Origin of the sequence: Nocardia yamanashiensis (assembly GCF_021183565.1) — a bacterium.
Classification (GTDB): Bacteria; Actinomycetota; Actinomycetes; order Mycobacteriales; family Mycobacteriaceae; genus Nocardia; species Nocardia yamanashiensis.
Map to the genome: position 1 here is coordinate 2,160,531 of NZ_CP089226.1, position 224,625 is coordinate 2,385,155.

A 224,625-nucleotide genomic window follows, 5' to 3' on the forward strand; every position below is an offset into this window, starting at 1 on the left:
GAAAAGCACCTTGCAGCACTGTATTTCGAACACGGCATGCTGTTCAGCGCCGCGCTCGGCACCGGCAACAAGATCGACCACGTGATCCTGCACGAACCCCCGCCGGCGGCCAAGCGATCACTGTTCGGCGCTCGCGCCGGCAGCACCTTCACCGCGTTCGAGAACTTCGAATTCCATGACGGCGATCCCCTGAAGATCGTCACCGCCCCCGCCCTCGCCATCGTCAAAGCGGTGGTCGGCCGGGTCGCCGAGAACGTACAGGGCTTCTTTCACCGGCTCCGCACCGAATTGGCCTTCTATCTGGGTTGCGTGAACCTGCGCGACCGGCTGACCCGCACCGGCGTCCCGACCTGCTTCCCGACCCCCGCACCCCTCGGCCACCCGAGCCTGTCGGCCACCGACCTGCGCGATCCGATTCTGACGCTTGGCGGCACCGACGTCATCGGCACCGATATCGACGCCGCCGCAATCACTTTCACGGTGGTGACCGGAGCCAACAGCGGCGGCAAATCCACTTTCCTGCGCGCCGTCGGCTGCGCCCGCCTGATGTTGCAGGCCGGCATGTTCGTCACCGCCCGCACCTGCACCGCCGATCTCCGCGACGGCCTGTTCACCCACTTCGTGCGCGCCGAGGACCCGGCCATGCGCCACGGCCGCCTCGACGAGGAGCTGGCCCGCCTGCGCGCACTCACCGACCAGCTCCGCCCGCACGGCATCCTGCTCTGCAACGAGCCGTTCGCCTCCACCAACGACCGCGATGCCGCCGCCATCGCCGACCCGATCCTGTCAGCGCTGCTCGATGCCGGAGTGCAGATCGTGCTGGTCACCCACCTGCACGAGTTCGCCCGGCAGCGCTACGCCGCCGGACACCCGACGGACCTGTTCCTGCGTGCCGGACGCGATCCCGGCGGACGGCGCACCTACCGGCTGACGCCCGGCGCTCCCGAGGCGACCAGTCACGGGGCGGACATCTTCGCCCAGGTCTTCGGGTACGCGCCGGGCGCGAATCCACCACGCGGACAGGATCAATAGCCACACGCTCCACAGGACGTACCCGGCGAAATTGACCTGCTGCGTGCCGGGTACACCCCACGGCGCGGCCACGCCGACCGCGATCGCCGCCGCGGAGAGCACTCCGAGGGCCGCGAACCAGCGCGGAAAGCCACTGCGCGACAACCGGATCGCGACGATTGCGGTCCAGGTGGCGGTCAGCAGGTAGCCCAGCGTCTCGCCGACGAACGAGCCGAGCACGACGTTCACGGTTTCGAAGGCCCGTGCGGCGGTGGATCCGTCACCGTCGGCCAGTGCGGTCTCGGCGATGAACGGGACGAACAACGGCCAGCGCAGCAACCCGACCACCTGAACGGCGGCAGCGGCGACACCGGCCCGGACGCCCCAGCGCATGAGCGGCGAGTCATCGGTCCGGCCGATGGCGATCGCGATGGGGGCCAACAAAAACGCCCCGATCGCCAGGACCCCGAACCAGGCCGTGACCGCGGTCTGGTTCGCCCGGAACAGCGTGAGCACCTCCGCCGTCGGCCGACCGAGGACGTGCGGGTAATCGAATGCCGCCGACAGTCCGGTGAACGCTGCATTGGCGCAGACGACGGCGGCGATGAGCAGGAGCGCGGTGGATATGCGAGAGCTTGCCTTCATATCCACGACGGTAAAACGGATCATGGGTTCCAATCAAGAGCAGTGCTCACATTTTATTGCATCGTTCTCCAGCTGGTAATCTCCCGGGGATGATGAGGACTTCATGGCGAGGGGCAGTGAGTCTGACGGTCGCGGCGGCCTGCGTGACGCTGACGGCATGTGGCGGAAGCGGTTCCGGACCCGGTACATCCACCACCCAGCGAGCGACGACATCGGTTTCAGTACAAGCTGATTCGTCCACGACCAGCCCTGCCGCCACCGCGAGCCCGGCGGTGACGGTCGGCGAGGTGCCCGGCGATCCCAAGGCCGCCGCGGCGCTCAGCCCGTGGGTTCGCGACCTGGTCTCCGGTGATCTCGATCAGCTCGTGCGCAAATGCTGGACCATCGAACCGGGCAACGCGCGCGCCATGTACGCCGACACGCCGGGCATTCTCGATGCGGTCGCCCAGCCCGGCCTCGACGGCCAGTTCGCGGTGATCTGGAAGGGCTCGACCCGGTCGGTCAGCGTCAAACGCAGCGAAATCGCCTCCGGCTACGCCTGTCCGCGCGTCACCCCGATCGGCACCCCGGCGAGTTTCAACGCCGCCGACGCCCGGTACGCCGTCTACCGCTACCTGTCCCGCTGGGTCGGCAAGCCGGTCGACGCCGACGATGTCGAAGGCAAGTATCCGCTGGTGTGCGCCGGTTCGACGCTGTCGAACAATCCCGGAAAGCTCACCGGCACCGTCGGATTCGGTGACATCACCGTCCCGTTCACGAATCCGGACAAGGTCGAGGCGTCGGTCCCGGTCACCAATTCCTCCGGCGTCACGACAACGACCACCTTCACCCTCGATATCGGCTCGGAAGGCTACTGCATCAGCGACATTCGTCCCTGAGCCGCCGCACCGTCAGCGCCCGGCCGACCGTTCACCCCGCAGGGTGGTCACGATGCTCGTCACCGTGGCCACCGTCTTGCCGTCGCCACGGGTGATATCGCACTGGTAATGGGTGATGGTGCGCCCGGAATGCGTCGGATACGCGCTCGCCCGCAAGGTATCCCGCCAGACCGGCCGCACGAACACGGTGCGCAGATCGATGCTGGTGAACGATTCACCGGCCGCGACCACCGTGGAATGCGCCGTGCCGATCGCCGCATCGGCCAATTCGGTGAGCAGCCCGCCGTGCACCGTGCCCTGCTGATTCCCGTGCAGTGCCGGGTCGGTGTCCAGCTCCACCACCGCGCGCCCCGCGTCGATCTCGGTCAATCGGATGCCGAGCAGCCGGGAAATGGCGGTGGGATACCGGAATTGGCAGGTCTGCCCCTCGCTCAGCGTGCCCGCGAGCTGTGCGCGCAGATAGTCGAGGACCGGCAGTTCGGTGGTGGAGAGGGTCATGACCCGGGACGCTAGAGCCGCCGAGGCAGGACGATCAAGAAATTGTCCTAGGTACAGTGCGATCATGCGCACCTACCGGGAGGTCGCCGCGGAACTCGCGGCGCAGATCGCCGACGGCCGATGGGCGCCCGGCCACCGTCTGCCCACGCACCGGCGGCTCGCGGCCGAGTACGGCATCGCGGTCGCGACCGCCACCCGGGTGTACGCGGAGCTCGAGCGCGGCGGGCTGGTCGTGGGCGAGACTGGACGCGGCACGTTCGTCCGCGATCGCTCCTTGCGTTTGAGCTCGGCATCCGAATCGGGCGGGACCGATGGCCGGGAAGGGACCGCGGTCCGCGCCGATCTGGCCTTCACCCAGCCCCTGTCGCCGAGCCGAGCCGATCTGCTGCGCACTGCTTTACGCGAACTCGCCGGCGCCGGGGACCTCGATGCGGTGCTGCGCCAGCAGCCACCGGGCGGACGACCACACGATCGCGAGGTCGTCGCCGACTTCCTCCGTAGCCGCGACATCCCGGCACATGCGACGGAAGTGGTGCTCACCAATGGCGCCCAGCACGCCTTGGATCTCGTTGTGCGCGCGATGTTCTCGCCCGGCGACGTGATCGCGGTGGACGACCTGACCTACCCCGGGTTCAAGTCCCTCGCTCGAGCGCACGGCCTGGAACTCGCCCCGATCCCCACCACGGCGACCGGCCCGGACCTGGCGGCCCTGACCCGACTGTGCGCCCACCGCCCCGTCCGCGCCATCTACACCATGCCGACCCTGCACAACCCGCTCGGCTGGGTGCTGGACGCGAGTCAACGCCGCGAGCTCGTTTCGATTGCCCGCCAACACGATCTGCTCCTCATCGAGGACGCGGCCTATGCCTTCCTCGCCGACCCCGCACCCCGCCCACTCGCCTCCGCCGCACCGGAACGAACCTTCTGGCTCTCCAGCCTCTCCAAGAGCGTCGCGGCGGGCCTGCGCTTCGGCATGCTGGTGATCCCACCCGCGGCGGCCCCCGCCATCGGCCGCACCCTCCGCACCACCATGGCGAGCCCATCCGGCCTGATCTCGGCTGTGGCCGTCCGCTGGCTCGCCGACGGCACCGTCGACTCCCTCGAACACGCCGGATGCCTTGCCGCCGGACACCATCAACGCATCCTGCACCGCGAACTCGGCCACCTGCACCCGATAGCGCACCCGCGCTCCTACTTCGCCTGGCTCCCGATCGACCCGGATCAGCGCATGGACCGCATCGCCGCCGAGCTTTCCCGCCGCGGCATCCGAGTCTGCACCGCCGACCTCTTCGCGACCACACCGCACGTCCCGCACGGGCTCCGCCTCGCCCTGGGTTCGCCCGCCACCGAGGAACTCCCATCGGTGCTCGCCGAAGTCCGCGCGGTCTTCGACACGGTGGAGCCGCGTTGAAACCCGCAGTGAGCAAAGCGCTTTCGGTAGTGTGAACCGGTGAGCGTCGAAGCAACGGCTGCTGCCCCAGCGGAGAACGTCAGATGGCGCACGGCGATCCCGATCGCACTGTACGCGCTGCTGGCTCTCACCTTCAGCGGCCTGCTGGTCGCGGTGCAACCCCATACGGGAATCGACGCCGCGACACTGTCATTGGTCCAGTTCGGCCCCGCACTGGCCGTACCGACCACACTCCTGATCATCGGAACCAGGCGGCGACAAGCACTCCGCGCCTCGCTCCCCGCACCGGTCGCCGGCCGATGGGTGCTCGCGGGCCTGCTGTGCACCCTCGTCGCAGCAGCGATAATCGGAGCAACAGTGGCGATCGCTCTCCTCCTGGACGACCAGCCCCTGTTCGGCCCGCACCCCCTCGGCGGCGCACCCTTCGTGGTCTTCGCCCTGCTACAAGTCCTCGGCGCGCTCGGCGAGGAAACCGGCTGGCGCGGCTTCATGCAACCGATACTGGAATCCCGCTTCAAGCGTCTCGTCGCCGTACTGATCACCGGAACAACCTGGGCCCTCTGGCACGTACAGGCCTACACCCAGGGCCCGGTGGTCGCCCTGTCCTTCTTCACCGCCGCCGTCCTGTTCGCCGCCCTACTCGGCTACCTCGCCAACGGCACAGTGCGCCAGCGCATCCTGATCGCAACCACAGGCCACTGGGCAATCAATGTCGCCCTCGCACTGGCCGTAGGCGACGACACCGCCACCCGCCCACAGGTCACCTACATCACGATCGGCGCGGCAGCCGCCATCCTGCTCGTGCTCATTCCGTGGACCGCCACCGCGAGGCCCGTGCCGCCGACGCCGACCGGCGTTGTTCCCCCACTTCGCGATACCGCGAGGGACTGAAAGTCCCGAAGTACTCCTCCCATACGCTCCCGGTCCGCCTGGCCGGCACACCCATGTCGGTAAGAAGCTCGTCGATGTAATGAATTACGTGCATTCCGAGGTAGTAACCGTCCGATCGTGCCGGATAGGTCGCGGCGAGCCAGGTGTGAACCCGATCGATCTCGGTTCGCATCTCCGGCACGGCCGGCACCGCCAGCTCGCCGCGGAAGTGCTGGGCGAGCCAGTGCGCGGCGATTTCCGAGGTCAGCTGACATGCGGTGGAGGACGAGTAGCCGATGAAGCCGAGGCGCTGTTCGGCCGGCGGCAGGATATGCCGGTACAGGTGAAATCTGCTGTCCGGCAGGATCTCCGAGCGCAGCTCCTGGTCCAGGAAGGGGAATTCCTGACGCCACCCGGTCGCGAAGATCACCACGTCTGCGGGTAGTTCCTCACCATCGGCGAGAATCAGGTGATCCTCGCCGAATGCCGTTTTCGCGCTGCGGCGCAGACCGATTCGGCCACCGCGCGCCAGTTCGTAGAACTCGGGCGCCAAACCCGCGTTCTCCAGGCCGTGCGGCAGCCGTTCGTCGGGGATCATGGGCGCGGGCATGCGCAGGAGCCTGCGGATCAGCAGGCCCATCACCGGCCACAGCACCCAGGCGAGCCATCGCCCCTGAAGGAACCGTTCGAGCCGAGTGCGGCGGTGATAGGGCAGGAACAGTTCGGTGACCCGCCCCAGGAAAGCTTGGTCGGCGGGAGTGCCGTCGGGGAGGTACCGGGGCGCCATCCAATGCGGGGTACGGAACACCAGGGTGCATTGCGCGGCGGTGCGGGCGGCCCAGACCGCACAATCCAGCGCGGATTTGCCCGCGCCGACCACCGCTACCCGCTTACCCGTGATCAGTGCGGGATCGAGGGCCTGACTCGAATGCACCACGACCCCAACGAAGTTCGATGCGCCGGGAAAGTCCGGAACATTGGGCTTGCTGTAGGTCCCGGTAGCTATCACCACGAAATCGCAGCGCAGCTGCTCCCGGCCCACTGTGCCCTGGACCTCGATCTCGAATCCGTCGTCGCGGCGAACGATCCGGGACACCGTGGTGGACAACCGGAGCAGTGGTGCGAGCTCGAACCGGTCCACATACGAATCCAGATACTGCCGGACCTGTTCGGCGGTCGGGAACACCTCCCCGGAATCGCCGTAGGGATGGTCGGAGAAGGCGTAGGTCTCGCGCGAATTATTCGTCCGCAGACCGGGATAGGTCCGCGAAGGAGCCCACACGCCGCCGACCGTCGGCTCCTGCTCCAGGACCGTCACATCGAACCCGTCGTCGCGCATGACTTTCGCGGTCACCAGCCCCGCGATGCCCGCTCCGATGACGACGACCTGCCCACCAGCCATTGCGGAGCCCCCTCCCGACGAATCCCGCCGTCAGCCTAGTTGGGTGCGGGCGCGCCTGTCGGTGCCTTCGAGTTCGAAAGCGTTCTCGCCCACTTCGGCCGGGTTCACGATGTGGGTGAGGAACAGGCGGGCGGCGGGGGTGGGGGTGCGGGTGGTGACGGCGTGCCAGGGGCGGGTGAGGGGGGTGCCTTCGAGGGTGATGACTTCGAGGCGGCCGCTTGCGAGGTCGGTTTCGATGGCGTCGGAGTGGATGAGGGTGATGCCGAGGCCCTCGCGGGCGGCGGCCAGGGCGGCGCCGTGGGTGCCGAGAGTCAGTGTGGGCGGGCGGATTTGGAGACGGTCGAAGAGGGCGAGGGTGGTGTCGCGGGTGCCGGAGCCGGTGCCGCGCAGGAGCCAGGTGGCTTCGAAGGGGTCGGGCCAGCGGTCGGGTGCGCCGACGACGACGAGTTGGCTGGGGCGGCGGGCGCGGGTGACCAGGCCGGTGTCGCGGGGTGGGCGGCCCGCGACGACGAGATCCGTTTCGTGGTGGGTCAATTCGAGGAACAGGACGTCGCGGGGCTGGATGGACAGGCCCAGTTCGATGTCCGGGTAGCGGGTGCGGAAGGACGCCAGCAGGCGCAGCAGGACGTACTCGCCGGCGGTGGCCACCACGCCGATGCGGAGGCGGCCGGTCTCGGCTTCCCGGACCGCGGCGTGCGCCTCCTTCATGAGGCCGAGGATGCTGCGGCAGTAGTCGGCGTACACGCGCCCGGCCTCGGTCAATGCGATGCCGCGACCGGATTTCGCGATCAGTTTGGCGCCCAGCTGTTTTTCGATGTGCGCGACCGCCGCCGATGCCGCGGCTTCGGTGATGTGCAGCTGTGCGGCGGCGCGGCGAATGCTGGAGTGGCGGGCTACGGCGAGGAAAGTTTCCATGCGGACCGCGCTCACCGTACCCATCTTCAGACGGTAGCAAACTCGACTAAAAGGTTGAGGAAGACCAGGAATTATCCAATTGTTTGTGGTTAACGCCGCCGTCATCCTTGGAATCACAAGTGGCCCAACCCGCTTCGCAGGAGGAATGATGGCCGGAGCTGTCGATGACCAGAACGGGCGCGGCCGGTGGGATCCGGGCGTGCAGACGTATGCCTCGATGGGATACTACGCGCCGGACTATCAACCCAAGGACACCGATGTGCTCGCCGTGTTCCGGGTGACGCCGCAGAAGGGCGTGGATCCGGTGGAGGCGTCCGCGGCGGTGGCGGGCGAATCCTCCACGGCCACTTGGACGGTGGTGTGGACCGATCGGCTCACCGCGCACAACCGCTACCAGGGCAAGTGCTACCGGGTGGACGAGGTGCCGGGCCGGCCGGGGGAGTACTTCGCCTATGTGGCATACGATCTCGATCTCTTCGAGGAGGGGTCGATCACCAATCTCACGTCCTCGGTCATCGGCAATGTATTCGGATTCAAACCGTTACAGGCATTGCGGCTGGAGGATATGCGTATTCCCGTGGCATACGTCAAGACCTTTCAGGGTCCGGCGCACGGAATCGTTATGGAACGGGAATATCTCAACAAATACGGCCGCCCGTTCCTGGGCGCCACGGTGAAACCCAAACTGGGTTTGTCTGCGCGTAACTACGGCCGGGTCGTCTACGAAGCCTGCAAGGGCGGACTGGATTTCACCAAGGACGACGAGAACATCAACTCGCAGCCGTTCATGCGCTGGCGGGATCGCTACCTGTTCGCCATGGAGGGCGTGAACCGCGCCATCGCCGAAACCGGTGAGCTGAAGGGGCATTACCTCAATGTCACCGCCGCGGACATGGAGGACATGTACGAGCGCGCCGAGTTCGCCAAGTCCCTGGGCAGCGTCATCATCATGATGGACCTGACGGTCGGCTACACCGCCATGCAGTCCATGGCCAAGTGGGCTCGCCGCAACGGCATGCTGCTGCACCTGCACCGGGCCGGGCATTCCACCTACACCAGGCAGAAGACGCACGGGGTGAGCTTCCGGGTGCTGGCCAAGTGGTGCCGGCTGATCGGCGTGGACCACGTGCACGCGGGCACGGTGGTCGGCAAGCTCGAAGGCGATCCGCACACGGTCAAGGGCTTCTACGACACCCTGCGCGACGGCTACGTTCCGGCCAATCCGCAGAACGGCATCTTCTTCGACCAGGACTGGGCGAGCCTGCCGGGCGTGATGCCGGTGGCCTCGGGCGGTATCCACGCGGGGCAGATGCATCAGCTGCTGGACCTGTTCGGCGACGACGTCATTCTCCAGTTCGGCGGCGGCACCATCGGCCATCCGATGGGGATCGCGGCGGGCGCGGAAGCCAACCGGGTAGCCGCGGAAGCAGTCGTCAAGGGCCGCAACGAAGGTCGCGATCTGCTCAAGGAAGGTCCGGACATGCTGCGGCGCGCCGCCGAGACCTGCCGGCCGCTCCAGGTCGCCCTCGATGTCTGGGGTGACGTCACCTTCGACTACACCTCCACCGACGCCCCCGACGCCGTGCCCACGGCCACCCGCTGACCGCCGCGTCCAGTCAAAGTCAGGAAATCGCCATGCATTTGCGTCAGGGCACCTTCTCGCACCTGCCCGATCTCGACGACACCGAGATCGCCGCCCAGGTCCGCTACGCGCTGCTCAACAACTGGCCGGTGAGCATCGAATACACCGATGATCCGCACCCTCGCAATGTGTACTGGGAGATGTGGGGCCTGCCGCTGTTCGATCTCGACGAACCCGACGGCGTGCTCGCCGAGATCAACGCCTGCCGGGCCACGTTCCCGCACCACTACATTCGCGTGAACGCCTACGACGCCTCCTACGGCCGCCAGACCACGGCGTTGAGCTTCATCGTGCAGCGCCCGGCGAACGAGCCCGGCTTCCGGCTGAATCGATTCGACACCGACGACCGCCGCCAGCATTACGGGTTCCACTCCTATGCCCAGGACGCGCGTCCGGGTGAAAGGTACGGCGGCTGAATGCTTCTCGGAGGCGGAGGTTTATCGTGAGCGCGGAACACCCCGCGGCAACGGACGGCCGCGGACCTGCACCGGGCCGTCCGGCGAGTGGGTTCCAGATGCATCGGCCCGGGGCCACGAGCCTCGCGCCGTTGCGCGGTACGGCCGCCGCGGGTCCCCGATCGGAGGATCCCGAGGCGGCCGGCCACCTGACTCCGCTGCCCGACGACGCGCTGCTCGACCTGTCCACGGATGTGGCGGGCAAGGACGTCGAGGACACCCTGGCCCGGCTCGACGCCGAACTGGTCGGCCTGGCCAATGTGAAGCGCCGGGTGCGGGAGATCGCGGCGCTGCTGCTCATCGACCGCGCCCGCCAGCGTTTCGGGCTGCAGGCCACCCGGCCCACCATGCACATGAGCTTCACCGGCGGTCCCGGCACCGGCAAGACCACGGTGGCGCTGCGCATGGCCGAGATGCTGCACGCCCTGGGCTACATCCGCAAACCCAAGGTGCACACCGTCACTCGTGACGATCTGGTCGGCCAGTTCATCGGCCACACCGCGCCCAAGACCAAGGAAGCCCTCGCCAGAGCCGCCGGGGGCGTCCTGTTCATCGACGAGGCGTACTACCTGTTCCGGCCGGAGAACGAACGTGATTACGGGCAGGAGGTCATCGAGATCCTGTTGCAGGAGATGGAGAACGAGCGCACCAGCCTGGTGGTCATCTTCGCCGGTTATCCGGACCGGATGGAGACGTTCTTCTCCGCCAATCCGGGCCTGTCGTCGCGGGTCGCGCACCATATCGAGTTCCCCGACTACACCCACGGCGAGCTACTGGCGATCGCCGAGCTCATGGTGCGGCAGGAGAACTTCCACTTCGATCCGGCGGCGGCGCAGGCGTTCTCGCAGTACCTGGAATTGCGCATGACCAGGCCGCGTTTCGCCAATGCCCGCAGCGTCCGCAACGCACTGGACCGCTGCCGCCTGCGCCAGGCCAAGCGCCTGGTCGAACTCCATCGGCCGGTGAGCCGAACCGATCTGATCACCCTGACGGACAGCGACGTCTACGGCAGCAGTGTGTTCGCCGATGCCCCCGCGGACGAGGGGGCTTCCGGATGAGGAAATGAGCAGGGTATGCCCGAAGGATTGAAGACCCTCACCCGCTACACCATCGAGCAGGAGCATCGGCATCCCGGATCCTCCGGAGAGTTCTCCGCGCTGCTGAACGTGCTCGCCACCGCGACCAAGATCATCGCCAATCAGGTGACCAGGGGCGCGATCGTGGGGTCGCTCGGCGCCTCGGAAGCGGGGAATCTGCCGATCACGGTGCACCGCAAGATGGATGCCATCGCGCACGACATCATGGTGGCCGAATCGCAGTGGACGGGGTTGCTGTGCGCGCTGGTCTCCGAGCAGCTCGCCGGCTTTCACGCGGTGCCGGGCGAGTACCGGCGCGGTAAATACCTGCTCACCTTCGATCCGCTGGACGGTTCCAGCAATATCGACGTGAATCTGCCCGTCGGAACGATTTTCAGTGTGCTGCGCGCGCCCGAGGACAATGGCGAACCGAGCGCGGTGGACTTCCTGCAGCCGGGCGTGCGGCAGGTGTGCGCGGGCTTCACCCTGTACGGGCCCGCGACCATGCTGGTGCTCACCACCGGTAATGGCGTGGACGGGTTCACCCTGGACCGGGAGGTGGGCGCGTTCGTGCTCACCCATCCGCGCATGCGAATCCCGGAGGACACTTCGGGATTCGCCATCAATGCCGCCAACGAACGCTTCTGGGAGCGCCCGGTGCGGCGCTATGTGCACGAATGCCTGGAGGGCGTGGACGGTCCGCGCGGGCGGGATTTCAATATGCGCTGGGTGGCCTCGCTGGTCGCCGATACCTTCCACATCCTCACCCGCGGCGGGCTGTACATGTACCCGCGCGATACCCGGCATCCGGCGCGTCCGGGCCGGGTCTCGCTGCTGTACGGTGCCAATCCGATCGCCTTCGTGGTGGAACAGGCCGGGGGAGCGGCCATTACCGGGCACGAGCGGGTGCTGGACGTGCAGCCCGAGGAACTGCATCAGCGGATCCCGTTCATCTTCGGCTCCCGCAACGAGGTCGAGCGCATCGAGCGCTATCACCGCCAGCCGGACGAGGGCCCGAGTTTCGACGCCTCGCTGTTCGGTTCGCGATCGCTGTTCCGTTCGGCGGGGCACTGAAGTTCGGGGACACAGAGTTCGCGGTTCGCCAGAACCGTTGTCCGGCAATCGAGGAGGTGCCATGTCGGTCAAACATCCCGTGGTCGCGATCACCGGGTCGTCCGGTGCGGGGACGACCAGCGTCACGCGGACCTTCCAGGAGATATTCCGCCGCGAGGGAATCAATGCGGCCATCGTGGAAGGGGATTCGTTCCATCGCTACGACCGCAACGAGATGAAATTGGCCATGGCCGAGGCCGAACAGCAACGCAACCTGACCTTCTCGCATTTCGGGCCGGAGGCGAATCTGCTGGGCGAACTCGAAACCTTGTTCCGCGATTACGGGGAGACCGGGGTGGGGGCGGTACGCAAATACCTGCACGATGACGATGAAGCCAAACCGTACGGGCAGCCGGCGGGCACGTTCACCCCGTGGGAGGAATTGTCGCCCGGTTCGGATCTGCTCTTCTACGAGGGCCTGCACGGGGCGGCGACCAGCGGCGATATCGATGTGGCGCGGCATGCCGATCTACTGGTGGGGGTGGTGCCGATCGTGAATCTGGAATGGATTCAGAAGGTGCACCGCGACCGCAACGAACGCGGGTACGACGACGAGGCCATCATCGACACCATCCTGCGGCGCATGCCCGACTACGTGAAGCATATCTGTCCGCAGTTCTCGCGGACCTACGTGAACTTCCAGCGGGTGCCGACCGTGGACACCTCCAATCCCTTTACCGCGCGCACCATTCCGACCGCCGATGAGAGTTTCGTGGTGATCCGCTTCGCCGATCCGAAGGTGATCGACTTCCCGTATCTGCTGTCGATGCTGCACGATTCGTTCATGTCGCGGCCCAATTCCATCGTGGTGCCGGGCGGGAAAATGGACCTGGCCATGCAGCTGATCTTCACGCCGCTGATCCTGCGGCTGATGGACAAGCGACCGAAGCGCTTGCGCTGAAACGTGAAACCGGCGGCCGTCCCGTAGTGGGTCGACCGCCGGTGGCTGGATCGGGAAACGCTCAGAGCGCCTTCGGGACATTCTTGGTGTTGCTCTTGACCTGGAACGCGCTGACGATCTCCATGATGCCCAGGAAGATCAGCCACCAGCCCGCCACCAGGGTCAGGGTCAGGATCGAGGTGAACGGCACCGCGATCAGCCAGCCGCCACCGATGATCAGCACGATGCCGAAGAAGATGGCCCAGCCGCGCCCCGGCATGCCGTCCGCCGACAGGCCGACGATCAGCGAGGACACGCCGCGGAAGATCCAGCTGATGCCGATCCAGATGGCAAGCAGCAGAACGGCGGTCGCCTCGCCCTGATCCCGCCAGTCGTGGAAGCACAGGAAACCCAGGATCAGCGACAGGATCGCGCTGACGAACGCCAGAATCCGCATGCCGGCGCTGATGTGCGTGCCGAACGCGGCGATGAGCCCGAAAACACCGGACACGATCAGGTAGATGCCGAAGAGGATGCCCGCGACGAGCAGGGTCTTGCCCGGCCACGCGAGAATCAGGATGCCCAGCACCACCGAGAGGATGCCGGTGACCAATATCGACTGCCAGGCGCTGCGGGCCAGGGCATGCACCGGCCCTTCCGTAACTTCCTCTTTGCTGGTTGTCATGTTCGTCAGACTAAGCCGACGTCAGACTGTATTGCGGTTTATTTGCCAGGTGTTGCGCGCCTGTGATCACCGACGCAATTCACCCTCATTCGACCTCCACCGCCTCGCGCTTGATCTGCCGCTTCACCCAGCGGATATCCGCACGCCAGGTATAGGCCGCGACCAGGGCCGATCCCAATGCCGCCGCGCCGAGCATGTCGTCACCGGCGACCACCAGACTGACCAGGCCGCCGAAAAGCGCGCCGAGTGCGAACGAGAAATATTGCAGGGCGTATCCCGCCCAATCGCGGGCCGTGCCGCCGCCGACCAGATGGCGTTCCACGCCCTGCGCCAGCTTCACCAGCGTGCCCGTCACGTAACTCACCGGAATGGAAACCTCGCCGTTCTTCACGAACGAGGTGTTCAGGGCGCCCATTCCGAAGGCCACCAGCAGGATCGGCGCGAGACCGATGCTCTTCTCGCCCAGGGTGATATCCACGATCGACGCCGCGATCAATGCCGTGGTGGTCAGCACGGTCGCGCCGTGCGGGTGGTTGGTCCACCAGTACCGGCGGCACAGCGACGCCACGAAAACGCCCATCAGGAAGCACAGGATGATGGTGGCCGCGCCGAGGGCCAGGGTGTGGTCGCCGGTGAAATTGCCGATGATGGCGCGTTCGGTATTGCCGGTCATGAAGGTGACGAAATAGCCGATCGAATGCACATACGCGGCGGCGCCGATATAGCCCGCGAGCACCGACAACACCGCGGACAGCCGCATTTCCAGGTCCCAGAAGGGAGTGCTCGAATCATCCTTGGCCGGATTCATGGCAACAGGCTAGCAACCTCGACATGAGCGGAAGCTGAGCGCTGACGTGCGGTACAGTGCTGATGTTAACCGGAATTCTCATCCGGTCGCAGGGAACGAACAAGGAGTTGCCATGACCTCCGCCGTCATCGTCGACGTCGTACGCACCCCGTCGGGTAAAGGGAAATCCGGTGGTGGACTGTCGGAAGTGCACCCCGCGACGCTGCTCTCCGGCGTGCTGTCGGCGCTGGTCGAGCGCACCGGGATCGATCCGGCCATGGTCGATGATGTGATCGGCGGTTGTGTCACGCAGAGCGGTGAGCAAGCGTTCAACATCTCACGAACCGCGGTGCTGGCCGCCGGTTTCCCGGAGGCCGTGCCCGCCACCACCGTCGACCGGCAGTGCGGATCCTCGCAGCAGGCGGCGCATTTCGCGGCGCAGGGCGTGATCGCGGGCGCCTACGACGTGGCCATCGCGTGCGGCGTGGAGTCCATGTCGCGGGTGCCGATGTTCTCCAACGCGCAGGGCAAGGACGCCAATCGCGGGCCGATCGCGCACCGCTACCCGAACGGGCTTGTGCAGCAGGGCATCTCGGCGGAGGTGATCGCGGCGCGCTGGAAGTTCGACCGGGCCGCGCTGGACGAGTTCGCGGCGCGCTCGCATCGGCTGGCGGCCGAGACCGCGGCGGCCGGCGGTTTCGACAACGAGCTGGTGGCCGCGGGCACGCTGACCGCGGACGAGACCATTCGGCCGACGACCACCGTGGAGGGGCTGGCCGGACTGCGACCGGCGTTCGAGGACGCCGAGTTCAAGGCCCGGTTCCCGGAGATCGAATGGTCCATCACGCCGGGCAATTCGTCGCCGCTCACCGACGGCGCGTCGGCGGCGCTGATCATGAGCGAGGAGAAGGCGGCGGCGCTGGGGTTGAAGCCCCGGGCGCGCTTCCACTCCTTCGCGGTGACCGGTGACGATCCGCTGCTCATGCTGACCGCGGTGATCCCGGCGACCCGCAAGGTGCTGGCGCGGGCCGGGCTGAGCATCGACGAGATCGACGCCTACGAAGTGAACGAGGCGTTCGCGCCGGTGCCACTGGTGTGGGCGCGCGAGGTTGGCGCCGATCCGGCGAAGCTGAATCCGCGCGGCGGGGGGATCGCGCTCGGGCATCCGCTGGGAGCTTCGGGGACGCGCATTCTGGCGACCATGGTCAATCACCTGGAGCAGACCGGCGGGCGGTACGGGCTGATGACCATGTGCGAGGCGGGCGGGCTGGCCAACGCCACCGTCATCGAACGCCTCTGAGATATTCGCGCCGATTCCCGGGGCTGTCGGTGTCCGGTCGTAAGGTGGGCACCGACGGAACGGCGTGGGTATCGGAGGCGTGGTGCGGGTTTCGTGGGATCAGGTGTTCGCCTGGCGGATGCGGCGGCAGTTCGTCGATCCGCGCGACGGCGATGATGCCGTGACGATCGCGCGCCGGTTGTGCGGGGTGCAGGCGCAGGTCACCTCCGCTGCGGAAACCGCTGTGGCGCTGCGCCGTTCGAGCGGTGAACCGGGTGCGGTAGTCGCGGCATTGAACGAAGGCCGCCTGATCAAGACTTGGGCCATGCGCGGCACATTGCACGCGCTCACCCCGGATCTCGCGCCGAGCGTGCTCTCGGTGATGGCCTCGGCGCGCACCTGGGAGAAGCCCGCCTGGACCAAGGTTTCGGGGGCGACGCCGGAGGATGTGGCGGCGCTGGTCGCGGCGGTGCGGGAGATTCTGGACGGCGCGGTGCTCACCCGCGACGAGCTGGTGTCCGCCATCCTGACCGAGCCCCGGTTCCATCCGATGGAGGAGCATCTGCGGTCCGGCTGGGGTTCGATGCTCAAGCCGCTGGCCTGGCAGGGGGCGTTGTGCCACGGTCCGGCCCAGGGCACCTCGGTCACCTTCGCCAGTCCGGCGCAGCTGATACCCGGCTGGTCCGGGATTCCGGATCCCGACGCCGCCGCGCCCGCGGTCATCGCCGCCTATCTCGGCGCGTACGGGCCGTCCACTCCGGAGACCTTCAACGCCTGGATGTTCCGGGGATTCCTGTCGAAGAAGACTGTGCGCCGGTGGTTCTCGGATCTCGGGGACCGGCTGACCGAGGTGGACGTGGAAGGCCGGTCGGGGTTCGTGCTCACCGAGCACGCCGCGGAATTGGCCGCGACGAAACCCGCGCACTCGGTGCGATTGCTCGGCCCGTTCGATCAGTACGTGCTGGGCCCGGGAACCAATGACACGGTGCTGCTACCGGGTGACCATCGAGCCAAGGTCAGTCGGGCGGCGGGCTGGATCTCGCCGCTGGTGCTGGTCGACGGCCGGATCACCGGCACCTGGGACAGCGATGGCGACGACATCGTGGTGTCCATGTTCGACGGGCTGCCGATCCCGGATCTCGACGGGGAAGCCGAGCACGTGGCCCGGGCGCTCGGGCGGGCGAAACTAGCCATCCGGAACGATTGACCGGCCGCCGATCTCAGGGCCGGATTCAGGGGATGTCCGGATGTCTCGGGGTGGGCTGATCCCTAGCGTCGAGACATGCGATTCCTGCCGATCTTGGGCATCCTCGTCATTCTGACCGTGACAGGTTGCGCCACCGTGCACGACAGCGGTACACCTACCAGTGTGACGCCCCCGGCGGCGGTGTCCGCCAAGCGAATTCAGGACGTCCAGCGCGATATCGACGCTCTGGTGAAGTCCGGCGTCACCGGTGCGATCGCGACCGTAACCGAGAACGGGCAGACGGTGACGCTCACCGCCGGCGTCGCCGATCGCGGTACCGGCGCACCCATTCCGGCCACCCCCGACCAGCAGGTGCGGGTGGGCAGCATCTCCAAATCCTTTGTCGGAGCGATCATGCTCCAGCTGGTCGACGAGGGCCGGGTGCGCTTGGACGAACCTGTCGACACCTATCTGCCCGGCCTGCTCCGAGGCCAGGGCGTGGACGGTCGCACTATCACCGTCCGGCAGATCCTTCAGCATCGCAGCGGCCTGCCCGAATTCAGTGACGCACCCGAGATCGACGAGTACCGCGCCGCGCTCGAATCGCGTACGCAGACGCCCGCCGCGGAAGTCGCGCTGGCCCTGCGCAATCCGGCCCAGTTCGCGCCCGGCGCGACCTACAAGTACACGAACACCAACTACATCGTGGCCGCCATGATCATCGAAAAGGTCTCCGGGCGCGCCTATTCCGAGGAGCTCGCGGGTCGTATCCTGACACCGGTCCAGCTGACGAACACGTATCTGCCTCCCACCGGGGAGCACGACATTCGCGGGCCGCACCCGCACGGCTACGCCACCATCGACGGGGTGCGCACCGATGTCACGCTGTCCGAACCGTCGATCCCGTGGGCGGCCGGGGCGCTCGTCTCCACCGGGGCCGATCTCAACCGCTTCTACCTCGCACTGCTGGCCGGGCAGATCGTGGCGCAGGCGCAGCTCGCCGATATGCTGACCACCGAATCGCCCATTCCGGACACCGATTTCAGCTACGGCATCGGGATCGGCACCGCCCAGCTCTCCTGCGGTACCCGCTTCTACGGCCACACCGGCGGCATCACCGGCTTCCTCACCAACGCGTACGCCACCAAGGAGGGCCGCGCGGTGACCCTCGCGCTCACCGAGGCGCCCGAGGAGCAGCCGGACATGATGAGCCTGCTCGGTCATGCCCTGTGCCCGTAGTCATCGCCCCGCGTGCAGTTCCGCGGCGAGCGTGAGCAGTTCGGGCATGTGCGGGCCATCGGTGGCGGCGCGGACGATGGCCTCCGCGAGCGGGAAAGTGCCGACTTCCAGCACGTGCTCGGCGTCATCGGGATTGGTCGGCGCGGAAGTGAGCGCCACCTCGGCCGTGCACCACAGCCACGCCTTGTGCGGATGGGGCTGCCACGGCTGATACGGCTCGGCATGGTCACTGGTCCCGTAATGCGCCCCGAACCAGTGCAGGGGACCGGTCAGTTCGGCGCCGGCCTCCTCGCGAAGTTCCCGAATCACGCAGTCCAGCACCGATTCCGATGCCTCGCGGGTGCCGCCGGGAATGAACCAGACATCGCGGTCGTCACGGCAGAGCACGATGCGATCGCCCACGAAGCTCACCACATGGATATTGGTGACCAGGTCGTCGTGCGGCAGCTCGGTCGAGAACTGGACATCTAGGCCACCCCATTCCCAGCGAGTGGGCGTGTGCAGCAGCGGAAAACGCTCGGCGAAGGTCACGAATCGACAGTAGTCGGCGTTCGGCGGAACTGCCTCGGACCGTAGGTCGCCGCCCGCAGCACCCATTCGACGGGACCGTACCGGTGCCGGCGCACGTAGAGCCGGGCCAGATAAAGCTGGGTGGCGTAGATGCCGAGCGCGACGGCCACCACCGCCCAGTCGTCCAGGCGTCCGGCGAGGGCGAATCCGTAGCCGGTGAAGATGATCGAGGTGATGACCGACTGGCTGATGTAGGTGGTGGCCGCGATCTTCCCGGCGGGGGCGAAAACCTCGGCCACCCGGGGCCACGCGTGCACGGCGCGAAGCAAGGTCGCGGCGTACGCGGCGGACAGCAGCGGCGCGGTGATCACCCCGACCCCGGCGAGCACGGGCCAATGGAACACCGCGTTCAGCACCGATACCGGACCGCCCACCCCGAACCCGATCCATTGCACCCGCGGCAGCCACGGCAGATACCGCGCCGGATCCTCCAGCAGGCGTGCCTTTCCGGCGGCCAGGCCGAACAGGAACAGCGGCAGCACCGCCACTATCGCGAACAGCATGTGCAGCGGCAGACTGTCGCTGAACAACTCCCATCGCCACGCCGCCGCCTCACCCCAGCCCGCGCGCATGATCTCCAGTTCGCGCGTGTGCTCACCGGAATCGCCCGCGCCGCCATCGGTGTCGGCCAGCAGCACGAACACGGTCATCGCAATGGCGGCGCACCCGAGCAATCCGGTGGCCGTCCACGCTGCCGCCCGCGGCCGTAACCGGCTCAGCAGCAACAGAACCAGCCCGATCACCCCGTAGCTGAACAGCACGTCACCGATGAAGAAGAACACCGCGTGCACCGCCCCGAGCGCCATCAACGCCAGGCACCGGCGCACGGTCCGCGCCCGCCCGCTCACCCCGGCCCGCTGTGCGGCCCGGAACTGCAACGTCAGCGAGTACCCGAACAGGAACGAGAACAGCACATAGAACTTGTTGTGGAACAACGCGTCCAGCACGGTCAGCACCGCGCCGTCCGGGAAGTCGGGCCCCGACATGACGCTGATGTTCACCAGCAGGATCCCGCCGAGCGCGAAGCCGCGCAGTACATCCAATTCGACCAGCCGCGGCACCGATTCGACCGCCTTGCCCTCCGTCATGGATCGACCGTACGAGCCGGACCGGCGGGCCGGATCGCCCGCGAGAGCTACGCGGCCTCCGTGCATACCCTGAGTCGGCCGCCCGGATGCGGGGTTGGAACGGGTGTCAGTATTGTGCCCTCATGACCTTTGTCATCGACTACAGCGTGGAGATCGACGCGCCCAGCGATCTGGTGTGGCAGGTGCTCACCGACGTGGACAGCTACGGCGAGTGGAACCCCTTCGTGCCCGCCTGCTCGACCACCTTGGAACCGGGTACGCCGATCGACATGCAGGTGCGGCTGGTGGGGCCGAACCCGAAGGCGCAGCGGGAGTACATCCGCAGCCACACCCCGGGCAAAGAGTTCAGCTATGCCATGAAGCCGGCGCCGCTGGGGGTGTTGCGCAGCGAGCGGTCGCATACGGTGACCGCGCTGGCCGACGGTAAGACGCGGTACGACTCGCACTTCCAGCTCGAGGGGCCGTTGAGCCCGGTGGTCGGCGGACTGCTGGGCGGGGCGCTGCGCAAGGGGTTCGGGAGCATGACCGAAGGCGTGCGACTGCGCGCGGAGTCGTTGCGCGCGGCCGAGAAGTAACCGAAACGGGAAAAATCCCTGCCGCGATCGCGTGGCAGGGATTTTCGTATCGGGTCTCAGGCCTCGAAGACCACCACATTGCCGAAGCTGTCGCGGGCGCCGCTGTCCTTCTCGATGGCGGCCGCCAGGTCCTCGACGGCTTCCCAGGTGCGGGGTTCCTCGTCGTCCAGATTGCCGATGGTGTACCAGGTCGCGGTGCCGCGGTAGCGGACCAGGCCGTGGCCGGTCGGGTCCAGCTTCACGTCGAGAGCTCCGGAAACCGTGCCCTCCTCCTGGGTCATCACGGCTGCCGCGCTGTGGATCTCGACGATGGCGTCTACTTGAACCCTCCTCTATCGACGCAGTCCTGCACGGCTGTCTTCAGTGCGGTCTGCTCTTTGGAATCGACGTTCAGGCCGTACTTTACTTTCACCTGGAGGTAGTGCGCGATATAACCACACCGGAAATTGCCCGGCGGAAGGTAAGTGGACGGGTCCTGGTCGCCCTTGGAGCGATTGGCGGTCGGGTCGGACGCGGCCAGGTTGATGGCGTCGTTGGCGATATTGCGGCGGGTGTCCTCGTCCATCTTGGCCGCGCCGGAACGCCACGCTTCGGCCAGCGCCACAATGTGATCGACGTCCACGCCGGCGGAGTCGGTGATGAACTTGTACGGCTTGAGGCCGTTGGTCTTCTTGTCCGGCACGCCGTACTGGTCCTGCCAGCCGCCGTCCTTGCCCATGGTGAACTTGCAGGTGGCGGCATCGAGCTTGACCGAGCCGGAGGCATCGCGCAGCAGCATGACCTCGCGCGTGGTGCATTTGCTGTATTGGGCGTACTGGTCGCCGAATCCGTGCTCGGGCTTGTTGGTGTCCCAGTGCGGGAACTGCTCGCGGCTGTAGCCGGTCATCGGCAATTCGTCGGCGACCTTGAGTTTGCCGAGCAGCGCCTTGACCTCGGTGGCCGAGCCCGCCACGGTCGGATTGGTCTGGCCCGGGACCGTTTTCGACGAATCGCCCGATTTGTTCAGCAGCGCGGCGACGACTATCAGCACGATGACGAAGAGGCCCGAGCCGATGGCTCCGAGCATCTTGGTGAGGCTTGACGGCTTCTTCTGCAACATATCCCGACCACCGTCGCAATCCACTACCCGAAACAGCAAGTTACGCCGCGGGTTCGGAGACGGGTCTCACACCACTCGGTCCACGGCGAACACAGCGTTACTTACATAGTGAGCTTCGTCAAGATCGAGAACAACGGAGTCACAGCGGATTTCGGCGTGGCGCGGCGAACCGCCCGGCGAGTCGTCAGATCTGATGCAGCCAGGCTATGAAGAACGCGATTGCGCCGAGGAAAGCCAGCGCCGCGACGGGCACCGGCCACCACGGTCCGGTGCGGGTGAGCAACCGCCGTGCGAGTTGCCTTTGCAGTATGCCGATTCCGGCCAGCAGCAGGAACCAGAGCGGGAGCATGCCGACGCCGAGCAGGGCGTGCACCGCCCAGGCGCCCGCCAAAGTGGGGCCGCCCCAGGAATGTTCGTAATCGCCCGCCGCGACGAGCGGGTAGGCGATGCCGCGCACCGCCGCCACCAGGGCCAGGAAGACCGCGAACCAGGCGACCAGTCCGATCGCCGCGGCGAGCGCCGTGTGCGCGGCGGCGCGGAACCAGCCGGGGGAGTTCGACGCGAAGGGAATGCGCAGGGTCCGGCGCGTCACGCGGGCGCGAACCCCGGTGGGCGCGAAAGCAACCGGCAGTGCGAGCACCGCGTAATACGCGGACCGCACTGCCGGTTGTAGGTTCGCCATCATCCCACCGTAGCGCGCCCGTACGACGCGCCCGAGGATCCGAGGGCTACGCGTTGTTGAGCTTGTTGAGGCGCTCGCACGCCTCCAGGTATTCGGTGATCAGGCGCTGCACCACATCGGCGGAACGCTCGACCTTGTTCATCAGGCCGACCACCTGGCCGACCGGATTGAAGTTCACGTCCTTGGCCTGCTCCGGGTAGCGGTGGCCGCGCTTCACGCCGTCCAGGGCCACCATCATCTGCAGCGGCATGGGCAGCGGGTTCGGGGTGTCGTCGCGCTCCCACGCCTCGGTCCAGTCGTTCTTGAGCATGCGGCAGGGCTTGCCGGTCCAGGACCGCGAGCGCACGGTGTCGTGGCTGGTGGCATCGAGGTAGGTCTGCATCTGCGCGGGCGGCACATTGGCCTCCTCGACGGTCAGCCACAGCGAACCGGTCCACGCGCCCGCCGCGCCCATCGCCATGGCGGCGGCGACCTGACGGCCGTTGCCGATACCGCCGGCGGCCAGGGCGGGCATATCGCCGATCGCGTCGATGACCTGCGGCCACAGCACCACCGAGGAGACCTCGCCGCAGTGGCCGCCGCCCTCGGTGCCCTGCATGACGACGAAGTCCAGGCCGGCGTTCTTGTGGTTGAGGGCGTGCTTGACCGAACCACACAGCGCGCCGATCAGGCGGCCGGAGTCCTGGATTTGCTTGATCACGTCATCGGGCGGGGTGCCCAGGGCGTTGGCGACCAGCTTGGCCTTGGGGTGCTTGAGGATGACCTCGATCTGCGGGGCGACCGTGGTGGCGGTCCAGCCCAGCAGCTGGTTGTGGTGCTCCTCCGGCGGCAGGTGCGGGACATTGTGGTCGTTGAGCAGCTTCTCGGCGAAGTCGCGGTGGCCCTGCGGAACCAGCTCGCCCAGCTTGGATTCCAGCTCCTCGGGGGACAGGCCGTCCACGCCCTTGCCCTCGTACTTGGAGGGGATGACCAGGTCGACGCCGTACACGCCGGTGACGTGCTCGTCGAGCCACTGGAGCTCCACTTCGAGCTGTTCCGCGGTGAAGCCGACAGCGCCGAGCACGCCCAGGCCGCCCGCATTGCTCACCGCGGCCGCGACGTCGCGGCAGTGGGTGAAGGCGAAGATCGGTACGTCGATGCCGAGGCGATCACAAATCTCGGTACGCATGGTGCAGTGGGCTCCTCTGAACTTTCCGGCACTGGAATGTTGTGCCCACCACACTAGAACATGTTCTACATTCAGGCCAGAGTCTCGACGCCTAACCCTCGGTAGGGGTCAACAACTTGTTTCAGTTAGCGGGGACAGGAGGCCGGCGGCGGCAAGATCGTCGAACAGGAGTTGGTCCACCGGCGGGACCTCGTCGCGGTCGGCGTAGGTGAACCAGGCGACCTCTTCGATCTCACTGCTGGCGGCCAGGGTGCCGAGGTAATCGGCGGTGTAGCAAGCCATTCGGACGACCGCGTCCGGGATCGGGGCCTCGTAGGTGCCGACGTGTGCGACCGACGCCGGGGTCAGCTCGACGGTCAGTTCCTCGCGGATCTCGCGGACCAGGGTCTCCAGATCCGATTCCGCGCCTTCCCTTTTGCCGCCCGGGATATAGAAGACGTCCTTGCCGCGCGGGCGGGCGCACAGGATCTTGCCGTGTTCTATCCGCACCCACGCCACCGTGTCGATCAGCCGCTGCTCGGTCTGCATTCCAGCAGCGTAGTCAGTGGCTAGCGGATGGCCTGGGCGACCAGCAGGTCGACGGCGCGGGTGACGCGATCGGTGTCGCCGGTGATCCACCAGTCCTGAATGAGGCCGCGCACGCCGGAGACCAGCAGGGTGGCGGCGGCCTGCGGATCGGCGATATCGGGGTCGATGCGGCGCAGGGCCTCGGTGAGGGCGTCCACCACGACGTGAATGGCCGATTCGGCGTACGACTGGAACGGGCTGCCGGGGACGACGGCCGCGCCGAGCACCTGGAGCAGGACTCGGAGGCTGGTTGCGCCCGTGCCCGCGGTATTGACCTCGAACGATCCGGCGAGGCGGGCGCGCAGCATGTGCGCGGAATCGACGTCGCCGAAGAGTGCGGCGATATCGGGGCGCTGGGTTTCCAAGGCGGACACCAGCATCTGCTCCTTGGTGCCGAAGTAGTGGATGAGCATGCGGGAGCTGGTGCCGAGGTAGTCGGCCAGCGGGCGCAGGGACAGTTCGGCCAGGCCGTATTCGGCGATATAGGCGATGACGCCGGCGAGCAGGTCGGCGCGGCGGGCGTGGTCGAGGGGTCTGGGCACAGGTTGACTGTAGCGGTTGGTACAGGTATCCATGTCGGCATGGGTGTAACAAGTGGTACAGAAACGGGTGTGGTGGTGACCGCGATGTCCGCGACCACCTGTCTGGGCGCGGACCTGGACACGACCTGGGCGCGATTGCTGGCCGGGGACAGCGGGATTCGCGCGCTCACCGATTCGTTCGTCACCGAGCACGACCTGCCGGTGCGGATCGGCGGGAAGCTGGTCGCGCCGCCGGGGGAGCAGCTGACGCGGATCGAGCAGCGGCGGATGTCGTTCGTGCAGCAGCTGGCGTTGGTGCTGGCGCGGCGGGTGTGGGCGGAGGCCGGGCAGCCGTCGGTCGATCCGGAACGGCTGGCGGTGGCGGTGGGGACCGGGCTCGGGGGCGGGGAATCGCTGGTACACGCGGTGGATTCGATGCGGGCCGGGGGTTATCGGAAGGTGCCGCCGATGACGGTGCCGATGGTCATGCCGAACGGGTCGGCGGCCACCATCGGGTTGGAGATCGGTGCGAAAGGCGGGGTGTATGCGCCTGTTTCGGCGTGCGCGTCCGGGTCGGAGGCGATCGCGCACGGGTGGCGGTTGATCCGTACCGGGGAGGCCGATGTGGTGGTGGCGGGCGGGGTGGAAGGGCATATCGACGCGGTGCCGATCGCGAGTTTCGCGATGATGCGGGCGATGAGCACGCGTAATGACGAACCCGAGCGGGCCTCACGGCCTTTCGACCGGGATCGGGACGGGTTCGTGTTCGGGGAGGCGGGGGCGCTGCTGGTGCTGGAGTCCGAGGCTCATGCGCGGGGGCGTGGTGCGGAGATTTTGGGGCGGGTTCTCGGGGCCGGGATCACTTCGGACGGTTATCACATCACCGGTACCGCGCCCGATGGTGATGGTGCGGCGCGGGCCATGCGCAAGGCCATTGCGACGGCGGGGCTTTCGGCGGCCGATATCGACCATGTGAACGCGCACGCCACCGGCACTCCCATCGGCGATATCTCCGAGGCCAAGGCGATCACCGCTGTCACGCCCGGGGCGTCGGTGTACGCGCCGAAATCCGCGCTGGGTCATTCCATCGGTGCGGTCGGTGCGCTGGAAGCCATCCTCACCCTGCGGGCACTGCGGCAGCAGATCGTCCCGCCCACGCTGAACTTCGAACACCACGACGACGGCATCGAATTGGATGTGGTCGCGAAATCTCCACGCCTGCAACAGCTCCGGTACGCTCTGACCAATTCCTTCGGCTTCGGCGGGCACAACGTGACCCTTGCTCTGGGCGTTTGATCGACCCGCCGTGATGCACCGCTATCGGGTGTGTGGTTTGATCCTGGCGTGATGTTCATGTCGCAGTCGTGGTGGTGGCCGGAGTTCCGGCAGCCCTGACTCGCGCACGCGTATCGGCTGCCTGGTAGCAGCAGCCGTACGCCACATCCGCCGGCTGATGCGCGCCGGGCAGCCTCGAATCGAAAGGTATCGAGGCTCATGTCTCTCGAAGAAGTCCGCACCCAGATCGACGCCATCGATGCCCGGATCGTCGAATTGCTCGGCGCCCGGCAGCAATTGGTCTTCCGCGCCGCCACCTTCAAACGCAATCCCGACGAGGTCCGCGCACCCGACCGCCGCGCCCGCATGATGGTCCGCCTGCGCGAGCTCGCCGAGGAGCACGGTGTGGCGCCCGACCTGGTCGAGCAGGTCTACACCACCATGATCGACGGATTCATCGAGCTGGAACAACGCCGCCACCGAGCGCTCGTCGCCGACGGAACCGCCGCTCGATAGTTCCCGGCCGCGAAGTCGGTTGTCACACCCGCGAAGTCCGCGGTGTCTTCATGAGGTACCGATGCCGCGCCCCACGCGGCACCCGACCGAAGGACACCCCATGGAACCCCGCATGAACCTGATGACAACCGACATCGGCGGCAAGCTCTACAAACGAATCGTCGGCGCGGCCCAATTGCTCCACCAATCCAACGTCCCCGAAAACCTCCTGCAACTGGTCGAACTCCGAGCCAGCCAAATCAACGGCTGCGGCTTCTGCGTGGACATGCACGCCAAGGACGCCGCGGCCGGCGGCGAAACCCCCACCCGCCTCAACCTGGTAGCCGCCTGGCGCGAAGCCACCGTCTTCACCGACCCCGAACGCGCCGCCCTCGCCCTCACCGAAGAAGGCACCCGCCTCGCCGACACCCACCAGGGCGTCTCCGACGAAACCTGGTCCGCCATCCGCAAACACTTCGACGAAGAACAATCCGCGACCCTCATAGCCGCCATCGCCCTCATCAACACCTTCAACCGCCTGAACGTAATAGCCCGAGTCCCCGCCGGCACCTACGAACCCGGCATGTTCAACTGAGCCCCTCAGTACGCGCTTTCGCCGATGAGCTGGTGGCGGTGGCGGCGGTGTAGTTCGAAGATTTCGGCGTCGGAGTAGCGGGTCCAGTCGCGTTTGGCACTGAATTTGGGGCGCATGGCGCGGATTCGGTCTGCGCACCAGAGGATTTCGGCTTCGATGGCGTTGGGGTAGGCGCAGCCGTGCCAGAGCGGGGAGACCGTGATCGAATGGATCGACTCGCGGTTCCCCGCGACGGCGACGACGGCTTTGGAGTATTGGGTGGCGGCTCCGCGAACGAGATAGTCGCCGTCGGAGAGCAATTCGTCCTGGACTCGGCAGTATTTGTGCCAGGTGGAGCTTTCCAGCAGCATGATGGCTTGCTCGCGTGGGGTCAGGGACCAGCCGCGGGAGGAGACGTACGCCTCCGAGTGGCGGCCGCCGAGTTCCGACAGGGCCTGCGAGTAAGCGTCGTACAGTTCGCGGCCGACCTCTTTCGCCGGGACCCGGCTGCTCCAGTCGTTGGCGAACTCCAGCCGGGACGGGAGGTTGCCGCCGTCCAAGGTCATGACCACGTTCGGGCTGGAAGACACCGGCTGGGAGGTGACCAGCGCGAGCGGCGGGTACTCCTCCTGCGGCGGTGACGCCGAGACCGTGTAACTCGATTCCTGGTGCAGCGGTTGCGAACTCACATTCACCGTCACCGAAACCGCGACGGAAACATTCGGCTGCCGGTCGTCGTCATAGTTCCCGCGGTCGATAACGCTGATCCCCATGACGAAATCCAATCCCTGCCCAGCACACCTCTCGGCGCACCGTATCAAAACCGACCGCCCCACGCAGGCAGTCTCTTCCGATAACTCATGCTTAGCGTATGAATGACCAGGGAGCGCCGGTCCTGTACGCGATCGTCACCGGCTCATCGAGAGCACCGGAGATCGAGGCGCTAGTGGAAATGGCGCAGGCCGCCGGCTGGGACGTCTGCGTCGTCGCCTCCCCATCAGGCCGCCGTTTCATCGATACCGACCACTTATCAGCGAAGACCGGCTGGGCGGTTCGAAGCGAATACAAGCAACCCGGCACACCGGACCTACTCCCACCCGCCGACGCGATGATCGTCGCCCCACTCACCTGCAACTCGGCCGCGAAGTGGGCCGCGGGCATCTCAGACACACTTCCCCTCGGCCTGCTCGTCGAGGCAGTCGGCCTACGAAAACCGATTGTCGCAGTTCCCTATTCGAGCGACGCCCAGATGAGCTTCCCACCGATCCAGGCGGCACTGGCCAACCTCAGCCGATACGGGGTGACGATCGTGCCGAGCGAGCAGGGAAAGTCGCTCCCACTGACGGAGGCTTGGCAGATATTGCAAAGCCGTCTCTGACCGGATCTCCCACACGCCCGTCAGACCAAACCGGTGCCCACTGCCCGTCGTGGTACTGCAACCAGTGCGCAGGTTGCCCTTCGGCTTCGGCGATCGACAGAAACTCCCGATAGACCGGATCCTTCGCCACCAGCCGCCCCCGCACAGTGACCCTCCAATTGGCAGGACTGTGCGGCGAACTCAGCACGAGGCCGGAACCAGCAAGCCTGCACAACGCGCGGCGAACCGTCCCTGCCGTCAGCTCGAGCTTTGCCGCAAGCTCCCGGACGGTCATAGCCGAGTCGGGTCGGACCGCAATTAGAACACCCAGCACCCGCGCCTGGATTTCGGTCAAAGCCATCTCCCGATCCTTCCGTCGTCCGTGATCGCCACCGGTGTCCTGTCGTTGTCCAGCCCGCAACTGCCACTACCAGCGTCGATCAAGCGAAGGGGCGTTCCTACCTCGTTTCCAGGACGTTTGGGACGTCCGAGTTCTAAGGTCTGATACGTCCCCCGGCTGAGGAGGAAGATGAATCAGGGCCTGCGACAAGCGATGACAAAGGCGAAGGTCACCGAGCAGCAACTGGCCGAGAAGTGTGGCGTCGACGTCAAAACGGTTACTCGGTGGGTGACCAATGAATCGCGTGTCCCGCACGCCCGTCACCGCTGGGCGGTCTGCGAACACCTACAAGCGGAGGAAGCAGACTTGTGGCCTGCAGCTGTCCAACGAACCCTCAAGGTCGGCCCGGATCGAGAAGTGGTTCAGGTCTTCCCATATCGATCCGCCGCCCCGGCTTCCCTGTGGCGGTCGTTGATCACGAATGCCAGGCAGGATCTCACCTTCGCTGGATACACCAACTACTTCCTCTGGCTGGAGCAGGCGAACCTGGCTGCTCTGCTCAGGCGAAAAGCACTGGCAGGCTGTCGAATTCGGATTCTCGTCGGTGATCCGGCCAGTGCGGCGACCTTGGCGCGTGAGCGTGAAGAGAACGTCCCGCTCACGCTCTCCACTCGTATCGCGGTGACACTCGCCGAGCTGCGAAAGCTGCAGGATGTCGACAGTGTCGAAGCGCGATTCTCGGATGGTCATGTCAACCTGTCGGTGTTTCGATTCGACAGCGACATGATCATGACGCCGATCCTTGCGCGGCGCGTTGGTCACGACTCGCCCATGTTCCATTTGCGGCGCGAACATCCGGATGGCATGTTCGATCGGTTCTCCGAGCATGTCGACGAACTCTGGTCCCGAGGCCGGAACGTTTGGGAGGTCGGATCGCATGACAAGGCGTGACTACGAGAACGATCCGGACGCGCCGCCCCCGAACAGCCTGGTGCCGGCCGCATCCGTGGTCGTTGTGGACGAGTCCGGCCGGGTGCTGTTGCAGCGGCGGGTGGACAACGGGATGTGGGCGTTGCCGGGAGGGAAGATGGAGTTGGGGGAATCGCTGGCGGGGTGTGGGGTTCGGGAGACCAAGGAAGAGACCGGGATCGATATCGAGATCGTCGGGATTGTGGGGACGTATACCGATCCGGGGCATGTGTTCGCGTATGACGATGGTGAGGTGCGGCAGGAGTTCTCGATTTGCCTGTTGGGCAGGCCGGTTGGGGGGTCGATTGCGGTGTCCGACGAGTCGACCGAGGTGGCTTGGTTCGCGCCGGAGGAGATCGATGGGCTTCCGATGGTCGGGAATATTCGGCGGCGGGTGGATGACTGGAGGTCGGGGGCGGCGCCGGTCGTTCGATAAGGCTGCGCAAGTCGGTGTGGCACAAGATGATCGATAGGTGAGATCGAATCGCACTCGGCGGCGGCCGCCGTTGGCTGGACGGGGGCGTGCGATGCGCCTGCAGCGGCCGTCTGGGGGACGCCCGTGGCGTACGCGGGTGGTGGGAGCGGTGCGGGGGTGGGCTTCGCCGGGGTGGGTCGGGCGGGTGTTGCCGTTCGTTGCCGTGATGGCAGCGATTGCTGCGGTTTTGTATGGCGCGCAGAGTTTACGGCTCGCCGAGGAGTCCAGTCGGCAGCAGTATCAGCTGGTGCGGCGAGAGCAGGCTGTGGAGCGGTTTGCGCGGGCTGCGGAGGTGCTTGGGGGTGCGGATTCCACGGCTCAGGGGCGGTTGGGAGCGATTTATTCGCTGGATCAGATTGCTGGGGAGTTTCCGGGGGATCGGTTCAAGGTGGTTTCTGTGGTGGCGGCGTTTTTGCGGGAGCAGGATCATAGTGGGGTTCCGGGGGTGGTGATTACGGCGCGGAATTGTGCTGGGAGGGGGAGTGATTCGTTGAATCCGCCGCGGTTGGGGGAGGAGTTCAAGGCTGCGGTGGCGTTGGTTGTTCGGTATAACCATTTGGGGGAGTTTGCTGATGAGGCGGTGGATTTGAGTTATACCTGTTTGGAGGGGGTGCGGTTGCAGCGTCGGGGGGTGGGGTATATCGATTTCAGTGGGGCTTCGTTGGCGTTTGCGGAGTTGGGTGGGAATGATTTGACTACCGTGAAGTTCTCGAATACCGATCTGGGGGATGCTCAGTTGGGTGGGTCGAGTTTGCGGGGGAGTGTGCTGTCGGGGTTGCGGTTGACTCGGGCGAGTTTCTTGCATTCGAATCTCGAGGGGGCGCGGATCGGTAATTGTGCCGCCGATGGGTCTGGGTGGGAGGGGGCGGTTTTGCGGCAGGCCGAGTTTCATAATGTGGATTTGAGTGGGGCGCATTTGAGTGAGGCCGATCTGACCGGGGCCACGTTGCGGCAGGTGACGCTGAATGGTGCGGATCTCACCGGGGCGACGCTGACGGGGGTGCAGTTCGACGGGGTGCGGTACGACGCGAAAACCAAGTGGCCGGTGGGGTTTTCGCCGCCGCCCAGTAGTTAGGCGGGGTTGGCCCGGAGGGCGTTGGTCATGGTGCGCAGGATTCGCAGGGCGTCGGCCTGTTCGGCGCCGGTGAGGTCGGCGACCATTCTGAGCTCGACGGATCGGACCGCGGCGGTGGCTTTTTCGAGGTGGCGGCGACCTTTGGAGGTCAAGCGGGTGGGGAGGACTTTGCCGACGGGGGCGGCGGCGGGCCTGGTGACGTGACCTTCGCGTTCGAGGGTTTGCAGCAGGACGTTCATGGTTTGGCGCGTCACGAAGGCCCCGCGGGCCAGTTCGGAGTTCGACAGGCCCGGGCGTTGGGCGAGCAGTTCGAGGCAGGCGTAGTGGGTGACGTTCATGCCGAGCGGGCGCAGCACTTCCTCCATGGCTGCGCGGAGGGCGCTGGACGCCTCTTTCAGCAGGTAGCCGAGGGATGTGTCCAGGTCTACGCCGACGCCTTCTTGACTCATGTCAGTATTCTGACATAGCCTTGGGCATGTCAGAAAACTGACACACACGTTGAAGGAGCAGGACAATGCCCGCAATCGGTCCCGATTTCATTTCGCTGCAGGTGCGCGATCTCGATGCCTCGCAGGCGTTCTACGAGCAGTACCTGGGCCTGGTTCGCTCACCCGCCGGACCGCCGCATGCCGTGGTGTTCGAGACGAAGCCGATCGCGTTCGCGCTGCGCGACATCGTCCCCGGCACCGACCTCGCATCGGCGGCATATCCGGGTATCGGCGCGGCGATCTGGCTGCACGCCACGGACGTTCAGGCCATCCACGATGCCTTGGCGGCAGATGGGCACACCATCGTCGCCGAACCGATCGACGGCCCGTTCGGCCGCACATTCACCTTCGCCGACCCCGACGGCTACCGCATCACCCTGCACGACCGCGCGTGACCGACGAGCCGGGCCGAATCCCTAAGGGAGAATGTCGGTTTGAACCCGCGGGTCCAGTTTGCGGAGGGTATCGGGACGGTCGGTGAGACAGGGCCAGTCCCGACTGACCGCTTCGATGGTGGCGTGACCGGCGGGGATGAGCGCGTCGGCATCGGGCCGATCGGCCAACGCGGCCCCGAGATGATCGGAGGCCGGGCGATCCAACGGCTGAATGACCGTATTGGGCAGATCGAGCAGCACCGCGAGAATGTCGAGACGCCCGGAGGGGATGAGCGCCCGGGCGGCGGCGAGGGCGGTCGCGGGGACGATGATGGTGTGGCCGGCATCGGCGGTAGCCCAGACCACGGATTGCACGTAGGCGACTCGGTGCGCCCAGGCGGTGAGGGCGGCGGTGTCGAAGACGACGCCTCCCAGCGTGGAGCCGGCGGTGGTCATGCCGCGCCGGCGTGGTCGCCGGGATCCTCCTTATCGGGTAAGGGGGGTAGCCCCTGCACGGCGCGGGCGCGGTTGATCAGGTCGAGGGGCGGGCGGCCGCCGAGCGCGTTCTCGAGTCTGGCGAGGGATTCGGTGCGATTGACCCGGGCTCGGACGGATTCGGCCACGAAGGAGGAGATGGATTCGATGCGGCCGGTGGCGCGCCAATCGTCGAGGGTGGCGGCTATCTCCTCGGGCATCGACACTGTGATCTTGCGGGTGCGACGCGCTCTAGCCATACCGGAATGGTACTTCGGTATGGACAGGGCGACGAGATGACAGACCGTTCGCCTCGGGATTCGGATTCCGGTGATCCGAAACCTGCCGGTCACGCGGCGATCCGGGTTCGATACGGTGGGCGTGTGCCCGCATCCGGCGGGCGGCCTCCCCATTACCTGCGTCAAGAGGACACAACCTAGATGGATCAGAGTTCGATCGTGTGGGACGACGGTGCGTTGGTCACCATCGACCAGCGGGCATTGCCGCAGGAATTGCGGGAGTTGCGGATCACCACGGTCGATCAGGTCATCGATGCGATCAAGACGCTCGCCATTCGCGGCGCGCCGGCGATCGGGGTGTCGGGGGCGTTCGGTGTGGTCATCGCCGCGCTCGCCAACAGCGCCGACGGAGTCGTGGATACGGCGGCCGTGACTGCCGAGGCGACGCGGATCGCCGATGCCCGGCCCACCGCGGTCAACCTCGCCTGGGGTGTGCAGCGCGCATTGAGCAAGCTGCCCGAGGGCGTGCAGGCAGTGCTGGACGAAGCGCTGGAAATGCAGGCCGAGGACGGGCGCACCAATCTCGCGGCGGCTACACACGCGGCGGATCTGCTCGAGCAGCTGTGCGCGGATCGGCCTCTGCGCCTGCTCACGCACTGCAATACCGGCCGCCTCGCGACCACCGCTTGGGGCACCGCGATCGGTGCGCTGCGGGTACTGCACCAGCGCGGCAAGCTCGCCGAGGTGATCGTGGACGAGACCCGCCCGCTGTTGCAGGGCGCGCGACTCACCGCGTGGGAGATGGCCGAAGCCGGTATCCCGCACCGACTCACCATCGATTCCGCCGCTGCCTGGGCGATGGCCACCGAGAACCTGGACGCGGTCATCGTCGGCGCGGACCGCATCACCGCGGATGGCGCGGTAGCCAACAAGATCGGCACCTACATGCTGGCGCTGGCCGCCAAGCATCACGGAATCCCGTTCATCGTGGTCGCCCCCGAATCGACACGTGACATCTCGACGGCGCGCGGCAGCGACATCGTGGTGGAGCAGCGCGCGGCCGCCGAGGTGACCGGATTCGGCGGCGTCACAACGGCTCCCGCGGGCACACAGACCTTCAACCCGGCCTTCGATGTCACGCCGGGCGAGCTGGTGACGGCGGTCGTCACCGAGAACGGCGTGCTCGTCGATGCCGCCGCCGCGGACGGCGCGGTACCGCCCGCCGAACTGGCCGGACATGCACACGGTGCAACATTGCGGGCCGGGCGGGAGATCGCCGCCATCGCGCGGAATCTGTACGCGAACGGCTGGATGCCCGGCACCGCGGGCAATATCTCGGTGCGCCAGGGCGATACGGCCGTCATCACCGCGAGCGGACTGTCCAAGGGCGAGCTGACCGAGACCGATACGGTCACCGTCGCCGTCTCGGACTCGCGGCCGGTGCGCTCCGGCGGCCGCCGCCCGTCGGCCGAAACCACCATCCACACCGCCGTTTACCGCACGCGCGGCAGCGAGGCCGTGGTGCACGTGCACCCGCCACACGCCACCGCGCTGTCCATCGGTGCAGCGAGTGCCGACGTGCAGACCGTGCGGTTCTCCGGATATGAGCTGATCAAGGGCCTGGGCGGAATTCGCCCGGACGCCATCGACATTCCGGTGTTCCCGAATCACGCGGACGTGCCGCGCATCGGCGAGGACATCGAGAAGTACCTGACCGAGCATCCCGATGCCCCGCCCGTGCTGTTCATCGCCGGGCACGGCATCACCGCGTGGGGCGAGAGCCTCGCGCAGGCGCGCGACCGTGCGGAATGCCTCGAAGGCATCTGCGAACTGACCACATTGACCGGGCACCGTGAGATTCCGGTGGGCGACAATTAGTTCCGAGAAAGGAACCACGATGACTCTGCTGCAGATCATGAACGATCAGGACGCCGCCGACGTCAAGCTGCGCACCAGCGACGACGCCGAGATCGCCGCCGAGCTCGGCAAGCGCGGCATCACCTTCGAACGCTGGCCGCTGCTCGAGGGGCTGTCCGGCGACACTTCGACCGAGGACCTGCTGGCCGAATACCGGTCGCGCATCGATGCATTGAATGCCGACGGACGCTACAAGTTCATCGACGTCGCCCGCATCCACCCGGACGAGTCCGATCCGGAATGGCCCGCCAAGGCCGCCGGGGCGCGCACCAAGTTCCTCGACGAGCACCGGCACGCCGAGGACGAGGTGCGGTTCTTCGCCGCCGGTCAGGGCTGCTTCTACCTGCACCTGGGTGACGAGGTGCTGGCGACCGTGTGCACCGCGGGCGACCTGGTGTCGGTGCCGGCGGGCACCCTGCACTGGTTCGACATGGGCACCACGCCGGAGTTCGTGGCCGTGCGGTTCTTCGAGGAGGAGGACGGCTGGATCGGCGACTTCACCGGTGACAAGATCTCGAGCGGTTTCCCGACCCTCGACGAGTTGACCGCGGCATGATCAAGGCGATCGTTCTCGACATCGAAGGCACCACCAGCCCGACCAGTTCGGTGCGGGAGGAGCTGTACGGGTACACGCGGGATCGATTGCCGCAGTGGCTGGCCGAGCATCAGGGCGATGCGGGGGCGCCGATCATCGAGGCGACTCGGGTCCAGGCCGGGCGGCCGGACGCCGATGCGGCCGAGGTCGCCGCGATCCTCATCGACTGGCTGAACACCGATGTGAAGTCCGAACCACTCAAGGCGGCGCAGGGCATCATCTGCGCCGAGGGGTTCCGCAACGGGTCGCTGTTCGGTGAGTTCTTCCCGGATGTCCCGCCGGTGCTGCGGGCGTGGCGGGCGGCCGGGCTGGAGCTGTACATCTACTCGTCGGGTTCGGTTCGCAATCAGAAGGATTGGTTCGCGTTCGCGCGCGGCGGGGATCTGTCGCCGTTGATCAGCGGCCATTTCGATCTGTCGACCGCCGGGCCGAAGCGGGAAGCCTCGTCGTACGAGAAGATCGCGAGCGCGATCGGGGTGCCGGCCGAGAGCATCCTGTTCCTGTCGGATCATCCGGACGAGGTGGATGCCGCGGCGGCGGCCGGTTGGTCCGCCATCGGGGTGACGCGGCCGGGTGAGCCCAATGCGCCGCGTCCGCCGCATCGCTGGATCAGCGACTTCGGCGACGTCGAGTTGGACTGAGCACGGATCGAAAGCGTCGGGCGGTTCCGGTTTCCGGAGCCGCCCGTTCCCGTTTCCGGACTCAGACCTGATGGATTTCGGCGACGGCGATACCGGTGTACGGGTCACTCGCGGCAGTTGCGACGTCGAGTGCCACTTCGAACTGGGCGTCGGCGCCCCGGATTCCGGATATCGTCAGCGCTCCGCCGGCCGCCGCGTCCCGGGCGGCGTGCAGCGCCCCGATCGATCGCAGTTCGAGCCCGCCCGCGCGCACCAGCACATCTCCGGTCCGGATCCCCGCCCGATCCGCGCGGCCGTCGCGATCCACGGCCTTGACCAGCAGCCCCGTGACCTCGGGCAGGCCGACCGCCCGGCGCGCGTCCATGGCTCGATGCGCCGACGCCAATGTCATTCCCAGCCGGGGTGATTCGGGACCGCTCACCGAACCCTCGTAGGACACGAGCAACTGCCGGAGCAGACCGGCGAGCATCTCGCGCTGACGCGGATCCAAGGCGGCCAGCATGCGGTCCTCACCGCGTACGTGGGCCGGGGTGACGCGATCCATGAGCGCACGGCCGGCCGGGGTGAGCGCGACCAGGGTATTGCGGCGGTCTCGCGGATCGGAAGTGCAGGTCACCAGGTCTTGTGCAGCAAGGCGATCCACGCGGGTGCTCATGGTGCCCGAGGTGAGGCCGAGTTCGCGCATGAGCCGGCGCTGCGGGACGCCGTTCGGATCGTCGAGTTGCCGCAGGGTCGCCAGCGCCACGTAGTCGGGACCGTTGAGGCCGAATTCGGCGAAGGTGGCTTCGATTTCGGCTTCGAGGGCGCGGCGGACCCGGCCCAGGCGTTGCACCACCGACAGCGGCGAAAGATCGAGCTCCGGATCGATCCGGCTCCAGGCGTCTACGAAGCGGTCGACCGAATCCTGCGGGCTCGGTGGCGGTTCCGGTGGAGCGGAGCTGGAACGGTCATCTCTGGACACGAGCATGGTTCGAGCGTACCTTCTGGGCAATGGCTTTGGCCAAAGCTATTTCTGAAAGCGATCTCTCACAAAGGACTTCGGCAATCATGGATATGCAATTGCGGGGCAAGCGTGCCCTGGTCACGGGTAGTACGAGCGGTATCGGGCAGGCCATTGCCCACGGACTGGCGCGGGAGGGGGTCGCGGTCGTGGTGCACGGCCGCGACCCCGAACGTGCCGAGGCGACGGTGGAAAGCATTGTCGCCGAGGGTGGTAGCGCGGCCGTCGCGCTCGGTGACCTCTCCGACGACGAGGCCGCGAGCTCGGTCGCCCACCAGGCTGCGGCTGCATTCGGGGGGATCGAGATCCTGGTCAACAATGCCGGCGGGCTGGGCACGGACGGTTGGGAATCCGCTGCGGCGGAGGATTGGCTCGCGCTCTACGACATGAATGTGGGATCGGCGGTGCGCATGATCCGCGCCCTGTCCCCGGAAATGCGCGCGCAGGGCTACGGCCGGATCATTCAGATCGGCAGTGCCGCCAACCCGAATCCGCTGCCCGATCGGGCCGCCTACAGCGCCGCCAAGGCCGCGCTGGCGAACCTCAGCGTCAGCCTGGCCAAGGAGCTGGCGGCGACCGGCGTCACCGCGAACACCATCAGTCCCGGGCCCACTCACACCGCTGGATTCCGGGAATTGACAGCGCGATTCGCCGCCGGGCACGGGCTGCCGGACGTCGAGTCCGCGACTCGTATGCTGCTGGACGGGCCGCTGGCCGCGCCTTCGGACCGGTTGGCCGAGCCCGCCGAGATCGCGGCGCTGGTCGCGTTCGTGGCCAGTCCCTACGGGGCGTCGATCAACGGCGCGAACCTGCGCATCGACGGCGGACTGACGCCGACCGTCAACTAGGTGTCACCGGTCAGGGCACAACGACGAGTTTGCCGGTGGCTCGGTTCTCCTCCATATATCGATGGGCAGCGGCGATATCGGCGAGGGCGAAGGCGCGATCCAGGTTCGGCTGATACGCCCCGGCTTCGACCTGGTCGATGACGCGCTGCAAGATCGGCGCACCCGCGCTGCCCTTGTAGTCGTCGCTGTGGAAGGCGGTGAGTCTGGTGCCGGACGGGATCATGGCGATCGGCTCGAAGCCGGGGATCAGCCAGCCGCTGAGCGAGCCTGCCATGCATACGGTTCCGCCACGCCGGACCAGGCGGAGCGATTCCGGCAGCGAGTCGGTGCCGACCAGGTCGAGTACGTAGTCCGGGCCGTCGGGCCAGATCTCGTGCAGGTCCGGCGCCGGTGAGCCGGGGAGGACGTGGGTGACTCCGGCGGCGGTCAGCGTGCTCGATTTGGCGGGCTGGCGGGTGGTGGCCGCGACCTCGAGGCCGGCGGCGGCGGCGATCGTCGCGGCAGCCAAGCCGACCGATGCGGTGCCGCCCCGGATCAGCAACCGGCCCTTGGAATCCGGTTCGATACCCAAGGCGTCCAGGGCGCCCTGGGCGGTCAGGTAGGTCTCGGGCAGGGCGGCAAGGGTTTCCCACGGCAGGGTGGTGGTGATCGGCATGAGCAGAGTGGTGGGCAACAGGGCGTATTCGGCGTAGCCGCCGTCGAACGCGCGACCCATCTCACCCATCACCGCCGCGACCGTCGTGCCTTCGGGGAGCGCCGGATCGGTCGATACCGCCACGGTGCCCACGCATTCGATGCCGAGCACGCGGGGAAAGACCACGCTCGGCGAATGCCCTTGGCGGGTCCGCAGTTCCGATCGATTCAGCCCGGTCGCGCGCACCCGCACCAATGTCCAGCCCGCCCGCACCGCCGGGATCGGGACCTCGTGAATCTCGAGCACCTCGGGGTCGCCCGCCCGGGTGCAGACCGCCGCTCGCATCGTCGTATTCAGGTTCTCGCGCATGACATCTACTCTTGTCGGGCAGCACCGTGGCCGAACACCGATAGAAAGCCAAGTTATGCCCGATGCCCGCCAACCTGTCCCGGCGGCAACCACTTCCCGGCTGTGGCCCTCCGGCGGGATGCATCTGTGGCCGTCCGGCGGCACCAGTTCGGCACATGCCCACGACCGCGGGCACCTAGTGTACGCGGCCCGTGGCGTCCTGTCGGTACACACCGAGCACGGGACCTCGATCGTGCCTGCCAACCGAATCGCCTGGACACCGGCCGGTTTCACGCACTATCACCGAGCGCACGGTCACACCGATATGCGAATCGAATTCCTCCCACCGGCGCTGGCCCGCCTGATACCGGACCATCCGGCGGTGTTCCTGGCCTCCGCTTTGGTCCGCGAACTCCTGCTCACCCTCACGGGCCCACGCAATCTCGAACGCGAAGCCGACCCCGCCGCCCGGGCGCGATTGCGCCGCGTGCTCGTCGACGAACTCCGTGAAGCCCCCGAACAGCCGCTACAACTCCCCGAACCCCGAGACGACCGCCTCCGCGCCATCGCCCGCCTGCTGTACGAACACCCCGGCGACAACACACCTTTGGCCGACCTCGGGCAGCAGGTCGGCGCCAGCCCCCGCACCCTCAGCCGCCTGTTCCACACCGAACTCGGCATGACCTTCTACGAGTGGCGCACCCAGCTCCGCATCCACCACGCCCTCGTCCTCCTCGCGGCCGGCCACGACACCACCCGCGTCGCCCACGCCTGCGGCTGGTCGAACCCCAGCGGCTTCATCGCCGCCTTCACCGCCGTCATGGGCACCACCCCCGGTTGCTATCGCGGCGCGTCTCGCTCGGGCCAGCCGCAATAAACTCGGTGCGTGCTCAGGTCGAGCGGAGGCCGGCGGTGATCATGGCGACGGCGGAGTGGATGTAGGCGTCGGGGTTCGGGGAGCCGGTGCCGCGGGCGGCGTCGAGGATGCCCATGAGGATGATGCCGACGATGGCGCGAGCGGTGTGCTCGAGCTCGAAGTCGCGGCGCAGCAGGCCCTGATCGGCGGCACGGGTGAGATAGCCGGCGACCAGGGAGGTGGCGTAGTCGACGAGGCCGAACCAGCGGGTGGTGAGTTCGTCGTCGATGGTGGTGGCTTCCAGGGCAAGGAATTTCGCGAGGCGCGGATGCTCGGCGAACACGGTGTTGATGCGGGAGCCGACGGTGCGGAACTGGTCTTCGAATTCGGTGACGGTGGTGGCGTCGGTGACCAGGCCGGGGGTGAGGATTTCGGCGAGCAGCTGGTCGACGCCGTAATCGATGACGGCGTCGAGGATCTGGCGTTTGCTGTCGAAGGCCTTGTAGAAGGTGCCGAAGCCCAGGCCGGCGTGCGCGGAGATGTCGGCGATGACGGTGGCGTGATAGCCCTTGTCGAGGAACACCTCGTAGGCGGCTACCACCAGTTTCCGGCGGCGCGCTTCGATCTCCTCGGCGGTGGCGCGGGGACGGCCGCGTTTGCGGAGAGGCTCGGCGTCGGCGGTCATCCGGTGAGGATATCCGACCGCCCGCGCCGAGCCCGGCCACCGCGAGGCGGGCGTCAGGCCAGGGTGGCGGCCTGGTCGTGGACGAACGGCGAATGCTCCAGATCGGAGAACTTCGATCCGGCCCCGGCCTGCCGCACCCGCAGGTGCAGGTCGGCGCGAATGGCCGGATCCGCCAGCGGCAGTGCGGGATCGGCGTCCCAGGCATTGAGCATCATGCCGTAACCCTCGGGGCTGACCAGCATGGCGGCCCCGCTGCGGCCGGGAAAGGCGAGCAACCGGGTGGCCGCGCGCACGGCGGCCTCGGCCAGCCGGATGCTCAGTTCGGACGGGTGGAAGCCGGCGATGTCCCGCAGTTCCGGGGCGAGATTGCGGGCGAAGGCGACGGCCACCACGCGCAGCGCGGGACTGGCCACCAGCATCGGCCAGGCCGGGGTGACGGGGGAGCGGAGCAGGAAGTCCACATTGGCGCGGCCCTCGAGTCCCAAGGCCATTCGCGGATACCAGCTCTCGGCAATGGCCCGGCATTCGGCGAGCGTCCGGGGCGCATTCTCCGGTGCAACGCCCACCAGCTGCGCGAAAGGCACGTTCTCCCGGACGAATTCGTCCTGTTCGGCCGGGGTCAGACCGGAGCCGAACTGCGCGTAGCACTCGACGATGCTGACCAGCCCGAGTGCGTGCGTCCACAGCGCCATGTCCAGGTCGGTGCCGTGATACTCCTGTCCGCTGATCGGATCGACCCCATTGATGTGCGAATGCACCCGGTACAGCGTGCGCCCGGCCCGGATCGCCGATTCGCTGTCGCCGAAGGCCGCCATCTGGAAGAAGGTGATCGAGCGCCGCGCCCGGGTCAGCGGACGGGTGCGCATCACGCTGTGCGTCGACACCGATTCCGCCACGGCCGGATCGAACAGCACTTCGACGGCCCCGCGCAGAATGGCGAGCACCAGGCTCAGCGGATGGTCCATCATCCGCCAGGTCACCGAGTCCGGCCCGTAGAAGCCGTTGTCGGGCCGGGGCGCGGACCGCACCGCCGCGACCCGCTTCGGGTCCTTCACCAGGTGCTGATTCGCGATGCCGAGTGCGCGTTCGATGCTGGCCGCCATGACAGAACTCCCTTGTCCGAGAGGCGAATCCCGCCTCTCGAATATCGTGACAGGAGTATCATGATAATTCAATCACGAAAATATTGGAGTCCCGGCGGAGCATTGCGGAGTGCCCTGAAACGCGAAAACGAGCGTGCCCGCACCGAAGAGTCGGTGCGGGCACGCTCGCGCTGCGGAAAGGCCCGGCTATACCCGAGCGCCGCCCGCGGCTCGCTCGATGAGGTACTCGACCAGGGTCATGAGTACGTTCTTGGCCGAGCCGCGGTCGCGGGCGTCGCAGAGCAGGACCGGGATGTGCTCGTCCAGGTCGAGGGCGTCGCGTACTTCGACCGGGGTGTAGAGCGGGGCCCCTTCGAAGCAGTTGACCGCCACGGTGAAGGCCACGCCGCGGCGTTCGAAGAAGTCGATCGCGGCGAAGGAGCCTTCGAGGCGGCGGGTGTCGGCGAGGACCACCGCGCCGAGGGCGCCGCGGGCCAATTCGTCCCAGAGGAACCAGAATCGGTCCTGGCCGGGCGTACCGAACAGGTACAGGACCAGGTTCTGGTCGATGGTGATACGACCGAAATCCAGGGCGACGGTGGTGGTGGTCTTACCCTCCACGCCGCGCAGATCGTCCACGCCGGTGGACATTTCGGTGATGAGTTCTTCGGTGCGCAGCGGAGTGATCTCACTGATCGCCGACACCATGGTCGTCTTGCCCACGCCGAAACCGCCCGCGATGAGGATCTTCACCGAGGCGGCCAGCGGGCGCGCATTGTCAAAGTTTTCGGATGCCATCGAGTACAGCTCGCAGAATGTTGAGGTCACCGGGCGCCGCCTCCGGGGAGACGGGCGCGCGGAAGTTGAGGATATTGTCCGAGATGAGGTCCCCGACAAGGATTTTCGTCACCGCCAGCGGAAGCCGGATGGCGGCCGAAACCTCGGCCACCGACAACGGCAGGCGGCACAGCCGCACGATATCCGCGTATTCGGGTTCGACACGCCGCAGCGGCGGGGCGGCGTTGGGCACCACCACCACCGTCAGCATGTCCAGATCGTGTCCCGCGCCCATGGTCCTGCCACCGGTCCGTGCATAGGGGCGCACGAGCGGACCGGCCGCGTCATCGAACCATTGGTGTTCCCCCGGCCGCGGCATCATGACAATCGAGGATTCCCTTGTCCGGCCAGGTTCTGGCGCGGTGTGGTGGACAGATAGTTACCGACCCGCTGCACGGTCAGGTTCATTTCATAGGCGACCATGCCCAGATTGGCCGAGTCGCTGGCCTGCAGGGCGAGGCAGGCGTGGCTGCCGGCGGCCGTCACGAACAGCACCGCCCGGTCCAGTTCGATGACCGCCTGGCGCACGCCGCCGCCGTCGAACCGGGTGCCGGCGCTGCGCGCCAGACCGTAGAGCGTGGAGGACATGGCGCCGAAATGCTCGGCGTCCTCCCGGCTCATGGCCGTGGAGCGGCCCAGCAGCAATCCGTCGGTGGAATGCACCACGGCGTGCCGGACACCCGCGAGCCGATCCACCAGATCGTCGAGTAGCCAGTTGAGATCACCAGCGTTGGAGGTGGTCACCGTCGCCTTCCTGTCGGTCTGAGTAAGAACCTGACTCAGGCCCGAAAGCACCGGGATCGGCCCGGCGGCCCTGCCTGGTTCCGTTTTCGATGGCGGACATGAGGTCTCGGGCCTGCTCGGCCGTCCGGGAGGATTGGGCAGGCGCCTCGGGCGCCGTCTTCTCCTGCGCCAATTCCGGTGCGAGACTTGCCTGCCGGCGCCTACGCGGAAGCGCGGGCCGGACGTCGGAGCCAGTGTACTGGGAGCGATCGCGTTCGCGCGGGCGGAACTCGATTTCCGGTTGCTGGGCCGAAACTTGTTGCGCGCGGGCGGCCCTCGGATCGACCGGCGGCTCGTAGCGCTCGGGCTCGGCGGGCTCGAAACTGCGCGGGGCCTCGAACGATTTGAACGGCTCGAACGGCCGTGGCGTCTCGAAGGACATCTGGCGCTCCGGGAATTCGGGGGCGGCCGGAACCGGCGGCAGGGCCTCGATGACCTGGCGCGCGGATTCCAATTGCCGGGGCTCGGGAGCGACCGGTTCGGGTCGCCGCGGCACCACCGGGATCTCACCGGTGCGCCCGGCGGCCACGGTGAGCGTGTTCGGCACCAGCACGATGGCCCGCACGCCGCCGTAGTCGGATTCGGTGAGCCGCACCGAGATACCGTTGCGCTGCGCCAGCCGGGCGACCACGAACATGCCGAGGCGGGAATCCTCGGACAGCGTGTTGACGCCGAAATCCGGTGGGTTGCGCAGCATGTCGTTGATTCGCGCCATATCCGGCTCGGGAATGCCCATGCCCTGGTCCACGATCTCGATGGCCACGCCCTTGCCGACCACATTCCCGCGCACCTCGACCTGCGACTGCGGCGGCGAGAAGTGGGCGGCATTGTCGACCAGCTCGGCCACCAGGTGCACGAGGTCGGCGACCGCGGTGCCGGCGACGGCGATCTCGGGCAGGCGGGCGATCTTGACGCGCGTGTAGTCCAGCGCCTCACCGACACCCGAGCGCACCACCTCGACCAGCGCCACCGGATTGCGCCACTGCCGGCCCGGCTGCCCGCCGGCCAGAATGATCAGGTTCTCGGCATTGCGGCGTTCGCGGGTGGCGAGGTGATCGAGCCGGAAGAAGATCTCCAGCAACGCCGGATCCTCCTGCTTGGACTCGGCCTCGTCGAGCACCTCGAGCTGGCGGTGCACCACCACCTGGCTGCGGTGGGCGATATTGAGGAACACCGCCTTCACGCCCTCGCGGGTGCGGGCTTCGGTGATGGCGGCCTCGACCGCGGCGGCGTGCGCGTGGGTGAACGCCTTGGCCACCTGGCCGATCTCGTCCGCGCCGAAGTCCAGCACGGGGGTCTCGGCGGCGGCGTCGACGGTCTGGCCTTCGCTCAGCTTGGCCATCATCTGCGGGAGGTTCTCGTCCGCGAGCTGCATGGTCTGGTCGCGAAGCCGCTTGAGCCGCCGGATGATCCGGTTGGCCAGCAGCAGCGCGACCAGGAACGCGGACACCGAGACCGCGAGCATGCCCGCACCGGCCAGCGCCGAATCGGTGGCATTGCGGTCGGCGGCGTCGGCGGCCAGGCCCTGCGCGTACTTGCTCTGCCCGTCCCAGAATTCCAGCAGCGACTTGTTGACCTGCGCGACCGTTTCCTGCCACTCCTGGTCGGTGAACGTCAAAGGCGCGGGCTCACGGGTGGTTCCGGCCTTGACCGGCGCGGCGGTGATGGGATCCATCGCGCGGGCCAGCAGCGAGTTCTCCATCATGACCAGCTTGGTCCAGTTGGGGCTGCCGGTCACCGCCTTGGCGTAGTCGGAGTTCTTGTTGTCCTCGTCGGCGACCAGGGCTTCGACGTTCACCCGGTAGGCACCGACCAGGCGGGCGAATTCGATGGCCAGCTCCGGCGGCAGCACGCCGTTGTTGATCAGCACCTCGGCCAGCGCCGCGGCGCGGGAGAGCATTTCGGAGGCGGAGACGATCTCGAGGGTCTCACCGATCTCGACCGCGGTCTCCGGGTTCGGGGCCGCGCCCGTGACGGCCTTGGTGCCGACCGACACCAGGTCGAGCAGATGGCCGTAGAAGCTGTACGCCTCGGCCATCTGCAAAGCGTTGCCGTCGATCTGGGTGCGCACACCCGCCAGCGCCTTGGTCAGGGTCTGGAAGCCGCCGACATCGCCCTTGACGCCGTCGGGGCCGAGCTCCTCCATGTCCGGAGTGGTCTTGGCGATGCCGCGCAGCGCGTTGTCCAGCCGCAATCGCGCCTGCGCCAAGCCTTTCGGATTGGCGTCGCCGCCGGCCAGCTGCGACAACGTGATCTGGCGCTCCTGCTGCACCGCGCCCACCAATTCCTTGGTGAGCGGGGTGGCGTCATTGAGCGCGTCCGCGAAATCGCGCGCGTTTCTGCCCTCGACCACGAGGTATCCCGCGCCACCCACACCGATCACGAGCAGCGCGAGGCTCGGGACGAGTGCGATGGCGAGAACACGGGTCCGGACACCGAGCCTCGCTCTGAACATCGCCAAAACGTAACGGTGCGTATGTAACACTCGTGCGCGAGATCCCGTTGAGCGGGAACATGATTGACAAGTCGATTCATGCATGTTCCGGAATGACGATCAGTTCTTCGCGATAGCTCGGAAGTCGCTGGAGCTCAGCCGAATTCGCCGCGCCGGGCGCCGGTGGACAGAAACGTGCCGACGCGCTGCACCGTCATGTTCATCTCGTAGGCGACCATGCCCAGGTTCGCGTCGGCCGTGGTTTGCAGTGCCAGGCAGGCGTTGTCGCCCGCCGCGGTCACGAACAGCACGGCGTGATCCAGCTCGATCACCGCCTGCCGCACCCGGCCGCCGTCGAACCGCTGCCCGGCGCTGCGGGACAGGCCGTAGAGCGTGCAGGACATGGCCGAGAAATGCTCGGCGTCCTCCCGGCTCATCCGCGACGAATTGGCCAGCAGCAGCCCGTCGGTGGAATGCACGACGGCGTGCCGCACCCCCGCCAGCTTCTCCACCAGATCGTTCAGCAGCCAGTCCAGATCACCGGCATGGTGGGTGTTCACCGCGTTCTCCTGTCCATCCGCCGGACGCGCCAGCCGCGCCCGGATCGCTCTCCCGCGCGCGCCTGGTGCCGTTCTCGATGGCGGAGAACAGATCCCGCGCCTGATCGGCACCGCGCTCGGGTACTTCGCCGCGTGCGGGCGGCATGCTCGCGCCCGAGTCGTGCGCCAACTCCGGCGCGAGAGCGGCCTGCCGCTGCCGCTTGGGCAGCGACGGCTTGAACCTGTCGTGATCGGCCGGCGTCAGGTCGGTGCGCTGCAAGGCGGGCAGCAGGTCGCGCGGGCTCGACGCCACCTCGACCAGGAGCTGGGCCGGGATCAGGATGATCGCGCGGATGCCGCCGTAGTCGGATTCGGCGAGCCGGACCGAGATGCGGTGGCGGGCGGCCAATTGCGAGACCACGAAGACTCCGAGGCGGGAATCGTGGGACAGGGTGGTGATGCCGAAGTCGGCGGGGTCGTTGAGCTGGGCATTGATTCGCTCGAGTGCGGCGTCGGGAATGCCCATGCCCTGATCGGTGATCTCGATCGCGACACCGCGGCCCACCGTATTGCCGGTGATCTCCACCCGCGACTGCGGCGGGGAGAACGACGCGGCGTTGTCGATCAGTTCGGCGAGCAGGTGAATGAGGTCGCCGACGGCCGGGCCGGCCACGAAAGCCGTTGGCACCCGCCCGGTTCGCACCCGCGTGTACTCGATGGTCTCCCCGACGGCGCTGCGGATCAGATCCAGCAGGGGCACCGGATTGCGCCACTGGCGGCCGGGCCGGCCACCGGCGAGGATCACCAGGTTCTCGGCATTGCGCCGCTCCCGGGTGGCGAGATGGTCCAGCCGGAAGAAGGTCTCCAACAGCGCCGGATCCTCTTGACTGGATTCGGCTTCGTCGAGCAGCTCGAGCTGCCGGTGCACCACCACCTGGCTGCGATGGGCGATGTTCAGGAACACCGCGCGCACGCCTTCGCGCGTGCGGGCCTCGGTGACCGCCGCCGTCACCGCCGCCGCGTGCGCGTGCCCGAAAGCCGAGGCCACCTGGCCGATTTCGTCGCGGCCGAAATCCATGCGAGGCGCCTGCAGCTCGTCGTCGACGGATTCGCCCGCCGCCAGCCGCCGCATGGTCTCGGGCAATTGCTCGTCGGCCAGCGCCAGGGTGCGGTCGCGCAAACGCTTCAGCCGCCGGATGATCCGGTTGGCCAGCACCAGCGCCACCGCGATCGCGCCCAGCGCCACGATCAGCATGCCCGCCGCCGCCAGCAGCGATCGGCGAGTGGTGTCGGCGGCGGCGTCCCCGGCCAGGCGCTGGGCCTCGGTGTTCTGGGCCTGCCACAGATCTGCCAGCTCCCGGTCGACCGTCGCCGCGGCGGCCGTCCATTCCGCCACCGTCAACGGCAGCGTGGCGGCCCGGGCGCCGGGGGAGCGGGGCAGGGTGCGTTGCGTGAGTACGGCTTCCATCGCGCCCAGCTGCTGCCACGCGGACCCGCTGACCAGTTTCTCGGCCGACGCGGCCTGGTCGGAATCGCTGTCGCCGACGGACTGTTCGATGCGCAACCGGTAGTACCCGGCCAAGCGCACGTACTCCGCGGCCAGCGCGGCGGGCAATTCCTCGTCGGCGACCAGCGTCGCCCCCAGCGCGGTCACCCGGCTCATCGCCTCCAGGCTGCGCAACACCTGTTCGGCCTCGGTGAGCTCACTGGCGGTGGCGGCGTCGGGCGCGGTCTGTTCGGCGATCCGCACGCCCGCGAGCACGAGTTCGGGCATGCCGCTGTAGAACTGGTACGCGTCCTCGACGGGCAGCGTGCCCGCGTCGATCCCCGCGCGAATGGTGGCCAGCTGCCGCCCCAGCCCGCCCATCGCCTCGGTGCTGTCCTTCATCGACTGCGGCCCCAGATCCGACAGCCGCGACTGCGCCGGGGCGAGGCCCCGCAGCGCCTCGTCCAGCCGCGCCCGCGCTGCCGTCAGCTCCCGCACGTCGGTGGCCATTCCGGCAGTGCGCCACAACGTGATCCGCCGTTCCAGCTGCACCGCGGCGATCATCTCGCGGGTCGGCCCGATCCCGTCGCGCAATTCGTCGGCCCAGGTCCGGGCATTGTTGGAGTGGTCGATGAGGACACCGGTCGCGCTGATCCCGATGACGACCAGGGCCAGGCTCGGCACGAGCGCGATGGCCAGAATCCGGGTCCGCACACCGAGCCGCGGTTTGAGCATTGCCCGAACGTAGCCATCGCGCGTGCGGGCGCGCCCGGCGAGTCCTTTTGAGCAGGACGTCGTTTGACTACCGGAACGCCCGTTCGGTAAGCCGTCGGATCCCGAAAGGCAACGTGCCACACGACTTTCCGGAAAGCCCACCCGCGACCCCTCAGGCGCGGGTGGGCTTTCCGGGTTTCAGCTGGCCGACATGGCCGAACCGTACCGGGCGAAGGTGTGTCCCTTGCTGGTGCAGGAGAAACTGCCGTGGAATCCCACGGCGCACTTCGCGCCGGCATGCTCCACCCACGGTCCCCACGTATCACTGCCCGTCGCCACCTGATCGATGCTCGGGTTGCCGCCGGCCATGGTGTAGGCGCCGGGGGCGAAACCCGGGTGTCCCGGGGCCCAGGGGACGTCGATGACGATCTGGGTGACCTGGAACGGGAGCGGGATATCGACCTGGCCGACCCTCATCGTCAGCCAAGCCGAAGCGGCGAGATCGCAGCCGACGGTGCCGTCGGATGCGATGGAGCAGCTGAAGGTGCCGGCCCGGAAATACAGTGGCGCCGGATCTTCGGCCTGGGCCGTGCCCGCGAACGGGACGGTGACCAGAGCTGCGGTCGCGAGAAGAGCCGCGACCCGATACGTGAAGCTGCGCATGAAGAACAATCCCTTCCGAACGGTGAACTCGATGGTTGCTATTCGGTGGTACTGCTGCGGGATTCTTCGTCACCGACGCGCGGGGAGTTACAGATCAATTTTTGAAACGGGCAAACCGGTCGGATGCTGGGCCGTTAGTCGTTCATTGGTGGATGCAGAGTCGGTCCGCCGAACCTGGGTGCAGCAGAGAGCAAGGGTGATCGGAACCGCACACAGCGCGGGGGCGATCAACCGACCAGGAAGGTGAAAGACAATGACCAGTGCCCCCAAGCCCGCGCTGAAACGGGCCGTGATGGTCGCCTCGACGTTCGCGCTCGCGGCCGCCGGGCTCCAGTTCGGGACCGCTCCGGCCTACGCCGTGGCGACCCCCACCACCAAATACGAGTGCAAGGACGTGCAGACGCCCGGCAGCCTGTTCCCCGGCGACGAGGTCGCCTGCACGCTGACCGTCAGCACCACCGGCAACGACTCGTTCACCAATGTGATTGCGGAGCTGACGGTTCCGCAGAGCACCACCTACCAGTCCGGCGGCAACCTGCAGGGCAAGAAGGTGCAGTTCACCCTCGGTGAGGTGACCAAGACCAAGAGCGCCTCGGCCACCATGACCGTCATGGTCGACAGCAAGACCGCCGCCAACACCGCCATCTCCAGCGAGGCGGAGGTCAAGGGCTTCGCCCCGAACGGCGCGTTCCAGTCGAACGCCTCGTCCAACACCCTGACCACCACCCTGCCGGTCGGCGGCGCCACCGGGCAGCTGGTCGCCAAGCAGGACACCGCGTCGGTGAACACCAACGGCCAGGCCGAGACCCCGATCGCCGATCTGGTCGACGCCCCCGCCGGCGTGACGCCGAAGATCGAACTGGTCACCAGCGCCGAGCCCAAGAAGGACTACGTCGCCTTCTCGATCGCCGCCGACGGCAAGTCGATCTCCTGGAGCGCGAAGTGCATCGCGGCCACCACCGAGACCCAGGCCTTCACCGTCAAGATCTCGGCCAACGGCCTGACCCCGGTCGAGTCGAAGGTGACGGTCCAGATCGGCAACAACGTGGTCAACCGGGGCCTGCTGCCCACCGACCCGTGCGTGCTGAAGCCCTGATATCCAACTCGAACAGCGCATTCGACGCGGCTCCCCACGGAGCCGCGCCGAATCGACATTTCCGGCCCGAAACCCGACCCGACCGGCCCGAGTTCGGTAGTCGGCATCCGGGGCCCGCCCGCCGGGGTAGATTGTGTGTACCGGCAAGTTACTTGTAAGTAGGAGGCGACGATGCCCGTCCCGGCACCCGCGGTGTTCGAACGTCTGCGGACCTTCGCGGCGGTGGATACCACCGAGGACCGCGAGAATCGAGCGATCACCGAGGTTTTCACCGGACAGACCCTGGGCACCGTGCCGGTCGGCACCGCCGCGGATGTCGCCGAGGCCATGGCCAAAGCCCGTGCGGCGCAGGTGGAATGGGCGGCGCGCACGCCGAAGGCGCGGGCCGAGGTGTTCGAGCGGTATCGCGAACTGGTGGTCGAGAACCGCGAATACCTGATGGACATCGTGCAGGCCGAAACCGGCAAGGCGCGCTGGGCGGCTCAGGAAGAGATCATGGGGCTGATGTTCGCGGCCCGCTATTTCGCCCGCGTCGCACCGCAATTGCTGACCTCGCACAGTGTGCCCGGCGCGTTCCCGGTGCTCAATCGCGCGGCCGTGCGGCATGTGCCCAAGGGTGTGGTCGGGGTGATCGCGCCCTGGAACTACCCGATGCTGCTCTCGATCGGCGATTCCATCCCGGCGCTGCTCGCCGGTAACGGCGTGGTCGTGAAACCGGACAGCCAGACGCCGTATTCGTCGCTGGCCAATGCCGAACTGCTCGCCCGCGCCGGGCTGCCGCGCGATCTGTTCGCGGTGGTGACCGGACCCGGCACCGTGGTCGGCACCGCCATCGTGGACTCCTGCGACTACCTGATGTTCACCGGTTCCTCCGAGACCGGCCGCACCCTGGCCGAACAGTGCGGGCGGCGGCTGATCGGCTTCTCCGCGGAACTCGGCGGCAAGAATCCGATGATCGTCACCAAGGGCGCGAAGCTCGACAAGGCCGCCAAAGCGGCGGTGCGGGCCTGCTTCTCCAACGCCGGGCAGCTGTGCATCTCCATCGAGCGGCTCTACGTGGAGCAGTCGGTGGCCGCCGAATTCACCGACCTGTTCGTGGCCGCGGTCAAGGAAGCGAAACTCGGTGTCGCCTACGACTTCTCGGCCGATATGGGCTCGCTGATCTCCAATGCCCAGCTGGAGACGGTCACCAAGCATGTCGCCGACGCGGTCTCCAAGGGCGCGAAGGTGCTGACCGGCGGCAATGCCCGCCCGGATCTGGGTCCGCTGTTCTACGAGCCCACCGTGCTCGCCGACGTCACCGACGAGATGGAGTGCGGCCGCAACGAGACCTTCGGCCCGCTGGTCTCCATCTACCCGGTGGCCGATGTGGAAGAGGCCATCGCCCGCGCCAACGACACCGCCTACGGCCTGAACGCCAGCGTCTGGGCGGAGAGCAAGTCCGCGGGCGAGCGCATCGCCGAACGCCTGCACGCCGGAACCGTGTGCGTCGACGAGGGTTACGCGCCCGCCTGGGGCACCACCGGCGCGCCGATGGGCGGGATGGGCATCTCCGGCGTGGGCCGGCGGCACGGTCCCGACGGGCTGCTCAAGTTCACCGAACCGCAGACCGTCGTGGTCACCCGATTCCTGAATCTCGATCCGCCGCCGCTGCTTTCGCAGGAGAAGTGGCAGCCGCTGCTCATGACGCTGGCGCGCGGCATCCGCTTCCTGCCGGGTCGCTAGGGCACTCTGCCGGCCGCCCCGGCCCTGCGTAGGCTGGGGCCGGTCGAAAGGAATGCCGATGCCGGACAACCCGCTGGCCGCGCCCACACCCTGGGACGATATCGCCGACGGCTACGACGATGTGATGACCGACCTGATGCGGCCGTTCGCGGTCGAGGCGCTGCGGCTGGCCGCGCCGGCGCGCAATACCACGATCATCGACGTCGCCACCGGCCCGGGCACCCTGGCCCTGCTCGCCGCGCCGCTGGTGCGCGAGGTCGTCGCGGTCGATTTCTCCGAGGCAATGATCCGGCGGCTGCGGCATGCCATCATGCGGGCGGGGACGACCAATCTGCTGACCGGGGTCGGCGACGGACAGGAATTGCGTTACGCCTCTGGACGTTTCGACGTCGCGTTCTCCATCTTCGGTCTCATGTTCTTCCCCGATCGCGCCCGCGGTTTCGCCGAACTGCGCCGGGTGCTGCGGCCCGGCGGGCTGGCGGTGGTGTCGAGCTGGGCGCCGGTCGCCGATTCGCCGTTGATGACGCTGCTGTACGAGGCGGTGCACGCGGGGAATCCGGAATTCGCGGTGCCGCAACCGAATCCGCTCACCCTGGAGAATCCGGAGGTGTTCGAGCGGGAGCTGCGGGCAGCCGGTTTCACGGACGTGAGCGTGCGCCCGCACACCGAATCCTTCGCCTATGTGTCGGCCCGGCAGTTGTGGGACAAGCTCACGAGGGGGAGCGCGCCCATGCACATGGCTCGCAGCACCACCGATCCGGCGGTCTGGAAAGCCCAGGAGCAGGCCATGATCGACCACCTTGAGGCGCATTACACCCCGGGCGAGGCGCTGTCCACGACGGCGTGGCTGGGCACGGGCGTCGCCCCGAAAGCGGAGTAGGGGCGCGGTGGCGCGGCCGGCCCGGAGAAACCGGCCGCGCCACCGCTTCTCATCCGGTCAAGTCGATGCCTCTGGGCGGAGCGGGAGCCGCTTCCAACACCGCCGTCTCGGTATCGGTGAATAGTCTCGACCGGATGATGAATCGGACGCCTTCCGGCGCTTCGAGGGAGAATCCGCCGCCTCTGCCGGGAACGACATCGACGGTGAGGTGAGTGTGCCGCCAGTATTCGTATTGGTCGGCGCTCATCCAGAACGCGGTGTCCGGGAAGACGCGGCCCAGCATTACATCGGCCGCGCCCACCCGGAACTCGCCCAGCGGGTAGCACATCGGGGAGCTGCCGTCGCAGCAGCCGCCGGATTGGTGGAACATCACCGGGCCGTGATGGGAGATGAGCCCTTGCAACACGTCGGCGGCCGCCTCGGTGATGCTCACCCTGGACACGGAACCCGTCTTCATTTGACGTCCTCCCCATGGCCTGAGCCAGGGGGATTCCAACCCCACCAAGCGGAGATTGGGCAGGTTGTCCCTCGCGGTTTCCCTGCTGGTTCCTGCTTCACAGACCCGGTGACCCCGAGGTCTCCACAGGCTGTCACCGCAAGCCCTGCGGCGAGAACACCCATCGAATACCGTTTGGTTATCACGGCATCCCGCTGCACTGTAGCATCGGGTAACTCCGATCACGGTCTAAATACACCAGCCCCGCAGATGAATTCGGGGGTATGTGTGCTACGCCTTCAAGATCAGAGGCCCCGCTCCTTCGGTGAACGTGGGACCAAGGGTTCTCTGCTGATAGCGGTCCGGCCTGCGCGCCGATCATGGTCGAATCGTCGAGCGGGTTACCGCCCTTGATGGCCTTGGTGCGTTCGATACAGCGCGCCATGAACTCGTCGTAGATGGACGAATGGATCAGCGCCCGTGACGGGCACGTGCACACCTCACCCTGGTTGAGCGCGAACATGACGAACCCTTCGACCGCCTTGTCCAGGAAGTCGTCGTCGGCCGCGGCCACATCGGGGAAGAAGATATTGGGCGATTTGCCGCCCAGCTCCAGGGTGACCGGGATGATGTTCTCGCTCGCGTACTGCATGATGAGCCGCCCGGTGGTGGTCTCACCGGTGAAGGCGATCTTGGCCACCCGCGGGCTGGACGCCAGCGGCTTGCCCGCTTCCACGCCGAATCCGTTGACCACGTTGAGAACTCCGGGCGGCAGCAGATCGGCGATGAGCTCGACGACCAGCAGCAGCGAGGCCGGGGTCTGTTCAGCGGGCTTGATGACGACGCAGTTGCCGGCGGCCAGCGCGGGCGCCAGTTTCCAGGCCGCCATCAGGATCGGGAAGTTCCACGGAATGATCTGCCCGACCACGCCGAGCGGTTCGTGGAAGTGGTAGGCGATGGTGTCCGCGTCGATCTCCGAGAGCGAACCCTCTTGTGCGCGAACGGCTCCCGCGTAGTAGCGGAAATGGTCGACCGCCAGCGGCAGATCCGCGGCGAGGGTCTCGCGGACGGGTTTGCCGTTCTCCCAGGTCTCGGCGACCGCCAACCGCTCCAGGTTCTCCTCGATCCGGTCGGCGATCTTGTTCAGGATATTGGCACGGTCGGTCACCGACGTGGCACCCCAGGTCGCCGTGGCCCGGTGCGCGGCTTCGAGCGCCATATCGATATCGGCCGCCCCGGAACGCGCCACCTCGCAGAAGGTTTCACCGTCGATCGGCGAGGGATTCTCGAAGTAACGGCCTTCTATCGGGGCTTTCCAGTCGCCGCCGATGAAGTTGTCATAGCGGCGGCTATAGGCGACGATGCTGCCATCGGCGCCCGGTTCGGCATAGATCATGGCGCGGCTCCTGATCGCAATGCTGCGGTGACGGGGGTCACTATGAACCGGTGTGGTTGGCGGCAGGTTGCCGCTGGGTTGGTGAAAAGTAGGCAGGTCACTGCAACCCGGTTGGCGCCGCGCCGGCGTCCGGAAAGCGTTGCGGCTCAGCCTCTCGTGGCGGTGTGCAGGCGCGCGGCGGCCAGGGCGCGGCGGCTGTCGCCGGGCGGCAGCAGGAACATGGCGTGCTCGTGGATCTCGATATCGTCGGGGCAGCGCTGGCCGAAGCGCAGGGCGTGCTCGGGATTGCGGTCGGCCAGCACGGCGGTGCGCAGGCAGACGTCGAGATGCTCGCGCCATTGCACGATGCCCGGGATATCGGAATCCGGTAGCAGCGGACCGCGATACAGGCGCACCGCGGTGGTGAGATCACCGGCTTCCAGCGCGGCCAGCAGTTCCAGCGCATCGCAGCCGATGGGTTCGGTGAGCATGTAGCGGCGGTCGGCGATCTGGCCGTCGGTGGCCTGGCGCAGGCGCGAGACGTCGGCCTTCAGGGTGCTCGCCGCGACGGACCGGTCGCCGTAGACGGCCTCGCGCAGGCGTTCCGCGGTGAAGCCCTCGGGTTCGAGCGCCAGCAGGGTGAGGATCTCCAGCTGGCGCGGGCGCATGGCGACCGGTTTCCCCGCCTTGTACAGGTGCGGGCGGCCCAGGCATTCCAGGCGGGTGCGGGGCGCGGGGCGCGACTGTTCCACGTGCACACGGGATTCGATGGCGGTGACCAGCGCGCGCACGGTGGTGAGGATCAGCGGATGCGAGCGGTCCCAATAGGTCGACAGATCCAGCACGCCCAGTTGCCGGCCGTCGGCGGCGCGGATCGGCGCGCAGTAGCAGACCCAGCCGTGCAGGGCCTCCACCAGATGCTCTGCGGCCCAGACGGATCCGGGGCGGCCGGTGTGCAGGGACATGGAGACGCCGGTGGTGCCCATGTACGGTTCGTCCCAGCAGCCGCCGGGGGCGAGGTTGACGGTTTCGGCGCGGCGGCGCACGGACCGGTCGCCGCAGCTGAAGAGCACGGTGCCGACCTCGTCGGTGACCACCGCGATCATGCCCGCGTCCTCGGTGATGGCGCGCAGCTCGCCCGCCAGTTCGGTGACCGGCGTGCGCAGCGGCGATTCGGCCCAGCGCGAACCCAATTCGTCGCGGTCGGTGGCCGGGGCGACGGCGCGGGAGGGATCGACCGTGCGTAGCGAACGTTCCCAGGACTCCACCACTTCGTGGCGCAGCGTGGGCACGGCGTCGAGCTGGCGGGGGCGACCGGTCGCCTTGCCCATCCCGGTGGCCCAGCGCGCCCACGCCTTCTCCAGCTCGGCACGATGCTCCGAGCGAGCGGGCACCTGCGTCATCGCACAATCTCCTCGCGGGCAGCCGGACTTGCGATACCCCATGATGGCGCGTGCCCCCATCGCGTGCAGCCCAATTCCGGGCACAGCGCGCGTTAATTCCGCCGAGTTCGCTTCGCAGTGTTCGCCGAGTCGGCGTTCGCGCAGCCCGCGGGCGGCGAATCAGGCTGGTAGACAGGAATCCATGGTGCTTCCCTTCCGCTTCGGCGTGAACCTCACCGTCCCCGGCTCGCGGGCCGCCTGGATCGAGAAATGCCGCCGCGCCGAGGAACTCGGCTACGACGTGATCGGCGTGCCGGACCATCTCAACCTGCCGGCGCCGTTTCCCGCGCTCATGCTGGCGGCGTCGGTGACCGAGCGGCCACGCTTGAACACGTTCGTGCTCAATACTCCTTTCTATAATCCGGTGCTGCTGGCGCGGGACGTGGCGGGTCTGGATCAGCTCACCGACGGCCGGGTGGAGCTCGGGCTGGGTGCGGGCTACGTGCAGGCCGAATTCGATGCCGCGGGAATACCGTTCCCCTCTGCGGGGGAGCGGGTCCGGCATCTGGAACACACCATCGGCACCCTCCGCGAGCTGTTCACGAACCCCGAATACCAGCCGGCCCCCGCGCAACCGGGCGGTCCGCCCCTGCTCATCGCGGGCTGGGGTGAACGGGTGCTGCGCCTGGCCGCCGAGCGCGCCGACATCATCGCCTTCACCGGCGGGCACGCCGCCGACAGCGGGCACATCAGCCTCGCCGATTCCGCGACCACCGCCAAGAAGACCGACTACGTGCGCGAACTGCTCGGCCCGCGCGGCGACCGGGTCGAATTGAACCTGCTGATCCAGGCCGTGGTGGAACCGGAGGAACGCGACGCGGCGCTGGAACGCCTCACCACCCACCTGCCCTTCGGCCTCGCCGACGATCCCGCCGATATTCCGACCCTGCTCATCGGCCGCCTCGACGAAATGGCCGCCGCGCTGCATCAGCGCCGAGACCGCTTCGGCTTCAACTACTTCAGCGTCCTCGAGCACAATATGGAACGCTTCGCGCCGCTCATTCCGCTGCTGCGCGGCGAATAGCGGGCGCTCCCGGCACGTTTGACGATCTTCCAGCGAGGCATTGCGTCGGCAGAACGACGAACTCGGCTAGGAGGAACGGATGTCGGGCGCTTTGTGGACGGTGATCGTCATTGTGGTGATCATCGCGATTCTGGCGGTGGTCGCGCTGGCGCTGCTGCCGCGCATGCGGAGCCGCAGGTTGCGGGACCGGTTCGGGCCGGAATACGACCGGACCGTGGCGGAGGCACAGAACCGGAAGGTCGCGGAACGCGAGCTGACCGAGCGGGAGAAGCGGCACGAGCAGCTGGAGCTGCGCGAGCTCAGCGAGGACGAGAAGCGGCGCTACGGACTGCAATTCGCGCAGGTGCAGGAGCAGTTCATCGATGATCCGGTCGGCGCGCTCGGTGCGGCGGATCAGCTGCTGACCCGGGTGATGGGCGAGCGCGGGTATCCGACCGGCAGCTACGACCAGCAGGTGGCGGATCTGTCGGTGACGCACGCGCGGCCGCTCGAGGAGTACCGGACCGCGCACGAGATCGCGAGCCGGGCCGGGCGCGGTGAGGTGTCGACCGAGGATATGCGCTCGGCGATCGTCTCCTATCGCGCGCTGTTCGTGGATCTGCTGGACGGCCGCGACGCCGGGCAGCCCGCACATCGGAAGTAGAGGACGGAATCATGAAGATCAGCAGGGACCGCCGCAATCAGCCCGAACCCGATGCGGGACAGACGCAACCGGAAGTGGACGCGCGGCTGCGCGCGGACGACGCTCCCGACCGGCAGGTGATGCGGCCCGGGCAGGAGATGCCGGCGGGCGAGCCGGATCAGACGCGGGCACGACGTGACGCGGAGACCGGTGAGCTGCGGCCGACGCCGGGCGATCCGCAGGCGGGACAGCATGGATTCACCGAACCGCAGCGGCACGGCGGGACCCCGCCGCAGCACGCGGGGGCGCCGGGCGAGCCGGGCGGTGGGTCGCCCGGCGGCGCTCAGGTCGCACCCGGACTCGGCGGCGAGCGAGCGGATAATACGGTCGCGCAATCGAATCCGCACTCCGGCACGGGACATCCCGGCGGGAACGGCGGCGAGCGGGTGCTCGCGGAAGCCGATCTGGGCCGCCTGCGCGACGAATGGCGCGAGGTGCAGACCATGTTCGTCGACGATCCGCGCGATGCGGTGACCCGGGCGAACGGTCTGGTCGAAGGCACTATCCAGCAGCTGACCGAGTCCTACGCGCAGCGCCGGCAGGCGCTCGAGAACCGGTGGGCGCGTGCGGAACACGACGACACCGAGGAGCTGCGCCAGGCGCTGCGCGGGTACCGGCAGCTGTTCGATCAGTTGCTCGACACCGCGGGCGCGGCGACGAACATGTAGCTCTTCTCCTCGACCCGCTGTTTGATCCGCCACCGTCCGTCCAGCCGCACGAAGGTGTCGTGGTACCACAGGCCGCACAGCATGAGCTGGGTGTGCCCGTCGGAACCGGCCACGAGCATCGGGTTGTGGCACATGGTGCGGGCGGTGGCGTGGTCGCCGTCCACCCGGACCGAGGAATTGGCCAGCAGATGCTGGAACGCCGAGAAGTGCGGCATCACCCCCGCCAGGAACTTCTTGGTCGATTCCAGATCCCCGGCGGGCCCGCCCATCGCGGTGTAGTCGATATGCGCGTCGGGGGTGAAGATCTCGTCCAGCAGGTCCCACTGGTGGGTGTCCACCGCGTGCGAGTACCGGACCATGAGGTCCTCGATTTCGAAACGGTCCGAGATCTCCTGCAGGGACAGCATGATGCCTCCGTGGTGCGAAAACGTGTGCTGGGTCGGAGCGCCAGCGTACGGAAGTCCTGCGGCTGATCTTGTGTTTTCCCAAAGATCCCGGGATGCAATGCATCTCGTCCAGACCGGTCGTCAGTGTTCGTGCGGTTCCGGTTGCAGGGCAAGGCGATTGCGGGTGGGGTTCGCCGGGTCGTACAGGACGCGGACCGGGTGTCCGGCGGCGAGCAAGGGGGTGGGGTCGGTGTCGAGGGGGTCGCTGTCGGCGGTGTAGGTGCGGCCGGTGGGTTTGTCGACCCAGTACACGTTCACGCTGAAGCGGGTCGGTCGGCCGGTGCTGGAGTCGCGGGCGGTGATCTGAACGCGGGCGTGCCGGGCCGGAATCCAGATCTCGCGGCCGTTGCCGTCGAGCCACGCGCCCAGGTGCCGGCGGGCGCGGGCGCTGCGATAACCCCAGCCGGCGGCGGCCGCGAAGAGCGATCCGAAACCGCCGATGAACACCGAAGGTGAATAGACCGTGGTGAAGTCGGCCAGGCGGGCGTGCGCGGGGTCGGCGGGATCGTAGGCCACGGGGACGCGATCACCGGTGCGGTAGTGGTGCAGCACGGTGCTCACTGTGGTGCGGGTGGTGTACTGCTTGCCGTCGGCCGCGGTGTATTCGACGATGCGCGCGCTGCCCTGGGAGTCCGCGGTGACGATGCCGTCCACCCGTTCGGCGCCGGCCAGCCCGCGCACATTCACCGCGGCCCACACCAATGCCGCTGCGACGAGCGCGATTCCGAGCGCCACACCGAACAGTGCGCCCCGCGTTCCCGACATCACCTGTCCGGACATACCTCCAGGATCGCGCATAGCGGTAGAACATGCTGATAGATCTGCCAAACGTCCGGATCGTCGCTATTGCCCGGTTCACCGTCCTGAGACCCGTTCGCACCGGCCGTTGCCGAACCGAGATCCGTGCTCCGGCCCGGGAACTCCGCCCCAGGTGGGAGGATGGGCTTCCACGCATGGCCGCCCACGTTTCCCCGACGGGTGGCAGCGGCGGCCGTGTCCGAGCGAGCGGGGCCGAACATGCGATTGCCGAAATCAGCCGAAACCATTGCGGGACAGCATCCCGACGGCAAACGGCGATGGGGACGATCCCGTCCGGTCGTGGCCGCCCGCACCGAAACCTGCCAGCGCACAGGCGAACCCGGAAAACCCTCGCCCGACACCCGGGACCACGGTCTCGGCGATCGGGCCGCGCGCCGCCAATTGGCCCGCGCGCGCACCGCGATCGATCCGGTGCTGCGCGCGGCGGTGAACTCCCTGGCCGAACCCCTGGACCTGATGGCGGCCTACCACTTCGGCTGGTGCGACGAACACGGCGCGGAAACCACCGGCACGCAGGGCAAAGCACTGCGGCCGGCGCTGACTTTCGCCGCGGCGGCGGCCTGCGGCGGGACGGTCGAATCGGCCCGGCACGCCGCGGCCGCCGTCGAACTGCTGCACAACTTCTCGCTCGTCCACGACGACGTCATGGACACCGATCCGATGCGCCACGGCCGTCCGACCGTCTGGCGGATCTGGGGCGAGACCAATGCCACCCTGCTCGGCGACGCGCTGCAGGCGCTCGCGCTGGGCGTCCTGTCCGACGGCGTACCCGACGAAGTGTGCGGCGAGGCCGTGATCCGGCTGGCGCGCGCCACCCTCACCCTGTGCCGGGGCCAGTACGAGGACTGCGCGTTCGAAACCCGTGCCACCGTGACCCAGGACGAATACCTGACCATGGCGGCCGGGAAAACCGGTGCGCTGCTGGGCTGCGCCTGTGCGCTCGGCGCGCTGTGCGTGGGCGCCGACCACGCCGTGGTTTCCGCCATGCACACCTTCGGCTGCCAGCTCGGCCTGGTGTTCCAGCTCGTCGACGACGCCATCGACATCTGGGGCGATCCGGCGGTGACCGGAAAACCCGCCCACAGCGACCTGATTCATCGCAAGCAGTCCTTCCCGGTGGTGTGCGCGCTGGCCTCCGGCACCGGGGCGGGACGTGAGCTGGCACGCATGTACCAGTCACGCCAGCCGATGACCCCGGCCCGGGCGGCCCGCGCGGCGGATCTGGTCGAGGCGGCCGGTGGGCGGCAACGCACGCTGGTCCGCGCCGCCGCCGCGCTCGAGACCGCGCTGGCCGCCTTACCGCCCGAACCGCAGGCCGGGGATCTGGTCGCGCTGGCGCACCTGGTGGCCTATCGCGATCGCTGAATCACCGATCGCGCCGCGGGACTCCCCGGTTTGTGGCCGCCGCGACCGGCTACTGCCTGAGCAGGCACAACGACGCGGCTCCGAGGGCTGCCCCGGCGACGCGCTGCGAGCACGACCGGCTCCGTGCCCGAGCCGGCACGGAGAGGATCGACGGTGAACGCGACGGGTGAGGAGCACGCGGGCGCCCAGGGGCATCGGGACGTCATCGCGCAACCGCATACCCGCGCCGAGGGCGAGCCCATTCTGGAGGCGGAAGCCGAAGCGGCGCAGGCGCGTTCGGCCCGGCATCCGCTGGGCCGGCCGGGGCGCAAGTTCGATCGGCGGTCCCCGTTCATGATCGGCGTGATGGGCGCGGCGGGGGTGGCCACCACCTATGCGCTGATCCAGGCGGTGCTGGCGGCCGGGCAGGTGCTGACGCTGATCGGAATCGCGCTGTTCCTGGCGATCGGGCTGGAACCGGCGGTGTCCTGGCTGGTGCGGCCGTGGTTTCCGCGCTGGGCGGCGGTCACCACGGTGTTCCTGGTCATGGTGGGACTGTTCGCGGGCTTCCTGGCGGCCGCGATCACGCCGCTGGTCACCCAGGGGCGCGGCCTGCTGCACCACGCGCCCGACACGGTGGCGCACCTGGGCGAGCGGTATCCGCTGGTGGCGGAACTGAATACCCGGTTCCAGCTGCAGGATCGGGTGCAGCGCACGCTGACCCAGAATTCGAGCGATGTGGCCGGCGGGGTGCTGAACGCGGGCCGCACGGTGTTCAGCCTGCTCACCTCGACGGTGATCGTGCTGGTGCTCACCGTCTATTTCATGGCGAACTTCCCCCGCATCCGGGCCTCGGTCTATCGCCTGTTCCCGCGCGAGCGGCGACCGCGCGCGATTCTGCTCGGTGACGCCATCTTCGCGAAGGTGGGCGGTTACATCCTCGGCAATGTGCTCATCTCGCTGATCACCGCCGTGCTGACGTTCTGCTGGCTGTACTCGTTCCACGTGCCGTATCCGCTCATCCTGGCGGTGCTGGTGGCGGTGCTGGATCTGATTCCCGCCGTCGGGTCGACGCTGGCCGGGATCATCGTCGCCCTTGTCGCACTGACGGTTTCGCTGCCGGTGGCCATCGCGACGGTGGTGTTCTTCATCGTGCTGCGCATGGTCGAGGACTATCTGCTGGTACCGCGCATCATCGGGCGCACGGTGCAGGTGCCCGCGGTGGTCACGGTGGTGGCGGTATTGATCGGCGGGGCGCTGCTCGGCATCACGGGCGCGCTGCTGGCGATTCCGGTGGCGGCGGCGCTGCTGGTGCTGCTGCGCGAGACGGTCTTCCCGTCGCTGGACGAGGAACGGCAGGAATGAGCCGGATTGCGAGCGTTCCGAGGGTTTCGCGGAGGAGGAGATTTTAGTGTAACCGCCGGTTACAGATAACTCGAACTCCCCGCAGTGAAGATTTCTTCACGCAGCATAGCAGGCCGGCGGCATCGGCTCACCCGGGCGGGCGATATTCGAGAGAGACCGGTCGGAAACGCTGACAATGTGTGCCATGGCCAAGCGCTGTCTACTGCTGCAGTTACGCCCGGAACAAGCGGCCTCCGATCAGGAATACGAGGCGATCCTCGAGGCCGGTGGGTTGCGGGCCGCACAGGTGACGCGGATCGAGATGAATCATGAACTGCCCGATCTCGACCTGGACGAGTTCTGGGGCGTGATCGTCGGCGGCGGGCCGAGCAATGTCAGCAATCCCGAGGACAAGAAGTATCCGTATCAGCTGCTGTTCGAGCCCAAACTGAAGAAGGTGCTGGTCGAGGTGGTGCGGCGGGATCTGCCGTATCTGGGGGCGTGCTACGGGCTGAGCATTCTGGCCGAGGTGCTCGGCGGGCGGGTCAGCGAGGAGCGGTTCGCGGAGTCGGCGGGGCCGCTGACCATCGAGCTCACGCCGCAGGCGCGGGAAGATCCGCTCACGCGCGACCTGCCGCCTTCGTTCCGGGCGTTCGCCGGACACAAGGAGGCCTGTCAGGAGGTGCCGCCGGGAGCCGTGCTGCTGGCCAGTTCGCGCGAGTGCCCCGTGCAGATGATCCGGGTCGGCGAGAACGTCTACGCGACCCAGTTCCATCCCGAGCTGGACGGTCACGGCCTGGCCCTGCGCATCGAAATCTACCGGGACCAAGGATATTTCGATCCGAGCGAGGCCGAGCAGCTGACCGCGATCGGCCATCGGGAGGTCATCGTCGCACCGCAGCGCATCCTGCGCGGGTTCGTGCAGCGCTACCGCGCCGATTAGGCCCGAAAACGAGTACGCGACTACTCGTGTGCGCGGCGAACGATCGCAGCAGGCTGGGAATCCGGAATACCCGCAGGAATTCCACGGACCTAGGAACGCAGCATGAGCACCATCGATGCAGGCGTATCGCACCGCTTCCCCGAACCCGGCGTCTACCGGGTCATCGTCCGGCGCGGCGATTTCGCGACGCGGATCGAATACCTCACCGTGGACGCCGAATCGGACGTCCTCCGCTACGACTTCGACCTGGCCGGCGCATCCGGCCGCACCCTGATCGCGGATTGCTCCCTCGGGACGCCGGCGGCGGTGATCGCACCGGAGGGCTACGTGAACTTCCACGCCTCCTCCAACAGCGGCTACGGCGTGACGGTCACCGACACCGAGAACCGAGTCGTCTTCGACAGCGCCTACCTCACCACCGGCGAGTGCGCCTGACGCCCGAACCGATGTCGATCCACCGGGGCCGGCGACCCTTCGGCTACTGTCGCGGAGCATGACCGAAATTCGCGAGCTACCCGAAGGACGGACCGATCTGGCGGCTGCCGCCCTGCTGGAATTACGGCCCCGCTGGAGTACCGACACATTGGTCGAGTTGATCGATGAGCGGTTGCGGCCGGCCGGGTACCGGCTGGTGGGCGGGTTCGACGGGGCGCACGAGTTCGCGGTCGCGGCGCTCGGATTCCGGGAAGCGTTCAATACCGCCTGGGGGCATCACGTTTACGTCGATGATGTCTCGACGCTGCCCGAGGCGCGTGGTCACGGGCATGCCGAGGCCTTGCTGACGTGGGTGATCGCGGAGGCGCGGCGGCTGGGATGTGAAGCGGTGCATCTGGATTCAGGGGTCGGAGCGCAGCGGGCCGCCGCGCACCGGCTGTACATGCGGAATCATTTCGCGATCACCTCCCATCACTTCACACTGGAACTGTAGGGGTCAGCAGAGCGGGTCGGGCTCGTCCCAGGCGAAGAGGCGCCAGGTGGGCAGGCCGGGTGGCAAGTTTTCGGCATCCGGGTCGATCGGTTCGATCTCGACGCGGTAGTCGGGATTCCATTGACGCAGGGCGGGGGCGAAGCGGGCGATGATGTCGGCGGGGGCCGTGTAGCTGGCGGTGAGATGCTTTGGGCCCGAACCGAAATCGATGTGAACCACGAAACGTCTGGGCAGCTTTGCGGGATTCATGCCAGCTCCCGGCGGCAAGGAACCATTCGATACACCCTTCGGGTCGGTCGCTAGTCCATTGCGGCACGAGGCTACCCGCGATCTTGTCAGCAAACAACCGGTGAACCGGTGCGTCCCGCTGCCACTTGCGCTGGGCTGCATCGATAATGAATGTCGGTGCTGGCTCGTGCGGCCGATTCCTGCTTACACACCGATGAATTCCGGTGGCGCGCGGAGTCTGTATCCGCAGGAGGTAGTGGCATGTCCGAAATATTGGATGCGGCCGAGTTACGGCAGATCTGTCTGGAGGCGGGGGCCGAGGACGTCGGGTTCGTGGCGCTCGAGACCCCGGGCCTCGAGGGCGAGGTCGAGTATGTGCGCGAAGCGCTTCCGAGTACCCGTTCGCTGATCGCGGTGTGCGTGCGGGTGACGCGGGAGAATTTCCGGAGCCGGGCGGCGAGCAGCGTGAACACCGAAATCGATACGGCCATACCGGTGCTGGATCGGATCGGGCACCGGATCAGCCTGGCATTGCAGGATCGGGGCTATCGCGCGCTGTATCCGTCGGTGACGTTCCCGGTGGAGGTGCAGCGGCTGCCCAGCCGGGGCTGGACGGTCTCGCACAAGCCGGTCGCGGTGGCGGCGGGGTTGGGGCATATGGGGATTCACCGCTGCGTGATCCATCCGCGGTTCGGCAGCTTCATCGGGCTGGGCACGGTGCTCACCGATGCGGTGATCGCGCCGTACAACCGGCCCATCGAATGGAATCCGTGCCTGGGCTGCTATTTGTGCGTGGCGGCCTGCCCGGTGGGGGCTATTCACAATGACGGCAGTTTCGACTTCAACAGTTGCTACACGCACACCTACAACCAGTTCGTGAACAATTTCGCCGACTGGGCCGAAACCATGGCCGACAGCGCCGATGCCGGCGACTACGCCGAGCGTATGAGCCCGCGCGAGACGACCATGCAGTCGCGGCGGCAGTATCGATCGGGGTATTGCGTGGCGGTGTGCCCGGCCGGATCGGAGGTGATCGGGCCGTATCTGGCCGATCGCAAGGGGCATCTGCAGCAGGTGCTGCGGCCGTTGCAGAGTAAACCGGAGAACATCTACGTGAGCGCCGGCTCCAATGCGGAAACCCATGTGCGCAAACGGTTCAAGGCCAAGATCGTACGGCAGGTGGACAGCGGGATCATGCCGCCCGACGATGTCGACCCGGCCCCGGAGGCGTCGTGAGCGACGAACAGCGGCGCTGGAATCGGCTGCATGTGCCGGTGGTGCGGGGGACGAAGGAGCAGCCGCATCCGACCGTGGCGGCGGCGCTCGCACAGCAGGCGGAGCAACCCACCGGCGAACCCGGGCCGCTCGAGGCCGGGTGGCTGCGGGAGCTGTGCCTGTCCGCCGGGCTCGACGATGTCGGATTCGCGGACTTGGCGACGCCGGGCCTGGAAGGTGAAAGGGATTACGTCCTGGAAGCTTTGCCGGGCACTCGCACGTTGATCGGGTTCTGCCTGCGCACCAGTCGCGACAATCTGCAGAGCCGGTCGATCAGCGCGAGCAATCGGGACGTGGCGACCACGCAGGAGCTGGCGCACGAGGCGGCCCGGCACATCTGCCTGGAATTGCAGCGGCACGGCGTGCGGGCCATGTATCCGGCCGCGGGGTTCCCGGCCGAGATCCACCGGTTCCCCGATCGCAGCTGGGTGGTGTCGCACAAGCTGGTGGCGGTCGCGGCCGGACTGGGGCAGATGGGCTTGCACCGCAATGTGATTCACCCGCGGTTCGGCACCTTCATCGTGCTCGGCACCATCCTGATCGATCATGCGGTGACCGAGTACTCGACGCCGGTCGCCTCGAATCCGTGCATCGATTGCGGGCTGTGCGTGACCACCTGCCCGGTCGGGGCCATCCATGCTGACGGCGGCTTCGACTTCGACGCCTGCTACACCCACAACAATCATCACGAGCTGTCGAACTTCGCGGGCTGGGTCGAAGACGTGGTGGACAGCGCGGACGCCGCCGACTACCGGCGGCGGGTGACGCCGAGCGAAACCCTCGCGGTGTGGCAGAGCCTGTCGTTCTCACCGCAGTACCGCGCCGGGTATTGCGTGGCGGTGTGCCCGGCCGGCACCGATGTGCTGGGCCGCTACCTCGACGATCCCGAGACCCATGCCCGCGAGATCGTGGCGCCGCTGATGCGCAAACCGGAGTACGTGTACGTCGACGCGGGCTCCGATGCCGAGAAGCACGTGGTGAATCGGTTCCCGCACAAGACGATCCGGCACGCGCGCCGGGTGGAGGTGCCGGAACCGGAGATCGATCCCAGACCGGAGCGTCATGCCGACCCGCGCTGAACTCCGGCGGGATCTGCCGATCTTCGAGATCTACGCCGGGGCGAACGGCGCGCGAGTGGAACTGCATCCGTGGTTCTTCGTCGAAGGCAGGCAGTACCTGGGATTGACGCGGGTGCTGCCGCCCGGAACCGGGAAGGGACCGGCGCATATTCACCGCGGAACGACACAGCATTCGTTCCTGCTGGACGGGGACAGCGCTCGCTATCGGTGCGGGCGCAGGGGCGGCCGGCTGGTGAAAGACGAGGTGCTGACCGTCGAGCCCGGTGCGCCGCATGTCGATCCGTACAACGACACCGACCGGCCCATCGTCGTGCGGACGCTGTACACGCCGGGACCGGTCTGGCTGATGTCGTTCGGCAAGACGCTGGGCCAGTCCATCCGAGACGGAAAGGTCAACGCACAACAGGAACTGCGACTACTACATCTGCTGATGATGCTGGGCACGACCGGCTCGGTGACCTACGCCGCGACGATCCCGATCACCGTGCAACAGCGAGTACTGCTGCCCTTGGCGGGCCGCCTCGCCCGCCGGCGGGGCTACGCGCCCGCCGCCGGGTTACGCGCCCACATCTTCCGATGAGGTCGTTCGGGAGTTCGGGTCACAGGTCCGCTGGGGCCAGGGACAGATTCCAGAACTCGGCGTAGCGGCCGTCCTTGTGCAGCAGTTGCTCGTGCGTGCCCGATTCCACCAGGTGGCCGCGGTCGAGGAAGAGGACCTGGTCGGCATTGCGGACGGTGCGCAGGCGATGGGCGATCATCACGACGGTCCGGCCGGTCAGCAGGCGTTCGATGCCCGCATCGGCCGCGGCCTCGTTGATCGGGTCCAGGGCCGAGGTGACCTCGTCGAGCAGCACGATCGGGGCGTCCTTCAGCAGCGCGCGGGCGATCGAAACACGTTGGCGTTCACCGCCGGAGAGCCGGGCGCCGGCTTCGCCGACCTTGGTGGACCAGCCGTCGGGGAGCCGGTCGACGACCTCGTCCAGGCGGGCGGCGGCCGCGGCGGCCCGCACCTGGGCCGCGGTGGCGCCGGGATTGCCCAGGCGGACATTGTCTTCGATGGTGCCGTCGAAGAGGTATACGTCCTGGAAGACGACGGCGATTCTGGAGATCAGGTCCTCGGTGCTCATGGCGCGGACGTCCACGCCGCCGATGCGCACCGTCCCCCGCGTGCACGTCGTGGAATCGCGCGAGCAGTTGCAGCACCGTGGTTTTACCCGCGCCCGAGGGGCCGACGATGGCGAGCCGCCGGCCTGGCGGCACCGAGAGCGACAGGTCGTCGATGACCGTGCGCTCGCCGTGGCGGAAGGTGACGGCGTCGAATTCCAGGTCGTGGCGTTGCGGCCGTACCGGTTCCGCAGGCTCCGGGAGCGGCTCGGTGTGCAGCAGCGTTTCGAGTCGGGTCAGTACGGCGCGGGCGGCACGCAGCTGCCCGCCCATTCCGGCCAGTGACAGCAGCGGGTCGGCGCAGCGGGCGGCCAGCACCAGGATCGCCAGAACCGCTGCCGCACCGATGCTTCCGTCCAGAACCAGGTAGGCGGCCAGGACCAGGAGAGCGGTGAACGCGGCTTGCACGGTCAGGGTCAGCCCGAGGATGCCGGGCAGCGCCGAGAGCGCGGAGCGGCGCGAGGCGCGTTCCAGGTCGCTCAGTGCGTCATCGAGCAGGCCGAAGCGTTCGGTGGTGCGCCCACCTGCCCGCAGCACCGGTTGGGCCTGCAGGTATTCGATGACCCGGCCGGTGGCTTCGTGGGTGCGTTCGGCACCGGCGGCATCGGCGGCCGCGGTCGAGCGCCCGGTGTAGATCTGCACGATGACCACGAGCGGTACTGCCAGCAGGGCGGCCAGACCCAGCCTCCAATCGACGGCCAGCATGACGGCCACGATGGTCAGCGGTGTCACCGTGGCCGCGATGAACGGGGCCAGCAGGTGGGCGATGACGCTCATCGCCTCCAGCACACCGCGACTGGCGAGCACGGCCACCTCACCGGTCCGGCCGGTGCGGTACCAGCCCAGCGGGAGGCGGGAAAGGTGGTCGCCGAGGCGGTGATACATGCCGCGCAGCAGCGTGGTGCCGACCCGGAAGCCGGACAGATCGCTGCGGTAGCGCAGCACGGCGAACCCCGCGACGGCCAGTCCGAACGCGATCAGCCAGGGCCGTGCGTCGGCGGGGCGGTTGCCGAACAGGGCGCGCAGCAGGGGAATCAGCAGGGCGTAGGACAGGCCCTCCGCGACGGCGGTCACCGTCATCAGGGCCACGGTGCGGCGGACCGGGGGCGCGTATTCCGGGCCCAGTACGCGAAGCAGTGTGCGGATCATCGGAGTTCTCCTTGCAGTGCGCCGGAACGGATTTCGTCGCCGCCGGTTCGATGCGAGTGCCAGAATTCGGCGAACCTGCCGCCGCGGGCCAACAGTTCGGCCGGGACGCCCTGTTCGGCGATGACGCCGTCGTCCAGGACCGCCACCGTGTCGGCGTCGGCGATGGTTTCCAGACGATGAGCGATGACGAGGATGGTGCGGCTGCCCGCGAGCGTCGACAGGGTGCGGCGCACGGCCTGTTCGGTGTGCGGGTCGGCGAAGGCGGTCGCCTCGTCGAGCACCAGCACCGGCGTGTCGGCGAGCAGGGCTCGGGCCAGCGAAAGGCGTTGCGCCTCACCGCCGGACAGTCCGGCGTCCACCCCGATCACCGAGTCGTAGCCGCGGGGCAGTTCGAGGATGCGCTCGTGGATACCGGCCAGGCGGGCGGCGCGGACCACCGCCTCGGGATCGGCGTGCGGGACGGCGAGGGCGATATTATCCGCGATGGATGTACGGAGCAGGCGGACGTCCTGGAAGACGAAGGAGACCGTGCGGTAGAGCTCGCGGCTGTCGAGTTCGCGCAGATCGACGCCGCCCAGCCGGATCGAGCCGTGGGTGGGGTCGAAGAAGCGCGGAAGCAATTGGACGAGGGTGGATTTGCCGCCGCCGGACGGGCCCACCAGGGCGGTGAGCGTGCCGGGTTCGAGTACCAGATCGACGCCGCGCAGGACCTCGTGTTCGGTGTCGTAGCCGAAGCGCACGCCACGGAATTCGATCCGATACCCTTGTGGCGCAAGGGGTTGCGCGGGTTCGGGCAGAGACGGTTCGCCCAGGACGTCCCGGATACGACCTACCGCCCGATTCGCGGCCTGTATGCCGTCGAACCCGTGGCCCAGGGCGGCCACCGGAGCGGTCAGGCCCAGCCCCAGCAGCAGGAACGGCAGCAGATCGGCCGGGGACAGCGATCCGTTGACGATCAGCACCGACCCGCCGGTGAGCACCACCAGCAGCACGAACGGCGGCGACAACACCAGTTGCATACCCGCCGCGATCGGCGCCAGCCCGCGCACCCAGCGGTAGAAAGTGGCCACGAAATCGTCCACCGCCGTGCGGAACGCGTGATGGGCGCGCCCGGCGCCGCCGAAGACCTTGACCACCGCGATACCCTGCACGAACTCCACGACCGCACCGGCGACCCGGTCCATACCGGCGTCGAAGCCTTCCTGTTCGCGCAGGCGGGGCGGGGTCATCATGAGCGGGACCAGGGCCACGGCCAGCACCACCGGGATCAAGGTGATCAGGGTGAGCCGCCAGTCGATGCCGAACAGGTAGATCAGCGACAGCAGCGGCACCACGAACGCGGAGATCAGCTCGCCGGGCGTGTGCGCGATGAACGGGTGCACGGCGCTCACGTCGTCACCGACCAATCGGATCAGCTCACCGGTCCGGCGACGCGCGAACCAGCCCAGCGGAACGCGGCCCAGCCGTGCGGCCAGCTGGCGGCGCAACGACAATTGCACCCGGCCGTCGAGCAGGTGACCGATGCCCGAGGACGCGGCCGTGAACAGCAGGCGCACCAGCAATCCGGCCGCACCCGCCAGCACCACCAGCCAGACATGATCGCTCTCGATCGGGCCTGGCGACAGGAGCACCCGCCCCAGTTCGGCCACTGCCAGCAGCGGAGCCAAACCCGCTACCGCGCCGATCAGTTGGAACAACACCACCGCGGCGAACCCGCCCGTATAGGGGCGCACCACCTCGGAAACACCTCGCATGACATCCTCCGGACTTCGCGGCGACCGCCGTGGTCCGGCCGCGTACCGATACCCTGGCAAGCGTGGGCACCGACGCGCTTTCGGAAATCTGCGGTCCGGCACGGACACCGGTGGCGTGGGTACGGCCCGGCCATATCGGATATATCGGCCCGGATCTGGGCGTCGACCCGCACGCGCCCTCGGTCGGCATGCTCAGCGTCGGCTTGGCGGCGCCCCTGATCGTGCACACCGCACACGGGCCGATCCGCACCGGGAGTTCGTTCGCGCCCGCCCGGACGACCCAGCGCGCCGTGGCCACCAGCGGGTGGATTCTGACGCTGTTCATCGATCCCTCGGGTGCGCCCGGCGCCGCCATCGGGGATGAGATGACCGCTGCCGCCGGACGTTTCGGTCTCGGCCATCGGCGGGAGCGGGAACTGATCGAACTGTGCCAGGCGCCGGTGGTGGATCCGGATCTGATCTACGCGCGAGCGGTCGCGGGTGCGGGTGTCGTCGCCGATCCGCGCATCGAACGTATCGCGGCCGGGATTCGCGACGATCCGGCGCGCACCTTCCGCGCCGAGCAGGTGGCCGCCAATCTGGGGTTGTCGACCACGCATTTCCTGCGGTTGTTCACCCAGCAGTGCGGCACCACGTTTCGCGGCTATCAGCGCTGGAATCGGATGGTGCACACGGTGCGCGGGGCGGTGGCAGGGCACGATCTGACGCGCTCGGCCATGGACGCGGGGTTCGCCACGCCATCGCATTTCAGTGAGACGTTTCGGGGCATGATCGGATTGCCCGCGACGCGGATCCTGCGCGCGGGCATCCGATTCGACCTCGGGGCGCCCGCCTAGCCCTTGTCGATCGCCAATTCTGTTGCACACCAACCGGTTTCGCTTGTTTGCCAACTTCGAATGCGTGTCCGGTTCGGGACCAAAGACCCTTTTCGGGTGGGAGCGGGTGCGTTGCACTGGACGTATCCCACCGGCATGGACGAAATCACTACCAGCGCAGAGGAATCCGAGCCGGGTAAAGGGATAAGCCGGACGGAAGAAGGCGCATCATGCCATTGTCAGCAGCCGACCTCGCCAGCCTGGGGGAGACGCCGATCACCATACGGTCGACGGCCTTCTCGAATGTGTTCATCCGGATGGATGGATCGGGGGTGACCAGCGCGACCGATGCCGGGGGCGGGCGCGTCAATTGCCAGTACACGGCCGGGGCGTACGAGAAGTTCCGGGTCCGGGCGCAGAGCGACGGGTCGCATGCGTTCGAGTCCGTGGCGTTTCCGAAGGTGTTTCTCCGGCTGGACGGCAGCGGGGTGACCTCACAGACCGAGGCGGGAGGTGGAAACGTCAACTGCCAGTACGGGTCCGGGGGAGTCGGGCCGTACGAGAAGTTCCATCTCAGTCCGCAGTCGGACGGGTCGTTCTCGTTCGAATCCATCGGGTTCCCGAAGGTGTATCTGCGGTTGAACGGCAGCGGGGTGACCGCGTACAGCGCCAGCGGCGGCGGGATCGTCAACGCGCAGTTCGCGGCCGAGGGCGGGATCCACGAGAAGTTCGTGCTCGCCCTCGCCGATCAGCGCCTCGACTTCCAGATGCAGCATCAGCAGCAGACGCAATGGTGCTGGGCCGCGACCTCGACCAGCGTGGCGGCCTACTTCAACGCGGCGACGCCGTGGACGCAGTGCACCGTCGTCAATGCCGAAGTGGGGCGCAACGACTGCTGCGGCGGGGCGGCCTCGACGGCGCCGTGCAATCAGCCGTGGTGGCTGGATCGAGCGCTTACCCGGGTCGGGCACTACAACCAGATCACGACGCCGTTGACCACTGCGCAACTGGCCGCCGAGCTGAATCAGTCCTTGCCGGTCGGGGCGCGGGTCGGCTGGTCCGGCGGCGGCGGGCACTTCATGGTGTTGCGGGGCCGATTCACCTCCGGCGCAACCGAATACGTCAGCGTCGCCGACCCCTGGTACGGGGACTCGGACGTCACCGACGACACCTTCCGCAATCGCTACCAGGGCACCGGGACCTGGACCCATTCCTACAAGACCAAGCGCTGAGGAGCACGCCATGCCATTGCAACTGCCCGAACCGCCCGCCGAGGTACCCGAGAAGGTCAAGGGGCGACTGCACGCCTTCGCCGACGGGGGCAAGTTCTCCACCAAAGCGTTGAAGAGCGCACGCAAGGAGCAGCTCGCGCTGACCACGCCGCACGAGGTCTTCACGATGGGGCTCGATGATCTCGCCGCCGGGGCGGGGCTCGATCGCGCCGAGTCGGTGGGCTGGCGGTATCTCGTTAGCGATGGGAACCAGGTCATCGCCAGTGCCGAGACGGCGCCCGCGGCCGATGGATCGCAGGAGGTTTCACAGTTCACCGAGGGGCCGTTCGTGCTCGGCACCGACAAGGCCGTCAAGGTCGTCCGCAAGCTGCCGCAATTGGAGAAGAAGGGTTACGAGCTGCGGCTGCTGCGCATCCCCGCGCTCTATGTGATGGCGCTGTGGCTGCACTCGCCGAGCGACGATCTGCTGGTGCCGCTTGAGCCGTCGCCCATCGGCAAGGAAGGCAAGCCCGTTCCCACGGGGGACTTCCTCGCCGAATTGGGTGAGCTGGCGCGGAATACGGTGACGCCGCCGGCGTGAGTGGTCAGGCCGCGACCGGCGTCGGCCGTCGGTCGCGGTCCGTGGGGGCCGGGTCCGGCGGCACGCTTTCCGGATGCACCGGCAGCAGGGGGTGCAGTGCTTCGCGCCAGTCGGCGCGGGTGCGGAGTTCACGCAATCGCACACCCGCGATGCGCGTGAGAATCAGGCCGATGGCGATGGCCGCGAGCGCCGAGATCGCGCCGCCCGCCGCGAAACCGATACGGGCGCCGTAGGTGTCGGTGATCCAGCCGACCAGGGGCGCGCCGATCGGGGTGCCGCCGGTGAAGACCATCATGAACAGAGCCATCACGCGGCCGCGCATGGCCGGGTCGGTGGCCATCTGGATCGAGGAGTTCGCCGTCACGTTCACGGTCAGGCCGAACATGCCGATCGGGATCAGCAGTAGCGCGAACAGCCAGAAGGACGGGGTCATGGCGGCCACGATCTCCAGCAGTCCGAACACGATCGCCGCCCCGACCAGCATCCGCAATCGCGAGGTCGCCCGCCGGGCCGCCAGCAGCGCACCGGCCAGCGAACCGGCCGCCATCAGCGAATTGAGCAGGCCGTAAGTTTGGGCGCCGGAATGGAACACGGTGTCGGTGAACGCCGTCAGCCAGATCGCGAAATTGAATCCGAAGGTGCCGATGAAGCCGACCAGCACGATCGGCCACAGCAGTTCGGGCCGGCCCGCGACATACCGGAGTCCTTCCCGCAGCTGACCTTTCCCGCGCGGAGTACGTTCGACCTGCCGCAGCTCGGCGGTCCGCATCAACAGCAGGGCCGCGATCGGGGCCACGAACGACAAGCCGTTGAAGACGAACGCGTATCCGCTGCCGACCGCACCGATCAGCACGCCCGCGACCGCCGGGCCGACCAGGCGGGCCGATTGAAAGTTGGCGGAATTCAAACTCACCGCATTGGCCAGCTGATCCGGTCCCACCATCTCCGAGACGAACGTCTGCCGCGCCGGATTGTCCACCACGGTGACCAGGCCGAGCGCGAAAGCCGTTGCGTAGACGTGCCATACCTGCACCTGACCGGTCAGCGTCAGCACACCCAGCACCAGGCCGGTCACGCCCATCGCCGACTGCGTGAACAGCAGCAGCGGCCGCTTGGGCAGCCGATCGACCAGCACACCGCCGTAGAGCCCGAACAACAGCATCGGCAGGAATTGCAGCGCCGTCGTGATCCCGACCGCGGCGGCCGATCCGGTGAGGGTCAGCACCAGCCAGTCCTGCGCGATCCGCTGCATCCAGGTCCCGATATTCGAAACGACCTGACCGGTGAAGAACAAGCGGTAGTTGCGATTTCGCAGGGACGCGAAGGTGGTGCGCGGGGGAGACGTGTCGCCGGGTGCGTATCGAGCATCGGTCTGGGGCGGCACAACTCCCGGCCTCACAGATTTACCTCCTGGGGGTGCGACTTGCTTCAGGTACGCGGGGTTCCGCTCCCTGAACCGCTATCGCCCGGAGGGGTGATGATGACCGCCGGCGCCTGGCAGGCGCGCGGACTCGGATATCGCCAGCGGGCTCGGGACAGGCGCTACGACATCGTCGTCGTGGCCGAGGGAGCCCATTTACTTTCCTTAGGCTAATCAATTTGCTACGCAGATGCCACTGATTTTGGCGAGGCTCACAGCATTGACAAGTCGACTAGAACCGGTTGCAGTTAAGCGCTCGGCACGACGCCGGGAGCAGTCGATCGGGGGAATTCGATGACAACGATGGTGCGCGCGGCGCTGGCGCTGGCGATCGCGGCGGCGGGAATGACGATGGCGCCGGCGCGCGGCCTCGCGGAAGCCGACACCGTCTGCCGCGAGGTGAACCTTCCGGTGCAGCTGTCCGGGCGGACCGAACGGATGTGGGGCGAGGTCTGCGATCCGGCGGGCGGTCCGTCGACGGTCCTTCAGGTGCTGATTCCCGGCATCACCTACGACCATCACTACTGGGATATGCCGGGATTCGACGGCAAATACTCCTACGCCCGGTATGCCGCGGCGGCAGGTTATTCCACGCTGGCGATCGACCGGCTCGGGACCGGCAACAGTTCACGTCCGGCCGCCCTCGAAGTCACGACCGTGACACACGCCGACTCCGTGCACCAGCTGGTGCAGGCGGTGCGCAATGGCGAACTGGGCGCGCGCTGGGACAAGGTCGTCACGGTCGGCCATTCGCTCGGCACCTTGATCGCCGAACAGGAAGTCGCGGTCTACCGGGACGTGGACGGGGTGATCGCGACCGGCTGGCTCATTCCGCCCGGCACGGTCGCGAGCATCGGAATGCTCGCCAGGCACGGGGTGGCCGCGCCCGAAAACGGTGTCTCGCAGGAGGATTCGCTGCCGTTGTATCTCACCATGACACCGGGCAGCCGTTCGTTCTTCTATACGGAGGGCAACTACGACCCCGAACTGCTCGCGGCGGACGACCGCTACAAGCAGACCGACACCATCGGCGAGATGATGACCATTCCCGTTCCTTGGATCTCGGCGGGCCTGGCACCCATCTCGGCCCCGGCCCTACTGGTCGTCGGCGAATCCGACGCGTTCTTCTGTACTCCGCCGGAGCACACCGCCTGCACACCGGAACAGGCCGTGGAATCGCAGCGACCGTTCTACGGCCCGCGGTCGAACCTGCAAGCCCACGTCCAGCCGGGGTCCGGGCACAACGTCGCCCTCTCGCTCAACAATCACGACGGCTACGACGCGATGCTCGCCTGGATTCGAGCGAACTTCCAGGACTGAGTACTCCTGATTCTCACAAGCCCGCCAAGCCCTTGCCGGCCAGGCCGGCGCCCAGGAGCAGCAGGACGGCGGCCATCACCTGGGCGTTGTAGGTTTGCAACCAGCTCTTCAGACTGCCCAGCGGGCCGCGCATTCGGTCGCCCGCGACGGCGTAGGTGAGCACTGGGCCGAGCACCGTGGACGCGGCGATCAGGGTGAAGACCGCCACGGCGACGATTTCTGTGCCGGAGGCCTGTCCGCTACCGCCGATGGTCGCGCCCGCGGCCAGTCCCAGTACGAGATTCTTCGGATTCGCCGCCGCGAGTGCCGCGCCCAGCCCCGCGGCCTTCAGGGTGCCGAGCTGGTCGACGGCTTTCATCCAGCCCGGCTCTTCGCCGTCGCCACGGCCGCGCCACTGGCGAATCGCCAGGAGCACCAGCACGATTCCGAGAGCGATCTTGACCCAGGCGATGACCGGCGAGGTGGATCCGCCGCCGCGTTGGCCATCGCCCGCTTGCGCCACCGTCACGGCTATCGCCGTCACCACGACTATGCCCGCCACCCAGCCACCGGCGAAGCCCAGACTCGCGCGACCGGCATTGGCGGACAACAACATCAGAATGGCCGCGATGATCGGGATCGGCGAAATCGCCACACCCACCGCCAGCGGCAACAGTTCACCCAGTAGCGCACCCACGGCATCAGGTTGCCAGAAGATTGCCTTGGATTGGCTCATTGCAAGGGCTCGCGGCGCGCGTTTCGCTACCGCCACGGGCGGACGGGTCCACCTGGAAGACTTCGAGCGGGCAGCCGATACGACCGGAGAAACACCGAATCCCTCTGCGATGCAGAGGGATTCGGGATGCGTGGTGTCCGGAGGGGGACTTGAACCCCCACGCCCTAATACGGGCACTAGCACCTCAAGCTAGCGCGTCTGCCATTCCGCCACCCGGACCGGTGATGTGACACAAAGATTAGCCGAGGCTTGCCGCAGAACGGAAATCGATGGTCTGACCTGCGGCGTAGCCTGGGTGCCGGGGTTATTTCTTGACGAAAATGCCTGCGATGTCAGCGTTCTTGATCTGGGTGTCGCCGTTGGCTTGGACCTTGCAGAGGGCTTGCACGGAGGCCATGGTGAAATCGACTGTCACGCCTGCGGGTTCGGATTCGTCACCGGACTGCTGCTTGATGAACTTGGTGACGGTGACGCGCTGGGTGTCGGCGCTCTGGGTCAGATACTCGCTGCATTTGGTGTCGCCGCCCTTGTTGAGGGCCTTCTCGACGTCGGAGCAGCCGGACAGCAGGGTCACGGCGAAGGTGGCGGCGGCCGCGGCGGTGGCCCAGCGCAGGGTGGTCATGGTCAGTCCTTCGGATCGTGGCGCGCCGGAGGGGGTCGGCGCGATCGCCCGTCAGCGTAGAGCGCCGCGACCCGGCGACAATCCTGGCTGGACCCTGATATTCGCCGGATATGTGTGAGTTGCGTCACTGTTCGGCGGCACCGGCGGCTCGCCAGACGCGGGCTTCGCTGATATTGCCGCGGCGTTCCAGCACGGCGGCCAGGCCGGCCATGGCGCGGACGTCACCGTCGTGGGCGGCGCTGCGCCAATAGCGTTCGGCTTCGGCGAATTCACCCTGCCGGAAACGAACCACACCGAGATCGTAGGCGGCGCCGGTGTGGCCGAAACTTGCTGCCTGACGCCATAATTCGCATGCCTGCTGGACTTCGCCGCGACCGTGCATGGCCACGCCGAGGTCGTAGAGCGCGCCCTGGTAGCGGCCGAGTTCGGCGGGCGGTTCGGGCGGCGGCGGGGTGGTCGCGGTGGTCAGTTCGACGACCAGTTCACCGAAATCCGGGGGACCGACGCCGGTGCTGCAGTGCAGGACCGTGCAGGCGGATTCGCGGGTGACGAGCATGCCGTAATTGCCCGACCACGACAGCACCGCGCCGGTGTCGTCCACCCAGACCGGGGTCAGGGTGATGACGGCGTCGGCGGTCGGGCACACCTGCAGGTCGATGCCGCCGGTCATGGCATCACTCCAGACGTCAACCCCCATCAACTGGCGACCGCTCAGCAGCACATGACCGGCGTCCACCGCTAGCCCGATGCCCAGACTCCGCACCCCGCGACGCGGCGCGACGGCCCGCAGATTCAGGCTCACGGTGGTGGGGGAGAGCCCGATCGGTGCGCTGTGCAGCGGATAGACCTTGGCTCCGTTCCAGGTCAGCGGCTCGCCACCGCTGTAGCAGTCGGCCAGGGGCGGCGCGGTCGATACCGGTTCGGCGTACGAGTACGACCCCTTCATTGCCCCGCCTTCCACCGGTGCGCACGTGCTGTCGCGGCCCACCGTAGCCCCTGCGACGCAGGTTGAACCCGGTATTTGCCAGGTGTCCATGCCAGCTAACTTCTGGTCGGACGACCTGCGTTTTCGGAGGCTCTAAGCGGGATCGCTGGAGTAGTTCCCCTGGTCCGCGCGGTGTGTCGTAACCGCGTGGCGGCCGGTGTCCTGTTTACTCGTCGGCGACGTACCAGCGAACGAGTGAAAGGTAAGGACATATGGCTCTGCCCACCATGACCCCCGAACAACGCTCCGAGGCGCTGGCCAAGGCCGCCGCGGTGCGCAAGGCGCGCTCCGAGTTGATCGCGCAGGTCAAGAAGGGGTCGGTCAGCCTGGCCGAGGTCCTCAAGCGTGCCGACAAGGAGGACCTGGTCAAGAAGACGAAGGTGGCCGCGGTCATCAAGGCCCTGCCGGGCATCGGCCCGGTCAAGGCCGCCAAGCTGATGGACGAGGCGGAGATCCCCGCCGATCGTCGCATCGGCGGACTCGGCTCGCGCCAGCGCGCCGCACTGCTGGAGGCGTTGAACGCCTGATGCCAGGAGGTCGCCGCCGGCCGGAATCCGGCCCGGCGGCAACCACTCCCGGCCTCGCACAGGTTCGACAAACCCGCAGGAAACAGGCCGATTTGGTCCACACGGTCTGATCCGATAACCTTGCTGAGCACCACCGGTCCGGGTGGCGGAATGGCAGACGCGCTAGCTTGAGGTGCTAGTGCCCGTATTAGGGCGTGGGGGTTCAAGTCCCCCTCCGGACACCACAGAGCGAGGGTTCCTTTCAACGAAAGGAACCCTCGCTTTCGTTTCAACCCCTCTCGCCGCGATCTTCGCGCTGGCTCTGGTGGGTCGGTGCGCCGAGGCGGAATCGTGGGCGGGTGGGTGCCAGGGGTGCACTCGGGCCGGTTCGATGGGTGCGGAGTGCGGCGCCGAGTGCACGGGCTGTCGTCTCGGAATCGTGCTGTGGAGTCCAGCCCAGTTCCGTTCGGGCTTTGGCGGTGTCGAGCAATGCCACTCGGTCGGCCAGGGTCAGCCAGCCGGGGTGCAGCGGTTGGGCGCCGATTCGCCAGCTTGCCAGCGCCGCAGCCGTCAGCACACGGCGTGGCATCGGGAGCCGGAAGCCGCCGAAGAGGTGTGCGAGCTGATCGGCGGTGAGCACCGGGTCGGCGGCGAGGTTGAAGGCGCCGGCGGCTCGCTGTGTGAGGGCCGCTCGCACTGCCGCGGCGACGTCGTCCGCGTGCACGACCTGTAAGCGCAGGCCCTTCCAGGCTGGAATCGGCAGGATCGCGCGGCCGATGAGGGAGCGCGGGAACCACGGCGGCAGTGCCCAATTCGCAAGTTCCGCTGCCGCATCCGGCTGGAGCACGCCGCCGGGGCGCAAACGGACGATCCTCGTCGATGGATGTACTTGCTGAAATCGATCGAGCTGGGATTCCAGCACTGCCTTGTCGCGGCTGTAAGCGCTGGCCGGCACGCCGTGCAGGGGCCACGTCTCGGAGACGGTGTCCCAGCGGGCGGCCGGTGTGTAGGCGGCTGCGGACGAGACGCAGATCAGTTGCGGGACTGCGGTATCGGCTGCCGCGGCCAGGACATTGGCGCTGCCGGTCCGGTTGGTCCGCTGTCGGGGCGGGTCCGTCGATCGCGGATGGATGGCCCAGGCCAGGTGCACCACGGTGGTGGCGCCGGCGAATTCCGTGCGCAGGGTGCGGAGGGCATCGGGCGAGCCGATATCGCAACGGATCCAGCGCACACGGTCATAGGGGTGCACGGGTGGCGGTTCGCGCCGGGCGATACCGATCAGATCCATGTCGTCGGTGCTCAGCGCCCGCAGGAGCGCGGTGCCTATGTTGCCGGTAGCGCCGGTGATGACAACCTTCATTTCTCCCTGTCCCGCTTCATCGGGTGTTGACCGGTGTCCAGCCGCGGGTTCCGCCGACGTGTTCGAGCAGACCGAGGCGGGTGAACTCGTCGAGCCAGCCGCGCATCGGCCAGCGGCCCCAGCGGCTGAAGAAGATGCGGGCGTTGGTCAGGATGTCGGAGAGGTGTTCTGTGGGTGGGTTCGAGACGGGATGGTGCTGATGATAGGAATGCGCACCGCCGATCCACCGGATGTCGATGCCGGCTTGCGCTGCGCGGTAGGCGAAGTCGGTGTCCTCCGCGCCGTAGCCGCGGTATCGGGTGTCGAATCCGCCTGTCCTGCACCAGGTTCGGGCGGTCACGGCGAAGGATAGGGACCAGAACAGGTTGGGGTCGGCCCCGGTCAGTACCTGGTCGTCAGCGGGTGCGGGGCGAGCCGGGTGCGGGTCGCGGAGCCGGGGCAGCGCGCGGAGGTCGTATCCGGGATCCGGGGGTGGCGGCAGGTAGGTGACCGGCCCGCACAGCAGCGTGTCGGCGTCGGGGTCGCCGGCGCATACCTCGTGGTATCGGGCGATGGTCCGGTGGTCCGGCATGCAGTCCACGTCCAGGAAGATCAGCAGCTCGGCATGGTGCCGCAGGGCGGTGCGGGCGCCGAGATTGCGGGCGGCGGCCAGGGGGAGCGGTGCGCGGGCCGGCATCGATATGCCGCGGGCGGGCCCATCGCGGACGGTGTCGAGCACGTCGGGGTCGTTCATGGCTACGACGATGTAGTCGTCGGGGCTGCGATCGCTCAGTGTCACGGCCTCGATCTGGTTGCGCAGGTGGCTGATTCGCTGCGCCGCGATGGTGATGAGTGCGGTTCTCATGACGCGAGGGCGGTGCGGCGGACGGCGTCGATGATGGCGGCGGACCGTTCGGCCGCGCCCTCCGTCTCCCACGCTCGCCAGCGCCGGGCGTCGAGCATCGCCGTGCGCGCGAGCAGGCCGGGCCATTCGGCCGGGGTGGGCCAGGTGCGGGAAACCGTTGCCAGACCGGCGGTTTCGAGGGTGTGCGCGGTGGCGTGTTGTTCGCCGAACGGGCGCGGTGCCGGGATGACCAGCGCCGGGCGCGCGGCGGCCGCGATATCCGCGATGGTGCCCTGTCCGGCGCGGGCGACGACGAGGTCGGCCGCGCACAGCTGGGGCCACAGATCGTCTACCCAGTGGGCCGAATCGGCTGTGCGCCAGCGATAGTGCGGATGATCGCGCGCGGCCGCCTCGACGGCGGAGGTGTCGAAGGCGTCACCGCCCGAGCCGGAGATGATCATGACGGTGGGCCGGTGCGCGCGGGGACGGGCCACGGGCGAGAACGCGGGAGCGGCGAAACGCGTGATCCCGCCGACGTAATGGGTCTTGTGCTCGTGCCGCCGCAGCCATGCGGGCCGGTAGAGCTCGCGCGGCCAGGCCGCGATCAGCGCGTCGGACAGCTCGTGCACCAGGTGATGGGGCGGGTCGGTGCGGGTGCCGGGCAGGACCATCGTGATCACGGGAACGCCGTGCAACCGGGCCAGCAGAGCGACTTCGACGGATACATCGGTGACCAGGGCCTCGGGTCGCACGGCGGCGATCCACCCGGCGATGGCGGCCATGCGAGCCCGGAGTCCCGGATCGTGCCGCGGCACCCAGTGCAAGGTGCCCGAGGCGGTGACATCCCGCGGATCCGAAGCACCGTCGTCGGACGGCAGCCGCAGCACGCGGTGGAACGGTCCCGTCGCATCCGGCAGAGAGGTCAACGCCGTGACCGGTGCGTCGAGCTGTTCGCACACCGCGCGCGCCCGCATCAGATGTCCGTGGCCTTGGTGGTGGATGTAGTAGCCGATCATGCCAGCGCCACCCCGCCCGCAGCCGCCGCCGATCCCGCGAGGGCGAGGTAGCGGCGCACATAGGCGTCGGTCGTGCGGCGGTGACCGCAGGCGTGCACGGCCCGCCGGCGTACCTGCGGTCGGGGCAGGCGAACGGTTTCCGCGACCGCCGCGGCCATCGCGGCCGTATCGCCGGGTGCGACGAGCCGCCCGCAACTGGCGTCGATGAGCTCCGGAATGCCGCCGCGCGCGAAGGCGAGCACCGGGGTGCCGCAGGCCAGCGCCTCGGCCACCACCAGCCCGTACGGTTCGTCCCATACCGGCGTGACCAGGGCGGCGGCGCACGAACCGAGCAGTGCCGCAAGCGGTCCGGACTCCAGGTGACCGTGATAGAGCGCTCGTGCACCTAGTCTCGGTGCGATCTGCTCACGGAAATAGCGGACGTCCCCGATCGGCCCGGCCAGGTGCAGGCGCCGCCCGGCCAGCCGCGCGGCCTCGATCGCCAGATGCGTGCCCTTCTCCGGGACGATGCGACCCGACCAGATCAGATCGGTCCCGCCGGATCCCGGCGGCCAAGCGTTCAGGTCGATGCCGTTGCTGATGATGTCCACGTCCGGCAGCACATGCCGCCACGAATCCGCGGTGTGCCGGCTGACGGCGACGAATCGCGAACCGGCGCCGCCGGTTACGGTGACCGCCGATTCGAGCCACGGCGTCGGCGGCGTATGCAGTGTGGTCAGCATCGGCACCGTCAGCGAGGGAGCCATGGCGACGGGCAGATAGTGCAGGCTGTGATTGTGGATCACGTCGAACCGGCGGCCGTCGTCGGCGGCGAGTTCCATCATCAGGTCGAGGTAGGCGTGGTGATCGGCCAGGAAGGGCTCCGGCGGCATGGAGACGTCACCGGCGGCGGCCGCGCTGACCCGGATCGTCTGCACCGGAAGCGATTCCGCGCCCAGACCCGGATCGCTCCCCGGGGCCGCGAACAGCGTGACCCGGTGCCCGTCGTGGTGCAGGGCGCGGGTCAGATGCCAGAGGTGCGATTCGAGACCGCCCGCGAACGGCTGCACGATCGGATACCGGTTCGAGGCCACCACCGCGATGCGCAAACCGGGACGCGCTCGCGCGCTCACCGCAGCAGGCTTTCGTACAGGCGCCGGTGCGCGACCGCGATCGACTCGCGTTCGGCCCGGCGCTCCGGCCAGTTCGCGCGCGGCGCGGGCGCACGATAGGTCTCGATGATCGCCCGCCGCAGCGAGCCGGGATCGAACCGCCGCTCGTCGAATCCGTAGACGGCGCAGCGCCGTTGCTGATGGTAGAAGCCGCAATCGGGCGCGACGACAGCGGTGCCCAGGTCGTGGCACGCCTCGAGCCAGCCGGAATGGGTGCCGAACCGGTACGGCAGCACCGAGACGGTCAGTGACGAAAGGTATTGCCACAGTTCCGCGTCGGTGAAGTACGGGTGCACGCTGACCCGCACGCCGGGCCGTTCGCCCAGCGCCCGCAGGGCGTCGCCGGTCTCCGGGTCGTACCAGTGGTTACCCGGTTCGAACAGTTCGTCGTGGACGTCGATGCGCAATTCACCGCCGGGCAGGGCCGGAACCGTTTCGCACAGGGTCTCGAGCACCGGCAGCGGATCCATGTTCGCGCGCAAGCTCTTCACGTGCACGCCCACCACGAACCGGCGCTCGCGCGGGCGGGCCGCGCGCATCAGTTCCGGTGTGACCACGTGCGGGTGCGCCAGGACCTGGGCGGCGCGTTCCCATCGTCGCGCGATGGTTGCGGCGGCGCCCGGGGTGAGGGTGATCAAAGCGTCGGCCGCGGGAATCAGCGTGTCGAGCAGGCGATCGTGGGACGCCGGATCGGGTTGATGCGGATTGCGCAGGTCGTGGACGGTGTACACCAGCGGCTTCCGGTAGGCGCGCAGCAGCTCGATGATCTCGCCGAGCGTGCGGGGCGGTACGGCGTCGAACCCGAAATGGATGTGGAAGAGGTCGAATTCAGCATGGTGCTCGCGAATCCAGCCGGGTTCGAGCATGACCGGCGGCCACCAGCCGCCGGGTACCTTACGGCCGTCGGCGGGCGCCGGATCGGCCAGGCGGATCACCGTGTCGCGGCCGTGCACCGGTGACAGATGGCGCACGTACACATGGGACGCCGGTACCGATGCCACGCGGATCAGGCCCGGTGATGCGAGCAGCGCCATCTCGTTCCCTCCGTTCGCGCAAGACCACCGAACCCGATCTCGATCTTGCTTGGAGCTACCCGAGCGGACGCGCAGCAAACTGCGGGAGCTCGCAGTGATGTGGAGGATCTCTCGTAATGGCGAGGAAGGTCCTACGCGTTGCCGCGCAGGCCCCGGATCGCTGCCTCGACCCGGCGCAGGTCCCGGACGAAATCCGCGTAGGCCGCGGTGCGGTCGGGGGCGCGCAGGACCGCGGACGGGTGCACCGTGGCGATCACCGAAAACCGTTCGGCCGTATGGGTTTCGCCGCGTTCGGCGGTGATCTTGAAGGTGGGGCCGAGCACGGCGTGTGCGGCGACCGCGCCCAGGCAGACCACCAATTGTGGCCGGACGGCGTCGATTTCGGCGTCGAACCAGGGTGAGCAGGCCACGATCTCGGTGCGGCCGGGCTGTTTGTGGATTCGCCGTTTGCCGCGTTCTTCGAATTTGAAGTGTTTGACCACGTTGGTCAAGTACAGGCGGTCGCGATCGATACCGGCCTCGGCCAGGGCGCGGTCGAGTAGCCGGCCGGCGGGGCCGACGAAGGGGTGGCCGTCGATATCCTCGTGGTCACCGGGCTGTTCACCGACCATGACCACGTCGGCGGAGGCGGGGCCTTCGCCGAAGACGGTTTGGGTCGCGTGGCGGTAGAGGTCGCAGCCGTGGCAGGCGCGGGCGGCCGCGCGCAGGTCGGCGATATCCGCGCCGGTTGGGACGTACTCCGCCGCGCCGGGTGCCCGCACAGGCGTCTCCTTCGCCGCTCGACGTTGGTGGTCACCGGCGATCTACCCGCTATGCGCGGCGGTATTCGATGATTCCGGACTCCGGCGTGCCATCGAATGCGACGGCACGCGGGCCTTCCGCTACCACCAGTAGGTCACGACCTCCCAGCTTTGCAGCGTGCCGGGGGTGTCGCAGTGCGCCCACGACTGCTGCGGGCCCCACACGACCGGGCCGCGCCGTTCGTACGTGGCCCAGCTGCTGCCGAACCAGCCCCACCAGTAGCGGCATTGGATCTTGACCTGGTGCTGCCGGCCGAACCAGTTGCACGTCGAATACGCCGAGGTGTTGTTCACGGGGTAGGCATTGCATTCCGTTTGCCATGGGTCCTGCCACGGGTCCGCTGCCGCGGGCGCGGCGCCCATCAGTGCCGCCGAGCCGAGCAGCGTGGCTGCCGACAGGCTGATCAGCGTCTTCTTGCCGAGCGATCTCATCACGACCTCCATCAGCGTGGGGTTCGATACCCCGACCCTGATAGGCCCACGCGAAATTCGAGCTTCGGCGGACCGTCGCACGTGCCACGGACCGCCCTTACGTGACTTACGTCACAAACCGGCCGTTGTGCGTTACAGGGGCGCGGCGGGTTGTCCGGGGTGGCCTCACGCCACAGGGGGATGCCGTGCCGTACCGCGGTACTACAACGGACGAGAATCCGGTCGATAGCTTCGAATCGTCAATCCCCGCAGCGGATTACGAGTGGCGGGGAGTATCGCTGATTCAGCTCTCAGGAAAGATCCCATGACGACATCTGCCTTGGTTCCCGAGCCGTCTCCGACGTCCTCTCGACGCGGCGCCGACGGCGATTACGCTCGACTGCTGCGCCGGGTCTCCGCAGCGGGGCTGATGGAGCGGCGGCCACGCTATTACGCGATTCGGCTGAGCCTGGTCGGGTTCGCCTTCATCGGCGGGTGGGCGGCATTCGTGCTGGTCGGCGACTCGTGGTGGACGCTCGCGGTGGCCGCGTTCCTGGCGGTGGCATTCGCTCAGGTCGCGCTCGTCATGCACGACGTGGCGCATCGGCAGGTGTTTCGGACGCGGCGGCCCACGGAGATCGCGGGGCGGGTGGTCGGGAACGCGGGGATCGGGTTGGGGTACGGCTGGTGGCAGGACAAGCACACGCGGCATCACGCCAATCCCAATCACGAGGAACTCGATCCGGATGTGGCGCCGGACATTCTGGTCTGGTCGCAACGCCAGGCCCGGGGTAGCCGGGGGTTGGCTCGAATCATCGGGCGGGCGCAGGCTTTTCTGTTCTTTCCGTTGCTGTTGCTGGAGGGGCTCAATCTGCATGTCGCCGGTGTCCGGGCGCTGCGGCGGCGGTCGCTGAAGCATCGCGGGCTGGAGGGCGGGTTGCTGCTGGTTCATGCGATCGCGTATCTGGCGGCGCTCGCGGTGGTGCTGCCGGCGGACAAAGCGGTCGCGTTCTTCGTGGTGCATCAGGCACTGTTCGGGCTGTACATGGGCTGCATCTTCGCCCCGAACCACAAAGGCATGCCGACACTGACCGGGAACGAGCGCCCCGACTATCTGCGCCGGCAGGTCCTGACCTCGCGCAATGTGCGCGGCGGGACGTTCACCGATATCGCTCTCGGTGGGCTCAACTATCAGATCGAGCATCACCTGTTCCCGAGCATGCCCACCCCGAACCTGCGCCGGGCCCAGCCGATCGTCCGCGCCTATTGCGCCGAGATCGGCGTCGCCTACCACGAGACCGGGCTGATCTCCTCCTACCGCGAGGCGCTGAAACACCTGCACGAAGTGGGTGCACCGCTCCGCGCCGCCGACCGCTGACCACCGGCGCCGCGCGGCGATCACCACTTATTTGCTGGCGATACGCTGTGGTCATGGAACCGCCCGAGGTCAGCCTCGAAAACACCGACGCCGTGTACGACTATTACCGCGATCATCGACAGAATCTGGTGAAAGCGAAAGCCGCGTACTGGTTGCTCGGGCGTCGATTCCAGCCGCGCGTGCACTACGCGGACGGTGCCCGGAAAGCCTTGCGGGACTTCATCTCCGCAGGCCGACCATTGATCATCTCGATCAACCACCTGTCGGAGAAGGACCCCTACACGGTGAGCGCGGCGGCCTGGCGCAGCCCATTGCGCCCCGTGATCGGGCACACCCGGGTGCTGGCCAAGCACGAAGTGTTCGCCGACCGGAAAATGCGGGGCACCCTGGACATGATGGGCGGCCTGCCGGTCTTCCGCAGCAAGGACCACGAAAGCGCCTCGGTCAACGCCGCGTCGGAACGCTTGATCGACACCTGCGCGGTTGTCTTGGCGCGCGGCGACAGCATCGCCCTGTTCCCCGAGGGCACCTGCAACTACCTCTACCACACCCGGGTGCTCGAACTGGGCGGCGGCATCGGCCACATCGTCTGTCGCGCACGCACACTCGGCGCGGATCCGGTGCTGGTCAGCCTCGGACTCAGCTACGGCCCCCGCCCGGATCCCGCCGCCGAACTGAGCAAAGCGGACGTCCGGTCGGCGAGCTTCTTCTTCGAGATGCCGATCGGCGAACTGCCGTCCCAGCCCGCCGACATCACGCGCCTGGCCCACACGCAACTGCAAGCCGCGCTCGACGGAGCGGTCGCCGCCTACTGAGCCCCTGGTAGCGGGGGTATCGCGAACCGATCACATATCTGCCATTGACTAATGGCACATTGGTCGGTGATGCTGTGGCGTATGACGAGAAGCGGGTCAATGGCGACCTCCTTACCCCGGGTCGCCACGGAAGTGCCGGACCGGGCATCGATGCGCACGCGGGTCGCCGCAACGGCATCGGTGCTGGGGTTGCGGCAGGTCAATGCGTTATTGCCGGATAATCGGCTGGGGATCGCGGCCGGGCGGGGCTTGATCGCCGGGATCATGGGGGCATTCGGGCCCACCCTGCCGGGGACGCGGGTAACCCAGGTCCGGGCCGGGGACGTGCGCGGGGAGTGGGTGCGCGCGGCCGGGGTCGAGCACAGCGAGCGCGCCATCTACTACATCCACGGCAGCGGGTACGTGGTGTGTTCGGCACGAACGCATCGCGGTCTGGCCTCGCGGCTGTCGAAGGCCACCGGCCTCGCGGTGTTCGTGGTCGACTACCGGCTCGCGCCCGAGCATCCCTTTCCGGCCGCGGCCGAGGACGCGGCGGCGGGATTCCAGTGGCTGCTCGCGCAGGGGTACCGCGCGGAAAACCTTGTCATCGGCGGGGATTCGGCAGGATGCCATCTCACGCTGGATCTGCTGTTGCAGCGCCACGCGGCGGGAGCGGCGCAACCCGCCGGGGCTTTCATGTTCTCACCGCTGCTGGATCCGACGCTGACGCTGGCCGAGAAGCGGGATCGGGTACTGCCCGATCCGATGGCGCCGGCGTGGGTGGGGCGCAGGCTCATCGCCAAATACACCGGCGAGGTTCCGGCCGATTCGCCGCGCTTGCGCCTGACCGTTCCGGCCGGCGCGCTGCTGCCGCCATTGTTCGTGCAGGCCAGCGCGGGGGAGATGCTGGCCGACGACGCCCGGCAGATCGATGCGATGGCCGCGGCCGCCGGAACGCCCTGCGAACTCGAACTGTGGCCGGGCCGGATCCACGTTTTCCAGGCACTGCCGCTGCTGGCGCCCGAGGCATCCGATGCGGTGCGGCGTGCCGCGAAGTTCGTGACTACCGCACTGACACAACAGGTTTCACTCACTACAGAAACGGCGGTCTGATCATGTGGCCGATCGGCGAAATCGCCCTGGCGCTGGGCGGACCGCGGCGCTCCCACCATGCGAAGGCGGTGGTCACCGGAGCCGGCAGCGGTATCGGCCGGGCGTTCGCGCTCGAGCTGGCCGCGCGGGGCGGGGAGGTGCTGTGTGCGGATATCGACAAGGAACGCGCCGATGAGACGGTGCGGCTGATCGAACGCGAGCACGGCCGTACCGCGCATTCCCTGTTCTGTGACGTGTCACGTCGTGAGGACGTGGAGAGCTTGGCCTTGCACGCGGAACTGGTGTTCGGCGGGCCGCCCACGTTGGTGATCAACAATGCCGGGGTCGGCATCGGCGGAAAACCGGTGGGCGACATCGGGTTGGACGATTGGCGGTGGGCGCTGGGCATCAATCTGTGGGGTGTGGTGCACGGGTGCGAGATCTTCGCGCCGCAGCTGCGGGCGGCCGGACGGGGCGGGATCATCAATGTCGCCTCGGCGGCCGGGTTCGCGGCCGCGCCGGGGATGGCCGCGTACAACGTATCCAAGGCGGGCGTGGTGTCGCTGTCGGAGACCATGGCCGCCGAATTGTCCGGCACCGGGGTCACGGTCACCGCACTGTGCCCGACCTTCGTCAAGACGAATGTGGTCGCCGACGGCCGCATCACCTCCGGATCCTCGCGCCTGGCGGGCGAACTCATGCGCCGGACCGGTTTCTCACCCGAGCGCGTCGCCGCCACCACGCTCGACGCCCACGACCGGGGTGCGCTGTATGTGCTGCCGCAGCTGGACGCCCAGCTCGTCTGGCAGCTGAAACGGCATTTCCCCGCCCTCTACACCCGCGCGCTCGGCGTGCTGAATCGTGTCCTGCCGCAGGACGATCCGGCCGGCGCGACCATCGAGAAGACAGGAGTCCGCTGATGTCGTTCGATTTCGACGCCATGCTGGCCAAGATCAAGTCCAAGCAGTGGGCGCTGGCCGATATCGACTGGGACGCACCGGGAGCCGAGCTCATCGAGCCGGAACTGCACGCCAAGCTCAAACCGTTCCTGGCCGATCTCATGTGGATCGAGAATGTGGGGGCGCGCGGGTTCGCGGCCATGGCCAAGAAGGCGCCGACCCCGGTCCTGGCCGAGATCTACCGGTACTTCCACGCCGAGGAACAGCGGCACGCCAATGCCGAACTGGCGCTCATGCGGCGCTGGGGGATGCTCGACGGCGATGAGATCCCGGCCCCGAACATCAATGTGAAGCTGGTCATCGACTTCCTGGACAAGCACGCCGACGGTATGTCGCTGTCGTTCCTGGGCACCGTCATTCCCATGCTCGAGGTGGCGCTGGACGGTGCGTTGATCAAGTTCATCACCGACGAGATCGAGGATCCGGTCGCGCAGGAGGTGTTCAAGCGGATCAACAATGACGAATCGCGGCATCTGGCCACCGATTACGCGGTCATGGAACTGCTCGGGCACGCCGGCGCCCGCAAACTCGCCATCGATCTGGTGGGCGGGTGGATCAAACCGTCGCTGCTGATCGGCGTGCTCAGCTATGTGCCGCTGCTGAACAAGATGCGCGACAATATCGTCGAGATGGGCGTGAACGAGGAGAAGCTGTACGCGGCGATGCTCCGGTTCAAGCAGGTGGGGGAGCGCACCCCGCTCGCCAATCGGGTGCCCATGTACCGGATCGTCAAGATGCACAGCAATTGGGTGATCAACCGGGACCATCCCTATCACCTGTTCGCCGATGCCATGGTGAAGCTGACCGCCCGCATTCCCGAGCGGCTGCTGCCCGCCGAACCGACCTGGTCGCAGGAACTCACCTACGAGCCGGTCGCATGAGCGCGGCGGTCAAGCCACTGGACGTGGCGATCATCGGGGCCGGGTTCGCGGGGATCGGGGCCGCTATTCGATTGCGGCAGAAGGGCGTCAGCGACTTCCTGATCTTCGAGCGCGGTGATCGGGTCGGCGGGACCTGGCGGGACAATACCTATCCCGGCGCGGCCTGCGATATTCCGTCGCGGCTCTACTCCTATAGTTTCGCGCCGAATCCGAACTGGTCGCACACCTACTCCGGCAGTGCGGAAATCCTCGGATATATCGATTCCATGGTCGAGGAGTTCGGTATCGGACCCTCGATCCGGTTCGGGCACACCGTCACCGGAGTGGAATTCGACGAGACCTCGGGATTGTGGAGCATCGGTTTCGCGGCCGGTCGGCGGAAGGTGAAGGCGCGCAGTATCGTGCTCGCCTCGGGGCCGCTGTCCAATGCCGGATTCCCGGATCTGCCCGGAATCGACAGCTACCAGGGGCACAAGATTCACAGTGCCCGCTGGGATCACGACTACGACTTCGCGGGTAAGAAGGTCGCCGTGGTCGGCACCGGAGCCAGTGCGGTGCAGATCATTCCGGAGCTGGTGGAGCGGGCCGCATCGGTGAAGGTGTTCCAGCGCACGCCCGGCTGGGTGCTGCCGCGACTGAACCGGCGCACCAATCCGGTCACCAAGCAGCTCTACCGGCAGGTGCCCGCCGCGCAGTCGCTGGCGCGCGAGGCCTGGTTCTGGGGGCACGAATCGGTGGCGCTCGGGGTGGTGTGGAATACGCCATTGACCCGGGTGGTGGAGCGGATATCACTGCTGCACTTGCGGAGTCAGGTGCGTGATCCGTGGCTGCGCCGTCAGCTCACCCCGGATTTCCGGGCCGGCTGCAAGCGGCTGCTGATGAGCAGCGACTACTACCCGGCGTTGCAGCGCGAGAACTGCAAACTCATCACCTGGCCCATCGCGGAATTGTCGCCGCACGGGATTCGCACCGCCGAGGGGATCGAGCACCGCTTCGACTGCATCGTGTTCGCGACCGGGTTCGAGGTGTCCAAACAGGGCACGCCGATTCCGGTGACGGGGCGCGGCGGCCGGGTGCTGGCTGATGAATGGCGGGGCGGCGCATACGCTTTCAAGAGCGTCACGGTGGCGGGCTATCCGAATCTGTTCCTGACCTTCGGGCCGAATTCCGGGCCGGGGCACAATTCGGCGCTGGTGTACATGGAGGCGCAGATCGACTATCTGACCGATGCGATCCGGCTCATTCTCGACCGGGATCTGCGCATGCTGGAACCGCGCCGCGATCGGCAGGACCGCTACAACGCCGGAATTCAGCGGCGGTTGTCGGCGACCACCTGGAATTCGGGTTGCCGCAGCTGGTATCTCACCGAGGACGGTTTCAATGCCACCATGTACCCGGGGTTCGGCACCCAGTACGCCCGGCAGCTCGCCGGGGTCGACCTGGCTGATTTCGAGCTGACTCCCCGGGATACTGTCGACACCAGGTAATCGGCGCAGCGGAAAGGGCGGGTGCGACACAGGTGGCGGACTACCGCATCGACGATCTCGCCCGTGCCGCCGGCACCACCGCCCGCAATGTGCGGGCCTATCAGGAACGCGGCCTGCTGCCCACGCCCGAGCGGCGCAGCGGCCGCGCCCTGATCTACGACGACACGCATCTGGCGCGGCTGCGCATCATCGACGCGTTGCTGCAGCGCGGGTTCACCATCGCGCACATCGGCGATTTCATCACCAGCTGGGAGACCGGCAAGGATCTGTCGGAAGTGCTGGGGCTGCAGCAGGCGGTCACCACCACCTGGGGCAAACCCGATGCGCCCATGGCGATTCCGCGGGAGCTGGTGAACACCTTCTTCGGCGACACCGACGAGCATCAGGTCGAGGCCGATCAGCTGAGCCGCCTGGAAAAGCTCGGGCTGATCCGCCTGGACGCCGAGACCGCCGAACTGACCCGGCCCGATCTGGTCGAGACGTTCGCCGCGCTCAGCGCCTACGGCATCACCCTGCCCGGCCTGATCGACCTCTACGAATCGGTCGCCGGACGGCTCGAGGACATCGCACGCCTGATGGTGACCGCCGCCAAGGATCACATAGTCGCCGAGCACGGCCCCGGCTGGCTCCCGGAAACCGATACCGAGATCGCCGAAACCACCAAGATGCTCAACCAGTTCCGCGATCTGGGCACCCGCGCCGTCCGCGACGGTCTCGACCAGGCCCTGGATCGGGTCCTGGAAGCCGAACTCGGCGCCTATCTCGAAACCGCCGCGCGCCGGCGCGCCCAGCCCGACTGATCAGCCCAGCGTGAACGTCGCCGCGCCGCTGACCTGTTCCAGCTCACGCTGGGACCCGTCGTCGTACAGCGTGACGATCTTCGCCTCCACCCGCCCGGCCCCCGGCCCCATCCCGAACCCGGTGATCACCCCATCGGGCGCCTGCTGCACCACGCCGCGCTCGTTCACCTGATTCGACTGCCCGCTGGCGAGCCCGGAATCGAGGTTCTTCCAGCGCACCGCGATCCGGTACGTACTGCAGAACTCCCCGTCCTGCACGATCCGCACCTTGACCCCGAACACCCCGGACTGCTGCTGCGGCACCACCGTGGCATTGATGATCGCGGCACAGCTGGGACCCGGGATACGGGTGACGGTGGTGGAGAAGATGGTGGCCTGATCACTCGGCACAGCGGTGGCGGGACCGGCGAAACCGGTCAGGATCGCCGCGGCCGAGGTGGCAACCACGCCGGCGCGAACGAGCATCGACTTGCGAACGTGACTCTGCGTTGCACTCATGCCCGATCTGTCGGCCCCACCCCCGCAGTCATTAGCAGACGCAAGCACCCCAGCTTTTGGGGGCACTCCCGCCGTTAACACCGGAAACACCCAGTGCGACAGTCGATCCCAGCATCCGGTCGCGGCGCGTCGAGTCAGCCGAGGACTGCGGTGAGGTCCAGGTGGGAGAGGCGGGACTGGTCGGAGAAGATGTCGATGGCGGTGATGCGGTCGGCGGCGACGGTGAAGCTCATGATGGAGAAGGGGTGGCCGTCGAGGGTGTTGACCAGGCCTGCGGTGCCGTTGACCAGGGCGGGGTGGGGGTGGGCGCGGGTGGCCATGCGCTGGAAGGTTTCGGCCAGGTTCGCGACGGCGAAGGCGCCGTGGACCAGTCGGAGGGTGCCGGAGTCGGCGCGCAGGACCACGTCGGGGTCGAGGAGGGTGAGGAGGGCTTCGAAGTCGCCTTCGCGGGCGGCGGCCAGGAAGGCGTCGACGATGCGGCGCTGGGCGTGGCGGTCGGGGGTGGGGGTAGGCAGGTCGCCGCGGATGCGGCGGCGGGCTCGGCTGGCGAGCTTCTTCGCGGTATGAGGGGTGCGGTCCATGATGGGGGCGATCTGGTCGTAGGGCATGGCGAACATGTCGTGCAGGACGAAGGCCAGGCGTTCGGCGGGGGTCAGCGATTCCAGGACGATCAGCAGGCCCAGGCCCATCGAATCGGCCAGCAGCGCTTCGTGTTCGGGGTCGGGGGTGGAGTCGCTGGTGATGATCGGGTCGGGGAGGTGAGCGGCTTCCAGGGGTTCCTCGTGGCGGGTCTTGCGTGAGCGCAGCATGTCCAGGCAGACGCGGCCGACGACGGTGGTGAGCCAGCCGCCCAGATTGTCGATCTCGGCGGAACCGGTGCGGGCCAGCCGGAGCCAGGCTTCCTGGACGGCGTCGTCGGCGTCGGTGAGCGAGCCGAGCATGCGGTGGGCGACCGCGCGCAGGTGTGGGCGGTGCTGTTCGAAACTGTCGGCCAGGGCGTCGGGCACGGTTCCTCCTCGAGAGATACGTCCGTATCGATGACGGATCGCGCCGGGGGAATGTGACAGCGGCGGTTGGATATCGGCCGGTACCTGGGCTTTCTCGGCAATCGGTCACCTTTTCGCGCCGCCGCCCGTCAGTGCGGCAGACGGATCGAGCGAAAGGAGTACCGACGGTGAACGCGATCGAGATACACGGCACCGTGGCCGACGGATTCGAGGATGTGCGAACCGAATTCGCCGCCGTGGTGGCCGCGGAGGACGGGGAATCGGGGGCGCAGCTGGCGGCGTATGTGCGTGGGCGGCCGGTGGTGGATCTGTGGGCGGGTGCGCACGTCACCGGGACGACGCTGACCGGATTGCATTCCTCGACCAAGGGTGCGGCGGGACTGGTGGTGGCGTTGCTGATTCAGGACGGCGTGCTCGAGGTCGATCGCCCGGTGGCGGAGTACTGGCCGCGGTTCGGTGCGGCGGGCAAGGGTCGCATCACCGTCCGCGAGGTGCTGACCCATCGCTGCGGTGTCATCAACGCCGATGGCGGGTTCACGGTGGCCGAGCTGGCTTCCGATCGCGTCATCGCCGAGCGGCTGGCGGATCAGCGGCCGTTTTTCGCACCGGGTACGTCGCAGGGGTACGGCGGGTTCGTGACCTACGCGATCGTGGGCGAGGTGGTGCGGGCCGTCACGGGCAGCAGCATTCAGGAGCTCTTCGAGCAGCGGATTCGCGCACCCTACGAATTGGACGTGTTTCTGGGGCTGCCGGAGGAACTGGACGACCGCTACCTGCCGATTCTGCCCTGGCGCGCCACCCCGGAAATGGAATCGGCATTCGAGGCGAATTCGCCCAACCCGTACGGCATTCCAGGAATCGCCTACAACCTCAATGCCCGCGGATTCACGCCCGCCGATGTCATGACCCTGCCCAACGACGCCCGATTGCGACGGCTCGGCCAGGCCTCGGCGGGCGGGGTCGGCAGTGCGCGCGGCCTGGCCGCCATGTACGCCGCCGCGATCTCCGGCCTCGGCGACCTGCCGCCCCTGCTGTCCCTGGACACCATCGCGCGGATCACCGAAATCCATTCCAGTGGAACAGATCTCGTACGCGGTGATAACGCCCCCTACGCCCTGGGCTTCGAAGCCAAGACCCTCATCCACCGATTCCTCGGCGCGCACGCCTTCGGCCACACCGGCTCCGCCGGATCGGACGGCTTCGGCGACCCGCACACCGGCCTCACCTACGGTTACACCCGCCGCCGTGCCGCCTTCGCCTTCACCGCCCCCGAAAACGCCCGGCTGGCAGCCGTTCTGCACAGGAGCCATCGCTGATGACCACGAATTCGCTACTCCGTTCCCGCATCCTGCGTTCGGCGCGCTGGCTGCCCGCGACCGCGGTGCTGGCCGAGACCGCCGTCGGTTCCTACTGGGACCTGGCCCGCATCACCTATGTCCGTGATGTTTTCGGCAAACTCGGCTATCCCATGTATTTCGCGACCATTCTCGGCGCGGCGAAAGTCGCGGCACTGGCCGCCATTCTGACCCCGGGCCATCCCCGCACCAAGGAGTGGGCCTACGCCGGACTGGTTTTCGTCTACGGCGGGGCGGCGGCCTCCCATATCGCCGTCGGCGACGGACCGGACAAATGGGGCGGCCCACTGGTTTTCGCGGCCTCCACCTTCGCCGCCCGCGCCGCCCTCCCCTGATTCCCGGTCCGGCCGGACGGCAGTAGGATCCGCGACTGCGTGAAACCGCCCTCCCCGAACCCGGGGAGGGCTCCGCGCTTTTGCCCTGCCGCGCCCGGGCGACGAACTAGTCTGTTGCGGACAAGCTGTTATCGGTCAAGGGCTCGAAGCGGTGATTGGATGGACGGAGATGTCCCACTGGATCAACCACATACGTCCCGGATCTACGATTACTTCCTCGGCGGCAAGGACAACTACGAGGCCGACCGGATCGCCGCGGAAGAGATCCTGAAGGCCTGGCCGGATATCCGGGTGGCCGCGCGGGTGAATCGCCAGTTCATGCATCGCAGCACCCGGTTTCTGGCCGAGGCCGGCATCCGGCAGTTCCTCGATATCGGGACCGGGATCCCGACCGAGCCGAACCTGCACCAGATCGCGCAGCAGAGCGCGCCGGACGCCCGGGTTGTCTATGTCGACAACGATCCGCTGGTGCTGGCGCATGCCCGCGCGCTGATGGCGGCCACTGCGCCGGAGACGGTGACCTATATCCAGGGCGATGTCACCGATCCGAATTCGATTCTGCGCGCACCGGAACTCGGTCGGCTACTGGATTTGAACCAACCGGTCGGCTTGAGCATGATCGCCCTACTGCATTTCGTCGAGGCCGATGTAAACAAGATCATTTCGACCTTCCTCGATACTCTCGCGCCGGGCTCGTATCTCGCGATCTGCATCATCACCGGCGATTTCGCACCCGAGCAGCTCGCCGCCGCGCAGGACGTCTACCGGGTGCGCCGGATGCCCGCGCAGATCCGCAAGCGCGACGAGGTGCTCAGCTGGTTCGAAGGGCTCGAACTGGTGGAACCGGGCGTGGTGCCGCCGCACCGGTGGCGGGTCGAACAGGCCGACGAGATTCCGGCGTCCTTCGACGCGAAGATCAATTGCTATTGCGGGGTCGGCCGTAAACCGTAATGCCGGGCGAGTCGGCGCAATACAATGCGATTGTCTTTCATCGCGTTTGTGCAGTAGTCGTATTTCGACTCCTCTCGAGAGGGGTGCCGGTCGAATGATCACCGCCAGAATCGCCGCCGTTTGCGCCGCCGCCGTCATCACCGCCGCGGCCGGGCTCGTCGCGGGCTCGGGCGCCGCCGAGGCCTACGGGCCGTGGTCGTGCGCGGCGGACAATTGGATGCAGCCCACCGCCGAACTGTTCGGCACCTGGAACACCGCCACCATCACCGATCCCGCCGATGCCCGGCTCAACGATCCGCTCACCCAGTTCGAGCTGGAGGTGAACCTGACCGCGGCCATGGAGCTGGGGCTCACGGTGGCTTCCGAAGCCATCGACGGCGTGTACTGGTCACAGGACTCACAGCAGATCACCTACGAGCCCGCGCGCCGCTTCGAGCTGGCCTGCACCGGGCGCGACAACCTCTGCTGGATCGCCGACGACCTGCGGGTGCGCTACAACCAGGAAGCGGTGCTGGGCATCGAGTTCCTGGCCGCCGACAACGAACGCGCCGACGGATTCCTGGTGCGGGTGCCCGGCGTCGACAAGACCCGCCTGCACGACGCGCTCCTGGCCGATCCGGCCGCGCGGGATCGACTAGGCGGCGGTTCGGTCACCGAGGACGGCGCCCTCATCCTGGTCGCCGATCGCGGCGATCTCGACACGGTGCGCGGGTTCGTCGAAGGGCTGGGCGCGCAATGGGATCCGGGGTCGGTTCGCTACGGCGACCGGCAAATGGTCACCGGCTACTGTGAGCCCGGAGTCTATTTCTGATCGCTACCGCCGGGATGCACGGAATCGGTACGGCTCGCCCGAATTGAGAAAGTTTCCGGGTTGCCGAATCGTTGGACGGAGAAGCACCGATACTGGTGAGTTCCTCTGCCGCGGAGTGCATCTCGACCGGTAGCGTTGACAGGGTGCTGGTCGAGGATGTCCAGCCATACGGGATGTGGTGCGCAGTGTGGGATTTCGAGGTGTCATCGGAATTGTCGATCGGCGAGTCGGTCTTGACCGAGTTGCAGGCGCGGGCCGTCGCGGACGGGGTGGCCTTGCGGGTGGGGCTGGTACTGGAGCAGAACGGGGCGATCCTGCTACTACAGCGGGACGAGTACCCGTCCACGCGCAGCCCGTTGAATCTGCCGGGAACCATCGTGCGCCCGGGCGAGCGGCTCTCCACCGCAGTCGCGCGGGCGCTGTATGAGGAGACCGCCCTGACCGTGGTCGATATCCAGCGGCATCTGGGCAGCTTCGACTACCTCGACAATGCCGGTAAACCGGTGCGACGCGAGCATTTCGCGGTCGGGGTGGCAGCGACCGGGCCGATCCGGCTGTCGAATTACTTCAGCTACCGATGGGTTCCGCTCGACGGCGAACTGCCGGTGACGCCGTCGATCCGGGCGATCCTGTCCGGCTATCGGAGCTGAGGGCGCGGCTCCGGGCCCGGAACCACCGGTTCGCGGGCCCGCGCGCCTATGCGCGGCTGTCGCGGCGCACCGCCGAGACCGCCTTGCGGGCGGCCACCAGCACCGGATCCCAGACCGGTGAGAACGGCGGGGCGTAGCCGAGGTCGAGAGCGACCATCTGTTCCACGGTCATGCGCACGGTCAGGGCGACGGCGGCGATGTCGATGCGCTTGCCGGCGCCTTCGCGCCCGGCAATCTGGACACCGAGCAGGCGACCGGTACGGCGTTCGGCGAGCAGTTTGACAGTCATCGGCGCGGTGCCGGGGTAGTAGCCCGAACGGCTGGTGGATTCGATCATCACCGTGACGTATTGCAGGCCGACGGCGCGAGCGTCCTTCTCGCGCAGCCCGGTTCGCGCCACCTCGAGATCGCAGACCTTGCTGACGGCGGTGCCGACCACGCCGGGGAAGGTGGCGTAGTCGCCGCCGACGCCGGAACCGATGATCTGGCCGTGCTTGTTGGCGTGGGTGCCGAGCGGGATATGGCGCAGGGTGCCGGACACCAGGTCCAGGACCTCGACGCAATCGCCGCCGGCCCAGATGTTCTCGTGGCCGCGCACCCGCATGGCCAGGTCGGTGACCAGGCCGCCCGCCGGGCCCAGGGGCAGTTCGGCGGCGCGGGCCAGATCGGTGTTGGGTCGCACTCCCAGCCCGAGCACCACCACGTCGGCGGGGTATTCGGCGTCGGTGGTGGTGACCGCTTCGACGCGGCCGTCGGCGGCGGTGCGGATGCCGGTCACCTCGGCATCGCCGATGACCTTGATTCCCATGCCCTCCATGGCTTTTCGCACCACCACGCCCATATCGGGGTCGAGGGTGGACATGGGTTCGGGACCGCGATTGACCATGGTGACCTGGTAGCCGCGATGGATGAGCGCCTCGGCCATCTCCACGCCGATATAGCCCGCGCCGACCACAACCGCGCGCCGGCCCGGATTCGATTCCAGGGTGTCGATGAGGGCCTGACCGTCGTCGAGGGTCTGCACGCCGTGCACGCCCGGGGCGTCGATGCCCGGCAGCGGCGGGCGGATGGGGGTCGCCCCGGTGGCGAGTACCAGTTTGTCGTAGGACAGCCAGGATTCGGCGCCGGATTCCAGGTCACGCCAGCGCACCCGCTGTCCGGGCACGTCGAGTTCGAGGACCTCGGTGCGCAGGCGCAGGTCGATATCGCGGGCCCGGTGCTCGGCGGGCGTGCGGGCGATGAGATCGTCACGAGCGCCGACCTCGCCGCCCACCCAATACGGAATCCCACAGGCCGAATACGAGGTGTAGTGCCCGCGCTCGAAGACCACGATCTCAAGCTCACCCGCGTTCTTCAGCCTGCGCGCCTGCGATGCCGCCGACATTCCGGTCGCATCCCCGCCGATCACCACCACGCGTTCGCTCATGCGGTTCACGTTACGAGACGACGGGGCGACAGCGTCACGCCGACCGGCCGGTCCGGGCGGTTAGTTCTCGTCCGCGCGGGCCATACCGGTTCTCGCACTCAAAGGTCGCGCCAGGTCCTCGAGCGAATGTCCTTCCGCGCGAACGCCGAAAATCAGTTCGACCAGTCCGGCCAGCAGCATGGCGAGTGCCCCGATGGCGAAGGCCACGGCGATGCGGCCGGGGTCGCCGTCGGCGCACAGCTTGGCGAAAACCAGGGGACCGGTCACTCCGCCCGCGATGGTGCCGAGGGCGTAGAAGAAGGCGATGGCCATGGCGCGGATCTCCATCGGGAAGATCTCGCTCACCGTCAGATAGGCGGCACTCGCGCCGCAGGAGGCGATGAACAGCACCGCGCACCAGCAGGCGGTCAGCGTGAGCGCTGACAGGTGGCCGCCACGGAAAAGCCATGCGGTGCCCAGCAACAGCAGTGCCGAGCCGATATAGGTGCCCGCGATCATCGGCACCCGGCCGACCGTGTCGAACAGTCTGCCCAGCAGTAGCGGACCGAAGAAATTGCCCAGGCACAGCAGCGCGAAATAGTAGCCGACGTGGTCGTCCGGAATTCCGAACGATTTCGACAGGATGAGCGCGTAATTGAAGGTGATCGCGTTGTACAGGAACGCCTGCCCGATGAAGAGCGAGAATCCGAGCACCGCGCGAGTGGGGTAGTCGCGGAACACCACCCGGGCGATTTCCCCGAATCCGGTCCGGCGGCGCTGCTCGATCTCGATGCGCTGGTCCGAGACGTCCTCGAGGGTGGCGCCGGTTTGCGCGCGCACCTGGTCCTCGATATCGGCGACGGTGGCTTCGGCTTGTTCGTCGCGGCCGTGAATGAACGCCCAGCGCGGGCTCTCCGGCACGTGCCGGCGCACCACCAGAATGATCAGGCCGAAGATCGCGCCGAGCCCGAAGGTCAAGCGCCAGCCCACATTCGGGGGAAACAGATCGGTGTTCAAGGCGACGATGGACAGGAGTGAACCGCCCAGCGCGCCCAGCCAGAACGTGCCGTTGATGACGATGTCGATGCGCCCGCGCAAACGGCGTGGAATGAGTTCGTCGATGGCGGAATTGATGGCCGCGTATTCGCCGCCGATACCGAATCCGGTCAGGAAGCGGAACAGCACGAACCACCACACCGAGAACGACAGGGCGGTCAGCGCGGTCGCGGTCAGATACAGCGCCAGCGTGATCAGGAACAGTTTCTTGCGGCCGAAGCGGTCGGTCAGCCAGCCGAAGAACAACGCTCCCGTGCCCGCACCCGCCACATACATGGCCGCCGCCAGCCCGGAAACCTGTGCGGCGCTGATATTCAGCCCGCTCCCCGGTTCCGACAGCCGGCTCGCCACACTGCCCACCACGGTGACTTCGAGCCCGTCGAGCATCCACACCGATCCGAGCCCGATCACGACCATCCAATGCCAGCGCGACCAGGGCAACCGGTCGAGCCGAGCCGGAATATCGGTGGAAATGGTTCGCACCCCGCACCGCCTTTCGCTCGTCGCCCCGACCGCAATACCCGGTGCGCCGCCGCCCAATCAGCGACCGCCCTCGTCACTTTCAGCCGGAATCCGCACACCCCGGGGCGAGACGTGTATCCCGGCTGCGGGCACGTCGGGGTGCCGGGGCGGGTGCGGGTCGAGTCAGCCCGTGCGGCGGTGGCGGGCGAGCTGGATTTCCAGCAGCAGGCGGTCGGCGGGGTCGTCGAGATCGATGCCGGTGAGGTCGGCGGCGCGGCGCAGCCGGTAGCGCAGCGTATTCGGGTGAATGCGCAGGGAAGTGGCGGCGCTGCGGACGTCGCCGTGTTCGCGCAGGTAGGCCTCGACGCTCTCGCGCAGGTTGGCGGCGTGCTCGCGGTCGTAGTCGAACAGCACGGTCAGGCGGGGATCGTGCAGGTCGGGGCGGGCCGCGACCAGGTCCAGGATTTCGCCGAGCAGTACGGCGGTGCGGGAATCGGCGAGGGTGGTGACGCGGGCGGCGGTGCCGGAATCCAGCACGCGGTCCACCTCGCGGCGGGCGCTCGCCACCGCGCCGAGGTCCGCGACGGGGAGGGCGATCGCCGCGCGTAGTGGCAAGGCGCGCAACACTTCCAGCTGCTCGACGAGCTGGCGCGCCCAGGCGGTGACGGCGGTCGCGGACTGATACGCCGGGAGCAGCACGTAGGCACGGTCGCCGATCACGGTGGCTTGTGCGTCGCGGCGGAAAGCGCTGGCGTGCAAGCGCATGGTGCTGCCGAGGGCGGAATGGTCGCGGGCGGTGGTGGTGTCCAGGCGCGCGAAACCGATGACGGCGGCGGGACCGGTGACGGGGATGCGCAAGGTGTCGGCGACCGCGGGGATATCGAGCTCGCCGCGACCCGCGCCGAACAACCGCTGGACGAGCAGCGCTTCGGTGGACGGCGCGGCGAGGCTGCGGGAGATGATGCGGGCCGCGATCGCGGAGGCTCCGCGCAGCACTTCCGCCGCGCCCGGTTTGAAGGGCCGTTCGCCTTCCTGGAGCCAGATGGACCCGAGAACCATTGGCGCGGAGGGCGTTCCATCGGCGGACTGGCGAATGCTGACCACCAGGCGATGCTTGATATCGGCCTGCGGCGGCAGGTCGATGACCTCGTCGGTCTGCCGCAGCCGGTCGAAAACGCCCCATTGCCGCAGCACCCGCAGGTATTCGCGCGGCCCCTCGCGCCCGAGGATCGACTGGATGCGCAACCGGTCGGCGGCCTCGTTCGACGCCGAATAGGCCAGCACATGCGAGCGCGGATCCTCGATGGACACCATGCCGCCCGCATGCTGGGCCACGATCCGCGCCAGCCCGAACAGGTCGGTGTCGGCGGCGAGTTCGTCGCGCAGCACGCCGCCGGGTTCGTCCGCCGCCACTGTCCCGCCTCTCCTCGATCGGTCGCCCGACATCCCGTCCGGCGCGGCGAGCGCGGCCCCGGGCTCGGCGGCGGCCGACCGCTGATCCGGCGCACCGCGATCGGGCGAACCTCGGCGCTCGTCAGGGACCTCGGTAGGCCGAACGTACAACAAGGCGGGCGGCAGGTTTGGCCGATCGGCTCAATCCCCGGCCGGGGTGCGCGGAGTTGACTCGCCGTACCGCCTCGAAGCCCGAGGCGGTCCACACCCGCCCCGCCCGCTCGATCGCGGACCCCGACAGAGCACAAGAACACCCGGCCCGGTGCCGCACCGACCGACCGAGAAACGTACCCGGTCCTTACCGCACCGGCCGGCCCAGCACCCCGCACCGGCCCGGTATCGAACCGGTCGGCCGAGCACCGCCCCGCACGTTGTCGAGCGCCTGAACTGTTCGAACGCGGCACACCGCCCGAGCTGTTCGGGCCCGGCTCACCAGATGACCGTCCCGGCCGATCGCCGCGCCGGTCGCGATTCCATACAGGAGGATTCATGGACGCCGTCACCAGTCCGCCCCGGCCGGTGAACGAACCCGTCGGCACGTTCGCGCCGGGGAGCCCAGAACGCGTTCTGCTGCAGGCGAAGCTGACCGAGTTGGCCGCGACGCCGGTCGAGGTGAATCACGTCATCGGCGGTAGACATCGACGGGGGGACGGGGCGGTCACCGAGATCGTGCAGCCGCATCGGCATGCGGCGGTGCTCGGTAGTTGTACCGCTGCCACGCCGCAGGACACGCGGGATGCCATTGATGCGGCTGCTGACGCCGCGCCCGAGTGGCGGGCGATGGCGTTCGAGGATCGGGCGGCGGTGTTCCTGCGGGCGGCCGAGTTGCTGTCGGGGCCGTGGCGGGAGACCCTCGCGGCGGCGACCATGCTCGGGCAGTCCAAGACCGCGTATCAGGCCGAGATCGACGCGCCGTGCGAGCTGGTGGATTTCTGGCGGTTCAATGTGCATTTCGCGCGGCAGATTCTCGCCGATCAGCCGATTTCGTCGGCGGGCGTGTGGAATCGGGTGGAGTACCGGCCCTTGGAAGGGTTCGTGTACGCGATCACACCGTTCAATTTCACGGCCATCGCGGGCAATCTGCCGACCGCGCCGGCGCTGATGGGCAATACCGTGCTCTGGAAGCCCGCGCAGACCCAGGCGGTGGCGGCCTATTGGACCATGCGGTTGCTCGAGGCGGCGGGGCTGCCGCCGGGCGTGATCAACCTGGTCAACGGGCCGGGGCCGGAGATCTCCGAAGTCGCGCTGGCCGATCCGCGGTTGGCCGGTATCCATTTCACCGGTTCCACCGGGGTGTTCCAGGAGTTGTGGCGGACGGTCGGGGCGAATATCGCGGGGTACGAAGGCTATCCGCGGCTGGTGGGGGAGACCGGCGGTAAGGACTTCGTGCTCGCGCACAGCTCCGCCGATCCGGAGGTGCTGACCACGGCATTGGTCCGGGGCGCGTTCGACTATCAGGGGCAGAAGTGTTCGGCGGCGTCGCGGGCATTCGTGCCGAAGTCGGTGTGGGAGCAGATGTCCGGCGATTTCATCGACAAGGTGTCGGCGCTGACCTACGGCGATGTCACCGATTTCGCCAATTTCGGTGGGGCGCTGATCGATCGGCGGGCCTTCGACCGCAATGCCGCCGCACTGGAACGGGCCAAGGCGACCGCGAGCCTGACCGTGCTCACCGGCGGGCGGGCCGACGACAGCGTCGGCTACTTCGTGGAACCGACCGTCCTGCTGGGCGATGATCCGGGCGACGAAGCCTTCCGGACCGAGTACTTCGGTCCGATCCTGGCCGTGCACGTCTACGACGACACCGCGCGCGGCGGCTTCGACGCCGTGCTGGACCTGGTGGATCGTGGTGCGCCCTACGGCCTTACCGGTTCGGTGATCGCCGACGACCGCGTCGCCGTCACCCGTGCCACCGAGCGGCTGCGGTTCGCGGCGGGCAATTTCTATATCAATGACAAGCCCAGCGGCGCGGTGGTCGGACAGCAGCCCTTCGGCGGGGCGCGGGCCTCGGGCACCAATGACAAGGCCGGGTCGGCGCAGAACCTGCTGCGCTGGACCTCGGCGCGCACGATCAAGGAAACCTTCGTGCCGCCCCGGGACCACCGGTATCCGCACCAGGCGATCGACGGGGAGGCCTGATGTTCGCGACCGTGCTGCGCCCGGGACTGCTGGCGGCCGCGCGCTCACCGCGCGTGCGGCGCACCGTCACCGGGATGACCTCGACCCGGAAACTGGTGGAACGCTTCGTGGCCGGGGAATCGGAGGCGCACGCCGCCGCGGCCACCCGGCTACTGCGGGAGACGGACCGGTTGGTCACCATCGACTACCTGGGCGAGGACACCACCGACCCCGCTCAGGCCGCCGCCACCGTGGACCACTATCGCGAGCTGCTGCACACCCTCGCCGACCTCCCGGCATCCGGGGAAACCGTTCGCCCCCTGGAGGTTTCGCTCAAACTGTCCGCCCTCGGCCAGTCCCTGCCGCGTTCCGGGCACGCCATCGCCCTGGAACACGCGCACAAGATCTGCTCGGCGGCCGACGCGGCGGGCGTGTGGGTGACGATCGACGCCGAGGACCACACCACCACCGAGTCCACCCTGGCCATCGTGCGGGAGTTGCGCCGCGAGTTCCCGTGGCTGGGCACGGTGTTGCAGGCCTACCTGCACCGCACCGAGGACGACTGCCGCGAGTTCGCGGGCCCGGGATCGCGAATCCGGCTGTGCAAGGGCGCCTATCGCGAGCCCGCGTCCGTCGCCTTCCAGTCCCGGGCCGAGGTGGACGCCTCGTACCTGCGCTGCCTGGACGTCCTCATGCACGGCCGGGGCTATCCGATGATCGCCACCCACGACCCCGCCATGATCGCCGCCGCCACCGCATCCGCCCGCGCGCCCGGCGACTTCGAGTTCCAGATGCTCTACGGCATTCGCGACGATGAACAGCGCCGGCTGGCCGCCGCCGGGCATCGCATGCGGGTCTATGTCCCCTACGGCGACGAGTGGTACGGCTATTTCATGCGCCGCCTGGCCGAGCGCCCCGCCAATCTCGCCTTCTTCCTGCGCGCCCTGCGCCCCGGCGCGCAGCGGTGAGCCCGGCCGGGCGTGTCGGATGAGGGGCGAGACGCCCGGCCGGTTGTCCTATCGGCCAACCGCTTTGAACTTTATTTAACCAATCGGCCGATCCGCGGGTATGTCATGGTCGGATTAGCTGAGCCTGCTCGAGTATGACCTGCGTTACCCGCATCGGCGCGGGGCGCAGCGGAACGAAAGGATCCCGCATGTCCATTGCGGAGTTGCGCGGCCAGATCTTGCGCCGCAAACCGATTTCGGACGTCGATGAGGACACCCCCGCCGATGAGCGGCTGTCCAGACATCTCGGCCTGTGGCAGCTGACGGCCATCGGGGTCGGCGGCATCATCGGCGCGGGTATCTTCTCGCTGGCCGGGTCGGTGGCCCACAAGACCACCGGGCCGGCGGTGCTGATCTCGTTCCTGATCGCCGGTGTGGCCAGTGCGTGCGCGGCGCTGTGCTACGCCGAATTCGCGGGCATGGTGCCCAAGGCGGGGTCGGCGTACACCTACGGCTATGTGTCCCTGGGCGAATTGGCCGGGTGGTTCATCGGCTGGGATCTGCTGCTGGAGTACGTGGCGGTGGCGGCGGTGGTCGCCATCGGCGTGTCCGGGTACTTCAACTTCCTGCTCGATCAGATCGGCATCACGCTGCCGGACTGGATGCTCGGCGCGTCCGGCACCGGCGACGGGCACGTGGTGGACGTGTTCGCCATGCTGTTCTGTCTCGGCACCGCCTGGGTGCTCTCGCGCGGCATTCGCAGCGTGGGCCGGTTCGAGACGGTGTTCGTGCTGATCAAGGTGGCGCTGGTGCTGCTGATCATCGGCTTGGGCGTGTTCCAGATCGACAGCGCCAATTACAGCCCGTACTTCCCGTACGGCACGAGTGCGGTGTGGACGGGTGCGGCGACGGTGTTCTTCGCGGTGTTCGGCTACGACGCCATGAGCACTGCGGCCGAGGAATCGACCGAGGCGAAAAAGCAACTGCCCAAGGCGATTCTGTATTCGCTGGCCATCGCCATGGTGTTGTACGTGGCGGCCACCCTGGTCCTGACCGGCATGCAGAAGTACACCGAGATCAGCCCCACCAGTGGCTTCTCCACCGCGTTCAAATCGGTGGGCATGCCCGGTATCGCGAACATCATCGCGATCGGCGCCATCGTCGGCATCATCACCGTCGTACTGACCTTCATGCTCGGCGTGACCCGAGTCTGGTACGCCATGAGCCGCGACGGACTGCTGCCGGAATGGTTCGCCAAGACCCATCCGACCCGCAAGGTGCCGACCCGGGTGACCTGGATCGTCGGTATCGGCGCCGCGATCCTGGCCGGTGTGCTGCCGATCAATACCGTTGCCGAACTGACCAATATCGGCATTCTGATGGCGTTCATCGTGGTCAGCGTGTCGGTCATCGTGCTGCGCTACACCCGCCCCGACGAACCGCGCGAATTCCGGCTGCCGCTGATGCCGGTGGTGCCGATCGTGGGCATCGGGTTCTCGGTGTACCTGATCTGGTCGCTGCCGTGGGAGACCTGGGTGCGCTTCGCCGGCTGGCTGGTGATCGGCCTGGTCATCTATTTCGGCTACTCGCGCATGCATTCCCGGCTCGAGCGCGGCGGCGCGGTGGCGCTCGAGGAGAGTTAGACGGATTGCCGGGACAGGCGGGCCGAGCGTTCCGCCTGTTCCCGGTTCGCGCCCATGCCGACCAGGATGTCGACGGTCGCCGGGCCGAGAACCGTTGCGACGCTGCGGCCTCCGGAGCCCAGGTTACCGGCGATCTCCAGCAGGACGGTGCCGTGCAGCAGGGCCCAGAGCCGGGCCGCCACCCGGCGCGGCGGGTCGGGACGCAGGTGACCGGTGGCGATCATGCGTTCGGCGGCGGTGACGGCGTGTTCGAAGGTTTCCGCGCCGATGGCGTCGGGGGGAGCGGATTCGGTGAAATCGCAGACGTATTGACTGCCGCCGACCGAGGGCCCGGTGAGGCCGAACATCAGGCGGTAGCGCTGGGGGTTGGCCAGGGCGTAGGCGCGGTAGGCGGCGCCGAGGGCGAAGAAGTCGGCGATGGGGTCGTCGGTGGCGGGGACGGCGGCCAGGGTGGCGCCGAAACGGGAGAACGCCTCGGTGACGACGGCTACCAGCAGGTCGGTCATGCTGCCGAAATGGGTGTAGACCGCCATGGTCGAGACGCCCGCGGCGGCCGCGACCCGGCGGGTCTGCAGCGCTTCGGCGCCATCGGTTTCCAGTAGCTGGATGGCGGCTTCGACCAGTTCGGTGCGCAGGGCCGGGTTGCCACGCCGAGCGGGTGGGCGGGAGCCGGAACTCATCGTTGAATCACCTCCATAACAGCGTTATTCTAGGACACATAACGCTGTTATTCCTTTGGAGGTCTCCAATGGGCAATCGCTATCTGAACGGCGGCTTCGCCCCGATCGACCACGAGTACACTCTCACCGAACTACCGGTCACCGGCCGGATTCCCGAGCATCTGAACGGGCGGTACCTGCGCAACGGGCCCAATCCCATCGGGGAGGTGGATCCCGAGCTGTACCACTGGTTCATGGGCGACGGGATGGTGCACGGCATCCGGCTGCGGGACGGGCGCGCGGAGTGGTATCGCAATCGCTATGTGCGCGGGCCCAGTACGTTGCGGCGGCTCGGCGAACCGGTGCGGTTCGAGTCGAATCCGTTGGCGGGCATGGGTTCCAACACCAATGTCATCGGGCATGCCGGGCGGTTCTTCGCGCTGATGGAGGCGGGGGCGGCCAATTTCGAGCTGGACGGCGACCTCGACACCGTCGGCATCTGCGATTTCGACGGCACCCTCGGCGGCGGGTACACCGCGCATCCCAAGCGGGATCCGGAAACCGGTGAGCTGCACGCGGTGTCGTACACCTTCCTGCGGCCGGGCACGGTGCAGTACTCGGTGATCGGTGTCGACGGGAAGGCCCGGCGCACCGTCGACATCGCGGTCACCGGATCGCCGATGATGCACGACTTCTCGCTCACCGAGAAGTATGTCGTCTTCTACGACCTGCCCGTCACCTTCGACACCGGCATGGTCGCGGAGATGATCGCCCCGCGCTGGCTGCGACTGCCCGCCCGATTGCTGTTGTCCGCCGTGATCGGCCGGGTGCCGATTCCGAGCCCGCCGCGCCCGAAGACCGCACCCGGCTATCAGCGGCTGCCCTACAGCTGGAATCGGCGGTATCCGGCGCGGATCGGCGTCATGCCGCGCGAGGGGTCGGAATCGGTGCGCTGGTTCGAGATCGAGCCCTGCTATGTGTTCCATCCGATGAACGCCTACGACGACGGCGACACCGTGGTGCTGGACGTGGTGCGGTATCCGAAGGTGTTCGACACCAACCGGACCGGACCCGACGACGGTGCGCCGAGCCTGGATCGCTGGGAGGTGGATCTGGCCGCGGGGCGGGTGCGGCAGAGCCGGTTCGACGATCGGGCGCAGGAGTTCCCGCGCATCGACGAACGCCTCGTCGGTAAGCGGCATCGGTTCGGGTATGTGCCCGCGGTCGGCACGGGGCTCAGTGGTGAATCGACCTTGTTCAAACACGACCTGATCAACGGCAAGACCTTCACCCGCTCGTTCGGAACGGGTAAAGGCTTGGGCGAGTTCGTGTTCGAACCCGCCGGTCCCGATGCCGCCGAGGACGAGGGCGTGCTCATGGGCTTCGTCTACGACGCGGCCACCGATCGCAGCGAACTCGCCATTCTCGATGCCGAGACCCTGGATTCGGTGGCCTCCATCCAGTTGCCGCACCGGGTGCCGGCGGGGTTCCACGGCAACTGGATTCCGGCGACCTAGACCGTCATTCAGTGCGTGCGGGACGGGTGAGCAGCACCAGGCTCACCGCGAGCACACCCATCCCGCACCAGGACAGCAACGGCAGGCGCTCGCCCACGACGGTGACGCCGAGCAGGGCCGCCACCGCCGGTTCGGCCAGGGTCAGGGTGGTGGCGGTGGTGACCGTGGTGTGGCGCAGGCCGTACCCGAACAGGCGGTAGGCCAGGAAGGTCGTGAACACCGCCAGGTGCAGGGCCACGGCCGCGCCGCGCGGGGTGGTCAGCCAGTGGATGCCGGTGCCGAGCACGACCGGCAGCACCAGTAGCGCCGCGCCGCCGAACATCGAACCCATGACCGCGCCGGAATCGTGACCGCGACCGATCAGGCGGCCGCCGACCATCGAGTAGATCGCGTAGGTGAGGCCGCCACAGGCCGCCAGGAGGACGCCGAGCGGATCGATCTCGTGCCGGTTCTCGCCCAGCGATGGGCCCAGAACCATGACGGCGCAACCGCTTACCGCCAGCACGGTGGCCATCGTCCAGCGGGCGGACGGACGGCCCTGACCGGTGAGCCAGGCGAGCAGGCCAGCGAACACCGGTGCGCTGCCCAGCGCGATGACCGTGGCCATGGCGACACCGGTGCGGGCGACCGCCGGATAGAAGGTGACGGGATATCCGGCCACGGCGATCGCGCCGAGAACGAGCAGCCCGCGGTCACCGGCGCTGATGCCGACCGTTGATCGGGGGCGGCCCGGCCGCCCGCGGGTGGTGAGAAACAGCAGCAGACCGCCCAGGACCAGTCCGGCCGAACCTATTGCGGCAGCGGATGTTCCGGCCGGAGCGAACGACGCGGCGGTTCCGGTGCTGCCCCACAGGACGGAGGCCGCCAGGATCGGGGCGGGGCCGCTCCAGAAATGGACGCGCGCGGGGGATGAGACGAGAGTTGAGGTGCTGGTTGGCACAGTCGTGTACTCCGTGTCGAATTCCATTGGGGAGGAGTCGAAACGAGCGCACGACGATATCCACGCTGAAAGCAGGGATCAGCGGGAGCGGGAAGCGAGAGCCGGCCGGTGCGCCCGATCAGGCGACGGGCGGCGGGGTGACGGTGTGCCAGAAGGTACCCATGCGGCGAGCGTACCCGTAGCGCGGGGTGCGGCGCGAAGGTGAGGGGAGTGAATTCACCGATTCGGGACGTGCTCCGCGAACCGATGAACTTTCCTTATGAGTTCACCCAGGCTTGCGAATAATCTTCGGTACCGTTGCGGTGTGAAGAAGGTTCCTTCGGCTGCCGCCAGCACTCGCGCGCTTCCCACCGGCGTCGGCGCCGCGCCATCGCCCCGGCAGGATCCGCCGGGACCCGCCCCCGTTCGAGCCCGTTCCCGGGTACAACACCCGGCCTCGACGTCCGGTCCCGTGCGACCGGCGCAACTCGACGAGATCGACCGGATCCTGCTCGACCAGCTGTCCCGCGACGGCCGCATGACCAATCACGCACTGGCCGAGGCCGCCGGGATCGCGCCGTCGACCTGCCTCGGGCGAGTGCGATCGCTGGTGGAACGGGGCGTGATTCGCGGATTCCACGCCGATATCGATCCGGCCGCGCTCGGGCGCGATCTCGAGGCGATGATCGCGGTGCGGCTGCATGCCGAGGCGCGCGGGGCGTTGGCGGCATTCGGGGCGCAGGTCGCGGAATTGCCGGAGGTGGAGAACGTGTATTTCATCGCGGGCGCGGACGATTACCTGATTCACGTCGCGACCGGGAGTTCCGGGGAGTTGCGGGGATTCGTCCTCGACAATCTGAGCGCGCACCCGGCGGTCGCCTCGACGGAGACGATCCTGATCTTCGAGCATGTCCGGCCCGGCGGGCGTCCGGATCTGTCCTGAACCGCCCGCCGGGTGCCGCTCTCAGGCGGCCAGGGTGTGCGGGGTGTATCCGTGTGCGGCGGCGACGGATTCGGTGAGCAGCAGCCCGTCGTGGGTGCTCAGGCCCGCGGCCAGGCCGGGATCGGCGGCGGTGGCGGCGCGCCAGCCGCGGTCGGCCAGGGCCGTGACGTACGGGAGGGTGGCGTTGGTGAGGGCGATGGTGGAGGTATTGGGCACCGCGCCCGGCATATTGGCCACGCAGTAGAAGATCGAGTCGTGCACGCGGTAGGTCGGGTCGGCGTGGGTGGTGGGACGCGAATCCTCGAAGCAGCCGCCCTGGTCGATGGCGATATCGACCAGGACCGAGCCGGGCTTCATCTGGGCGACCAGGTCGTTGGGGACCAGGGTGGGGGCCTTCGCGCCGGGGACCAGGACCGCGCCGATCACCAGATCGGCGGAGCGGACCAGGTTTTCGACCTCGAGCCGGTTGGACATGATGGTGCGGACCTGACCGTGGTACAGGTCGTCGATCTCGCGCAGGCGGGCGATGTTCACATCCAGCACGGTGACGTCGGCGTGCATGCCCTGCGCGACGGCGATGGCATTGCGGCCCGCGACGCCCGCGCCGAGCACGGTCACCTGGGCCGGGCGCACACCGGGCACGCCGCCCATCAGGACGCCGCGGCCGCCGCCGTGCCGCATCAGGTTGTAGGCGCCGGCCTGGGGCGCGAGCCGGCCCGCGACCTCGCTCATGGGGGCCAGCAGCGGCAGCGATCCGTCCCGGGCGGTGACGGTTTCGTAGGCGATCGAGGTGATGCCGGAGCCGAGCAGGGCGTCGGTGCATTCCTTGGACGCGGCCAGGTGCAGGTAGGTGAACAGCAGCTGCCCGGCGCGCAGGCGCGAATATTCCTCGGCCACCGGCTCTTTCACCTTCAGCACCAGCCCAGCGACGGCCCACACCTCGTCGGCGGTGTCGAGCACCTGGGCGCCCGCGCAGCGGTAGGAGTCGTCGTCGAACGCCGAGCCCGCGCCCGCACCGGTTTCGATGTACACCTCGTGGCCGCGGGAGACCAGTTCGTGGACACCGGCGGGCGTGCACGCCACCCGGTATTCGTGGTTCTTGACCTCGCGGGGGATTCCGATCCTCATGAACCGAAAGTATGAATATTCTGCGAGATCAATGCTAGACGGCTGAAGATGATTCTCGAATCGGCAATTCACCGCTACAGATCTTCGAATGAGACCGCCACCACAGTGCGTCAGCCGAAGCATCTTCGGTCTGCTACGTCGGCGGGTTCCAGCCGTCGTCGACGGGCCAGCCACCGCTGCGCAAATGTTCGCGCACCCGCGCCAGATCGGTTTCCCGGGGCATCTCGTCGGTGAGCCGGGTGATGAGCACGCCGACGTCCACTTTGCCGGCGGGCCACGCCCCCTGCCGCACCAGCGCCTCGGCCACCTCGCGGATCTCGGCCTCCGACAGCCGCCGCGCGAGCAATGCCACCAGCGGTACGTAATCCGCGTCGGGCACGCCCTGCGGGTATCCCGCACGCAACCATTCCACGATCTTGGCGACCAGGTCCGAAAGCCCCATTGCGTTGCCGCGCGGCCGGATTCAGAGGTCTCCGGGCCGGGCCAGCGGCCAGCCACCCGCCGCCAGCCGGGCCGCGACACGCGCCACGTCCTCTTCACCCGGCTTCTCGTGCGCCAATCTCGCGATGGCGGACTCGATCTCGGCGCGTTCCACCACGCCGTCGGTATCGGCGGACACCAGTTCCGCGATCACCTCCTCCACCTCGGTCTCGGTGAGCTTGCGATGCAGGACCGCGAACAGCGCCACATAGTCCTCACGCGGGACCCCGTGCGGGTAGCCCGCGCGCAGCCAGGCCAGCACGGCGCCGAGAATCGACCGGTTGGTGGTCATGGCTCACTTCTTCCGGGGTTTCGCGCCGAACAGCTGGATGTCGAAGGTGTGGCTGATGAAATCCCTTGCGATGAACAGGATTCCGGCGACCACCACCACGACGGTGACGGCGAAGCACAGGTAGGCGATGGTGCGCGCGAGCGTATCGCGGGCGGTCGCCGGGCCCGTGGCGGTGGCCGGTTCCAGCGCCCAGAGCCGGACGCCGACCGCGAAGAGCAGGGGCACGCCCGCGCCGAGCACGAGCGCGATGGCGGTCACCTCGCCGAGGGATTTCGCGATGGTGGTGAAGGTGTGCACGATCGTGCTCCTCAGTGCGCCGCGCCGGCGCGTTCGCGGGCCGACGGCGGGACCAGGCCGTCCGCCCAGTCCTCGTTCACATTGCTGGTGTCCACGCGGTTGCGGCGCGAACGCAGATACATGTAGACGGCCGCCAGGATCAGCACGCTCAGGTCGATGAGCACCCCGCCCAGACCGCCCACCAGATCGGCGACCCACCAGCACAGCGCGCCCACCAGCCCGGCCAGCGGCAGGGTCAGCAGCCAGGCCACAGCCATCCGGCCCATCACGCCCCAGCGCACTTCCGCGCCGGGCTTGCCCAAGCCGGTGCCGAGGATCGATCCGGTCGCGGTCTGGGTGGTCGAGAGCGGCAGGCCGAATTGCGCGGAGGTGAGAATGATGGCGGCCGAGGAGGTTTCGGCGGCGAAGCCCTGCGGGGAGTCGATCTCCACCAGGCCCTTGCCCAGGGTGCGGATGATGCGCCAGCCGCCCAGATACGTGCCCGCCGCGATGGCGACCGCGCAGGCCACCTTCACCCACAGCGGGATGTCCGCACCGGAGCTGAAGGTGCCGTGCGCGACCAGCGCCATGAAGATCACGCCCATGGTCTTCTGCGCGTCGTTGGTGCCGTGCGCGAGCGACACCAGCGACGCCGAACCGATCTGGCCCCAGCGGAATCCGGTGCGCACCCGCCCCGGATCGGAGCTGCGGGTCAGCCGGTAGACCAGATAGGTGCCCAGCGCGGCGACCAGCGCGGCCACGAACGGGGCCAGCACCGCCGGCACGATGATCTTGTTGATCACGCCGGTCTTGGCGTCGCCGGTCCAGATCACCCCGCTGGCGCCCAGGGCCGCCAGCGCCGCCCCGATCAGGCCGCCGAACAGGGCGTGCGAGGAGCTGGACGGAATACCGAAGAGCCAGGTGAACAGATTCCACAGGATGCCGCCCACCAGGCCCGCGAACACTATGTGCAGCAATGCCATATGGTGCACGCCGCCGATGTTCAGCAGCCCGCCCGCGACGGTCTTGGCGACTTCGACCGACAGGAACGCACCCAGCAGGTTCAGCACGGCCGACAGGGCCACGGCTGCCCGGGGGCGCAGCGCACCGGTGGCGATGGAGGTGGCCATCGCGTTCGCGGTGTCGTGGAAGCCGTTGGTGAAATCGAAAGCCAGCGCGGTGATTACGACAATCACCAGGACAATGAACTCGGCGCTCACGCAATTCAGTGTCGGCCCGGATGATGCTCGCGAACCCGGCGCGAGGAGCTGTTCACCTGATGTTCAGGCGATGGCCGCGTGTCACCGGGCGACGGTGCGGAAGAAGTTCCAGATCAGTTCCGCACCGTCGAACTGATGGGTGACGGGGCCGACCAGGGCGCGCGGAAGGTATTGCGGCCCATCGGGCCAGCTGTGACCGCCGCCGGTGACGGTGTAGAGCTGGACTTTCGCGCCGTCGGCGCAGTCGGCGGATTCGACCGTGACGGACGTGCCGTCGTCGGTGGTGGCGGGCAGAGCGGTGGAAACGGCGGGGCCGCAGGCGTTCTTCGTCCGCCACAGCTGCTGGGTGGCGGGCACCGACAGGACGGGGCTGTGGCCGCTGCCGCCGAGATTGCCGGAGGTGACGCGTACGGTGCCGCCGTCGTAGGGGACGATCGGGTCGGCGGTGCCGTGGATTTCCAGGACCGGCAGGGAATGCGCGGGCGCGCAGGCGGATTCGTCGGCGGCGGGCAGGGGGCCGGAGACGGGGGCGATGGCGGCCAGCCGATCGGCCAGGCGACAGCCCAGCAATTCGGTGAACATCGCGCCGTTGGACAGGCCGGTGGCATAGACGCGGGCGGGGTCGACGTGTTCGCCGGCGACGAGCCGGTCGATGAGGGCGGCGACGAACGCGACATCGTCGATGCCGGCCGCGCCGGCCTTGGTGTCCGCGCCGCGGCCGTCGTTCCAGGAGCGTTCGTAGCCTTCGGGATAGACCGCGACGAAACCGTCCCGGTCGGCGAGGCGGTCGAAAGTGGTGGCGCGGGACATGTTTGCGGCCGTGCCGCCGCCGCCGTGGAAGATCAGCACGGCGGGCCGGAGTCCGGCTGGCGCCGCGGTGGGACGGTGGATCAGATACTCACGGTCGATGCCGCCGGAGCGGAAGCCGGCGCGGGTGTCGGTCTCGGAGCGCGCGAACGCGCACCCGGCACACAGCAGCAGTGAAATAGCGGCCGCTGAAACATATTTGGGCCAACCCACCTTCGCGAGGATAGCCTCGTACCCGCCGGATACGCCGTCGGTGAACGCCAGGGGTGCCGCTGATGCGACGGGCCGAGAATGGCGGTGTCCGGATCGGATCGTGGAGGGTTTTGATGGAGAACGTACTGCTCACCCCGCCGGATGCGGCGGAGGTGCGGTTACTGGCGCGCGGTGTGGTGTCGGCGGCGCGCGGGGAGCAGGGGCTGACGCCCTTGCAGGAGTTGCTGATTCCGGCGATGTTCCTGTCGATGACGGGGCATCCGGTGGAGTTGGCCGAGCTGGAGCCGGTGGGTGCGGGGGAGTTCGCGGCCGGGCTGGCGCGGCGCAATCGGATCTTCCGGGAGCGGATCGTGCAGACCATGCTGCTGGCGGCGCTGGTGGTGCGGCCGTTGCCGGAGTCGGTGGCGAATCGGTTGCGTGAGTTCGCCGATGCGCTGGAAGTCGACGACGACATGATCGCGGTGGCGCAGAAGTACGCCGAAGGCGCGGTGGATCTCGCGGCGGTGGACTTCTCGCGCAACGGGTATCTGGGCGGGGTGCACGCGCAGCGGCTGGACGCGCTGCACACCACTGCGCTGGACAGTTCGTGGAGCGCGGTGGTCGATGATCCGGCGCTGGCGGGGCGGTGGGCCGAATTGTGGGAGCTGCCGGTCGGGACGCTGGGGCGCGGGGTCGCGGATTTCTATCGCGATCGCGGGTTCGTGACGCCGGGTAAGCCGGGGTCGGCGCCGCCGCTGCTGGCGCAACACGATTGGGTGCATGTGCTGGCCGGGTACGGGACCACCCTGGAGAACGAGATCGAGGTGTTCGCGTTCATGGCGCGAGCCAATGACGATCCGCGGGCGTTCTCGCTGCTGGCGATGGTGATCTCGCTGTTCGAGACCGGGTATCTGAAGGCGGGGGCCGGGCTGTTCGAAGCCAACGAAGGGCATCTGAGCACCGGCGGGATGGCGTGCCGGCTGGGTGACGCGATGCGGCGCGGGGCGCTCACCAAGGGCAGCCACGACTTCCTGGACCTAGATTGGTTCGCACTCGCTGATCGGCCGATCACGGTGGTGCGCAACGAGATCGGTCTGGTTCCCAAGGATGCGGTGGCGGTGTCGGCTGGTTCGGTCGGGCCGTGGCAGGCAGGCGGCATCACGCCGTATCAGCTGAACTCGGCCCGGACCGCGGCGGAATCCGAAGGCCGCGTCTATGTTCCGTGGCAACCGGATACCTCGCGCGACTGAGCGAACGCGACCCAGCTGGTGGACGCTTGGCCCGCGCGCTCATCTCGCGCGATCTGGGCCCGGGGGACTGGTGGATGCTGGCGGGGCGGACGCCTTAGGCGACCGAGCGACCATAACCCGGCTGGTCCCCGCTGACAGGGCGGACACTTTAGGAGGCTGTGCGACACGACCCGGCTGGTGACCGCTGGCGGGGAGGACGCCGCTGATCGAGCTGTGCCGGTCACGCGCGATCCCACAGTGGCGGTGCTCAGACCGAGCCGAGTAGTTCCAGCATGCCCGATACCGCAGCGGGCCAGGTGAACTGCTCGGCGCGGTGCCGGGCGGCCCGGCGGCGCTGGACCGGAGGTTTGGCCAGCACGTCGGTGACCGCCTCGGCGAACGCGCCGGGGTCGTCTGCGGCCACCGCGCCGCAGTCGGCGGTGACGATATCGGCGAGTGCGGAGGAGCGGCTGGCGACCACCGGGGTGCCCGCCGCGAGCGCTTCCAGGGCCGCCAGGCCGAACGTTTCGTGCGGCCCTGGTGCCAGCGAGATGTCGGCGGTGGCCAGCAGCGTCGCCAATCGGGTGCGGTCGTCGATGAATCCGGTGAAACGCACCGCCGGCTGCCCGTCGCCCAGCGGCGGAATCATGCGAGCCCTGCGTTCCAGGGCTTCCCGCCGCGGCCCGTCACCCGCCACCACCAGCCGCGCTCCCACCCCGGAACGCCGCAGCTCACCCACCGCTTCGATACTGCGATCCACCCGCTTCTCCACCGACAATCGCCCGCAATGCACCAGCAGCGGAAACTCGGCCGCCGCCAGATCATCCCGCAACGCGCGATCGTGCCGCAGCGGACTGAACATGTCCAGATCCACCCCCAACGGCACCAGCTCCACATTGGGCACGTCGATCCGCTCGAACTCCTCCCGAGCGAATTGCGTTGTGCACACCACGATGTCGTAGTTCTGCGCCGTCCGCCGATTCGCCACATCCGCCGCCCGCCGCGCCGCCGGCCCCGGCAGCACCTGCCCCAACAGCCGATCCAGCCGCTCATGCGAAATCATCACACTGGCCACGTCCCGCCGCCGCGCCCACCGCCCGAACCCCCGCAACGTCAACCGATCCGACACCTCGAGCGCATCCGGCCGCAACCCCGCCAAAATATCGGCCACCCGCCGCGGATGCGCCGCCCGATACCCCCCGGTCCACGGAATAGCCGGCGCCGGCACCGTAATCCTGACCGCCCCCGACGCCAGCACCTCCTCACTCCGCCGCGCCCCCGGCACGATCAACACCACTTCATGCCCCGCCGCCGCATACCCGTCCCCGAGATGATGCAGTGCGGTGCGCAACCCCCCGGAGCGCGGACCATAGAAGTTCGCCAACTGAACTATGCGCACGCCGCCGATCGTTGCAGCACAGCAGGTTACCGACGGGTCCCGTCACCCCAACACGACGTGAACACCGAACGAAGAACCCGGGAACCCGGCTCGCGGGCACTGGTCTGGCCGCTTGACCTGTTCGCGCGGTAGTTTCGGGGCATGGCGTTCAAGCGGATCGATCGGCGGACGGTGCCGGATACGGTGTTCGAGCAGTTGATGGGGGAGGTGCTCGAGGGGGAGTTGGCGCCGGGGGTGGCGTTGCCGGCGGAGCGGCAGTTGGCGGAGGCGCTGGGGGTGTCGCGGCCTACCGTGCGGGAGGCGTTGCAGCGGTTGGCGCATTCGGGGTTGGTGGAGGTGCGGCAGGGTGGGTCTACGACGGTGCGGGATTTTCGGCGGCATGCGGGGATGGATGTGTTGCCGCGGTTGCTGGTGCGGAAGGGGGAGATCGATCCTGCGGTGATCGGGTCGATTCTGGAGACTCGGCAGGTGCTGGGGCGTGAAGTCGCGGGGCTGGCGGCGGAGCGGGCGGGGGCGGGGTTGGGTGAGTCGCTGGAGGGTGCGCTGGATGCGCTTGGGGGGCAACAGGATCCGGTGGGGCAGCAGTTGGCGGCGGTCGCGTTCTGGGATCTGCTCGTGGACGGGGCGGATTCGATCGTGTTCCGGTTGCTCTACAACGATCTGCGGGCGGTGTACGAGCCGGCGGTGGCGGCGCTGGCGGGGTTGATGGCTCCGGAGGTGAGCCGGATCGAGGCGTATCGGACGGTGGCGGCGGCCGTGACCGCGGGGGATGGGGCGGCGGCGCGGGATTCGGCCGGGCAATTGCTGGGACTGGCGTCCGCGGAGTTCGAGGCCTTCACGCAGCGAATGGGCACTGTCGAGAGCTGACGCGTGACGGGGGCAACGCTGCGGTCGGCTTCGGCTACAGGACCTGCCGCGTACAGGACCTGCCCCGGTGGGACTCGTGGCTAGGACTGATAGGCCTTCCGCCAGGAGTATCCGACTCGGCCATACAACGGCCGCGGCACGTGAGCAGTCGACGCGATCACCCAGTGTCCGCACCTCCTGGCCCGCGCCCGCGAATACCAGCGGCGCGGCACCATCCGCGAAGCCGAACGCCTACTCCAGGCAGTCGCCCGAACCTGCCACTCCAAGGCCACGGCGCTGAGGGTCCTGAGCGGGTCGTTTATCCGGCGGTGTGGCGGTGCTCTGTTGCGGGTCGGCGGTTTGTGACTATATTGGTCTGACCACTTGGCCACCTGGCCAACGAGGACGTTTCGACAAGGCGGTTGGGCATGACGGCGCTGCAAGAGGTGCGATCCGGATCGGTGCTGGTCGAGCGGGCGCGAGCGGCGCAGGCGGGGTGGGGTGCGCTGGGGGTCGAGGAGCGAGTGCGGGTGCTGGGGCGATTGCCGCGGGTGCTGGCGGGGAATTCGGATCGGATCGCGGATGTGATCGTGGCGGAGAACGGGAAGCCGCGGGCGGAGGCGCTGGCACACGAGGTGGTGCCGGGGATCGCGTTGGCTCGGCAGCATCTGGGGGCGGCGGTGGCGACGTTGGGGGCCGGGCGGATCACGGCGCTGACCGCGCCGCATCGGAGAACGGTTCGGCTGCATCGGCCTTACGGGGTGGTGGTGGCGATCGCGCCGTGGAATCTGCCGTTCTTGATTCCGTTCAGTCAGGTGTTGCCGGCGCTGCTGGGCGGGAACGCGGTGGTGCTCAAGCCTTCCGAGTTGACGCCGCGGGTGGGTGCGGTGCTGGTGGAGGTGCTCACCGAGGCCGGGGTGCCGGAGGGGGTGTTACAGCTCGCGGTCGGGGACGGGGCGATGGGGGCGGAACTTGTTGCGGCGCGGCCGGACAAGGTGCTGTTCACCGGTTCGGTGGCGACGGGGCGGAAGGTGATGGAGGCGGCGGCGCGTTTCCCGATACCGGTAGGACTCGAGCTCGGCGGGGTGGACGCCGCCGTCGTGCTGGGGGACGCGGATCTGGAGTTCACGACGTCGGCGATCGCGTGGGGTGCGAATTTCAATGGGGGACAGGCTTGTTGCTCGATCGAGCGGGTGCTGGTGCACCGGGATCTGCACGATGCGTTCCTGGCGCGGCTCGAGGACAAGGTGCGGCGGATCGATGTCAGGAACGATCTCGCGCCGGCCATCGACGAACGGCAGCAACGGATCTGGCAGCGGCACGTGGATGCGGCGCGCACGGCGGGATTGGACGTGCGCGGTGGGGAGCCGCTGCCGGGTCGACATCTCACGCCCGCTTTGATCAGTGGCGATGGAGTGACCGCGGCAGAGGTGTGGACCGAGGAGACGTTCGGCCCCGTGGTCGCGGTGGCCCCGTTCGACAGTGACGAGGAGGCCGTGCAGCTGCACAATGCCACCGACTACGGGCTGACCGCGAGCGTGTTCTCCGCCGATGTGGACCGCGCCCGCGCCTTGGCCGGGCGGCTGCTCGCCGGATCGGTGGCGATCAATGATGTTGCCGCGACCCTGTATTCGACGCCCGAGCTGCCCTGGGGCGGGGTCGGGCGATCCGGCTTCGGGCGCTCACACGGCGTCGACGCGCTGCTCGACGCCTGCTGGGTGCAGGTGGTCGACGCACCCCGCGGTCCGGTCTTCGGGCCGAAACGCCCCTGGTGGTATCCCTACGGCCCCGAACTCGAGGACGCGTTCCGCGCCCTCGCCACCGGTTTGGCCGCGCCCGGCCCGGCCGGATTGGCGGGCGGCGCACAGCGGGCTGGCCGCCGCTTGCTGTCCATGCTCAGCCGGCAGCCGAAGTTATGAGCGCCGATCGATTGCCGCCGGCCGCCCACCGCACCGCTGCTTGCTCTCGGTGTCTGGCCACCGCACCGTCGCTCGCTCTCGGTGTCTGGCCACCGCACCGCTGCTTGCTTCCGGTGTCTGCCCCACCGCACCGCCGCTCGCTCCGGGTGTCTGCCCCACCGCACCGCCGCTCGCCCTCGTTGGCCGCACAACGCACCTGCCCGGTCACGGCCTCACCTCGCCCGCCGCGACACCAGCGCGCGCGAAATGTTCGAGACCGACTGATCGCTCCCGAAGCCGAGCACGTCCGCCCGCCGATCGACTCACGCCACGGCGACAGTTCCCCCGCCGCCCTCCGAATCCGAGGTCTGTAATCCGATGTCTGCTCTCCTACAGAACAATCCGCGCCTGACCCCGGGCGGTGACCATGTCGAATCCTGGTTCGTGCGCGCCAATGATCCGCATTCGCCGCGCGCGCTCTGGATCAAGGCGACCGTGCTCACCTCCCGCGACGGCACCGCCATCGCTCAGGCCTGGTGCAGTGTGTTCGACGGGGATCGGGTCAAGGCGTGGTGTGCCGATATCCCGCTGGCGGACGCCGTGTTCGACGCGGGCGAGAACGGGCAGGATCTGACGGTCGGTCCCTTGCGGTTGCGGATCGATGCCGATGGCGGCAGTTCGCGCGGAGCCCTGGCCGACGCGTCCGCGCGCGTGGAGTGGGGATTCGAGTTCGCCAAGACCCCGATCGTCGGGGAACCGCTGTCCATGTTGCCGACCGACCGGTTGCTCGACGCCAAGTTCCCGAGCAACAAGCTCGTCACCCCGTTTCCCGTCGCGGCGGTCAGCGGCTACCTGGAGTGGGCGGGCGAACGCTGGAACCTGGACGGCTGGCACGGCATGCAGGGACACAACTGGGGCACCGCGCACAGTCCCGAATACGCCTGGGGGCATTGCGTTTTCACCGACACCAATGGCGGTGCACCGTTCGCGGTACTGGAAGGTGCGTCCGGGCGCACCCGCCTGGGCGGCCGCGTCACACCGCTGCTGTCCATGCTGGTGATCCGGCGCGGCGACGAGGAATACCGCTTCGACCGCATCCTCGACCTGTGGCGCCAGCAGCCGCGCCTGGACTTCCCCGACTGGACCTTGCGTATGCGCGGCCGCGACGGCACCGCGACCCTGCGCATGCACGGCGCGCCCGCACGCATGGTCTGCCTGGCCTACCGCAATCCCGCCGCCCCCACCAGCTATTGCCTCAATTCCAAGACCGCCGCCGTCTCGGTGCACGTCGAACCGATCAACGGCAATGCCTTCCAGCTGCGCAGCGAGCATGCGGGCGCGCTGGAGTTCCTCACCCCGCAACCGCATCCCGCCGTGCGGCCGATCGTGTGAACGGAGTTCCTCCGCTATGCCTTTGACCTTCTTCGAAACCATGAGCGGCGAGTTGTACGACGCGGACGGGCGACCGCATCACGTCGCCATGGATCTGCGCTGCGAATCCGGTCGCGCTCTGGGTTTCGTCACCAATGGCCGGGCCCGCATCACCGGCACCCTGCGCGCGGCACCGTGGGTGGACGGCGCGGCGGTGACCGGCACGTTGATCGCGCTACCGGTCACCAGACGGCTCATGAGCTACGAACTGGACTTCCGCGACGGCGACGACCGCGCCTGGCGATTGACCGGCCGCAAGGATGTGCGCTGGGGCCGCGGCACGCACGCCAGCCTCACCAATCTCGACACCACCCTGTGGTGTGAGGGCCGCGAGATGGCGCACGGGCGAATGCAGTTCTTCGCCAACGACTATCCGAGCTTCCTGCGCTCGTTCCAGCCGTGGGTGTCGCTGCGCGCCGACCTGCCCGACGGTGCGAAATCGGGCCCGGCGTTCACCGACCGGCAACGCGCGACCGTACTCGCGCTCGCCGAAACACTCTTCGCACCCGACGGCGCGGTTCATGCGGCCGACGCGAGCACCGTCGACCGCGCCGACGCCCTGATCGCCGATATGCCACCGCTCATGCGCTCGGGCATCCGCGTGGCGCTGCGCTCGCTCGAGGCCGCCGCCCGCACCCGGCACGGAAAGGGCTGGGCCGCTCTGTCTCCCGAGGTGCGCCACGCCCTCGTCGCGGACCTCCGCCGCAGTCGGGCCCTGCGGCATGCCCTCGATGCCGTCGAGTCACCGCTGCGCATCGCCCATTTCAGCGATCGCCGCTATCTCGATGCGATCGGCGCGCCCCGGTACGCGGGCGCCGTCGCGTTCACGCCCGGCCCCGGCGAGGACGAAACGATCGGAATCGATTCAGCCGGACCGCTCGCCCTCGGCGTTCCCGGCATGCGACCCGGCCCAGGTATGCCAGGCGAAACCGGCTCGCCCGGCAAGCAACCCGGACCGGGAGTGTCGCGCGCCTTCGGGCACACGGAGACAGCTGTGCACGGCAACGGCACCGCCGCCGTGCAACCCGGCTGGATGGCCAATGTCTCCACACCGCGGCAGCTTTCGCGGCGGGAACTGGTCGACTGCGATGTGGTGGTGGTCGGTTCGGGTGCGGGCGGGGCGGCGGTGGCGGCGCGGCTGACCGAGCGGGGTTTGGGCGTGGTGATCGTGGAGGAAGGGGAGTACGCGAGGCGGACGGAGTTCGCGGGGGAACTGCTGGACCGGACGCGGAAGTATTGGCGGGACGGGGGATACAACCTCGCGGTGGGCAATACGGTGCTGGGGATCAGTACCGGGCGGGTGGTCGGCGGTACCACGGCGATCAATTCCGGGACGGCGTTCCGGACGCCGGAGGCGGTCCTGGAAGAGTGGCGCGGGCTGGGGTTCCCGTCGGATTTCGCGCCGGAGACGTTCGGCGGATACCTCGACGAGGTGTCGGCGGAGCTGGGTATCGCCCCGGCCGAGCGCCGGTATCTGGGGCGGGTCGCCGACATCATCGGAGCGGGTGCGGATGCGATGGGCGCGGCGCACGGTCCGTTGCCACGCAATGCCGTCGGCTGCGACGGGCAGAGTCAGTGCGTGTACGGCTGTCCGACCGATGCCAAGCGCAGCGCCAATGTCAGCTGGGTGCCACGCGCGCTGAAAGGCGGGGCGCAGTTGTTCACCGGAATGGGCGTCACCCGGGTGCTGATGAACGGGCAGCGCGCGATCGGCGTGCTGGCCGAGGGGCAAGATGCGCACGGTGCACCGCGCACACTGGAGATCCGCTCGCGGGCGGTGGTCGTGGCGACCGGCACGCTCATGACGCCATTGTTGCTGCGCCGCAACGGCATCAACCTGCCCCACCTCGGACGCAACCTCTCGGTGCACCCCTCGCTCGGCGCGATCGCCGTCATGCCCACCCCTGGCGATCCGTGGACCGGTATCCCGCAGGGGTATCACGTGGACGGCATGGGCGACCCCCTGGTCACCTTCGAAGGCGTCACCGTCCCACCGCAGTTCGCGGCCGCCATGCTCCCGTTCCACGGCCCCGAACTGGCCGAATGGATGAACCGCTGGACCTATACCGAGCAGTTCGGCGCGATGGTCCGCGACACCGGCACCGGCAGCGTCGGCCACGGCCCCGGCGGTGCGCCGCTGGTGCGGTACCGCCTCACCCCGCGCGTGCAAGCCGCACTCCAGCACGCCTGCGCGGGATTGGCCGAACTGTTCCTGCGCGGCGGCGCGGACGCGGTAGCCCTGCCCGTCGCCGGTCTGCCCGCCGTCCGCGATCTCGCTCAGGTGCGCGCGCTCGCCGGGATGTCCCTGCACCCGCGGCAATTGCGCATGATGGGCCCGCACCCGCTCGGCACCGCCCGCATGGGCGCCGACGCCCGCACCGCGGTGGTGGATTTCGAGCATCGCGTGTTCGGCACGAGCGGCCTGTATGTCGCCGACGGTTCGGTCGTCCCCACCTCGCTGGGCGTCAATCCCCAGGTCACCATCATGGCCTTCGCCCTGCGCGCCGCCGATGCGATTGCCGCCGAATTGCGGTGACCGGCAATCGATCCCACCACAACCTCGGGCTGGCGCAGTGTCAATGATCTTGGTACACCTAGAGAAGCACAAGGGGTGATCCGGATTACTCCGGGGAACGGGGAGCCATAGTGGGATCCAGAGCCGAATTGGAGCAGGAGCTGGGTGGTCCGCTGGCCGCCCTGGACCTGTTGACCGAGGCCGAGACGGCCGATCTGCTCGATATCTTCAAGCAGGCGCAGCGCACCGAGGCCGCCGCCATGGTGGAGGCGGTGGACAAGACCGTGGGCGCGCTGCCCTGGCCGTTGAGCACCGCGGCCAAGAAGATCATGTTCGGGAACAAGCTGGGATAGGCGATGAGCGATCTGGTCACCCGGGCCCAGCTGGAGCTGCTGTCCCGGACGTTGCACGTACCCGTCGCCCGGCTCGAGCATCTCGAGAAGCTCGGCGCGGACCACCTGTACGAACTCAACGAAGCGCTCTCGAAAAAGATCTTCGCCCAGCACAATGCGACGTTCTCGCGGCTGAGCATGCTGGTGCCGATCGTTCCGCTGAGCATTTCCATGCCGCTGGTGCAGCGCATGGTGCCGCCGGTGATGGCTGGGCGCGCGGCGGGCGCGATCGGGGTCGATCATCCCAAGAAGGCCGCCGAGGCGGTCACCATGCTGAATCCGGCGTACGCGGCGGCGGCCGCACCGTACATGGATCCGCACGCGGTCGGGCAGCTGGCCGATATCGCGCCGGTGAAACCGGTCATGAAGATCATCAACGAGCTGCTGGGGCGCGGTGACTACATCACCGCCGGGCCGTTCCTGGCCTATGCCACACCGGAACTCATCCGGGCCGTGGAAACCGATGTGCACGACGACGAGGCGCTGATCCGCTCCGCGTCGTTCTCCTATTCGGCCGAAAACCTCAGCATCATCGTGCGGCATCTCCTCGAAGATCCCGGCCAGCGCATCCCGAAACTGGTGCGCACCATCCTGACCGGGTCCGAGGAACTGCGGCTGGCGGGGCTGTCGGTCTTCGCGCGCTGCGATGCCGATGTGATCGCCGGGATCGGGGACATCCTGTTCGATGTCGGTTCGGCGGAGGAGATCGCGGATCTGACCCGGACCTTCGTCACCGCCGGGGCGATGCCCGAGGCGCTGCGGTTCATCGGGCAGCTCAGCCCCTCGGCGCTGGATCTGCTGGCCGCCAATCCCGTGGTGGGAGAAGCCGACTACATCGAGGCGATGGCCGTGGCGGTCGACGGCAGCACCGATATCGCCCGCTGGCGGGGGCTGCTGGAACTGGCCGAGCGCACCGAAACGGCGACCGCGCGCCGCATCGGGGGACGCCTGTCGCATCTGGACACCGGCACGCTGGCGCAGCTGCCGACGGTGGTGGCGGGCGGGCATCTGTGGCCGCCGCTGCTGAAGGTGCTAGCGGTGGCCGAACCGGACGCACAGTCGCGGGCCGGTGAACTGTGGTCGGCGCTCCCGGCATTGGAACGCCACGAGCTCGAGCAGCGGATCGCCGATCTGGGTTTGAGCGAGCAGTTGACGGCATTGACTGCCACATTGCAGTTGACGCACTGACGCCGTCGGGCCCCGCCATCGAGAGGTGGCGGGGCCCGAAGAATCTCGGCGGCAGTGACTACCGGACCGGCGTGGCCGAAAGATTCTGCACGCCACGCAATTCCTCGAAGACCCGCGCGAACGCGGCCGCCCCGTGCCCGGCCTCGACCTGGCGATCCACCAGCCGGGACAGCGGTTCGAGCAGATCGGTGGCCGTGCCGGAGTCCTGTCCGGCGCGCACGATGGCATCGAGTGCGGCTTTCTGGAACGCCAGGTGCTGTACCTCGGCGGTGTAGTCGCCGGAGTCGATGGTGGCGCCGTAGGCCGGCAGGCCCTGCGCCATCGCGGTCACCCACGGCGTGGCCCGGGCCGCGAACTCGGCCGCGCCCACCCCGGCCGAGCGCAGCATGGCCGCCCCGTGGAAGAACCCGCCGAACATGGCGTACATGGCCGACAGCAGCGCGAAGTCCCACAGCGCCGCCAGACCGGCGTCGCCGCCGAAATACTCGGCCGCGCCGAGCAGTTCGAGCACCTCCCGCCGCGCGTGGAAGACCTGCTCCGAACCGCTGTAGAGGATCGACGATCCGGGCGTGCCGATCATGGACGGCACCGCCATGATGCCGCCGTCGAGGAATTCGATGCCGTGCGCGCTCGCCCATCGCGCCAATTCCCGCGATTCCTCCGGCGCGGTGCTGGTCAGATTGATCCACTGCTTGCCGGCCAGTTCGCCCGCGATCGGGTCCAGGGTCTGGTGCACCGAGGCGTGATCGAGCAGCACCGTGATGAGCACGTCGCCGCCCCGCACCGCCGCGGCCACCGACTCCGCCTCGATCGCTCCGGCGGCCACCAGTTCCGTCGCCCGCCCCGGCGTGCGATTCCAGACCGTGGCCGATACCCCGCCGGCGAGGAAGGTCCGCACCAGCGCGCGCCCCATATCGCCCAGGCCCAGTACGGTCACGGTGGTGTGCTGAGTGTTCGTCATTACCCGAGATCTCCTTCGACTCCGTTGCTGTTGGGCGCGCGCTGGAATCAAGGTTGCCGTGGGTGGTGTTGTGCCACAAGTACGCACTATTTGCACAGGCACTTACCGTTTGGTGAGTCTCCAGATGACAAGGACGGCCGGTGGGCGAGAAGAGATACGGGCCATACTTCTGCGGTATCGACGCCGCGATGGATGTGGTGGGCGGCAAATGGAAATCGCTCATCCTGTGGGAGCTGCACGAGCACGGCACCCGCCGCTTCGGCGAACTGCGCCGCAACCTGCCCGGCGTCTCGGAGAAGATGCTCAACCAGCAGCTGCGCGAACTCGCCGAGGACGGCATCGTGCACCGCGAGATCTTCGCCGAGATCCCGCCGCGCGTGGAGTACTCGCTCACGCCCGAAGGCGCGGAACTGAACGCGGCGCTGGCGCCACTGGGGGTGTGGGGCCGTCGCCGCGCCGAGCGGATCGGCGCGGCACGCGTGTATGTGCCGGACGCCGGAACGTCCTCGGGTGCCACGACATTCGAACCGGCCGCCGCGGCACCCGAACGAACCGCGTGAAGCCCACGCTCACGCGGGTGCGCCGAACCGAACGAACCGCGTGAAGCCCACGCTCAGGCGGGTGCGCCGAACCAGCGGGTGAGGGCGGTCGCGAGCCCGTCGGTGGTGTTGCCCGTCCAGGCGACGATACCGTCGGGGCGGATGAGCAGGGCCGGGAATTCGCGTGGTTCAACGGTTTTCGCGGTGAGCAGCTGAACGCGGTCGGCCCACGGGGCGACGGCGGCGGCCAGGGCCGGGGAGTCGCCGAGGTCGAGCAGCAGGGCGCGGCCGTCGGCGAAGTGCTCGCCGACCCAGGTGCCGTCGGCCAGCTCGAGGTCGGGGTAGAGCTTGCCGATCAAGGGGTTGTCGTCGCCGAGGTCGTAGCGGTGCAGCACGCCGGAGATCTTCTTGAAGACGGTGGTCGCGCCGTCGGTGGTGCGCAGTAGTTCGGCCATCACTTCGCGCAGGGCGCGGGAGCGGGGATCGGTGCGCATGAGGGCGACCTGCGCGCGGGTCCAATCCAGCACCCAGGCGCCGATGGGATGGCGTTCGGCGGTATAGGTGTCGAGCAGATCCGCGGGCGCCCAGCCGCGCACGGCGGCAGCCAGTTTCCAGCCCAGGTTGACCGCGTCGCCGATGCCGAGATTGAGCCCCTGGCCGCCGAACGGGGAGTGCACGTGGGCGGCATCGCCGGCGAGCAGGACGCGGCCCTGGCGGTAGGTGGCGGCCTGACGGGTGTTGTCGGTGAACCGGGTGGCCGAAAGCACCTTGGAGATGGTCACTTTCGTGCCGGTGACTCGTTCGTAGCTGCCTTCGAGTTCGGCGATCGTGATGGGCGCGTCGCGGTCGGCGGGCGGGCCGTCGAGTTCGACGGTAAGGAACCGCCCGGGCATCGGCCCGTTGACGTAGATGCCGCCGGGCCCGCTGTGCCAGCCCTGGGGCACATGCTCCGCGCCGGTCATCTCCACCACGGCCTGCCGTCCGGTGATCTCGGCTTCCAGGCCGGGGAAGTCGAATCCGGCGAGCTTGCGCACGGTGCTGCGCCCGCCGTCGCAGCCGACCAGCCATTCGGTGCGAATCCGGTAGTCGCCGCAGTCCACGATCACCCCGGCCGCGTCCTCCTCGATCCCGGTGACGGTGGCCCCGCGCCGCACCGGCACCCCGAGTTCGGCGGCGCGCTCGCCCAGTATCGCCTCGATGTGCTGCTGGGCCACGAACCAGGCCTCGACGGCCGGGCCCTGGTCGGCGAAGGCGGGATCGTCGAGGTCGATGACGTCGCCGAAGAATTGCAGGCCCGCGAAATGCCCGCCGACGATCCGCTTTCCGTCCAGCACCGGCGTCCGGCCGCTGCTGTCGCGGAATCCCGCGAACCGTTCGATCATGGCCTCGTGCCGTTCGCGCAGGGCGGGCAGCAGGCCGCGCCGGGCCAGCGCCCGCGCGGTGGGCACATTGATCGCGCCTGCTTTCACGGTCGGGTCCATCTCGGTGAGCCGTTCCAGCACCAGCACGTCGACCCCCGCCAGCCGCAGCTCACAGGCCAGCATGAGCCCCACCGGTCCGGCTCCCACTACCACCACTTCGTGTGTCTCGTTCATGGGAACGACTGTGCCGGTGCGCGATTGCCCGGCGCTTGCACCGTCTTGCGCGCCGCTTGCGCCCGCCCCGGACCGACCGCCGCGTGCCGGAGAAGCCGCCCTCGACCGGGCCGGATCTTCTACCATGGCCTCGTCGACAGCGGGACGGAAGGGGAGAGTCGGATGACCGGCGAGACAGTGGCGGTGGACGTTTCGATTCCGAGCATCGCTCGGGTGTACGACTATCTGCTGGGCGGTCACGACAATTACGAGGCCGACCGCCGGGTGGGCGATTTCTTCATCAACGATCTGCCCGGTTCGGTGGCGATCGCGCACGCCAACCGGCAGGCGCTGACGCGGGCGGTGGCGGCCATCGCCGCGGACGGGATCGATCAGTTCATCGATATCGGCAGCGGGCTGCCGACCGTCGACAATGTGCATCAGGTGGCGCAGCGGCATCGGCCCGGTGCGAAAGTGGTCTATGTCGACAATGATCCGATCGTGCTGGCGCACGGGCGGGCGCTGTTGCAGACCGATGACCGCACCACGGTGATCCAGGCCGATCTGCGCGAGCCGGAGGCGATCGCACAGCATGCCGACGTGCGACGGCTGATCGATTTCGACAAACCGGTCGGTGTCATCTTCAGTGCGATCCTGCACCACCTCAACGACTCCGAGGACCCGCGCGAGCTGGTGCGCTGGTGGGTGGACCGGGTGCCCGCGGGCAGCGAGTTCTACATCTCGCACTTCCGCACCGGCCACAACGAGGAGACCAGCGCCGCCGAGGAGAAACTCCAGGAGACCTTCGGGCGCGGCCGCTGGCGCAGCGACGCGGAGATCCTGGCGCTCTTCGGCGACGATCTCGAGATTCTGCCGCCGGGCCTGACCTACTGCTCGCGCTGGCGTCCCGCGCCGGCCGCCACGGGCGTGGACACCATCGGGGTCGCCGAACGGGAACTGACCGTGTGGGAGCACCTGATCGCCTGCGTGCTCGCCCGCAAACCCTAACCGCGCCCGGCCGTCACTGCGGCGGCCAGTGCTTCTCCATCCAGCGATCGGCCGCTTCCTTGGCGTCCTCGACGCTGCGCGCCGACGCTTCCCGCCAGCCGGCCCGCCACGCGCAGGTGGTCGCGCTGGTGGCCTTGATGTGGGCGCGGGTGTCGCCGAACTCCTTCGACAGCCACCAACCCGTCTCGTCGCCTTCGAGTTTCCAGCCGTCGGTCGCGTCCGACGGCTGAATCGGCCCGTACGGACCGCTCGGCGTCACATCTCCCACAATGGACATTGTGGCGCACGCGCGGTGGAAGTTCGGCGGCATGCCGGTCTTCCACCGCCGCAAGACTTCTCGCCGGGGCTCAGCCCCAGCCGCGTGAATCCTGTTTCAGCGCAGTGTCGATGGCCAGGCCCGAGGCCACCACCATGCTCAGCAGCGGCTGCGGCAGCTGGCGGTGGATCTGCACCACATAGTTGTCAGCGGTGGTGAACATGGTCTTCATCAGGCCCTCCCACGTCTTGGTGATGCGGGCGATCTCCTGACCGGTGTGGTCGTGGATCATGAAGTTCCAGGCCCGCCAGTTCTCGGCCTTGATGCCGCCGATCTGCTGGCCGTTCACCAGGAAGGCGAAGTTGATCTTGCCGATCATGTTCTCCTGGATGATCTCCCCGATCGGCTGGCCGTTGCCGGCCTCCAGCAGGAACTTCGACTTGAAGACCTTCGCCGGGCGGGTCACCCGCAACTGGGTCTGCCCGTGCGCGTCGCGGATCTCGAGCTTGTGGGTCATGAACTGGTCGTAGCTGGACAGGAAGCGCACAGCCTTCTTCAGCGCCGACTGCCCGACCTCGACCACCGCGCCGAGCTGACGGCCGTGCTGGTCGAAAACGCCGTACTCGTTGGCCATCTCGATGAGCTTGACCTTCTGGTTCACCACCAGCACCGGCTCGCTGAACAGCGTGCCGCCGCCGCCCTGGGTGGGCGCGATGCCCACCTGCTGCTGCACCTGGCGCTGGATATCGGCGGGATTGTTCGCCGATCCGATCTCGAGTTCCCACGGGGTGGCGTCACTGCGATGCTGCCCGTACTCCGGCTGGCCCTGCGGCGCGTACTGCTGGCCCTGTTGCGCGTACTGCCCGCCTTGGTGGGCGTACTGCTGCTGTGGTTGCTGTGCGTACTGCTGCTGTCCCTGATGCTGTTGCTGAGCGTGCGGATGCTGGGTTTGCTGCGCGGGCTGCTGCGGGGGCTGGGCCGGTTGCTGTTGCGGCTGAGTGTGATTGGTCCACTGCGTGCCGTCCCACCACCGCAGGACGGTGGAACCTTGACCTTCGGGATACCAGCCCGGGGGATGACTCATGGCGGCATCCTAACCATCTCTTGTGAACCTGCACGGTTCGCCTTTTTCGTCGCATTCGCGCCCCTATGATGGGCGGCTGACGCCGGGGCGAACGGTCCAGGCGGTCGGGAAGCGGGGAAATCATGTCCGGCGCAATCGAATTCGCGTATCCAGGCGGTAGCTCGACCCGGACGGTCTTATGACGGATCTGGTCACCCGGGCGCAATTGCTGCTGCTGGCGAGGACACTGCACGTACCCGTGGAACGGGTGGCGCATCTCGAACGGCTCGGCGCGGCGCGGCTGCACGAATTGCAGGAGCGGATCTCCGGGCGGCTGTTCGACCAGCACACACCGGTTTTCGACCGCATCTCCGCGCTGGTGCCGATCATTCCGCTGTCGATCTCGCTGCCCATCGTGCAACGGCTCGTACCGCCGGCGATGACCGGGCGCGCGGCGGGCGCGGTCGGGGTGCGCCATCCGCGCAAGGCGGTGGACGCGCTGCTGCGGCTGGATGTGAGCTACGCGGCCGATTGCGCACCGTACCTGGATCCCCGCACGGTCGGGCAGCTGGCCGACGACGCACCGCCGGCACCGGTGGTGGCGATCGTGAACGAGCTGCTCAAACGGCGTGACTATGTGACCGCCGGACCGTTCCTGGCCTATGCCACACCGGAATTGGTGCGCGCGGCCGAGGCGGGGGTGCCCGATGACGAGGGCCTGATCCGGTCGGCGTCCTACGCCTATTCCGGGGAGGCGGTGTCGGCGGTGGTGCGCCAGCTGCTGACCGGGCCCGGCCAGCGCGTCCCGCAATTGCTGCGCACCGTGGTCGACGGGTCCAAAGAACTGCGGCTGGCGGCACTGTCGGTGTTCGCGCGGTGCGCACCGGATGTGGTGAGCGCGGTCGGGGACATCCTGTTCGAGGTGACGCCGCCCTCGGCGGTCGCCGATCTGATCGTGACGTTCCTGGGCGCGGACGCCACCGCGGACATGCTGCGCTTCGCCGGGCAGCTGGGTCCGGCGGCGCTGTTGAAGCTCGGTATGAACCCGGTGCTGGCCGAGATCGCCGGGCAGCTGATCGTGACCGTGGACGGCAGCAGCGATCTCGCGCTGTGGCGCGGGGTGCTCGAACCCCTGGCCCGCACGCCCGCCCAGGTGCGGCGGCTGGCCGGGAACGAGCTGGCGAATCTGGATGCGAGCACGCTGGTGATGCTGCCCGCGATCGCGCAGGCGGGGCGATTGTGGGCCCCGCTGCTGTGGGTGCTGGCCGCCACCGACGTGGACGTGCAGGCGCATGTCGGCGAACTGTGGGCCACCACCACCCGCCTGGATCCGGATCTGCTCGAACGCCGCATCGCCGATCAGCGGCTGGATTCGCTGCTGGCGACGCTGACCACGACATTGCGCTTGCTGCGATCGTAATTCCGCACCGCATCGTTCGAACACGGGAGGTGACAACTGATTTCGCGAGGTGAGGGTAACTCCCGGGGTACGCCCGAAATGGTCTCGGCACCTGACCGCCGGCACGCGAACGGGACCGGCGACGGCTCCCGAGCCGGGCGCTGAAATCTCGGAGAGGCGGAACAGTGGTAGACATTGGTGCGTGTCCGAAACCGCCGAACCCAGCACCTCCCGCGCCGTCTCGGAAGTGGTCGACCTGGTCAGTCAGCTGATCCGGTTCGACACCTCCAATACCGGCGAACTGGAAACCACCAAGGGCGAGCGTGAATGCGCGCAGTGGGTGGCCGATCAGTTGCATCAGGCCGGGTACACCACCGAGTACGTCGAATCCGGGGCGCCCGGGCGCGGGAATGTGTTCGCGCGGCTGAAGGGCGCGGACTCCTCGCGCGGGGCGCTCATGATGCACGGGCATCTGGACGTGGTGCCCGCCGAGGCCGCCGATTGGAGCGTGCACCCGTTCTCCGGTGCGGTGCGCGACGGTTACGTGTGGGGGCGCGGCGCGGTCGATATGAAGGATATGGTCGGCATGATGCTGGCCGTGGCCCGCCAGTTCAAGCTCGAGGGCACGGTGCCGCCGCGCGATATCGTGTGGGCGTTCCTGGCCGATGAGGAGAACGGCGGCCGCTGGGGTTCGCAGTGGCTGGTGGACAATCGCCCGGATCTGTTCGAGGGGATCACCGAGGCGGTCGGCGAGGTCGGCGGGTTCTCGCTGACGGTGCCGCGCCCGGACGGCACCGAGCGCCGCCTGTATCTGGTGGAGACCGCCGAGAAGGGGCTGGGCTGGATGCGCTTGCGCGCCAAGGCCCGCGCCGGTCACGGCTCGTTCCTGCACGAGGACAACGCGGTCACGATTCTGGCGCAGGCGGTCGCGCGGCTGGGCACCCACACCTTCCCGCTGGTGGTCTCCGATTCGGTGGCCGAGTTCCTGGCCGCGGTCGCCGAGGAATCGGGGCTGACGTTCGATCCGGCGAGCCCGGATATCGAAGGCCAGCTGGCGAAGCTGGGCACCATTTCCCGCATCATCGGCGCGACCCTGCGCGATACCGCCAATCCGACCATGCTGCGCGCCGGTTACAAGGCCAATGTGATCCCGCAGACCGCCGAGGCCGTGGTGGACTGCCGGGTGGTGCCGGGCCGGCAGGCCGAGTTCGAGCGTGAGGTCGACGCGCTGATCGGCCCGGACGTGGAACGCGAGTGGATCACCAAACTCGATTCCTACGAAACCACTTTCGACGGCCATCTGGTCGACGCCATGAACGAGGCCATCCTGGCCCACGATCCGCAGGGCCGCACCGTGCCCTACATGCTCTCCGGCGGCACCGACGCGAAAGCCTTCGCGCGCCTGGGCATCCGCTGCTTCGGGTTCGCGCCGCTGCAATTGCCGCCGGAGCTGGACTTCACCGCCCTGTTCCACGGGGTCGACGAGCGGGTTCCGGTGGAGTCGCTCGAATTCGGCACCCGGGTACTGGAACACTTCCTGCTGAACAGCTGAGACGAAAGGACCACTCGTGCCCGACTATTCGTACAACCCGTACGCGCCGCTGCCGCAGCTGCCCGAGTTCACCGTCACCTCCGCCGATATCAGCGACGGCAAGCCGCTGCATCTCGATCAGGTCAGCGCGCTGGGCGGGGCGGGTGGCCGCGATGTGTCGCCGCAGCTGAGCTGGAGCGGATTCCCGGCCGAGACCAAGAGTTTCGCGGTCACCATGTACGACCCGGACGCGCCGACGGCGTCGGGGTTCTGGCACTGGGTGGTGGCCAATATTCCGGTGACCACCACCAGCCTGGAGAACGGGCAGGCCAGTGCGGGCGGATCGCTGCCGGAAGGGGCGATTCATCTGCGCAACGACGCGGGGCTGCACCAGTACACGGGGGCGTTCCCGCCCGCGGGGCACGGGGCGCACCGGTATTTCGTGGTGGTGCACGCGGTGGGTGTGGAGCGGCTCGAGGTGGACGAGAACGCCTCGCCGGCGTACCTGGGGTTCAACCTGTTCATGAACGCCATCGGGCGCGCGACGATCATCGGCACGCACGAGCAGCTCTGAGGTAGTTTCGTTGCGGCCCCGGACCTTTCGGTTCGGGGCCGTCGCGGTTTTCCGGGGTCAGTGCGGGCCGAGGCGCTGGGCCAGGCCGCGGATGCCGGCGGTGAGGTCCTCGGCGGCCGGGGCGTGCTCGGGGTCGATGAGGTATTGCACCAGCATGCCCCCGATCAGGGTTTGCAGGACCGCGCCCATGGCGCGATCGCCGTCGCCGAGCGCTTGCGCCAGACCTTCCCGCGCCTGCTCCTGTGCCGCACCGGTTTCGGCGGCCAGTTCGGGGGAGTGCAGCGCCTGGGCGAGGCTTTCGGCATTGGCGGCCCACACCGCACGGTCCTCGGTGAAGGAGCCGATCAGCTTGTGCCAGAAGGTGTTCAGGCGTTCGGCGTAGTCGGTGTCGGCGTCTTCGGCGGGCAGGGTGTCGAGCAGGTGTGAGACCGCGGCGGCGGTGGATTCCAGCATGGCCTGGTTCAGCAGTTTGTCGCGGGTGCCGAAGTGGTAGTTGATGGCGGCCAGGTTGGCGCCGGAGGCGGCGACGATATCGCGCACGGTGGTGCGGGCGTAGCCGCGTTCGGCCAGGCATTGCTTGGTCGCGGCCAGCAGATCTTCTCGGGTTCCCACGCCGACCAGGGTAACAGCGACCGAACGGATGTTTGTGACGATCGTTTCAAACAATTGTTTGTGACAGGTGTTTGAAACGTGTGTATGGTCGGGCTGGACACGATCCCTCCGCTCGAAGGAACACCGAAATGACCAGGCGGCGCGCGCTTTCCCCGTTCGAGATCAGCTATTTCAGTACCGGCACCCGCCTGGGCAGCGTGCCCATCGGCGGGATGCCGCTGTTCATCGGCTCGCTGGTGCGCGGGCGAATCGACGCCGGGGTGCTCGCGCGCGTGCTGGCGGAACTGGCGGGCGAGCATGTGCTGTTGCGCAGCCGCGTGGTCGCGGGCCGGGACGGCGGACAGTACTTCGAGGTCGTGGACGGGTATCGGCCGCCGGTCCGCGAGTACGCCGGGGAGATCGAACAGCGGTACCGGCAGCTGCTGAACACCCGCCCGCAATGGCGTGACGGATTGTTCGAGGCGGTGCTGCTGCGCGGGGCGGAGGCGACGCGGATCGTGCTGATCGTGCATCACGGCATCAGCGACGGCCGCTCGGCGTTCGCGCTGCTGGACGAGATGTGGCGCCGCTACACCGCACTGACCACGGGTTCGGCACTGCCGCACACCGATTCGGATCTGGCGCTGATACCCGGGGTGGACGAGCAGCTGGCGGCCGTGGTCGACGAGGCGGCGGTGGATGCGCTGCTGGCGCAGTTCCGGGCGGCCGCGGCCGGGTCCGACGCGGGCGCGGCGCCGCGCACCCTGCCCGTGGACGGTGACGGGATCGGGGATCCGGCGGGGCGGTTCGCGGTGCGGCGCATCGAGTTGGACGAGCGGGCGACCGGTGCGCTGGTCGAGGTGGCGCGTGGGCGGGGGATCTCGGTCAACAGTCTGCTGAGCGGGGCGGCGCTGGTGGCGGTGCGCGCGCAGTTCGATCCGGCGGCCGGGGCGTTGGCGTTGCTGTGCGGGCACGCGGTGGATCTGCGCCCGGTGCTGCCCCGCGCGGTGGCGGCCTCGACAATGCTCAATTGCGCGGCGGGAGCGGGCACTCCGGCGTTGGTGGATGCCGGCGCCGATCCCGTGGCGGTGGGCGTGGAGGTGCACGCGCGCATGGCCGAGGCGCAGGCCATGGGGTTCCCGGCGCTGTTCATGCGGGCCGCGCAGCGCGAGCTGGACGCGGTGACCGCGGCGGCGTTCGCGGCGCAGCCGTCCATCGCATTGTCGAATATGGGTGCGCTGGCGGCGCATTCGATGCCCGCCGGGGTGGAGTTCGTGCGCGATGAGATTTCGGCCATGGCGGGTGGGATGCCGCCGAAGATGACGCTCTTCACCGTGGGCGGGCGGTTGCACATTCAGGTGGAGTACGACACGGCCGAGCACAGCCACGGCCAGATGGGACGGGTCGCCGAAGCCATGTCGGCGCAGCTGCGGCGCATCGCGTCGGGGGTCCGTGCCTGACGCCGAAGCGGGCCCGGACTTCGAGAAGTCCGGGCCCACCGGGGTTTTCGATCGCCGGGCGATCAGCCCAGGTCGATCACGTTCTCCGGGGCCGGAGTGGTGTACAGCGCGGCGATCTCCGCGGCGTACTTGCTGGTGATCGGGTTGCGCTTGAGCTTGAGCGTCGGGGTGAGTTCGTCACCGCCGGGCTCCCAGCCGGTATCCAGGATCACGAACCGCTTGATCTGTTCCACCCGGGCGAGTTTGGCATTGGCGGTCTGCACCGCCGCCTTGATCTCCTCGATGATCTCCGGGCGGGTGGACAGCGCTTTGAGATCGGTGTCGGGGGTGCCCAGCGCCTTGGCCCGCACCACGGCGGTATCGGGATCGAGCACGACCAGCGCGGCGATGAACGGTTTGGCGTCACCGATCGCCACCACCTGCCCGACCAGCGAGGACGCGGCCTTGACGGTGTTCTCGATATTGGTGGGGGACAGGTTCTTCCCCGACTCGTTGATGATGAGTTCCTTCTTGCGATCCACGATGGAGACGTAACCGTCGCCGTCGATGGTCGCCACATCACCGGTGTGCAGCCAGCCGTCCCCGTCGATCGCCTCGGCGGTCTTGTCGGGCATCTTGCGGTAGCCGCGGGTGACGAGCGCGCCGCGCAGCAGCAGCTCACCGTCCTCGCCGAGCCGGATCTCCACGCCCTGCATGGGAATTCCGACGGTGCCCGGCTTGGGCTTGTCCAGCGGGGTGTAGGTGCCGACGCCGGAGGTCTCCGACATGCCCCACACCTCGGTGACCGTGAAGCCCAGGCCCAGCATGTATTCCAGGGTTTCGGGCGGGATCGCCGCCGCGCCCGAGGCGGCGACCTTCAGCTCGTCGAAGCCGAGCGCGTGGCGCAGCTTGGACAGCACCAGCGCCTCGGCCAGTTTGTGCTGCACGTCCAGCAGCAGGCCGCGGCCGGTGCCGGCCAGATCGGCGCGCGCGGCATTGACGCCGACGCCGATCGCCCAGTTGGCCAGGGATTTCTTCACCGGGCTGGGTTCGGTGGCCAGTTTGGCGTCGATCCCGGCCTTGATCTTCTGCCACACGCGCGGCACGCCGAAGAACGCGGTCGGGCGGGCGTCGGGCAGCGCGGCGGCGATCTCGCGGGGATCGGGCACGGTGGTCATCTGCACGCCGGTGAACAGGTTGGCGCAGTGCCCCGAAATGCGGTCCGCCACATGGGCGGCCGGCAGGTACGACACCGACCGGTCGTCCAGCCCGACCGTGAGCGGCCCGGCGACCAAGCCCACGATCTGCGCGACCACGTTCTCATGGGTGAGCTCCACACCCTTGGACGGGCCCGTGGTGCCGGAGGTGTAGATCAGCGTCGCGACATCGTCGGGCTTGACCGCCCGCCAGGCCGCGTCGAAATCGAAACCCTCGGCCGGTGCGGCCTCGACCTCGGCCAGGGTGATCGTGCCGTCGGCCGAACCCTCCACCAGCACAATGTGTTCCAGCTCGACGCCGGCCCCGCGCACCGCGTCCAGGAACACCGGTTCGGTGATGACGACCTTGTTCTCAGCATTGGTGAACAGGTGCTTGATCTGCTCGGGGGAGCTGGTGTTGTAGATCGAGAACGGCGTCGCCCCCAGGTGCAGCGCCGCGGTATCGACCAGGTTGAACTCCGGCCGGTTGGTCAACATGATCCCGACGGTGTCCCCGTGTCCCACCCCCAGCCCCGCCAACCCGGCCGCGATGACCTTGACCCGCTCCCCGTACTCCCGCCACGTGATCGTGGTGGTTCCCCCCACCGTCCGTATCGCCACCTGCTCAGGCCGCAGCGTCACCGTCTCCTGAAACGCCTCCGGAATCGTGAAGACCGTTTTGCCCGATTTGTGCGTATAGCCGATGTCTGTCGTCATATCCCTTTTCCCGATGTGCCTCTCGCTTCACCCGCCACGCGCACCCATCCAACCTGCGCGAACCCCTGACGTCCGAGAGAACGACCAACCCGACCCACGCTCATTGTGGCGCGCCGGTGTGGCGCGGCTCACTCATCGTAGCCATACATTGACAGTTGTGTCTCGGGCTACATGTCCGGGACCTACCAACCCAGGTATGCCGCCGCGGCGATCTCGTGGAGGATCAGCAAGGAGATTGCCGCGATCCCGACCGTGGCGGTCGCGATGCATACTCGTCGGAACAGCAGGATCCACGTCCAGGCCCGAACCGGGGGGAGATCGTGCTGGCGGCGGACTCGCTTCGCTTCCAGGTACTTTCGCGCTCGCGCGCTGCGAGGTACGGTCCGCAACGGCCGGGATCGGACATCGATCCCCCTCGCGGTCAGCGCCTCGACCTTGTGCGGGTTGTTGGTCAACAGTCTGACCGTCCGCAATCCGAGTCCGTCGCGCAGAAGTTCAGCGACATCGTCGAACCGCCGCAGATCGTGGGCGACGCCCATCGCCTCGTACGCCTCGAAGGTATCGCAGCCGGTCTCGTCCGAAATCCGCAGACCCATTGCTTTCACGATCAGCCCCGCCCCACGACCTTCTTGTTCGAGATACACCAGGATGCCCGCGCCCTCGCATTGGATAAGGTCCATCGACTGTTCCAGTTCGGCGCCGCAGTCACAATCATCGGAACGGAGCGCATCACCATAAAGACATCGAGAATGGATTCTCACCAACGGATCCGCACATTGCTCGGCGTCACCGAATATCAGAACATATCCACCATCGATACCCCGAAATTCCATCACCCGCACCGATATCTCCGATCGTTTCCGGGTGAGGAAATGCCGAGTATCGGATATTTCGCGCCAATTCACCGCACTCGGCGAGCCGGGCGTACCCACACCGTCGACCGAGCTCGACCGCGGCCCGGCACCGTCAGCCGCCGCGATCGAATCGATACCTCGAACGCCCTCATCGGCCGCCTCGACGCCTTCGGATCCGATCGGCATCTCCATTCTCAAGCTCATCTGACCGCCTCGCATCCAGAGCGGAAACCCGCAGCGCCCGAACCATGTTTCGCCTAGACAGGTAGACCTGCATCGGAACTGACCTGCGCAGACGCCACCGCGCCTCCCGTCCTTGCGATCGGGAGGCGCGGGGAACCGAACAACGGCCGACCAAGACCGTCGGGCACAGTCGATTTCAACGCGGGAGGGTACTACAGTCCACCCCGCGCAGTCCGGCTACGGCTGGATCCGACAGCGTGTCGACACGCAGCGTCGCGGCACCTGCCAGGCAGCGGGGCCAGGTCAGATCAATGCCGCCCCGACGCGCTGAATGCGCCGCACGCCCAGCACCGTGATCACACCACCGGCGGCGATCACCGCAGCAGTGGCCAGCCGATCCAAGCGGCTTCCCTCCAGTCGACCGATTCGCGGCGTCAGCGCGATACGACTCCGACCACGTTCCGGAATCAGGTGGCCTCTTGTTCGTTTGGCCTCGAAATACCGACGAGCCCACTCGGTTCGAGGATGAAAATGAAGCGGAACAACTTCCACTTCCAAACCGGCCGAAACAAGCGCTCGCACCTTGTCCGGGTTGTTCGTCAACAACTGAACCGATCGCACTCCGGACTCCACCAGAAATTCAGCGGCAGCGGAGTAATTTCGTGAATCCGACGGAATCCCCAGCGCCTCATAACTGGCGAAGGTATCGGCACCGGTGAGCTGGCCGTGCTGATAGCCCAGCGCCTTCGCGACCAGGCCCGCGCCGCGTCCTTCTTGATCGAGATAGATCAGCACACCGGTGCCGGCTTCGAAGATGAGGTCGAGCGACATATGAAGTTCATCGCCGCAGTCGCAGTCGTCGGATCCGAGAACCTCGCCATACAGGCATCGCGAATGCACCCGCACCAGGCAGTCGTGCCGCGGCAGGCCCTCACCGAAAACGATCGCGTACCCGATGTCTTTGCCGGACAAGGGTTCCACTCGCACCAGCAGCGTGCGGCCTCGGCAGGTGAGGTAGTGACTCGTATCCCGCTCGCGCGCCCCGTCATCGAGCACATCGTCCGGTCGCGACATGTCCGCTCCTACATCATCGGACCCGCGCCGACGCAGGTTCGTGCAGTGCGTAAAAGCCCCGCGGGTCGATATTCCCATCCAGATTACCTTGCGCGCCAAGCGGAAACGTCGACTGTTCAGGAACGACGCGTCACCTTCCGGTCGATCGCGGACAGCTCCGGCATCGAGTCGGGGATGTTCGAGGCGGTCGGACGCGCGGCCATTGCCGCCGTGGCCCAGACGAAGTCGGCGCCGGCCGCGGCGGTACCCGTGGTCATCAGCCGATGGACCAGCGCCGCGGAGAAGGCCGACGAGGAACCGGCGGTCGCGGCCATCGCTGTATCGAACCGCTCGATGGTTTGGGTGCCGGCGGAAGTCCGGACGGTGCAGTGGGCCCCGTCGATCAAGCACACCGCACCGACCCCCAGTTGCAGCAGACGCTCGGCACTGTCGCCCGGGTCGCGAGCGGGCCAGAGTTCGGCAACCTCACGGCTGGTGCCAATCACGTAGTCGACGGCGGCCAGGTGCGTGTACAGCGATCGTGGCAGCGGCGCCGGGGGCGAAGCCGCCAGGATCACCCAGGGCGGGTCCTGCGCCTCGCGCGCGGTGATCAGCACCTGTGCGACGATTTCCCCGGGCTGTTCGAGCGTCACCACGACCGCCGCCGAAGTCTGGATCGCGAGGACGATCGGCCCTGCTTCCAGATCGTTCCCGGTCAACCGAATGCGGTCTTCCTTGAAGGCGATCGTCGCGACTTCTCCATTGCGCTGCATCATGACCGTGGCCAGCGGTGTCCGAGCTCGAGCGACTTCTTTGATCAGACTGGTGTCGATGTCCTGCTCCTGCAAATACTTCAGGACCGCTTCGCCATCGGTGTCGGCGCCGACCGCGGCGATCAGCCGGGCGTCGATTCCCAGCCGTGCCAGTGCGACAGCCCTGTTCAACCCCTTGCCGCCCGGATGACGCAGGAAATCTCCCCAGACGGCCATACCCGCACCGGGGATCTCGTCCACAATGTGAATCTGGTCCATTGCCGCGTCACCCACCACGGTCGCAGTGCTGCTGCGGGGGGAGATCCCGATGGCGCCGGACACCAGCAGTTCGGCGAGCGCGGTGAAGGCTTCGAATTCCGGCGCATCGCGTAAAGCGCGTGCCGTCGGGTTGGTTCCGACATCGGCTACCCCGAGCGTCTCGTGCAATCGACGCCATTGCTGGGCCAGGTAGCGCCGCCGATCGTCCAGGTTCGCCCCATACAGCTGATCGAGCTCTATTCCGGCCGGCGGATCGCCGCGCAGGATGTCCAACCCGAGCTCGGCATCCACGATCAACAGTTGCGAGGGAGGCAGTTGGCGCGCAACATGCGCCATCATCTCCGGCAATGCCTCCGCCGGCGTCAGACCATGCAGGTAGGCATAGCGTTTCGTCACGCTGAGTTGCAGGAGCGTGGCCGTGTCGATCTCGGTACTTCGTAAACGGGCCGAGCTGAGACCTGACCGCTTCCTCAGACCCATCAGTACGCTGCGCACCGCGACCACGCGGGGATCCTGCGGTCTCGCCGCAGGATTGGAACGCCCTGAGCTCTGATTCTTCGCCATGCAATCCCCAACGATACCGCCGGGAGCGTCGGCGAACAGCTCGAATGTCAAATCCCTTGCGGCACCGGCAATTGCCTTGTTCACGCAGAGGAATGACAGCAACTAATCAGCCACCCGAATCGAACGAGATGAGACCGGCGGTCAGGTTTATCGTACAACGGAACCGTCAAATCCCTTGTAGTAGCGGCAAATGCCGGTGATAGACGGCAAATGCCATACTGGGCTTGGCGAAATACAGCCCCACCAGACAGTTCGGGAGGTTCTGGTGATGGGATCAGTGCAACCGGTACGACGACTCCGGCGGTGCGCGCGGGCTACGCGCGGGTCGAGAGCGGCGCACGACGGCGGCGAGGTATCCCACCGGAGATGCGCCTTTCGCTGATTCGCCGTCCAGGGAACCACATCCGCTTCGGGAGCGTGTCGTGCTATACGAGAGCAGTCGATCCATCACCAGCAGCATCAGCCCGGAGTGGGCGCGCCGCCTCGCCGATCGCGAGGAACCGGCCTGGAAGCTGAGCTGGCGCCCGGAGACGCTGCTGGACCACGACATGGCGACGGCGGCGATGCGCCTCACCGAGATGTGCAGCGGCGCAGACGAACCCGGAGCCGAAGCGGCGACGATCGCGGCGGCGCTGGGGACCACCGTCCAACACGTGCAGGCGGTACTGCACCAGCGCCTGCGGGAGCGGGGGAATCTCGGGTGACCATCTTCTACTCCGACTGGCAGATGACCAGCGAGCTGACCTTCGAGGCCGCGCATCGGGTCGCGGACGGGTGGGAGTACGACTGGAGGGTGAGCTGGTTGCCGCAGCGGTTGCTCACGCGGGCGCAGGCGTTGGCGGGAATGGAGCTTGCGGAGATCTTTTCGGGGAACCACTACCAGCGAGATGTGATTCTCGCCGCCCGCGCCATCGCCAGTGCGGGGGAGTTGGGGATCGCCGTGGAGGAGGCCATGGCGGTGCTGGAGGGGAGACGGCGGAATCGATGATCGTAATTCCGGCAATTCGGGTGGATGCTGGAATTCTAGAAATACCAACCGCCCGGAATTCGATGAGGGATGACACAACTCCGCCGCGGGCAATCGTCGGCGACGGGAGCAGCACGACGCGAGATGCGGTGAGCGCCGCGCTCGCGTGGACGGCCCGAGGAGGACCCCCGTGACAATCGATATCAGCAGCCGCGCCATGGTCAGCGATCTGACTCCCGAATTCGCTTTCCGCGCACACGGTTTCACCGAAGAGGTGTGGCGGCTGAGCTGGCTGCCCGAGCACCGGCTGACCTGGGAGCAGGCGTGGGCGGGGATGGAGCTCGACGAGATTCTCTCCGACCCGCACATCGTCGACGATCACGGTGCGCATGCCACCGCGGCCGATCGTGCGGCCCGGCTCGGCATCGGGGTGGAGCATGCGGTGCTCGTGCTGGCTCGGCGTATGGCCGAGCGCATGCACCAGGACACCGGAGTCGTGGTTCCGCTCGAGAACGAATTGCCCGGGGCCTCCGGGGGCGGGCGGTCGGCTGCGGCACTGGCGGCGCGATCGCGGCATCCGTGAGCCGGGTCAGCGAGGGAGATCGCCCGGAAAACAAATGCACCCCATGCGGATTCGCACGGGGTGCATCGAGTGGTGGTTCGGGTCAGGCGCGAGTGTGATGCCCCGCTCCGACGGCCTCCGACAGGCTGGAGTAGCCGTGGGCCCGGAGTTTCTCGGCCAGGCCGCGGTGGATGCGGCGGGGCCAGAACGGGCCACCGTAGATGAAGCCGGTATAGCCCTGCAGGAGTGAGGCTCCGGCAAGGATGCGCTCCCACGCCTGGTCGGCGGTTTCGATGCCGCCGACGGAGATCAGGACCAGTTTGTCGCCGACGCGGGCGTAGAGACGGCGCAGGACCTCGAGCGAGCGGTCCGCGACCGGGGCGCCGGAAAGGCCGCCGGCGCCGAGGGATTCGACCTCGGCGGCAGGAGTGGCCAGGCCATCGCGGCGGATGGTGGTGTTGGTGGCCACGATGCCTGCCAGGCCCAGCTCGACGGCCAGGTCGGCGACGGCGTCGATGTCCTCGTCCGACAGGTCGGGGGCGATCTTGACCAGAACGGGGATGGTCACCGAATCCAGCACGGCCTGCAGGATCGGGCGCAGCGACTCCACCGCTTGCAGGTCACGCAGACCCGGCGTGTTGGGGGAGGACACGTTGACGACCATGAAATCGGCCAGCGGGCCGAGCAGTTCGGCGCTGATGGCGTAATCGGCGGCCGCGTCCTCGGGTTCGGTGACCTTGGTCTTGCCGATATTGGCGCCCAGCGGAACCCCGCCGGGCAGCCGGCGCGCCAGATGCTCGGCCGCGGCGGCCGCACCGAAGTTGTTGAACCCCATGCGGTTGATCAGCGCGCGATCGGCGGGCAGGCGGAACAGGCGCGGGGCCGGATTGCCCGGTTGCGCCTGCGCCGTCACGGTGCCAATCTCGGCGTAGCCGAAACCGAGGGGGCCCCAGGCGTCTGCGCCTTCGGCGTTCTTGTCGAAGCCGGCGGCCAGGCCCAAGGGCGCGGGGAAGTCCACGCCGAACAGGCGGGTGCGCAGTATGGGGTCGTCGGCGACGAGAAGTCTCGCGGTCACCGCGCGGCCCGGGGCGAACCGGGTGGCGAGTTTCATGGCCGCGAAAGCCAGATGGTGGATGCGTTCCGGCGGGAACAGGAACATCACCTTCAGCAACAGGGCGTACAGACGCTCGGACATGCGGGTTACATCACCGCCTCAGGGGTCGGGGCTAGCAGGGAGCTTTTTCGTCGGCGTAGGAGTACCCGCCGGCTGCCGTCGGTATAGGCGCGGACCCGCGACAGTTCCCAGCCGCCGTATTCGGCCTGGATGGCCAGGCGCATGGCGGTCGTCACGCGGTTGACTTCCGGGGGTAGTCGCAGGGGGACGTATTCCCATTCGTCGCTGGATTCCTCCCAGCCCGCCGGTAAGGTGCGCGAGTGTCGCGCAGAATGTGAGGCCCGAGCCATCACTGCCCTCTCTTCCGCTGGTCCGCGCCGATCCGTTGCAGACCGTCACCGGTCGCGGATCCCACGAACAGGTCGCCGGTGGCGTTGTCGATGGTCACGGTGTCGGGTTGGCGCACTGTCGGGAAACGCCCTACCTCTACCGGTATACCCGTCGACAGGTCGTAGCCGACGACTTCGTTGGTGCCTGTCAGCGTCACCCACACGGTCTCGGAGCGATCGTCGTAGGCGAGTGCGTAGGGCGAAGAGCCTACCGGGAAACGCTGGTGCAGGACCAAGGGATCGGCGGTGTAGACCAGCAGTTCGCCGCCCGCGGTGTCGATGACGATGCGCCGGCCGTAGTGATCGCCGATCATGTTGGTGGCGCCTTCGCCGGCGCGCAGGGTCAGCCCGAGCCGGTTGTCGGACAGGTTCAGCGCGGTGACGGTGGTCTGGCGGCGATCGAGGACCACGATGGCGTCCTCGCGCGCGTCGATCACGTCGGCGGAGACCAGTCCCGAAATGGTGTGGCGCACAGTGCCGTCCGCGTCCAGCAGCACCACCTTGCCGGTGCCGAGCCCGACCGCGAGGCTGCCGTCGGAGCGCAGCGCGACCGAGCGCACGTCCCCGTCCACGGCGATCTCACCGATGGCGGCGGTGTCGGCGTTCACGCGCAGCACCTTGCCGGGCACGGCGACCAGCACCTCGTGCGATGCCCCGGCGGCGAGCTCGTTGGCGGGTCCGGGCAGCGCGAGCGTGCGTACCGACCCGTCGGCCGCCCGCAGCCGCAGCTGGGTCCGATCCCCGCCGACCAGGGCCAGGGTCCCGCTGCCGGGCACGGCGAGCAGTTCGGTGATGGCGGAATCGGCGCTCACGGTCCCGGCGGGCGCGGCGGCCGCGGGCGCACTGGCCGGGGTCGCGGGATCGCGCTGCGCCTTGTCCTCGACGCCGTCGCCGGAGGAGCAGCCGGCCAGCAGGGCTACTGCCGCCGCGCCCGCGAGGGCAGAGGTCATCCAGCCGCGACGGCGCATGCAGCGAGCTCCTTACCTAACCGACTTACCTACCGACGTAATCATGCGTGCTCTCTAATCTGAACATGATCCCTGACCCGGCCCGGTCGGCGGGGGTATGCGCGGCGGCGCGCCGCGACCGGGATTCGCGCACTCGATGCCGTATTGCATGACGTGACATGGGGTTTCGGGCCGGTGTCGGTGACAGCGGTTACGGTGGAAGGCAACAGCGGGCTGGGACAGGGAGTTTGTGTTGGTAGGCGACCACACTTCGGGCTTCATCGTCGAAGACGTGACCGTGGGTCGTTGGGCGCACGGGTTCGGCGCGGTGGGGGACGGACGGTCCTTCGCGTTCCGGACGGTGCGCGCGACCTTGACGCTGGAGATCTACCGGGAGGATCTGGAGACCGCGGTACCCGCCGCCGAGGATGTGGTCGCGGTCGCGACCGCCCAGGTCACCGATGTCGATCTGGACGACGAACGGTCGGTGGTGGCGCTGGTGCGCGACCTGGTGCCGCTGGCGGTACCGGTGCCGGCGGCCCAGCCGCGCGAGGCCACCACGGTGCGCGCGCTATTGGGTCGTCTGGGCGCGGTCATCGACGGCATGTGACACGAAGATCACATCTCTTCGCTCGCATGACAAACTAACGGCACACAACCGCAGTTCGAGCATCCGAGGAAGTTGATGGCATTCCGACGACCGGCCGCCGCCGCATCGATGATCGCCGTGCTGGTCGCGGCCGTGACCGCCTGCGGCGGCTCCTCCGACGAGGAATCGGTCGCCGCCGCGCGCTCCTCGGCGTACGCGGCGCTGAGTTCGTCCTCGGCCGCGGCCGCCGTCTCCTCGGCCCAGCGTCCGCCGCTGCCCACCGCCGCGGAATTGGACGCGCAGATCAAGGCGGCGTTGAATCCGGCGCTGCCCGACAGCGACCGGACCGCGCTGATCGAGGACGGGGAGGCGTTCAAGGACGCCATCCCGGACATGTACAAAGCGCTGCAGGACAATCCGAAGGCCGTGTACGGGGTGCGTGATCCGGTGTTCGACAATCACGACGGCACCCTGACCGCGACGCTGAGCCTGGACAAGGACGGCACCGGCAGCAATGTGCGCACCACGGTGGTGCATTTCGTGAACAAGGACGGGCGCTGGAAGATCTCGCGCACCGACCTGTGCGGGATCCTGCGCTCGGCGGACTACACCACGGCGGCCTGCGGGTAATGCTCGAGGCCGGATCCCTGCGGTGGGGGCGCCTGATCCACCGCAACCGGTACCTGGTGTTCGGATTGTTCGCTCTGGTGGTGCTGGCCTCCGGGTTCCACGGCCGGGATCTGGGCGATCATCTGACCCAGGAGGGCTGGTTCGACGAATCCAGTGAATCGGTGGCGGCCTCGAAGCTGGCCGATGCGACGTTCGGGCGCGATACCGACAGCGATCTGATCGTGCTCTACACCGCGCCGGCGGGGCGGACCGTGGACAGCCCCGAGGTGCGTGCGGCGGTGACCGCCGATCTCGAGCGGCTGCGCACGACCGAATCGGCCCGCATCTTGAAGATCGACTCGTATTTCGACGGCCCGATGATGGGCCAGTTCGCCGACGCCGACCGCACCCACGCCTTCGCCAGTATCGGCTTGCGCGGCGACGGCGGCACCGACACCGTCGAGAACTATATGGCGATCAAGAACCAATTCGGTTCCGGCGCAGCAGGTTCCGGGCCGGGTGGGACGACGGTGCAGCTGGCGGGTATGCAGCCGGTGGTGGAGGGCATCAATACCGGGATGCAGCGCGATATCGAGCGCGCGGAGCTGATCGCGCTGCCGATCGTGGCGATCCTGCTGTATTTCGTGTTCGGCGGCGTGGTGGGGGCGCTGCTGCCGGTGCTGATCGGCGGCATGACGATTCTGGGCACCCAGGGCATCATGCGGATGCTGACCGATCACATTCAGGTCAATGTGTTCGCTTCGGCGGTGGTCACTTTGGTGAGTTTGGGGCTGGCCATCGACTACGGGCTGTTCGCGGTGACCCGGTTCCGGGAGGAGCTGGCGGCCGGGCGCAGCGTGGAGGAGGCGACCGCGCGCACGGTGGCGACGGCGGGGCGCACGGTGCTGTTCTCGGCGGCGATCATCGCGGTGTCGCTGGGGGCGTTGTTCATCTACCCGAACGGGGTGCTGCGGTCGGTGCCGCTGGGCGGGATCTCCTCGGTGCTGCTGGCGGCGGTGCTGTCGGTGACGGCATTGCCGGCGGTGCTGAGCATCGTGGGGCGGCGCATCGATCTGTGGGGCTGGCATCGGCTGGCCTCGATCCGCACCGCCGAGCAGATCGACAACGGATTCTTCTCGCGGCTGGCGTTGTTCGCCATGCGCAAACCGGTGCTGGTGATCGTGCCGATCGTGCTGGGGCTGCTGGTGCTGATCATCCCGTTCCGCAATATCGAGTTCGGCGGGCTCAGCGAACGCTATCTGGCCTCGGGCAATTCGGCGCGCGTAGCGCAGCAGGACTTCGACCGGCTGTTCCCCTCCTTCCGCACCGAACCGCTGAAACTGGTTGTGGTGGACGCGAATCCGCAGCAGCTGTCCGATATCCGCTACGAGGCCAACCAGGTCACCAAGCAGTACATGACCGGGCCGTTCGATCCCGCGGCGCCGACCAAGGACGGGGTGACGGTGCTGGCCAGCGGGCTGGGCGACAAACGTGACGCCGACACGGTGATGGCGGCCCTGCGCGCCATTCCCGAACCGGGCGGTGTGCAGGTGATGGTCGCCGGTGTGCCCGCGCTCGAACGTGACAGCATCCTGGGCCTGATCAAGGGCCTGCCGCTGCTGGCGGTCATTCTCGTCGCCGCCGCGCTGGCGCTGATGTACGCGGCCTTCCGCTCGCTCGTGCTGGCGGTCAAAGCCGTGGTCATGAGCGCGCTCAGCCTCGGCGCCACGCTGGGCATCCTGACCTGGATCTTCGTCGAAGGCCACGGCGCGTCCCTGTTCGATTTCACCCCCGGTCCGCTGATGTTCGCGGTCCTGGTGCTGATCGTGACCGTGCTGTTCGGCCTGTCCACCGACTACGAGGTGTTCCTGCAATCGCGGATGGCCGAGGCCCGCGCCGACGGCGCCGCACCCGCGGAGGCCATCCGCTACGGCATCGCCCACACCGGCGGCGTCATCACCTCCGCCGCGGCCATCCTCATCGTCGTCACCGGCGCTTTCGGATTCTCGGACCTGGTGTTGATGAAGTACATCGCCTACGGCATGATCGCGGCATTGTTGTTGGACGCCACGGTGATTCGCATGCTCCTCACCCCGGCGGTACTGAAACTGGTGTGGCGATGACCGTACTCAAGGGCGCGAACCTGCTCCTGATGTTCTTGCTGGAACTCGCCGTCCTGGCCGCCGCCGCCTGGTGGGGCGCCACCCTCGACGCCCCACTCGCCCTCCGCATCCTCGCCGCCCTGGCCGCCCCGGCCCTGTTCATCACGATCTGGGCCCTCTTCGGCGCCGCCAAGGACGCCCGCTACCCGCAAACCGGCTGGCGCCGCGCCCTTCTGGAGCTCGCCTGGTTCGGCGGCGCCGCGCTCCTGCTCGCCTTCGCCTGGACACCGCTCGCCGGCGCACTGTTCGTCGCGATCTGGATCGTGAACGGACTCTTGCGCATCTACTGGAGGCACGAGCACCCGATAGCGGACGCATGAGGTCGAGGCCGACCGCTGCGATCCACCGGTTTCGGATCCGCCGAACACGGCTGCCGGATGCCGGTACCATTCCTGGTATGAAAGCGAATACGTCGATCACCATGGATGAGCAGATCCTCGACAAGGTTCGCGCCGTATCCAAGGCGAGCGGTGAAGGAATCAGCGCGTTCATGGAGCGGGCTGCCCGCCGCGAACTCATGTATCTGGCGGGACAGGCTGTCACCGACTGGCAGCGTAAACGCGGCATCGACGTCGAAGACCGGGCGCTAGCCGAGCTGGCACTGGACGAGGCCGCCGTGGCGGCCGTCAGGGGCGGCGAGGCCGGCTAGTGGCCGTGCTGCGTGGGGAGATCCGTTCGTATCTGCCCGGTGTGAGCGGCCGGGACAAACCCAGCGCCCTGTCCGGTGAGCGGGTGCTCGTCATCTCCAATGATGGCGCGAATCGAGCGATGCAAACGGCTGTCGTGCTACCGGTTCAAGACCGCATCGATCCCGATCTGGCGCCTTCTGCGCTGAGTCTGGTGATCCCCCTGGGTGACCTGGACCCGATGGCTGGCGGCGCGGTCCTCGCCTACTGGCCGAAGACGATTCCGATCGCCTGGTTCACCGACCCCATCGGCATGGTCAGTAAATCCACGATGCGACAGGTGTTCGCGGCGCTGGTGGATTACGTCGGGGAATGACACGGCGCGCAGATAAGCCGGGCCGGACGGAGATACGCTGCGGCATTCTCCGTCCGGCTGCCGATCAGATGCCGAATGGTGGTGCGTAGCGGACGGTTCCGGTGGGCAGGGGTGCGCCGGTGAGGGACAGGGCCATGAGGGCGTCGGCGGGGATGTCGATGCTCAGGCGGATGCCGTGGGCGAGGGCGTTCCGGAAACCGAAGCGTGGGTAGTAGTGCGGGTGGCCGAGCACCACCACGAACTGTTCTCCTTGTTCGGCGGCGGCGTGTAGCAAGGCGGTGGTTACCGCGTGGCCGGCGCCGGTGCTCTGGTGCTGCGGGAGGACGGCGACGGGGGCCAGGCACAGGGCCGGGGTGTCGCCGATGTGGCAGCGGGTGAGCAGGGCGTGGGCGACGGGGGTGTCGCTCGGGTCGGTGGCGACCATGGAAAGGCCGGGGAGCCAGGCGGAGTCGGCGCGGAGGGCATCGACCAGGTCGGCTTCTTCGGGGGTGTCGAAGGCGGCGAGGACGATCTGGCGGACGGCGGGGATGTCGGTGGGGGTTTCGGTGCGCGTGGACCAGTGACGTGTCGTCATGGGGTGGGTGCTTTCGTGTTCGGGGAATCGGCCGCCGCGCGAAGAGGTTTCGCGGGGGCCGGTGGGCAGGACCGTCAGGCCGTCGCCGGGGAGGCCGGGGAGTTCCGGTGTGCGGCAACGGCAGTGCGCGCGGTCATCAACCCCACCTCCATTCCTCGATCGGTACGAACACGAACGCCATCGAGCCTAACGCAACAGTTGGGCAATCGCCCAGCAATTGTGGTCGGTGCCGCACCTACCCTGCGTGCGCCATCGGATGCCGCAGATCCCGGCTCCCGTGGCTGCGGTGGGAGCCGTGTCCGCCGGTTCCGACCTCGGTCCCCGCGGCGCGCACGAACCGGATGTCAGCCACGGACCGGAAGGACCAGCTGCGCCCCGGTTTCCGGGTGGTCGAACACGTCGACCGGGTGGCGATAGACGCGGGTGAGCAAGGCAGTTGTGAGGACCTCGCGGGGTGGGCCGTCGGCGACGATGCGACCGGAGTCCAGGACGGCGACGCGGTCGGCGTAGGCGGCGGCGACGCCGAGGTCGTGGACGACGACTACGACGGCGGCGCCGGCGGTGGCGCGGTCGCGGGCGAGTTGCAGGATTTGTTCCTGGTGGCCGAGGTCGAGGGCGGCGGTGGGTTCGTCGAGCAGGATGGTGGGGGCGTCCTGGGCCAGGACGCGGGCCAGGGCGACGCGGGCGCGTTCACCGCCGGACAGGGCCGGGAAGGGGCGGGCGGCAAGGTGTTCGACGTCGGTGGCGGCCATGGCGGCGGCGATGGCTTGCTCGTCGTCGGCTTGGCGGGCGGTGCGAGCCCAGGGGGCGCGGCCCATGGTGATGATCTCGCGGGCGGTGAACGGGAAACCGACGGTGTGGGATTGGGGCAGCACGGCGCGGCGGCGGGCCATGTCCAGGTGCGACCAGTGCGCCAGCGACTGCCCGTCGAGTTCGACGGTGCCTCCGGTGAGGTCGAGTTCGCCCGCCAAAGCGGCCAGCAGCGTGGACTTTCCGGCCCCGTTGGGTCCGACCAGGGCCACGATCTCCCCGGCGGCGACCGCGAAGTCGACGCCGTCGAGGACTTTGCGGCCGGTGCCGCGTTCGGCGCTGACCCCGCGTGCCCGCAGGGTGACCGATCCCGGGGCGGGTCGTTCGGGCAGCGCCTGCGCACGCGCGAAAACCGTTCCGAGGCTGCGTTTCACACTGCTCATGCCCAGCCTCCGGAACGGGCGCGGGTGCGGCGCAGCAGCCAGAAGAAGAAGGGTGCGCCGACCAGCGAGGTGATCATGCCCAGGGGCAGGTCGGCGTTGTGGACCAGGGAGCGGGCGCCGATGTCGGCGGCGACCAGGACCAGGGCGCCGATCAGGGCCGAGAGCGGGATGAGGACGCGGTGGGCGGGGCCGACGAGCATGCGCACCAGGTGCGGGACGATGAGCCCGACGAACAGGATGATGCCGGTGAAGGCGACGCCGGCGGTGGCCAGGATCGCGACCACGACGATGACGTTGCGGCGCAGGCGTTCCACGTCGACGCCGAGGTGGCGGGCGGCCGATTCGCCGAGGGCCAGCAGGTCCAGTTTGGCGGCCATGGCCAGGGCGGCGAGCACGCCGAGCAGGGTCAACGGTGCGACGACCGCGACCGATTGCCAGGTGGCGCCGTTGAGGCTGCCCATCTGCCAGAACACCAGCTGATCGCGCGCGGCGGGCGAGGCGCTGAAGAGCAGGAACGAAATGAGCCCGCCGGCAAAGGCATTGACGGCGACACCGGTCAGCACCAGCGTCACCACTTCGGTGCGGCCGTTCGATCGCGACAGCAGATACACCAGCACCGTGGTGCCGAGCCCGGCGACGAACGCACCGGCGGCCACCGACCAGGCGGCCGCGAACGCGCCGCCGACCACGATGACGGTGCCCGCGCCGACCGCCGCACCCGCCGACACACCGATAACACCGGGTTCGGCAAGAGGATTGGCGAACACGCCCTGCAACAATGCACCCGCTGTAGCGAGCGCGGCACCGACCAGCACGGCCAGCACGACCCGCGGGAATCGCACTTCCCACAAGGTCACATACCCGGCCGGATGCGCGGGCATCGGTCCCCAGTCCAGGCCTATCCGGTGAAATACGCTGCCCGCCACCTCGGCCGCGCTGGTCGGCACCTGCCCGATGGTCGCGGAGATCAACGCCAGCACCACCAGCCCGGCCAGCGCCGCCGCGAAAATCACTGCGACCCGCGACCACCGGCGCTCCCGCCGCGGCCCCGGCATCGCACCGGCCTGCGCCGCATGCGGTTCGGTCGCCGCGACAGCGCCGGGTGAGATGGCATCTGATTCGCCTGCGGCCGTATCGGAGTGACGCGCCGACTTCGGCCGGGCGGATTCATCCGCGGCGGTATCCGCGCTACCGGATGCGGCGGTGGGTTCGGGTCGGTCGGTGGTGCGCGGGGCGGGGTCGCTCATGCGTTGGTCTGGCCGTAGACGGCCTTGACGAGTGCGGCGACGACGCGGCCGGTGTTGGGGCCGAAGGACAGCAGGACCGTGTCGGCCATGTCGATGACGCGGTGATCGCGTCCGGCGGGGGTCTGGGCGATGCCGGGGATCTTGGCGAGCCCGTCGACGCCGCCGACCGAGGCGAGGCCGTCGGTCATGGTGAGGATGATGTCGGGGGCGGCGGCGATCATGGCTTCGGAGGTGATGGGCACGAATTCCTGTTCGACGCCCGAGGCGGTGGCCGCGTCGATGCCGCCGATGGCCGCGATGAGCGAATCCGAGCCGGAGCCGGGACCGAACATCATGGTGATGGCGGAGCTGCGCAGGTACAGGAACGCGATCTTGGGTTTCGAATCCTGCTGGGGCACCGAGGCGGTCGCGGCTTTGATCTCGTCGCTGGTGCGCTGCGCCAGTTTGGTCCCGGCCTCACGCACACCGAGCGCGGCGGCGACCGCTTCGATCTGCGGCACGACCCCGTCGATGGTGCGCTTGGAATCGAAGTAGACGACCGTGATGCCCAGTGCCTTGAGCTGGTCCCGCAGTGCCGGGGTGACGGCGGTGGTGTCGGTGAGGAACACCGTGGGCCGCAGTGCCGCAACGGCTTCCACGCTCAGCGTCCCCGACCCGCTGGAGACGGTGGGCAGTTTCTCCACGGCCGGGAACGCGGCGGAGTTGGAGCGCCCCACCAGTTTCGAGCCCAGCCCGAGCGCGACCACGGTCTGCGCGAGCGTGCCGTAGCGGTCGGCGGCGATGATGCGGCTGGTGTCGGTGACCGTCACCTCGCTGCCGTCGAACGATGTCACCGTCGCCGGCAGCACCGCCGCCGGTTCGGGCCCGATGGCCACCGGATCGAGGCCCCCGACGGTCGCGGTCACCGGCCCGTGCTGCCCGCTGCCACCGCTGCCGGAGGTGCACGCCACGCTGCCCGCGACGAGACCGGCACCGAGCAGTGCGATCACGACATTGCGCAGCAGGCTGGAGTGGGCTTTCACACGACACCTCATGCAGGCAAGGCTAGCCTGGCCGTTTCCGGACGTGCACGCGCGTCTCCCCGGTCGGTGAGGTCCCGGGCCGTCATTCGGTGCGCGCGCTCACATCGCCGAGGGCGGCGGCGATGGCGCGCGGCAGCTCGAGGGTTTCGGCATTGAGCACCCCGGTGAGCTGCCCGATATCGCGGGCCCCGACCAGCAGGCTGGCGATGCCGGGCTGATCGCGCACCCACGCCATGGCCACGGCCAGCGGTGAGGTGCCCAGCCCGTCGGCGGCGGTGACGACCGCATCGACCACCCGCACCGCGCGATCGTCGAGCCCGGCGGTGATCTCGGCGGCGGTGGCTTCGTCGGCGCCACGCGAATCGGCGGGCACCCCGTCGCGGTATTTGCCGGTGAGGATGCCCCCGAACAGTGGCGCGGTGGCGATCACGCCGATGCCGTGATGCTGTGCGGCGGGCACGAATTCGTGTTCGGGTCCGCGCGCCAGCAGCGAGTACGGGGTGTATCCGGCGGTGACCGGGGCGGCCGCGGCGAGGGTGGCCAGCTGCCAGCCGTCGTATCCGCTGGCGCCCGCGTAGCGCACCCGCCCGGTGCGGACCGCGTATTCGAGGGTGCCGGCGATCTCTTCCAGGGGCGTGTGCGGATCCCACGCGGCCACGTTCCACAGATCCAGGTGATCGGTGCCGAGTGTTCTGAGGCTGTTGTCGAGCTGGCGCATCATGGTGCGCCGCGAGGCGTCCACACTCCAGCGCAGCGGGGTGGGCGCGGGCCCGGCGGCCGGATCCGAGCGCAGCGGCACGCGGCCGGAGTGCACGCTCAAAACCAGTTCCTCGCGCCCGATTTCACGCACCAGCGTCCCGAGCATGTGTTGCGCGGCGCCGTCCCCGTAGGCGGGGGAGGTGTCGACGAGGGTGCCGCCGGCTTCGGCGAACGCCTCGAGTTGCGCCGCGGCGTCCTCGGCGTCGGTTTCCCTGCCCCAGGTGTGGGTGGCCAGGCCCAGCCGGGAAACTCGCAGTCCGCTGCGGCCCACCGTCCGCTGTTCCATCACCGCGCTTGCACTTTCGTCACACGCGTCAGCCTAAGCGCACCTGTCACGGTTCCCCGGTTATGACCGTCTTCCGGCATGGGCGGGTTGGAGTGTTCACCCGTTCCGGTGTCGGGGTTCCCCGCCCAGACGGTAGGGTCGCTGCGGTGTTCACGGCGCGCGCGGCCGAAACAGCCGCGGCACACCGCCGTGGGTGGACGAATTGTCCACCGGCAGCCGACGATTGACCGATTCTGGAGGGTTTGTGGGCGAGGCGATGACGTGGGTGCAGGCCCTGACTTTGGGTCTGGTGCAGGGCTTGACGGAGTTTCTGCCGGTTTCCTCGTCGGCGCATATGCGCATCGTGTCGGGCGTGTTCTTCGGTGACGACGCGGGCGCGTCGTTCACCGCGGTCACCCAGCTGGGCACCGAGGCGGCGGTGCTGGTGTATTTCGCCAAGGACATCTGGCGGATTCTGGTGGCCTGGTTCACGACTCTGTACTGGAAGGCGACCAAGCGCGAACCGGTGCCGGTGGCCTGGCAGGACGCGCCGACGGTGGTGCTGCCCGCCTACACCGGCGGCGAACCGCCCCTGGATGTGGACGCCCAGCGCCGCTTGGACTACCGCATCGGCTGGTATGTGATCATCGCCACCATTCCGATCGGTGTGCTGGGGTTCCTGTTCAAAGACCAGATCCGTACCGGCGCAAGGAATCTGTGGCTGATCTCGACCATGCTGATCGTGTTCGCGCTGGTGATCGCGGCCGGTGAGTACTACGGCCGCAAGGAACGCGCGATCGATCAGCTCACCACCCGTGACGGCCTCGGGATGGGTTTCGCGCAATGCCTGGCCCTCATCCCGGGCGTGTCGCGTTCGGGCGCGACGTCGACGGCCGGTCTGTTCCTGGGCCTGACTCGTGAAGCGGCGATGCGGTTCTCGTTCCTGCTGGCCATTCCGGCGGTCGTCGCCTCGGGTTTGTTCTCGCTGCCGGACGCGTTCGAACCGGCCGGTGAGGGCCTCAACGCCTCGGGCGCGCAGATCCTGGTGGCCACCGTCATCTCGTTCGTGGTCGGTTACGCCTCGGTGGCGTGGCTGCTGCGGTTCGTCTCCGATCATTCGCTGAACTGGTTCGTCGGCTACCGCATCATCCTCGGCTTCACGGTGATGGGCTTGCTGGCGACCGGCGTCGTTTCGGCGACCTGACGACTAGGCTGTCACGGTGACGGTGATCCTCTTGCGGCACGGCGTGTCCACGTCCAATACGGCCCACACGCTGGCCGGTCGCAGCGCGGGCGTCGATCTGACCGACCGTGGTCGTGAACAAGCCCAAGCCTTGGTGCAGCGGCTGGGTTCGCTGCCGATCGACCACATCGTGTGCTCGCCGCTGTTGCGCTGTCAGCGAACAGTCGCGCCGCTGGCCGACAAGCTCGGCCTCGAGGCCGAACCCGACGAACGCCTGCTCGAGGTCGATTACGGCGAGTGGACCGGGCGCGCGCTGTCGGAACTGGTGAGCGAACCGCTGTGGAAGATCGTGCAGCGGCAGGCGTCGGCGGCGGTGTTCCCGGGTGGAGAAGGCTTGGCGCAGGTACAGTTTCGCGCCGTGGCAGCCATCCGGGAGCTGGATCGGGTGTTCGCCGAGAAACACGGCGGTGACGTGCTGTGGGTGGCGTGCACCCACGGTGATGTGATCAAGTCGGTGCTGGCCGACGCCTTCGGTATCCACCTCGACGGCTTTCAGCGGATCGTGGTGGAACCGGCGTCGATCAGCGTCGTCCGCTACACCCCGATGGCCCCCTACGTGTGGCGGGTCAACGACACCGGCGGGGACCTGTCCACGCTGGCAGCGATTTCGCCGCGAACCGGTAGCGAATCGCGCTCGGGGCCGGTGCCCGGAGGTGAAACGGGTACCACCGGGAGTACGGATAATGGGGTAGCGGAACGCCCCGATTCATAGTGTGAGTGAGCTGTCAGGAGGTGCAATGGGCCGAGCAATCCATATTTTCCGCACCCCCGATCGTTTCGTCGCCGGCACCGTCGGCGAGCCGGGTGACCGCGCCTTCTACCTGCAAGCCGTGCAGGAACCGCGCGTGGTGAGCGTGCTGCTGGAGAAGCAGCAGGTCAAGGTGCTGGCCGATCGGATGGGGTTGTTGCTGGACGAGGTGGCGCGGCGCTTCGGCACCGAGGTGCCGCCCAAAGCGGCCGAGGTCGCCGACAACGCCCCGCTGGTGACCCCGATCGACGCCGAATTCCGGGTCGGCACCATGGGTTTGGGCTGGGACGCGGACGCGAACGCGGTCGTGGTGGAGTTGCTGGCCTTGACCGAGACCGAGGTCGACGAATCGGTGGTGCTCGATGACACCGAGGAGGGCCCGGACGCGGTGCGGGTGTTCCTGACCCCGATCCAGGCGCGCGAGTTCGCGTTGCGTTCCACGCGGGTGATCGCGGCCGGGCGGCCGCCGTGCCCGTTGTGCGGGGAACCGCTCTCGGCGCAGGGGCACATGTGTGTGCGCACCAACGGTTACAAGCGCGGCGACATCTTCGGCGCCACCGGCATCGAGGACTGAGTGATGAGCAGCGACCCGCTACGCACCGGCGAGCTGACGGTGATCGGGCAGGTCACCACGGCCTCGAATGTGACGCTGGTGTGCGATGTCGCCGGCAGCGAGCTGCGGGCGGTGTACAAGCCGGTGCGCGGGGAGCGGCCGCTGTGGGATTTCCCGGACGGCACCCTGGCCGGGCGGGAGGTGGCCTCGTATCTGGTGTCGGATGCGCTGGGCTGGGGCGTGATTCCCGAAACCGTGCTGCGCGAGGGCCCGCTGGGTCCGGGCATGGTGCAGCGGTGGATCGATATCGAAGAGGATCCGGCGGTGCCGGATCTGGTGGATCTGTGCCCGGCCGGTGAGATCCCCGACGGGTATCGGGAAGTGTTGCGGGCGTTGGATCCGGCGGGACATCCGGTGTCGCTGGTGCACGCCGATGATCCCCGGCTGCTGCGCATGGCGGTGCTGGATGTGCTGATCAACAATGCCGACCGCAAGGGCGGGCACGCGCTGCTGGGCGCGGACGGCGGCGTGTACGGGGTCGATCACGGGATCTGCCTGAACGCCGAACCGAAACTGCGGACGGTGTTGTGGGGCTGGGCCGGTGCACCGGTGCCGCCCGAATTGCTCACCGACATCACGGTTTTGGTGAAGGCGCTGCCCGGGGAGCTGGGCGGTCGCCTGGGTGAGCACATCACCGACGCCGAGATCGAGGCCCTGGAGGCGCGCGGGCGGGCGTTGCTGGATGATCCGGTGATGCCGTTGCCGGGGTCACAGCGGCCGATTCCCTGGCCCGCGTTCTGACCCTCTGCCGCGGGGCAATCGGGTGGTTATCGCTGTGAGCGAACAGTCCGAAAACGTTGCCAGCATCATGATTTCAACCATTGACGGTATTCGTCGTTTCACTAAAGTGCAGGTCGAACCCGCCACTGCGCGGTGGTGCCCGATTCGTCTGGCTGGGGGCGGGCGGGGTGCGGCGCGCCTGCGGGGTTAACCTCGATCCATGCAGTCCTGGTCCGATACCGCTGTCCCGACCGTCCCCGGATCCGGACCAGCGTTGCGTCTGTTCGACACCGCCGACAAGCAGGTGCGTCCGGTCACTCCCGGCGCGACCGCCACCATGTACGTGTGCGGCATCACCCCCTACGACGCCACCCATCTCGGGCACGCCGCCACCTATCTGACCTTCGATCTGGTCAACCGGATCTGGCGCGATGCCGGGCACGAGGTGCATTACGTGCAGAACACCACCGATGTCGACGATCCGCTGTTCGAGCGCGCCCAGCGCGACGGTATCGACTGGCGGGAGCTGGGCACGCGCGAGATCAACCTGTTCCGTGAGGACATGAGCGAACTGCGGGTGATCCCGCCGCGCGACTACATCGGGGCCATCGAATCGGTGCAGGAAGTCGTCGAACTGGTCGACAAGCTGCTGGCTTCGGGTGCGGCGTACGTGGTCGAGGACGCGCAGTTCCCCGATATCTACTTCCGCCACGATGCCACCGAGCAGTTCGGGTACGAGTCCGGATACGACCGGGCCACCATGGAGGTGCTGTTCGCCGAACGCGGCGGCGATCCGGACCGGCCGGGCAAGCGGGATCCGATCGATGCGCTGCTGTGGCGGGCCGAGCGCCCGGGTGAGCCGTCGTGGCCGGCGCCGTTCGGTGCGGGCCGTCCCGGCTGGCATATCGAGTGTGCCGCGATCGCGCTCAACCGCGTCGGCACCGAATTCGATGTGCAGGGCGGCGGCAGCGACCTGATCTACCCGCATCACGAATACTCCGCCGCGCACGCCGAAGCCTTGGTCAAGGGCCGCCGGTTCGCCCGCCATTACGTGCACGCCGGCCTGATCGGCCTCGACGGCGAGAAGATGTCCAAATCGCGAGGCAATCTGGTGTTCGTGTCCAAGCTGCGCCGCGCCGGCACCGACCCGGCCGCCATCCGCCTGGGCCTGTTCGCCGGGCATTACCGCACCGACCGCGAATGGTCCGATGCGGTACTCGCCGAAGCTCTTTCGCGCCTGGACCGCTGGCGCTCCGCGGCCGCCCTGGCCTCGGGCCCGGCCGCCGGGGACACGATCGCCCGCCTGCGTCAGCATCTGGCCGATGATCTCGACACTCCGAAAGCCCTTGCCGCCGTTGACGCCTGGGCGCAGCAGGCGCTGAACTACGGTGGCCCGGATGCCGAGGCGCCGGGGCTGGTCCGCGACGCGGTCGACGCGCTGCTGGGCATCCGCCTCTGATCGACGACCCTCGAACTCCCTGCTGGGCCCCGGATCCGTCCGGGGCCCAGCGCTTTCGTACGGGCCGTCCGCGTCGGTCCGTTCTGCGGAGTGGTTGACGCGGGGACGGGGCGGCCGTTGAGTCGACGGGGGCTGGCGTGCGTGCAGGCGCAGCGGATTTCGTTGTTTCCGGGTGTGGGCGTTGCAGGCGCACGGAGACGAGGCCCTCGCGGCCGATGACGCGGAGGGGGTGCGCGGTTGAAAGACGGAGTTGGCGGCGACGTTGAGGGTGGGGCGTGTGATCCGACTGAGAACTGCCGAGCTCGATCATCGCCTCACCGGTCAGCACGGCCCGTATGTGGCCTCGGATACCACCTGCGTCACGTCTGTTCGACCCTCGGTATCGCCGCCCGCGTGGAGCTGGCTCGCGCTGTCGCCGCCGATGCGGCACCGTCGGCCACCGCCGATCGGGTGGATTGATAGCTGTAAGCGATTGTTACGCGGCCGAATTCATCGATCCGACCGGCTGGTGGCCGCGTTACGGTGAGGCTCTGACCCTCGACGAGGAGGTAGACGGTGGACGCGGTGCCGGGATTCGAGCGATTGCGTGCGGTGTTCGAGCAGGGGCGTGCGGTGCGCAAACAGGTGCGGGCGGGCGGGCAACTGCTGGGGGCGATGCGGCGTGATCCGCGCATCGTGCGGGACGTGGTGGCCGGATTGACCGGCCGCGCACCCGAACCGGCACCCACGGCATCGGCGAGCGCGGCGGGCGGAGCCGGCGGGGCCGGCGGGGCTGGCGGGGCCGCCGAGGCGCATGTGCCGCCCGCCGGACTCGCCGACTACACGCGCGCCGCGCACGCCCACCAGGACCTGGACACGGCCGCGGATCTGGTGACCGCGTATCTGACGGGCTTGGACCGGATCCCGCAGTGGGTGACCTTCCATGCGGGCTGGCGTGGCGATCCGCCGGGCCACGCGGTCGCGGGCGCGCAGTTCACGCAGGTGGCCAAGTTCATGGGCATCCCCGCCGATATCGCCTGGACCGTCGCCGCGGCGACACCGGCGGGTCTGGAATTGCACGGCACCGGCCCGCAGGGCCTGCGCCTGGGATTGTGGATCACGGTCGCGACCGCGCCCGCCGGTTCGGTCGTGTATCTGGATGCGGGCCTGGCCGGTCCGCCGATCGACGGCCCGCTGGGCGCGACGGTCACCCGCGGCCTGGGTGACGCATTGCGCGAATCCTTGGCCGCGCTGCCCGCCGTGGTCGCGGCCGCGGCACCTGAGCTCACCGGTCCCGTCGTGGCGCGCACGCCGGTGCTGCATCACGCGTCCGGCCGCATGCTGGAACCGAACACCCCGGTCCTGGTGGGCGTCGGGCAGATCGTCAACCGTGTCCCGGACCCGGCCTTCGTGGACCCTTCGGAGCTGGCGGTGCGCGCCCTGCGCCGCGCGGCCCTGGACGCCACGTCCCCCGTCGCCGCCCCCGCAGGTTCCTCGCCCTCGGCTGTCGGCACTATGCCCGGCGATCGTTCTGCCACATCCCGCTCGGCGCGGTCGGACGCAGGGGCGTCCCAGGATCACGCGGCCGCGACCACCGGTCCGGGTGGCGGCGCGCATATCGAATCCGGTTCGCCGGGCACGGATTCCGATGCCCGCCCGGCCGAGACCGGTGTGCTGCCCGAGCCTGCGCGGCGGCTGCTGGCGGGCGCGCAGGCGGTGTTCTCGGTGGCGCCGACGTCGTGGCAGTACCGGGATCTGGGGGCGATCGTCGCGGCCGCGGTGGGTGCCGGTGAGGTGGTGACGGTGCAGTCGAGTCCGTTCGGCGGTGACGGCGGACAGTTGGTGATCAACGAAGCGGCGGCGGCGATCGCGGGCGGGGAGTTCGAGATCGCGCTGGTGACGGACGCCGAAGCGGGGGCCACGCAGGCGGCGGCGCAGCGGGCGGGGATCGAATTGGCGTGGCCGGCACAGGATTCGGCGGTGGCGCCGACACGGACGGTGGGAATCGACAAACCGGCCAACAATGCGGCGGAGACGGCGGCGGGCTTGCTGGCGCCGACGACGATGTACGCGCTGCTCGAGTCGGCGAACCGGCATCGGCTGGGGCGCACGGTGAGTGAGCACGCGGGCGCGGCGGCGCAGTTGTGGGCGCGGTTCTCGGCGGTGGCGGCGGGCAATCGGTTCGCGTGGCAACCGCAGGAGTTGACCGCCGAGCAGATCGCGACGGTGGGTCCGGAGAATCGGATGATCGCGGCCCCGTATCCGAAACTCGAGTGCGCGAACCTGACCGTGGACATGGCGTCGGGGTTGATTCTGTGCAGTGTGGCGGCGGCCGAGGCTGCGGGGATCGCCCAGGACAAGTGGGTGTTCATTCACGCGGGCGCGTCGGGGACCGATGAGTGGTTCGTCAGTGAGCGCACCGAATTGGCGGCCTCCCCGGCGATCGCGGCACTGGGTGCGGCGGTGCTGGGGCATGCGGGGGTGACGATCGAGGAGGTCGCGCATGTGGATCTGTACGCGTGTTTCCCGGTGGCGGTGCAGATCGCGGCGCGGGAGCTGGGATTGGCACCCGAGGATCCCAAGCGGTCGCTGACGGTGACGGGTGGGCTGACCTTCGGGGGCGGGCCGGGCAACAATTACGGCGGGCACGCGGTGGCGAGTCTGGTGGGGCGGTTGCGGGCCGAGCCCGGATCGTTCGGGCTGGCCACTTCGCTGGGCTGGTATCTGACCAAGCATGCGATCGGCGTGTATTCGATGGTGCCGCCGCGCACCGGGTTCGCGCATCTGCGGCCGGTGATCGAGTATCCGCCGGCGCGTCCGGCCCGCACCGGGTATGCGGGTCCGGCGGTGGTGGAGGCGTACACGCTGCCCTATGACCGCGACGGCGTCCCGGAAGCGGTGATCTTGAGTGTGCTGACCCCGCAGGGGGCGCGAGTGCTGGTGCGCGGCACCGATTCCGAGCTCCTCGCGACCGCGACCGATCAGGATCTGCTGGGTTTGCCGGTGACCGTCGACGGGGATCAGGTGACGGTCACCGGGGAGCAGCCGGTGCCGTTGCCCGCGCCGCCGCCGGCTCCGGTGCTGGTGGAGCGCCGTGGCCACGTCATGATCGTCACGATCAATCGGCCGCAGGCCCGCAATGCGGTCGATCTGGCGACCGCGCTGGGTCTCGAGCGCGCCATGGACGCCTTCGACGCCGACCCGGACGCACGGATCGCGATCCTCACCGGTGCGGGCGGATATTTCAGTGCCGGAATGGATCTCAAGGCCGCCGCGCGCGGCGAGGTGCCGGTCACCGAGAAGCGCGGCATCCTCGGCGTCATCTCCGTCCCGCCCCGCAAACCGCTCATCGCCGCGGTGGAGGGTCCGGCGCTGGCCGGTGGCTGTGAGCTGGCGCTGGCGGCGGATCTGATCGTGGCCGCCAGCGATTCGATCTTCGGTATTCCGGAGGTGAAGCGTGGTCTGGTCGCGATCGGCGGCGGGGTGCTGCGATTGTCGCAGCGGCTGCCGCGCGCGGTGGCGATGGAGCTGGCGTTGACCGGTGACCCGATCAGCGCCGAGCGCGCCGCGCGGATCGGGTTGATCAACGAGGTCGCCGCACCCGGTCAGGCCCTGGATGCCGCGTTGGCGCTGGCACAACGGATCGCGGTGAACGCGCCGCTGAGCGTGGATGCCAGCAAGCAGATCATCGAGCAGGCCCCGGACTGGTCGATGAGCGAAGCCTTCGCCCGCCAAGGTCAGGTGGCCGCGGCGGCGGTGTCGTCCGAGGACGCGGGCGAGGGTATGCGCGCCTTCGTCGAGAAGCGGCCGCCGGTGTGGAAGGGCCGGTGAATCCGGTTGCGGCACAGCGTGTCCCACCTGGCGACACCCACTGTTGATGACGGCCGGGGTGAGCACGCATACTCCGGCACACCAGCGATGCCCCTCGGCCGGTGGCGCGCTGACCGATGTGAGGACTGATGAGATGACGGCTGCGAATTCCCAGGCGCGCGTGCGCACCCTGCGACGTGACGGACTGACGCTCTCGGCCCGGCATTTCGGGCCCGCCGAGGCGCCACTGGTGCTGCTGCTGCACGGTTTCCCCGATACCCCGCACAGTTTCGACGCCGTGATCCCGGCGTTGCTCGAGGCCGGATATCAGGTGCTGGCGCCGTGGTTGCGCGGCTACACCCGCGAATCGGCGGATCGGCGTGCCCGCTACGACCTGATGGCGGTCAGCGCCGATATCGCCGCCTGGCATCGCGAGCTGGGGTCCCCGCCCGCGCATCTGGTCGGCCACGATTGGGGTGCGTTCGCGGCCACGATCCTGGCCAAACAGTCCCCGCCGCAGTGGCTTTCCCTGACCCTGCTGGCGATCCCGCCGTTCGGCGACGGCATGCCCGCGGCCGCGGTGCGGTATCTGCCCCGGCAAACCCTGCTCTCCTCCTACATTCCGGTGATGCAGTCGGGTGCGTCCCCACGGCTGCTCACCCGTGATCACGCGGCGTTCGTGCGGGCGTTGTGGCGGCGCTGGTCACCGGGCTGGGCGTTCACCGACGCCGAATTCGCGCCCACCGCCGCGGTGTTCACCGATCCGCTGATGGCGTGGTCGGCGACCCGCTACTACCGTTCCCTGTTCACCGTGCACCGTGCCGCGACCCGCGAATTCCAGCGCCTGCTGGTGGCGCCGTGGCCCGCGCTGCCCACCCTGGCCTTGGCCGGTGCCCGTGACGGCTGCCTGTCGCCGGACCTGCAACGCGTGCTGGCCGAGCGGGCCGGGGCGACCCATGCCTCGATCGCCGGAGCCGGGCATTTCCTGCATGCCGAACGCCCCGGTGAGGTGGCCGCGCATCTGCTGCCCCATCTGCGCGCGGCATCGGTACCGGTCGGCTGAGGGCTGCTTCGGCAGGACGGCCGCCTGTTGATCGTCGCGGCCGCGGCGGTCAATGTCCGCCGTGCCCACCGTTTTCCGTGCCCGCGTGATCGGTCGGCATGGTCATGGGTGTCGCCTGCCGGCCGGGGTCGAGGAGCAGGAATTGGCCCATCATGCCCGCGTCCTCGTGGTGCAGCAGGTGGCAGTGGAACATGTACGGGTAGGTGGGGTCGGCGGGGCCCGGGAAGTGCATGACGAGTTCGTAGGTGCGGCCGGGTTCGGTGTAGACGGTGTCCTTGAACCCGGCCAGTTCCGGTGGCGGCGGGGCGCCGTCGATGGCGCGGATGCGGAAGCGGGTGTCGTGGACGTGGAAGTTGTGCGGCCAGTCCTCGAGATTGCGCACCGCCCACACTTCGGTGGCGCCGGTGGCGATGGTCATGTCGATACGGTTCATGTCCATTTTCAAACCGTTGATCATGAACCATTTCAGGTCGAAGGTGCGGTCGATCGCGGCGGCGGTGAGGGCGGCCGGTGCGGCGGTGAGCGCGGCGGGCAGCGCGGGTGAACTGGGCAACCGGGTGGCCGCGCGCAGGGTGAGCACGTCGAAGGTGTCGTCGAACCCGAACCGTTCGGGCCGGTCGATCCCGGCTCGCATCGTGACCGGGAGTGCGCGCAGCATCACCGATTCGCTCGCGCGCGCCGTGACCACGATCTCGGCGCGCTCGCCGGGACTGAGGGTGATGCGTGGCAGCGCGACCGGTTCGGTCAGCAGTCCGCCGTCGGTCGCGATGAGATCGAATCGCCGGTCGTCGGAGAATCCGAGCTGGAACACCCGGCTCGAGGATCCGTTGAGCAGCCGCAATCGCACCCGTTCGGTCCGCACGTCCAGGTGCGCGCCGCTGATCCCGTTCACCACCGTGGTGGTCCCGAGCAGCCCGAAACTGTTGCCGCGCCGTTCGTCCAGCGTCCCGTCCGCGGTGAGTGTCTTGTCCTGGAGGATGACCGGGATATCGTCCACCCCGTACTCGCGTGGCAGCCCCAAGCCTTCGCTGTCCTGGTCATCGATCAGGAATAGTCCCGAAAGTCCCCGGTACACATGCTTTTCGGTATTGCCGTGCGGATGCGGGTGATACCACAGCGTCGCCGCGGGCTGTTCGATGCGCCAGCTGGGATTCCACTGACCGCCGGGCGCGATCATCTGATGCGGTCCGCCGTCGCAGGAGGCCGGTACATGCATCCCGTGCCAATGCACACTCGTCGCCTCACCGAGAGTGTTGCGCACCGCCACCGCGACGGTTTCCCCGCGCCGCGCCCGCAAGGTCGGCCCCAGCATCGCCCCGTTGTATCCCCAGGTGGGCGTGGACTTTCCGGCCACGATCTCCGAATTGCCCGCCTGCACGGTCAACGCGAACCGCCGCACGCCCGCCGCATCCACGCTCCCGTGCTCCACCGGCGGAATCGGCAACGGCCGGGTGCCCCCGGAACCGTTCGCAACAGTGGATCCTGCACCCCGTGCACATCCGCCGGCAGCGAACGCGACGGGCAGGGCGGTGGCGGCGACGAGCAGTCGTCGTCTCGAGAGCACGAATTCTCCTCGGGTCGGTGATCCCTCCACCCTCGCCGCCCACCCCCACCCCCGGCTCCCTCCGAGAGGCCGCACCCCACCCCGATTTCCGGCCCCCGAGCACCTTGCGCACCCTTGCACCCTCTGCTAAAAGCTCACGTTGCCGCTGGTCGTTGCCGCTGGTCGTTGCCGCTGGTCGTTGCCGCTGGTCGTTGCCGCTGGTCGTTGCCGCTGGTCGTTGCCGCTGGTCGTTGCCGCTGGTCGTTGCTCGCGCGGCGGTGGGTGTACGCGTCGCGGGGTGGTGGTTTGTTGGGTTCTCTAGGGTGGATGGGTGCGCTTTCCCCGTGGTTTCCGTGACGTGTGGCAGGCCGGGCGTGTGCTGCCATTGGTGGTTACTCCGGTGTTGCTGGTGGCGAGCACGTTTCCGGGCGAGTATCGGGTGCCGTTGAGTTATTGGCTGCTGGCGATGTCGTCGGCGGTGGTGTTCGCGGTGGGTGGGCGGTGGCCGTTGCCGGTCTCGCTGGTGTTGTCGGGCCTGGCGGTGCCCTTGTTCTTGATCCCGGCGTGGGGTTTGTCGGGGCTGGTGCCGTTCCTGGGGGCGGTGGCGCTGGTGGAGGTGGTGGTGCGGTGCGGGCGGGGCGCGACAGCACTGGCGGCAGTGTGCTGGACGATTGCGGTTGTGGTGGGCCGGTGGGGTGGGCATTCGCCGTCGTTCGGGTTGGTGAGCGCGGTAGTCGAGGCGGGCACGTTCGTGGCGTTGCCGGTGCTGCTGGGGTTGTATCTGCGGGGACAGCGGGCGTTGACGGCGTCGCTGCGGGCACGCGCGGCCGAGGGTGAGACGCGGGCGCGGGCCGAGGAGCGGATCGCGCTGGCACGGGAGTTGCATGATCTGGTGGCGCATCACATGGCGTCGATCGTGTTGCGGGTGAAGGTGGCCCGGCAGGTGATCGTCTCCGATCCGCCGGTCGCACAGGTGCTCGACGATGTGGCCGAGACGGCGACCGGCGCACTGGCCGATATCCGGCGATTGCTGGCGGCCTTACGGGATCCGGCATTGAGCGAGGTGACTTTGGTGGATGCGGCCGCGGTGCGCGGGGAATTGGCGGCGGCGGTGGAGCGGGTGCGCGCGGCGGGATTCACGGTGGAATCGGACCTGTCCGCGCCGGTCGAGGGACTGGATGCGATCGCGCGGTTGACATTGCTGCGGCTGGCACAGGAGTCGCTGACGAATGTGATGAAGCACGCCGACCGCCGCCGCCCGGTGCGAATCGTCTTGACGCCCAGCGAGTCCGGCATCCGCCTCGAGGTGCGCAGCGGCATTCCCGATCGCGATCTTCCGACAGGCGCCTCACCACCGATATCGGGCCGCGCCGGACAGCCACCGCTCGGGCACGGCATGGTCGGGATGCGCGAGCGCGCCGAACTCGCCTGCGGCACCTTGACCGTCGGCGCGGTCGGCCACGAATGGCAGGTCCTGGCCGAATTGCCCACCGCTGCTCCAGCATCGGCACCCGGTGACGTCACTGCCGCAGTCGGTCCCGCCGCGGGTTCGAAGTCCACAACCACGGTCGATTCCGCTACTGATTCATTTGCGGGTTCACAGGCCGCGTCCACGGTCGATCCCATTGCCGGTTCGCATGCAGCGTTCACGGCCACTACCGCTGTCGATTCCGCCGCGAGTTCGGATGCGGGTTGGCCGCTTTCTTCCGGCGGTGCGCCGACGTCCCCGGCGGGTGGTGCGCGATGACGCGGATTCTGCTGGTGGATGATCAGCGGCTGGTGCGGGCGGGTTTGCGGATGCTGGTGGAGGCGGCGCCGGATCTCGAGGTGGCGGGTGAGGCGGCCGATGGGGTGGCGGCGGTGCGGGCGGCGGCGGAGTTGCGTCCGGATCTGGTGTTGATGGATTTGCGGATGCCGGGTTTGGACGGGGTGGCGGCGACGCGGCAGATCGTGGCGGCGCGTCCGGAGTCGAAGGTGCTGGTGCTGACCACGTTCGACGATGACGAGCATTTGTTTCCGGCGTTGGCGGCGGGTGCGGCGGGGTATTTGGTCAAGGACACCGAGCCGGCGGATCTGCTGGCCGCGATCCGGCGGGTGCGCGACGGTGAGTTGTTGTTCTCACCGTCGCTGCTGCGGCGTCTGGTGGATCGCGCGGTGGCCGCACCGGCGCATCAGCGGGCGCCCGCGGCCGAGTTGACCCCGCGCGAACGTGATGTATTGCTGCTGGTGGGTGCGGGTTTCGGCAATCAGGAGATCGCCGACCGCCTGCATCTGGGCGTGACTACGGTCAAGAAACATATCGCGCAGTTGATGGACAAGACCGGCTGCGACAATCGCGTCCGCTTGGCCGTCTACGCTGTCGACCACCTGCGCTGACCCGGCACGAGTATCGGCGAAACTGCGTGCGGTAGGCCGGGTTTGGTTCAGGGCAGGCCGAGGGCGGTGACCGCGGGCGCGAACATGACGTTCTTGATGGCGGTGATGGTGCCCGGATCCTTGACTCCCAGCGGCGCGACGAGCGCGACCGCGGTATCGGTGAGCTCCTCGAGCGGCCCGATGGCGTCGACGATGTCGTAGGCGAGCGCGTCGAGTCCGCCGAAGCGCCGTCCGGTGGTCATCGACGCCACCGCCGCCTTGGGCGCGAGTTTGGCTTGGATGAGCGCGGCCATGCCGGCGGTGAACGGAATCCGGATGTCGGCTTCGGGGAAGCAGAAGAATCCGCGGTCTTCGCGCATGACCCGGAAGTCGTGCGCGATGGCCAGCATGGCGCCCGCCCCGAACGCGTGTCCCGGCAGCGCGGCCACGGTCGGTGCGGGGAAGGTGAGCAGGCGCGCGAACAGCGCGTGTACCTGCGCCACATACCATTCGGCGCGGTCGCCGTGGGCCGAGAGCCAGTCCAGGTCCAGGCCGTTGGAGTAGAACTTGCCGCTGCCGGTGGTGATCAGGGCGTGTGCGCCGTCGGCGAGCACGCTGTCGAGGTGCGTGTTGACTGCGGTGAGGAAGTCGGGCGAGAAACGGTTCTCGTCGTCGCCGAGGTCGAGGATGGCGATCTTGTCGCGGTAGCTCAGGGTGACGGTCATCGGAATTTCCTTCGGTGTTCGAGTGCGGCGAGTGCCGGTCAGGGGTTTCGGGGTGGTCGCGGGGCGGGTCCGATCTCGAGGACGGCGCGTACGGCGGCCCGCAGTTGGGTGCGGGCGACGGGGTCGGCGAGGCGGCGGCGGTCGAGCAGGACCGCGGTGGGCAGGTCGACGACGCAGATGGTGAGGGTGTCCACGGCCTGCCGGTCCGCGCGCCCCCACATGGCGGTGGCCAGTTGTTTGAGCAGATCCACGAGTGCCCGGTCGAGCCGGTCGAGTTCACCGCGCACCTGTTCGGGCAGGTCCTCCCCGAGGAAGTCGCCGCGCCGCACGCTGAACAGCAGCGCCGAGGAGGCGGGATACCGTTCGGTGAACACCACCGGTGCGTCGGCGGCGGCGACGACGGCATCGGCCGGGTCGGTGTGCGCGGCTTGCGCGTCGACGAGTTCGGCTTGCACGTCCAGGAAGCGTCCGGCGGCGCGAATCCAGGTGCGGCCCAGCAGTTCCGCGCGTGAGGTGAAGGTGTGGTAGATCGCCCCGTTGGATGCTCCGGTCGCGGCGGCGACCGCCCGGATGGTGACCGCGGCGGCGCCGGAGCGCACGGCGAGGTCTTCGGCGGCATCGAGGACCGCGTCCGGATCGTGGGTGCGGGGGCGGGGCATACCCGAACCATAACAGAGCAGATGCTCTGTTATCCAGGGCTGGTATCGACGGCGATCGCGCGCGTGCCCGCCGTCGGTGTACCGGCGGGCACGATCGAGGTGCCGGATTTCAGCCGGTCACCGCTTCCCCGCTGCTGGGTTCGTGTACTCCGTCGGCGAGGGTGGGGGAGTACATGCGTTCGATCTCGGTGGCGTATTTGGCGGCGATGGGTTTGCGGCGCAGTTTCATGGTGAGGGTGATCTCGTCGCCGCCGGGTTCCCAGAACGCCGGCAGGATGGTGAATCGTTTGATCTGTTCGACGCGGGAGAGTTTCGCGTTGCCGGCCGCGACGCCGCGCGCGATCTCGGCGACCACTTCCTTGTCCGCCGCGAGCGCCGCGGCCGACCCATCGCTCAGATGGTGTTGTGCCGCATAGGGTTGCGCGGTTTCGGCGTCGATGACGATGAGCGCGGTGTTGTAGGGGCGCGCGTCCCCGATGGTGGCGATGGCTCCGATCAGCGGGGTGGCGGCTTTGATGCTGTTCTCGATATTGGCCGGGGACATGTTCTTGCCGCCGGCGTTGATGATGAGTTCTTTCTTGCGGTCGACCACGCGCAGGTAGCCGTCGGCGTCTTCGGTGATGATGTCGCCGGTGTGCAGCCAGCCTTCGGCATCGAGCGCGTCGCGGGTTTTGCCGGGTTCGTCGCGGTAGGCGCGCATGACCAGTGGCCCGCGCACCAGGAATTCCCCGTCCTCGGCGATGCGTGATTCCAGCCCGGGCAGCAGTTTGCCGACCGTGCCCAGCCGTGCCGCCTGCGGCGGGCTGACGCTGGCGATACAGGTCAGCTCCGACATCCCCCACACTTCGGAGATGGGGATGCCGAGCCCGTAGAAGAACCCGAGTGTTTCCGGCGGGATCGGCGCGGCCCCCGACAGCGCCCATTTCACTTGATCCAGGCCGAGTTTGGCGCGCAGTGTGGACAGCACCGCCGCGTCGGCTTTCGCCCATTCGGCGGCCTGCACCTCATCCAGGGCCGCCCCGGCCAGTTGCGCGGCCGCCTTGCGTCCGGCCACTTCCAGCGCCCATTGGAGTGCGGCTTTGCGGGTGGGGTCGGTTTCGCTGGCGACGGAGAATTCCACGGCCGCTTTGAGTTTCTCCCACACCCGCGGCACCGCACCCCAGATGGTGGGATGCACGTCGGCCAGGGCGGCGGGCAACTGGGTGCGGTCGGGCACGACGGTGATCTGGGTGCCGTAGTACTGGTGCAGGTACAGCGCGGTGACCCGGTCGGCCATGTGCGCGGTCGGCAGGAAGGAGGTGATGCGGTCACCGAATTCCACGGGCATGACCGAGGCGTAGGCGCGGCATTCGAAGGCGAGGTTGGCGTGGGTGATCTCCACGCCTTTGGGGTTGCCGGTGGTGCCGGAGGTGTAGCAGAGGGTGACGATATCCTCGCCGGTCACCGCCTGCCAGGCGGCGTCGAAGTCGAAGTCCTTGCGCCCCAACGCGATCAATTGCGCGACGCTGAGCGTGCCGGGTACGGCGCGGTCGACGCACACGATGGTTTCGATGGGCACCCCGCTGGCACGTACCCGGTCGACGTATTGGGCTTCGCAGATGACGATCCGGTTGCCCGCATTGGTGAACACGTATTCGAGTTGCTGCGCCGAGAGCGTGTTGTACACCGAGAAGGAGGTGGCGCCGGTGTGCTGGGCGCCGACTTCCAGCGGATAGAACTCGACCCGGTTGGCCATCATCAACGCCACGGTGTCCCCGCGCCCCACCCCCAGCGCCGCCAATCCGGCCGCGACCGCTTTCACCTGCGCGGCGTATTCACCCCAGCTCAATTCCACCTCGCCGCCGATCGCGCGGACCGCGATCGCGTCCGGGTCGATCGCGGCCACCCGCTGAAAGGCCGCACAGGAGGTCATCGGTTCACTCATCGCAGATCTCGTTCCAGTCCACCACCAGGTTCAGCACCGACGGTAGAGCCGCGCCCGCCCCCGCACCCGCCGAATCCGGAGATTGCCGCAACCGCCGGTCACGGTTGGCCACTCGGGCGGACCAGGGCCAGGATTTCGCTCAATTGGGTGATGAGGCCCGCCAATCCGAGGGTGTCCCCGCCGATCTGCACCGATTTCAGCTCCGCCGGCGCCGGCAACGCGTGCACGATCTTGGGCAGCGCTTCCACCAGTTGCGCTTGCACGGTGCTCGCGCTGCGCTGATTGGCGTTGTCGATGCCGAGACGTTCGCGCTCGATCCCCAGCAGCGCCTCCTCGTGCGCGGCCCGGGCCCGGGCGTGGGTGAGGGCGAGTTCGGCCTCGACTTGCAGCCGCCGCAATTCCTGTGCCAGGCGCGCGTTCTCGGCGCGTTCGCCGTGCTGTTCGCGTTCGAGCCGCAATGCGGTCAATGCCGCCTGTTGTGCGAGTTCGGCGACGGTGGCGGCGTCGTCGTGTTCGCGGGTGGTGCGCCGCAATTGTTCGGCCGATTCGCGATCGAAGCGGGCGGCTTCGTGCCAGGCCCGCAGTTCGGCCAGTTCGCGTTCGTTCTCGATGCGCTGCTGTTCGCTGGTGCGCGCGGCCGCCATCTCGCGGGCGGTGACGGCTTGCTGGGCGTCGAGTTCGGCCAGGCGCGCCACCCGGTTCTGTTCGCTGCGGTAGGGCTTTTGCAGGTTCTCCCACAACGTGTTCGAGCTGACGACCGCTTCTTTGATCTGCACGGTCACGATCCGCAAACCCAGTCCGCGATCGGCGCGCCCGTCCCCGTCTCCTTCGGCGACGGTGCGCAACCGGGCGGTCAATTCCTCGATGATGGGTTGTTTGTCGCTGAGCACATCACGCACCCCGAGGGTGGACACCTTGTCCTTGATGGCGGCCTCGGCTTGCTCCCGCAATTGCACGTTCACCAACCGCATCGGATCCTGCGCGTCGGAGAAATCGAGTTTGCGGTAGGCGGTGGCGAAATCGTCGATGATCCACTGCACGTACCCCTGCACCAGCACGCCCTGCAATTCCGAGCAAATACAGTAGGCGTTGATCAGGATCGTCTGGATCGCGCCCGGCACCACCAGATACGAGTCGGTGGCCGGGTTGAACCGGAACGACACCCCCAGCCCGATGTGCAGGGGTTCGCTGCGTCCGCGCCGGGTGTGCACGACGAACGCGTTGGGCGGCACCAGCACCGTGCGCCACCGCCAGAACCCGCTCACCCGCACATCCACCGGCCCCTGCACCGGTGTCTCCCGCGCCGGCCCGACCCGGTTGGCGCGCTTGGCCATCACCCCGCGCCCGCTGCCCGCCGGCGCGGACCCCGATCCCGCCAATTCCTCCTCCAGCACCGCCTGCTGCGCCACCACCTGGTCGAGATACGAATTGCTCTTGGTCGCCATGCCCGGCACGCTACCGCCCGCCACCGGCCCCGCCCACACCTTTCGTCCGCCCGGAATCCGTTCCGCCGCAACACTGTTCGAGCGATCACCCGGCAACCACCGTGATCCCCGAAAGCGGTGTCCGAACGCTGTCGCCCGGCGGCTTCCGTCCTAAGGGAACGTTAGGAAACCCCGAGACCCCTTCAACCGGCGTGTGTCGCCCGCCACAGTGGGTGCGGATGCGATGAGGCATCACGCTAGTGAAGGAGAACCCAGTGACAGCAACAGCGCCGGGCGGGGAACGCCGGGTCGTCGCGAACGTGTTGCGCGGCTCGATCGGCAATCTCGTCGAATGGTACGACTGGTACGTCTATGCGGCGTTCAGCGTGTATTTCGCCAAAGCGTTCTTCCCCGAAGGGGATGCGACGGCACAGTTGCTGTCCACCGCGGCGGTGTTCGCGGTCGGATTCCTGATGCGGCCCATCGGCGGCTGGGCATTGGGCCGCTACGCCGACCGGTTCGGGCGGCGCTCGGCGCTCACGCTGTCGGTGACGGTGATGGCGGCCGGATCGCTGCTGATCGCGGTGACACCGAGCTTCGCCACCATCGGATTGGCGGCGCCGGTGATCCTGCTGCTGGCACGCCTGCTGCAAGGACTGTCGGTGGGCGGGGAGTACGCGACCAGCGCCACCTACCTGTCGGAGGTGGCCTCGGCGGGCCGGCGCGGATTCTATTCCAGCTTCCAGTACGTGACCCTGGTCGCCGGACAGCTGATCGCGCTCGGTGTGCAGATCGTGCTGCTGCAGTTCCTGACCAGCGCACAAATGTATGCCTGGGGCTGGCGGATCCCGTTCGTGATCGGCGCGGGCGCGGCCGTGGTGGTGATGTGGCTGCGGCGCGGCATGGACGAATCGGAATCCTTCCGCAGCGAATCCGCGCGCACCGGAAACGATGCCGCGCAAGGCAAGTCGGGGCAGGGGTCGCTGAAGGTACTGCTGCGGTATCCGCGCGAATGCCTGCTCGTGGTCGGGTTGACCCTCGGCGGCACGGTCGCGTTCTACACCTACACCACCTACATGCAGAAATACATGGTCAACACCTCCGGCATCGCCAAATCGACGGTGGCGTGGATCAACTTCGTCGCACTGCTGGTGTTCGTGGTGCTGCAACCACTCGCCGGTGCGCTCTCGGACCGGATCGGACGGCGCAAACTGCTCATCGCGTTCGGAGTGGCGGGCACGGTGTGCACGGTGCCGATCATGACCGTCCTCGGGCACACCACCTCCGCGATCCCGGCGTTCCTGCTCATGCTGACCGCGCTGGTCATCATCACCGGCTACACCTCGATCAACGCGATCGTGAAAGCCGAACTGTTCCCCACCCGCATCCGCGCCCTCGGGGTCGGATTGCCGTACGCGCTGACGGTGGCGATCTTCGGCGGCACCGCGGAGATGATCGCGCTCGCGCTGAAGAAGGCCGGGCACGAATCGCTGTACTTCTGGTACGTGTCGGGCTGCATCCTGATCTCGCTGCTCACCTACTTCTTCATGCGGGAAACCTCCGCGGATTCGGCCATCGACGCCGAAGCGCAGGCGGCGCGGGCCGGTGACGAGGCCGCGGCGGTGACGGTCGAGAAGGTCGCGGCCCGCTGAGCGGCGGACCGGGGAGGGACAGGACGGCACCCCGGAGCCCAGGATTCGTACGGGCCGTCCTGGAACGAAAGCCCGTCCCGCTGTTCGAGGAAGACCCGAACGGCGGGACGGCCTCCGCCGATATCGTCGCCCGGTGCGCCGACGCGGGCGACGGCCCACGCCCCCGAGCCCGGTGACCAGTCGGTTTCGATTGCAGGAGAGAATCAGCCCATGCGTTTGGCGGTGGTCGAAGACGATAACGGAGTCGGGGACGCGCTCGTCGAAGCGTTCACCGCGCGCGGCCACCACACCGATCGGATGCGGCGCGGAACGGATCTACTCACCGCGCATCGCGGCTACGACGCGGTGGTACTCGATCTCGGATTGCCCGACGCGGACGGGTTGACGGTGCTGCGGCAGCTGCGGGAAGTGAGCACGGTACCGGTGGTGATCCTCACCGCGCGCAGCGATGAACGCTCCATCGTGCGCGGATTACGCGGCGGCGCCGACGATTACGTGGTGAAACCGCCGCGGATCGCCGAATTGCTGGCGCGCATCGAGAACGTGACGCGCCGCCATGTCGCCGTCTCGGGGCCGGCGAGCCAGCGCATCGTGCAGACCGGGGATGTGCGGGTCGACCTCGAAGCGCGCCGGGTCGAGATCGCGGGAGTTCCGGTGACCTTGACCGCCAAGGAGTTCGAACTCGTCGAAGCGCTGGTGGAGCGCCCGGGGGCGGCGGTGTCGCGGCAGCAGCTGATGGATCGCATCTGGGGTGATGCGTTCGTGGCGGTCTCACGCACCCTGGATGTGCATATGACCGGGTTGCGGGCCAAGCTCGATCGGCCGGGGCTGATCACCACCATCCGCGGCTACGGCTACCGCTGGGGCGAATGAGCGGTGCGTCGCCGGCTGCTGATCGCCTTGACCGTGTTCGCCACCCTCGCGGTGCTGGCGTTCGCGGTACCGCTGTGCCTGACCGCCGCGACCAGCCGCACCCAGCAATTGGCCGGCGACCGCATCGGTGACGCGGACCGGTTCGCGGCGCTGGCGGTCACGGCGGGCGCGCTCGGCGACAATCGGGGCTTGGCGGCGGAGGTGAACCGGTATCACGACCTGTACGGGGAACCGGTGCTGGTGGTGGATGCGCGCGGACTGCCGATCGTGAACGCGGGAGTCGACGCCGCCGATCCGGCGATCGCCGCCGCGGTAGCGGCCGCACGCCGCAATCAACGGCCCGCCACCCCGGCGCGGCTCTTGCCGTGGGGGCCTTCGACATTGCTGATCGCCCGGCCGGTCGGCAGCGACGTGCATGTCGATGGCGCGGTCCTGATCACCGTGTCGACCGCTCGCGCCCGCACCGACATCGCGCGGGTGTGGGCGATCGTGGCACTGGGCGCACTCGCCGCCATGGCCGTGTTCACCGCACTCGCGCTGATCCTGTCGCGGTGGGTGCTGCGCCCCCTGGCCGGGCTGTCCGCGGCGGTGGCGGGATTGACCGCGTCGCTACCCAAACCGCGCACCACCGCCGCCATGACCCGCCGCCACGGCGGCCCGCCCGAACTGCGCGCCGTCGCCGAATCGGTCGACACCATGGCCTTGGCCGTCCGGGATTCCGCGGCCGCGCAACGCCGCCTGGTCGATGACACCGCGCACGCCATGCGGAACCCGCTCGCCGCGTTGACCATCCGCCTCGATTCCCTCGAACCCGCGATTCCCGCGACCGCGGCCGCCACCTTCCACGGCGCGACCCGAGAAGTGGAGCGACTCACCGCGCTACTGGATGACCTGCTGACCCTCGCGGTCGCGGAAGGCAACGCGGTCACACCGGCCCGCCGGGTCGAACCCTGCGACGTGCGCGCGGTCGCCGCGGACCGGATCGACGCCTGGCACACGGCATTCGATCAAGCCGGTATGACACTGTCGCTCGAGGACACGGTCCCGGCGGCCGATCGCCGCGACGCGCAGACAGGCAGCAGGTACGAACTTGCCGGACAGGACAGACACAGACTCGCCGACCGCACAGGCAACGGACACGCTCCCGCCGACCACGCAGGCAACAGACAGGGTCTCGCCGACCACGCAGGCGCCGGACAGGGTCTCGCCGGCCGAGCAGGCGAGCGGCACGATCTCGCCGGAAGGACAGGCGACGGGCACGGTTCTGTCGAACGAGCGGGCGAGGGCCACGGCCTCCCTGGCTCCAGCAGTGAGGCCGTGTCCAGCGTCCCCGCCGATGTGCTGGCACAGATCCTGGATGTGGCACTGAGCAATTCGTCCCGCTACGCCGGGCCCGGCGCGCACACCCGCATCACGGTCACCCCGGCACCGAGCGAGGTCACGATCATCGTGGCCGACGACGGCCCCGGCGTACCCGAGTGCGAGCTCGCCGATCTCACGACCCGCTTCTTCCGGGGCAGCACCGCCCACGGGATCGGCGGTTCCGGCCTCGGGCTCCCGATCGCGGCGGCGCTGGTGAAATCCGTACACGGCCGCCTGGCGGTCGAGCCGGTCACGCCGCATGGGCTGGCAGTGGTCATCGGTTTGCCGGTGGGGGAGAGCTCATGAGCGGCGACCAATCGGCTGCCATGTCCGCCGCTTCCGGCATTCCCACCGGCTCCGGTCCCCGCCGACTGTCCCGGCGCGGATTCCTGCGCTCCGGAACAGCTTTCGCCGCGCTGGCCGGGTTGGCGGGCCCTCTGGGCCTCACCGCCTGCTCCGATGATTCCGCCCAATCACCGGTGCGGCTGGCGGCGGGGGAGGTGGGCGGCTTCTATCACGCGTTCGCGCAACAACTTTCACGTATCGCCGCATCGACGGGGCTGCGTATCGATGTCATTCCCACCGCAGGCTCGGTCGACAATCTGGCCCTACTCTCACGCGGCGAAGCCGATACAGCCTTGATCCTGGCCGATTCCCTCGACGACAATCCCGACCCGCCACCGGCCATCGGCCGCGTCTACGAGAACTACCTCCAACTCGCCGTCGCCGCCACCGGCCCCCTCACCACCCTCGCCGACCTGCGCGGCACACGCGTCAACCTGGGAGCATCCGGATCCGGCGCCACCCACACCGGCGAAAAACTACTCCTGGCCGCCGGTCTCACCCGCACCGACGTCACCATCAGCCACCTACCGCTACGAGACGCCGTCACCGCCCTCACCACCGACCGCCTCGACGCCCTGCTGTGGGCCGGCGGCGTCCCGACCCCGGCCCTGTCCGACCCCGCAATCCGCCTACTGGACCTCACCGGCCTGGCCGACCCGATGCGCGACCGCTTCGGCTACCTCTACGACCCGGTCCTCATCCCCGCCGGCACCTACCCGAATTCCCCACCCGTGCACACCATCGGCGTCGCAAACCTGCTCATCGCCAGCCCCAGCCTGCCCGACACCACCGCCGCCACCCTCACCGAACTGCTCCTCACCCACCCCGATTCCCTGGTACCGGCCGAAGCAGCAGGCACCCAGTTCCTCGAGGCCCGCTCACTCATCGGCACCGGAGTCGCCCCCTTGCATCCGGGCGCGATAGGCGTATATCGCCGCAATCACGGATGACCGGGGACACCAGCCCCCATTCCGTCACTGTGACGAATAACGTTGGGGGAGTACAGGAATCGCAGGGGAGAGGTCCCACCCATTGCGATGAATGCTCCACCCGACGCTAGCCCAGCCCCGATCATGCAGCACCCGCCGAACGACAGAACGGCAACACACACTGCCATCGGTCCGATATGCGCCCAAATGCATACACACCGTGGCGATGTTCGGACGCACGGTCACCACACCCCTTGCCAGACTGTCGAATATTACGTCACAGTGACGTATCAAGGGTGAAGATCCAAACCACAGGGGAGCGGCAGCTGAACCTCCAATCAGCCCCAATCCAGCCAACCACCCGAAACAGGAATATTTCCACCAAAGGGCCGCTGGAACGAAAAATAAACTCCCGCACCGATTTACACCATTCCGCAGCCTCCAATAGCAGCACACACCAACCAACACAGGAAGTCACCGCCCAGCAGCAGAACTCACCGAACAGTCACCGAATCCATCTGCAACACAGCAGTTTTCCCCGCTCCAGCCCCCGCCGTAAATACGCCGATAATCAACATTATGTCAAGTTATCGTCCCCCGGGCGGGACAGGTCCTCACCTGAGCCGCTCAGCGTTGGAAGGATCGGCGGTAGGTCATGGGGGTTACGCCTACCTCGCGGGTGAAGTGGTGGCGGAGGTTGCCGGCGGTGCCCATGCCGCAGAGTTGGCTGATGCGCTCGACGGGGAGGTCGGTGGATTCGAGGAGTTGGCGGGCGCGGGAGAGGCGGGCCGAGTGCAGCCAGCGGAGTGGTGTGGTGCCGGTGGATTCGGTGAAGCGGCGGGCCAGGGTGCGGGTGCTCAGGCCGGCGGTGCGGGCGAGTTGGGTGACGGTGAGTTGCTGGTCGAGGTTTTTGGTGGCCCACTGCAGTACTTGTCCGAAGCCGTCGCTGTCCGAGCGTGGCATGGGCTGTTCGATGAATTGGGCCTGTCCCCCGGCGCGATGGGTTTGCACGACCATGCGGCGCGCGACCTGGTTGGCGATGTCGGCGCCGAGGTCGGTGCGGACCAGGTGCAGGCACAGGTCGATGCCGGCGGTGACGCCCGCGCTGGTCAGGACGTCGCCGTCGTCGACGTAGAGCACCGACGGGTCGAGCAGGACCCGGGGGTATCGGGTGCGCATGAGGTCGGCGTAGCGCCAGTGTGTGGTGGCGGGGCGCCCGTCGAGCAGGCCCGCGGCGGCCAGTGCGAACGCGCCGGTGCACAGTGACACGATTCGCGCTCCGCGGGCGTGTGCGGCCAGGAGTGCGGTGTTGAGCCGGTGGTCGACGATGTCGGCGGCGATGTTCTCGGGGTTGAGGCCGGGCACGATCACGATGTCGGCGTCGTGCAGGGCGTGCAGGTCGTAGGGGGTGTCGAGGACGAAGCCGTGTGCGATCCGGGTCTCCCCCGGGTCTGCGGCGCACATGCGCAGTTCGTACCACGGGTCGGCGATGTCGCGGCGCTGGATGCCGAATACCTGTGCGGCGATGGACATCTCCAGCATGGGCATGCCGTCGGTGACGGCGACCGCGACGATTCCGGGGGTGCTCACTCCACCAGAGTACTGGCAGAATTTCCATCAATGTGGTCATTTTTGCCACTCGTGGGTGCGCGGCGGCGCGATCAGGCTGAATCTTGTGATTAGGACTGAAGTTTCGCAGCGTGTCCGGCTCCCCCGCCCGATGGCTTTCGGTTTGGCCGCGACGGTGATCGGTTTCTGTTTGGCGGCCTCGGCGGTACCGTCGCCGATCTACAAGCTGTATGCCTCGACCTGGCGGTTGGACACCTCGACGGTGACGTTGATCTATGCCACCTACTGTTTCGGTGCGCTGGCGTCGCTGCTGGTGCTGGGCCGTGTCTCCGATGCGGTGGGCCGGCGACCGGTGATCGCGGCGGGGCTGGCTGGGTTGACGGCCTCGATGGTGTTGTTCGCCTTCGCTTCCGGTGTCGGGTCGCTGTTCCTGGCGCGGGCGGTGCAGGGTTTGTCGACGGGCATCGTGATCAGTGCCGCGGGTGCGGCCCTGCTGGAGTTGTACGACGGCGCGGATCCAGCGCGGGCGGGCCTGTACAACGTGGTGGCCAGTTCACTCGGCGTCGGTTCCGGTGGTTTGCTCGGCGCGGTCCTGGTGCAGTACGGCCCGTCTCCGATGGTGACGCCGTTCGTGCTGCTGGCCGTGCTCGCGGCGCTGTTGCTGGCGGGCAGTGTGCTGATGCCGGAGACGGTGGTCTCGCGCAGTGGTTTCCGGATCACCGCGCCCGGGGTGCCGCGGGCGGCGCTGGCCCCGTTCACGCTGGCGGGTTTGGCGATCGCGTGCGCGTGGTCGATCATCGGGCTGTTTCTGGGTCTGGTCGGGGCGATCGTTCCGAGCCTGCTGCACACCGGCAGTTATCTCCCGGCGGGTGTGGCGATTCTGGTGATGGGGGGCGCGGGCACGGCCGCGGCGATCTCGACCCGTAAGCGCACGCCGGCTTCCCAGATCGGGTGGGGTATGGCGATCATGTCGGCGGGCATTCTCGTCTTGGCGGTGTCGGTGACCGGTAGCGGTTCGGCAGCGGCGTTCCTGTGCTCGGGGGTCGTGATCGGATTCGGTATGGGCAGTGGGATGTTCGGTGCGCTGCGCCTGCTGGGTGCGGCCGCCCCGCCGGATCACCGCGCCCAGGTGATGGCGGCGTTCTACCTCGTGGCCTACGCGGCCATTTCCTTGCCCGCCATCGCCGCGGGGTACACCGCGCGTCATCTGGGCGCCGCGCCGACGATCCAGCTCTTCGGAGCCGGCATCGTCGTCGTCTCCCTCGCGACGCTGGCGCTGGCTCGCCGCCGGGCGCGCTCGGACACTCGAAGCGCCGGGCGAAGCTTCGTCGCTTCCTCCAAATGAACGGTGGCCGAACGACTCGAGCATGGTTGGTTGAAACGGCTCCGCTCAAGACTTGAATGAGTCATACTTCGGGATATGTCCAGTAGTTCGGACTTCGAGCGGATGCTGCGTGCGGCGTCGTTGCGGGTGACAGCGCCGCGCGTCGCCGTGCTGAGCACCGTGCACGCGAACCCGCATGCCGACACCGACTCGATCCTCACCCAGGTGCGCGGTGCGCTGGGCACGGTGTCGCATCAGGCCGTGTACGACGTGTTGCGGGTGCTGACGGCGGCGGGCTTGTTGCGCCGGATTCAGCCCATGGGTTCGGTGGCCCGGTACGAGACCCGGGTCGGGGACAACCATCACCATCTGGTGTGCCGCTCCTGCGGGATGATCACCGATGTCGATTGCGCCGTCGGTGAGGCCCCCTGTCTGACCGCCTCGAACGACAACGGGTTCGTCCTGGACGAAGCCGAGGTCATCTATTGGGGCCTGTGCCCCGAATGCTCGAAAACGCAAGTGCCGCAGTCGTGATCGCAGCCCGATCGCACTACTCCCCCGAAAGGAACCGCCGTGTCTGTTGAACACCCGCCCATCGGAGAGGCCAGCACGGAACCCGCCGCGGGTTGCCCCGTGACATCCCGCCTCAAGCCGCCGACCGAGGGTGGCAGCAACCGGGACTGGTGGCCCGACCAGGTCAATCTGAAGATCCTGCAGAAGAACCCGGACGTCATCAACCCCCTGGGCGCCGACTTCGATTACGCTGCCGCGTTCAACAGCCTGGATCTGGCGGCGGTGAAGGCCGATATCGAAGCGGTCATGACCACCTCGCAGGACTGGTGGCCTGCCGACTTCGGGCATTACGGGCCGTTCTTCATCCGCATGGCCTGGCACGCCGCGGGCACCTACCGCATCCAGGACGGGCGCGGCGGCGCGGGCGCGGGCATGCAGCGCTTCGCTCCCCTGAACTCCTGGCCCGACAACGCCAGCCTGGACAAGGCGCGTCGGCTGCTGTGGCCGGTGAAGCAGAAGTACGGGCAGAAGATCTCCTGGGCCGACCTGATCGTGTACGCCGGTAACGTCGCCCTGGAATCGATGGGCTTCGAAACCTTCGGGTTCGGTGGCGGCCGCGTCGACCAGTGGGAGCCCGAGGAGGACGTGTACTGGGGTCCCGAGCACACCTGGCTCGGCGATGAACGCTACAGCGGCACCCGCGACCTGGAGAACCCCCTCGCGGCGGTGCAGATGGGCCTGATCTACGTCAATCCCGAAGGCCCCAACGGCAATCCGGATCCCCTGGCCGCCGCGGTCGATATCCGTGAGACGTTCGCGCGGATGGCGATGAACGATGTGGAGACCGCGGCGCTGATCGTGGGCGGGCACACCTTCGGCAAGACCCACGGCGCCGGCCCGGCCGATCACGTCGGCCCCGAGCCCGAAGCCGCGCCGTTCGAGGAGCAGGGCCTGGGCTGGCGCTCCAGTTTCGGCACCGGTGTCGGCAAGGACGCCATCACCTCCGGGCTCGAGGTCACCTGGACCCCGACCCCCATCACCTGGGACAACTCGTTCCTCGAGACCCTCTACGGCCACGAGTGGGAGCTGACCAAGTCCCCCGCGGGCGCCAACCAGTGGACCCCGAAGGACGGCGGCGGCGCCGGCACGGTCCCGGACGCGCATGTCGCGGGCAAGACCATCGCGCCCGGCATGCTCACCACCGACCTGTCGATGCGGTTCGATCCCATCTACGAGCAGATCACCCGCCGCTGGCTCGAGCACCCCGAAGAGCTGGCGCAGGAGTTCGCCAAGGCCTGGTACAAGCTCACCCACCGCGATATGGGCCCGGTGGTGCGCTACCTGGGCCCGCTGGTGCCCTCGGAGACGCTGCTGTGGCAGGACCCGATCCCGGCGGTCGATCACGAGCTGATCGGCGCCGCCGAGATCGCCGACCTCAAGTCCCGCATCCTGGCTTCGGGTCTGACCGTGGCGCAGCTGGTTTCGACCGCGTGGTCGGCGGCGGCCTCGTTCCGCGGCAGTGACAAGCGTGGTGGCGCCAACGGCGGCCGGGTGCGCCTGGCCCCGCAGTCGGGCTGGGAGGTCAACTCCCCCGACGAGCTCGCGCAGGTCGTGCGCACGCTGGAAGGCATTGCCGAGCAGTTCAATTCCGAGCAGACCGGTAATGTGCGGGTCTCGTTCGCGGATCTGGTGGTGCTGGGCGGTGTCGCGGCCGTGGAGCAGGCGGCCAAGGCCGGCGGTGTCGAGATCGAGGTGCCGTTCGCACCCGGTCGCACCGACGCCACCCAGGAGAACACCGATGTGGAGTCCTTCGCGGCGCTGGAGCCGACCTCGGACGGGTTCCGCAACTACCTGGGCAAGGGTCACCGGCTGCCGGCGGAGTACCAGCTGGTGGATCGGGCGAACCTGCTGACGCTGTCCGCGCCGGAGATGACCGTGCTCGTCGGTGGCCTGCGGGCGCTCGGCGCCAATCACGGTGGTTCGCAGCAGGGTGTGCTCACCTCGACCCCGGGTGTGCTCACCAACGATTTCTTCGTGAACCTCCTGGATATGGCGACCGAGTGGAAGCCGTCGGCCGCCGATGACGGCAGCTACGAGGGCGTGGACCGGGCCACCGGCAAGACCGTGTGGACCGGCAGCCGTGTCGATCTGCTGTTCGGGTCGAACTCGCAGCTGCGCGCCATCGCCGAGGTGTATGCCACCGATGACGCCAAGCCGAAGTTCGTGGCCGACTTCGTCAAGGCGTGGGACAAGGTGATGACCCTGGATCGCTTCGATCTGGCCTGACCGCTCCCCCGTGCGCCCCGCGAACCGAACCCGGTTCGCGGGGCGCACGGCGTTTATCGGGCCGGTTTCTGTGGCCACCGCACATCGGCGACCAGACCGTAGTGGTCGCTGGCGAGGATGCCGGTGAGCGGTTCGCAGAAGGCCAGATCGACCTCGAGCAGCCGGCCCGCGCCCTCGGGCCGCAGGAACGGATCCCCCACCAGCACATAGTCGATGCGTTGCGGCGGCACGTTCAGGAACCGCGCCTGCGGATTGGTCAGCGGGTCCATGGTGCGCCCGGCCTCACCGGGCCGCAGCGTCGACCACGCGTCCACGTAATGGGTACTGCGGCCTTCGATCACGGCGTTGGCGTTGAGGAACCGCATCTCGTCGGATTCGGGTTTGGCGTTGAAGTCCCCGCACAGGATCGGCGGCAGCGGCGTGGTCGCCGGGTCGTGCCGGGCGCGGATGGCCTCGTCGATCGCGAGGACCTGCCGCACCCGCTGATAGGCCTGCGCGGGCGGCGGCGCGAGATGGGTACTGAACACATCGGCCCCGCCGGTGCGGGCGTAGAGCAGTTCGGCCTGCATGGTCCAGGACGGGTGCGGGTCCGGCGGGGACGGATCGACCGGTAGCGCGATCACCTCGTGCCGGTCGATGGGCCAGCGGCTCAGCACCGCCGAGCCGAAGCGCAGGGTCGGGCGGTCGGGCAGGAACGGCAGCGGGTATCCGCCGAAACACCAGTGCCAGTGTCCTTGCGGTGCGTGATCGACCAGCCAGGCGGCGGTATTGCCGCCGGGTTCGGCGGTGTCCTCCCATACTTCCTGCAGGCACACCAGGTCCGGGTCGAGCCGGTCGAACCAGGCCAGGATCTCCTGCCGACGCCGCTCCCAGTGCGGTTCCAGCAGCGATCCCATGTTCAGCTGCGCGATCCGCAGCACTCCCGCCTGCGCCATACCGGTTCCTTCCTACGGTCCAGCCCTCGAGACTAGGCGCTCGCGGCGGATGTGTGCGAGCGAAATGCGTATGGGCCGTGCGGTTCTCGGCGTGCGAACAATCTCCGACAGAAACTGAAACGTGTTCTAGTGTGGAGCGGGTGGAGATCACATACGAAGGCACCCGGCGGGAAATCCGCACCGAGCACGGCATCCTGCGCTACCACGAAGCCGGCGACGGGCCCTCGCTCATCCTGCTGCACGGCTCCGGCATCGGCGTCACCGGATGGCGCAACTATCGCGGCAACCTCGGCGTCCTGGCCGAGCACTTCCACTGCTACGCACTCGAATTCCCCGGCTTCGGCGTCAGCGACCCCGTCCCCGGCCACCCCGTCCTGACCGCCGTCGACTCCGTCATCTGGTTCATGGACGCCCTCGGCCTGCAATCGGCTGCCCTCATCGGCAATTCCATGGGCGGCGTCGTCGCGGTCAATGTCGCCGTCAAACACCCCACCCGGGTGGAGAAGATCATCTCCATCGGCGGGGTCGGCACCGGACTGTTCGGCCCCACCCCCAGCGAAGGCACCCGGCTGCTGCAGCAGTTCGCCGACGCCCCCAGCCGCGACGGACTGCTGCGCTGGCTCGAATGCATGGTCTACGACCCGAAGGTGCTCACCGACGACCTCATCGAGGAACGCTGGAAAACCGCCGAGCATCCCGAATCGCATGCCGCGCTCAAAGCCATGTACGGGTCGGAAGCCTTTGCCCTCCAACAGCAATTCCTCACCAACTCCCCCACCCCGCCGTACTGGGCGCTGCTGCATCAGGTCAAATGCCCGACCCTGCTGGCCTGGGGCGCCGACGACCGGCAATGCCCCCTCGATATGGCCCTGGTGCCGCTGCGCGTCATCCCCGACGCGGAACTGCACGTCTTCCCCAAGTGCGGGCACTGGGTCATGTACGAAGCCAAGCAAGCCTTCGAACGAGTGAGCCTCGAGTTCCTGCGACGCTGACACCGGCCGGGGCGGTGACAGCACCGCCCCGCACACGCCTCAGCGACGGACGAACACGGCCTCGTGACAGGCGGTCAGCAACGCGACCAGCTCCTGGCCCTCCGCCTCGTCCAGCACCGCGAACACCGGCAGGCTCAGCTCGTCGGTGAGCGCCTCGGCCTGCATCCAGCGGCCCTTCAACTCCGGGGTGATCTCCTCGAACGGTTCCGCCCAGCCGTAACTGCGCGCCTGATCCGGACCCGACGCCAGCGGCGAACCCGCGATCAGCACCGCCTGCAACGGCGTCAGACCGCTCGCACGCACCGCCATCAGATGCAGACCGCCGCGCAGCTCCCGCAACGCCTGGATCAGATGCAGAATCCGCGCCGGCGCGTCCTGCGCCTGCGGCAGCGCCCGCCACCCCGCGAACAACGGCACCCCGGCCGGATCCGCCGCCGACACCACCTTGTCCAGGAGCTCGGCCAGCCGTTCGGCCGGTGCGAACCCGGCCAGCTTGCGACGTCCGAAATCCTGGCAGGCCCGCAGATAGCCCTCCGCGCCCTTGGCCGCCGAGGTCGCCGCCGTCGCCTCCCAGGCCGCGCGCACCGGACCGGCCGGGAAGAAACCGAACGCCGCGACCACGATCTCGGCGGGCACCTCACCCAGCACGCCCGCGCGGCCGCGGGTGTAGGCGGGCAGGAAGCCGGGCACCCCCACCTCCGCGGCGAAGGCCTTGGCTTCGCGGGAGAACATGAATCCCCCACCGACCTGCTGGATCTGATCCTTCACGGCGGACGCTACCGACATGTCCGTTCCTCTCTGAGCGGAAAAGCGTATTCGGCTCCGACACTATTTCACCGGAATTCGGACGGCGTACAGGGGCCGCCGAAACCGACCTTCCGGGACCAAATGAACTCCGCCCCAATCACTTTCGAATGCCGTAACCTCGAGAACGAGGAGAGGTGGGCACCATGACCGACCAATCGCGAGCCGGCACGCCGGTTCCCGCCCGCGCACGCCCCAACTACGTTGCCGCCGAACGTTCCTCAGCTCACACCCGGACCTCCCGGCCCCAACCGTTAATTCAGCTAACGTTCACGCGGTGCTAGGACATTCACACGCGACCAGCGGCGCCCTCGCCTGGTCGGCAGCAGCCGCGGCGCTCCCGCTCACCGTATTGACATACCCCGCAATGCAATCCGGCGCCATCGGCGGCGTCGACCTCGTCATGGGCACCTTCCTCACCGCCGGCGCCGCCCTGCTCCCCGACGCCGACCACCCCAACGGCACCATCTCCCACGTCCTGGGACCCGTCTCGCACGCCGCCTGCAAAGCCATATCGATCATCTCCGGCGGACACCGCCACGGCACCCACAGCTTCCTGTTCGTCGCCCTCGTCACCTACGGCACCTGGGCCGGCGAACACTGGATCGGCCGCAACTTCACCCTCGCCCTCGTCTTCTTCCTGCTCGCCCTCGCCATCCGCGCCCTCAACCTCGCACCCACCGGCGACAGCATCAAAGCCTGGGGCACCGTCGTCATCCTCGCCGCCTGCGGCACCTTCGCCATCGACCACTGGATCAGCGACAAACCCGCCTGGCTGCCCTTCTCCGTCGGCCTCGGCGCCCTCGCCCACCTCATCGGCGACTGCCTCACCGACCGCGGCTGCCGACTGCTCTGGCCCCTCAAGATCCGCACCCGGCTACCCATCATCGACCGCACCGGCAACAAGATGGAAACCCTTGTCGTCGTACCACTCTTCGCCCTCGGCACCCTCGCCCTGCTCTGGTACACCATCACCCACCAGCCCTGAACGAACGGGACACGGGGGCCATGCCCCCGAACCCCCGGAACCACACCGCGAGAGCACCGTAAGATCGCCGGAATGAGCGATCGCGAGGAACTCAGCTGGGAACTATTCGGTGACGCGAGCCGCGAGCTCGCCCAGACCATCGCAGACGACGGATTCGAACCCGACCTCATCCTCTCGATCGCCCGCGGCGGCCTCTTCGTCGCCGGATCCCTCGGCTACGCCCTCGACGTCAAAAACCTCCACGTCATGAACGTCGAGTTCTACACCGGCGTCAACCAGCGCCTCGACCTGCCGGTCATGCTGCCGCCGGTCCCCAGCAAAGTCGACCTCACCGGCGCCACCGTCCTGGTCGCCGACGACGTCGCCGACACCGGCAAAACCCTCAAACTCGTCCGCGACTTCTGCGCCGACCATGTCGCCGAAGTCCGCTGCGCGGTCATCTACCAGAAACCGCACTCCGAAGTCGACTGCGAATACGTCTGGAAACGCACCGACCGCTGGATCAACTTCCCCTGGTCCGTACTGCCCCCGGTCGCCAAGCACGAAGTCCGCGTCCTCGACGCCTGAACGACGAAAACACAACGCGCCGGGTTCGATTCGAACCCGGCGCGTACTCGTTCGCTACGAAACGACCGATCAGACCAGCTCGGCCGACAGGATCGTGATCGGCTCGGTCGGCACGTCACCGTGACCCGCCTTGTTACCGGTCCGCACACCCTCGATCTGATCCACCACGTCGGTGCCCTCGACAACCTTGCCGAACACCGCGTAACCCCAGCCGTCCTGGCCCGGGTAGTTCAGGAAATCGTTCTTGCTGGTGTTGATGAAGAACTGCGCGCTCGCCGAATGCGGATCCGACGTACGGGCCATCGCCACCGTGTACTTGTCGTTCTTCAGGCCGTTGTTCGCCTCGTTGGTCACCTTGTTCGGAGCCGGCTTCTGCGACATATCCGCAGTCATGCCGCCGCCCTGAACCATGAAGCCCCGGATCACGCGATGGAACACCGTGTCCGCGTAGTGGCCCGCCTTGACGTAGTCGACGAAGTTCGCGACGGTCTTGGGCGCCTTGGCCTCATCGAGTTCCAGGGTGATATCCCCGGCGGAGGTCTTCAGGAGCACTTTGGTCATGCGCCCCATCGTATGGGAGACCCGGAACGGATAACCGCGCGGCACCGCAAGACCGCGATACGAACCACGCAAATGATTGCGGCACAACCACACTGGGCAACCCAAGGCTTGTTCGCCTTCGACACGATCACGGCGTCGGCGACCGTCCGAGGGCCAGCCCTCTTGTATTGGAAGCTCTTTAGTCGATTCGGTTGGACCGGAACGTTGATCGAGTGGTGAGGCGAGTATCTTTCAGACGAGAGAGACATGCGTAGATGCGCATAGTGTCATCTCCTAATCAGAGATACGTTCGGCCAGGGTGGCCGCGGCTCACGCTTCATACAGCTCGAGCGGTAGATCATCCGGATCCGAGAAGAACGCGAAGCGCTTGCCGGTGTACTCGTCCACCCGCACCTCCTCCACCGGCACGCCATGGGCGGCCAATTCCGCCAGGGCCTCCCCCACGTCCGGCACCAGGAACGCCAGATGCCGCAGGCCGGCGGCCTCCGGGCGCGAGAGCCGCGGGGGCGGCTCCGGGAACGAGAACAGCTCCAGCTGCCCGCCGTCCGGTAGCGCCAGATCGAGCTTGTACGAACGCCTTTCGGCCCGATAATGCTCGGCCAGCACCTTCAGTCCGAGCACCTCGGTGTAGAACGCCTTCGACTTCTCGTAGTCCGAGGCGATGATCGCGACGTGATGGATCCGCTGCAGCTCCACCCGGCAAACGCTAGACCACCCCTCCGACAGAAATCAGCCGGCGCGGCGGCGGCCTCCCCTCCCCCAGGCTGTTCTTCAGGTCAGTTCGCTCTATTTCTTGCGCCACCCCGACCTACCGAGCCACACATGCGTAGATGCGCATATTTCCATTAAAGTATGTAATAGATAGAGAATGGCCTGCCACGACGCAGCTCCGGTACGGCTAGATCGCGAGGGCGGCGGCCGCGGCGGCGAGCAACATCCCGCGATACATTCCGCCGAACAGGACGACGTGCACCAGCAGCGGATGCAGCTGGTGCAAGGGAATGCGTTGCCGCCAGCCGGAACTCAGCGGCGCGGCCTCGCCGTAGGCGGCGAAGACGCGTTCGAGCTGGGGCGATCCGAAGAGGGCGAGCATGGCGAGGTCGGTTTCCCGGTGCCCGCCGTGGGCGGCCGGATCGATCAGCCGCACTCCCCCACCGGTCCAGAGCACATTCCCCGACCAGAGATCGCCGTGAATGCGGCTCGGCGGTTCCGGTGGCCCGGCCAGGTCCGCGATTCGGTTCATGACCTGTTCGACGAGCCGGACCCCGTCACGGCCGAGATGAGGCGCGGCGGCGGGCAGGTAGGGCGCGAGGCGGCGTTCCGCGTACCAGCTCCCCCATTCGCCGGCGCTCGGTGAATTGTCCAGGGGCAGTTCGGCGATATAGCCGGGCCAGGGTGCGCCGTAGCCGGGCGGACTCGTGGCGTGGAGCTGGGCCAGGGCGCGGCCGAAGGCTTCGGCGGCATCGGCCGAGGCGGGTCCGGTTGTCAGCCAGGGCAGTACGAGCACGCGATCGTCGGCGGCCAGGACGTGCGGGACGAGCCGGGCGTCGCCCGCGTCCAGCCAGCGCAGGCCGGCGGCTTCGGCTTCGAGGACGCCGGGGTCGCCGTCCCGGTCGAGGGATTTCACGAAGAGGTCTGTCCCGCGCGCGGTTTCGGCGCGGTGCAGGGTCCATTCGTGGTTGTGCCCGATGGTGTCGAGCCGGGTGATGGTGTCGCCGAGCAGCCCGCCCAGGTGCGCGGTGAGGTCCATGACGACCCATTCTGGCCGATGCCGACCGGTCGCGTCGCTGACTCGGCTAATCGGCCGGGAGGACGATCCGTTCGCGCATGAACGCGCCGGTGACGGCGTCGGCCGGGAAGAAGGCTTCGATGGCGAGTTCGGCGACGGTGACGTTCATGGGGGTGCCGAAGACCGTGGTGACGCTGATGAACGCGAGTTCCTGCCCGTCGAGCCGCAGTCGCAGTGGGACGACGGCCTGGTCGGGTTCGGGCAGTCCGGGTGCGTCTTCGCCGCCGGGGTAGGCGCGGAGTTCCTCGAGCAGGGCGATGAGTTCGGGTGCGCCGCTGACGTCGATCTGGCGTTGTAGTCGTTCGAAGAGGTGCCCGCGCCATTCGGGGAGGTTGATGATGGCGGGTGCGAGTCCGTCCGGGTGCAGGCTCAGGCGCAGGGCGTTGACGGGCTGGGCGAGCAGTCGCGGGTCGACGCCGGCGAGGAAGAGGCCGATGCCGGCGTTCGCGTCGACCATGTTCCAGCCGGCGTCGACGGCGAGGGCGGGGTGTGGTTCGTGGCCGGTGAGGATTTGGCGGATGGCGCTGCGTACGGGTGCCATGGCGGGGGTGTCCAGGTCGGGTTCGGTGTAGACGGGTGCGTATCCGGCGGCGAGGAGCATGCGGTTGCGTTCGCGGAGGGGGATGTCGAGTTCGTCGGACAGGTGCAGGATCATCTGCCGGCTCGGGACGGCGCGGCCGGTTTCGATGAAACTGAGGTGCCGCGTGGAGGTTTCGGCTCGGCCGGCGAGTTCGAGCTGGCTGAGCCGCCGGGTGGTGCGCCAGTGTCGCAGTAGATCCCCGGCCGTCTGTGTACGCATGTCCCGATCCTACGAACGGGGTGCGGGGTGATCCATTACCTGCCGGGTAATCGCGATGGTGACGAAAGTCTGACGTGGGTGGTGGGCGGGGAACGGATCGCGGCGGGCCTCGCGTTGTATCGGTGTGCCACCACGAGGAGGTCCAATGGCCAAGGAGTACATCAAGAACCCCGCCGCGGTCGACGCGCTGTCGCCGGAGCAGTATCGGGTGACGCAGGAGAACGGTACGGAGCGGGCGTTCACGGGCGAGTACTGGGACAATCACGAGCCGGGTATCTATGTCGATGTGGTGTCCGGTGAGCCGTTGTTCGCGTCGGTCGACAAGTTCGACAGTGGGACGGGCTGGCCGAGTTTCACGCGTCCGGTGGAGTCGGGGAATGTGGTCGAGAAGCGGGATCTGTCGCATCTGATGATTCGTACCGAGGTGCGGTCGGCGCACGGTGACAGTCATCTCGGGCATGTGTTCACCGATGGTCCGCGGGCCGAGGGCGGGCTGCGCTACTGCATCAATTCGGCCGCGCTGCGTTTCGTTCCGCTCGATAGATTCGATGCGGAAGGCTATTCCGAGTACAAGGCTCTTTTCACGAAGGAGGAAGTGTGACCGACACGCGTAAGGCGATTCTGGCGGGTGGCTGCTTCTGGGGTATGCAGGATCTGATCCGTAGGCAGCCCGGTGTGCTGGCGACGCGGGTCGGCTACACCGGTGGCCGGAACGATCACCCCACCTATCGCAATCATCCGGGTCATGCCGAGGCGATCGAGATCGAGTACGACCCGGCGGTGACGGACTATCGTGCGCTGCTGGAGTATTTCTTCCAGATTCACGATCCGACGACGAAGGATCGGCAGGGGAATGATGTCGGTACTTCGTATCGGTCGGCGATCTTCTATACCGATGCCGAGCAGCAGGCGGTGGCACTCGACACGATCGCGGACGTGGAGGCGTCGGGTCTCTGGCCGGGCAAGGTGGTGACGGAGGTGACGCCGGCGGCTGATTTCTGGGAGGCCGAGCCGGAGCATCAGGATTATCTGGAGCGTTACCCGAACGGGTACACCTGTCATTTCCCGCGTCCGGATTGGAAGCTGCCGAAGCGGGCGGCTGCCGGTCAGTGATCGGGTAGTCGAATAGTCGCGGCGCCGCCGGAATTTTCCGGCGGCGCTGTCGTTTTCGTGGCGCTAGTGGCCGGGGCGGTGGATGGCGTAGTCGGCGAGGGTGATGGGTGGGTGGCCGCCGAGTTCGTGGATGGCGGGGGTGACCTGGTAGAGGCCGGTGCCTTCGCTCAGGAGGCGGAAGATCTCCCAGAGTTTGGTGAGGTGGTCGGCGGCGTGGCGGGTGCCGTAGTACTCGAGGGCCCAGGCGTGCCAGGTGTCGGGGTCGATGTCGCGGTAGGTGCGTCCGAGGGTGCGGGCCGCGGTGCCGATGGACTGGACGTCGCCGGTGAGGTGGACGATCGGTTCGGTTTTTCGTGCGGGGTCGGCGAGGAGGGCGGCGGCGACGCGGGCGACGTCGGCGGCGGCGACGAGCGGTAGTTCGGTGTGCTCGGGTCCGAGCGGGAGAGTTAGCGTTCTCGGGTCGCCGGTGTCGGCGATGAGGGCGAGGTTTTCGTGGAAGACGGCGGCGCGGAGGTGGATCGCGCCGATATCGGCCCAGTCGAGTATCTCTTCGGCGACCCAGTGCTGGCGCATGCGCGGGGTGAAGGCGTCGGGTCCGGCGGCGAGCTGGGAGACGGCGACGACGCGTTCGAGGCCGGTTTCGCGGGCGGCGACGGCGAAGGCGCCGGCGGCGTCGAGGAGGCCGTCGATGACGGGGTAGGTGAAGTAGGCGGCGCGGACGCCGTCGAGTGCGGTTCGGGCGTCGGCGAGGTCGCGGAGGTCGCCGACGAGGACTTTCGCGCCGAGGGCGCGGAGGACGGTCGCGCGTTCGTCGTCGCTGTGGACGAGGGCGCGGACGGGTATCCCGCGTCCGAGTAGTTGCGCTGTGAGATGCCGCCCGGTCGACCCCTGTCGTCCCCCGGCGGCACCGGTGACGAGTACCGGCTCCATCTCCCCACGGTACGGGCTTCCCCGTTGCGCCACAGCCACTTCCGCCGCTCCGCTCCCCCGGCGGGTGTTGACCTTGGTACCTCACCGTGGGTTTTGTCCGATTTTGCCACGGTGGTGTACCAAGGTCGATTCTCAGGCGGGGCGTTCGGTGCGGGCGGGTTCTTGGAGGTCGGCGGCGAGGAAGGTGAGGTGGCTGGGGTGGCGGGGGTCGAGGAGGAGGCTCTGGTCCTTGATATTTCGGTTCACGGAGGGGGTGAGGAAGTAGCGGGGCCAGCTCGCGCGGGTGATCGTGACGCGGAGGCGGTGCCCGGCGCGGAGGATCGCTTCGGTGGCGGTGATGTCGATATCGAGTTCGTGTGGGACGCCGGGCTTTACGGGGAGGAGGCTCTCGGCGGTGAGTGGATGGTCGGGGACGAGGAGCGCTCCGTCCCGGTAGCGGCTGTTCTTCTCGTCGATGGCGCGGCGGGTCGAGCGGAGGGCGCCGCGGGCGAGGACGGAGGAGGTGCCGTCGGGGGCGACGTCGCAGACGGTGGCGGCCCAGAAGGCTTCGGTGCCGCCGGCTGCTACGCGAAGGTGCAGGTTCAGGGGGCCGGTGAGGAGGGTGTCGGTGTCGAGGGGCGGGCTCGTGAAGGTCAGGGCGGCGGTTTCGTAGGCGCGGTCGTCGATGGACCAGGAGCGGCCGAGGAGGGTCGGGAGGCCGCAGAGGATCCAGCTCGTCGTCTGTGAGGTGAGGCCGGGGCGCTTGCGGGGCAGGCGGATTCGGCGCGGGTGCCGGTCGGGGTGGGCGGTGAGGGAGCCGTCGCTCGCGGCGTGCGGGGCCGCGCCGCTGGGTTCGGGCGAGAGGTACCGGGTACGGGTCCGGGCGGCGGGCGGGGTGAAGCTGTCGCGGCTGACCCAGCCGCCGCCGATCTGGCGGAGGGTGACGGGCCCGTAGGCGTCGATGCCGTTATCGATGCCTTTCACCCAGCGGTCGAAGAAGGCGCACTGGAGCTCGTCGAGGCGCTGCGGGTTCTCCTCGGCGCCGAAGCCGCTGCCGGGATTGACGTGGTAGCCGTCTTCGATGACGAGTTGTGCCGCGCCGGGCGGTAGTCCGAGGCGTTCGTAGAGGGCGGGTGCGGAGCGGGAGAAGACGTCGTGCCAGCCGGCGTGGATCCAGGTGGCGGCGGTGAAGTTCTCGAGCCGGGGGCGGCGTAGGCGGGCGTCGTCGTGGTAGAAGTGCTCGCGGTGCCCGTCGTCGAGGATCGCGCCGGTGATGTCGCCGAGGCGGGTGAAGGGGCTGGCGGCGCGGTCGCGCAGGTAGCGGGCGGCGGCGCCGGTTTTGAGCAGGCCGGGGATGGAGGGTAGCCATTTCAGGCCGTTCACGCCGGCGAACCAGGCGAGGGTGAACATCGATTGGGTGCCGCCGGTGAGGATGAGGTCGCGGGTCGGGTCTTCCGAGCCGACGAGGGAGAAGACGGCTTTGAGGCCTTCGGGGCGGTGCCCGGCGGTCTGGAGTGCCGTCAGGGCGAGGTAGGAGATGCCGGTCATGGCGAGATCGCCGTTGCACCAGGGCTGTTCGCGGACCCAGGCGAGGACTTCGAGGTGGTCGCCTTGTTCGCGGTCGGACATGATCTCGAGGCGGCCGGTGGAGGTGCCGGTGCCGCGCACGTCGACGGCGATGTGCACGTAGCCGCGGGAGATGAGGGTGCGGCTCGCGCGCACGGATTCGAGGGCGCCGCCGCCGAGGGCGCGCAGCATTTCCCGGCCGCCGGCGCGGCCGTGCGGGGAGGGTGGGACGAGGCGGTAGACGAGCGGTGCGGCGATCGAGACGGCGTTGATGACCGGGTTCGCGCGGGTCATGAGGGTTTTGTTGTAGGGGGTGAGGGTGATGACGGCCGGTAACGGGGTGGTGATGGCGTGGCCGTCGCGGTCGGCGGGGCGGGTGATGTCGGCGGACAGGACGGTGCCGTCGCTCATCCGGATGGCGGTGCCGCGCTCAAGGTGGATGCGCGGGTAGCGGGCGGGCCCGATCGGGAAGCGGGCGTTCGGCGGGAGCGGGACGCTCCGCGCGGGCAGGGCGGGCGAATGCTGGTGCGGTTGCGTCATTGTCGGCTCCTTTGCCGAGTCCGCCCGCCACCTCGCGGGCGCGTTGTCTCAGACGGTAGCGCGCCCGCGGGGTGTGTGTCATCGGTGCGAAGTGCCGAATTCCGGTGCCCGGACGGTGCATTCGACCAAGGTCCGGAAACGTTGCCGGACAGAGACTTTCACGTTATCCGGCACGCCGCCGAGGTGTCGGGGGCCGTGCGGGATTCACAGTTCCCGGATCACCCGGGCCGGATTGCCCGCGGCGAACACCTTGTCCGGTAGCGAGCGCGTCACCACGCTGCCCGCACCGACGACAGTATTCGCGCCGATGTTCACCCCCGGGCAGACGATCACTCCGCCGCCGAGCCACACATTGTCACCGATCGTGATGGGCGCGGCCGTCTCCCAGCGTTGCCGGCGCAGTTCGTGATCCGCCATCGGATGCAGGGCCGTGAGCAGTTGGGCGCGCGGGCCGATCGACACGTCGTCGCCGATCGTCACCGGGGCGCAGTCCAGCACGATCGCGTCGTAGTTCAGGAAGCTGTTGCGGCCCAGGCGGATCAGATGCCCGTAGTCGCATTGGAAGCGCGGCATGATCCAGGAGCCCTCCCCGATCTCGCCGAACAGATTCTCGAGGATCGTCCGGCGCTGCGCGTCCTCCCCCGCGCGCGTGGCATTGAACTCGTCCAGCAGCTCCTGGCAGCGGCGGCGCTCGGCGAGGAGTTCGGGATCGTTATCGCGGTAGAGCTCACCGCGCAGCATGCGGTCCTTGTGTTCACCCACCCGACCCATCCTGCGCGACCGCGCCGTGTGTCGCACCCGCGTGTCTCTGGTATCACGGAGAGCGTGAAGATCGGATTCTCGCTCCCGCAGCACGGTTCGCAGGCCCGGCAGGGGGCGCAGGCGGCGCGGTTCGCCGCCGCGCTGGAAGCCGCCGGGGCCGACAGTCTCTGGGTCGGGGAACGGGTGCTGGCGGCGGCCGCACCGAGCGTGGGGTACGCGGGCAAGGACACCATTCCCGAGGAATTCGATTCCGTGCTGGATCCTTTCGTGATGCTCGGGATCGCGGCCGCGGTCACCGAGCGGGTGCGCCTGGGCACGAATGTGCTGATCGCGCCGCTGCATCGGGCGGCGTTCCTGGCGCGGTCGCTGACCACCCTGGACGTGGTCAGCGGCGGGCGGCTGGTGCCGGGGTTCGGGATCGGGTGGTCGCCGGAGGAGTACGAGGCGGCGGGGGTGCCGTTCGCGCGGCGCGGGGCGCGCCTGGAGGAGACTCTCGATGCGCTGGAAGCGATCTGGACCACCGATCCCGCCGGGTATCGGGGGCGGTTCGTGACGGTGCCGGAGCATCGCAGCGCCTTGGCGACGGTGCAGCGGCCGCGGCCGCCGATCTGGCTGGGGTCGTTCACGCCCGCCGGTCTGGCGCGGGTCGGGCGGCGCGCGGACGGATGGCTGCCGGTGGCGCCGGTGCCGGGGCCGCCCGGGTGGGGTAAGCAGTTGCTGAAATTGCGCGCCGTGGTGGATCAGGCGGCGGAGGCGGCCGGGCGGGATCCGGGGGCGATCGGGACCATCGTGCGGGTGAACGTGGCGGCGGGGGCCACCGTCGCGGCGATCGCGGACACGATCGAACAGGTCGCCGCCGATACCGGGTTCGACGATTTCTTCATCGATCTGATGTACGTGACCGATTCGGTGGACGCGATGCTGGAGCTGGCGACCGGGCTGCTGGACCGGCTGCGCTGACACGCCCGGCCCGACTGCGGCCGGGTGCCGGCGTGGCGGCGGTAGCGTCGAGCTCCGGAAGCGCTGTAGCCCGGCCGGATACGGAAGGTGGCAGTCATGGCCGAGACGGTCCAGGAGTACTTGGAAGGGTTTCCCGGCGAGGTGCGCGCGCAGCTCGAGCAGGTGCGCGCCACCATTCACCAGGCGGTGCCCGGGGCTACCGAGACCATCAGCTACGACGTGCCCGCCATACAGATCGACGGGCATTCGGTGGTGTATTTCGCCGGGTGGAAGAAGCACCTCAGCGTGTACCCGGTGCCGGAGGGGGATGCCGCGTTCGAGGCGGCCATCGCACCGTATCGCGCGGGCAAGGGGACGCTGAAGTTCCCGCTGGACAAGCCGATTCCCTTCGCGCTGATCGGTGACGTGGCCGCGCGGCTGGCCCGGCGGCGCGGCCACTGACCCGTCAATTACGGGCCGAATAGCGCGAGAGGTTGAACCCCTGCCAGCTGTCCTGGGAGAGCCGGTCGCGGATCGCGCGCGCCAGATCCGAGCGCAGCGGCTCGGGCAGCCGGTCAATGGCGGGCAGCGCATCGGCCGACAGTTCGCTCAGATAGTGCGCATCGATGGCTTTGCCCGCCTCGCGCCGGTCGATATTGCGGTCGGCGATGAATCGTTCCGGATTCAGCACCGCCAACCCGACCAGCAGACCCAGTGCCGTCCCCACCGCGGCACGGGTCATCCAGCCGCGCCGCAGGGACACCAGCCCCGCCAGCACCAGCAGATAGACCACACCGATCCAGAATTCGAACCCGATCACCAGCAGCCGCAGCACGGTGAACCCGTACGCCTGCTGATAGGTCCACATCCGATGCGCCGCCGAGGCCACGATCACCAGCGACAGCCCGCCGACCAGACCGAGCAGCCCGCGCAGCCAGACCCGGTCCGCCGCCGATTCCCGTGCCGCCCAACGCCATACGGCCGCGATCAGCAGCAGCGTCACGATGGTCACCATCGACAGCTGCCAGAACCCGCTGCGCGCGTACTCGGCGTAGGTCAGCCCCGCCGTTCGCTGCACATACCCGTCCCCGCCGAACAACACCACCACCTGCGTGGCCACGAACACCGCGAACACCACGCACAGCGCCGCCACCGGGATCGCCCATTCCAGCCGGGCGAACGTGCGCCCGCCATCCTCGGCGCGCGGACCCGGCGGCGGACCGGCCAGCAGATACAGCGCGCCTGCCGCGCCCATGGCACCGAGCACGAACACGATCACCCAGCGCGCGACCGCCGCGCCGTCGAGCCGCGGCGTCAAACCCGCCACCAGTTCGGCGAACACCGCGTCCGCCCCCGCCAGCAGCGGCACCACCACGATCAGCAATGCCACCGTCCCCAGCACCGACCACACGATCCGCCCCGACGCGACCGCCGCCTCCTCCCCGCGCCGCCAGCGCATCCGCTCCACCCCGCGCGCCACCCACGGCAACGCAAACAGCGCCGAAATCGGCACCGCGAGCACCTCGAACACGATCCCGTACACCGACCGCCGACCCAGCACCGCCAGCGACCCGGCCAGCGCCGCCCCCACGGCACAGACCACGAAAAGCCAAGTCGCATCGCGGAACACCCCCACCGCCAGCAATACCAACGCCAGCGCCGTCCACACGATCCGCTCCCGCCGCACCGCGGCAGGACCTCTCGAGCCCACGCCGCCCGAATGACCGGACTCCGGACCGGAACCGTTCCCGCCAGCCGCCCCCGACCCGCCCGCGACGTTCGCGCCGCCCATTCCCGGCTCATCGGCATCACCCGGCCCAGCCGATCCCACGCCACCGACGGCGTCGGCACCGACTACTCCCCCGCCCCCGACGGCACCGGGACCGGCCACTCCCCCGTCATCGGCGGCATTCGATCCAGCTGTTCCCAGAGCATCAGCCGCGCGCGGTCTGGCCGCGCTCCCGTCGTCAGCAACGCTCGATCCAGCTGCTTCCGACTCATCGGCGACGGACCGCCTCGCCACGCTCGAGCCATCAGCCACGCTCGAACCAGCCGTTCCCGGAGCATCGGCGACGGACGGCCTCGCCACACTCCCGTCACCAGCAACGCTCGAACCAGCTGCTTCCGACTCATCGGCGACGGACCGCCTCGCCACGCTCGAGCCATCAGCCACGCTCGAACCAGCCGTTCCCGGAGCATCGGCGACGGACGGCCTCGCCACACTCCCGTCACCAGCAACGCTCGAACCAGCTGCTTCCGGAGCATCGGCAGGAATCCGCCCGCTCACTCCGGAATCATCGGCGACGATCGGCCCGGCCGTTTCCGGTCCAGCGGTGTCGGTCCGAGCCGGATCATGCTCGGGCGCATCGGGTTTCGTCGCGTTCGTGTCCGGGCTCGCCTCCGCACCTGGGCGGCGGGCCGCGCGATCCACCGCGAAAACCGCACCCGCCGTGACCGATCCGGCCAGCAGCCACCCGATCCCCGGGCGATCCAGCGGAACGAACACGGCCGCGGCCACACCCGCGAGCGCGATCGCGGGCAAGGTGCCGCGCGGCATCGGGACCCGTACCGAACGCGGCGGTACCTGGTGAGCTGTCGCGACGGGCCACGGCAACGCCCCGACGCCGGGACCTTTCGTGCCAGCTCCCTGGGCTGCGGGACCGGTTGCTACCGGCATGCGCCAGTGCGGCGCGGCGACGGGCAGCGACTCGATCGGCACCGAGGGCTGCCCGGTGGCCGGTGTCCAGGCCGCCGGCCACGCCGACTGATCAGTGCCCGGGGTGTTGTCCGAGGCGACGGTCGCGACCACGCTCGGCTCCGCCGTTGCCGGACCGTGAGCGGCCGTGAGAACCGCATGGGCGGCTGCGGTGTCAGCGGGCAGACCCGTCGGGGTGGAGCCGTCGGCTCCGTTGGATCGCGCCGGCGAGTCGTCCACGCGGCGTTCAGGGTTCGATACCTGCCCGCCACCGCCCGGTGGATCGCCCGGCAGGGGTTGCACGGCATCGCCATTTCGTGTGTGGGCCGCAGCGGTATCCGGTGCGGCGGCCCGATTGTCCGGGCTCGGCGCGCCCATTTCCGGATCGGGTGGGATCCGGTCGGCGGATTCGGGTGTGGGACTCGGTTCGGCGGGTTCCGGTGTGTCCGGCATCGGTGTCATCCTTCGGTAGGTATGCGGGAGCGGCCCGGGGCCACTCGGCGGGACGGGAAGGGTTGGGTGGGAAGGGGTTACGGGGCCGGGAGGGTGATGCGGATACGGGAGCCGGGGTCGGCGACGGCGATGGTGCCGTTGTGCAGGTGCACGATCCAGCGGGCGATGGCCAGGCCCAGGCCGGTGCCGCCGTTGGTGTGACCGCCGCGGGTGAAGCGTTCGAAGACGCGGGCGCGTTCGGCCGGCGGGATGCCGGGGCCGTCGTCCTGGACTTCGATGACCGTGCCGGTGCGGGCGGCATGAGCGTGGATGCGGACCTCGCCGTGCGCGGGGCCGTGGCGGGTCGCATTGTCCAGGAGATTGAGCAGGACCTGATGCAGGCGGGCGCGGTCGGCGTGCACGAGCAGGCCCGGATCGCCGAGGTGGATGGAGAAACGGACGCCGCGGTCGACGGCGGCGGCCATCACTTCGGCTTCGGCGACAACCTCTTTCAGCAGCGGTTGCAGCGGGACGGGTTCGCGGTCGAGATGGACGGCGCCGGCTTCGATGCTCGAGAGCGCGAGCAGTTCGGTGACCAGCAGGCTCAGGCGTTCGGTCTGGGCGAGGGCGGTGCGCAGGGTGGCCGGATCCGGTTCGGCGACGCCGTCGACCAGGTTCTCGAGAACCGCGCCCAGAGCCGTGATGGGGGTGCGCAGTTCGTGCGAGACGTTCGCGATGAAGTCGCGGCGCTGCTGATCGGCGGCGGCCAGGTCGGCGGCCATGTGATTGAACGCCTCGGCGAGCTGCCCGACCTCGTCCTGGGAGGTGGCGCGCACCCGGCGCGAATAGTCGCCCTGCGCCATGTGTTTGGCCGCGGCCGTCATCTCCCGCAGCGGGCGGGTCATGCCGTGGGCGAGCAGCTGTGAGGTCACCAGGGCCAGCAGCATGGCGGCCAGGGTGGTCTTGGGCGGCAGCCAGCCGATGCGCAGCGCGAAGAAACCGAACGCGACCGCGCCCGCGCCGACCATGAGAATGGCGAGCTTGACCTTGATCGAACGCACCCGATCGAGGGGCCGGGGCAGCCAGCCGCGAATCCAGTCCGCGATCGCGCCCGCGGCCGCCCGCACCATCGCAACGATCCTCATCGCGACTCCAGGGCGTAACCGACCCCGTGCACGGTCCGGATCAGATCCGCGCCGAGCTTGCGGCGAAGCGCCTTGATATGGCTGTCGACCGCGCGCGTCCCCGACGCATCCGCCCACCCCCACACCTCGCTGAGCAGCCGCTCGCGCGCCAGCACGGTGCGCGGCCGTTTCGCCAGATGCACCAGCAGCTCGAATTCCAGCGGCGTCAGCTGGGTTTCGGTCTCGGCGCGCCATACCCGCCGCTGATCCAGATCGATCCGCAGATCCCCCGCCACGATGGTCGCCGCGGGCACGGCGGTGCGCTCCACCCGCCGCAGCAGCGCGTGAATCCGCGCGGTCAGCACCCGCAGCGAGAACGGTTTCGTCAGATAGTCGTCCGCGCCGACGCCGAGCCCCACCAGTACATCGGTCTCGTCGGTGCGCGTGGTGAGCATCAGGACCGGCACCGGCCGCCGCGATTGGATCCGCCGGCACACCTCGAGCCCGTCGAAACCCGGCAGCATCACATCCAGCACCACCAGATCCGGATCGACCTGTTCGAAGGCCGCCACCCCCGCCGGCCCGTCGTGGGCCAGATCCACGGTGAAACCCTCGGCCCGCAATCGCGCCGCGATCGACTCGGCGATGGTCGGCTCGTCCTCCACCACGAGGATGCGCCGGCCGGTGCGCTGACTGTGTTCCATGCAGGTGACCCTAGGAGGTCGGCGTGGAGATGGTCGGCATCGCGTGTGAAGATCCTGTGGAGACGCCGCTCACGGCACCTGCGCAGCGGATCCGAACCGCCGCGCCGTAACATGTCCGGGTGCGCTCACCGACGGATCACACCGCGCCCCTGCGCGGCGCTGCCGTCGGCGCCGCGTCCGGAGCGGTCGCGATTCTCGCCCACGCACTCGGCGGCGGGACCGCGTTCCCGGACGGTCCGGCGCTCACCCTGTTGTTCGCGGCCTGCACGGTCATCGGTGTCGTGGTCGCCTCGATCCGGCTTCGTCATCCCCTGCTCGCGGTGATGGGCATGCTCGCCCTCGGGCAGACCGTCGGGCACTTCGCGTTGACGATGTCACCGGGCCACGCCGGGCATCACGGCCTCACCCCGACCATGCTCACCGCGCATCTGCTGGCGATCCCGCTCGGCGCGTTCGTGATTCGCGCCGCCGAGGCCGGTCTGCGCCGGGCGCTGACCAGTGTGCGACGGTTCATCCTCACGCTTTTCCGCGCCCCGCGTCCCGCGCCGGCGCGGCCCCGCCGTATCCGGCACGACGATCGTGCGCGCGTGCGGCGTCTGCTCGTCAGCCCGGGTATCGCGCGGCGCGGCCCGCCCGCACCCCACGCTTCACTTCTCCACCTCGTTCCGGCCTGACCGGACGAACCTCACCGGACCGGAGGGCTCGGCGCGATCGCGAGATCCGCTGCAGCGCCGACACCGTGCGGTGACCGCCGCTGAGCGGCAGCCGACCCCAGGCGGGATGCGACACCGCGCAGGACCGGCGGCACGCCGTCGCGGCGGACTCGGATCGCGTCGTCGACGACCGGCCTCAGACACGGCCGCGACAGTGCGCGGCCACCGGCCTCCGCTACGGTTCGTCCTGCTCAGCGCGTGGTTATCGCCCGCACCGGAGTCCTGCTTCCGGCTGGGTCCACCGTGGTCCTGCACGCGCGGACGGCCGTGCCTCGAGGTGGATTCCCCTGTCTCCCCGACGAATCGGAGTTCCGTCATGTCCCAATTCCCGCACTGCCACCGCTTCCGCCTGCGCACCGGCGGTTTCGCCCGCCGCCTGGGGGTCGCCACCGCCGTGTCCACCTTGGCGCTGCTGCCGGTGGCCTGCTCGTCCTCGCCCTCCTCCGATAGCGCGGCCAAGGCCGCCGACCAGGTGACCATGACCGATCAGTGGATCAAGGCCGCCGACAGCGGCATGTCGGCCGCGTTCGGGCAACTCGCCAACAAGAGCGACCGGCCGGTCCAGCTGGTGGCCGCGTCGAGCCCGGCATCGGCGCGGGTGGAGATTCACGAGGTGGTGGCCGACGCGCCCGGCGGCGACAAGACCATGCGCCCCAAGGAAGGCGGGCTCACCATTCCCGCGCACGGCACCGCGACCTTGAAGCCCGGCGCGGAGCATCTTATGTTCATGGATCTGAAGGGCCCGCTGCGCACCGGCGCGGAAACGCCCATCACGCTGACCTTCTCGGACGGTTCGACCACGACCGTCACCGCGCAGGTGCGTGATTTCGCGGGCGGTAAGGAGAACTACGCGCCCACGACCGGCAATGCCGCGCACGGTGGCTGAGCCGATTCCCGCGACCGCCGATCCGGGCGCGGGGTCTCGCGCGCGGGTCTCGCGCCGGCGGCTGCTCGGCGGTGGCGCGGCCGCCGCCGGGGTCGCCGGTGCGGCCGGAATCGGCTGGGCCGCCGCCACCGCCGGGCATCGCGAGCACGATCGGGATGCCGGTCTCGACACCGTGCCGTTCTACGGTCGGCATCAGGCGGGCATCGACACCGAACCTGCCGCGTATGTGGCGTTCGTTGGGTTCGATCTGGCGCCGGGCTCCGATCGCGACGATGTGATCGGCCTGCTGAAGATCTGGACCGACGACGCCGCCCGCCTCACCCAGGGCCGTCCCGCACTCGCCGACACCGAACCGGAACTGGCCGCCCGGCCCGCCCGGCTCACCGTGACGGCCGGATTCGGGCCGCGCTTGTTCACGGTGGCCGGGCTCGAATCGCAGCGCCCGTCCTGGCTGAAACCGTTGCCCGCGTTCACGATCGACAGGCTCGATCCGGCCTACACGGGGGCGGATGTCATGTTGCAGGTCTGTTCCGACGAGGCCACCACGGTGTCGCATGCGGTGCGGGTGCTGTGCAAGCACGTGAAGTCGCTGGTGACGGTCCGGTGGGTGCAGCGCGGTTTCCGCAATGCCCCCAAGGGCCGGACCATGCGCAATCTGATGGGGCAGGTCGACGGCACCGTCAATATCGCCCCCGGCACACCGGATTTCGATCGGCTGATCTGGTGTGACGACAGCGCGCGTCCCTGGCTGGCCGGCGGCACCTCCCTGGTGTTGCGGCGCATCGCCATGGATTTGGACGCCTGGGACGAGCTCGATGCCGACGGGCGCGCGATCACCATGGGCCGCACCGACTCCAATGGCGCTCCGCTCGGCGGCACCGGCGAATTCGACGAGCCGGATTTCGCCGCCGTGGATCAGTTCGGCATTTCGGTGATCCCGCCGTCCTCGCATATCGCGCGGGCGCACCATCAGAACGACACCGAGCGGTTCCTGCGGCGCGGCTACAACTACGACGACGCACCGGCCCCCGGGCAGGTGTCGAATTCGGGGTTGCTGTTCGTGTCCTGTCAGCGCGATATCGATGCCCAGTTCCTGCCGGTGCAGGCGCGCTTGGCCGAGTTCGACGCGCTCAACCGGTGGACCACACCGGTCGGTTCGGCGGTCTTCGCGATTCCGCCGGGGGTGCCCGCGCCCGGTGGCTACCTGGGGCAGCAGCTGTTCGAGAGCTGACCGGGGCCGGCCGGACCGCGTATGAGGAGGCGGTCCGGCCGGTAGCCCCGCGACGCCCGGGCATGGCGGCCGGTTGCCCGGGGATCGCCGTTAGGGTGACCGCATGACCGTGCTGCGCTCGATTCCGCTGTTCGCGCTCGCCGCCGTCGCCGAGATCGGTGGGGCGTGGCTCATCTGGCAGGGTGTGCGCGAGCATCGGGGCTGGGCGTGGATGGGCGCGGGGGTGCTCGCGCTCGGGGTGTACGGGTTCGTGGCCACCTTGCAGCCCGATGCCAACTTCGGCCGGATCCTCGCGGCCTACGGCGGGGTGTTCGTGGCGGGCTCGCTGCTGTGGGGCATGGCCCTGGATGGTTTCCGGCCGGACCGCTGGGATGTGATCGGCGCGCTGGTCTGCCTGGCGGGTGTCGCGCTCATCATGTACGCGCCTCGTTCTACGTGAAACCAACTGGGGGCGAACTGCATTCACGCATCCGATGCAAACCTTCCGGTCCGATGCCGTCGTGCAGTCGATGCAAACTCGCAGTGCGCCGGTCGATTACGCGCCGCCGCCCAGTAGCGCGTCGACAATCCCGCGGGCGGTCGGGATCGCGGACTCGTCACCCATCTGCGTGGCGGTATTGGCCGCCGAAACCAGGGCATCGAGCTGGAATGCCAGCGCGTGCGGTTGCTGCCCGGTGAGCAGCCCCTGCTCCTGGGCGCGGCGAATCTCCTTCTCCAGCACCGCCAGCCAGTCGTGGTGATCGGCGGCCAGCGCATCGCGCACCGGGCCGGGACGGCTGTCGAACTCGGCCATGCCCGCGACCCGGAAGCAACCGCCCGGCATGGCCGGCTCACCGATGTAGACGAACCAGTGCTCCATGTAGGCCCGTAGCCGTTCGATGCCGCGCGGCCGCGAGACCGCCGGGCGCCACACCACGTCGATGAACACCTCGCGCGCCGATTCCACCGCGGCCAGTTGCAGGTTCTCCTTGCTGCCGAAGAGCGTGGCCACCCCGCTCTTGCTGACTCCCAGATCCGTGGCCAGCCGCCCGAGACTGAGCCCGTTGAGCCCTTCGACGGAGGCGACCTCGGCCGCGCGGCGGGCGATGGTGGCGCGGGCACGCGCGCCCTTCAGCAATCTCTGATCGGAAATCTGCTGGTCGGAGGTCTGGATCGGATCGGCCACCCCACCATCATGACACCGCGGCCTTGCAAATACGAACGATCGGTCGTACTTTTCAGAAATACGCACGATCGTTCGTACACTTCCGGCTTCGCTTCGAAAGTTCCCCCATGACAGACACATCCGCGCGGCACACCCCCGCGCCACCCACCGCCCACCCACCCAGAAACGCCGCCGCGGCTGCGACGGCCCCTGCCCCGTCCGCGTCGACTCCGGACGGGGCAGGCCCAGGCGCAACCGGTGCGGACGCCTCCGCCCGCTCGGCACGCCGGGCCCTGCTCGTCGCCTGCGGGGCCGCGTTCGTCGCCTTCCTCGACCTGTCGGTGGTGAACATCGCCTTCCCCGCCATCAGCCGCGATTTCCCCGGCACCGCGGCCACCAGCCTCACCTGGGTGGTCAGCGGGTACGCCGTCGCGTTCGCCGCACTGCTCACCCCGGCCGGGCGGCTCGCCGACGCGCTCGGACGCGGGCGCGTATTCCTCTACGCCCTGGCCGCTTTCGCGCTTACTTCACTGCTGTGCGCACTTGCACCCGGTGCAGAATGGCTCATCGCGGGCCGCTTCCTGCAGGGCGCGAGTGCCGCGTTCCTGATTCCGGCCGGGCTCGGGGTCGTGCTCAGCACCACCGCGCCCGAACGCATCGGCGTCGCCATGGCGGCGTGGACGGCGGCGGGCGGGTTCGCCGCGACCGTCGGCCCGGCCGCGGGCGGCGCACTCGTCGATTGGTTCGGCTGGCGTTCGGTATTCGTCATCAATGTGCCGATCGTGGCCCTGCTCCTCGGATTCGGGCTGAGCCTGGCGCGCGGGGAGGTTCGTCACGGTGACGGCCTGCCCGATCTGCTGGGCACCGCCGCCACCGCGCTCGGCATCGGTGGCGTGGTCGCGGCCGTCACGCAAGGACAGCCGTGGGGCTGGACCGATCCGCGCACGCTCGCCTGCGGAGTCGGCGGCCTGGCGCTGATCGTGTTCGCGCTGTGGCGTTCCCGGCGCCATCCGCGCCCGGCCATCGCGGTCGGGCTGTGGCGCAGTCACCGCTACGCACTGGTCAATGCCACCGCATTCGTCTTCGGCGCCACCATGTTCGCGTGGCTGCTGGCCGGACCGCTGTGGCTGGACGCCATCTGGCACTACTCGGTACTCGAGTCGGCGGCGGCCATGACCGTCGGCGCGATCGCCTCGATGGTGACCGCCGTGGCCGCCGGGCGCGCACCCGAGGCGGCACAGCGCCGGCTCGGCGTGCTCGGCGCGCTGATGTTCGCCGCCTCCACCCTCTATATGAGCACCGGCATGTTCGACACCACCCCAGAACTGTGGAAGGGCTGGATTCCCGCCGGGATCCTCGGCGGCGACGGCATCGGCCTGATCGTCACCGTGCTGGGCACCACCGCCGCCAGATCGCTGCCCCCGCAACGCTTCGCCGCCGGGGTCGGCATGAACCTCACCGCCCGCCAAGCCGGTGGCGCACTCGGCGTGGCCGTCCTGGCCGCGGTCTTCGCCGCCCACCCGGCCGACCCCCTGGCCGCCTTCCACACCCTGTTCGCGGTCTGCGCCGGCATCGCCCTCGCCGCGGCCGTGCTCGCCGCGCTGCCCGCCCGATCCGAGGAGAACCTGTGAGCCACACCGCCATCGCCGCCACCGGCACCACCGCGCCGGCCACCGAGAACCCGACGCTGACCCCCGCCGGCATCGACGCACCCGCCTCCGCGGGCGCGCTCACCGAGGCCGATGACCCCATGCTGCTCGACGACCTCACCGCCGCCGCGCTCCTGCAGTACGTGCCGTGGCGGCGCTTCGCGGTCATCGGCGATTCCACCGCCGCGGGCACCGGGGACTCCTGGCCCGGCTACCGCGACATCCCGTGGGCCGATCGGGTCGCCCACGCGCTCGCGACCGCCCATCCCGGCAGCGCCTACCTCAATACCGGCCAGGTCGGCGCGCTCATCGCCGAAGTCCGTGCCGGGCAACTCGACGCGCTCCGCGATTTCGCACCGGATCTGGTGCACATCAGCTGCGGCGGTAACGACCTGTTCCGGCGCGACGCGGATCTGGCACAGGTGGAACGCGAGCTCGACGAACTGTGCACGCTCGCGGCGAGCACCGGGGCGCGGCTGTCGATGTTCACCCTCGCCGATGCGCTGCGCGGCAAGTTCATCGCCTTCCGCCCGCTGTTCGAGGGTTTCGCCGAACTGGTGCGGCGCGTGGCCGCCCGCCACGACGCGATCCTCACCGAGTTCTGGGCCCACCCGGGCGCACAACGCCCGGACTGGCTCAGCGCCGACCAGATCCACCTGACCATGGCCGGGCACGCGGTGGTAGCCACCGAGATCATCAAATCGCTGGCGTACCGGGCGAACTCGGCACACTGAGCGATCGCCTCTGCGCCTGGGACGGTGCGCGGTGCGGCGGTTCCCGCCTCGCCCGCACCGTTCCGCCGGAGCGCTCCGGCGCGGTGGACGAATCACGGTGAGCGGGACGCTGGCCTGAGGCCGGGGCCGGTCCTACTCTCGTGCGACACAACGATTCGACCAGCAGAAGAGCAGGACGTCGCGGTCGGGTGCGCGCCTCCGCTGGACCCGGGACGCCGATCGCCGACCGGCCGCGGTCGCGTCCGGAAGGAGATGCACCGTGGCACAGGCCGTCCGCTTCTACCAGACCGGTGGGCCCGAGGTATTACGCTGGGAGAGCGCCGAAGTCGGCGAGCCGGGGCCGGGCCAGGTGCGGATTCGACACGAGGCGGTCGGCTTGAACTTCGCCGACACCTATTTCCGCACCGGCCTCTACCCGGCGGCGCTGCCGGCCGGTATCGGCGTCGAAGCAGCCGGCGTGATCGAGGCGGTCGGCCCGGGCGGCAGCGAATTCCGGGCGGGTGACCGCGTGACCTACACCGGCAGCCCCCTCGGCGCCTACAGCACCGAACGCGTCTTGCCCGCCGAGCACCTGATCCGGTTGCCCGCAGAGATCGCCTTCGACACCGCCGCCTCGATGACCATGCGCGGCCTCACCGCCGCATACCTGCTGCGGCGCATCCACCCGTTGCGCGCCGGAGACACCGTGCTGCTGCACGCGGCCGCCGGCGGCGTCGGCTCACTGTTCACCCAGTGGGCGAAACTGCTGGGCGTCAACGTGATCGGGACGGTGTCGAATGCGGACAAGGCCGAGATCGCCCGTGCGAACGGCTGCGAGCACGTCGTGGTCTACACCCGCGAGAACCTCGCCGAACGAGTCCGCGAGATCACCGGCGGCCAGGGCGTGCCCGTGGTCTACGACAGCATCGGAAGAACCACCTATCAGTCCTCACTGGAATGCTTGGCACGGCGCGGACTGCTCGTCTGCTTCGGCACCGCCTCGGGCCCGGTCCCCCCGATCGACGCCATGCAACTGGCGGTGCGGGGTTCGCTGTTCGTGACGCGCCCCGCGCTCGCCGACTACATCGCCGATCCTGCCGAACGAGCCGAACTCGCGGGTGAGCTCTTCTCCCATGTCGCCGCGGGCCGCATTCGCGTCGATATCAATCAGCGCTTCCCGCTCTCGGAAGCCCAGCAGGCCCACCGTGACCTGGAGGCCGGTCGCAGCGTCGGCACCTCGGTCTTCGTGCTCTGAAACGCCGAAACGCCGACCGGTGCGACGATGTCCACCTCCCCGAGGGCACAACTGAAAGTTGTGGTTCGCGGGTAGTCTGCGGGCATGTTCAATTCCGCCCTGTCGCCCGCCGACGAGCCCCTCGATTCGCGGCGGCTCCAGCAGTTCCTGTGCGTCGCAGAGCATTCGGGGTTCAGCCGGGCGGCCGAGCAACTACATCTGAGTCAGCAGGCGCTCAGTAGCTCGGTCGCGAAACTGGAATCACAGCTCGGGGTTTCGTTGTTCGATCGCAGCGGACGCCGCGTGCGGCTCACCCCCGCCGGTGAGGCGCTGCGCGCGGGAGCGTCGGTGCTGCTGGCGGCCGGTCAGGTGCTGGCGCGTCAGGTGCGTGAAGCCGCCGCGCAGGCGCGCCGGCCGTTCGTCGTGGCCCACACCCCGGCGGTGACGGCCGAGGAAGTGCACGGGGTGCTCGAGCCCATCCGCCACGGCCTGCCCGAGGTGTCGGTCACCGCCGTGCAGATGTTCCCCGGCGATCTCGAATCCGCCGTCCGGAACGGCACCGTCGATCTCGCGCTGCGGCGCGGCACGACCACCTCGACCGTGCTGGCGTCGGCGGTGATCGCCTACCATCCGCTCAATATCGCGGTGGCGCGCGGACATCGGTTCGCCGAGCGCCGCAGCGTGGCGGTGGCGGAACTGCGCGGCGGGCCGATCGTGGTGTGGGCGCCCGCGGGCAAGTCGTTCTACACCGACTTCATCCTGAGCACCTGCCGCCGCGCCGGTTTCGAACCGACGCTCACCGTCAACCGGATCCAGGGCACCACGCCGGTCACCGCCGTACTCGACTATCCGGACGCGGTCGCCTTCGTCACTACTGCCCCGGGACCGGCGCTCGGGGGCGCGGTGCGGATCATCGCCCTCGACGATCCGCCCTTGGCGCCGGTGCAGGCGGTGTGGCTGCCGCATACGCGGTCGGCGATCCGTGACCTGCTGATCTCGATGGACAAGCAACAGTTGTGATTACACCAATAGATTGTGTTTCCTATTTGTGAATACCGTTCCTAGGGTCGAAATCGCAAGCCAGCGAATCGATACGAAGGAACTCCACCATGAGCAACGCATTGACCGGCAAATCAGCGATCGTGGCCGCGGGCGCGAAGAACCTGGGCGGGCTGATCAGCACGTCCCTCGCCGGACAGGGCGCGAACGTGCTGGTGCACTACAACAGCGCGAGCACCGAACCCGACGCCGACAAAACCGTCGCCGCCGTCCGGGCCGCCGGCGCCGAGGCGGTCAAGTTCCGGGCCGACCTCACCGTCCCGGCCAATGTCGTGGCGCTGTTCGATGCCGGAATCGACGCCTTCGGCTCGATAGACATCGCGGTCAACACCGTCGGCAAGGTGCTGCGCAAGCCCATCGTCGAAACCACCGAAGCCGAATACGATTCGATGTTCGGCATCAATGCCAAGGCCGCCTATTTCTTCCTCCAGGAAGCCGGTAAGCGCCTGGCCGACAACGGCAGGATCGTCACCGTCGTCACCTCGCTGCTCGCGGCGTTCACCGACGGCTACTCCACCTACGCCGGCGCCAAATCCCCCGTCGAGCACTTCACCCGCGCCGCCGCCAAGGAGTTCTCCGCCCGGGGCATCTCGGTCAACAATGTCGCGCCCGGCCCCATGGACACCCCGTTCTTCTACCCGCAGGAGACCCCGGAGCGGGTGGAGTTCCACAAGTCCCAGGCCATGGGCGGTCGCCTGACCCGCATCGAGGACATCGCTCCGCTCGTGCGATTCCTGGTCACCGACGGCGGCTGGGTCACCGGCCAGACCATCTTCGCCAACGGCGGCTACACCACCCGCTGAACCGGCCACCGGCCCCCGGGCGCATCCACCGGGGGCTGCTCGCGACCGCGTGCCAGCCACGGCGGATCCGCCGATCTCACCCGTTTCGGGTGGTTCCTTCGCCCGAGCGGTCACCGACACTCGGAACGGCCCGGCCCGGAACACACCATGCCGATTCACCCCCGCGGCCACCGCAGGACCGTGGATGCGAAGGAGATGCACATGCGCGCAGGAACAGCCCGCTCATCGGCGATCGCCGCGATCGCCGCGATTGCCGTCCCGCTGGTCGCTCTCACCGCCCCGTCCGCCTCGGCCCAGCAGCCCACGCCGGCCGCGGATCAGCCCACCGCGGTCCGCGCAGGCCAGCCTTTCCGTGTAGAAGCCGACGCACCGTATATCAGCATCACCATCTGCGTGCACATACCCACGCCGGGATCGGCCACCTTGGATTGGTGCTGGCCGTAACGCAATCGCCGGATATCGGACCACCACCGCGGCCCGGGTCGCGCGGCGCCTGCACGGCTGCGGCGGCGAGCGCTACCGGACCCGGACGCCATATTGCGATTGCATTTGCAATAGCAAGGTCTACCTTGAACTTCTCGTATTGTGCTCTCGTTTGCCGTATGCCAGGATCGACCGCATCGGCGCGGGGGAAGCGGTGTGAGGCGGCCGAAATGCTGCATCGGCGCAGCACTTTTCGACTGTTCGGTACACCGTAAGGAGCGCGATGGGCGCCATTCTCTTCAGCAAAGATGTCCCGGGAACCCTCGGATCACTGTACGAGACCATTGTCTCCCCGGGCACGTGGGAGCACTGGTTCGGCATTCACCGCGATTTCGTGGGCACCCCGCCGGTGCGACTGGTCCAGGGTTCGACCTTCGCCTCCGAGGTGCTGCTGCACGGAATGAGCGAGGAGGTGGAGTGGACGGTCACCAAACTCGACGCGCCCAACCAGATTTCGTTGCGCGGCCACGGGCATGACGGCGTGCGGTGCGACTTCAGCTACTGGCTGCAACCGTGCGACACCGGCACCACCGTCACCGCGAGCATCGTGTTCTCGGGCCCGTTGATCACCCCGAGCGTCTCGACCGCGCTCGAAGCCGTCGGATACGACCAATTGGATTGCACCCTGGGGCAACTCGCCGAACTCGCCTACGCCCTGCACAACTGAGGCGCCGGGTGGCGGAAGCGCGGTCGCTGCTACCGGAGAGCCTGAGCCGGGTCTGGGCCGAGGCCGCGCCGGCGGGCGGGCTCGGCGCGGTGGAACACGTCGTGATCCTCATGCAGGAGAATCGGTCGTTCGATCACTATTTCGGCGGGCTCGCCGGAGTGCGCGGCTACGGGGATCTGAATGCGCTGCAATTGTCCAGTGGCCGTTCGGTTTTCCATCAGCCCGATGGTGACGGTTTCGTGTTGCCCTATCCCACCTCGCTGGAGAATATCGACGGCACCGATCATTCGGCGCGCACCGGGCATCAGGCGTACGCGCAGGGCCGCTACGACCAGTGGATTCCCGCCAAAGGCCCGGGCACGATGGTCCGCTACGACCGCGACTCGCTCGAGTTCTATCACCAGCTCGCCGAGGCGTTCACCATCTGCGACCGCTACCACTGTTCGGTGAACGGCCCGACCGACCCCAATCGCATGTATCTGTTCACCGGCACCGTGCGGAATCCGCTGGCGCTGGAGAACTTCGCCTTCGACTGGCAGCCGAAACTGTTCGGCAGCGCCCGCCGCATCCGCTGGATGCGCCGGTTGCCGCCCCGGCTGCTGGACCTGTACTCACCGCATGTGCGCGAAGCGATCTTCGGGCTGTCCTGGACCACCTACCCCGAACGACTCGAACGCGCGGGCGTGAGCTGGCAGGTGTATCAGGAGTGGGACAACTACGGCGACAACTCCCTGGAATACTTCGCCCCGTTCCGGGTGGCGGCACGGGCCGCGCTGAAATACACCGACGCCGGACGCGGGGTGCCGTTCGAGAACTTCCCCTATTACTACGACGTGCTGCGGCAGCGCCCTGAACGCCGGCCGCAGCTCGAGGCCGCGCTGCGACGCGGAATCGACGAATTGCCCGGCTACGAAAGGCAATTGGTGCAGCGCGGGCTGTTGCGGGAACCCGAGGGCACCGTCGTCGACCGGTTTCGCACCGATGTGGCGGCCGGCCGGTTGCCGAAGGTCTCCTGGATCGTGCTGCCCTACCGGTTCTCCGAACACCCGAGTATGGGACCGCGCAACGGACAGGCGATCGTGCACGACCTGCTCGACAGCATCTGCGGCGACCGAGAGGTATGGAACAGCACCGTCTTTCTGCTCAACTACGACGAGAACGACGGCTACTTCGATCACATTCCGGGTCCGGTGCCGCCGCCGGGCACGCCCGAGGAGTACTTCGGATCGGTGAATATCGGTCTGGGCAGCCGTGTTCCGCTGCTCGCGGTGTCGCCCTGGAGCAAACAGGCGGTCTGTTCCGAACTGTTCGACCACACCTCGGTGCTGCGCTTCCTCGAACGGGTGACCGGCGTCGCCGAACCCAATATCAGCCCGTGGCGGCGCGCCATGTGCGGCGACCTCACCACGCTGCTGGACTTCGGCCGCACCGCCGCGCCCACCCTGCCCGCGGCACGCGCGGCGGCGCCCCAACCGGAAAACGGCGTGCCCCAGCGGGTTCCCACCCAGCAGCGGCTGCCCGAACAGGATCCCGGCCGCAGGTCCCGCATCCCGCTGCCGTACCGGCCGCGCGTCACCGCCCGCCAGCACCCCGCCGCGGGCACGCTGACCATCGCCCTCGGCAACGAGGGCACCGCCGCGACGCACTACGCGATCCATCCGAACGCGTTCACCGCCGCGAGCACGCCGCAACTGTTCGACGTCGGCCCGGGCGGCACCGTCATCCGGGAATTCCGCGCCCCCGCCGGCTACTACGACTACACGGTCTACGGTGCGGACGGGTTCCAGCGGCGCTTCGCCGGTGGCCTACACCGGATTTCGGGCGCGTGGGAAGTCACGGCCACCACCGCGCAGACCGCAGACCGGCAGCTCACTGTGACCATCCGCAACGATGGACCGACCGCGGCGGCATTCGTGCTGCACGCCAATGCCTATCGCGACGACGGCCCGTGGCCGGTCGACGTTCCCGCCGGCCGGTGCGTGGATCGACTGTTCAGCCTCGACACCGAACCGGCCGGAGCGGGCTGGTACGACTTCACGGTCACCACCCCGGCCGACCCCGCCTTCCTGCGCCGGATGCGCGGCTACGCCGAGAACGGCACGCCCGGTATGACCGCCGCCGACGCCGCACCCTTCGATCGGCTGCTGCTGGATCGATCCGTCTACGAACCCGGTCGCGACCTGATCGTGCACTACAGCACGAAACATCCGATCGGCCGGCATCGCCTGGCCGTCTATCCGGATTCCGGCGCGGCGACGGACACCGTTCCCACCTCGCCACCCGTACGGCAGATCATCTTGCCGCCGGGGCGCATCCGCGACGAGGTCGCCGTCGAGCTCCCGCCCTCCGGCGTCTACCTGCTGCACCACCTCGACGACACCGATACCGCGCTGGCACAACCGATCCGCTTCCTGGTGCTGTGAGCGCGTCAGTGCCAGAGGGCCGCGACGAACACGTTCACGATCGCCAGTCCGCCCGCGGCGTGCGTCATCCACGGCACGGCCTTGCCGCGCTTGGCATCCGCGCGCCCGACTTCGGCGAAGCCGGCTACCGCGACCGAGATCACCAGCTTCACAACGATCTTGGTCATATTGGGGTCCTTGCCGAGCGAATCGATCGACTCGGCCAGGCCGACCAGGATGATGCCGGTCAGCAGCTGGGCCCGCGCGCCCCAGACCATCAGCTCGGACACGCGCGGCTGAGCGGCGGCGTATCCGCCGACCACGGCCGCCATACCCAGCAGATGAGCGACTACCACCAGGTTGTAGACGAAGTCCATAGCGCACACGGTAGTTGATCACCACGCTGCAACGACAGCCGGTAGTACGGAAACCGGCAGCTGATCGGGCCGACCGCCGGGTTTCACCGGGAAAGCCTTCGGGTAGTCCACACCCAGGGCTCTTCGATGTTGGAGGGTCAACGGTTCGTGGGCGATCAGTCGGCTAGGAGAACTCAGGTGGCGGTTGTACTCGTGCTGCGAGCACGCGGACTGGGTGATCTGCTCACCGCGGTCCCCGCGCTGCGCGCACTGCGCCGGGCCAGGCCCGACGATCACATCGCGCTCGCCGCGCCGCACCGGCTCAAACCCATCGTCGATCTGATCGCCTCCGTCGATGAGATGGTGCCCGTCGGCGAAGCCACCGGCATGCGCTGGGACGGCACGCCGCCGGCGCTGGCGGTGAACCTGCACGGCGCCGGCGCCGACGGGATCGTCGAACTGGTGCGCACGCGGCCCGCACGCATTCTCACCTACCGTAATCCGGCCTTCCCGGAGTTGGCCGGACCGGACTGGCAGCCCGATATGCACGATGTGGACCGCTGGTGCCATCTGCTCGAATCCGACGGGATCACCGCCGACCGCCGCAATCTCGGCCTGGTCCCGCCGGTCGCCACCACCAGCCATCGCGATGCTGTGGTGGTGCACATCGGGGCGAGCGCCGCCGCCCGGCGCTGGCCGGCCGACCGCTTCGCCGCCGTCATCCGGCATCTGCTGGTGCAGGGGCGCGAGGTCATCCTCACCGGCGACGATTCCGAACGCGATATCGCCCTCGAGGTCGCCCATCGCGCCGGGCTCGCACCCGCGCGGGTGGCGGCCGGGCAGCAGAACCTCATCGAACTCGCGGCCACCGTCGCCGAATCGGCGCTCGTGGTGTGCGGGGACACCGGGGTCGCGCATCTGGCAACGGCTTTCGGCACCCGCACCGTGCTGCTGTTCGGGCCCACCCCGCCCAGCCGCAACGGTCCGCCGCCGCATCTGCTCGGCCGGCACGCCGTGCTGTGGGCCGGGCAGACCGGCGATCCCGACGGGCACGAGGTGGATGCGGGGCTGCTGAAGATCGGGGTGCCCGAGGTACTCAACGCGGTGGACAAGCAGCTGCGCAAAAGGCCTTGGCCCGGAACGGGATTGGATCGGCGCGGGCAGCAGGCGTATCGGCGGGTGGGCTGAGCGCCCACCGGCAGGAGGGGCTCGGCGCGCGTCAGGTCCGGCGTGAGATGACCATGAGGTATTCGCACGGCGCGTCGGTGCGGTTGGCGAAGCCGTGGTCGGCGTCGGCCTGGAAGAACACCGAATCCCCCGCGTGCAGGGTTTCGCTGATGCCGCCGATCGCGACCGTGAGGGTGCCGGACAGGACCACCAGCTGCTTCTCGGTGCCCGGCGGATACGCCGGCAGCAGACCGGTGGAGACCTGCGCGGGCAGATAGTGCGCGACCAGCTCGCCCGCCCCCGCACCCGGCACCGGCGAGACGATATACCGTTCGAAACCGGTGTCCGGATCACGAAATACCGGGCGCTCGCTCTTGCGCAACACCACCGCCACATTCGACGCGGCACCGGCCGGACCTCCGACCAGGTCCGAGAGCGAGGCGCCCAGCGCGTGCGCGATCCGCGAGGCGACGCCGATGGTCGGGCTCTTCTCACCGCGTTCGACCTTCGACAGCATCGCCCGGCTCACCGATGACTGGATCGAGAGCTGCTCGAGGGTCAGGCCCGCCTCCTCACGGCGGCGGCGCACATTGATACCGAAAGCGCCCGCCAGATCATCACTCTGCGGTGGCTCGTCCGCGTGCGCGCCGTACTCGGCCAATCGTGCTCCTCGATCGATGGATGCGTCGCCGCCCACAGTGTATGTTTCTCCAAAAGTAGATCACATCTTCTATAGAAGACTCGATCTATGCGCTCAACCCGATGGAGGTTCCCATGCGTTTCGTCTCGAGTGGCCGGCACCATGCCCGCTTCGAATTCGGTGAGCTGCAGGTGATTTCACTGCGGGACGGGTACATCGACATGCCGCCGACGCGGTTGCGCGACGAGGACGGGCGCACCTTCTACCAACTCCCGGCCGCGGTGCCGCTGGTCGAGGACAATCTGCGGCTGGCGGTCAACGCCTTCTATATCAGCGACGGCGTGCGCTCACTGCTGATCGATACCGGCGGGTCGAATGTCTGGCACGACCCCACCATGGGATTGATCTACGACGCACTGGAGGAAGCGGGCATCGACCGGGCGGCGATCACCGATGTCGGCATCACGCACCGGCACGAGGATCACGTGAGCGGGCTGATCGCCCCGGACGGCACGCAGGCATTCGGGAAACTCGAGCGGATCTGGATGGGTGCGGGCGACATCTCCGTATTCGACGGCCGGCTCGAGCCACTGCACGAGCGGGTCGTCGCCGTCTCGGCACCGATGCCGATCAACGACTGGGCCACCGCGATCCCGACACCGGGCCACACCCCCGGGCACACCGTCTTCGAGATCAGCGGCAGCGCCGGGCACCTGCTGGTGTGGGGCGACACCGTGCACGTTCCCACCCTGCAGTTCGATCGCCCGCGGGTGACATGGGAGTACGACGGCGACCAGACGCAGGCCCGGGCGGCACGGGCGGGATTACTCGAACAGCTCAGCCGCCCGGACCATTTCGTCGCCGGGGCGCACCTGGACTCCCCGGGCATCGCCCGCGTCACCCCGGCCGGGGACGGGTATACGCTGCAGTACCTCGCACCACCGATCGGCTGATCGGCCCGGCCGCTATCCAGGCGCCGACGTCCGGTCGGCCGGCCAGGCGTTGACAGTGAGCGCGAGCATCACCAGGGCGATGCCCAGCACTTCGGTGACCGTGGGCCACTGTCCCAGGGCGATCGCGCCGACCACGGTCGCGGTCGCCGGGAGCAGCGCCAGCAGCAGGGCGAAGCGGGCGCGCCCGACCCGCTCCAGCACCAGCTGATCGAGACCGTAGGGGACGGCACTGGACAGGATGCCCACGCCCGCCCCGAGCAGCCACACCCGTGGATCGGTGAAAACGCTTGCGTCGATGAGGGTTTGGCGGGTGAGCAGGATCGGGGCGAGCACGGCTGCGGCGATGGTCATGCCGACGGCCAGGGAATCCATGCCCGCACCGGCATCGGCCACTCGCTTGCCCAGCAGGATGTAGCCCGCCCACATGGCCGCCGCACCCAGGGCGAAGACGGCGCCGGCCGCGTCTGCCCGCACAGTGACGCCGGCCAGCAGCACCACACCGAGCGCCACCAGTAATACAGCCACCCCGTCGCGGGCGCGCCGCGAACCGAGGGTGGCCACCGCGATCGGCCCCAGGAACTCGATGGCCACCGCGGTACCGAGCGGGATCCGCGCGATCGCCTCGTAGAAGGCGATATTCATCGCCACCGTCACGACCCCGAACCCAGCCGCCACCGCCACCGTGCGCCGCGTCCACCGATTCCGCCACGGCCGCCGCCAGGCCAGCAGGACCAGCCCCGCGCCCGCGGCCCGCAGCCAGGCGACCGTAGCGGGCTCGACGGTATCGAAGAGGAACACTCCCAGCGCCGCCCCGGCGTACATCGACACCGCGCCGACCACGAACACCAGCGGCACCGACCACCCCGGCAACCGCCTGCGGCGCGGCGGGGCGGTCTCGACGGTCGCACTCATGCCGACACCTTAACGGCCGCCCCTGATGCCGGAACCGGGCCGACCGCAACGGAACTCGCCGTCCGGCACCGCCCAGTCACTGCGGGTGTGATGCCGGCCGAAGCGATGCCGGATGCCGATGCGCTGATCCAGGGGGCACGGTTACGCCGGATGCGATCCCGCCCGAAGCCGCACGCGAGTGCCGATGCGATGACTCGGCGGAGCGCGGCGGACAGTCGGTCAGGGCTCCGGAGCGTCGGTGCGGGCGGTCGAGAGCGCGGCGGAGTAGGCGGCGATGGCACTGGGCCAGAACTGCTCGAGATAGTCGCGGGCATCGGCCAGGCCGCGCGGGTCCAGTGAGTACAGCCGGCGATTGCCCGACGGCCGCACCATCACCAGGCGCGCATCCCGCAACACCTTCAAATGCTGAGAGATAGCCGAACTGGTCACCCCGAGCGCTTCGGCGAGCTCCCCCACCGACCTGTTTCCTTGCGGCAAAGCCTCGAACACGGCCCGCCGAGTGGGGTCGGCGAGCGCGCTCAACACTTTCACTCCGTTAGTCGGCACTTAAACAGACTGCCCGCGCACCCCCGCTGCGGTCAATACAGCACGCCCGGGCATTTCCCTACGTCATTCCAGAATCACCGGCGTGTCGTTATCGCACCGTGACATATCAACTGGGCTTTTGTACCGATGTGGCGGTCGCCACACGGTTTCTGAACGGCAGCTGAGTTGGCATACCTTCGATGCATGCCCGTAACCGTTCCGTTATCTCTCAGCCGCAAGGCCGGCAAGTACCGGACGGCCGCAACTCGTGCAGTGGCCGTTTCCGCAGTCGTCGCCTCCTCCCTCGGAGTGCTGGCGGCCGCCGACCCGAGCGCCGCGGGCGAACCCGTCAGCGATCAAGTAGCGAACACCGCGACCACCGTTGCCGCTCCCCTCGCCTTCACCCCGGTGGAAGCGCAGATGCCGCAGATCGTCCCGCAGGAAGTCCTGGACTTCCTGAACAACCTGCACGTCGAGCAGGCCCGCCCCAAGACCGTGCGCCCGGTGGCCGGTCCGCTCACCTCCGGCTTCGGCCAGCGCTGGGGCGCCGCGCACAACGGCATCGACTTCGGCGACGGCTTCGGCGCGCCGATCCGTGCCGTCACCGACGGTACCGTGATCGAAGCCGGTCCGGCCTCGGGCTTCGGCCTGTGGGTGCGCGTGCAGCAGGACGACGGCACCATCGGCGTCTACGGCCACATGCAGGACATCCTGGTGCAGGTCGGCCAGCAGGTCCGCGCCGGTGACGAGATCGCCACCGTCGGCAGCCGCGGCTACTCCACCGGCCCGCACCTGCACTACGAGGTGCACACCGCCCCCGGCGCGCCCGTCGACCCGATCCCGTGGCTGGCCGGCCGCGGCATGGACGTCGGCGCACCCGTCGACTGATCTCCCGGCCTCCGGGAACCGAATGAGGGGTTCCCGGAACCGCCTCCCGCACAAGCGTTTCCAGCACGGCCCCGGCGCACCCCGCCGGGGCTGTTCTCATACCCGGGTACTACGGGCGAACCGCACCGCCGGGTGAGGCGGCACGCGGATCGGCGACCATAACGTCACCGACATGAGCACCGCGCCTCTCGCCCCCGGCACCGACCGGTCCCGCCGCCCGCATCGCCCGCTGCTGTGCTGCGCCGCCGTCATGGCCGCCCTCGCCGTCTTCTGTCTCCTCGCCATGGCCGTGGACGACCGCATGCTGCTGGGCGAATCGGTGTGGGTGAAACCGCTCAAGTTCGCCGTCGCGTTCGTCCTCTACACCGGCACCCTGGCCTGGCTGCTGTCCTTCCCGCATCGCGGACGGCGGCTGACCTGGTGGATGGGCACCGTCTTCGCCGTCACCGGCATCGTGGACGTCGGATTCATCGTGGTGCAGGCCGCGCGCGGCACCTTCAGCCATTTCAATCTGCAAGCCGACGCCTACAACCAGATCGGGCAGAAGGTCTTCCAGTCCGGGGTGCCCGGGCTGTTCCTGGCGAACGTGATCATCGTGGCGGTGCTGTCGTGGCAGCGCATCCTGGACCGTCCGACCAGCCGCGCGGTGCACGCCGGGCTGTTCATCGCGGTGGCGGGCATGTTCCTGGGCTACTTCATGGGCTTCAGCGGTAAGCAGCAGGTCACCGACGCCTACGGGCGGCCGGTGGAGCTGGTGGCCGGGCACACCATCGTCGAAGGGCAGCCGAGCGTGCGCGACGGGGTGGGCGGGATGCCGATCACCGGCTGGAGCACCGTCGGCGGCGATATGCGCATCCCGCACTTCGCCGGACTGCACGGCATCCAATTGCTGCTGCTGGCCGTGTTCGCCCTGGCCTGGCTGGGCCGCACCCGCGTGCCGTGGCTGCGGAACGAGCGCGCTCGCGCCGATCTGATCTGGGTGCTCGCGCTCGGCTACGCCGGACTGGTGGGCGTGCTGCTGTGGCAGGCGCTGCGCGGGCAGTCGCTCGTGCACCCCGATGCCGCGACCCTCGCCGCGTTCGCCACCCTCGCCGCGGTCATGGCCGCGGGCGCCGCGCTGGTCTATCTGGTGCGCGGCCGCGGCACCCGGGCGAACCCGGCCGCCGCACCGTCACTTCCGGTCGCGGGCACCGACGTCACCCAGCCGATCCCCGCGCACCTGATCAGCGCAGCCGCTCGGCATCGCGCGTGAGTTTCACCAAAATCGCCGCCAATTCGGTCAATTCGATGGTGTCGGCTCCCTCCGCGACCGCCGTGGCCACGTCCTCGGCGGCGCAGCGGGCCGCGAACCAGCGATCGGAGAGGTCGGCGACCTCCTGGGCGCTGAGTACCACCGAATCCTCGGGAATACCGGTGCCCTTCACGCTGTTTCGATGTTCGTACGCCCGCTGCCGGCAGGACTGACGGCAGTACCGACGACGACGGCCGAGTTCGGATTCGGCGATCTCCCTCCCGCACCACAGGCAGGACAGCAGGCGCGTGCGCGACATGGTCCGTCACCTTAATGGTTTCGGCGCTCGCGCGGGTGGTGGGCACGCCGGGCGCGAGCATCGGCGCGCGACCGGTAGAATGGCAGGGTTCTCCGCAGGGGAACCGAAACGTGCGCGGCGGCGTTGACATGATGACCGGACATCACGACCGGGCATGACACCACGCCGTCGCAGTATCACTGATCTAGAACGTTGCCGACAGGCGAGAAGGGACCGCACTCATGGCAGATCGCGTACTCCGTGGCAGTCGTCTCGGAGCGGTGAGCTACGAGACCGACCGCGACCACGACCTCGCGCCGCGTCGGATGGCGAAGTACCGCACCGAGAACGGTGAGGAATTCGACGTTCCCTTCGCCGATGACGCCGAGATCCCCCCGACCTGGCTGTGCCGCAACGGCCAGGAGGGCATTCTGCTCGAGGGCACCACGCAGGAGCCCAAGAAGGTGAAGCCGCCGCGGACCCACTGGGACATGCTGCTCGAGCGCCGCAGCAAGGAGGAGCTCGAGGAGCTGCTCCAGGAGCGGATGGATCTGATCAAGAGCCGCCGCCGGGGCTGAGACCCCCGAAGACGAGAAAGGCCCCCTCTCCCGAGCCGGAGAGGGGGCCTTCTGCTGTGTGCCGATCAACCCGGCGTCAGTGGCTGGCGACCTTGCGGTACTGCAGCAGCGCCAGCGGCACCGCGATGGCCAGGATGCCCAGCGAGCACATGACCGAGTACTCCACGCAATGCTCGGCGGGCCAGCCGTCGGCGGGCACGAAGGTGGGCGGGGAGCCGTTGTCGAACAGCTTGCGCCCGGCCGCCGACACCGCGGTGATCGGATTCCATTCCGCCACCGTGCGCAGCGGCCCCGGCAGCGACTCCCCCGAGATGAACGCCGAGGAGATGAAGGTGAGCGGGAACAGCCAGATCAGGCCCGCGCTCTGAGCCACTTCCACG

228 protein-coding genes, 2 tRNA genes and 3 pseudogenes (2 of these 233 running past the window's edge) are annotated in these 224,625 nt (G+C 68.3%); 126 read left to right on the top strand and 107 right to left on the bottom strand.

All coding sequences use genetic code 11. The annotated features are described in order from the left end of the window. Positions 1–1,032, top strand: the 3' portion of a protein-coding gene (locus tag LTV02_RS10450) for a MutS-related protein (RefSeq protein WP_233039801.1). The gene continues 438 nt to the left of window position 1, outside the view; 1,032 of the gene's 1,470 nt are visible here — the last part of the coding sequence; its start codon lies beyond the left edge, outside the window; it ends in the stop codon at positions 1,030–1,032. Positions 1,033–1,083: 51 nt separating this feature from the next. On the opposite strand, the pseudogene LTV02_RS10455 reads toward LTV02_RS10450, so the two are convergent. Continuing rightward, positions 1,084–1,680, bottom strand: a pseudogene (locus LTV02_RS10455) (DUF4386 family protein); the annotation flags it as partial. Positions 1,681–1,928: 248 nt separating this feature from the next. On the opposite strand from LTV02_RS10455, the gene LTV02_RS10460 reads away from it, so the two are divergent. Beyond that, a complete protein-coding gene (locus LTV02_RS10460; RefSeq protein ID WP_233039802.1) occupies positions 1,929–2,534 on the top strand; it encodes a hypothetical protein in 606 nt (201 codons plus the stop codon). 12 nt (positions 2,535–2,546) lie between these two features. Here the strand turns inward: LTV02_RS10460 and LTV02_RS10465 are convergent, their stop codons facing one another. After that, on the bottom strand, positions 2,547–3,032 hold the full coding sequence (locus LTV02_RS10465) for a PaaI family thioesterase (RefSeq protein WP_233039803.1): 486 nt from the start codon (positions 3,030–3,032) through the stop codon (positions 2,547–2,549). 64 nt (positions 3,033–3,096) lie between these two features. Here LTV02_RS10465 and LTV02_RS10470 point away from each other — a divergent pair, with 64 nt between their 5' ends. Both LTV02_RS10470 and LTV02_RS10475 read left to right on the top strand, forming a co-directional pair. Then, positions 3,097–4,443, top strand: coding sequence for an aminotransferase-like domain-containing protein (locus LTV02_RS10470; RefSeq protein ID WP_233039804.1), 1,347 nt, complete (start codon positions 3,097–3,099; stop codon positions 4,441–4,443). Positions 4,444–4,482: 39 nt separating this feature from the next. Continuing rightward, positions 4,483–5,334 carry a CPBP family intramembrane glutamic endopeptidase gene (locus LTV02_RS10475; protein ID WP_233039805.1) on the top strand — a complete coding sequence of 284 codons (852 nt, stop codon included), beginning with the start codon at positions 4,483–4,485 and terminating at the stop codon, positions 5,332–5,334. On the opposite strand, the gene LTV02_RS10480 is transcribed toward LTV02_RS10475, so the two are convergent. Then, the gene (locus tag LTV02_RS10480) at positions 5,249–6,715 is read right to left on the bottom strand and encodes a flavin-containing monooxygenase (protein ID WP_233039806.1); all 1,467 of its coding nucleotides are present in this window, start codon (positions 6,713–6,715) and stop codon (positions 5,249–5,251) included. The two genes, LTV02_RS10475 and LTV02_RS10480, sit on opposite strands and share 86 nt — an antisense overlap. A gap of 30 nt (positions 6,716–6,745) precedes the next feature. After that, on the bottom strand, positions 6,746–7,654 hold the full coding sequence (locus LTV02_RS10485) for a LysR family transcriptional regulator (RefSeq protein ID WP_233039807.1): 909 nt from the start codon (positions 7,652–7,654) through the stop codon (positions 6,746–6,748). 124 nt (positions 7,655–7,778) lie between these two features. Here LTV02_RS10485 and LTV02_RS10490 point away from each other — a divergent pair, with 124 nt between their 5' ends. The 5 genes from LTV02_RS10490 (at position 7,779) to LTV02_RS10510 (ending at position 12,817) form a co-directional block, all read left to right on the top strand. Continuing rightward, positions 7,779–9,233, top strand: coding sequence for a form I ribulose bisphosphate carboxylase large subunit (locus LTV02_RS10490; RefSeq protein WP_084534656.1), 1,455 nt, complete (start codon positions 7,779–7,781; stop codon positions 9,231–9,233). 32 nt (positions 9,234–9,265) lie between these two features. Continuing rightward, positions 9,266–9,688 carry a ribulose bisphosphate carboxylase small subunit gene (locus LTV02_RS10495; protein ID WP_067708744.1) on the top strand — a complete coding sequence of 141 codons (423 nt, stop codon included), beginning with the start codon at positions 9,266–9,268 and terminating at the stop codon, positions 9,686–9,688. A 26-nt stretch (positions 9,689–9,714) separates the two neighbouring features. Beyond that, the gene (locus tag LTV02_RS10500) at positions 9,715–10,785 is read left to right on the top strand and encodes an AAA family ATPase (RefSeq protein ID WP_233039808.1); all 1,071 of its coding nucleotides are present in this window, start codon (positions 9,715–9,717) and stop codon (positions 10,783–10,785) included. Between the two features lie 15 nt (positions 10,786–10,800). Further along, positions 10,801–11,877 (top strand): class 1 fructose-bisphosphatase, encoded by a 1,077-nt coding sequence (locus tag LTV02_RS10505; RefSeq protein WP_233039809.1) that lies wholly within the window; start codon positions 10,801–10,803, stop codon positions 11,875–11,877. Positions 11,878–11,938: 61 nt separating this feature from the next. After that, positions 11,939–12,817 (top strand): phosphoribulokinase, encoded by an 879-nt coding sequence (locus LTV02_RS10510; RefSeq protein WP_233039810.1) that lies wholly within the window; start codon positions 11,939–11,941, stop codon positions 12,815–12,817. A gap of 61 nt (positions 12,818–12,878) precedes the next feature. On the opposite strand, the gene LTV02_RS10515 is transcribed toward LTV02_RS10510, so the two are convergent. Then, positions 12,879–13,481, bottom strand: a complete 603-nt coding sequence (locus tag LTV02_RS10515) for an HdeD family acid-resistance protein (protein ID WP_233039811.1) — start codon at positions 13,479–13,481, stop codon at positions 12,879–12,881. An 85-nt stretch (positions 13,482–13,566) separates the two neighbouring features. Next, the gene (locus tag LTV02_RS10520) at positions 13,567–14,289 is read right to left on the bottom strand and encodes a YoaK family protein (RefSeq protein WP_233039812.1); all 723 of its coding nucleotides are present in this window, start codon (positions 14,287–14,289) and stop codon (positions 13,567–13,569) included. A 112-nt stretch (positions 14,290–14,401) separates the two neighbouring features. Between LTV02_RS10520 and LTV02_RS10525 the strand changes: the two genes are divergently transcribed. The 3 genes from LTV02_RS10525 (at position 14,402) to LTV02_RS10535 (ending at position 17,972) form a co-directional block, all read left to right on the top strand. Continuing rightward, positions 14,402–15,568: a thiolase family protein gene (locus LTV02_RS10525; RefSeq protein ID WP_233039813.1), complete on the top strand. Its 1,167-nt coding sequence runs from the start codon at positions 14,402–14,404 to the stop codon at positions 15,566–15,568. Positions 15,569–15,632: 64 nt separating this feature from the next. Then, on the top strand, positions 15,633–16,754 hold the full coding sequence (locus LTV02_RS10530) for a winged helix DNA-binding domain-containing protein (RefSeq protein ID WP_233039814.1): 1,122 nt from the start codon (positions 15,633–15,635) through the stop codon (positions 16,752–16,754). Positions 16,755–16,829: 75 nt separating this feature from the next. Beyond that, complete coding sequence (locus tag LTV02_RS10535; protein WP_233039815.1) at positions 16,830–17,972, top strand: serine hydrolase domain-containing protein; 1,143 nt, start codon at positions 16,830–16,832, stop codon at positions 17,970–17,972. Here the strand turns inward: LTV02_RS10535 and LTV02_RS10540 are convergent, their stop codons facing one another. Together LTV02_RS10540 and LTV02_RS10545 are read right to left on the bottom strand one after the other, a co-directional pair. Further along, positions 17,973–18,503: an NUDIX hydrolase gene (locus LTV02_RS10540; protein WP_233039816.1), complete on the bottom strand. Its 531-nt coding sequence runs from the start codon at positions 18,501–18,503 to the stop codon at positions 17,973–17,975. It abuts the gene before it with no gap. After that, positions 18,500–19,630 (bottom strand): DUF418 domain-containing protein, encoded by a 1,131-nt coding sequence (locus tag LTV02_RS10545; RefSeq protein ID WP_233039817.1) that lies wholly within the window; start codon positions 19,628–19,630, stop codon positions 18,500–18,502. Before LTV02_RS10545 ends, LTV02_RS10540 begins: the two co-directional genes overlap by 4 nt. 122 nt (positions 19,631–19,752) lie before the next feature. Here LTV02_RS10545 and LTV02_RS10550 point away from each other — a divergent pair, with 122 nt between their 5' ends. After that, positions 19,753–20,205, top strand: a complete 453-nt coding sequence (locus LTV02_RS10550; RefSeq protein WP_233039818.1) for an SRPBCC domain-containing protein — start codon at positions 19,753–19,755, stop codon at positions 20,203–20,205. 56 nt (positions 20,206–20,261) lie between these two features. Here the strand turns inward: LTV02_RS10550 and LTV02_RS10555 are convergent, their stop codons facing one another. The 6 genes from LTV02_RS10555 to LTV02_RS10580 form a co-directional block, all read right to left on the bottom strand. Continuing rightward, positions 20,262–20,486, bottom strand: a complete 225-nt coding sequence (locus tag LTV02_RS10555) for a hypothetical protein (RefSeq protein ID WP_233039819.1) — start codon at positions 20,484–20,486, stop codon at positions 20,262–20,264. Between the two features lie 35 nt (positions 20,487–20,521). Continuing rightward, complete coding sequence (locus LTV02_RS10560) at positions 20,522–21,304, bottom strand: HNH endonuclease family protein (RefSeq protein ID WP_233039820.1); 783 nt, start codon at positions 21,302–21,304, stop codon at positions 20,522–20,524. Between the two features lie 184 nt (positions 21,305–21,488). Then, positions 21,489–21,986 carry a hypothetical protein gene (locus LTV02_RS10565; protein ID WP_233039821.1) on the bottom strand — a complete coding sequence of 166 codons (498 nt, stop codon included), beginning with the start codon at positions 21,984–21,986 and terminating at the stop codon, positions 21,489–21,491. Positions 21,987–22,032: 46 nt separating this feature from the next. Next, positions 22,033–23,154: an NAD(P)H-dependent flavin oxidoreductase gene (locus LTV02_RS10570; RefSeq protein ID WP_067708790.1), complete on the bottom strand. Its 1,122-nt coding sequence runs from the start codon at positions 23,152–23,154 to the stop codon at positions 22,033–22,035. A gap of 108 nt (positions 23,155–23,262) precedes the next feature. After that, positions 23,263–23,682: an NUDIX hydrolase gene (locus LTV02_RS10575; RefSeq protein WP_233039822.1), complete on the bottom strand. Its 420-nt coding sequence runs from the start codon at positions 23,680–23,682 to the stop codon at positions 23,263–23,265. Positions 23,683–23,702: 20 nt separating this feature from the next. After that, positions 23,703–24,263 (bottom strand): TetR/AcrR family transcriptional regulator, encoded by a 561-nt coding sequence (locus LTV02_RS10580; RefSeq protein WP_233039823.1) that lies wholly within the window; start codon positions 24,261–24,263, stop codon positions 23,703–23,705. 39 nt (positions 24,264–24,302) lie between these two features. On the opposite strand from LTV02_RS10580, the gene LTV02_RS10585 reads away from it, so the two are divergent. From LTV02_RS10585 to LTV02_RS10595, 3 genes are all read left to right on the top strand, one after another. Further along, positions 24,303–25,538: a KasA/KasB family beta-ketoacyl-ACP synthase gene (locus tag LTV02_RS10585; RefSeq protein WP_233039824.1), complete on the top strand. Its 1,236-nt coding sequence runs from the start codon at positions 24,303–24,305 to the stop codon at positions 25,536–25,538. A 198-nt stretch (positions 25,539–25,736) separates the two neighbouring features. Next, on the top strand, positions 25,737–26,033 hold the full coding sequence (locus LTV02_RS10590) for a chorismate mutase (RefSeq protein ID WP_233039825.1): 297 nt from the start codon (positions 25,737–25,739) through the stop codon (positions 26,031–26,033). 100 nt (positions 26,034–26,133) lie between these two features. Continuing rightward, a complete protein-coding gene (locus LTV02_RS10595) occupies positions 26,134–26,607 on the top strand; it encodes a carboxymuconolactone decarboxylase family protein (protein ID WP_233039826.1) in 474 nt (157 codons plus the stop codon). Between the two features lie 5 nt (positions 26,608–26,612). On the opposite strand, the gene LTV02_RS10600 is transcribed toward LTV02_RS10595, so the two are convergent. Then, positions 26,613–27,359 carry a hypothetical protein gene (locus LTV02_RS10600; RefSeq protein WP_233039827.1) on the bottom strand — a complete coding sequence of 249 codons (747 nt, stop codon included), beginning with the start codon at positions 27,357–27,359 and terminating at the stop codon, positions 26,613–26,615. Positions 27,360–27,457: 98 nt separating this feature from the next. On the opposite strand from LTV02_RS10600, the gene LTV02_RS10605 reads away from it, so the two are divergent. Beyond that, a complete protein-coding gene (locus tag LTV02_RS10605; protein WP_233039828.1) occupies positions 27,458–27,964 on the top strand; it encodes a flavoprotein in 507 nt (168 codons plus the stop codon). On the opposite strand, the gene LTV02_RS39600 is transcribed toward LTV02_RS10605, so the two are convergent. Then, a complete protein-coding gene (locus LTV02_RS39600) occupies positions 27,873–28,304 on the bottom strand; it encodes a MarR family transcriptional regulator (RefSeq protein WP_408639351.1) in 432 nt (143 codons plus the stop codon). The two genes, LTV02_RS10605 and LTV02_RS39600, sit on opposite strands and share 92 nt — an antisense overlap. A gap of 168 nt (positions 28,305–28,472) precedes the next feature. Here LTV02_RS39600 and LTV02_RS10610 point away from each other — a divergent pair, with 168 nt between their 5' ends. The 3 genes from LTV02_RS10610 (at position 28,473) to LTV02_RS10620 (ending at position 30,802) form a co-directional block, all read left to right on the top strand. Beyond that, on the top strand, positions 28,473–29,234 hold the full coding sequence (locus LTV02_RS10610; RefSeq protein ID WP_233039829.1) for a DUF5919 domain-containing protein: 762 nt from the start codon (positions 28,473–28,475) through the stop codon (positions 29,232–29,234). Continuing rightward, positions 29,221–29,688, top strand: a complete 468-nt coding sequence (locus LTV02_RS10615; protein ID WP_233039830.1) for an NUDIX domain-containing protein — start codon at positions 29,221–29,223, stop codon at positions 29,686–29,688. The genes LTV02_RS10610 and LTV02_RS10615 overlap by 14 nt, the downstream gene beginning before the upstream one ends. A 205-nt stretch (positions 29,689–29,893) precedes the next feature. Further along, positions 29,894–30,802 carry a pentapeptide repeat-containing protein gene (locus LTV02_RS10620; protein ID WP_233039831.1) on the top strand — a complete coding sequence of 303 codons (909 nt, stop codon included), beginning with the start codon at positions 29,894–29,896 and terminating at the stop codon, positions 30,800–30,802. On the opposite strand, the gene LTV02_RS10625 is transcribed toward LTV02_RS10620, so the two are convergent. Beyond that, the gene (locus LTV02_RS10625) at positions 30,799–31,251 is read right to left on the bottom strand and encodes a MarR family winged helix-turn-helix transcriptional regulator (protein ID WP_233039832.1); all 453 of its coding nucleotides are present in this window, start codon (positions 31,249–31,251) and stop codon (positions 30,799–30,801) included. The genes LTV02_RS10620 and LTV02_RS10625 overlap by 4 nt on opposite strands. Positions 31,252–31,316: 65 nt before the next feature. Here LTV02_RS10625 and LTV02_RS10630 point away from each other — a divergent pair, with 65 nt between their 5' ends. After that, positions 31,317–31,685: a VOC family protein gene (locus LTV02_RS10630; protein ID WP_233039833.1), complete on the top strand. Its 369-nt coding sequence runs from the start codon at positions 31,317–31,319 to the stop codon at positions 31,683–31,685. 21 nt (positions 31,686–31,706) lie between these two features. On the opposite strand, the gene LTV02_RS10635 is transcribed toward LTV02_RS10630, so the two are convergent. Next, positions 31,707–32,120: a hypothetical protein gene (locus LTV02_RS10635; RefSeq protein WP_233039834.1), complete on the bottom strand. Its 414-nt coding sequence runs from the start codon at positions 32,118–32,120 to the stop codon at positions 31,707–31,709. After that, on the bottom strand, positions 32,117–32,398 hold the full coding sequence (locus LTV02_RS10640; RefSeq protein WP_233039835.1) for a ribbon-helix-helix domain-containing protein: 282 nt from the start codon (positions 32,396–32,398) through the stop codon (positions 32,117–32,119). Before LTV02_RS10640 ends, LTV02_RS10635 begins: the two co-directional genes overlap by 4 nt. Before the next feature lie 180 nt (positions 32,399–32,578). On the opposite strand from LTV02_RS10640, the gene mtnA reads away from it, so the two are divergent. The 3 genes from mtnA to mtnC are packed head-to-tail and all read left to right on the top strand — an operon-like array spanning position 32,579 to position 35,530. Beyond that, positions 32,579–34,255 carry an S-methyl-5-thioribose-1-phosphate isomerase gene (mtnA, locus tag LTV02_RS10645; RefSeq protein ID WP_233039836.1) on the top strand — a complete coding sequence of 559 codons (1,677 nt, stop codon included), beginning with the start codon at positions 32,579–32,581 and terminating at the stop codon, positions 34,253–34,255. Between the two features lie 19 nt (positions 34,256–34,274). Next, on the top strand, positions 34,275–34,850 hold the full coding sequence (locus LTV02_RS10650; protein WP_233039837.1) for a 1,2-dihydroxy-3-keto-5-methylthiopentene dioxygenase: 576 nt from the start codon (positions 34,275–34,277) through the stop codon (positions 34,848–34,850). After that, entirely contained in the window at positions 34,847–35,530 is a 684-nt protein-coding gene (gene mtnC, locus LTV02_RS10655; RefSeq protein ID WP_233039838.1) for an acireductone synthase, read from the top strand. The genes LTV02_RS10650 and mtnC overlap by 4 nt, the downstream gene beginning before the upstream one ends. A gap of 61 nt (positions 35,531–35,591) precedes the next feature. Here the strand turns inward: mtnC and LTV02_RS10660 are convergent, their stop codons facing one another. Further along, positions 35,592–36,497 (bottom strand): MarR family transcriptional regulator, encoded by a 906-nt coding sequence (locus LTV02_RS10660; RefSeq protein ID WP_233039839.1) that lies wholly within the window; start codon positions 36,495–36,497, stop codon positions 35,592–35,594. A gap of 80 nt (positions 36,498–36,577) precedes the next feature. Between LTV02_RS10660 and LTV02_RS10665 the strand changes: the two genes are divergently transcribed. Then, positions 36,578–37,378, top strand: a complete 801-nt coding sequence (locus LTV02_RS10665) for an SDR family NAD(P)-dependent oxidoreductase (protein ID WP_233039840.1) — start codon at positions 36,578–36,580, stop codon at positions 37,376–37,378. Between the two features lie 10 nt (positions 37,379–37,388). Here LTV02_RS10665 and LTV02_RS10670 read toward each other — a convergent pair whose 3' ends face one another. Further along, positions 37,389–38,381 (bottom strand): zinc-binding dehydrogenase, encoded by a 993-nt coding sequence (locus LTV02_RS10670; RefSeq protein ID WP_233039841.1) that lies wholly within the window; start codon positions 38,379–38,381, stop codon positions 37,389–37,391. A gap of 232 nt (positions 38,382–38,613) precedes the next feature. On the opposite strand from LTV02_RS10670, the gene LTV02_RS10675 reads away from it, so the two are divergent. Next, positions 38,614–39,237, top strand: coding sequence for a helix-turn-helix transcriptional regulator (locus tag LTV02_RS10675; protein WP_233039842.1), 624 nt, complete (start codon positions 38,614–38,616; stop codon positions 39,235–39,237). Between the two features lie 13 nt (positions 39,238–39,250). Here the strand turns inward: LTV02_RS10675 and LTV02_RS10680 are convergent, their stop codons facing one another. The 9 genes from LTV02_RS10680 to LTV02_RS10720 form a co-directional block, all read right to left on the bottom strand. Further along, positions 39,251–39,901, bottom strand: a complete 651-nt coding sequence (locus tag LTV02_RS10680; RefSeq protein ID WP_233039843.1) for a TetR/AcrR family transcriptional regulator — start codon at positions 39,899–39,901, stop codon at positions 39,251–39,253. A gap of 53 nt (positions 39,902–39,954) precedes the next feature. Continuing rightward, the gene (locus LTV02_RS10685) at positions 39,955–41,004 is read right to left on the bottom strand and encodes an oxygenase MpaB family protein (protein ID WP_233039844.1); all 1,050 of its coding nucleotides are present in this window, start codon (positions 41,002–41,004) and stop codon (positions 39,955–39,957) included. 186 nt (positions 41,005–41,190) lie between these two features. Continuing rightward, positions 41,191–41,781 (bottom strand): GTP-binding protein, encoded by a 591-nt coding sequence (locus LTV02_RS10690; protein WP_067708853.1) that lies wholly within the window; start codon positions 41,779–41,781, stop codon positions 41,191–41,193. Continuing rightward, entirely contained in the window at positions 41,762–42,139 is a 378-nt protein-coding gene (locus tag LTV02_RS10695; RefSeq protein ID WP_067708855.1) for a DUF742 domain-containing protein, read from the bottom strand. Before LTV02_RS10695 ends, LTV02_RS10690 begins: the two co-directional genes overlap by 20 nt. Beyond that, the gene (locus LTV02_RS10700) at positions 42,139–42,564 is read right to left on the bottom strand and encodes a roadblock/LC7 domain-containing protein (protein ID WP_067708857.1); all 426 of its coding nucleotides are present in this window, start codon (positions 42,562–42,564) and stop codon (positions 42,139–42,141) included. The genes LTV02_RS10695 and LTV02_RS10700 overlap by 1 nt, the downstream gene beginning before the upstream one ends. Beyond that, positions 42,542–45,058, bottom strand: a complete 2,517-nt coding sequence (locus LTV02_RS10705) for a sensor histidine kinase (RefSeq protein ID WP_233039845.1) — start codon at positions 45,056–45,058, stop codon at positions 42,542–42,544. Before LTV02_RS10705 ends, LTV02_RS10700 begins: the two co-directional genes overlap by 23 nt. A 134-nt stretch (positions 45,059–45,192) precedes the next feature. After that, the gene (locus tag LTV02_RS10710; protein ID WP_233039846.1) at positions 45,193–45,597 is read right to left on the bottom strand and encodes a roadblock/LC7 domain-containing protein; all 405 of its coding nucleotides are present in this window, start codon (positions 45,595–45,597) and stop codon (positions 45,193–45,195) included. After that, positions 45,575–47,797 carry a sensor histidine kinase gene (locus LTV02_RS10715; RefSeq protein ID WP_233039847.1) on the bottom strand — a complete coding sequence of 741 codons (2,223 nt, stop codon included), beginning with the start codon at positions 47,795–47,797 and terminating at the stop codon, positions 45,575–45,577. The genes LTV02_RS10710 and LTV02_RS10715 overlap by 23 nt, the downstream gene beginning before the upstream one ends. A gap of 177 nt (positions 47,798–47,974) precedes the next feature. Further along, positions 47,975–48,439, bottom strand: a complete 465-nt coding sequence (locus LTV02_RS10720; RefSeq protein WP_233039848.1) for a hypothetical protein — start codon at positions 48,437–48,439, stop codon at positions 47,975–47,977. 253 nt (positions 48,440–48,692) lie between these two features. Between LTV02_RS10720 and LTV02_RS10725 the strand changes: the two genes are divergently transcribed. The 3 genes from LTV02_RS10725 (at position 48,693) to LTV02_RS10735 (ending at position 52,140) form a co-directional block, all read left to right on the top strand. Further along, positions 48,693–49,535 (top strand): hypothetical protein, encoded by an 843-nt coding sequence (locus LTV02_RS10725; RefSeq protein WP_233039849.1) that lies wholly within the window; start codon positions 48,693–48,695, stop codon positions 49,533–49,535. A gap of 171 nt (positions 49,536–49,706) precedes the next feature. Next, complete coding sequence (locus tag LTV02_RS10730) at positions 49,707–51,260, top strand: succinic semialdehyde dehydrogenase (RefSeq protein ID WP_233039850.1); 1,554 nt, start codon at positions 49,707–49,709, stop codon at positions 51,258–51,260. A 58-nt stretch (positions 51,261–51,318) separates the two neighbouring features. Next, positions 51,319–52,140, top strand: a complete 822-nt coding sequence (locus tag LTV02_RS10735) for a class I SAM-dependent methyltransferase (protein ID WP_233039851.1) — start codon at positions 51,319–51,321, stop codon at positions 52,138–52,140. 49 nt (positions 52,141–52,189) lie between these two features. On the opposite strand, the gene LTV02_RS10740 is transcribed toward LTV02_RS10735, so the two are convergent. From LTV02_RS10740 to LTV02_RS10750, 3 genes and pseudogenes are all read right to left on the bottom strand, one after another. Next, positions 52,190–52,597, bottom strand: a complete 408-nt coding sequence (locus LTV02_RS10740) for a DUF779 domain-containing protein (RefSeq protein ID WP_233039852.1) — start codon at positions 52,595–52,597, stop codon at positions 52,190–52,192. 274 nt (positions 52,598–52,871) lie between these two features. Continuing rightward, positions 52,872–53,972: pseudogene (locus tag LTV02_RS10745) on the bottom strand (aldehyde dehydrogenase family protein); the annotation flags it as partial. 146 nt (positions 53,973–54,118) lie between these two features. Continuing rightward, positions 54,119–55,354 (bottom strand): helix-turn-helix domain-containing protein, encoded by a 1,236-nt coding sequence (locus tag LTV02_RS10750; protein WP_233039853.1) that lies wholly within the window; start codon positions 55,352–55,354, stop codon positions 54,119–54,121. A gap of 181 nt (positions 55,355–55,535) precedes the next feature. Between LTV02_RS10750 and LTV02_RS10755 the strand changes: the two genes are divergently transcribed. From LTV02_RS10755 to LTV02_RS10765, 3 genes are all read left to right on the top strand, one after another. Beyond that, the gene (locus tag LTV02_RS10755; RefSeq protein WP_233039854.1) at positions 55,536–56,417 is read left to right on the top strand and encodes a TIGR03621 family F420-dependent LLM class oxidoreductase; all 882 of its coding nucleotides are present in this window, start codon (positions 55,536–55,538) and stop codon (positions 56,415–56,417) included. 79 nt (positions 56,418–56,496) lie between these two features. Next, positions 56,497–57,060: a hypothetical protein gene (locus LTV02_RS10760; RefSeq protein ID WP_233039855.1), complete on the top strand. Its 564-nt coding sequence runs from the start codon at positions 56,497–56,499 to the stop codon at positions 57,058–57,060. A gap of 11 nt (positions 57,061–57,071) precedes the next feature. Beyond that, on the top strand, positions 57,072–57,767 hold the full coding sequence (locus LTV02_RS10765; RefSeq protein WP_233039856.1) for a hypothetical protein: 696 nt from the start codon (positions 57,072–57,074) through the stop codon (positions 57,765–57,767). Here LTV02_RS10765 and LTV02_RS10770 read toward each other — a convergent pair. Together LTV02_RS10770 and LTV02_RS10775 are read right to left on the bottom strand one after the other, a co-directional pair. Further along, positions 57,728–58,174, bottom strand: coding sequence for a nuclear transport factor 2 family protein (locus LTV02_RS10770; protein WP_067708944.1), 447 nt, complete (start codon positions 58,172–58,174; stop codon positions 57,728–57,730). The two genes, LTV02_RS10765 and LTV02_RS10770, sit on opposite strands and share 40 nt — an antisense overlap. Before the next feature lie 120 nt (positions 58,175–58,294). Further along, complete coding sequence (locus tag LTV02_RS10775) at positions 58,295–58,993, bottom strand: DUF3592 domain-containing protein (protein WP_233039857.1); 699 nt, start codon at positions 58,991–58,993, stop codon at positions 58,295–58,297. A gap of 420 nt (positions 58,994–59,413) precedes the next feature. On the opposite strand from LTV02_RS10775, the gene LTV02_RS10780 reads away from it, so the two are divergent. From LTV02_RS10780 to LTV02_RS10800, 5 genes are all read left to right on the top strand, one after another. Next, a complete protein-coding gene (locus LTV02_RS10780) occupies positions 59,414–60,397 on the top strand; it encodes a polyprenyl synthetase family protein (RefSeq protein WP_408639397.1) in 984 nt (327 codons plus the stop codon). A 153-nt stretch (positions 60,398–60,550) separates the two neighbouring features. Beyond that, positions 60,551–61,741 (top strand): AI-2E family transporter, encoded by a 1,191-nt coding sequence (locus LTV02_RS10785; protein WP_233039859.1) that lies wholly within the window; start codon positions 60,551–60,553, stop codon positions 61,739–61,741. A gap of 184 nt (positions 61,742–61,925) precedes the next feature. Continuing rightward, on the top strand, positions 61,926–62,663 hold the full coding sequence (locus tag LTV02_RS10790) for a glutamine amidotransferase (RefSeq protein ID WP_233039860.1): 738 nt from the start codon (positions 61,926–61,928) through the stop codon (positions 62,661–62,663). Positions 62,664–62,765: 102 nt separating this feature from the next. Next, the gene (locus LTV02_RS10795) at positions 62,766–63,098 is read left to right on the top strand and encodes a hypothetical protein (RefSeq protein WP_233039861.1); all 333 of its coding nucleotides are present in this window, start codon (positions 62,766–62,768) and stop codon (positions 63,096–63,098) included. A gap of 58 nt (positions 63,099–63,156) precedes the next feature. Beyond that, the gene (locus LTV02_RS10800; RefSeq protein ID WP_233039862.1) at positions 63,157–63,591 is read left to right on the top strand and encodes a GNAT family N-acetyltransferase; all 435 of its coding nucleotides are present in this window, start codon (positions 63,157–63,159) and stop codon (positions 63,589–63,591) included. 3 nt (positions 63,592–63,594) lie between these two features. On the opposite strand, the gene LTV02_RS10805 is transcribed toward LTV02_RS10800, so the two are convergent. After that, entirely contained in the window at positions 63,595–63,840 is a 246-nt protein-coding gene (locus LTV02_RS10805; RefSeq protein ID WP_233039863.1) for a hypothetical protein, read from the bottom strand. A 240-nt stretch (positions 63,841–64,080) separates the two neighbouring features. On the opposite strand from LTV02_RS10805, the gene LTV02_RS10810 reads away from it, so the two are divergent. From LTV02_RS10810 to LTV02_RS10820, 3 genes are read left to right on the top strand one after another with little or no spacing between them, the layout of a single operon-like run. Continuing rightward, positions 64,081–65,055: a 4Fe-4S binding protein gene (locus LTV02_RS10810; protein ID WP_233039864.1), complete on the top strand. Its 975-nt coding sequence runs from the start codon at positions 64,081–64,083 to the stop codon at positions 65,053–65,055. After that, entirely contained in the window at positions 65,052–66,173 is a 1,122-nt protein-coding gene (locus LTV02_RS10815; protein WP_233039865.1) for a 4Fe-4S binding protein, read from the top strand. Before LTV02_RS10810 ends, LTV02_RS10815 begins: the two co-directional genes overlap by 4 nt. After that, a complete protein-coding gene (locus LTV02_RS10820) occupies positions 66,157–66,753 on the top strand; it encodes a hypothetical protein (protein WP_233039866.1) in 597 nt (198 codons plus the stop codon). The genes LTV02_RS10815 and LTV02_RS10820 overlap by 17 nt, the downstream gene beginning before the upstream one ends. Positions 66,754–66,772: 19 nt before the next feature. Here LTV02_RS10820 and LTV02_RS10825 read toward each other — a convergent pair whose 3' ends face one another. The 3 genes and pseudogenes from LTV02_RS10825 to LTV02_RS10835 all read right to left on the bottom strand — a co-directional run bounded on the left by LTV02_RS10825 (position 66,773) and on the right by LTV02_RS10835 (position 70,240). Then, the gene (locus LTV02_RS10825; protein ID WP_233039867.1) at positions 66,773–67,300 is read right to left on the bottom strand and encodes an ATP-binding cassette domain-containing protein; all 528 of its coding nucleotides are present in this window, start codon (positions 67,298–67,300) and stop codon (positions 66,773–66,775) included. A gap of 88 nt (positions 67,301–67,388) precedes the next feature. Beyond that, positions 67,389–68,486, bottom strand: a pseudogene (locus LTV02_RS10830) (ABC transporter transmembrane domain-containing protein); the annotation flags it as partial. Further along, complete coding sequence (locus tag LTV02_RS10835) at positions 68,483–70,240, bottom strand: ABC transporter ATP-binding protein (protein WP_233039868.1); 1,758 nt, start codon at positions 70,238–70,240, stop codon at positions 68,483–68,485. The gene LTV02_RS10835 and the pseudogene LTV02_RS10830, both read right to left, overlap by 4 nt. 62 nt (positions 70,241–70,302) lie before the next feature. Here LTV02_RS10835 and LTV02_RS10840 point away from each other — a divergent pair, with 62 nt between their 5' ends. The 3 genes from LTV02_RS10840 (at position 70,303) to LTV02_RS10850 (ending at position 72,867) form a co-directional block, all read left to right on the top strand. Next, positions 70,303–71,076, top strand: coding sequence for a helix-turn-helix transcriptional regulator (locus LTV02_RS10840; RefSeq protein ID WP_233039869.1), 774 nt, complete (start codon positions 70,303–70,305; stop codon positions 71,074–71,076). 209 nt (positions 71,077–71,285) lie between these two features. Beyond that, positions 71,286–72,287: a papain-like cysteine protease family protein gene (locus LTV02_RS10845; RefSeq protein WP_233039870.1), complete on the top strand. Its 1,002-nt coding sequence runs from the start codon at positions 71,286–71,288 to the stop codon at positions 72,285–72,287. Positions 72,288–72,297: 10 nt separating this feature from the next. After that, positions 72,298–72,867, top strand: coding sequence for a hypothetical protein (locus LTV02_RS10850; protein ID WP_233039871.1), 570 nt, complete (start codon positions 72,298–72,300; stop codon positions 72,865–72,867). Between the two features lie 4 nt (positions 72,868–72,871). On the opposite strand, the gene LTV02_RS10855 is transcribed toward LTV02_RS10850, so the two are convergent. Beyond that, on the bottom strand, positions 72,872–74,266 hold the full coding sequence (locus tag LTV02_RS10855) for an MFS transporter (RefSeq protein ID WP_233039872.1): 1,395 nt from the start codon (positions 74,264–74,266) through the stop codon (positions 72,872–72,874). Positions 74,267–74,581: 315 nt separating this feature from the next. Here LTV02_RS10855 and LTV02_RS10860 point away from each other — a divergent pair, with 315 nt between their 5' ends. Then, positions 74,582–75,607: an alpha/beta fold hydrolase gene (locus LTV02_RS10860; protein ID WP_233039873.1), complete on the top strand. Its 1,026-nt coding sequence runs from the start codon at positions 74,582–74,584 to the stop codon at positions 75,605–75,607. Between the two features lie 13 nt (positions 75,608–75,620). Here LTV02_RS10860 and LTV02_RS10865 read toward each other — a convergent pair whose 3' ends face one another. The 4 genes from LTV02_RS10865 to LTV02_RS10880 form a co-directional block, all read right to left on the bottom strand. After that, on the bottom strand, positions 75,621–76,283 hold the full coding sequence (locus tag LTV02_RS10865; protein WP_233039874.1) for a GAP family protein: 663 nt from the start codon (positions 76,281–76,283) through the stop codon (positions 75,621–75,623). A gap of 170 nt (positions 76,284–76,453) precedes the next feature. Then, a tRNA-Leu gene (locus LTV02_RS10870) sits at positions 76,454–76,541 on the bottom strand. Between the two features lie 85 nt (positions 76,542–76,626). Then, positions 76,627–76,944: a hypothetical protein gene (locus LTV02_RS10875; protein ID WP_233039875.1), complete on the bottom strand. Its 318-nt coding sequence runs from the start codon at positions 76,942–76,944 to the stop codon at positions 76,627–76,629. 124 nt (positions 76,945–77,068) lie between these two features. Next, positions 77,069–77,890 carry a tetratricopeptide repeat protein gene (locus LTV02_RS10880; protein ID WP_233039876.1) on the bottom strand — a complete coding sequence of 274 codons (822 nt, stop codon included), beginning with the start codon at positions 77,888–77,890 and terminating at the stop codon, positions 77,069–77,071. Between the two features lie 251 nt (positions 77,891–78,141). On the opposite strand from LTV02_RS10880, the gene mihF reads away from it, so the two are divergent. Beyond that, a complete protein-coding gene (gene mihF / locus LTV02_RS10885; RefSeq protein WP_067708976.1) occupies positions 78,142–78,456 on the top strand; it encodes an integration host factor, actinobacterial type in 315 nt (104 codons plus the stop codon). A 136-nt stretch (positions 78,457–78,592) separates the two neighbouring features. Further along, positions 78,593–78,680 (top strand) — tRNA-Leu (locus LTV02_RS10890). Between the two features lie 44 nt (positions 78,681–78,724). On the opposite strand, the gene LTV02_RS10895 is transcribed toward LTV02_RS10890, so the two are convergent. The 7 genes from LTV02_RS10895 to LTV02_RS10925 form a co-directional block, all read right to left on the bottom strand. After that, positions 78,725–79,795 (bottom strand): NAD-dependent epimerase/dehydratase family protein, encoded by a 1,071-nt coding sequence (locus tag LTV02_RS10895; protein WP_233039877.1) that lies wholly within the window; start codon positions 79,793–79,795, stop codon positions 78,725–78,727. A gap of 16 nt (positions 79,796–79,811) precedes the next feature. Continuing rightward, the gene (locus LTV02_RS10900) at positions 79,812–80,639 is read right to left on the bottom strand and encodes a glycosyltransferase family 2 protein (protein ID WP_233039878.1); all 828 of its coding nucleotides are present in this window, start codon (positions 80,637–80,639) and stop codon (positions 79,812–79,814) included. Beyond that, positions 80,636–81,634 carry a glycosyltransferase gene (locus LTV02_RS10905; protein ID WP_233039879.1) on the bottom strand — a complete coding sequence of 333 codons (999 nt, stop codon included), beginning with the start codon at positions 81,632–81,634 and terminating at the stop codon, positions 80,636–80,638. The genes LTV02_RS10900 and LTV02_RS10905 overlap by 4 nt, the downstream gene beginning before the upstream one ends. Next, a complete protein-coding gene (locus LTV02_RS10910) occupies positions 81,631–82,746 on the bottom strand; it encodes a glycosyltransferase (RefSeq protein WP_233039880.1) in 1,116 nt (371 codons plus the stop codon). Before LTV02_RS10910 ends, LTV02_RS10905 begins: the two co-directional genes overlap by 4 nt. After that, positions 82,743–83,819 carry a glycosyltransferase family protein gene (locus LTV02_RS10915; protein ID WP_233039881.1) on the bottom strand — a complete coding sequence of 359 codons (1,077 nt, stop codon included), beginning with the start codon at positions 83,817–83,819 and terminating at the stop codon, positions 82,743–82,745. The genes LTV02_RS10910 and LTV02_RS10915 overlap by 4 nt, the downstream gene beginning before the upstream one ends. A gap of 131 nt (positions 83,820–83,950) precedes the next feature. Further along, positions 83,951–84,580, bottom strand: coding sequence for a UdgX family uracil-DNA binding protein (locus LTV02_RS10920; RefSeq protein WP_233039882.1), 630 nt, complete (start codon positions 84,578–84,580; stop codon positions 83,951–83,953). Between the two features lie 120 nt (positions 84,581–84,700). Continuing rightward, entirely contained in the window at positions 84,701–85,054 is a 354-nt protein-coding gene (locus LTV02_RS10925; protein WP_408639352.1) for a hypothetical protein, read from the bottom strand. A 301-nt stretch (positions 85,055–85,355) separates the two neighbouring features. On the opposite strand from LTV02_RS10925, the gene LTV02_RS10930 reads away from it, so the two are divergent. From LTV02_RS10930 to LTV02_RS10960, 7 genes are all read left to right on the top strand, one after another. Continuing rightward, positions 85,356–86,408 (top strand): fatty acid desaturase family protein, encoded by a 1,053-nt coding sequence (locus tag LTV02_RS10930; RefSeq protein ID WP_233039883.1) that lies wholly within the window; start codon positions 85,356–85,358, stop codon positions 86,406–86,408. 53 nt (positions 86,409–86,461) lie between these two features. Further along, positions 86,462–87,223 carry a lysophospholipid acyltransferase family protein gene (locus LTV02_RS10935; protein ID WP_233039884.1) on the top strand — a complete coding sequence of 254 codons (762 nt, stop codon included), beginning with the start codon at positions 86,462–86,464 and terminating at the stop codon, positions 87,221–87,223. 99 nt (positions 87,224–87,322) lie between these two features. Next, entirely contained in the window at positions 87,323–88,315 is a 993-nt protein-coding gene (locus tag LTV02_RS10940) for an alpha/beta hydrolase (protein WP_233039885.1), read from the top strand. 2 nt (positions 88,316–88,317) lie between these two features. Further along, entirely contained in the window at positions 88,318–89,214 is an 897-nt protein-coding gene (locus LTV02_RS10945; protein ID WP_233039886.1) for an SDR family NAD(P)-dependent oxidoreductase, read from the top strand. After that, positions 89,214–90,134 carry a ferritin family protein gene (locus LTV02_RS10950; RefSeq protein WP_067708987.1) on the top strand — a complete coding sequence of 307 codons (921 nt, stop codon included), beginning with the start codon at positions 89,214–89,216 and terminating at the stop codon, positions 90,132–90,134. Before LTV02_RS10945 ends, LTV02_RS10950 begins: the two co-directional genes overlap by 1 nt. Next, positions 90,131–91,621, top strand: a complete 1,491-nt coding sequence (locus LTV02_RS10955) for a flavin-containing monooxygenase (RefSeq protein ID WP_233039887.1) — start codon at positions 90,131–90,133, stop codon at positions 91,619–91,621. Before LTV02_RS10950 ends, LTV02_RS10955 begins: the two co-directional genes overlap by 4 nt. A 32-nt stretch (positions 91,622–91,653) precedes the next feature. Next, on the top strand, positions 91,654–92,421 hold the full coding sequence (locus LTV02_RS10960) for a MerR family transcriptional regulator (RefSeq protein WP_233039888.1): 768 nt from the start codon (positions 91,654–91,656) through the stop codon (positions 92,419–92,421). Here the strand turns inward: LTV02_RS10960 and LTV02_RS10965 are convergent, their stop codons facing one another. Both LTV02_RS10965 and LTV02_RS10970 read right to left on the bottom strand, forming a co-directional pair. Further along, complete coding sequence (locus LTV02_RS10965) at positions 92,422–92,919, bottom strand: hypothetical protein (RefSeq protein ID WP_233039889.1); 498 nt, start codon at positions 92,917–92,919, stop codon at positions 92,422–92,424. Between the two features lie 134 nt (positions 92,920–93,053). Then, positions 93,054–93,926, bottom strand: a complete 873-nt coding sequence (locus LTV02_RS10970; protein ID WP_233039890.1) for a sigma-70 family RNA polymerase sigma factor — start codon at positions 93,924–93,926, stop codon at positions 93,054–93,056. A gap of 167 nt (positions 93,927–94,093) precedes the next feature. Between LTV02_RS10970 and LTV02_RS10975 the strand changes: the two genes are divergently transcribed. The 5 genes from LTV02_RS10975 to LTV02_RS10995 all read left to right on the top strand — a co-directional run bounded on the left by LTV02_RS10975 (position 94,094) and on the right by LTV02_RS10995 (position 98,028). Next, positions 94,094–95,242, top strand: coding sequence for a serine hydrolase domain-containing protein (locus LTV02_RS10975; protein ID WP_233039891.1), 1,149 nt, complete (start codon positions 94,094–94,096; stop codon positions 95,240–95,242). Then, positions 95,242–95,616 (top strand): DoxX family protein, encoded by a 375-nt coding sequence (locus LTV02_RS10980; protein ID WP_233039892.1) that lies wholly within the window; start codon positions 95,242–95,244, stop codon positions 95,614–95,616. Before LTV02_RS10975 ends, LTV02_RS10980 begins: the two co-directional genes overlap by 1 nt. A gap of 159 nt (positions 95,617–95,775) precedes the next feature. After that, positions 95,776–96,567, top strand: a complete 792-nt coding sequence (locus LTV02_RS10985) for an SAM-dependent methyltransferase (protein ID WP_233039893.1) — start codon at positions 95,776–95,778, stop codon at positions 96,565–96,567. Between the two features lie 94 nt (positions 96,568–96,661). Next, positions 96,662–97,378: a hypothetical protein gene (locus LTV02_RS10990; protein ID WP_233039894.1), complete on the top strand. Its 717-nt coding sequence runs from the start codon at positions 96,662–96,664 to the stop codon at positions 97,376–97,378. A 200-nt stretch (positions 97,379–97,578) separates the two neighbouring features. Further along, positions 97,579–98,028 (top strand): NUDIX hydrolase, encoded by a 450-nt coding sequence (locus tag LTV02_RS10995; RefSeq protein ID WP_233039895.1) that lies wholly within the window; start codon positions 97,579–97,581, stop codon positions 98,026–98,028. A 46-nt stretch (positions 98,029–98,074) separates the two neighbouring features. Here LTV02_RS10995 and LTV02_RS11000 read toward each other — a convergent pair whose 3' ends face one another. From LTV02_RS11000 to LTV02_RS11010, 3 genes are all read right to left on the bottom strand, one after another. Continuing rightward, complete coding sequence (locus tag LTV02_RS11000; protein WP_233039896.1) at positions 98,075–99,454, bottom strand: FAD-dependent oxidoreductase; 1,380 nt, start codon at positions 99,452–99,454, stop codon at positions 98,075–98,077. Between the two features lie 60 nt (positions 99,455–99,514). Next, positions 99,515–100,972, bottom strand: a complete 1,458-nt coding sequence (locus LTV02_RS11005) for an MFS transporter (protein ID WP_233039897.1) — start codon at positions 100,970–100,972, stop codon at positions 99,515–99,517. Positions 100,973–101,134: 162 nt separating this feature from the next. Then, the gene (locus tag LTV02_RS11010) at positions 101,135–102,364 is read right to left on the bottom strand and encodes a PucR family transcriptional regulator (protein ID WP_332909571.1); all 1,230 of its coding nucleotides are present in this window, start codon (positions 102,362–102,364) and stop codon (positions 101,135–101,137) included. A 528-nt stretch (positions 102,365–102,892) separates the two neighbouring features. Between LTV02_RS11010 and pruA the strand changes: the two genes are divergently transcribed. From pruA to LTV02_RS11025, 3 genes are all read left to right on the top strand, one after another. Continuing rightward, a complete protein-coding gene (gene pruA, locus LTV02_RS11015; protein WP_233039898.1) occupies positions 102,893–104,542 on the top strand; it encodes an L-glutamate gamma-semialdehyde dehydrogenase in 1,650 nt (549 codons plus the stop codon). After that, a complete protein-coding gene (locus tag LTV02_RS11020; RefSeq protein ID WP_233039899.1) occupies positions 104,542–105,489 on the top strand; it encodes a proline dehydrogenase family protein in 948 nt (315 codons plus the stop codon). Before pruA ends, LTV02_RS11020 begins: the two co-directional genes overlap by 1 nt. A gap of 188 nt (positions 105,490–105,677) precedes the next feature. After that, positions 105,678–107,111, top strand: a complete 1,434-nt coding sequence (locus LTV02_RS11025; RefSeq protein ID WP_233039900.1) for an amino acid permease — start codon at positions 105,678–105,680, stop codon at positions 107,109–107,111. Here the strand turns inward: LTV02_RS11025 and LTV02_RS11030 are convergent. Next, positions 107,108–107,791, bottom strand: a complete 684-nt coding sequence (locus tag LTV02_RS11030; protein WP_233039901.1) for a TetR/AcrR family transcriptional regulator — start codon at positions 107,789–107,791, stop codon at positions 107,108–107,110. The genes LTV02_RS11025 and LTV02_RS11030 overlap by 4 nt on opposite strands. A gap of 68 nt (positions 107,792–107,859) precedes the next feature. Here LTV02_RS11030 and LTV02_RS11035 point away from each other — a divergent pair, with 68 nt between their 5' ends. After that, positions 107,860–109,287, top strand: a complete 1,428-nt coding sequence (locus LTV02_RS11035) for a carotenoid oxygenase family protein (RefSeq protein WP_233039902.1) — start codon at positions 107,860–107,862, stop codon at positions 109,285–109,287. Between the two features lie 4 nt (positions 109,288–109,291). On the opposite strand, the gene LTV02_RS11040 is transcribed toward LTV02_RS11035, so the two are convergent. Further along, positions 109,292–110,227, bottom strand: a complete 936-nt coding sequence (locus LTV02_RS11040) for a DMT family transporter (RefSeq protein ID WP_233039903.1) — start codon at positions 110,225–110,227, stop codon at positions 109,292–109,294. A gap of 451 nt (positions 110,228–110,678) precedes the next feature. Between LTV02_RS11040 and LTV02_RS11045 the strand changes: the two genes are divergently transcribed. Next, positions 110,679–111,149 carry an Lrp/AsnC family transcriptional regulator gene (locus tag LTV02_RS11045; protein ID WP_233039904.1) on the top strand — a complete coding sequence of 157 codons (471 nt, stop codon included), beginning with the start codon at positions 110,679–110,681 and terminating at the stop codon, positions 111,147–111,149. A 21-nt stretch (positions 111,150–111,170) separates the two neighbouring features. On the opposite strand, the gene ald is transcribed toward LTV02_RS11045, so the two are convergent. The 6 genes from ald to LTV02_RS11075 form a co-directional block, all read right to left on the bottom strand. Continuing rightward, entirely contained in the window at positions 111,171–112,277 is a 1,107-nt protein-coding gene (gene ald, locus LTV02_RS11050) for an alanine dehydrogenase (protein ID WP_233039905.1), read from the bottom strand. A 133-nt stretch (positions 112,278–112,410) separates the two neighbouring features. Then, entirely contained in the window at positions 112,411–112,719 is a 309-nt protein-coding gene (locus tag LTV02_RS11055; RefSeq protein ID WP_233039906.1) for a DUF3349 domain-containing protein, read from the bottom strand. A gap of 21 nt (positions 112,720–112,740) precedes the next feature. Beyond that, positions 112,741–113,049: a DUF3349 domain-containing protein gene (locus LTV02_RS11060; protein ID WP_233039907.1), complete on the bottom strand. Its 309-nt coding sequence runs from the start codon at positions 113,047–113,049 to the stop codon at positions 112,741–112,743. Positions 113,050–113,052: 3 nt separating this feature from the next. Continuing rightward, positions 113,053–113,346: a hypothetical protein gene (locus tag LTV02_RS11065; protein WP_233039908.1), complete on the bottom strand. Its 294-nt coding sequence runs from the start codon at positions 113,344–113,346 to the stop codon at positions 113,053–113,055. An 11-nt stretch (positions 113,347–113,357) separates the two neighbouring features. After that, positions 113,358–114,545, bottom strand: coding sequence for an inorganic phosphate transporter (locus LTV02_RS11070; RefSeq protein ID WP_233039909.1), 1,188 nt, complete (start codon positions 114,543–114,545; stop codon positions 113,358–113,360). A gap of 81 nt (positions 114,546–114,626) precedes the next feature. Next, entirely contained in the window at positions 114,627–115,565 is a 939-nt protein-coding gene (locus LTV02_RS11075; RefSeq protein WP_233039910.1) for an extracellular catalytic domain type 1 short-chain-length polyhydroxyalkanoate depolymerase, read from the bottom strand. A gap of 113 nt (positions 115,566–115,678) precedes the next feature. Here LTV02_RS11075 and LTV02_RS11080 point away from each other — a divergent pair, with 113 nt between their 5' ends. Next, a complete protein-coding gene (locus LTV02_RS11080; protein WP_233039911.1) occupies positions 115,679–116,794 on the top strand; it encodes a ubiquinone biosynthesis protein COQ4 in 1,116 nt (371 codons plus the stop codon). A gap of 247 nt (positions 116,795–117,041) precedes the next feature. Here the strand turns inward: LTV02_RS11080 and LTV02_RS11085 are convergent, their stop codons facing one another. Beyond that, on the bottom strand, positions 117,042–118,172 hold the full coding sequence (locus LTV02_RS11085; RefSeq protein WP_233039912.1) for a glycosyltransferase: 1,131 nt from the start codon (positions 118,170–118,172) through the stop codon (positions 117,042–117,044). Positions 118,173–118,313: 141 nt separating this feature from the next. Between LTV02_RS11085 and LTV02_RS11090 the strand changes: the two genes are divergently transcribed. The 6 genes from LTV02_RS11090 to LTV02_RS11115 all read left to right on the top strand — a co-directional run bounded on the left by LTV02_RS11090 (position 118,314) and on the right by LTV02_RS11115 (position 126,442). Further along, positions 118,314–119,039 (top strand): FadR/GntR family transcriptional regulator, encoded by a 726-nt coding sequence (locus LTV02_RS11090; RefSeq protein ID WP_233039913.1) that lies wholly within the window; start codon positions 118,314–118,316, stop codon positions 119,037–119,039. 407 nt (positions 119,040–119,446) lie between these two features. Continuing rightward, complete coding sequence (locus LTV02_RS11095) at positions 119,447–120,937, top strand: aldehyde dehydrogenase family protein (protein ID WP_233039914.1); 1,491 nt, start codon at positions 119,447–119,449, stop codon at positions 120,935–120,937. 357 nt (positions 120,938–121,294) lie between these two features. Then, complete coding sequence (locus LTV02_RS11100; protein ID WP_233039915.1) at positions 121,295–122,308, top strand: hypothetical protein; 1,014 nt, start codon at positions 121,295–121,297, stop codon at positions 122,306–122,308. A gap of 16 nt (positions 122,309–122,324) precedes the next feature. Further along, the gene (locus LTV02_RS11105; protein ID WP_233039916.1) at positions 122,325–124,883 is read left to right on the top strand and encodes a GMC family oxidoreductase N-terminal domain-containing protein; all 2,559 of its coding nucleotides are present in this window, start codon (positions 122,325–122,327) and stop codon (positions 124,881–124,883) included. A 110-nt stretch (positions 124,884–124,993) separates the two neighbouring features. After that, on the top strand, positions 124,994–125,215 hold the full coding sequence (locus LTV02_RS11110; protein WP_067709035.1) for a hypothetical protein: 222 nt from the start codon (positions 124,994–124,996) through the stop codon (positions 125,213–125,215). A gap of 3 nt (positions 125,216–125,218) precedes the next feature. Continuing rightward, complete coding sequence (locus LTV02_RS11115) at positions 125,219–126,442, top strand: hypothetical protein (RefSeq protein ID WP_233039917.1); 1,224 nt, start codon at positions 125,219–125,221, stop codon at positions 126,440–126,442. A 58-nt stretch (positions 126,443–126,500) separates the two neighbouring features. On the opposite strand, the gene LTV02_RS11120 is transcribed toward LTV02_RS11115, so the two are convergent. Beyond that, complete coding sequence (locus LTV02_RS11120; RefSeq protein WP_233039918.1) at positions 126,501–127,403, bottom strand: NAD(P)-dependent oxidoreductase; 903 nt, start codon at positions 127,401–127,403, stop codon at positions 126,501–126,503. Positions 127,404–127,591: 188 nt separating this feature from the next. On the opposite strand from LTV02_RS11120, the gene LTV02_RS11125 reads away from it, so the two are divergent. Then, entirely contained in the window at positions 127,592–127,963 is a 372-nt protein-coding gene (locus LTV02_RS11125) for a winged helix-turn-helix transcriptional regulator (RefSeq protein ID WP_067709041.1), read from the top strand. 53 nt (positions 127,964–128,016) lie between these two features. Here LTV02_RS11125 and LTV02_RS11130 read toward each other — a convergent pair whose 3' ends face one another. After that, entirely contained in the window at positions 128,017–129,537 is a 1,521-nt protein-coding gene (locus LTV02_RS11130) for an FAD-dependent monooxygenase (RefSeq protein WP_233039919.1), read from the bottom strand. A gap of 162 nt (positions 129,538–129,699) precedes the next feature. Between LTV02_RS11130 and LTV02_RS11135 the strand changes: the two genes are divergently transcribed. After that, positions 129,700–130,524 (top strand): SAM-dependent methyltransferase, encoded by an 825-nt coding sequence (locus LTV02_RS11135; RefSeq protein ID WP_233039920.1) that lies wholly within the window; start codon positions 129,700–129,702, stop codon positions 130,522–130,524. A gap of 13 nt (positions 130,525–130,537) precedes the next feature. Here LTV02_RS11135 and LTV02_RS11140 read toward each other — a convergent pair whose 3' ends face one another. Beyond that, positions 130,538–130,792 (bottom strand): hypothetical protein, encoded by a 255-nt coding sequence (locus LTV02_RS11140; protein WP_233039921.1) that lies wholly within the window; start codon positions 130,790–130,792, stop codon positions 130,538–130,540. 79 nt (positions 130,793–130,871) lie between these two features. Further along, the gene (locus tag LTV02_RS11145) at positions 130,872–131,864 is read right to left on the bottom strand and encodes a phospholipid scramblase-related protein (RefSeq protein WP_233039922.1); all 993 of its coding nucleotides are present in this window, start codon (positions 131,862–131,864) and stop codon (positions 130,872–130,874) included. A gap of 178 nt (positions 131,865–132,042) precedes the next feature. Here LTV02_RS11145 and LTV02_RS11150 point away from each other — a divergent pair, with 178 nt between their 5' ends. The 3 genes from LTV02_RS11150 to LTV02_RS11160 all read left to right on the top strand — a co-directional run bounded on the left by LTV02_RS11150 (position 132,043) and on the right by LTV02_RS11160 (position 135,347). Further along, the gene (locus LTV02_RS11150; protein ID WP_233039923.1) at positions 132,043–133,263 is read left to right on the top strand and encodes a hypothetical protein; all 1,221 of its coding nucleotides are present in this window, start codon (positions 132,043–132,045) and stop codon (positions 133,261–133,263) included. A 181-nt stretch (positions 133,264–133,444) separates the two neighbouring features. Next, the gene (locus tag LTV02_RS11155; protein ID WP_067709051.1) at positions 133,445–134,794 is read left to right on the top strand and encodes a M20/M25/M40 family metallo-hydrolase; all 1,350 of its coding nucleotides are present in this window, start codon (positions 133,445–133,447) and stop codon (positions 134,792–134,794) included. A 16-nt stretch (positions 134,795–134,810) separates the two neighbouring features. Beyond that, the gene (locus tag LTV02_RS11160; protein WP_233039924.1) at positions 134,811–135,347 is read left to right on the top strand and encodes a YbhB/YbcL family Raf kinase inhibitor-like protein; all 537 of its coding nucleotides are present in this window, start codon (positions 134,811–134,813) and stop codon (positions 135,345–135,347) included. Between the two features lie 57 nt (positions 135,348–135,404). On the opposite strand, the gene LTV02_RS11165 is transcribed toward LTV02_RS11160, so the two are convergent. After that, a complete protein-coding gene (locus LTV02_RS11165; protein ID WP_233039925.1) occupies positions 135,405–135,959 on the bottom strand; it encodes a TetR/AcrR family transcriptional regulator in 555 nt (184 codons plus the stop codon). Between the two features lie 128 nt (positions 135,960–136,087). Here LTV02_RS11165 and LTV02_RS39225 point away from each other — a divergent pair, with 128 nt between their 5' ends. Then, positions 136,088–137,398, top strand: coding sequence for a phthiocerol/phthiodiolone dimycocerosyl transferase family protein (locus tag LTV02_RS39225; RefSeq protein ID WP_269821622.1), 1,311 nt, complete (start codon positions 136,088–136,090; stop codon positions 137,396–137,398). A 62-nt stretch (positions 137,399–137,460) separates the two neighbouring features. Here the strand turns inward: LTV02_RS39225 and LTV02_RS11175 are convergent, their stop codons facing one another. From LTV02_RS11175 to LTV02_RS11190, 4 genes are all read right to left on the bottom strand, one after another. Next, on the bottom strand, positions 137,461–139,290 hold the full coding sequence (locus LTV02_RS11175) for an AMP-dependent synthetase/ligase (protein ID WP_233039926.1): 1,830 nt from the start codon (positions 139,288–139,290) through the stop codon (positions 137,461–137,463). A 182-nt stretch (positions 139,291–139,472) separates the two neighbouring features. Then, positions 139,473–140,336 (bottom strand): GTP cyclohydrolase II, encoded by an 864-nt coding sequence (locus LTV02_RS11180; RefSeq protein WP_233039927.1) that lies wholly within the window; start codon positions 140,334–140,336, stop codon positions 139,473–139,475. Positions 140,337–140,630: 294 nt separating this feature from the next. Further along, entirely contained in the window at positions 140,631–141,401 is a 771-nt protein-coding gene (locus LTV02_RS11185; RefSeq protein WP_233039928.1) for a GTP cyclohydrolase II, read from the bottom strand. Between the two features lie 116 nt (positions 141,402–141,517). Then, positions 141,518–143,059 carry a carbohydrate kinase family protein gene (locus tag LTV02_RS11190; RefSeq protein ID WP_233039929.1) on the bottom strand — a complete coding sequence of 514 codons (1,542 nt, stop codon included), beginning with the start codon at positions 143,057–143,059 and terminating at the stop codon, positions 141,518–141,520. A 338-nt stretch (positions 143,060–143,397) separates the two neighbouring features. Between LTV02_RS11190 and LTV02_RS11195 the strand changes: the two genes are divergently transcribed. The 3 genes from LTV02_RS11195 (at position 143,398) to LTV02_RS11205 (ending at position 144,525) form a co-directional block, all read left to right on the top strand. Then, a complete protein-coding gene (locus LTV02_RS11195; RefSeq protein ID WP_233039930.1) occupies positions 143,398–143,679 on the top strand; it encodes a hypothetical protein in 282 nt (93 codons plus the stop codon). Next, positions 143,676–143,963, top strand: coding sequence for a hypothetical protein (locus LTV02_RS11200; RefSeq protein WP_233039931.1), 288 nt, complete (start codon positions 143,676–143,678; stop codon positions 143,961–143,963). Before LTV02_RS11195 ends, LTV02_RS11200 begins: the two co-directional genes overlap by 4 nt. A gap of 169 nt (positions 143,964–144,132) precedes the next feature. After that, a complete protein-coding gene (locus LTV02_RS11205) occupies positions 144,133–144,525 on the top strand; it encodes a hypothetical protein (protein ID WP_233039932.1) in 393 nt (130 codons plus the stop codon). An 82-nt stretch (positions 144,526–144,607) separates the two neighbouring features. Here LTV02_RS11205 and LTV02_RS11210 read toward each other — a convergent pair whose 3' ends face one another. Genes LTV02_RS11210 through LTV02_RS11220 form a run of 3 tightly spaced genes read right to left on the bottom strand, consistent with a single transcriptional unit; the run spans position 144,608 to position 146,975 of the window. Next, entirely contained in the window at positions 144,608–145,687 is a 1,080-nt protein-coding gene (locus LTV02_RS11210) for a quinone-dependent dihydroorotate dehydrogenase (protein ID WP_233041548.1), read from the bottom strand. 17 nt (positions 145,688–145,704) lie between these two features. After that, positions 145,705–145,968, bottom strand: a complete 264-nt coding sequence (locus tag LTV02_RS11215) for a DUF5703 family protein (RefSeq protein ID WP_067709072.1) — start codon at positions 145,966–145,968, stop codon at positions 145,705–145,707. Then, entirely contained in the window at positions 145,968–146,975 is a 1,008-nt protein-coding gene (locus LTV02_RS11220; protein ID WP_233039933.1) for a YncE family protein, read from the bottom strand. The genes LTV02_RS11215 and LTV02_RS11220 overlap by 1 nt, the downstream gene beginning before the upstream one ends. 271 nt (positions 146,976–147,246) lie before the next feature. Between LTV02_RS11220 and LTV02_RS11225 the strand changes: the two genes are divergently transcribed. The 6 genes from LTV02_RS11225 to LTV02_RS11250 all read left to right on the top strand — a co-directional run bounded on the left by LTV02_RS11225 (position 147,247) and on the right by LTV02_RS11250 (position 151,316). Further along, positions 147,247–147,564, top strand: a complete 318-nt coding sequence (locus LTV02_RS11225) for a hypothetical protein (protein ID WP_233039934.1) — start codon at positions 147,247–147,249, stop codon at positions 147,562–147,564. Between the two features lie 75 nt (positions 147,565–147,639). Then, positions 147,640–148,173: a hypothetical protein gene (locus LTV02_RS11230; RefSeq protein WP_067709076.1), complete on the top strand. Its 534-nt coding sequence runs from the start codon at positions 147,640–147,642 to the stop codon at positions 148,171–148,173. Continuing rightward, entirely contained in the window at positions 148,173–150,275 is a 2,103-nt protein-coding gene (locus LTV02_RS11235; protein ID WP_233039935.1) for an MMPL family transporter, read from the top strand. The genes LTV02_RS11230 and LTV02_RS11235 overlap by 1 nt, the downstream gene beginning before the upstream one ends. After that, the gene (locus tag LTV02_RS11240; RefSeq protein ID WP_233039936.1) at positions 150,272–150,634 is read left to right on the top strand and encodes a DUF2568 domain-containing protein; all 363 of its coding nucleotides are present in this window, start codon (positions 150,272–150,274) and stop codon (positions 150,632–150,634) included. The genes LTV02_RS11235 and LTV02_RS11240 overlap by 4 nt, the downstream gene beginning before the upstream one ends. A gap of 77 nt (positions 150,635–150,711) precedes the next feature. Beyond that, on the top strand, positions 150,712–150,963 hold the full coding sequence (locus LTV02_RS11245; protein WP_233039937.1) for a ribbon-helix-helix protein, CopG family: 252 nt from the start codon (positions 150,712–150,714) through the stop codon (positions 150,961–150,963). Next, entirely contained in the window at positions 150,963–151,316 is a 354-nt protein-coding gene (locus LTV02_RS11250; protein WP_233039938.1) for a type II toxin-antitoxin system PemK/MazF family toxin, read from the top strand. Before LTV02_RS11245 ends, LTV02_RS11250 begins: the two co-directional genes overlap by 1 nt. A 64-nt stretch (positions 151,317–151,380) precedes the next feature. Here the strand turns inward: LTV02_RS11250 and LTV02_RS11255 are convergent, their stop codons facing one another. From LTV02_RS11255 to LTV02_RS11275, 5 genes are all read right to left on the bottom strand, one after another. Continuing rightward, positions 151,381–151,890: a GNAT family N-acetyltransferase gene (locus tag LTV02_RS11255; RefSeq protein ID WP_233039939.1), complete on the bottom strand. Its 510-nt coding sequence runs from the start codon at positions 151,888–151,890 to the stop codon at positions 151,381–151,383. A 344-nt stretch (positions 151,891–152,234) separates the two neighbouring features. After that, on the bottom strand, positions 152,235–153,083 hold the full coding sequence (locus LTV02_RS11260; protein ID WP_233039940.1) for a heme ABC transporter ATP-binding protein: 849 nt from the start codon (positions 153,081–153,083) through the stop codon (positions 152,235–152,237). Then, positions 153,080–154,138 carry a FecCD family ABC transporter permease gene (locus tag LTV02_RS11265; RefSeq protein WP_233041549.1) on the bottom strand — a complete coding sequence of 353 codons (1,059 nt, stop codon included), beginning with the start codon at positions 154,136–154,138 and terminating at the stop codon, positions 153,080–153,082. The genes LTV02_RS11260 and LTV02_RS11265 overlap by 4 nt, the downstream gene beginning before the upstream one ends. 188 nt (positions 154,139–154,326) lie before the next feature. Further along, a complete protein-coding gene (locus LTV02_RS11270) occupies positions 154,327–155,364 on the bottom strand; it encodes a heme/hemin ABC transporter substrate-binding protein (protein ID WP_233039941.1) in 1,038 nt (345 codons plus the stop codon). 70 nt (positions 155,365–155,434) lie between these two features. Then, positions 155,435–156,397 carry an aldo/keto reductase gene (locus LTV02_RS11275; RefSeq protein ID WP_067709087.1) on the bottom strand — a complete coding sequence of 321 codons (963 nt, stop codon included), beginning with the start codon at positions 156,395–156,397 and terminating at the stop codon, positions 155,435–155,437. 244 nt (positions 156,398–156,641) lie between these two features. Here LTV02_RS11275 and LTV02_RS11280 point away from each other — a divergent pair, with 244 nt between their 5' ends. From LTV02_RS11280 to LTV02_RS11310, 7 genes are all read left to right on the top strand, one after another. Beyond that, on the top strand, positions 156,642–157,580 hold the full coding sequence (locus tag LTV02_RS11280) for an undecaprenyl-diphosphate phosphatase (RefSeq protein WP_233039942.1): 939 nt from the start codon (positions 156,642–156,644) through the stop codon (positions 157,578–157,580). 16 nt (positions 157,581–157,596) lie between these two features. Next, positions 157,597–158,331, top strand: a complete 735-nt coding sequence (locus LTV02_RS11285) for a histidine phosphatase family protein (RefSeq protein WP_233039943.1) — start codon at positions 157,597–157,599, stop codon at positions 158,329–158,331. A 25-nt stretch (positions 158,332–158,356) separates the two neighbouring features. Further along, positions 158,357–158,941: a DUF3090 domain-containing protein gene (locus tag LTV02_RS11290; RefSeq protein ID WP_067709093.1), complete on the top strand. Its 585-nt coding sequence runs from the start codon at positions 158,357–158,359 to the stop codon at positions 158,939–158,941. Between the two features lie 3 nt (positions 158,942–158,944). Continuing rightward, entirely contained in the window at positions 158,945–159,721 is a 777-nt protein-coding gene (locus tag LTV02_RS11295) for an SCO1664 family protein (protein ID WP_233039944.1), read from the top strand. Between the two features lie 199 nt (positions 159,722–159,920). Beyond that, on the top strand, positions 159,921–161,159 hold the full coding sequence (gene mshC, locus LTV02_RS11300) for a cysteine--1-D-myo-inosityl 2-amino-2-deoxy-alpha-D-glucopyranoside ligase (RefSeq protein ID WP_233039945.1): 1,239 nt from the start codon (positions 159,921–159,923) through the stop codon (positions 161,157–161,159). Between the two features lie 555 nt (positions 161,160–161,714). Next, a complete protein-coding gene (locus tag LTV02_RS11305; RefSeq protein ID WP_233039946.1) occupies positions 161,715–164,969 on the top strand; it encodes a crotonase/enoyl-CoA hydratase family protein in 3,255 nt (1,084 codons plus the stop codon). A 133-nt stretch (positions 164,970–165,102) separates the two neighbouring features. Further along, positions 165,103–166,011, top strand: a complete 909-nt coding sequence (locus LTV02_RS11310; protein WP_233039947.1) for an alpha/beta fold hydrolase — start codon at positions 165,103–165,105, stop codon at positions 166,009–166,011. Positions 166,012–166,060: 49 nt separating this feature from the next. Here the strand turns inward: LTV02_RS11310 and LTV02_RS11315 are convergent, their stop codons facing one another. Continuing rightward, positions 166,061–167,575: a multicopper oxidase family protein gene (locus LTV02_RS11315; RefSeq protein WP_233039948.1), complete on the bottom strand. Its 1,515-nt coding sequence runs from the start codon at positions 167,573–167,575 to the stop codon at positions 166,061–166,063. A gap of 310 nt (positions 167,576–167,885) precedes the next feature. On the opposite strand from LTV02_RS11315, the gene LTV02_RS11320 reads away from it, so the two are divergent. Both LTV02_RS11320 and LTV02_RS11325 read left to right on the top strand, forming a co-directional pair. Beyond that, on the top strand, positions 167,886–169,301 hold the full coding sequence (locus LTV02_RS11320; RefSeq protein WP_233039949.1) for a sensor histidine kinase: 1,416 nt from the start codon (positions 167,886–167,888) through the stop codon (positions 169,299–169,301). After that, the gene (locus LTV02_RS11325; RefSeq protein ID WP_233039950.1) at positions 169,298–169,930 is read left to right on the top strand and encodes a response regulator; all 633 of its coding nucleotides are present in this window, start codon (positions 169,298–169,300) and stop codon (positions 169,928–169,930) included. Before LTV02_RS11320 ends, LTV02_RS11325 begins: the two co-directional genes overlap by 4 nt. A 47-nt stretch (positions 169,931–169,977) precedes the next feature. On the opposite strand, the gene LTV02_RS11330 is transcribed toward LTV02_RS11325, so the two are convergent. From LTV02_RS11330 to LTV02_RS11345, 4 genes are all read right to left on the bottom strand, one after another. After that, positions 169,978–170,634 (bottom strand): enoyl-CoA hydratase-related protein, encoded by a 657-nt coding sequence (locus LTV02_RS11330; protein ID WP_233039951.1) that lies wholly within the window; start codon positions 170,632–170,634, stop codon positions 169,978–169,980. 38 nt (positions 170,635–170,672) lie between these two features. Continuing rightward, positions 170,673–171,293 (bottom strand): TetR/AcrR family transcriptional regulator, encoded by a 621-nt coding sequence (locus tag LTV02_RS11335; protein ID WP_233039952.1) that lies wholly within the window; start codon positions 171,291–171,293, stop codon positions 170,673–170,675. A 109-nt stretch (positions 171,294–171,402) separates the two neighbouring features. After that, positions 171,403–173,217 carry a fatty acid--CoA ligase FadD11 gene (fadD11, locus tag LTV02_RS11340; protein WP_233039953.1) on the bottom strand — a complete coding sequence of 605 codons (1,815 nt, stop codon included), beginning with the start codon at positions 173,215–173,217 and terminating at the stop codon, positions 171,403–171,405. 98 nt (positions 173,218–173,315) lie between these two features. Next, positions 173,316–174,662: an SPFH domain-containing protein gene (locus tag LTV02_RS11345; protein WP_233039954.1), complete on the bottom strand. Its 1,347-nt coding sequence runs from the start codon at positions 174,660–174,662 to the stop codon at positions 173,316–173,318. Positions 174,663–174,916: 254 nt separating this feature from the next. Here LTV02_RS11345 and LTV02_RS11350 point away from each other — a divergent pair, with 254 nt between their 5' ends. The 4 genes from LTV02_RS11350 (at position 174,917) to LTV02_RS11365 (ending at position 179,823) form a co-directional block, all read left to right on the top strand. Continuing rightward, a complete protein-coding gene (locus LTV02_RS11350; protein WP_233039955.1) occupies positions 174,917–176,293 on the top strand; it encodes an MFS transporter in 1,377 nt (458 codons plus the stop codon). Positions 176,294–176,503: 210 nt separating this feature from the next. Continuing rightward, on the top strand, positions 176,504–177,166 hold the full coding sequence (locus LTV02_RS11355) for a response regulator transcription factor (protein WP_233039956.1): 663 nt from the start codon (positions 176,504–176,506) through the stop codon (positions 177,164–177,166). Positions 177,167–177,169: 3 nt separating this feature from the next. Then, on the top strand, positions 177,170–178,834 hold the full coding sequence (locus tag LTV02_RS11360; protein WP_233039957.1) for an ATP-binding protein: 1,665 nt from the start codon (positions 177,170–177,172) through the stop codon (positions 178,832–178,834). Continuing rightward, positions 178,831–179,823 (top strand): TAXI family TRAP transporter solute-binding subunit, encoded by a 993-nt coding sequence (locus tag LTV02_RS11365; RefSeq protein WP_233039958.1) that lies wholly within the window; start codon positions 178,831–178,833, stop codon positions 179,821–179,823. Before LTV02_RS11360 ends, LTV02_RS11365 begins: the two co-directional genes overlap by 4 nt. A 606-nt stretch (positions 179,824–180,429) precedes the next feature. On the opposite strand, the gene LTV02_RS11370 is transcribed toward LTV02_RS11365, so the two are convergent. Next, positions 180,430–181,392 carry a helix-turn-helix domain-containing protein gene (locus LTV02_RS11370; protein ID WP_233039959.1) on the bottom strand — a complete coding sequence of 321 codons (963 nt, stop codon included), beginning with the start codon at positions 181,390–181,392 and terminating at the stop codon, positions 180,430–180,432. On the opposite strand from LTV02_RS11370, the gene LTV02_RS11375 reads away from it, so the two are divergent. The 3 genes from LTV02_RS11375 to katG all read left to right on the top strand — a co-directional run bounded on the left by LTV02_RS11375 (position 181,328) and on the right by katG (position 185,494). Continuing rightward, positions 181,328–182,716, top strand: a complete 1,389-nt coding sequence (locus LTV02_RS11375) for an MFS transporter (RefSeq protein WP_233039960.1) — start codon at positions 181,328–181,330, stop codon at positions 182,714–182,716. The genes LTV02_RS11370 and LTV02_RS11375 overlap by 65 nt on opposite strands. Before the next feature lie 75 nt (positions 182,717–182,791). Next, positions 182,792–183,229, top strand: coding sequence for a Fur family transcriptional regulator (locus LTV02_RS11380; RefSeq protein ID WP_233039961.1), 438 nt, complete (start codon positions 182,792–182,794; stop codon positions 183,227–183,229). A gap of 39 nt (positions 183,230–183,268) precedes the next feature. After that, positions 183,269–185,494, top strand: a complete 2,226-nt coding sequence (katG, locus tag LTV02_RS11385) for a catalase/peroxidase HPI (RefSeq protein ID WP_233039962.1) — start codon at positions 183,269–183,271, stop codon at positions 185,492–185,494. 53 nt (positions 185,495–185,547) lie between these two features. On the opposite strand, the gene LTV02_RS11390 is transcribed toward katG, so the two are convergent. After that, positions 185,548–186,429, bottom strand: coding sequence for an endonuclease/exonuclease/phosphatase family protein (locus tag LTV02_RS11390; protein WP_233039963.1), 882 nt, complete (start codon positions 186,427–186,429; stop codon positions 185,548–185,550). Between the two features lie 140 nt (positions 186,430–186,569). Between LTV02_RS11390 and LTV02_RS11395 the strand changes: the two genes are divergently transcribed. After that, a complete protein-coding gene (locus LTV02_RS11395) occupies positions 186,570–187,421 on the top strand; it encodes an alpha/beta fold hydrolase (protein WP_233039964.1) in 852 nt (283 codons plus the stop codon). Between the two features lie 39 nt (positions 187,422–187,460). Here LTV02_RS11395 and LTV02_RS11400 read toward each other — a convergent pair whose 3' ends face one another. Continuing rightward, complete coding sequence (locus LTV02_RS11400) at positions 187,461–188,207, bottom strand: SCO6745 family protein (protein ID WP_233039965.1); 747 nt, start codon at positions 188,205–188,207, stop codon at positions 187,461–187,463. 295 nt (positions 188,208–188,502) lie between these two features. Between LTV02_RS11400 and LTV02_RS11405 the strand changes: the two genes are divergently transcribed. Beyond that, positions 188,503–189,213, top strand: coding sequence for a metal-dependent hydrolase (locus LTV02_RS11405; protein ID WP_233039966.1), 711 nt, complete (start codon positions 188,503–188,505; stop codon positions 189,211–189,213). 72 nt (positions 189,214–189,285) lie between these two features. Continuing rightward, complete coding sequence (locus tag LTV02_RS11410; RefSeq protein ID WP_067709131.1) at positions 189,286–189,780, top strand: phosphoribosyltransferase; 495 nt, start codon at positions 189,286–189,288, stop codon at positions 189,778–189,780. A 69-nt stretch (positions 189,781–189,849) separates the two neighbouring features. On the opposite strand, the gene LTV02_RS11415 is transcribed toward LTV02_RS11410, so the two are convergent. The 4 genes from LTV02_RS11415 to LTV02_RS11430 all read right to left on the bottom strand — a co-directional run bounded on the left by LTV02_RS11415 (position 189,850) and on the right by LTV02_RS11430 (position 192,929). Continuing rightward, positions 189,850–190,341, bottom strand: coding sequence for a peptidylprolyl isomerase (locus LTV02_RS11415; protein WP_233039967.1), 492 nt, complete (start codon positions 190,339–190,341; stop codon positions 189,850–189,852). A gap of 309 nt (positions 190,342–190,650) precedes the next feature. Then, a complete protein-coding gene (gene gloA2 / locus LTV02_RS11420; protein ID WP_233039968.1) occupies positions 190,651–191,037 on the bottom strand; it encodes an SMU1112c/YaeR family gloxylase I-like metalloprotein in 387 nt (128 codons plus the stop codon). Positions 191,038–191,239: 202 nt separating this feature from the next. Further along, complete coding sequence (locus LTV02_RS11425; protein WP_233039969.1) at positions 191,240–192,091, bottom strand: fructosamine kinase family protein; 852 nt, start codon at positions 192,089–192,091, stop codon at positions 191,240–191,242. Between the two features lie 46 nt (positions 192,092–192,137). After that, positions 192,138–192,929, bottom strand: a complete 792-nt coding sequence (locus tag LTV02_RS11430) for a helix-turn-helix domain-containing protein (RefSeq protein WP_233039970.1) — start codon at positions 192,927–192,929, stop codon at positions 192,138–192,140. Between the two features lie 145 nt (positions 192,930–193,074). Between LTV02_RS11430 and msrB the strand changes: the two genes are divergently transcribed. Both msrB and msrA read left to right on the top strand, forming a co-directional pair. Beyond that, positions 193,075–193,530 carry a peptide-methionine (R)-S-oxide reductase MsrB gene (msrB, locus tag LTV02_RS11435; protein WP_233039971.1) on the top strand — a complete coding sequence of 152 codons (456 nt, stop codon included), beginning with the start codon at positions 193,075–193,077 and terminating at the stop codon, positions 193,528–193,530. Between the two features lie 44 nt (positions 193,531–193,574). Beyond that, positions 193,575–194,042: a peptide-methionine (S)-S-oxide reductase MsrA gene (msrA, locus tag LTV02_RS11440; RefSeq protein ID WP_408639353.1), complete on the top strand. Its 468-nt coding sequence runs from the start codon at positions 193,575–193,577 to the stop codon at positions 194,040–194,042. Positions 194,043–194,105: 63 nt separating this feature from the next. Here the strand turns inward: msrA and LTV02_RS11445 are convergent, their stop codons facing one another. The 3 genes from LTV02_RS11445 to LTV02_RS11455 form a co-directional block, all read right to left on the bottom strand. Beyond that, the gene (locus LTV02_RS11445) at positions 194,106–194,972 is read right to left on the bottom strand and encodes an NAD(P)H-binding protein (RefSeq protein WP_269821623.1); all 867 of its coding nucleotides are present in this window, start codon (positions 194,970–194,972) and stop codon (positions 194,106–194,108) included. A gap of 132 nt (positions 194,973–195,104) precedes the next feature. After that, positions 195,105–197,057, bottom strand: a complete 1,953-nt coding sequence (locus LTV02_RS11450; protein ID WP_233039973.1) for a CocE/NonD family hydrolase — start codon at positions 197,055–197,057, stop codon at positions 195,105–195,107. A 204-nt stretch (positions 197,058–197,261) separates the two neighbouring features. Next, positions 197,262–197,819 carry a sugar O-acetyltransferase gene (locus LTV02_RS11455; protein WP_233039974.1) on the bottom strand — a complete coding sequence of 186 codons (558 nt, stop codon included), beginning with the start codon at positions 197,817–197,819 and terminating at the stop codon, positions 197,262–197,264. Between the two features lie 63 nt (positions 197,820–197,882). Here LTV02_RS11455 and LTV02_RS11460 point away from each other — a divergent pair, with 63 nt between their 5' ends. Together LTV02_RS11460 and LTV02_RS11465 are read left to right on the top strand one after the other, a co-directional pair. After that, positions 197,883–198,779 (top strand): TIGR03619 family F420-dependent LLM class oxidoreductase, encoded by an 897-nt coding sequence (locus tag LTV02_RS11460; protein ID WP_233039975.1) that lies wholly within the window; start codon positions 197,883–197,885, stop codon positions 198,777–198,779. Positions 198,780–198,875: 96 nt separating this feature from the next. Further along, positions 198,876–199,220, top strand: coding sequence for an iron chaperone (locus LTV02_RS11465; protein ID WP_233039976.1), 345 nt, complete (start codon positions 198,876–198,878; stop codon positions 199,218–199,220). A gap of 4 nt (positions 199,221–199,224) precedes the next feature. Here LTV02_RS11465 and LTV02_RS11470 read toward each other — a convergent pair whose 3' ends face one another. Next, positions 199,225–200,550 (bottom strand): DUF4153 domain-containing protein, encoded by a 1,326-nt coding sequence (locus tag LTV02_RS11470; protein WP_233039977.1) that lies wholly within the window; start codon positions 200,548–200,550, stop codon positions 199,225–199,227. An 844-nt stretch (positions 200,551–201,394) separates the two neighbouring features. Here LTV02_RS11470 and LTV02_RS39230 point away from each other — a divergent pair. Beyond that, positions 201,395–201,526, top strand: a complete 132-nt coding sequence (locus tag LTV02_RS39230) for a hypothetical protein (RefSeq protein WP_269821624.1) — start codon at positions 201,395–201,397, stop codon at positions 201,524–201,526. 457 nt (positions 201,527–201,983) lie between these two features. Here LTV02_RS39230 and LTV02_RS11475 read toward each other — a convergent pair whose 3' ends face one another. Next, complete coding sequence (locus LTV02_RS11475) at positions 201,984–203,015, bottom strand: HAMP domain-containing sensor histidine kinase (RefSeq protein ID WP_233041550.1); 1,032 nt, start codon at positions 203,013–203,015, stop codon at positions 201,984–201,986. A gap of 11 nt (positions 203,016–203,026) precedes the next feature. Continuing rightward, positions 203,027–203,713: a response regulator transcription factor gene (locus tag LTV02_RS11480; RefSeq protein ID WP_233039978.1), complete on the bottom strand. Its 687-nt coding sequence runs from the start codon at positions 203,711–203,713 to the stop codon at positions 203,027–203,029. A gap of 119 nt (positions 203,714–203,832) precedes the next feature. Here LTV02_RS11480 and LTV02_RS11485 point away from each other — a divergent pair, with 119 nt between their 5' ends. The 4 genes from LTV02_RS11485 to LTV02_RS11500 all read left to right on the top strand — a co-directional run bounded on the left by LTV02_RS11485 (position 203,833) and on the right by LTV02_RS11500 (position 206,982). Beyond that, positions 203,833–204,387, top strand: a complete 555-nt coding sequence (locus tag LTV02_RS11485; protein WP_233039979.1) for a hypothetical protein — start codon at positions 203,833–203,835, stop codon at positions 204,385–204,387. Positions 204,388–204,742: 355 nt separating this feature from the next. Then, the gene (locus LTV02_RS11490; RefSeq protein ID WP_233039980.1) at positions 204,743–205,312 is read left to right on the top strand and encodes a copper chaperone PCu(A)C; all 570 of its coding nucleotides are present in this window, start codon (positions 204,743–204,745) and stop codon (positions 205,310–205,312) included. Then, entirely contained in the window at positions 205,305–206,543 is a 1,239-nt protein-coding gene (locus tag LTV02_RS11495; protein WP_233039981.1) for a Dyp-type peroxidase, read from the top strand. Before LTV02_RS11490 ends, LTV02_RS11495 begins: the two co-directional genes overlap by 8 nt. A 103-nt stretch (positions 206,544–206,646) precedes the next feature. Continuing rightward, positions 206,647–206,982 (top strand): YnfA family protein, encoded by a 336-nt coding sequence (locus tag LTV02_RS11500; protein ID WP_233039982.1) that lies wholly within the window; start codon positions 206,647–206,649, stop codon positions 206,980–206,982. Between the two features lie 96 nt (positions 206,983–207,078). Here the strand turns inward: LTV02_RS11500 and LTV02_RS11505 are convergent, their stop codons facing one another. Continuing rightward, positions 207,079–207,708: a TetR/AcrR family transcriptional regulator gene (locus tag LTV02_RS11505; RefSeq protein WP_233039983.1), complete on the bottom strand. Its 630-nt coding sequence runs from the start codon at positions 207,706–207,708 to the stop codon at positions 207,079–207,081. A 107-nt stretch (positions 207,709–207,815) separates the two neighbouring features. Here LTV02_RS11505 and LTV02_RS11510 point away from each other — a divergent pair, with 107 nt between their 5' ends. The 8 genes from LTV02_RS11510 (at position 207,816) to LTV02_RS11545 (ending at position 216,718) form a co-directional block, all read left to right on the top strand. Beyond that, on the top strand, positions 207,816–209,318 hold the full coding sequence (locus LTV02_RS11510; protein WP_233039984.1) for an MFS transporter: 1,503 nt from the start codon (positions 207,816–207,818) through the stop codon (positions 209,316–209,318). Beyond that, positions 209,315–210,070, top strand: coding sequence for an SGNH/GDSL hydrolase family protein (locus LTV02_RS11515; protein WP_332909572.1), 756 nt, complete (start codon positions 209,315–209,317; stop codon positions 210,068–210,070). Before LTV02_RS11510 ends, LTV02_RS11515 begins: the two co-directional genes overlap by 4 nt. A 259-nt stretch (positions 210,071–210,329) precedes the next feature. Then, positions 210,330–211,304: a quinone oxidoreductase family protein gene (locus LTV02_RS11520; protein ID WP_233039985.1), complete on the top strand. Its 975-nt coding sequence runs from the start codon at positions 210,330–210,332 to the stop codon at positions 211,302–211,304. Positions 211,305–211,388: 84 nt separating this feature from the next. Then, positions 211,389–212,303: a LysR family transcriptional regulator gene (locus LTV02_RS11525; RefSeq protein WP_233039986.1), complete on the top strand. Its 915-nt coding sequence runs from the start codon at positions 211,389–211,391 to the stop codon at positions 212,301–212,303. Positions 212,304–212,392: 89 nt separating this feature from the next. Next, positions 212,393–213,145 carry an SDR family oxidoreductase gene (locus tag LTV02_RS11530; RefSeq protein ID WP_233039987.1) on the top strand — a complete coding sequence of 251 codons (753 nt, stop codon included), beginning with the start codon at positions 212,393–212,395 and terminating at the stop codon, positions 213,143–213,145. A gap of 201 nt (positions 213,146–213,346) precedes the next feature. Beyond that, positions 213,347–213,589, top strand: coding sequence for a hypothetical protein (locus tag LTV02_RS11535; RefSeq protein WP_233039988.1), 243 nt, complete (start codon positions 213,347–213,349; stop codon positions 213,587–213,589). Positions 213,590–213,851: 262 nt separating this feature from the next. Then, positions 213,852–214,295, top strand: a complete 444-nt coding sequence (locus LTV02_RS11540) for an SRPBCC family protein (RefSeq protein ID WP_233039989.1) — start codon at positions 213,852–213,854, stop codon at positions 214,293–214,295. 8 nt (positions 214,296–214,303) lie between these two features. Next, positions 214,304–216,718 (top strand): phosphocholine-specific phospholipase C, encoded by a 2,415-nt coding sequence (locus tag LTV02_RS11545; protein ID WP_233039990.1) that lies wholly within the window; start codon positions 214,304–214,306, stop codon positions 216,716–216,718. 5 nt (positions 216,719–216,723) lie between these two features. On the opposite strand, the gene LTV02_RS11550 is transcribed toward LTV02_RS11545, so the two are convergent. Further along, the gene (locus tag LTV02_RS11550; protein ID WP_233039991.1) at positions 216,724–217,074 is read right to left on the bottom strand and encodes a hypothetical protein; all 351 of its coding nucleotides are present in this window, start codon (positions 217,072–217,074) and stop codon (positions 216,724–216,726) included. A gap of 177 nt (positions 217,075–217,251) precedes the next feature. Between LTV02_RS11550 and LTV02_RS11555 the strand changes: the two genes are divergently transcribed. Then, positions 217,252–218,241 carry a glycosyltransferase family 9 protein gene (locus LTV02_RS11555; protein ID WP_233039992.1) on the top strand — a complete coding sequence of 330 codons (990 nt, stop codon included), beginning with the start codon at positions 217,252–217,254 and terminating at the stop codon, positions 218,239–218,241. 31 nt (positions 218,242–218,272) lie between these two features. Here the strand turns inward: LTV02_RS11555 and LTV02_RS11560 are convergent, their stop codons facing one another. Continuing rightward, positions 218,273–218,881 (bottom strand): helix-turn-helix domain-containing protein, encoded by a 609-nt coding sequence (locus tag LTV02_RS11560; RefSeq protein ID WP_233039993.1) that lies wholly within the window; start codon positions 218,879–218,881, stop codon positions 218,273–218,275. A 113-nt stretch (positions 218,882–218,994) separates the two neighbouring features. Between LTV02_RS11560 and LTV02_RS11565 the strand changes: the two genes are divergently transcribed. Continuing rightward, entirely contained in the window at positions 218,995–219,813 is an 819-nt protein-coding gene (locus LTV02_RS11565; RefSeq protein ID WP_233039994.1) for an MBL fold metallo-hydrolase, read from the top strand. Positions 219,814–219,825: 12 nt separating this feature from the next. Here the strand turns inward: LTV02_RS11565 and LTV02_RS11570 are convergent, their stop codons facing one another. Beyond that, positions 219,826–220,725 (bottom strand): EamA family transporter, encoded by a 900-nt coding sequence (locus tag LTV02_RS11570; protein ID WP_233039995.1) that lies wholly within the window; start codon positions 220,723–220,725, stop codon positions 219,826–219,828. A gap of 219 nt (positions 220,726–220,944) precedes the next feature. Beyond that, entirely contained in the window at positions 220,945–221,271 is a 327-nt protein-coding gene (locus LTV02_RS11575) for an ArsR/SmtB family transcription factor (RefSeq protein WP_067709168.1), read from the bottom strand. Positions 221,272–221,454: 183 nt separating this feature from the next. On the opposite strand from LTV02_RS11575, the gene LTV02_RS11580 reads away from it, so the two are divergent. Both LTV02_RS11580 and LTV02_RS11585 read left to right on the top strand, forming a co-directional pair. Beyond that, positions 221,455–222,138, top strand: coding sequence for a M23 family metallopeptidase (locus tag LTV02_RS11580; RefSeq protein WP_067709170.1), 684 nt, complete (start codon positions 221,455–221,457; stop codon positions 222,136–222,138). Between the two features lie 172 nt (positions 222,139–222,310). Then, entirely contained in the window at positions 222,311–223,390 is a 1,080-nt protein-coding gene (locus LTV02_RS11585) for a hypothetical protein (RefSeq protein WP_233039996.1), read from the top strand. Here the strand turns inward: LTV02_RS11585 and LTV02_RS11590 are convergent. Further along, positions 223,362–223,688, bottom strand: a complete 327-nt coding sequence (locus tag LTV02_RS11590) for a hypothetical protein (RefSeq protein WP_084523362.1) — start codon at positions 223,686–223,688, stop codon at positions 223,362–223,364. The genes LTV02_RS11585 and LTV02_RS11590 overlap by 29 nt on opposite strands. Before the next feature lie 221 nt (positions 223,689–223,909). Here LTV02_RS11590 and LTV02_RS11595 point away from each other — a divergent pair, with 221 nt between their 5' ends. Beyond that, positions 223,910–224,245 (top strand): RNA polymerase-binding protein RbpA, encoded by a 336-nt coding sequence (locus LTV02_RS11595; protein ID WP_067709173.1) that lies wholly within the window; start codon positions 223,910–223,912, stop codon positions 224,243–224,245. Positions 224,246–224,321: 76 nt separating this feature from the next. Here the strand turns inward: LTV02_RS11595 and LTV02_RS11600 are convergent, their stop codons facing one another. Beyond that, positions 224,322–224,625, bottom strand: the 3' portion of a protein-coding gene (locus LTV02_RS11600; RefSeq protein ID WP_233041552.1) for an ABC transporter permease. Its footprint extends 494 nt past the window's final position; only the last 304 of its 798 coding nucleotides appear in the window; its start codon lies off the right edge, out of view; its stop codon occupies positions 224,322–224,324.

Bases quoted from the DNA above. Each gene is read 5' to 3' on its own strand.
- LTV02_RS10755 (WP_233039854.1), top strand. From the start codon at position 55,536: ATGGTGCTTCCCTTCCGCTTCGGCGTGAACCTCACCGTCCCCGGCTCG.
- LTV02_RS11430 (WP_233039970.1), bottom strand. From the start codon at position 192,929: ATGCGTACACAGACGGCCGGGGATCTACTGCGACACTGGCGCACCACC.
- LTV02_RS10485 (WP_233039807.1), bottom strand. From the start codon at position 7,654: ATGGGTACGGTGAGCGCGGTCCGCATGGAAACTTTCCTCGCCGTAGCC.
- LTV02_RS11125 (WP_067709041.1), top strand. From the start codon at position 127,592: ATGGATGTGGTGGGCGGCAAATGGAAATCGCTCATCCTGTGGGAGCTG.
- LTV02_RS10570 (WP_067708790.1), bottom strand. From the start codon at position 23,154: ATGCGTACCGAGATTTGTGATCGCCTCGGCATCGACGTACCGATCTTC.
- LTV02_RS10905 (WP_233039879.1), bottom strand. From the start codon at position 81,634: ATGATCGGCTACTACATCCACCACCAAGGCCACGGACATCTGATGCGG.
- LTV02_RS10695 (WP_067708855.1), bottom strand. From the start codon at position 42,139: ATGCCGCGGCCGGGGGAACACCAATGGTTCGATGACGCGGCCGGTCCG.
- LTV02_RS10660 (WP_233039839.1), bottom strand. From the start codon at position 36,497: ATGCTCGTGTCCAGAGATGACCGTTCCAGCTCCGCTCCACCGGAACCG.
- LTV02_RS11235 (WP_233039935.1), top strand. From the start codon at position 148,173: ATGCTCGAGGCCGGATCCCTGCGGTGGGGGCGCCTGATCCACCGCAAC.
- LTV02_RS10790 (WP_233039860.1), top strand. From the start codon at position 61,926: ATGGCCAAGCGCTGTCTACTGCTGCAGTTACGCCCGGAACAAGCGGCC.
- LTV02_RS10750 (WP_233039853.1), bottom strand. From the start codon at position 55,354: ATGACGCAGGTGCCCGCTCGCTCGGAGCATCGTGCCGAGCTGGAGAAG.
- LTV02_RS10740 (WP_233039852.1), bottom strand. From the start codon at position 52,597: ATGAAGACGGGTTCCGTGTCCAGGGTGAGCATCACCGAGGCGGCCGCC.
- LTV02_RS10510 (WP_233039810.1), top strand. From the start codon at position 11,939: ATGTCGGTCAAACATCCCGTGGTCGCGATCACCGGGTCGTCCGGTGCG.
- LTV02_RS10980 (WP_233039892.1), top strand. From the start codon at position 95,242: ATGACCACGAATTCGCTACTCCGTTCCCGCATCCTGCGTTCGGCGCGC.
- LTV02_RS11475 (WP_233041550.1), bottom strand. From the start codon at position 203,015: ATGGTGCGGGCGGCCGCGGGCGCGATCGCGGACTGGATTCGCGGCTGG.
- LTV02_RS11510 (WP_233039984.1), top strand. From the start codon at position 207,816: ATGACAGACACATCCGCGCGGCACACCCCCGCGCCACCCACCGCCCAC.
- LTV02_RS11145 (WP_233039922.1), bottom strand. From the start codon at position 131,864: ATGAGTCATCCCCCGGGCTGGTATCCCGAAGGTCAAGGTTCCACCGTC.
- LTV02_RS10810 (WP_233039864.1), top strand. From the start codon at position 64,081: ATGTCCGAAATATTGGATGCGGCCGAGTTACGGCAGATCTGTCTGGAG.
- LTV02_RS10950 (WP_067708987.1), top strand. From the start codon at position 89,214: ATGTCGTTCGATTTCGACGCCATGCTGGCCAAGATCAAGTCCAAGCAG.
- LTV02_RS10625 (WP_233039832.1), bottom strand. From the start codon at position 31,251: ATGAGTCAAGAAGGCGTCGGCGTAGACCTGGACACATCCCTCGGCTAC.
- LTV02_RS11260 (WP_233039940.1), bottom strand. From the start codon at position 153,083: ATGAGCAGTGTGAAACGCAGCCTCGGAACGGTTTTCGCGCGTGCGCAG.
- LTV02_RS11590 (WP_084523362.1), bottom strand. From the start codon at position 223,688: ATGTCGCGCACGCGCCTGCTGTCCTGCCTGTGGTGCGGGAGGGAGATC.
- LTV02_RS11535 (WP_233039988.1), top strand. From the start codon at position 213,347: ATGCGCGCAGGAACAGCCCGCTCATCGGCGATCGCCGCGATCGCCGCG.
- LTV02_RS11445 (WP_269821623.1), bottom strand. From the start codon at position 194,972: ATGGAGCCGGTACTCGTCACCGGTGCCGCCGGGGGACGACAGGGGTCG.
- LTV02_RS10680 (WP_233039843.1), bottom strand. From the start codon at position 39,901: ATGACCGCCGACGCCGAGCCTCTCCGCAAACGCGGCCGTCCCCGCGCC.
- LTV02_RS10665 (WP_233039840.1), top strand. From the start codon at position 36,578: ATGGATATGCAATTGCGGGGCAAGCGTGCCCTGGTCACGGGTAGTACG.
- fadD11 (WP_233039953.1), bottom strand. From the start codon at position 173,217: ATGAGTGAACCGATGACCTCCTGTGCGGCCTTTCAGCGGGTGGCCGCG.
- LTV02_RS10495 (WP_067708744.1), top strand. From the start codon at position 9,266: ATGCATTTGCGTCAGGGCACCTTCTCGCACCTGCCCGATCTCGACGAC.
- LTV02_RS11345 (WP_233039954.1), bottom strand. From the start codon at position 174,662: ATGGCGACCAAGAGCAATTCGTATCTCGACCAGGTGGTGGCGCAGCAG.
- LTV02_RS11540 (WP_233039989.1), top strand. From the start codon at position 213,852: ATGGGCGCCATTCTCTTCAGCAAAGATGTCCCGGGAACCCTCGGATCA.
- LTV02_RS11525 (WP_233039986.1), top strand. From the start codon at position 211,389: ATGTTCAATTCCGCCCTGTCGCCCGCCGACGAGCCCCTCGATTCGCGG.
- LTV02_RS10615 (WP_233039830.1), top strand. From the start codon at position 29,221: ATGACAAGGCGTGACTACGAGAACGATCCGGACGCGCCGCCCCCGAAC.
- LTV02_RS11390 (WP_233039963.1), bottom strand. From the start codon at position 186,429: ATGGCGCAGGCGGGAGTGCTGCGGATCGCGCAGCTGAACATGGGATCG.
- msrA (WP_408639353.1), top strand. From the start codon at position 193,575: ATGCAGGATCTGATCCGTAGGCAGCCCGGTGTGCTGGCGACGCGGGTC.
- LTV02_RS10915 (WP_233039881.1), bottom strand. From the start codon at position 83,819: ATGGCGCTGCTCGCATCACCGGGCCTGATCCGCGTGGCATCGGTACCG.
- LTV02_RS11410 (WP_067709131.1), top strand. From the start codon at position 189,286: ATGAGCGATCGCGAGGAACTCAGCTGGGAACTATTCGGTGACGCGAGC.
- LTV02_RS10685 (WP_233039844.1), bottom strand. From the start codon at position 41,004: ATGGCGGCCAGCATCGAACGCGCACTCGGCATCGCGAATCAGCACCTG.
- LTV02_RS10880 (WP_233039876.1), bottom strand. From the start codon at position 77,890: ATGAAGGGGTCGTACTCGTACGCCGAACCGGTATCGACCGCGCCGCCC.
- LTV02_RS10565 (WP_233039821.1), bottom strand. From the start codon at position 21,986: ATGGCGAACCTACAACCGGCAGTGCGGTCCGCGTATTACGCGGTGCTC.
- LTV02_RS10965 (WP_233039889.1), bottom strand. From the start codon at position 92,919: ATGAGTGCAACGCAGAGTCACGTTCGCAAGTCGATGCTCGTTCGCGCC.
- LTV02_RS11185 (WP_233039928.1), bottom strand. From the start codon at position 141,401: ATGTCGCGACCGGACGATGTGCTCGATGACGGGGCGCGCGAGCGGGAT.
- LTV02_RS11585 (WP_233039996.1), top strand. From the start codon at position 222,311: ATGAGCACCGCGCCTCTCGCCCCCGGCACCGACCGGTCCCGCCGCCCG.
- LTV02_RS11355 (WP_233039956.1), top strand. From the start codon at position 176,504: ATGCGTTTGGCGGTGGTCGAAGACGATAACGGAGTCGGGGACGCGCTC.
- LTV02_RS10735 (WP_233039851.1), top strand. From the start codon at position 51,319: ATGCCGGACAACCCGCTGGCCGCGCCCACACCCTGGGACGATATCGCC.
- LTV02_RS11105 (WP_233039916.1), top strand. From the start codon at position 122,325: ATGCCTTTGACCTTCTTCGAAACCATGAGCGGCGAGTTGTACGACGCG.
- LTV02_RS10590 (WP_233039825.1), top strand. From the start codon at position 25,737: ATGTCTCTCGAAGAAGTCCGCACCCAGATCGACGCCATCGATGCCCGG.
- LTV02_RS11120 (WP_233039918.1), bottom strand. From the start codon at position 127,403: ATGACGAACACTCAGCACACCACCGTGACCGTACTGGGCCTGGGCGAT.
- LTV02_RS10850 (WP_233039871.1), top strand. From the start codon at position 72,298: ATGCCATTGCAACTGCCCGAACCGCCCGCCGAGGTACCCGAGAAGGTC.
- LTV02_RS10630 (WP_233039833.1), top strand. From the start codon at position 31,317: ATGCCCGCAATCGGTCCCGATTTCATTTCGCTGCAGGTGCGCGATCTC.
- LTV02_RS11365 (WP_233039958.1), top strand. From the start codon at position 178,831: ATGAGCGGCGACCAATCGGCTGCCATGTCCGCCGCTTCCGGCATTCCC.
- mihF (WP_067708976.1), top strand. From the start codon at position 78,142: ATGGCTCTGCCCACCATGACCCCCGAACAACGCTCCGAGGCGCTGGCC.
- LTV02_RS10670 (WP_233039841.1), bottom strand. From the start codon at position 38,381: ATGCGCGAGAACCTGAATACGACGATGCGAGCGGCGGTCTGCACCCGG.
- LTV02_RS10650 (WP_233039837.1), top strand. From the start codon at position 34,275: ATGACTCTGCTGCAGATCATGAACGATCAGGACGCCGCCGACGTCAAG.
- LTV02_RS10465 (WP_233039803.1), bottom strand. From the start codon at position 3,032: ATGACCCTCTCCACCACCGAACTGCCGGTCCTCGACTATCTGCGCGCA.
- LTV02_RS11270 (WP_233039941.1), bottom strand. From the start codon at position 155,364: ATGAGGTGTCGTGTGAAAGCCCACTCCAGCCTGCTGCGCAATGTCGTG.
- LTV02_RS11220 (WP_233039933.1), bottom strand. From the start codon at position 146,975: ATGCGCCGTCGCGGCTGGATGACCTCTGCCCTCGCGGGCGCGGCGGCA.
- LTV02_RS10525 (WP_233039813.1), top strand. From the start codon at position 14,402: ATGACCTCCGCCGTCATCGTCGACGTCGTACGCACCCCGTCGGGTAAA.
- LTV02_RS10805 (WP_233039863.1), bottom strand. From the start codon at position 63,840: ATGAATCCCGCAAAGCTGCCCAGACGTTTCGTGGTTCACATCGATTTC.
- LTV02_RS11175 (WP_233039926.1), bottom strand. From the start codon at position 139,290: ATGACGACAGACATCGGCTATACGCACAAATCGGGCAAAACGGTCTTC.
- LTV02_RS10610 (WP_233039829.1), top strand. From the start codon at position 28,473: ATGAATCAGGGCCTGCGACAAGCGATGACAAAGGCGAAGGTCACCGAG.
- LTV02_RS10820 (WP_233039866.1), top strand. From the start codon at position 66,157: ATGCCGACCCGCGCTGAACTCCGGCGGGATCTGCCGATCTTCGAGATC.
- msrB (WP_233039971.1), top strand. From the start codon at position 193,075: ATGGCCAAGGAGTACATCAAGAACCCCGCCGCGGTCGACGCGCTGTCG.
- LTV02_RS11335 (WP_233039952.1), bottom strand. From the start codon at position 171,293: ATGCCCCGCCCCCGCACCCACGATCCGGACGCGGTCCTCGATGCCGCC.
- LTV02_RS10585 (WP_233039824.1), top strand. From the start codon at position 24,303: ATGGGTGTAACAAGTGGTACAGAAACGGGTGTGGTGGTGACCGCGATG.
- LTV02_RS10720 (WP_233039848.1), bottom strand. From the start codon at position 48,439: ATGCGCAGCTTCACGTATCGGGTCGCGGCTCTTCTCGCGACCGCAGCT.
- LTV02_RS10770 (WP_067708944.1), bottom strand. From the start codon at position 58,174: ATGCTGTCCCTGCAGGAGATCTCGGACCGTTTCGAAATCGAGGACCTC.
- LTV02_RS11565 (WP_233039994.1), top strand. From the start codon at position 218,995: ATGCGTTTCGTCTCGAGTGGCCGGCACCATGCCCGCTTCGAATTCGGT.
- LTV02_RS11550 (WP_233039991.1), bottom strand. From the start codon at position 217,074: ATGGACTTCGTCTACAACCTGGTGGTAGTCGCTCATCTGCTGGGTATG.
- LTV02_RS11530 (WP_233039987.1), top strand. From the start codon at position 212,393: ATGAGCAACGCATTGACCGGCAAATCAGCGATCGTGGCCGCGGGCGCG.
- LTV02_RS11330 (WP_233039951.1), bottom strand. From the start codon at position 170,634: ATGACCGTCACCCTGAGCTACCGCGACAAGATCGCCATCCTCGACCTC.
- LTV02_RS11490 (WP_233039980.1), top strand. From the start codon at position 204,743: ATGTCCCAATTCCCGCACTGCCACCGCTTCCGCCTGCGCACCGGCGGT.
- LTV02_RS11595 (WP_067709173.1), top strand. From the start codon at position 223,910: ATGGCAGATCGCGTACTCCGTGGCAGTCGTCTCGGAGCGGTGAGCTAC.
- LTV02_RS10825 (WP_233039867.1), bottom strand. From the start codon at position 67,300: ATGAGCACCGAGGACCTGATCTCCAGAATCGCCGTCGTCTTCCAGGAC.
- LTV02_RS10560 (WP_233039820.1), bottom strand. From the start codon at position 21,304: ATGTTGCAGAAGAAGCCGTCAAGCCTCACCAAGATGCTCGGAGCCATC.
- LTV02_RS11265 (WP_233041549.1), bottom strand. From the start codon at position 154,138: ATGCCGGGGCCGCGGCGGGAGCGCCGGTGGTCGCGGGTCGCAGTGATT.
- LTV02_RS10895 (WP_233039877.1), bottom strand. From the start codon at position 79,795: ATGAAGGTTGTCATCACCGGCGCTACCGGCAACATAGGCACCGCGCTC.
- LTV02_RS10955 (WP_233039887.1), top strand. From the start codon at position 90,131: ATGAGCGCGGCGGTCAAGCCACTGGACGTGGCGATCATCGGGGCCGGG.
- LTV02_RS11215 (WP_067709072.1), bottom strand. From the start codon at position 145,968: ATGGCTCGGGCCTCACATTCTGCGCGACACTCGCGCACCTTACCGGCG.
- LTV02_RS10875 (WP_233039875.1), bottom strand. From the start codon at position 76,944: ATGACCACCCTGCGCTGGGCCACCGCCGCGGCCGCCGCCACCTTCGCC.
- LTV02_RS10765 (WP_233039856.1), top strand. From the start codon at position 57,072: ATGAAGATCAGCAGGGACCGCCGCAATCAGCCCGAACCCGATGCGGGA.
- LTV02_RS10575 (WP_233039822.1), bottom strand. From the start codon at position 23,682: ATGCAGACCGAGCAGCGGCTGATCGACACGGTGGCGTGGGTGCGGATA.
- LTV02_RS11480 (WP_233039978.1), bottom strand. From the start codon at position 203,713: ATGGAACACAGTCAGCGCACCGGCCGGCGCATCCTCGTGGTGGAGGAC.
- LTV02_RS10835 (WP_233039868.1), bottom strand. From the start codon at position 70,240: ATGCGAGGTGTTTCCGAGGTGGTGCGCCCCTATACGGGCGGGTTCGCC.
- LTV02_RS11230 (WP_067709076.1), top strand. From the start codon at position 147,640: ATGGCATTCCGACGACCGGCCGCCGCCGCATCGATGATCGCCGTGCTG.
- LTV02_RS10930 (WP_233039883.1), top strand. From the start codon at position 85,356: ATGACGACATCTGCCTTGGTTCCCGAGCCGTCTCCGACGTCCTCTCGA.
- LTV02_RS11255 (WP_233039939.1), bottom strand. From the start codon at position 151,890: ATGACGACACGTCACTGGTCCACGCGCACCGAAACCCCCACCGACATC.
- LTV02_RS11275 (WP_067709087.1), bottom strand. From the start codon at position 156,397: ATGGAACAGCGGACGGTGGGCCGCAGCGGACTGCGAGTTTCCCGGCTG.
- LTV02_RS11375 (WP_233039960.1), top strand. From the start codon at position 181,328: ATGGACATCTCCAGCATGGGCATGCCGTCGGTGACGGCGACCGCGACG.
- LTV02_RS11030 (WP_233039901.1), bottom strand. From the start codon at position 107,791: ATGAGTTCCGGCTCCCGCCCACCCGCTCGGCGTGGCAACCCGGCCCTG.
- LTV02_RS10605 (WP_233039828.1), top strand. From the start codon at position 27,458: ATGAATGACCAGGGAGCGCCGGTCCTGTACGCGATCGTCACCGGCTCA.
- LTV02_RS10845 (WP_233039870.1), top strand. From the start codon at position 71,286: ATGCCATTGTCAGCAGCCGACCTCGCCAGCCTGGGGGAGACGCCGATC.
- LTV02_RS10795 (WP_233039861.1), top strand. From the start codon at position 62,766: ATGAGCACCATCGATGCAGGCGTATCGCACCGCTTCCCCGAACCCGGC.
- ald (WP_233039905.1), bottom strand. From the start codon at position 112,277: ATGAGGATCGGAATCCCCCGCGAGGTCAAGAACCACGAATACCGGGTG.
- LTV02_RS10935 (WP_233039884.1), top strand. From the start codon at position 86,462: ATGGAACCGCCCGAGGTCAGCCTCGAAAACACCGACGCCGTGTACGAC.
- LTV02_RS10545 (WP_233039817.1), bottom strand. From the start codon at position 19,630: ATGACGGAGGGCAAGGCGGTCGAATCGGTGCCGCGGCTGGTCGAATTG.
- LTV02_RS10620 (WP_233039831.1), top strand. From the start codon at position 29,894: ATGGCAGCGATTGCTGCGGTTTTGTATGGCGCGCAGAGTTTACGGCTC.
- LTV02_RS11325 (WP_233039950.1), top strand. From the start codon at position 169,298: ATGACGCGGATTCTGCTGGTGGATGATCAGCGGCTGGTGCGGGCGGGT.
- LTV02_RS39225 (WP_269821622.1), top strand. From the start codon at position 136,088: ATGACCAGGCGGCGCGCGCTTTCCCCGTTCGAGATCAGCTATTTCAGT.
- LTV02_RS10800 (WP_233039862.1), top strand. From the start codon at position 63,157: ATGACCGAAATTCGCGAGCTACCCGAAGGACGGACCGATCTGGCGGCT.
- LTV02_RS10555 (WP_233039819.1), bottom strand. From the start codon at position 20,486: ATGACCCAGGAGGAGGGCACGGTTTCCGGAGCTCTCGACGTGAAGCTG.
- LTV02_RS10600 (WP_233039827.1), bottom strand. From the start codon at position 27,359: ATGGGGATCAGCGTTATCGACCGCGGGAACTATGACGACGACCGGCAG.
- LTV02_RS11025 (WP_233039900.1), top strand. From the start codon at position 105,678: ATGTCCATTGCGGAGTTGCGCGGCCAGATCTTGCGCCGCAAACCGATT.
- LTV02_RS11095 (WP_233039914.1), top strand. From the start codon at position 119,447: ATGACGGCGCTGCAAGAGGTGCGATCCGGATCGGTGCTGGTCGAGCGG.
- LTV02_RS11060 (WP_233039907.1), bottom strand. From the start codon at position 113,049: ATGACCACCAACCGGTCGATTCTCGGCGCCGTGCTGGCCTGGCTGCGC.
- LTV02_RS10945 (WP_233039886.1), top strand. From the start codon at position 88,318: ATGTGGCCGATCGGCGAAATCGCCCTGGCGCTGGGCGGACCGCGGCGC.
- LTV02_RS11100 (WP_233039915.1), top strand. From the start codon at position 121,295: ATGTCTGCTCTCCTACAGAACAATCCGCGCCTGACCCCGGGCGGTGAC.
- LTV02_RS11240 (WP_233039936.1), top strand. From the start codon at position 150,272: ATGACCGTACTCAAGGGCGCGAACCTGCTCCTGATGTTCTTGCTGGAA.
- LTV02_RS10985 (WP_233039893.1), top strand. From the start codon at position 95,776: ATGGACGGAGATGTCCCACTGGATCAACCACATACGTCCCGGATCTAC.
- LTV02_RS10515 (WP_233039811.1), bottom strand. From the start codon at position 13,481: ATGACAACCAGCAAAGAGGAAGTTACGGAAGGGCCGGTGCATGCCCTG.
- LTV02_RS11150 (WP_233039923.1), top strand. From the start codon at position 132,043: ATGACGGATCTGGTCACCCGGGCGCAATTGCTGCTGCTGGCGAGGACA.
- LTV02_RS10470 (WP_233039804.1), top strand. From the start codon at position 3,097: ATGCGCACCTACCGGGAGGTCGCCGCGGAACTCGCGGCGCAGATCGCC.
- LTV02_RS11580 (WP_067709170.1), top strand. From the start codon at position 221,455: ATGCCCGTAACCGTTCCGTTATCTCTCAGCCGCAAGGCCGGCAAGTAC.
- LTV02_RS11415 (WP_233039967.1), bottom strand. From the start codon at position 190,341: ATGACCAAAGTGCTCCTGAAGACCTCCGCCGGGGATATCACCCTGGAA.
- LTV02_RS10480 (WP_233039806.1), bottom strand. From the start codon at position 6,715: ATGGCTGGTGGGCAGGTCGTCGTCATCGGAGCGGGCATCGCGGGGCTG.
- LTV02_RS11080 (WP_233039911.1), top strand. From the start codon at position 115,679: ATGGAGAACGTACTGCTCACCCCGCCGGATGCGGCGGAGGTGCGGTTA.
- mtnA (WP_233039836.1), top strand. From the start codon at position 32,579: ATGGATCAGAGTTCGATCGTGTGGGACGACGGTGCGTTGGTCACCATC.
- LTV02_RS11295 (WP_233039944.1), top strand. From the start codon at position 158,945: ATGAGCAGCGACCCGCTACGCACCGGCGAGCTGACGGTGATCGGGCAG.
- LTV02_RS11130 (WP_233039919.1), bottom strand. From the start codon at position 129,537: ATGAACGAGACACACGAAGTGGTGGTAGTGGGAGCCGGACCGGTGGGG.
- LTV02_RS10940 (WP_233039885.1), top strand. From the start codon at position 87,323: ATGGCGACCTCCTTACCCCGGGTCGCCACGGAAGTGCCGGACCGGGCA.
- LTV02_RS11570 (WP_233039995.1), bottom strand. From the start codon at position 220,725: ATGAGTGCGACCGTCGAGACCGCCCCGCCGCGCCGCAGGCGGTTGCCG.
- LTV02_RS10490 (WP_084534656.1), top strand. From the start codon at position 7,779: ATGGCCGGAGCTGTCGATGACCAGAACGGGCGCGGCCGGTGGGATCCG.
- LTV02_RS10635 (WP_233039834.1), bottom strand. From the start codon at position 32,120: ATGACCACCGCCGGCTCCACGCTGGGAGGCGTCGTCTTCGACACCGCC.
- LTV02_RS11310 (WP_233039947.1), top strand. From the start codon at position 165,103: ATGACGGCTGCGAATTCCCAGGCGCGCGTGCGCACCCTGCGACGTGAC.
- LTV02_RS10760 (WP_233039855.1), top strand. From the start codon at position 56,497: ATGTCGGGCGCTTTGTGGACGGTGATCGTCATTGTGGTGATCATCGCG.
- LTV02_RS11245 (WP_233039937.1), top strand. From the start codon at position 150,712: ATGAAAGCGAATACGTCGATCACCATGGATGAGCAGATCCTCGACAAG.
- LTV02_RS11035 (WP_233039902.1), top strand. From the start codon at position 107,860: ATGGGCAATCGCTATCTGAACGGCGGCTTCGCCCCGATCGACCACGAG.
- LTV02_RS11465 (WP_233039976.1), top strand. From the start codon at position 198,876: ATGGCCGAGACGGTCCAGGAGTACTTGGAAGGGTTTCCCGGCGAGGTG.
- LTV02_RS11450 (WP_233039973.1), bottom strand. From the start codon at position 197,057: ATGACGCAACCGCACCAGCATTCGCCCGCCCTGCCCGCGCGGAGCGTC.
- LTV02_RS10775 (WP_233039857.1), bottom strand. From the start codon at position 58,993: ATGTCCGGACAGGTGATGTCGGGAACGCGGGGCGCACTGTTCGGTGTG.
- LTV02_RS11135 (WP_233039920.1), top strand. From the start codon at position 129,700: ATGACCGGCGAGACAGTGGCGGTGGACGTTTCGATTCCGAGCATCGCT.
- LTV02_RS11000 (WP_233039896.1), bottom strand. From the start codon at position 99,454: ATGAGCGAACGCGTGGTGGTGATCGGCGGGGATGCGACCGGAATGTCG.
- LTV02_RS10505 (WP_233039809.1), top strand. From the start codon at position 10,801: ATGCCCGAAGGATTGAAGACCCTCACCCGCTACACCATCGAGCAGGAG.
- LTV02_RS10640 (WP_233039835.1), bottom strand. From the start codon at position 32,398: ATGGCTAGAGCGCGTCGCACCCGCAAGATCACAGTGTCGATGCCCGAG.
- LTV02_RS11400 (WP_233039965.1), bottom strand. From the start codon at position 188,207: ATGTCGGTAGCGTCCGCCGTGAAGGATCAGATCCAGCAGGTCGGTGGG.
- LTV02_RS10900 (WP_233039878.1), bottom strand. From the start codon at position 80,639: ATGAGAACCGCACTCATCACCATCGCGGCGCAGCGAATCAGCCACCTG.
- mshC (WP_233039945.1), top strand. From the start codon at position 159,921: ATGCAGTCCTGGTCCGATACCGCTGTCCCGACCGTCCCCGGATCCGGA.
- LTV02_RS10550 (WP_233039818.1), top strand. From the start codon at position 19,753: ATGACCTTTGTCATCGACTACAGCGTGGAGATCGACGCGCCCAGCGAT.
- mtnC (WP_233039838.1), top strand. From the start codon at position 34,847: ATGATCAAGGCGATCGTTCTCGACATCGAAGGCACCACCAGCCCGACC.
- LTV02_RS11380 (WP_233039961.1), top strand. From the start codon at position 182,792: ATGTCCAGTAGTTCGGACTTCGAGCGGATGCTGCGTGCGGCGTCGTTG.
- LTV02_RS10690 (WP_067708853.1), bottom strand. From the start codon at position 41,781: ATGGCATCCGAAAACTTTGACAATGCGCGCCCGCTGGCCGCCTCGGTG.
- LTV02_RS11290 (WP_067709093.1), top strand. From the start codon at position 158,357: ATGGGCCGAGCAATCCATATTTTCCGCACCCCCGATCGTTTCGTCGCC.
- LTV02_RS11180 (WP_233039927.1), bottom strand. From the start codon at position 140,336: ATGGAGATGCCGATCGGATCCGAAGGCGTCGAGGCGGCCGATGAGGGC.
- LTV02_RS11115 (WP_233039917.1), top strand. From the start codon at position 125,219: ATGAGCGATCTGGTCACCCGGGCCCAGCTGGAGCTGCTGTCCCGGACG.
- LTV02_RS10860 (WP_233039873.1), top strand. From the start codon at position 74,582: ATGACAACGATGGTGCGCGCGGCGCTGGCGCTGGCGATCGCGGCGGCG.
- LTV02_RS11055 (WP_233039906.1), bottom strand. From the start codon at position 112,719: ATGGGGCTTTCGGACCTGGTCGCCAAGATCGTGGAATGGTTGCGTGCG.
- pruA (WP_233039898.1), top strand. From the start codon at position 102,893: ATGGACGCCGTCACCAGTCCGCCCCGGCCGGTGAACGAACCCGTCGGC.
- LTV02_RS11425 (WP_233039969.1), bottom strand. From the start codon at position 192,091: ATGGACCTCACCGCGCACCTGGGCGGGCTGCTCGGCGACACCATCACC.
- LTV02_RS11470 (WP_233039977.1), bottom strand. From the start codon at position 200,550: ATGGGCGGCGCGAACGTCGCGGGCGGGTCGGGGGCGGCTGGCGGGAAC.
- LTV02_RS11020 (WP_233039899.1), top strand. From the start codon at position 104,542: ATGTTCGCGACCGTGCTGCGCCCGGGACTGCTGGCGGCCGCGCGCTCA.
- LTV02_RS10595 (WP_233039826.1), top strand. From the start codon at position 26,134: ATGGAACCCCGCATGAACCTGATGACAACCGACATCGGCGGCAAGCTC.
- LTV02_RS11090 (WP_233039913.1), top strand. From the start codon at position 118,314: ATGGCGTTCAAGCGGATCGATCGGCGGACGGTGCCGGATACGGTGTTC.
- LTV02_RS10730 (WP_233039850.1), top strand. From the start codon at position 49,707: ATGCCCGTCCCGGCACCCGCGGTGTTCGAACGTCTGCGGACCTTCGCG.
- LTV02_RS10715 (WP_233039847.1), bottom strand. From the start codon at position 47,797: ATGCTCAAACCGCGGCTCGGTGTGCGGACCCGGATTCTGGCCATCGCG.
- LTV02_RS11500 (WP_233039982.1), top strand. From the start codon at position 206,647: ATGACCGTGCTGCGCTCGATTCCGCTGTTCGCGCTCGCCGCCGTCGCC.
- LTV02_RS10725 (WP_233039849.1), top strand. From the start codon at position 48,693: ATGACCAGTGCCCCCAAGCCCGCGCTGAAACGGGCCGTGATGGTCGCC.
- LTV02_RS10990 (WP_233039894.1), top strand. From the start codon at position 96,662: ATGATCACCGCCAGAATCGCCGCCGTTTGCGCCGCCGCCGTCATCACC.
- LTV02_RS39600 (WP_408639351.1), bottom strand. From the start codon at position 28,304: ATGGCTTTGACCGAAATCCAGGCGCGGGTGCTGGGTGTTCTAATTGCG.
- LTV02_RS10705 (WP_233039845.1), bottom strand. From the start codon at position 45,058: ATGTTCAGAGCGAGGCTCGGTGTCCGGACCCGTGTTCTCGCCATCGCA.
- LTV02_RS10520 (WP_233039812.1), bottom strand. From the start codon at position 14,289: ATGAATCCGGCCAAGGATGATTCGAGCACTCCCTTCTGGGACCTGGAA.
- LTV02_RS10535 (WP_233039815.1), top strand. From the start codon at position 16,830: ATGCGATTCCTGCCGATCTTGGGCATCCTCGTCATTCTGACCGTGACA.